Source organism: Microbacterium marmarense (assembly GCF_037204165.1).
Classification (GTDB): domain Bacteria; phylum Actinomycetota; class Actinomycetes; order Actinomycetales; family Microbacteriaceae; genus Microbacterium; species Microbacterium marmarense.
In genome coordinates, this window is the sequence record NZ_JBBDGL010000002.1 from 1 (window position 1) to 229,091 (window position 229,091).

The 229,091-nt window shown below is 62.2% G+C and carries 226 protein-coding genes, 3 tRNA genes and 2 pseudogenes (1 of these 231 running past the window's edge); 151 read left to right on the forward strand and 80 right to left on the reverse strand.

The genetic code is table 11. The annotated features are described in order from the left end of the window. A partial coding sequence (locus tag WDU96_RS06350; RefSeq protein WP_337337668.1) for a hypothetical protein occupies positions 1–375 on the forward strand: 375 nt, incomplete at its 5' end. Positions 376–479: 104 nt separating this feature from the next. On the opposite strand, the gene WDU96_RS06355 is transcribed toward WDU96_RS06350, so the two are convergent. Continuing rightward, positions 480–1,592, reverse strand: a complete 1,113-nt coding sequence (locus WDU96_RS06355; protein WP_337337669.1) for a hypothetical protein — start codon at positions 1,590–1,592, stop codon at positions 480–482. A gap of 276 nt (positions 1,593–1,868) precedes the next feature. Between WDU96_RS06355 and WDU96_RS06360 the strand changes: the two genes are divergently transcribed. The 16 genes from WDU96_RS06360 (at position 1,869) to WDU96_RS06435 (ending at position 17,371) form a co-directional block, all read left to right on the forward strand. Next, entirely contained in the window at positions 1,869–2,909 is a 1,041-nt protein-coding gene (locus WDU96_RS06360; protein WP_337337670.1) for an HAD-IIA family hydrolase, read from the forward strand. A 42-nt stretch (positions 2,910–2,951) separates the two neighbouring features. Then, the gene (locus WDU96_RS06365) at positions 2,952–3,119 is read left to right on the forward strand and encodes a hypothetical protein (RefSeq protein ID WP_337337671.1); all 168 of its coding nucleotides are present in this window, start codon (positions 2,952–2,954) and stop codon (positions 3,117–3,119) included. Next, a complete protein-coding gene (locus WDU96_RS06370; protein ID WP_337337672.1) occupies positions 3,116–3,916 on the forward strand; it encodes a TlyA family RNA methyltransferase in 801 nt (266 codons plus the stop codon). The genes WDU96_RS06365 and WDU96_RS06370 overlap by 4 nt, the downstream gene beginning before the upstream one ends. Beyond that, positions 3,913–4,857, forward strand: coding sequence for an NAD kinase (locus WDU96_RS06375; RefSeq protein WP_337337673.1), 945 nt, complete (start codon positions 3,913–3,915; stop codon positions 4,855–4,857). The genes WDU96_RS06370 and WDU96_RS06375 overlap by 4 nt, the downstream gene beginning before the upstream one ends. Further along, complete coding sequence (gene recN, locus WDU96_RS06380) at positions 4,854–6,551, forward strand: DNA repair protein RecN (protein WP_337337674.1); 1,698 nt, start codon at positions 4,854–4,856, stop codon at positions 6,549–6,551. The genes WDU96_RS06375 and recN overlap by 4 nt, the downstream gene beginning before the upstream one ends. Positions 6,552–6,590: 39 nt before the next feature. Next, a complete protein-coding gene (locus tag WDU96_RS06385) occupies positions 6,591–8,282 on the forward strand; it encodes a CTP synthase (RefSeq protein ID WP_337337675.1) in 1,692 nt (563 codons plus the stop codon). After that, positions 8,275–8,910 carry an NUDIX hydrolase gene (locus tag WDU96_RS06390; RefSeq protein ID WP_337337676.1) on the forward strand — a complete coding sequence of 212 codons (636 nt, stop codon included), beginning with the start codon at positions 8,275–8,277 and terminating at the stop codon, positions 8,908–8,910. The genes WDU96_RS06385 and WDU96_RS06390 overlap by 8 nt, the downstream gene beginning before the upstream one ends. Further along, positions 8,907–9,845 (forward strand): site-specific tyrosine recombinase XerD, encoded by a 939-nt coding sequence (gene xerD, locus WDU96_RS06395; protein ID WP_337337677.1) that lies wholly within the window; start codon positions 8,907–8,909, stop codon positions 9,843–9,845. The genes WDU96_RS06390 and xerD overlap by 4 nt, the downstream gene beginning before the upstream one ends. Before the next feature lie 123 nt (positions 9,846–9,968). Continuing rightward, the gene (locus WDU96_RS06400; protein ID WP_337337678.1) at positions 9,969–10,853 is read left to right on the forward strand and encodes a ParA family protein; all 885 of its coding nucleotides are present in this window, start codon (positions 9,969–9,971) and stop codon (positions 10,851–10,853) included. Beyond that, positions 10,837–11,673 carry a segregation and condensation protein A gene (locus tag WDU96_RS06405; protein ID WP_337337679.1) on the forward strand — a complete coding sequence of 279 codons (837 nt, stop codon included), beginning with the start codon at positions 10,837–10,839 and terminating at the stop codon, positions 11,671–11,673. Before WDU96_RS06400 ends, WDU96_RS06405 begins: the two co-directional genes overlap by 17 nt. Beyond that, positions 11,663–12,241, forward strand: a complete 579-nt coding sequence (scpB, locus tag WDU96_RS06410; RefSeq protein ID WP_337337680.1) for an SMC-Scp complex subunit ScpB — start codon at positions 11,663–11,665, stop codon at positions 12,239–12,241. Before WDU96_RS06405 ends, scpB begins: the two co-directional genes overlap by 11 nt. Further along, on the forward strand, positions 12,238–13,035 hold the full coding sequence (locus WDU96_RS06415) for a pseudouridine synthase (RefSeq protein ID WP_337337681.1): 798 nt from the start codon (positions 12,238–12,240) through the stop codon (positions 13,033–13,035). The genes scpB and WDU96_RS06415 overlap by 4 nt, the downstream gene beginning before the upstream one ends. Further along, complete coding sequence (locus WDU96_RS06420) at positions 13,036–14,163, forward strand: prephenate dehydrogenase (protein WP_337337682.1); 1,128 nt, start codon at positions 13,036–13,038, stop codon at positions 14,161–14,163. Beyond that, a complete protein-coding gene (gene cmk / locus WDU96_RS06425) occupies positions 14,156–14,857 on the forward strand; it encodes a (d)CMP kinase (RefSeq protein ID WP_337337683.1) in 702 nt (233 codons plus the stop codon). Before WDU96_RS06420 ends, cmk begins: the two co-directional genes overlap by 8 nt. Further along, positions 14,847–16,382 (forward strand): ribosome biogenesis GTPase Der, encoded by a 1,536-nt coding sequence (gene der, locus WDU96_RS06430; RefSeq protein WP_337337684.1) that lies wholly within the window; start codon positions 14,847–14,849, stop codon positions 16,380–16,382. The genes cmk and der overlap by 11 nt, the downstream gene beginning before the upstream one ends. Positions 16,383–16,465: 83 nt before the next feature. Continuing rightward, entirely contained in the window at positions 16,466–17,371 is a 906-nt protein-coding gene (locus WDU96_RS06435; protein WP_337337685.1) for an NUDIX hydrolase, read from the forward strand. Here WDU96_RS06435 and WDU96_RS06440 read toward each other — a convergent pair. Together WDU96_RS06440 and WDU96_RS06445 are read right to left on the reverse strand one after the other, a co-directional pair. Continuing rightward, on the reverse strand, positions 17,368–17,757 hold the full coding sequence (locus tag WDU96_RS06440) for an RNA-binding S4 domain-containing protein (protein WP_337337686.1): 390 nt from the start codon (positions 17,755–17,757) through the stop codon (positions 17,368–17,370). The genes WDU96_RS06435 and WDU96_RS06440 overlap by 4 nt on opposite strands. 12 nt (positions 17,758–17,769) lie before the next feature. Next, positions 17,770–18,492, reverse strand: coding sequence for a lysoplasmalogenase family protein (locus WDU96_RS06445; RefSeq protein WP_337337687.1), 723 nt, complete (start codon positions 18,490–18,492; stop codon positions 17,770–17,772). A gap of 142 nt (positions 18,493–18,634) precedes the next feature. On the opposite strand from WDU96_RS06445, the gene WDU96_RS06450 reads away from it, so the two are divergent. Continuing rightward, positions 18,635–18,708, forward strand: a tRNA-Pro gene (locus tag WDU96_RS06450). Between the two features lie 58 nt (positions 18,709–18,766). On the opposite strand, the gene WDU96_RS06455 is transcribed toward WDU96_RS06450, so the two are convergent. After that, positions 18,767–19,408: a hypothetical protein gene (locus tag WDU96_RS06455; RefSeq protein ID WP_337337688.1), complete on the reverse strand. Its 642-nt coding sequence runs from the start codon at positions 19,406–19,408 to the stop codon at positions 18,767–18,769. A gap of 227 nt (positions 19,409–19,635) precedes the next feature. Between WDU96_RS06455 and WDU96_RS06460 the strand changes: the two genes are divergently transcribed. Next, positions 19,636–20,544, forward strand: a complete 909-nt coding sequence (locus WDU96_RS06460; RefSeq protein ID WP_337337689.1) for a helix-turn-helix transcriptional regulator — start codon at positions 19,636–19,638, stop codon at positions 20,542–20,544. A gap of 15 nt (positions 20,545–20,559) precedes the next feature. Here the strand turns inward: WDU96_RS06460 and WDU96_RS06465 are convergent, their stop codons facing one another. Next, positions 20,560–21,135, reverse strand: a complete 576-nt coding sequence (locus tag WDU96_RS06465; protein WP_337337690.1) for a DUF4395 domain-containing protein — start codon at positions 21,133–21,135, stop codon at positions 20,560–20,562. 155 nt (positions 21,136–21,290) lie between these two features. Here WDU96_RS06465 and WDU96_RS13620 point away from each other — a divergent pair, with 155 nt between their 5' ends. From WDU96_RS13620 to WDU96_RS06515, 10 genes and pseudogenes are all read left to right on the forward strand, one after another. Beyond that, positions 21,291–21,476 carry a hypothetical protein gene (locus WDU96_RS13620; RefSeq protein WP_337337691.1) on the forward strand — a complete coding sequence of 62 codons (186 nt, stop codon included), beginning with the start codon at positions 21,291–21,293 and terminating at the stop codon, positions 21,474–21,476. A 22-nt stretch (positions 21,477–21,498) separates the two neighbouring features. Further along, positions 21,499–21,888 (forward strand): thioredoxin, encoded by a 390-nt coding sequence (gene trxA / locus WDU96_RS06475; RefSeq protein ID WP_337337692.1) that lies wholly within the window; start codon positions 21,499–21,501, stop codon positions 21,886–21,888. A 175-nt stretch (positions 21,889–22,063) separates the two neighbouring features. Beyond that, positions 22,064–22,216, forward strand: a pseudogene (locus tag WDU96_RS06480) (MBL fold metallo-hydrolase); the annotation flags it as partial. After that, complete coding sequence (locus WDU96_RS06485; protein WP_337338444.1) at positions 22,179–22,610, forward strand: hypothetical protein; 432 nt, start codon at positions 22,179–22,181, stop codon at positions 22,608–22,610. The pseudogene WDU96_RS06480 and the gene WDU96_RS06485, both read left to right, overlap by 38 nt. Positions 22,611–22,685: 75 nt before the next feature. Further along, positions 22,686–24,407: an AMP-binding protein gene (locus tag WDU96_RS06490; protein WP_337337693.1), complete on the forward strand. Its 1,722-nt coding sequence runs from the start codon at positions 22,686–22,688 to the stop codon at positions 24,405–24,407. Between the two features lie 121 nt (positions 24,408–24,528). After that, entirely contained in the window at positions 24,529–25,335 is an 807-nt protein-coding gene (locus WDU96_RS06495; RefSeq protein ID WP_337337694.1) for a universal stress protein, read from the forward strand. Positions 25,336–25,393: 58 nt separating this feature from the next. After that, positions 25,394–27,055, forward strand: coding sequence for a GAF domain-containing sensor histidine kinase (locus WDU96_RS06500; RefSeq protein ID WP_337337695.1), 1,662 nt, complete (start codon positions 25,394–25,396; stop codon positions 27,053–27,055). Further along, positions 27,052–27,696: a response regulator transcription factor gene (locus tag WDU96_RS06505; RefSeq protein ID WP_337337696.1), complete on the forward strand. Its 645-nt coding sequence runs from the start codon at positions 27,052–27,054 to the stop codon at positions 27,694–27,696. The genes WDU96_RS06500 and WDU96_RS06505 overlap by 4 nt, the downstream gene beginning before the upstream one ends. A 114-nt stretch (positions 27,697–27,810) precedes the next feature. Next, a complete protein-coding gene (locus tag WDU96_RS06510) occupies positions 27,811–28,251 on the forward strand; it encodes a pyridoxamine 5'-phosphate oxidase family protein (RefSeq protein WP_337337697.1) in 441 nt (146 codons plus the stop codon). Between the two features lie 86 nt (positions 28,252–28,337). Continuing rightward, positions 28,338–28,970, forward strand: a complete 633-nt coding sequence (locus WDU96_RS06515) for a pyridoxamine 5'-phosphate oxidase family protein (RefSeq protein WP_337337698.1) — start codon at positions 28,338–28,340, stop codon at positions 28,968–28,970. A gap of 62 nt (positions 28,971–29,032) precedes the next feature. Here the strand turns inward: WDU96_RS06515 and WDU96_RS06520 are convergent, their stop codons facing one another. Further along, on the reverse strand, positions 29,033–29,425 hold the full coding sequence (locus tag WDU96_RS06520) for an HsmA family protein (protein ID WP_337337699.1): 393 nt from the start codon (positions 29,423–29,425) through the stop codon (positions 29,033–29,035). A gap of 101 nt (positions 29,426–29,526) precedes the next feature. On the opposite strand from WDU96_RS06520, the gene WDU96_RS06525 reads away from it, so the two are divergent. The 8 genes from WDU96_RS06525 to WDU96_RS06560 all read left to right on the forward strand — a co-directional run bounded on the left by WDU96_RS06525 (position 29,527) and on the right by WDU96_RS06560 (position 37,626). After that, positions 29,527–29,886, forward strand: a complete 360-nt coding sequence (locus WDU96_RS06525) for a DUF2200 domain-containing protein (RefSeq protein ID WP_337337700.1) — start codon at positions 29,527–29,529, stop codon at positions 29,884–29,886. 101 nt (positions 29,887–29,987) lie between these two features. Continuing rightward, complete coding sequence (locus WDU96_RS06530) at positions 29,988–30,917, forward strand: L,D-transpeptidase (RefSeq protein WP_337337701.1); 930 nt, start codon at positions 29,988–29,990, stop codon at positions 30,915–30,917. A gap of 19 nt (positions 30,918–30,936) precedes the next feature. Further along, positions 30,937–31,929, forward strand: coding sequence for an aldo/keto reductase (locus tag WDU96_RS06535; RefSeq protein WP_337337702.1), 993 nt, complete (start codon positions 30,937–30,939; stop codon positions 31,927–31,929). 97 nt (positions 31,930–32,026) lie between these two features. Then, positions 32,027–32,326: a DUF1905 domain-containing protein gene (locus WDU96_RS06540; RefSeq protein ID WP_337337703.1), complete on the forward strand. Its 300-nt coding sequence runs from the start codon at positions 32,027–32,029 to the stop codon at positions 32,324–32,326. A gap of 60 nt (positions 32,327–32,386) precedes the next feature. Next, on the forward strand, positions 32,387–33,127 hold the full coding sequence (locus WDU96_RS06545; RefSeq protein WP_337337704.1) for a prepilin peptidase: 741 nt from the start codon (positions 32,387–32,389) through the stop codon (positions 33,125–33,127). 120 nt (positions 33,128–33,247) lie between these two features. Continuing rightward, positions 33,248–34,288 carry a YihY/virulence factor BrkB family protein gene (locus WDU96_RS06550; protein WP_337337705.1) on the forward strand — a complete coding sequence of 347 codons (1,041 nt, stop codon included), beginning with the start codon at positions 33,248–33,250 and terminating at the stop codon, positions 34,286–34,288. Next, positions 34,285–35,040: an NAD(P)H-hydrate epimerase gene (locus WDU96_RS06555; RefSeq protein ID WP_337337706.1), complete on the forward strand. Its 756-nt coding sequence runs from the start codon at positions 34,285–34,287 to the stop codon at positions 35,038–35,040. Before WDU96_RS06550 ends, WDU96_RS06555 begins: the two co-directional genes overlap by 4 nt. 99 nt (positions 35,041–35,139) lie before the next feature. Then, positions 35,140–37,626: a glycogen/starch/alpha-glucan phosphorylase gene (locus tag WDU96_RS06560; RefSeq protein WP_337337707.1), complete on the forward strand. Its 2,487-nt coding sequence runs from the start codon at positions 35,140–35,142 to the stop codon at positions 37,624–37,626. Positions 37,627–37,640: 14 nt separating this feature from the next. Here the strand turns inward: WDU96_RS06560 and WDU96_RS06565 are convergent, their stop codons facing one another. Next, positions 37,641–38,372 carry a glutamine amidotransferase gene (locus tag WDU96_RS06565; protein ID WP_337337708.1) on the reverse strand — a complete coding sequence of 244 codons (732 nt, stop codon included), beginning with the start codon at positions 38,370–38,372 and terminating at the stop codon, positions 37,641–37,643. 110 nt (positions 38,373–38,482) lie between these two features. Here WDU96_RS06565 and WDU96_RS06570 point away from each other — a divergent pair, with 110 nt between their 5' ends. Together WDU96_RS06570 and WDU96_RS06575 are read left to right on the forward strand one after the other, a co-directional pair. Next, positions 38,483–38,716 carry a response regulator gene (locus WDU96_RS06570; RefSeq protein ID WP_337337709.1) on the forward strand — a complete coding sequence of 78 codons (234 nt, stop codon included), beginning with the start codon at positions 38,483–38,485 and terminating at the stop codon, positions 38,714–38,716. Next, positions 38,694–39,347: a CYTH domain-containing protein gene (locus WDU96_RS06575; RefSeq protein WP_420063941.1), complete on the forward strand. Its 654-nt coding sequence runs from the start codon at positions 38,694–38,696 to the stop codon at positions 39,345–39,347. Before WDU96_RS06570 ends, WDU96_RS06575 begins: the two co-directional genes overlap by 23 nt. Before the next feature lie 69 nt (positions 39,348–39,416). Here the strand turns inward: WDU96_RS06575 and lpdA are convergent, their stop codons facing one another. Next, positions 39,417–40,817: a dihydrolipoyl dehydrogenase gene (lpdA, locus tag WDU96_RS06580; RefSeq protein WP_337337711.1), complete on the reverse strand. Its 1,401-nt coding sequence runs from the start codon at positions 40,815–40,817 to the stop codon at positions 39,417–39,419. Between the two features lie 10 nt (positions 40,818–40,827). Beyond that, positions 40,828–41,493 (reverse strand): copper resistance CopC family protein, encoded by a 666-nt coding sequence (locus WDU96_RS06585; protein WP_337337712.1) that lies wholly within the window; start codon positions 41,491–41,493, stop codon positions 40,828–40,830. Positions 41,494–41,665: 172 nt separating this feature from the next. Between WDU96_RS06585 and WDU96_RS06590 the strand changes: the two genes are divergently transcribed. The 3 genes from WDU96_RS06590 to WDU96_RS06600 all read left to right on the forward strand — a co-directional run bounded on the left by WDU96_RS06590 (position 41,666) and on the right by WDU96_RS06600 (position 43,460). Beyond that, entirely contained in the window at positions 41,666–42,130 is a 465-nt protein-coding gene (locus WDU96_RS06590; RefSeq protein WP_337337713.1) for an FHA domain-containing protein, read from the forward strand. Next, positions 42,130–42,819, forward strand: a complete 690-nt coding sequence (ftsR, locus tag WDU96_RS06595; RefSeq protein ID WP_337337714.1) for a transcriptional regulator FtsR — start codon at positions 42,130–42,132, stop codon at positions 42,817–42,819. The genes WDU96_RS06590 and ftsR overlap by 1 nt, the downstream gene beginning before the upstream one ends. Positions 42,820–42,914: 95 nt before the next feature. Continuing rightward, entirely contained in the window at positions 42,915–43,460 is a 546-nt protein-coding gene (locus WDU96_RS06600; protein ID WP_337337715.1) for a MerR family transcriptional regulator, read from the forward strand. 85 nt (positions 43,461–43,545) lie between these two features. On the opposite strand, the gene WDU96_RS06605 is transcribed toward WDU96_RS06600, so the two are convergent. Further along, on the reverse strand, positions 43,546–44,355 hold the full coding sequence (locus WDU96_RS06605; protein WP_337337716.1) for a ParA family protein: 810 nt from the start codon (positions 44,353–44,355) through the stop codon (positions 43,546–43,548). Positions 44,356–44,428: 73 nt separating this feature from the next. Here WDU96_RS06605 and WDU96_RS06610 point away from each other — a divergent pair, with 73 nt between their 5' ends. Genes WDU96_RS06610 through def form a run of 3 tightly spaced genes read left to right on the forward strand, consistent with a single transcriptional unit; the run spans position 44,429 to position 49,813 of the window. Next, on the forward strand, positions 44,429–47,836 hold the full coding sequence (locus WDU96_RS06610; protein ID WP_337337717.1) for a pyruvate carboxylase: 3,408 nt from the start codon (positions 44,429–44,431) through the stop codon (positions 47,834–47,836). Between the two features lie 46 nt (positions 47,837–47,882). Next, positions 47,883–49,316, forward strand: coding sequence for a MinD/ParA family ATP-binding protein (locus WDU96_RS06615; protein ID WP_337337718.1), 1,434 nt, complete (start codon positions 47,883–47,885; stop codon positions 49,314–49,316). A 5-nt stretch (positions 49,317–49,321) separates the two neighbouring features. Beyond that, entirely contained in the window at positions 49,322–49,813 is a 492-nt protein-coding gene (gene def, locus WDU96_RS06620; RefSeq protein ID WP_337337719.1) for a peptide deformylase, read from the forward strand. 105 nt (positions 49,814–49,918) lie between these two features. Here the strand turns inward: def and WDU96_RS06625 are convergent, their stop codons facing one another. Continuing rightward, positions 49,919–51,781 (reverse strand): AMP-dependent synthetase/ligase, encoded by a 1,863-nt coding sequence (locus tag WDU96_RS06625; RefSeq protein ID WP_337337720.1) that lies wholly within the window; start codon positions 51,779–51,781, stop codon positions 49,919–49,921. Positions 51,782–51,914: 133 nt separating this feature from the next. On the opposite strand from WDU96_RS06625, the gene WDU96_RS06630 reads away from it, so the two are divergent. The 3 genes from WDU96_RS06630 (at position 51,915) to WDU96_RS06640 (ending at position 54,946) form a co-directional block, all read left to right on the forward strand. Continuing rightward, positions 51,915–52,850 (forward strand): ROK family glucokinase, encoded by a 936-nt coding sequence (locus tag WDU96_RS06630; protein WP_337337721.1) that lies wholly within the window; start codon positions 51,915–51,917, stop codon positions 52,848–52,850. Between the two features lie 3 nt (positions 52,851–52,853). Next, positions 52,854–53,540 carry a lysophospholipid acyltransferase family protein gene (locus tag WDU96_RS06635; RefSeq protein ID WP_337337722.1) on the forward strand — a complete coding sequence of 229 codons (687 nt, stop codon included), beginning with the start codon at positions 52,854–52,856 and terminating at the stop codon, positions 53,538–53,540. A 68-nt stretch (positions 53,541–53,608) separates the two neighbouring features. Continuing rightward, positions 53,609–54,946, forward strand: coding sequence for a class II 3-deoxy-7-phosphoheptulonate synthase (locus WDU96_RS06640; protein WP_337337723.1), 1,338 nt, complete (start codon positions 53,609–53,611; stop codon positions 54,944–54,946). Positions 54,947–54,956: 10 nt separating this feature from the next. Here the strand turns inward: WDU96_RS06640 and pknB are convergent, their stop codons facing one another. Beyond that, positions 54,957–56,897 (reverse strand): Stk1 family PASTA domain-containing Ser/Thr kinase, encoded by a 1,941-nt coding sequence (gene pknB / locus WDU96_RS06645; RefSeq protein WP_337337724.1) that lies wholly within the window; start codon positions 56,895–56,897, stop codon positions 54,957–54,959. A gap of 82 nt (positions 56,898–56,979) precedes the next feature. Then, complete coding sequence (locus tag WDU96_RS06650) at positions 56,980–58,017, reverse strand: LysM peptidoglycan-binding domain-containing protein (RefSeq protein WP_337337725.1); 1,038 nt, start codon at positions 58,015–58,017, stop codon at positions 56,980–56,982. A 202-nt stretch (positions 58,018–58,219) separates the two neighbouring features. On the opposite strand from WDU96_RS06650, the gene WDU96_RS06655 reads away from it, so the two are divergent. Beyond that, positions 58,220–58,570 carry an Rv2175c family DNA-binding protein gene (locus WDU96_RS06655; protein WP_337337726.1) on the forward strand — a complete coding sequence of 117 codons (351 nt, stop codon included), beginning with the start codon at positions 58,220–58,222 and terminating at the stop codon, positions 58,568–58,570. Between the two features lie 33 nt (positions 58,571–58,603). On the opposite strand, the gene WDU96_RS06660 is transcribed toward WDU96_RS06655, so the two are convergent. Next, a complete protein-coding gene (locus WDU96_RS06660; protein WP_337337727.1) occupies positions 58,604–59,653 on the reverse strand; it encodes a polyprenyl synthetase family protein in 1,050 nt (349 codons plus the stop codon). Between the two features lie 120 nt (positions 59,654–59,773). Here WDU96_RS06660 and WDU96_RS06665 point away from each other — a divergent pair, with 120 nt between their 5' ends. From WDU96_RS06665 to WDU96_RS06710, 10 genes are all read left to right on the forward strand, one after another. Then, the gene (locus tag WDU96_RS06665) at positions 59,774–60,148 is read left to right on the forward strand and encodes a DUF3040 domain-containing protein (RefSeq protein ID WP_337337728.1); all 375 of its coding nucleotides are present in this window, start codon (positions 59,774–59,776) and stop codon (positions 60,146–60,148) included. 202 nt (positions 60,149–60,350) lie between these two features. Beyond that, positions 60,351–60,782: a division/cell wall cluster transcriptional repressor MraZ gene (gene mraZ, locus WDU96_RS06670; RefSeq protein WP_337337729.1), complete on the forward strand. Its 432-nt coding sequence runs from the start codon at positions 60,351–60,353 to the stop codon at positions 60,780–60,782. Positions 60,783–60,885: 103 nt separating this feature from the next. Further along, positions 60,886–61,839, forward strand: coding sequence for a 16S rRNA (cytosine(1402)-N(4))-methyltransferase RsmH (rsmH, locus tag WDU96_RS06675; protein WP_337337730.1), 954 nt, complete (start codon positions 60,886–60,888; stop codon positions 61,837–61,839). Further along, entirely contained in the window at positions 61,836–62,429 is a 594-nt protein-coding gene (ftsL, locus tag WDU96_RS06680) for a cell division protein FtsL (protein WP_337337731.1), read from the forward strand. Before rsmH ends, ftsL begins: the two co-directional genes overlap by 4 nt. Positions 62,430–62,433: 4 nt before the next feature. Further along, complete coding sequence (locus WDU96_RS06685; RefSeq protein WP_337337732.1) at positions 62,434–64,212, forward strand: peptidoglycan D,D-transpeptidase FtsI family protein; 1,779 nt, start codon at positions 62,434–62,436, stop codon at positions 64,210–64,212. A 25-nt stretch (positions 64,213–64,237) separates the two neighbouring features. After that, complete coding sequence (locus WDU96_RS06690; protein WP_337337733.1) at positions 64,238–65,650, forward strand: UDP-N-acetylmuramoyl-tripeptide--D-alanyl-D-alanine ligase; 1,413 nt, start codon at positions 64,238–64,240, stop codon at positions 65,648–65,650. Further along, entirely contained in the window at positions 65,647–66,750 is a 1,104-nt protein-coding gene (mraY, locus tag WDU96_RS06695; protein ID WP_337337734.1) for a phospho-N-acetylmuramoyl-pentapeptide-transferase, read from the forward strand. Before WDU96_RS06690 ends, mraY begins: the two co-directional genes overlap by 4 nt. Further along, a complete protein-coding gene (murD, locus tag WDU96_RS06700; protein ID WP_337337735.1) occupies positions 66,747–68,285 on the forward strand; it encodes a UDP-N-acetylmuramoyl-L-alanine--D-glutamate ligase in 1,539 nt (512 codons plus the stop codon). Before mraY ends, murD begins: the two co-directional genes overlap by 4 nt. Continuing rightward, a complete protein-coding gene (gene ftsW / locus WDU96_RS06705) occupies positions 68,251–69,501 on the forward strand; it encodes a putative lipid II flippase FtsW (protein ID WP_337337736.1) in 1,251 nt (416 codons plus the stop codon). Before murD ends, ftsW begins: the two co-directional genes overlap by 35 nt. Before the next feature lie 9 nt (positions 69,502–69,510). Further along, positions 69,511–70,596, forward strand: coding sequence for a UDP-N-acetylglucosamine--N-acetylmuramyl-(pentapeptide) pyrophosphoryl-undecaprenol N-acetylglucosamine transferase (locus tag WDU96_RS06710; protein ID WP_337337737.1), 1,086 nt, complete (start codon positions 69,511–69,513; stop codon positions 70,594–70,596). A gap of 32 nt (positions 70,597–70,628) precedes the next feature. Here WDU96_RS06710 and WDU96_RS06715 read toward each other — a convergent pair whose 3' ends face one another. Both WDU96_RS06715 and WDU96_RS06720 read right to left on the reverse strand, forming a co-directional pair. Continuing rightward, on the reverse strand, positions 70,629–71,000 hold the full coding sequence (locus tag WDU96_RS06715) for a GntR family transcriptional regulator (RefSeq protein WP_337337738.1): 372 nt from the start codon (positions 70,998–71,000) through the stop codon (positions 70,629–70,631). Continuing rightward, a complete protein-coding gene (locus WDU96_RS06720) occupies positions 70,997–71,920 on the reverse strand; it encodes a hypothetical protein (protein ID WP_337337739.1) in 924 nt (307 codons plus the stop codon). Before WDU96_RS06720 ends, WDU96_RS06715 begins: the two co-directional genes overlap by 4 nt. Before the next feature lie 128 nt (positions 71,921–72,048). On the opposite strand from WDU96_RS06720, the gene murC reads away from it, so the two are divergent. From murC to WDU96_RS06765, 9 genes are all read left to right on the forward strand, one after another. Further along, positions 72,049–73,467: a UDP-N-acetylmuramate--L-alanine ligase gene (murC, locus tag WDU96_RS06725; RefSeq protein ID WP_337337740.1), complete on the forward strand. Its 1,419-nt coding sequence runs from the start codon at positions 72,049–72,051 to the stop codon at positions 73,465–73,467. Between the two features lie 6 nt (positions 73,468–73,473). Further along, entirely contained in the window at positions 73,474–74,442 is a 969-nt protein-coding gene (locus tag WDU96_RS06730; RefSeq protein WP_337337741.1) for an FtsQ-type POTRA domain-containing protein, read from the forward strand. A 159-nt stretch (positions 74,443–74,601) separates the two neighbouring features. Then, the gene (gene ftsZ / locus WDU96_RS06735) at positions 74,602–75,750 is read left to right on the forward strand and encodes a cell division protein FtsZ (protein ID WP_337337742.1); all 1,149 of its coding nucleotides are present in this window, start codon (positions 74,602–74,604) and stop codon (positions 75,748–75,750) included. Position 75,751: 1 nt separating this feature from the next. After that, positions 75,752–76,441, forward strand: coding sequence for a YggS family pyridoxal phosphate-dependent enzyme (locus WDU96_RS06740; RefSeq protein WP_337337743.1), 690 nt, complete (start codon positions 75,752–75,754; stop codon positions 76,439–76,441). Positions 76,442–76,473: 32 nt separating this feature from the next. Next, positions 76,474–76,935 carry a cell division protein SepF gene (locus WDU96_RS06745; RefSeq protein ID WP_337338398.1) on the forward strand — a complete coding sequence of 154 codons (462 nt, stop codon included), beginning with the start codon at positions 76,474–76,476 and terminating at the stop codon, positions 76,933–76,935. Between the two features lie 3 nt (positions 76,936–76,938). Further along, a complete protein-coding gene (locus tag WDU96_RS06750) occupies positions 76,939–77,241 on the forward strand; it encodes a YggT family protein (protein WP_337337744.1) in 303 nt (100 codons plus the stop codon). Positions 77,242–77,373: 132 nt separating this feature from the next. Continuing rightward, positions 77,374–77,994 carry a DivIVA domain-containing protein gene (locus WDU96_RS06755; protein WP_337337745.1) on the forward strand — a complete coding sequence of 207 codons (621 nt, stop codon included), beginning with the start codon at positions 77,374–77,376 and terminating at the stop codon, positions 77,992–77,994. A 9-nt stretch (positions 77,995–78,003) separates the two neighbouring features. Next, a complete protein-coding gene (gene lspA / locus WDU96_RS06760) occupies positions 78,004–78,600 on the forward strand; it encodes a signal peptidase II (protein WP_337337746.1) in 597 nt (198 codons plus the stop codon). Between the two features lies 1 nt (position 78,601). Next, a complete protein-coding gene (locus tag WDU96_RS06765; protein ID WP_337338399.1) occupies positions 78,602–79,525 on the forward strand; it encodes an RluA family pseudouridine synthase in 924 nt (307 codons plus the stop codon). Between the two features lie 2 nt (positions 79,526–79,527). Here WDU96_RS06765 and WDU96_RS06770 read toward each other — a convergent pair whose 3' ends face one another. Then, on the reverse strand, positions 79,528–80,001 hold the full coding sequence (locus WDU96_RS06770; RefSeq protein WP_337337747.1) for an NUDIX hydrolase: 474 nt from the start codon (positions 79,999–80,001) through the stop codon (positions 79,528–79,530). A 110-nt stretch (positions 80,002–80,111) separates the two neighbouring features. On the opposite strand from WDU96_RS06770, the gene dnaE reads away from it, so the two are divergent. The 5 genes from dnaE to WDU96_RS06795 all read left to right on the forward strand — a co-directional run bounded on the left by dnaE (position 80,112) and on the right by WDU96_RS06795 (position 87,586). Further along, on the forward strand, positions 80,112–83,582 hold the full coding sequence (gene dnaE, locus WDU96_RS06775) for a DNA polymerase III subunit alpha (RefSeq protein WP_420063953.1): 3,471 nt from the start codon (positions 80,112–80,114) through the stop codon (positions 83,580–83,582). A gap of 88 nt (positions 83,583–83,670) precedes the next feature. Further along, positions 83,671–84,699, forward strand: a complete 1,029-nt coding sequence (locus WDU96_RS06780) for a hypothetical protein (protein ID WP_337337749.1) — start codon at positions 83,671–83,673, stop codon at positions 84,697–84,699. Further along, positions 84,699–86,000, forward strand: coding sequence for a histidinol dehydrogenase (hisD, locus tag WDU96_RS06785; RefSeq protein ID WP_337337750.1), 1,302 nt, complete (start codon positions 84,699–84,701; stop codon positions 85,998–86,000). Before WDU96_RS06780 ends, hisD begins: the two co-directional genes overlap by 1 nt. Positions 86,001–86,012: 12 nt before the next feature. Beyond that, positions 86,013–86,501, forward strand: a complete 489-nt coding sequence (nrdR, locus tag WDU96_RS06790; RefSeq protein ID WP_337337751.1) for a transcriptional regulator NrdR — start codon at positions 86,013–86,015, stop codon at positions 86,499–86,501. Positions 86,502–86,566: 65 nt separating this feature from the next. Further along, entirely contained in the window at positions 86,567–87,586 is a 1,020-nt protein-coding gene (locus WDU96_RS06795; RefSeq protein WP_337337752.1) for a quinone-dependent dihydroorotate dehydrogenase, read from the forward strand. Positions 87,587–87,633: 47 nt separating this feature from the next. Here WDU96_RS06795 and WDU96_RS06800 read toward each other — a convergent pair whose 3' ends face one another. Next, entirely contained in the window at positions 87,634–88,218 is a 585-nt protein-coding gene (locus WDU96_RS06800) for a DUF3043 domain-containing protein (protein WP_337337753.1), read from the reverse strand. Positions 88,219–88,267: 49 nt separating this feature from the next. Here WDU96_RS06800 and WDU96_RS06805 point away from each other — a divergent pair, with 49 nt between their 5' ends. The 5 genes from WDU96_RS06805 (at position 88,268) to WDU96_RS06825 (ending at position 93,387) form a co-directional block, all read left to right on the forward strand. After that, the gene (locus tag WDU96_RS06805; RefSeq protein WP_337337754.1) at positions 88,268–89,659 is read left to right on the forward strand and encodes a dipeptidase; all 1,392 of its coding nucleotides are present in this window, start codon (positions 88,268–88,270) and stop codon (positions 89,657–89,659) included. Between the two features lie 118 nt (positions 89,660–89,777). Next, the gene (locus tag WDU96_RS06810; RefSeq protein WP_337337755.1) at positions 89,778–90,143 is read left to right on the forward strand and encodes a HesB/IscA family protein; all 366 of its coding nucleotides are present in this window, start codon (positions 89,778–89,780) and stop codon (positions 90,141–90,143) included. Between the two features lie 158 nt (positions 90,144–90,301). After that, on the forward strand, positions 90,302–91,186 hold the full coding sequence (gene ctaC, locus WDU96_RS06815) for an aa3-type cytochrome oxidase subunit II (RefSeq protein ID WP_337337756.1): 885 nt from the start codon (positions 90,302–90,304) through the stop codon (positions 91,184–91,186). A 2-nt stretch (positions 91,187–91,188) separates the two neighbouring features. Then, the gene (ctaD, locus tag WDU96_RS06820) at positions 91,189–92,952 is read left to right on the forward strand and encodes an aa3-type cytochrome oxidase subunit I (RefSeq protein ID WP_337337757.1); all 1,764 of its coding nucleotides are present in this window, start codon (positions 91,189–91,191) and stop codon (positions 92,950–92,952) included. Then, the gene (locus tag WDU96_RS06825; protein ID WP_337337758.1) at positions 92,953–93,387 is read left to right on the forward strand and encodes a cytochrome c oxidase subunit 4; all 435 of its coding nucleotides are present in this window, start codon (positions 92,953–92,955) and stop codon (positions 93,385–93,387) included. Positions 93,388–93,466: 79 nt separating this feature from the next. On the opposite strand, the gene WDU96_RS06830 is transcribed toward WDU96_RS06825, so the two are convergent. From WDU96_RS06830 to ctaE, 5 genes are all read right to left on the reverse strand, one after another. Further along, on the reverse strand, positions 93,467–93,886 hold the full coding sequence (locus WDU96_RS06830) for a rhodanese-like domain-containing protein (RefSeq protein WP_337337759.1): 420 nt from the start codon (positions 93,884–93,886) through the stop codon (positions 93,467–93,469). Positions 93,887–94,031: 145 nt separating this feature from the next. After that, on the reverse strand, positions 94,032–95,858 hold the full coding sequence (gene qcrB / locus WDU96_RS06835; protein WP_337337760.1) for a cytochrome bc1 complex cytochrome b subunit: 1,827 nt from the start codon (positions 95,856–95,858) through the stop codon (positions 94,032–94,034). After that, complete coding sequence (qcrA, locus tag WDU96_RS06840) at positions 95,858–96,937, reverse strand: cytochrome bc1 complex Rieske iron-sulfur subunit (RefSeq protein ID WP_337337761.1); 1,080 nt, start codon at positions 96,935–96,937, stop codon at positions 95,858–95,860. Before qcrA ends, qcrB begins: the two co-directional genes overlap by 1 nt. Before the next feature lie 35 nt (positions 96,938–96,972). Continuing rightward, positions 96,973–97,773: a cytochrome bc1 complex diheme cytochrome c subunit gene (qcrC, locus tag WDU96_RS06845; protein ID WP_337337762.1), complete on the reverse strand. Its 801-nt coding sequence runs from the start codon at positions 97,771–97,773 to the stop codon at positions 96,973–96,975. A gap of 19 nt (positions 97,774–97,792) precedes the next feature. After that, complete coding sequence (gene ctaE, locus WDU96_RS06850) at positions 97,793–98,392, reverse strand: aa3-type cytochrome oxidase subunit III (RefSeq protein WP_337338400.1); 600 nt, start codon at positions 98,390–98,392, stop codon at positions 97,793–97,795. A 220-nt stretch (positions 98,393–98,612) separates the two neighbouring features. On the opposite strand from ctaE, the gene trpD reads away from it, so the two are divergent. The 4 genes from trpD to WDU96_RS06870 all read left to right on the forward strand — a co-directional run bounded on the left by trpD (position 98,613) and on the right by WDU96_RS06870 (position 102,686). Continuing rightward, the gene (trpD, locus tag WDU96_RS06855) at positions 98,613–99,680 is read left to right on the forward strand and encodes an anthranilate phosphoribosyltransferase (RefSeq protein WP_337337763.1); all 1,068 of its coding nucleotides are present in this window, start codon (positions 98,613–98,615) and stop codon (positions 99,678–99,680) included. A gap of 101 nt (positions 99,681–99,781) precedes the next feature. After that, complete coding sequence (locus WDU96_RS06860; protein ID WP_337337764.1) at positions 99,782–100,291, forward strand: aromatic ring-opening dioxygenase LigA; 510 nt, start codon at positions 99,782–99,784, stop codon at positions 100,289–100,291. 20 nt (positions 100,292–100,311) lie between these two features. Continuing rightward, positions 100,312–101,307: a PHP domain-containing protein gene (locus tag WDU96_RS06865; protein WP_337337765.1), complete on the forward strand. Its 996-nt coding sequence runs from the start codon at positions 100,312–100,314 to the stop codon at positions 101,305–101,307. Positions 101,308–101,348: 41 nt separating this feature from the next. Beyond that, complete coding sequence (locus WDU96_RS06870) at positions 101,349–102,686, forward strand: MFS transporter (protein ID WP_337337766.1); 1,338 nt, start codon at positions 101,349–101,351, stop codon at positions 102,684–102,686. On the opposite strand, the gene WDU96_RS06875 is transcribed toward WDU96_RS06870, so the two are convergent. The 3 genes from WDU96_RS06875 to WDU96_RS06885 all read right to left on the reverse strand — a co-directional run bounded on the left by WDU96_RS06875 (position 102,683) and on the right by WDU96_RS06885 (position 105,010). Next, positions 102,683–103,606 carry a 5'-3' exonuclease gene (locus tag WDU96_RS06875; RefSeq protein WP_337337767.1) on the reverse strand — a complete coding sequence of 308 codons (924 nt, stop codon included), beginning with the start codon at positions 103,604–103,606 and terminating at the stop codon, positions 102,683–102,685. The genes WDU96_RS06870 and WDU96_RS06875 overlap by 4 nt on opposite strands. A 61-nt stretch (positions 103,607–103,667) precedes the next feature. Further along, positions 103,668–104,453 carry a hypothetical protein gene (locus WDU96_RS06880; protein ID WP_337337768.1) on the reverse strand — a complete coding sequence of 262 codons (786 nt, stop codon included), beginning with the start codon at positions 104,451–104,453 and terminating at the stop codon, positions 103,668–103,670. A gap of 8 nt (positions 104,454–104,461) precedes the next feature. Then, positions 104,462–105,010, reverse strand: a complete 549-nt coding sequence (locus tag WDU96_RS06885; protein WP_337337769.1) for a hypothetical protein — start codon at positions 105,008–105,010, stop codon at positions 104,462–104,464. Between the two features lie 393 nt (positions 105,011–105,403). On the opposite strand from WDU96_RS06885, the gene WDU96_RS06890 reads away from it, so the two are divergent. Beyond that, a complete protein-coding gene (locus WDU96_RS06890) occupies positions 105,404–105,790 on the forward strand; it encodes a YchJ family protein (RefSeq protein WP_337338401.1) in 387 nt (128 codons plus the stop codon). Between the two features lie 34 nt (positions 105,791–105,824). Further along, positions 105,825–106,874 (forward strand): zinc-dependent alcohol dehydrogenase family protein, encoded by a 1,050-nt coding sequence (locus WDU96_RS06895; protein WP_337337770.1) that lies wholly within the window; start codon positions 105,825–105,827, stop codon positions 106,872–106,874. A 7-nt stretch (positions 106,875–106,881) separates the two neighbouring features. On the opposite strand, the gene WDU96_RS06900 is transcribed toward WDU96_RS06895, so the two are convergent. The 3 genes from WDU96_RS06900 to WDU96_RS06910 all read right to left on the reverse strand — a co-directional run bounded on the left by WDU96_RS06900 (position 106,882) and on the right by WDU96_RS06910 (position 109,495). Beyond that, the gene (locus WDU96_RS06900; protein ID WP_337337771.1) at positions 106,882–107,865 is read right to left on the reverse strand and encodes an FUSC family protein; all 984 of its coding nucleotides are present in this window, start codon (positions 107,863–107,865) and stop codon (positions 106,882–106,884) included. A 97-nt stretch (positions 107,866–107,962) separates the two neighbouring features. Continuing rightward, complete coding sequence (locus WDU96_RS06905) at positions 107,963–108,373, reverse strand: DUF3054 domain-containing protein (RefSeq protein WP_337337772.1); 411 nt, start codon at positions 108,371–108,373, stop codon at positions 107,963–107,965. A gap of 78 nt (positions 108,374–108,451) precedes the next feature. Further along, entirely contained in the window at positions 108,452–109,495 is a 1,044-nt protein-coding gene (locus WDU96_RS06910) for an aggregation-promoting factor C-terminal-like domain-containing protein (protein ID WP_337337773.1), read from the reverse strand. Between the two features lie 128 nt (positions 109,496–109,623). On the opposite strand from WDU96_RS06910, the gene WDU96_RS06915 reads away from it, so the two are divergent. Both WDU96_RS06915 and rpsA read left to right on the forward strand, forming a co-directional pair. Further along, positions 109,624–111,150 carry an MFS transporter gene (locus tag WDU96_RS06915; RefSeq protein ID WP_337337774.1) on the forward strand — a complete coding sequence of 509 codons (1,527 nt, stop codon included), beginning with the start codon at positions 109,624–109,626 and terminating at the stop codon, positions 111,148–111,150. 198 nt (positions 111,151–111,348) lie between these two features. Continuing rightward, complete coding sequence (gene rpsA / locus WDU96_RS06920; protein WP_337337775.1) at positions 111,349–112,809, forward strand: 30S ribosomal protein S1; 1,461 nt, start codon at positions 111,349–111,351, stop codon at positions 112,807–112,809. 240 nt (positions 112,810–113,049) lie between these two features. Here the strand turns inward: rpsA and WDU96_RS06925 are convergent, their stop codons facing one another. After that, positions 113,050–113,823, reverse strand: coding sequence for a response regulator transcription factor (locus WDU96_RS06925; protein WP_337337776.1), 774 nt, complete (start codon positions 113,821–113,823; stop codon positions 113,050–113,052). A gap of 403 nt (positions 113,824–114,226) precedes the next feature. On the opposite strand from WDU96_RS06925, the gene coaE reads away from it, so the two are divergent. Both coaE and uvrB read left to right on the forward strand, forming a co-directional pair. Next, entirely contained in the window at positions 114,227–114,829 is a 603-nt protein-coding gene (gene coaE, locus WDU96_RS06930) for a dephospho-CoA kinase (RefSeq protein WP_337338402.1), read from the forward strand. Positions 114,830–114,877: 48 nt separating this feature from the next. Continuing rightward, entirely contained in the window at positions 114,878–116,959 is a 2,082-nt protein-coding gene (gene uvrB, locus WDU96_RS06935) for an excinuclease ABC subunit UvrB (protein WP_337337777.1), read from the forward strand. 24 nt (positions 116,960–116,983) lie between these two features. Here the strand turns inward: uvrB and WDU96_RS06940 are convergent, their stop codons facing one another. Next, positions 116,984–117,253, reverse strand: coding sequence for a hypothetical protein (locus WDU96_RS06940; protein ID WP_337337778.1), 270 nt, complete (start codon positions 117,251–117,253; stop codon positions 116,984–116,986). A gap of 96 nt (positions 117,254–117,349) precedes the next feature. Between WDU96_RS06940 and uvrA the strand changes: the two genes are divergently transcribed. From uvrA to WDU96_RS06990, 10 genes are all read left to right on the forward strand, one after another. Continuing rightward, positions 117,350–120,247, forward strand: a complete 2,898-nt coding sequence (gene uvrA, locus WDU96_RS06945) for an excinuclease ABC subunit UvrA (RefSeq protein ID WP_337337779.1) — start codon at positions 117,350–117,352, stop codon at positions 120,245–120,247. 2 nt (positions 120,248–120,249) lie between these two features. Then, a complete protein-coding gene (gene uvrC, locus WDU96_RS06950; protein ID WP_420063942.1) occupies positions 120,250–122,166 on the forward strand; it encodes an excinuclease ABC subunit UvrC in 1,917 nt (638 codons plus the stop codon). A 21-nt stretch (positions 122,167–122,187) separates the two neighbouring features. Further along, the gene (gene rapZ, locus WDU96_RS06955; protein WP_337337780.1) at positions 122,188–123,069 is read left to right on the forward strand and encodes an RNase adapter RapZ; all 882 of its coding nucleotides are present in this window, start codon (positions 122,188–122,190) and stop codon (positions 123,067–123,069) included. A gap of 57 nt (positions 123,070–123,126) precedes the next feature. Then, on the forward strand, positions 123,127–124,104 hold the full coding sequence (whiA, locus tag WDU96_RS06960; RefSeq protein ID WP_337337781.1) for a DNA-binding protein WhiA: 978 nt from the start codon (positions 123,127–123,129) through the stop codon (positions 124,102–124,104). 120 nt (positions 124,105–124,224) lie between these two features. Next, the gene (locus tag WDU96_RS06965; protein ID WP_337337782.1) at positions 124,225–124,851 is read left to right on the forward strand and encodes a superoxide dismutase; all 627 of its coding nucleotides are present in this window, start codon (positions 124,225–124,227) and stop codon (positions 124,849–124,851) included. Between the two features lie 105 nt (positions 124,852–124,956). Then, positions 124,957–125,967, forward strand: a complete 1,011-nt coding sequence (gene gap, locus WDU96_RS06970; protein ID WP_337337783.1) for a type I glyceraldehyde-3-phosphate dehydrogenase — start codon at positions 124,957–124,959, stop codon at positions 125,965–125,967. A gap of 9 nt (positions 125,968–125,976) precedes the next feature. Continuing rightward, positions 125,977–127,191, forward strand: coding sequence for a phosphoglycerate kinase (locus tag WDU96_RS06975; protein ID WP_337337784.1), 1,215 nt, complete (start codon positions 125,977–125,979; stop codon positions 127,189–127,191). Continuing rightward, the gene (tpiA, locus tag WDU96_RS06980) at positions 127,182–127,970 is read left to right on the forward strand and encodes a triose-phosphate isomerase (RefSeq protein WP_337337785.1); all 789 of its coding nucleotides are present in this window, start codon (positions 127,182–127,184) and stop codon (positions 127,968–127,970) included. The genes WDU96_RS06975 and tpiA overlap by 10 nt, the downstream gene beginning before the upstream one ends. Before the next feature lie 105 nt (positions 127,971–128,075). Next, on the forward strand, positions 128,076–128,321 hold the full coding sequence (gene secG / locus WDU96_RS06985; protein ID WP_337337786.1) for a preprotein translocase subunit SecG: 246 nt from the start codon (positions 128,076–128,078) through the stop codon (positions 128,319–128,321). Continuing rightward, a complete protein-coding gene (locus tag WDU96_RS06990) occupies positions 128,321–128,677 on the forward strand; it encodes an RNA polymerase-binding protein RbpA (protein WP_337337787.1) in 357 nt (118 codons plus the stop codon). The genes secG and WDU96_RS06990 overlap by 1 nt, the downstream gene beginning before the upstream one ends. A 72-nt stretch (positions 128,678–128,749) precedes the next feature. On the opposite strand, the gene pgl is transcribed toward WDU96_RS06990, so the two are convergent. Genes pgl through tkt form a run of 6 tightly spaced genes read right to left on the reverse strand, consistent with a single transcriptional unit; the run spans position 128,750 to position 136,883 of the window. After that, entirely contained in the window at positions 128,750–129,529 is a 780-nt protein-coding gene (gene pgl, locus WDU96_RS06995) for a 6-phosphogluconolactonase (RefSeq protein ID WP_337337788.1), read from the reverse strand. Positions 129,530–129,535: 6 nt separating this feature from the next. Beyond that, complete coding sequence (locus WDU96_RS07000) at positions 129,536–130,501, reverse strand: glucose-6-phosphate dehydrogenase assembly protein OpcA (protein ID WP_337337789.1); 966 nt, start codon at positions 130,499–130,501, stop codon at positions 129,536–129,538. Continuing rightward, a complete protein-coding gene (gene zwf, locus WDU96_RS07005; protein ID WP_337337790.1) occupies positions 130,498–132,048 on the reverse strand; it encodes a glucose-6-phosphate dehydrogenase in 1,551 nt (516 codons plus the stop codon). Before zwf ends, WDU96_RS07000 begins: the two co-directional genes overlap by 4 nt. A 13-nt stretch (positions 132,049–132,061) precedes the next feature. Then, positions 132,062–133,678 carry a glucose-6-phosphate isomerase gene (locus WDU96_RS07010; RefSeq protein ID WP_337337791.1) on the reverse strand — a complete coding sequence of 539 codons (1,617 nt, stop codon included), beginning with the start codon at positions 133,676–133,678 and terminating at the stop codon, positions 132,062–132,064. Then, positions 133,675–134,790, reverse strand: coding sequence for a transaldolase (gene tal / locus WDU96_RS07015; protein WP_337337792.1), 1,116 nt, complete (start codon positions 134,788–134,790; stop codon positions 133,675–133,677). Before tal ends, WDU96_RS07010 begins: the two co-directional genes overlap by 4 nt. Then, complete coding sequence (tkt, locus tag WDU96_RS07020) at positions 134,787–136,883, reverse strand: transketolase (RefSeq protein ID WP_337337793.1); 2,097 nt, start codon at positions 136,881–136,883, stop codon at positions 134,787–134,789. The genes tal and tkt overlap by 4 nt, the downstream gene beginning before the upstream one ends. A gap of 297 nt (positions 136,884–137,180) precedes the next feature. On the opposite strand from tkt, the gene WDU96_RS07025 reads away from it, so the two are divergent. Continuing rightward, positions 137,181–138,119, forward strand: coding sequence for a heme o synthase (locus tag WDU96_RS07025; RefSeq protein WP_337337794.1), 939 nt, complete (start codon positions 137,181–137,183; stop codon positions 138,117–138,119). Between the two features lie 130 nt (positions 138,120–138,249). Here the strand turns inward: WDU96_RS07025 and WDU96_RS07030 are convergent, their stop codons facing one another. Together WDU96_RS07030 and WDU96_RS07035 are read right to left on the reverse strand one after the other, a co-directional pair. After that, positions 138,250–138,741 (reverse strand): dinucleotide-utilizing enzyme, encoded by a 492-nt coding sequence (locus WDU96_RS07030; protein ID WP_337337795.1) that lies wholly within the window; start codon positions 138,739–138,741, stop codon positions 138,250–138,252. 96 nt (positions 138,742–138,837) lie between these two features. Continuing rightward, on the reverse strand, positions 138,838–139,779 hold the full coding sequence (locus WDU96_RS07035; protein ID WP_337337796.1) for a COX15/CtaA family protein: 942 nt from the start codon (positions 139,777–139,779) through the stop codon (positions 138,838–138,840). 261 nt (positions 139,780–140,040) lie between these two features. Between WDU96_RS07035 and sufB the strand changes: the two genes are divergently transcribed. The 6 genes from sufB to WDU96_RS07065 are packed head-to-tail and all read left to right on the forward strand — an operon-like array spanning position 140,041 to position 145,294. Beyond that, positions 140,041–141,459 (forward strand): Fe-S cluster assembly protein SufB, encoded by a 1,419-nt coding sequence (sufB, locus tag WDU96_RS07040; protein ID WP_337337797.1) that lies wholly within the window; start codon positions 140,041–140,043, stop codon positions 141,457–141,459. After that, the gene (gene sufD, locus WDU96_RS07045; RefSeq protein ID WP_337337798.1) at positions 141,460–142,647 is read left to right on the forward strand and encodes a Fe-S cluster assembly protein SufD; all 1,188 of its coding nucleotides are present in this window, start codon (positions 141,460–141,462) and stop codon (positions 142,645–142,647) included. After that, complete coding sequence (locus tag WDU96_RS07050) at positions 142,644–142,970, forward strand: non-heme iron oxygenase ferredoxin subunit (RefSeq protein WP_337337799.1); 327 nt, start codon at positions 142,644–142,646, stop codon at positions 142,968–142,970. Before sufD ends, WDU96_RS07050 begins: the two co-directional genes overlap by 4 nt. Further along, positions 142,970–143,740 (forward strand): Fe-S cluster assembly ATPase SufC, encoded by a 771-nt coding sequence (gene sufC / locus WDU96_RS07055; RefSeq protein ID WP_337337800.1) that lies wholly within the window; start codon positions 142,970–142,972, stop codon positions 143,738–143,740. The genes WDU96_RS07050 and sufC overlap by 1 nt, the downstream gene beginning before the upstream one ends. Before the next feature lie 9 nt (positions 143,741–143,749). Further along, positions 143,750–144,079: a metal-sulfur cluster assembly factor gene (locus WDU96_RS07060; RefSeq protein WP_337337801.1), complete on the forward strand. Its 330-nt coding sequence runs from the start codon at positions 143,750–143,752 to the stop codon at positions 144,077–144,079. Positions 144,080–144,133: 54 nt separating this feature from the next. Next, complete coding sequence (locus tag WDU96_RS07065) at positions 144,134–145,294, forward strand: MalY/PatB family protein (protein WP_337337802.1); 1,161 nt, start codon at positions 144,134–144,136, stop codon at positions 145,292–145,294. A gap of 46 nt (positions 145,295–145,340) precedes the next feature. Here WDU96_RS07065 and WDU96_RS07070 read toward each other — a convergent pair whose 3' ends face one another. Genes WDU96_RS07070 through WDU96_RS07090 form a run of 5 tightly spaced genes read right to left on the reverse strand, consistent with a single transcriptional unit; the run spans position 145,341 to position 150,189 of the window. Next, entirely contained in the window at positions 145,341–146,246 is a 906-nt protein-coding gene (locus WDU96_RS07070) for a siderophore-interacting protein (RefSeq protein WP_337337803.1), read from the reverse strand. After that, positions 146,236–147,081, reverse strand: a complete 846-nt coding sequence (locus tag WDU96_RS07075) for an ABC transporter ATP-binding protein (RefSeq protein WP_337337804.1) — start codon at positions 147,079–147,081, stop codon at positions 146,236–146,238. Before WDU96_RS07075 ends, WDU96_RS07070 begins: the two co-directional genes overlap by 11 nt. Continuing rightward, positions 147,078–148,103 (reverse strand): FecCD family ABC transporter permease, encoded by a 1,026-nt coding sequence (locus WDU96_RS07080; RefSeq protein ID WP_337337805.1) that lies wholly within the window; start codon positions 148,101–148,103, stop codon positions 147,078–147,080. Before WDU96_RS07080 ends, WDU96_RS07075 begins: the two co-directional genes overlap by 4 nt. Continuing rightward, positions 148,100–149,146: a FecCD family ABC transporter permease gene (locus WDU96_RS07085; protein WP_420063943.1), complete on the reverse strand. Its 1,047-nt coding sequence runs from the start codon at positions 149,144–149,146 to the stop codon at positions 148,100–148,102. Before WDU96_RS07085 ends, WDU96_RS07080 begins: the two co-directional genes overlap by 4 nt. After that, the gene (locus WDU96_RS07090) at positions 149,143–150,189 is read right to left on the reverse strand and encodes an iron-siderophore ABC transporter substrate-binding protein (RefSeq protein WP_337337806.1); all 1,047 of its coding nucleotides are present in this window, start codon (positions 150,187–150,189) and stop codon (positions 149,143–149,145) included. The genes WDU96_RS07085 and WDU96_RS07090 overlap by 4 nt, the downstream gene beginning before the upstream one ends. 200 nt (positions 150,190–150,389) lie before the next feature. Here WDU96_RS07090 and WDU96_RS07095 point away from each other — a divergent pair, with 200 nt between their 5' ends. Then, positions 150,390–151,988: an ABC-F family ATP-binding cassette domain-containing protein gene (locus tag WDU96_RS07095; RefSeq protein WP_337337807.1), complete on the forward strand. Its 1,599-nt coding sequence runs from the start codon at positions 150,390–150,392 to the stop codon at positions 151,986–151,988. Here the strand turns inward: WDU96_RS07095 and WDU96_RS07100 are convergent, their stop codons facing one another. The 3 genes from WDU96_RS07100 to WDU96_RS07110 are packed head-to-tail and all read right to left on the reverse strand — an operon-like array spanning position 151,989 to position 153,477. Beyond that, entirely contained in the window at positions 151,989–152,861 is an 873-nt protein-coding gene (locus tag WDU96_RS07100) for an SURF1 family cytochrome oxidase biogenesis protein (protein ID WP_337338405.1), read from the reverse strand. A gap of 23 nt (positions 152,862–152,884) precedes the next feature. After that, positions 152,885–153,109, reverse strand: coding sequence for a hypothetical protein (locus WDU96_RS07105; RefSeq protein WP_420063944.1), 225 nt, complete (start codon positions 153,107–153,109; stop codon positions 152,885–152,887). A gap of 2 nt (positions 153,110–153,111) precedes the next feature. After that, entirely contained in the window at positions 153,112–153,477 is a 366-nt protein-coding gene (locus WDU96_RS07110; RefSeq protein WP_337337808.1) for a DUF3099 domain-containing protein, read from the reverse strand. A gap of 87 nt (positions 153,478–153,564) precedes the next feature. Between WDU96_RS07110 and fabG the strand changes: the two genes are divergently transcribed. Further along, entirely contained in the window at positions 153,565–154,275 is a 711-nt protein-coding gene (gene fabG, locus WDU96_RS07115; protein ID WP_337337809.1) for a 3-oxoacyl-ACP reductase FabG, read from the forward strand. On the opposite strand, the gene serB is transcribed toward fabG, so the two are convergent. Beyond that, positions 154,272–154,913: a phosphoserine phosphatase SerB gene (serB, locus tag WDU96_RS07120; protein WP_337337810.1), complete on the reverse strand. Its 642-nt coding sequence runs from the start codon at positions 154,911–154,913 to the stop codon at positions 154,272–154,274. The two genes, fabG and serB, sit on opposite strands and share 4 nt — an antisense overlap. A 40-nt stretch (positions 154,914–154,953) precedes the next feature. Then, the gene (locus WDU96_RS07125; RefSeq protein ID WP_337337811.1) at positions 154,954–156,198 is read right to left on the reverse strand and encodes a glucose-1-phosphate adenylyltransferase; all 1,245 of its coding nucleotides are present in this window, start codon (positions 156,196–156,198) and stop codon (positions 154,954–154,956) included. A gap of 47 nt (positions 156,199–156,245) precedes the next feature. On the opposite strand from WDU96_RS07125, the gene glgA reads away from it, so the two are divergent. From glgA to WDU96_RS07140, 3 genes are all read left to right on the forward strand, one after another. Beyond that, the gene (gene glgA / locus WDU96_RS07130; protein WP_337337812.1) at positions 156,246–157,460 is read left to right on the forward strand and encodes a glycogen synthase; all 1,215 of its coding nucleotides are present in this window, start codon (positions 156,246–156,248) and stop codon (positions 157,458–157,460) included. Positions 157,461–157,470: 10 nt separating this feature from the next. After that, positions 157,471–158,256 carry an ABC transporter ATP-binding protein gene (locus tag WDU96_RS07135; RefSeq protein WP_337337813.1) on the forward strand — a complete coding sequence of 262 codons (786 nt, stop codon included), beginning with the start codon at positions 157,471–157,473 and terminating at the stop codon, positions 158,254–158,256. A gap of 124 nt (positions 158,257–158,380) precedes the next feature. Beyond that, complete coding sequence (locus WDU96_RS07140) at positions 158,381–158,629, forward strand: type B 50S ribosomal protein L31 (RefSeq protein WP_337337814.1); 249 nt, start codon at positions 158,381–158,383, stop codon at positions 158,627–158,629. 74 nt (positions 158,630–158,703) lie between these two features. Here the strand turns inward: WDU96_RS07140 and WDU96_RS07145 are convergent, their stop codons facing one another. Next, on the reverse strand, positions 158,704–159,435 hold the full coding sequence (locus tag WDU96_RS07145; RefSeq protein WP_337337815.1) for a 3'-5' exonuclease: 732 nt from the start codon (positions 159,433–159,435) through the stop codon (positions 158,704–158,706). A gap of 75 nt (positions 159,436–159,510) precedes the next feature. Here WDU96_RS07145 and WDU96_RS07150 point away from each other — a divergent pair, with 75 nt between their 5' ends. After that, entirely contained in the window at positions 159,511–160,410 is a 900-nt protein-coding gene (locus WDU96_RS07150; RefSeq protein ID WP_337337816.1) for an alpha/beta fold hydrolase, read from the forward strand. Here WDU96_RS07150 and WDU96_RS07155 read toward each other — a convergent pair. Further along, the gene (locus tag WDU96_RS07155; protein ID WP_337337817.1) at positions 160,370–160,924 is read right to left on the reverse strand and encodes a CGNR zinc finger domain-containing protein; all 555 of its coding nucleotides are present in this window, start codon (positions 160,922–160,924) and stop codon (positions 160,370–160,372) included. The two genes, WDU96_RS07150 and WDU96_RS07155, sit on opposite strands and share 41 nt — an antisense overlap. 74 nt (positions 160,925–160,998) lie before the next feature. Between WDU96_RS07155 and WDU96_RS07160 the strand changes: the two genes are divergently transcribed. Continuing rightward, on the forward strand, positions 160,999–162,006 hold the full coding sequence (locus WDU96_RS07160) for an EamA family transporter (protein ID WP_337337818.1): 1,008 nt from the start codon (positions 160,999–161,001) through the stop codon (positions 162,004–162,006). Here the strand turns inward: WDU96_RS07160 and WDU96_RS07165 are convergent. Beyond that, entirely contained in the window at positions 161,978–162,451 is a 474-nt protein-coding gene (locus tag WDU96_RS07165; protein WP_337337819.1) for an Lrp/AsnC family transcriptional regulator, read from the reverse strand. The two genes, WDU96_RS07160 and WDU96_RS07165, sit on opposite strands and share 29 nt — an antisense overlap. Before the next feature lie 172 nt (positions 162,452–162,623). On the opposite strand from WDU96_RS07165, the gene pdhA reads away from it, so the two are divergent. The 3 genes from pdhA to WDU96_RS07180 are packed head-to-tail and all read left to right on the forward strand — an operon-like array spanning position 162,624 to position 166,134. Beyond that, complete coding sequence (pdhA, locus tag WDU96_RS07170) at positions 162,624–163,748, forward strand: pyruvate dehydrogenase (acetyl-transferring) E1 component subunit alpha (protein ID WP_337337820.1); 1,125 nt, start codon at positions 162,624–162,626, stop codon at positions 163,746–163,748. Then, complete coding sequence (locus WDU96_RS07175; RefSeq protein WP_337337821.1) at positions 163,745–164,755, forward strand: alpha-ketoacid dehydrogenase subunit beta; 1,011 nt, start codon at positions 163,745–163,747, stop codon at positions 164,753–164,755. The genes pdhA and WDU96_RS07175 overlap by 4 nt, the downstream gene beginning before the upstream one ends. Next, the gene (locus tag WDU96_RS07180) at positions 164,752–166,134 is read left to right on the forward strand and encodes a dihydrolipoamide acetyltransferase family protein (protein WP_420063945.1); all 1,383 of its coding nucleotides are present in this window, start codon (positions 164,752–164,754) and stop codon (positions 166,132–166,134) included. The genes WDU96_RS07175 and WDU96_RS07180 overlap by 4 nt, the downstream gene beginning before the upstream one ends. Here the strand turns inward: WDU96_RS07180 and WDU96_RS07185 are convergent, their stop codons facing one another. Further along, the gene (locus tag WDU96_RS07185) at positions 166,135–166,731 is read right to left on the reverse strand and encodes an SACE_7040 family transcriptional regulator (RefSeq protein WP_337337822.1); all 597 of its coding nucleotides are present in this window, start codon (positions 166,729–166,731) and stop codon (positions 166,135–166,137) included. A 104-nt stretch (positions 166,732–166,835) separates the two neighbouring features. Here WDU96_RS07185 and WDU96_RS07190 point away from each other — a divergent pair, with 104 nt between their 5' ends. Genes WDU96_RS07190 through WDU96_RS07210 form a run of 5 tightly spaced genes read left to right on the forward strand, consistent with a single transcriptional unit; the run spans position 166,836 to position 172,907 of the window. Next, positions 166,836–168,410 (forward strand): carboxyl transferase domain-containing protein, encoded by a 1,575-nt coding sequence (locus tag WDU96_RS07190; RefSeq protein ID WP_337337823.1) that lies wholly within the window; start codon positions 166,836–166,838, stop codon positions 168,408–168,410. Between the two features lie 2 nt (positions 168,411–168,412). After that, positions 168,413–170,407 carry an acetyl/propionyl/methylcrotonyl-CoA carboxylase subunit alpha gene (locus WDU96_RS07195; RefSeq protein WP_337337824.1) on the forward strand — a complete coding sequence of 665 codons (1,995 nt, stop codon included), beginning with the start codon at positions 168,413–168,415 and terminating at the stop codon, positions 170,405–170,407. Between the two features lie 13 nt (positions 170,408–170,420). Next, complete coding sequence (locus tag WDU96_RS07200) at positions 170,421–171,572, forward strand: acyl-CoA dehydrogenase family protein (protein ID WP_337337825.1); 1,152 nt, start codon at positions 170,421–170,423, stop codon at positions 171,570–171,572. A 4-nt stretch (positions 171,573–171,576) separates the two neighbouring features. Further along, positions 171,577–172,086, forward strand: coding sequence for a MaoC family dehydratase (locus WDU96_RS07205; RefSeq protein ID WP_337337826.1), 510 nt, complete (start codon positions 171,577–171,579; stop codon positions 172,084–172,086). After that, complete coding sequence (locus tag WDU96_RS07210) at positions 172,083–172,907, forward strand: HpcH/HpaI aldolase/citrate lyase family protein (protein ID WP_337337827.1); 825 nt, start codon at positions 172,083–172,085, stop codon at positions 172,905–172,907. The genes WDU96_RS07205 and WDU96_RS07210 overlap by 4 nt, the downstream gene beginning before the upstream one ends. Before the next feature lie 8 nt (positions 172,908–172,915). On the opposite strand, the gene WDU96_RS07215 is transcribed toward WDU96_RS07210, so the two are convergent. Both WDU96_RS07215 and WDU96_RS07220 read right to left on the reverse strand, forming a co-directional pair. Continuing rightward, the gene (locus WDU96_RS07215) at positions 172,916–173,518 is read right to left on the reverse strand and encodes a histidine phosphatase family protein (RefSeq protein WP_337337828.1); all 603 of its coding nucleotides are present in this window, start codon (positions 173,516–173,518) and stop codon (positions 172,916–172,918) included. A gap of 40 nt (positions 173,519–173,558) precedes the next feature. After that, positions 173,559–174,404 carry a Sir2 family NAD-dependent protein deacetylase gene (locus WDU96_RS07220; RefSeq protein ID WP_396668875.1) on the reverse strand — a complete coding sequence of 282 codons (846 nt, stop codon included), beginning with the start codon at positions 174,402–174,404 and terminating at the stop codon, positions 173,559–173,561. Between the two features lie 79 nt (positions 174,405–174,483). Between WDU96_RS07220 and WDU96_RS07225 the strand changes: the two genes are divergently transcribed. Continuing rightward, positions 174,484–175,290 (forward strand): TrmH family RNA methyltransferase, encoded by an 807-nt coding sequence (locus WDU96_RS07225; protein ID WP_337337830.1) that lies wholly within the window; start codon positions 174,484–174,486, stop codon positions 175,288–175,290. Here the strand turns inward: WDU96_RS07225 and WDU96_RS07230 are convergent. After that, a complete protein-coding gene (locus WDU96_RS07230) occupies positions 175,287–176,147 on the reverse strand; it encodes an SGNH/GDSL hydrolase family protein (protein ID WP_337337831.1) in 861 nt (286 codons plus the stop codon). The two genes, WDU96_RS07225 and WDU96_RS07230, sit on opposite strands and share 4 nt — an antisense overlap. A 139-nt stretch (positions 176,148–176,286) precedes the next feature. Between WDU96_RS07230 and WDU96_RS07235 the strand changes: the two genes are divergently transcribed. After that, complete coding sequence (locus WDU96_RS07235; RefSeq protein WP_337337832.1) at positions 176,287–178,131, forward strand: DEAD/DEAH box helicase; 1,845 nt, start codon at positions 176,287–176,289, stop codon at positions 178,129–178,131. A gap of 26 nt (positions 178,132–178,157) precedes the next feature. On the opposite strand, the gene WDU96_RS07240 is transcribed toward WDU96_RS07235, so the two are convergent. After that, a complete protein-coding gene (locus tag WDU96_RS07240; protein ID WP_337337833.1) occupies positions 178,158–179,474 on the reverse strand; it encodes a chloride channel protein in 1,317 nt (438 codons plus the stop codon). A 91-nt stretch (positions 179,475–179,565) separates the two neighbouring features. On the opposite strand from WDU96_RS07240, the gene WDU96_RS07245 reads away from it, so the two are divergent. The 4 genes from WDU96_RS07245 (at position 179,566) to WDU96_RS07260 (ending at position 183,568) form a co-directional block, all read left to right on the forward strand. Next, a complete protein-coding gene (locus tag WDU96_RS07245) occupies positions 179,566–180,435 on the forward strand; it encodes a formate/nitrite transporter family protein (RefSeq protein ID WP_337337834.1) in 870 nt (289 codons plus the stop codon). A gap of 113 nt (positions 180,436–180,548) precedes the next feature. Then, complete coding sequence (locus tag WDU96_RS07250; protein ID WP_337337835.1) at positions 180,549–181,697, forward strand: LolA family protein; 1,149 nt, start codon at positions 180,549–180,551, stop codon at positions 181,695–181,697. Positions 181,698–181,701: 4 nt separating this feature from the next. Next, entirely contained in the window at positions 181,702–182,703 is a 1,002-nt protein-coding gene (locus WDU96_RS07255; RefSeq protein ID WP_337337836.1) for an ABC transporter ATP-binding protein, read from the forward strand. Beyond that, complete coding sequence (locus tag WDU96_RS07260) at positions 182,690–183,568, forward strand: ABC transporter permease (RefSeq protein ID WP_337337837.1); 879 nt, start codon at positions 182,690–182,692, stop codon at positions 183,566–183,568. Before WDU96_RS07255 ends, WDU96_RS07260 begins: the two co-directional genes overlap by 14 nt. Positions 183,569–183,577: 9 nt before the next feature. Here the strand turns inward: WDU96_RS07260 and WDU96_RS07265 are convergent, their stop codons facing one another. Next, a complete protein-coding gene (locus WDU96_RS07265) occupies positions 183,578–183,805 on the reverse strand; it encodes an RNA-binding S4 domain-containing protein (protein ID WP_337337838.1) in 228 nt (75 codons plus the stop codon). 138 nt (positions 183,806–183,943) lie between these two features. On the opposite strand from WDU96_RS07265, the gene WDU96_RS07270 reads away from it, so the two are divergent. From WDU96_RS07270 to WDU96_RS07285, 4 genes are all read left to right on the forward strand, one after another. Beyond that, a complete protein-coding gene (locus tag WDU96_RS07270; protein ID WP_337337839.1) occupies positions 183,944–185,041 on the forward strand; it encodes a VIT1/CCC1 transporter family protein in 1,098 nt (365 codons plus the stop codon). Positions 185,042–185,131: 90 nt separating this feature from the next. Further along, positions 185,132–185,215, forward strand: a tRNA-Leu gene (locus WDU96_RS07275). Positions 185,216–185,310: 95 nt separating this feature from the next. Further along, the gene (locus WDU96_RS07280; RefSeq protein WP_337337840.1) at positions 185,311–186,612 is read left to right on the forward strand and encodes a M20/M25/M40 family metallo-hydrolase; all 1,302 of its coding nucleotides are present in this window, start codon (positions 185,311–185,313) and stop codon (positions 186,610–186,612) included. Positions 186,613–186,662: 50 nt separating this feature from the next. Continuing rightward, on the forward strand, positions 186,663–187,487 hold the full coding sequence (locus WDU96_RS07285; RefSeq protein WP_337337841.1) for an undecaprenyl-diphosphate phosphatase: 825 nt from the start codon (positions 186,663–186,665) through the stop codon (positions 187,485–187,487). A gap of 10 nt (positions 187,488–187,497) precedes the next feature. Here WDU96_RS07285 and WDU96_RS07290 read toward each other — a convergent pair whose 3' ends face one another. Then, positions 187,498–188,373, reverse strand: coding sequence for a PAC2 family protein (locus WDU96_RS07290; RefSeq protein WP_337337842.1), 876 nt, complete (start codon positions 188,371–188,373; stop codon positions 187,498–187,500). Positions 188,374–188,442: 69 nt separating this feature from the next. Here WDU96_RS07290 and WDU96_RS07295 point away from each other — a divergent pair, with 69 nt between their 5' ends. The 9 genes from WDU96_RS07295 (at position 188,443) to lnt (ending at position 198,311) form a co-directional block, all read left to right on the forward strand. Continuing rightward, the gene (locus WDU96_RS07295; protein ID WP_337337843.1) at positions 188,443–189,129 is read left to right on the forward strand and encodes an HAD family hydrolase; all 687 of its coding nucleotides are present in this window, start codon (positions 188,443–188,445) and stop codon (positions 189,127–189,129) included. Further along, the gene (locus tag WDU96_RS07300; RefSeq protein WP_337337844.1) at positions 189,126–190,154 is read left to right on the forward strand and encodes a tRNA (adenine-N1)-methyltransferase; all 1,029 of its coding nucleotides are present in this window, start codon (positions 189,126–189,128) and stop codon (positions 190,152–190,154) included. The genes WDU96_RS07295 and WDU96_RS07300 overlap by 4 nt, the downstream gene beginning before the upstream one ends. A 9-nt stretch (positions 190,155–190,163) precedes the next feature. Next, a complete protein-coding gene (locus WDU96_RS07305) occupies positions 190,164–191,120 on the forward strand; it encodes an FKBP-type peptidyl-prolyl cis-trans isomerase (protein ID WP_337337845.1) in 957 nt (318 codons plus the stop codon). A 110-nt stretch (positions 191,121–191,230) separates the two neighbouring features. Continuing rightward, positions 191,231–192,169, forward strand: a complete 939-nt coding sequence (locus WDU96_RS07310) for a helix-turn-helix transcriptional regulator (protein ID WP_337338408.1) — start codon at positions 191,231–191,233, stop codon at positions 192,167–192,169. Next, complete coding sequence (locus tag WDU96_RS07315; RefSeq protein ID WP_337337846.1) at positions 192,166–193,128, forward strand: helix-turn-helix transcriptional regulator; 963 nt, start codon at positions 192,166–192,168, stop codon at positions 193,126–193,128. Before WDU96_RS07310 ends, WDU96_RS07315 begins: the two co-directional genes overlap by 4 nt. Positions 193,129–193,188: 60 nt before the next feature. Beyond that, positions 193,189–193,449: a Sec-independent protein translocase subunit TatA gene (gene tatA, locus WDU96_RS07320; RefSeq protein WP_337337847.1), complete on the forward strand. Its 261-nt coding sequence runs from the start codon at positions 193,189–193,191 to the stop codon at positions 193,447–193,449. Between the two features lie 67 nt (positions 193,450–193,516). Next, on the forward strand, positions 193,517–194,278 hold the full coding sequence (gene tatC / locus WDU96_RS07325) for a twin-arginine translocase subunit TatC (RefSeq protein WP_337338409.1): 762 nt from the start codon (positions 193,517–193,519) through the stop codon (positions 194,276–194,278). Next, positions 194,275–196,773 (forward strand): DEAD/DEAH box helicase, encoded by a 2,499-nt coding sequence (locus WDU96_RS07330; protein WP_337337848.1) that lies wholly within the window; start codon positions 194,275–194,277, stop codon positions 196,771–196,773. The genes tatC and WDU96_RS07330 overlap by 4 nt, the downstream gene beginning before the upstream one ends. Continuing rightward, positions 196,773–198,311, forward strand: coding sequence for an apolipoprotein N-acyltransferase (gene lnt, locus WDU96_RS07335; protein ID WP_337337849.1), 1,539 nt, complete (start codon positions 196,773–196,775; stop codon positions 198,309–198,311). The genes WDU96_RS07330 and lnt overlap by 1 nt, the downstream gene beginning before the upstream one ends. Positions 198,312–198,342: 31 nt before the next feature. Here lnt and WDU96_RS07340 read toward each other — a convergent pair whose 3' ends face one another. The 4 genes from WDU96_RS07340 to WDU96_RS07355 all read right to left on the reverse strand — a co-directional run bounded on the left by WDU96_RS07340 (position 198,343) and on the right by WDU96_RS07355 (position 201,170). Beyond that, the gene (locus tag WDU96_RS07340) at positions 198,343–198,723 is read right to left on the reverse strand and encodes an RNA polymerase-binding protein RbpA (protein ID WP_337337850.1); all 381 of its coding nucleotides are present in this window, start codon (positions 198,721–198,723) and stop codon (positions 198,343–198,345) included. Between the two features lie 105 nt (positions 198,724–198,828). After that, entirely contained in the window at positions 198,829–199,623 is a 795-nt protein-coding gene (locus WDU96_RS07345; RefSeq protein ID WP_337337851.1) for a glycerophosphodiester phosphodiesterase family protein, read from the reverse strand. Further along, a complete protein-coding gene (locus WDU96_RS07350; RefSeq protein ID WP_337337852.1) occupies positions 199,616–200,683 on the reverse strand; it encodes an SPFH domain-containing protein in 1,068 nt (355 codons plus the stop codon). Before WDU96_RS07350 ends, WDU96_RS07345 begins: the two co-directional genes overlap by 8 nt. Next, complete coding sequence (locus WDU96_RS07355) at positions 200,676–201,170, reverse strand: NfeD family protein (RefSeq protein WP_337337853.1); 495 nt, start codon at positions 201,168–201,170, stop codon at positions 200,676–200,678. Before WDU96_RS07355 ends, WDU96_RS07350 begins: the two co-directional genes overlap by 8 nt. A gap of 122 nt (positions 201,171–201,292) precedes the next feature. Between WDU96_RS07355 and WDU96_RS07360 the strand changes: the two genes are divergently transcribed. Further along, positions 201,293–202,057: an SDR family oxidoreductase gene (locus tag WDU96_RS07360; RefSeq protein ID WP_337337854.1), complete on the forward strand. Its 765-nt coding sequence runs from the start codon at positions 201,293–201,295 to the stop codon at positions 202,055–202,057. Between the two features lie 3 nt (positions 202,058–202,060). Next, positions 202,061–204,046 (forward strand): S9 family peptidase, encoded by a 1,986-nt coding sequence (locus WDU96_RS07365; RefSeq protein ID WP_337337855.1) that lies wholly within the window; start codon positions 202,061–202,063, stop codon positions 204,044–204,046. Positions 204,047–204,105: 59 nt separating this feature from the next. Here the strand turns inward: WDU96_RS07365 and WDU96_RS07370 are convergent, their stop codons facing one another. Both WDU96_RS07370 and WDU96_RS07375 read right to left on the reverse strand, forming a co-directional pair. Beyond that, positions 204,106–204,660, reverse strand: coding sequence for an HdeD family acid-resistance protein (locus WDU96_RS07370; protein WP_337337856.1), 555 nt, complete (start codon positions 204,658–204,660; stop codon positions 204,106–204,108). Between the two features lie 115 nt (positions 204,661–204,775). Continuing rightward, positions 204,776–205,696 carry an AEC family transporter gene (locus WDU96_RS07375; RefSeq protein ID WP_337337857.1) on the reverse strand — a complete coding sequence of 307 codons (921 nt, stop codon included), beginning with the start codon at positions 205,694–205,696 and terminating at the stop codon, positions 204,776–204,778. 68 nt (positions 205,697–205,764) lie between these two features. On the opposite strand from WDU96_RS07375, the gene WDU96_RS07380 reads away from it, so the two are divergent. Together WDU96_RS07380 and WDU96_RS07385 are read left to right on the forward strand one after the other, a co-directional pair. Next, complete coding sequence (locus WDU96_RS07380; protein WP_337337858.1) at positions 205,765–206,436, forward strand: protein kinase family protein; 672 nt, start codon at positions 205,765–205,767, stop codon at positions 206,434–206,436. A gap of 78 nt (positions 206,437–206,514) precedes the next feature. After that, positions 206,515–207,042, forward strand: a complete 528-nt coding sequence (locus WDU96_RS07385) for a hypothetical protein (protein ID WP_337337859.1) — start codon at positions 206,515–206,517, stop codon at positions 207,040–207,042. Between the two features lie 232 nt (positions 207,043–207,274). On the opposite strand, the pseudogene WDU96_RS07390 reads toward WDU96_RS07385, so the two are convergent. Continuing rightward, a pseudogene (locus WDU96_RS07390) lies at positions 207,275–207,857 on the reverse strand (recombinase family protein). A 345-nt stretch (positions 207,858–208,202) separates the two neighbouring features. Between WDU96_RS07390 and WDU96_RS07395 the strand changes: the two are divergent. After that, positions 208,203–209,846 carry a DUF262 domain-containing protein gene (locus tag WDU96_RS07395; RefSeq protein ID WP_337337860.1) on the forward strand — a complete coding sequence of 548 codons (1,644 nt, stop codon included), beginning with the start codon at positions 208,203–208,205 and terminating at the stop codon, positions 209,844–209,846. 300 nt (positions 209,847–210,146) lie between these two features. Here WDU96_RS07395 and WDU96_RS07400 read toward each other — a convergent pair whose 3' ends face one another. From WDU96_RS07400 to WDU96_RS07410, 3 genes are all read right to left on the reverse strand, one after another. Continuing rightward, a complete protein-coding gene (locus WDU96_RS07400; protein WP_337337861.1) occupies positions 210,147–210,770 on the reverse strand; it encodes a hypothetical protein in 624 nt (207 codons plus the stop codon). After that, positions 210,757–211,098, reverse strand: coding sequence for a PadR family transcriptional regulator (locus WDU96_RS07405; protein ID WP_337337862.1), 342 nt, complete (start codon positions 211,096–211,098; stop codon positions 210,757–210,759). Before WDU96_RS07405 ends, WDU96_RS07400 begins: the two co-directional genes overlap by 14 nt. A gap of 272 nt (positions 211,099–211,370) precedes the next feature. Continuing rightward, entirely contained in the window at positions 211,371–211,541 is a 171-nt protein-coding gene (locus tag WDU96_RS07410) for a hypothetical protein (RefSeq protein WP_337337863.1), read from the reverse strand. Positions 211,542–212,203: 662 nt separating this feature from the next. On the opposite strand from WDU96_RS07410, the gene WDU96_RS07415 reads away from it, so the two are divergent. Together WDU96_RS07415 and WDU96_RS07420 are read left to right on the forward strand one after the other, a co-directional pair. Further along, complete coding sequence (locus tag WDU96_RS07415) at positions 212,204–212,557, forward strand: PadR family transcriptional regulator (RefSeq protein ID WP_337337864.1); 354 nt, start codon at positions 212,204–212,206, stop codon at positions 212,555–212,557. 2 nt (positions 212,558–212,559) lie between these two features. Continuing rightward, a complete protein-coding gene (locus WDU96_RS07420; RefSeq protein WP_337337865.1) occupies positions 212,560–213,963 on the forward strand; it encodes a serine/threonine-protein kinase in 1,404 nt (467 codons plus the stop codon). Positions 213,964–213,969: 6 nt separating this feature from the next. On the opposite strand, the gene WDU96_RS07425 is transcribed toward WDU96_RS07420, so the two are convergent. Continuing rightward, positions 213,970–214,308 (reverse strand): hypothetical protein, encoded by a 339-nt coding sequence (locus WDU96_RS07425; protein WP_337337866.1) that lies wholly within the window; start codon positions 214,306–214,308, stop codon positions 213,970–213,972. 112 nt (positions 214,309–214,420) lie between these two features. Between WDU96_RS07425 and WDU96_RS07430 the strand changes: the two genes are divergently transcribed. Genes WDU96_RS07430 through WDU96_RS07440 form a run of 3 tightly spaced genes read left to right on the forward strand, consistent with a single transcriptional unit; the run spans position 214,421 to position 216,060 of the window. Then, positions 214,421–214,816 (forward strand): hypothetical protein, encoded by a 396-nt coding sequence (locus WDU96_RS07430; RefSeq protein ID WP_337337867.1) that lies wholly within the window; start codon positions 214,421–214,423, stop codon positions 214,814–214,816. A 22-nt stretch (positions 214,817–214,838) separates the two neighbouring features. Next, positions 214,839–215,447, forward strand: coding sequence for a hypothetical protein (locus WDU96_RS07435; RefSeq protein ID WP_337337868.1), 609 nt, complete (start codon positions 214,839–214,841; stop codon positions 215,445–215,447). Positions 215,448–215,496: 49 nt separating this feature from the next. Then, complete coding sequence (locus WDU96_RS07440) at positions 215,497–216,060, forward strand: carboxymuconolactone decarboxylase family protein (protein WP_337337869.1); 564 nt, start codon at positions 215,497–215,499, stop codon at positions 216,058–216,060. Positions 216,061–216,073: 13 nt separating this feature from the next. Here WDU96_RS07440 and WDU96_RS07445 read toward each other — a convergent pair whose 3' ends face one another. From WDU96_RS07445 to polA, 5 genes are all read right to left on the reverse strand, one after another. After that, entirely contained in the window at positions 216,074–216,805 is a 732-nt protein-coding gene (locus tag WDU96_RS07445) for a formylglycine-generating enzyme family protein (protein WP_420063954.1), read from the reverse strand. A gap of 24 nt (positions 216,806–216,829) precedes the next feature. Continuing rightward, the gene (locus tag WDU96_RS07450) at positions 216,830–217,282 is read right to left on the reverse strand and encodes an SRPBCC family protein (protein ID WP_337337871.1); all 453 of its coding nucleotides are present in this window, start codon (positions 217,280–217,282) and stop codon (positions 216,830–216,832) included. 53 nt (positions 217,283–217,335) lie between these two features. Further along, entirely contained in the window at positions 217,336–218,106 is a 771-nt protein-coding gene (locus WDU96_RS07455) for an SGNH/GDSL hydrolase family protein (RefSeq protein ID WP_337337872.1), read from the reverse strand. 90 nt (positions 218,107–218,196) lie between these two features. Further along, positions 218,197–219,870: a DUF885 domain-containing protein gene (locus tag WDU96_RS07460; RefSeq protein ID WP_337337873.1), complete on the reverse strand. Its 1,674-nt coding sequence runs from the start codon at positions 219,868–219,870 to the stop codon at positions 218,197–218,199. 40 nt (positions 219,871–219,910) lie between these two features. Next, on the reverse strand, positions 219,911–222,550 hold the full coding sequence (polA, locus tag WDU96_RS07465; protein WP_337337874.1) for a DNA polymerase I: 2,640 nt from the start codon (positions 222,548–222,550) through the stop codon (positions 219,911–219,913). 63 nt (positions 222,551–222,613) lie between these two features. Here polA and WDU96_RS07470 point away from each other — a divergent pair, with 63 nt between their 5' ends. Then, positions 222,614–223,048 (forward strand): hotdog fold thioesterase, encoded by a 435-nt coding sequence (locus tag WDU96_RS07470; RefSeq protein WP_337337875.1) that lies wholly within the window; start codon positions 222,614–222,616, stop codon positions 223,046–223,048. A gap of 35 nt (positions 223,049–223,083) precedes the next feature. Here the strand turns inward: WDU96_RS07470 and WDU96_RS07475 are convergent, their stop codons facing one another. Continuing rightward, the gene (locus WDU96_RS07475; protein ID WP_337337876.1) at positions 223,084–223,704 is read right to left on the reverse strand and encodes an ANTAR domain-containing response regulator; all 621 of its coding nucleotides are present in this window, start codon (positions 223,702–223,704) and stop codon (positions 223,084–223,086) included. 37 nt (positions 223,705–223,741) lie between these two features. Between WDU96_RS07475 and WDU96_RS07480 the strand changes: the two genes are divergently transcribed. Further along, positions 223,742–223,824, forward strand: a tRNA-Leu gene (locus tag WDU96_RS07480). A gap of 58 nt (positions 223,825–223,882) precedes the next feature. Here the strand turns inward: WDU96_RS07480 and WDU96_RS07485 are convergent. The 4 genes from WDU96_RS07485 to gltB form a co-directional block, all read right to left on the reverse strand. Then, positions 223,883–224,266 carry an SHOCT domain-containing protein gene (locus WDU96_RS07485; RefSeq protein ID WP_337337877.1) on the reverse strand — a complete coding sequence of 128 codons (384 nt, stop codon included), beginning with the start codon at positions 224,264–224,266 and terminating at the stop codon, positions 223,883–223,885. Positions 224,267–224,404: 138 nt separating this feature from the next. Further along, positions 224,405–225,856 (reverse strand): pyruvate kinase, encoded by a 1,452-nt coding sequence (pyk, locus tag WDU96_RS07490; protein ID WP_337337878.1) that lies wholly within the window; start codon positions 225,854–225,856, stop codon positions 224,405–224,407. A gap of 47 nt (positions 225,857–225,903) precedes the next feature. Beyond that, a complete protein-coding gene (locus tag WDU96_RS07495; protein ID WP_337337879.1) occupies positions 225,904–227,370 on the reverse strand; it encodes a glutamate synthase subunit beta in 1,467 nt (488 codons plus the stop codon). Further along, positions 227,363–229,091: the 3' portion of a glutamate synthase large subunit gene (gene gltB, locus WDU96_RS07500; protein WP_420063946.1), read on the reverse strand. Its footprint extends 2,879 nt past the window's final position; only the last 1,729 of its 4,608 coding nucleotides appear in the window; its start codon lies off the right edge, out of view — the gene reads right to left on this strand; its stop codon occupies positions 227,363–227,365. Before gltB ends, WDU96_RS07495 begins: the two co-directional genes overlap by 8 nt.

Consider the following 229,091-nt stretch of genomic DNA (forward strand, 5'->3'; position numbering starts at 1 on the left):
ATCATGTCGATCGATGACGACGAAGATGAACTTGACGTCGCACCAGATCAAGCCGCGCGCACAGAACGCTCTGCACGTTCAGCCGGCTCGGATGACCTCTCGTCAAGCGAAGTCGCGGTGGACGAAGAAGTTGCAGTGGTTGCTGGTCACGCAGACCACGAGGTAGGTGAAACGGCGCACGAGTCTGCCGGCGAGGCACACGCACAAGAAGCGCAAGATGTTGAGCTGACCGGACCTCTAGCGAACGACGATTCTGCGTCTGACATCGCCCCGGTCTCCACTCCGGATGCGACGCAGGTCTCAGTGGAAGACGAAGTCGCCGAGATCCTGATCGAAGCAGGCATCGACGAAGCCCCCGAATCATCCGGCGACTAGCAGCCGCCAATTCTGCTGCGCTGTCCAAGGAATTGAAACGCCCCGAGTGACATCTGGAGATCAGATGTCACTCGGGGCTTTCTGCGAGAGCAGGTCTCGACGACCTAGTGCTCGTGCGCGCCGGCTGCTCCTGTAACAACAACACCGGTAGGTGCCTGATCGAGTGCTTGTGTCGCAAGCACACTCGAGTCGTGCGCATCGAAGATCACGAGATGTTCGCCGTGAAAGTCCGCGATGATGACGTTGTCGCCCGCCACGGCGATAGTGGGAAGCTCCATAGCGTGGCCTTCGGGCAAAGCGAACGGATCGATCACTTCGGTGCTCGAGATCACTTCTCCATCTGCGGTCAGCATGCTGAGCACGCCATCTGTGGTGAGCACTGCGACATCACTGCCGAGTCGTGCGACCGCGCCGATGTCTGCACCGACTGAAATGGTCGAGGTAGTTCCGCTCTCGAGATTCAGAGCGAGCAGCTGATCGGTACCCCAGTTGCCGATCATCGGTTCACCTGCGTAGAACGAGCCAACTCGGTTGTCTCCGGCGCCGTCTGGGTACGCGACGGTCGAGGTCGTGTGTTCGTCGGTATCGATGACTGCGACGAAGTCCGTGCAGCCGAACAGCGCGACGCCATCAGTTGTTGCCTCACCATGAAGGCCGGGGCAGACTTCGTCGTAGCGGGCGACTTCGGACCCGTCTATCGCGACCTGAACCACGGTGTCAGGCAGCCCGCCATCGGGCGTTTCGGTGATCAGCAGTTGGTCCTCGAGGGGCACAGCAACCCCGTGATGGGGAGCATTGGTTTCGAATAGATTCGTCTCGAATCCGCCTTCGGAGATCGTCGCTTCCGACAGCGTGGTGATGGAGCCTTCGCCATCGTCGAAGATTGCGACGAGACCGTCATCATTTCCGACCACGTGAACAGGGCTGGTGCCGTCGATGGTCTGTTCGACCAGTGTTGGCTCAACGGTGTAGTAGTGGTCGTGATCGCCATGAGGCTCGGCGTAGGTTCCGGTGTCGAGCAGGGTGGTTTGGCCGCCTTCATAGTCGACAAGGTAAACGTAGCGGCTGCCAGCTCCCGACTCGGCGCGCGAACCCTCAGCGACGTCGAAGGTGCTGAGCAAAGTTAGTTCATCGTCGTCGAACGCGAAGACTTCGACACCGGTGGCGGTAGTGACCGCGATGCGTGTTTGTAGCTGGTCTTGCTCAGTGACCGGCATTTCGTCGATCGGAGTTGCCGTTGCTGATGTGCTTGGGGTAGACGAGCACGCGGCAAGAAGGGGTAGAAGGGAAACGGTAGCGATAACAGGAATCATTCTCAGTTGCACACCAGGAAACGTAGGCTAACTGAGAATGATTGTCAATTAGAACAGACGGGCTCTCGTTGCATCCCGCCGACGCGGAGTGGGTTCCGGCATTGTGGAAGAGTAGAGGAGCACCTCCGTCTTGGGCGGCACAGCGTGCGGAAATACGCACCCGAAAGACAGAGAATCTCGATGGCACTTTTCACTCGACGTACTAGCCGAAACTCGACCCCGCTTGAGGGGGTCGACACCGTTCTCGCGGACCTCGATGGCGTCGTCTATGCGGGAGCGCGAGCGTTGCCGTACGCGGTAGAGAGCCTGAATCGGGCCCGCGATGGGCGCACCCTCGCCTACATCACCAACAATGCCTCGCGCACCGACATTTCGGTAGCGGCGCATCTCAGCGACCTGGGCTTGCAGACGGCCGCAGATGAAGTAGTAACAAGCCCGCAAGCGGCCATGCGCCTGCTCGCTTCGCTGGTGCCTCCGGGCTCCGTGATCCTCGTAGTTGGCGGCGAAGGCCTCGTGAATGAAGTTGAGAAGGCTGGGTTCGTCGTCACACGCAGCGCGGACGATGCGCCCGCTGCCGTCGTGCAGGGCTTTGCGCCCGAGGTTGGCTGGGCGCACCTGGCGGAGGCGGCATTCGCCCTGAAGCTGCCCGAAGCTGAGGGCGGCATTCCTTGGATCGCAACCAACACGGATTGGACGATCCCGCAGGCTCGTGGGATCGCGCCCGGAAACGGCACGCTGGTGTCAGCCGTGCACACCGTGATTGGTCGTCTGGCGACCGTCGCTGGCAAACCCGAGGTGCCGATCTTCGAAGAGGCGGTGACACGCTTCGGCGCGCAGCATCCACTGTTTCTCGGTGATCGTCTCGACACTGACATCCTCGGCGCCAATCGCGCCGGCATCGCATCAGCGTTGGTGCTGACAGGAATCGATCGGCCCAAGCACCTGCTTGCTGCGCCACAAGGTTCTCAGCCGACCTACATTCTGGGCGATCTGCGAGAGCTCCACGAGCCTTACCCGAGTGTCGACGTCTCTGACGGCGTCGCGACCGTCGGTGGTGCGCGCGTCGCGATTGATGGCGCCGACGTACGCATTCTTTCGGTGGGGGAACGACCCGTCGATCTCGTTCGTGCGGGCACCGCCGCAATCTGGTCGACTGGGCGCGCCATTTTTGGGTTCCGCGTTCCAGAAGAGCTCTATGCGGATTCATTCCACAAGCCGTGACATTGAGCGCCGCTGCGCGCACACGCACGTATTCTGGGGAGCATGGACACCTCACGCGATTCGGTCTCGAGCGATTTGCTATCTGACCTTGAGGTGATCGAGGCGCAACCCCTGCCGTCTCGTTCTGCTGCCTACGACTCACTGCACGATTCGCTCGCCCGCAAGCTCGAGTCAGCCCCCACGACATCCGCGTCCGCGGGCACACCGTGACGGTGCGCCTCGATACGGCGCTTTCGGCTAGGGGACTTGCGCGTTCGCGCACGCAGGCAGCATCCCTCATCGCTGATGGACGAGTGAGCGTGAACGGGCGAATCGCCGTCAAGGCTTCGGTCACCGTCGACGACGACGACACCATCGATGTCGCCAGCAACGACCACTACGTCAGCCGTGCCGCGCACAAGCTGCTTGCTGGCCTTGACGCCTTTCGAATTGATGCGACAGGCAGACTTGCGCTCGACATGGGTGCCTCTACTGGTGGCTTTACTCAGGTACTGCGCGAGCGTGGCGCGAGCCGGGTGATCGCGGTCGATGTCGGTCACGGGCAGTTGGCTCCCTCGATCGCCGCAGATAGTTCCGTGGTGAGCGTCGAAGGCTACAACGTGCGGTACATGACCCGCGAGAACCTGGCACAGGCAAGCGGCATCGGCGAGCAGCCGTCGCTGATAACGGGCGATCTCTCGTTCATCTCGCTCGGCCTGGTGCTGCCCGCCATCGTGGCGGTGGCAGCGCCTGCGGCTGATGTGGTTCTGCTGGTCAAACCGCAGTTTGAAGTTGGGCGAACGGCGGTCAAAGGCGGTCTCGTAACCAACCCCACGCTTCGGGCAGACGCGGTCGCACGCGTGCTGTGGTCCGCGTGGGACGCTGGTCTTGGCACGTCGGGCATTGTTGCATCGCCGATAGCGGGCACCCACGGAAACTCTGAGTACGTCGCCCACCTTGTGCCGGGAGGCGGTAGCAATCCGACAGAATGGTTGGCGACAGTGAACCAACTGACGGGGAGCGCATGAATACCGCGGGATCGCACTCGGAGCGCAACATTCTGGTTGTCGCCCACGCTCAACGAGCCGACACCGTCGATGCCGCCGAACGAGTGGTCAGTGCGCTTCGCGCGGCAGGCGCGACGCCCGTGCTCGCACCGGGCGATGCTGGTCCTCTCGCAGCCGAGCGTGCAGTCTTCGCCTCAACTGCCACGCTGGGTGACGACGTCGATGTCAGAGACCTAGAGTTGGCGATCGTGCTGGGCGGCGACGGCACGATCTTGCGGGCAGCTGAACTCGTGCGCGAGGGCACCGCTCCGGTGCTGGGGATCAACATGGGTCACGTCGGATTTCTCGCTGAGATCGAACGCGATGATATGGACGCCGCCGTGGGGCGAGTGATCGACCTCGACTATGAAGTCGAAGAGCGTCTGGCGTTGCACGTCGAGGTTCGGGATGCTGCTGACGCAGTGATCTACGAGACCTGGGCGCTCAACGAAGCAACGGTCGAAAAAGCCAGCCGCGAGCGCATGCTCGAAGTTGTGATCGGCGTCGATGGTCGCCCGCTTTCTTCTTTCGGATGCGACGGTGTTGTCGTGTCTACCCCTACAGGTTCGACGGCATACAACTTCTCGGCCGGAGGGCCGGTGATCTGGCCGAGCGTGCAGGCGATCTCGGTCGTGCCGCTGTCAGCGCATGCACTTTTCGCCAAACCGCTCGTCGTGGGACCGGATCACACCGTGTCGATAGATGTGCTCGAGCGAACGGCAGGAGTCGGAATCCTTTGGTGCGATGGTCGTCGTTCCCACGAGTTGCCTCCTGGAGCGCGCGTGGTCGTTTGTCGGTCGGAGCGGCCGGTTCGGCTTGCGCGTCTGCACCCCACGGCGTTCACAGATCGACTCGTGCGGAAATTTCAGCTTCCGGTGGCAGGTTGGCGTGGTCCCACGATCGCGAGCGGTGACGTACCGTGATCGAGGAGATGCGTCTTCGAGACCTTGGGGTGATCGCTGAAGCGACTCTGCCGATCGGGCCAGGGTTCACCGCGATCACCGGCGAAACCGGTGCCGGAAAGACGATGGTCGTCACGGGCCTCGGTCTGTTGATGGGTCAGCGGGCAGATTTCGGCGCCGTGCGTTCGGGCGCGACGCAGGCGACAGTCGACGGCGTCTGGCTGGTTCCTGGCGAAGGTGCGGTAGTCGAACGTGTGCGCGACGCGGGTGGTGATGTCGAGCCCCTGCCCGACGGCACTGCCGAACTGCTACTCGGGCGATCGATTTCGCGCGAAGGGCGCAGTCGTGCCTCGGTTGGAGGTCGTTCGGCCCCCGCGGGCGTGCTGGCGGATCTTGCGGATGAGTTGGTGGTGGTGCACGGTCAGTCCGATCAGCTTCGCCTGCGCTCTGCCGTTGCGCAGCGCGATGCCCTCGACCGCTTTGGCGCAGACCCCTTGGCGCAGGCCTTGGGCGACTACCGCGCCGAGTATGAGGGCTACCGGGCGCTGGCAGGTGAACTCGAGCGGTTAGTCACCGAGCACGACGCGCGTGCATCCGAAGCCGAAAAGCTCCGAGCCGCGATCGCTGAAATCGAGCAGATTGCTCCTGTCGCCGGTGAAGATGCCGAGCTCACTCAGCGCGCTGCGCGTCTCGCGCACGTCGAAGAGCTTCGCGGAGCGGCGATGATCGCTCATGGCGCGCTGTCGGGTGAACCTCATCTTCCCGACGTGACCTCGCTCATCGCAGATGCTCGCCGGGCCCTGGAGCGTGCCGGTGCCACCGACCCGGCGCTTGAAGAGTTTGCCGGCCTTGCCGCTGATATCGGCTACCGCGCCAGCGACCTTGCTGCGGGGCTCGCCGGGTACCTTGCCGATCTCGATGAAGCCGGCCCGCACGAGCTCGCTGCACTCGAAGACCGCCGCGCGCTGCTGGGCGGCCTGATGCGCGAGCACGGTTCGCTCGATGCTGCGATCGAACTGCTCGACTCCGGCTCAGCCCGACTTGTCGAGCTTGACGATGACGACGATCGAATTGCGCGCCTCACCTCAGAAGTAGCCGCGGCTGAGGCAACCCTTGACGCTGCGGCGACCGCGCTTACGGCAGCACGCAAGAGCGCCGCTGTCCGACTCGGTGATGCCGTGACTGAAGAGCTGCGCGCGCTCGCTATGCCCGACGCGCGAGTCGAAGTCGACGTCACGCCGGGCGCCGAGACAGCCGCCGGTCGTGACGATGTCGCGATCCTGCTCGCCCCGCATCCTGGCGCCGATCCGCGTCCGGTGTCCCGCGGCGCATCGGGGGGCGAACTGAGCCGTGTGATGCTTGCCATCGAGGTCGTTATCGCGGGCGTCGATCCGGTTCCGACTTTCGTGTTTGACGAGGTCGACGCAGGTATCGGCGGCGCCGCGGCGATTGAAGTCGGCCGACGGCTCGCGCGCCTGGCCGAAGCATCCCAAGTCATCGCGGTCACCCACCTCGCCCAGGTCGCTGCGTTCGCCGGCAACCATCTCTCGGTGGTAAAAGAAAGCGACGGCTCGGTGACGGCGTCGAGCGTGCGACGACTCGAGGGAACCGAGCGCGAGGCTGAGATGGCGCGACTGCTTTCGGGGCTTTCATCTTCGGATGCTGCTCTTGAACATGCTCGCGAATTACTCGCCCTCGCATCCGCCGGGAATTGATCAGCTAACTCTCCAAGACGTGGGATAGGATAGAAGCCCGTGACGGACTCTTCTGCAGCGGAACCAACGAACGACACCACCAAACACATCTTTGTGACCGGAGGTGTCGTTTCTTCGTTGGGTAAAGGCCTGACGGCAGCAAGCCTCGGCAACCTGCTCACAGCCCGCGGACTGCGGGTGGTGATGCAGAAGCTCGACCCATATCTCAACGTCGATCCGGGAACAATGAACCCGTTCCAGCACGGCGAGGTCTTCGTGACCGACGACGGTGCAGAAACCGATCTCGACATCGGGCACTACGAGCGATTCCTCGACATCGAGTTGAGCCAGGCCGCCAACGTCACCACCGGTCAGATCTACTCGCAGGTGATCGCTAAGGAACGTCGTGGCGAGTACCTCGGCGACACGGTGCAGGTCATTCCTCACATCTCAGATGAGATCAAGCGCCGGATGCGTCTGCAGGCCGGCGAGACGCCGAAGCCCGACGTGATCATCACCGAGATCGGCGGCACGGTCGGCGACATCGAATCGCAGCCCTTCATCGAGTCGGCGCGCCAGATTCGCCACGAACTCGGCCGCGGCAACGTCTTCTTCGTTCACGTTTCGCTCGTGCCCTACATGGGCGCATCTGGCGAACAGAAGACCAAGCCCACACAGCACTCTGTCGCCATGCTTCGCTCCATCGGCATCCAGCCAGATGCGCTGGTGCTTCGCAGTGACCGACCTGTCACCGAGTCGAACAAGCGCAAGATTGCGCTCATGTGTGACGTCGATGAAGATGCCGTGGTCAACGCCGTCGACGTGCCGAGCATCTATGACATCCCCACCATGCTCAACAACCAGGGGCTCGACGACTACATCGTTCGTTCGCTCGGGCTGGTGAAGGCTCGCGAAGTCGACTGGTCGCGCTGGCAGAAGGTTCTTCAGGCCGTGCACAACCCCAAGCACGACGTCACGATCGGCCTTGTCGGCAAGTACATCGACTTGCCAGACGCCTATCTTTCGATCACCGAAGCGTTGAAAGCCGGGGGTTTCGCGCAAGAGACGAAGGTCGCGATCACGTGGATTCCGTCTGACACGTGCGAGACGCCCGAAGGGGCGGCCAAGGCGCTAGGTGCCATCGACGGCATCATCGTTCCCGGTGGCTTCGGCATTCGAGGCATCGAAGGAAAACTCGGCGCGCTGAAGTTCGCTCGCGAGCAAGGGATCCCGACGCTCGGAATCTGCCTCGGCTTGCAGTGCATGGTCATCGAGTACGCACGAAACAAAGCCGGACTCGAGGGCGCTTCGTCAAGCGAGTTTGATCCCGACACTCAATTCCCCGTTATCGCGACGATGGCCGAGCAAGTCGACATTCTCGCTGGGGGAGACCTCGGCGGAACCATGCGCCTTGGGCTCTACGATGCGGCGCTGGCTGACGGCTCGCTTGCGGCGGAGTTGTATGGCTCGAACCGGTCACAAGAGCGTCATCGCCACCGCTACGAGGTCAACAACCGCTTCCGTGATCAGATCGCAGAAGCGGGAATGGTGTTCTCGGGCCTGAACCCTGAACTGGATCTCGTCGAGTACGTGGAACTTCCGCGCGAGGTGCACCCGTACTACATCGCCACCCAGGCACACCCCGAGCTGCGCTCGCGCCCGACCGATCCGCATCCGCTCTTTCGCGGATTGATCGGCGCTGCCCTTGAGCGTCACCGCTCGAGCGAACTGTTTGACGTTGACAATGGCTGAGCTTCGCGACGATCAGGTCGAGGTCGAAGTCACTCGATCTGAGACGGTTTTCGAAGGCCGGGTGTGGAATATTCGGCGTGACGAGTTCACGTACAACGACGACACCATCGTGCGCGAGTACATGGACCACACGGGCGCCGTCGCGATTCTCGCGCTGGATGAACACGACCGCGTGCTGTTGATCAAGCAGTACCGCCATCCGGTGCGCGCCAGAGATTGGGAGATCCCCGCGGGGTTGCTTGATATCGACGGCGAGCCGCCCCTCGAAAGCGCCAAGCGAGAGCTTGCCGAAGAAGCAGACCTCGTCGCCGAGCGTTGGGATGTGCTGTCGGAGTTCTACACCACCCCGGGCGGCAGCGATGAGTCGATTCGCATCTACCTGGCTCGTGACTTGCGACCTGCCGCCGAGACCTTTGCGCGCACCGAAGAAGAGGCAGATATCGAGGTGCGCTGGGTGTCACTCGACGACGTTGTTGCCGCAGTTCTTGCTCGTCGCGTGCAGAACCCGTCGCTCGTCGTCGGTGCAATGACCGCACACGTCTCGCGGGCAGGCGGATGGACTAGTCTCGGCGCGGCGGATTCCCCTTGGGAGCGCCGCTCGCGCCCGGTGGGAGCGACGACGGCGTGAAGCTTGATCGGGCGGTGGACGCATACCTGCGGCACATCTCGATTGAACGCGGCCTTTCCGAGAATACGGCCGCGGCATATGCCCGAGACCTCGCGGTTTACCTCAACTGGTTGGCAAGCGAAGATATCGACGACTCGGGTGCGGTCACCCCAGAAGTTGTGGCGCGCTTCGCCGCGACGCGTGCCTCGGTCGACCCCCCGATTGCAGCATCCAGTCTGGCTCGACTTCAGTCTTCGGTGCGAGGACTGCACCGCTTTCTCGCTCGCGAGGGCATCGAACCGACAGACCCCTCTGACCGGTTGAAGCCGCCGAAGCTGCCCAAGACGCTGCCGAAAGCTCTCACAATCGAGCAGGTGGAGAGTCTGTTGGATGCTGCTGGCCCGGCCCCGCTCGCCGACGAGCGGGAAGGCGGCATCGCGGTAGAACTCACGGCGATCCGAGATCGCGCGCTGCTTGAGATGCTCTACGCCACGGGCGCACGCGTGTCAGAGATCATCCAACTCGACGTTGATGATGTCTCGCACGGTGATGTTTTGCGCGTACGCGGCAAAGGCTCAAAGGAACGCATCGTTCCGATCGGCTCGTATGCGCGGGCCGCTGTCGACGCCTACCTCACGCGGGTGCGCCCCGAGCTCTCGCGGCGAGGCCGCGCCACCCCCAAACTGTTTCTCGGCGCTCGAGGTGCGCCCCTTTCTCGGCAGAGCACATGGCTGCTGATTCAGTCTGCAGCTGAGCGAGCGCAGTTGACGGCGCATGTGTCTCCGCACACGCTGCGTCACTCGTTCGCGACCCATCTGCTTCAGGGCGGCGCTGACGTGCGAGTCGTGCAAGAGCTGCTCGGTCATGCCTCGGTCGCGACGACGCAGATCTACACGCACGTGAGTGTAGACGCGCTGCGTGACGTGTACGCCACAGCGCATCCGCGCGCTCGCTGAGCGCGGTGCGCGGGGGATTCGCACCAATCTGGTGACCACTTAGTCCAACGCCGCTGAGCCGCGCTGGCCAAACCGTCTGTGGTGACTAGAATCGAGCGAACGTACGTGAAGGCAGGAGAGTCCGTGGCGGGCACCAAACAGGGCAGCAAGACAGCCCCGACCGACGACACCCCACTGGGGCCGACAGGTCGTCCCTACCGCGGATTTGCGACACCTCCGAAGCTCGATTCTCACGGTCCCGCACGCATCATCTCGTTGTGCAACCAGAAGGGCGGGGTCGGCAAGACGACCACGACCATCAACCTCGCGGCATCGTTGGCAAGCTACGGCCGCAAGGTGCTTGCGGTTGACTTCGATCCGCAGGGCGCGCTGTCGGCAGGCCTCGGCATCCAAACCCATGAGATTCCCACCATCTACGACCTGCTCGTCGATTCCAAGCGTGATCCACATGAGGTCATCGTGCCCACGCGCGTCGAGAACCTCGACATCATCCCGGCGAACATCGACCTGTCGGCGGCCGAGGTGCACCTGGTCAACGAGGTGGCCCGCGAACAGACGCTCTCGCGAGCTCTGCTCAAGATCACCGCAGACTATGACGTGATTCTCATCGACTGCCAGCCGTCGCTTGGACTGCTCACGGTCAATGCGCTCACCGCGAGCCACGGAGTGCTGATTCCGCTTGAGTGCGAGTTCTTCGCACTGCGCGGCGTCGCCATGCTCATCGAGACCATCGACAAGGTGCGCGACCGGCTCAACCCTTCCATCACGCTCGATGGGGTGCTGGCGACGATGTATGACGCTCGAACTCTCCACTCGCGCGAGGTGCTTGAGCGCGTGGTCGATGCATTCGGTGACGACGTTCTCGAAACGGTTATCGGCCGCACCGTGAAGTTCCCCGATGCGTCGGTGTCGGGAATGCCCATCACTGAATTCGCCCCCGAACACGCAGCCGCTCAGGCCTATCTGCGGTTGGCGCGGGAGCTGGTCTCGCGTGGCGCCGTCGCCTGACGGAACCGATTCGGTCGACGCTCTCGCAGCTGCCGAAGCTGCGGGCTTCCGAGTTTCGCTCGGGGTGTTCGATGGGCCGTTCGATCTGCTGTTGAGTCTCATCTCAAAGCACGAACTCGACATCACCGATGTTTCACTTTCGAAGGTCACCGACGAGTTCATCTCGTATCTCAGGCAACTCGGCCCCGACGAAGAGCTCGACGAGGCCTCCGAGTTTCTTGTGATCGCAGCGACGCTGCTCGACATGAAGGTGGTCGGCCTGTTGCCGCAGGGCGAGCTCGTTGACGCTGAATCTGTTGCGCTGCTTGAAGCACGCGATCTGCTGTTCGCGCGTCTGCTGCAGTACCGTGCGTTCAAAGAAGTGTCAGCGTGGTTCGCTCGCTGTCTTCAGCGCGAGGAGAAGCGACACACTCGCGCTGTGCGCCTCGATGAGAAGTACCGCAAGGCGGTGCCCGACCTGGTCTGGACGCTGAGCGCCGAAGACTTCGGTGCACTCGCGATGCTCGCGATGACGCCGCATGAGATTCCGCACGTCGGTCTCGACCATTTGCACGCACCGCTGGTGAGCATCCGCGAGCAGGCCGCTATCGTCGTTACGCTGCTCAAGGCGGCGGGAACATTGAACTTTCGCGAACTCGTCGTTGGCGTCACCCAGCCAGGCATCGTGGTCGCACGGTTCATCTCTGTGCTGGAGCTCTACCGCCATGCGGCATTGTCTTTCGAACAGCTTGAACCGCTCGGCGAGCTCACCTTGCGGTGGAGTGCGCAGCGCTGGTCAGACGAAAATCTTGCGACTCTAGGAGCCGACTATGACCGATGACGATGTGACGCCAGCAGCAGTCGCCCGCCGGCTTGAAGCAATTCTGCTGGTAATCGAAGAGCCACAGTCGCTCGTGAGCCTCGCCGCGGCAGTCGCTGCACCCGTGCCTACCGTTCGGCAAGCCATCGACGACCTGGTCGCGGACTATGACGGCGCTGACGGGGGTACCGTTCGTGGTTTCGAGTTGCGGGAAGTCGGTGGCGGCTGGCGACTATACGTCCGGGAAGACTACGACGACCTTGTCAGCGAGTTCGTCAATCAGCAGGCACCGTCACGCCTATCTCAGGCCGCTCTTGAGACGCTGGCCGTGATCGCCTACAAACAACCGGTGACGCGCAGCCAAGTGGCATCCATTCGCGCTGTGAACGTCGACTCGGTCGTGCGTACCCTGGTGGCACGCGGGCTGATCACCGAACTCTTTGCCGACAGCGAGACGGGCGCCATCAACTACGGCACGACCGACGCGCTGTTGGTCAACCTGGGCATCAACTCGCTCGACGAGCTGCCCCATATTTCCCCCTTGCTCGATGACGGAGCCGATGGCTTCGCAGAGGAGATCCACCGATGAGCTTTACCGACACTCCACCCGACGGCGCACCCGAGGGCGTGCGCCTGCAAAAAGTGCTCGCCAACGCGGGTGTGGCCTCACGCCGTGTCGCCGAAGAGATGATTCTCGACGGTCGCGTGCGCGTGAACGGCGAGGTCGTCACCGAGATGGGGTCACGTATCGACCCTGAATCCGATCTGGTTGACGTTGATGGCACCGCAATTCAGCTCGACCAATCCAAGCGCTACGTCGTCTTGAACAAACCCACCGGTGTCGTCAGCTCGATGAACGATGACCGTGGGCGGCCTGACCTTCGCCGCTACACCAAAGACTGGGACGAGCGGCTTTACAACGTCGGTCGATTGGATGCTGAAACCAGCGGTCTGCTCGTGCTCACAAACGACGGCGACCTCGCTCACGTGCTCGCTCACCCGTCGTTCGGCGTCACGAAGGTCTATATCGCCAAAGTCGAAGGCAAAGTCACTCCTCAGACCATCCAGACATTGACGCGAGGGATCGATCTTGACGACGGGCATATCGCCGCCGACAAGGCTCGTTTGCTTTCGAGCTCTGCCGAAGGAGGGGGCTCTCTGGTCGAGCTGACGCTGCACTCAGGGCGCAACCGCATCGTGCGTCGGATGCTTGATGCCGTCGGCCATCCGGTCGTTGATCTGGTGCGTCGTCAGTTCGGTCCGCTCCACCTGGGAACACTGCCAGCAGGACGAGCCCGCGAGTTGACTAAAGTAGAGCGGGGCGCTCTGCTTACTCTCGCGCGCCGTGCGACGGATGAACCGTCGGGGGACCAGGAGACATAAGTGACCGATTCGACGGCAACGCCCGTGCGCGCCCGTAACGCTGCGCGCGTTTCGGGCACCGTGCGTATCGTTGGTGCGGGTCTGCTGGGATCAAGTATTGGTCATGCGCTGCGAAACCTCGGCGTCGATGTCGCACTTGAAGATGCTTCACCGTCACAACTGCGTCTCGCTGTTGACTACGGAGCCGGGCGCCAAGCGACAGGCGACGATGACCCGACGCTGATTGTCGTGGCTGTGCCGCCCGACGTGACCGCCGACGTCATCGAACGCGAACTTCGGCGCTACCCGAACGCCGTGGTCACTGATGTTGCGAGCGTGAAGCTCGAGCCGCTCAACGCACTGCGCAAACGTGGCGTTGATCTGACCCACTACATCGGGTCGCACCCGCTGGCTGGCCGTGAGCGCGGCGGCGCGATATCTGCGCGCGCAGACATCTTTGTCGGCCGACCCTGGGTGGTGTGCCGTGACGAAGAGACTCCGCCCGCCGATCTCGCCATTGTTGAAGCCCTCGCCCTCGATGTGGGTGCCACCCCGATTGAGATGACACCCGCTGACCACGATCGTTCGGTCGCGCTTGTCTCGCACGTGCCTCAACTCGTTGCCAGTCTGCTCGCGGGGCAGTTCGTGAACGCCGCCGACGAGTCGTTGCGGCTTGCCGGTCAAGGAGTGCGCGACACGACGCGTATCGCAGCATCTGCCCCCGAGCTGTGGGTGCAGATTCTTGATGCGAACGCCGCGCCTGTCGTCGAAGTTCTGGATGCCCTGGCTAGCGATCTCACCACGGTCGCCGATGCGCTGCGCGCGCCTGAAACACCCGGCGCTCGACGCTCCGTTGCCGACACGATTCGCCGTGGCAACGATGGCGTCGGCCGGTTGCCAGGCAAGCACGGCCAAACCGGTCATTTCGAGCAGGTCGTCGTGATGGTCGACGACACCGCCGGACAGCTGGGCCGCCTGTTCGGCGAGCTCGGCGAACTAGATGTGAACGTAGAAGATTTGCGCCTCGAGCATTCTCCAGGCGCGCAGTTCGGCCTTGCCGAAATCAGCGTCGTGCCCTCAGCCGTGCGGCGTGCTGTAGATGGCCTCGAAGAGCGAGGCTGGAAGATTGCGAGCACCACCAATGACTGAATCGACGATTATCGTCGCCATCGATGGCCCCGCAGGTAGCGGCAAATCCAGCGTGTCAAAGCAGGTTGCCCGGCGACTGGGGTTTGGCTACCTCGACACGGGCGCCGCGTACCGAGCCCTTGCCTGGCATGCGCTCGAGCACGACGCCGACACCTCAGACTCAGCATCCGTCATCGACCTTGCGGGTTCTTTCGACTATGCGATCTCGCTCGACCCCGACGACTACTGGGTGCGAGTCGGCGAAACCGACGTCACCGAGGCCATCAGAGAGCCCCGCGTGACCGATGCCGTCAGCGGCGTCGCTCGGGTGCCTGTCGTTCGCAAGACCGTCAATAAGATGTTCCGCCGACTCGCTGAAGACTCGGGTCGTCCCGGCGTCATCGTTGAAGGGCGTGACATCACGACGGTCGTTGCCCCCGACGCGCCGGTGCGCATTTTGCTTACCGCTGCTCCAGAGGTGCGTGCCTCACGTCGTAGCGCTGAAGTGACAACCCAAGACGCTGCGGCTGTTGCCGCCGCACTGCACAAACGCGACGCCTCTGATTCAGCGGTCGTTGACTTTCTTACTGCTGCCCCCGGAGTCGACGTTGTCGACTCGACCCACCTTGACTTCGATCAGACCGTGGACGCCGTCCTCGATGTGATCCGCACGACTGTGCCTGCCGCACAGACAGGAGCGCCTCATGGCCGCTGACGACCGTTCACAAGAAGAATTCGAAGCTGGTCCTGACCGACTGCTTGAAAATCTTGCCGCCCTCGATGACGAACTCGTAGAGAAGCGCTCTGCCGCCCTGCGTGTTGGCCTCGATGACTACGACCTCGAAGAGGATGACGCCGAACTGCTCGAGGGCATTGTTCGTGGCGAAGACGGTATCGAATACCTGCCGGCGCTTCCCGTCGTCGCCATCGTGGGTCGACCCAACGTCGGCAAGTCGGCTTTGGTCAACCGAATTCTGGGGCGCCGCGAGGCTGTTGTCGAAGATACTCCGGGTGTCACCCGCGACCGTGTGACCTACAAGGCTGAGTGGATGGATCGCCGGTTCTCGATCGTCGACACGGGCGGCTGGGAGCCTGATGCGCGTGGCATCGACGCGTCGGTGGCCGCTCAGGCCGAGATCGCCATCGACCTGTGCGATGTCGTGATGTTCGTCGTCGACGCAATGGTCGGCGCCACCTCTACCGACGAGCACGTCGTGCGATTGCTTCGAAAGAGTGGCAAGCCCGTCTTCCTCGTTGCGAACAAGATCGATGACGCCCGCCACGAACCTGAAGCCGCCGCCCTGTGGGCGCTTGGGCTCGGCGAACCGCACCCGGTGTCAGCGATTCACGGTCGTGGCGTGGCGGATCTGCTCGACAAAGTCATGGAGAAGCTCCCCGAGATCTCCGCGGTCGCCCAGCACGAGATCGGTGGTCCTCGGCGGGTCGCGATTCTTGGTCGCCCGAACGTCGGCAAGTCGTCGCTGCTCAACAAGGCAGCCGGCGAGGAACGCGTTGTCGTCAACGAGCTTGCTGGCACCACTCGCGACCCGGTCGATGAGATCGTCGAAGTGGGCGGCAAACTCTGGCGGTTCGTCGATACCGCCGGTATTCGCCGCCGGGTCCACCTTTCCCAGGGCGCTGACTTCTACGCTTCGCTGCGCACGTCCGCTGCGCTTGAGAAGGCAGAAGTCGCCGTTGTCGTGCTCGATGTCAGCCAGCCGATCAGCGAGCAAGACATTCGCATTATCGACCTCGTGCTCGAATCAGGCCGCGCCTTGGTGCTCGCGTTCAACAAGTGGGACCTGCTCAACACCCCCGCGCTCGAAGACAGCGAACGTCGCCGGTACCTCGAGCGAGAGATCGAGCAAGACCTCGCCCACGTCGCATGGGCCCCGCGCGTCAACATCTCGGCACGAACGGGTCGACACCTCGAGAAGCTGGTGCCGGCTCTTGAAACGGCGCTCGAATCGTGGGATCGCCGCATTCCTACAGGCAAGTTCAACGCGTTCCTGTCGGAGCTCGTCGCCGAGCACCCGCACCCGCTTCGTGGTGGAAAGCAGCCGCGCATTCTGTTCGGCACGCAGGCGACGACCCGCCCGCCGACATTCGTGCTCTTCACCACGGGCTTCCTCGATCCCGGTTATCGCCGTTTCATCACGCGTCGCCTGCGCGAGGTCTACACGTTTGAAGGAACGCCCATCGTGATCAACATGCGCGTGCGCGAGAAGCGTCAGCGCTAGCCACGCTCTGCGTATCGGCCCGGTCACCGATCTTGCTGGCCGGGCCGAACCTTTCGCACGTCTTCGTGTGGAAAGCTGGACGGGTGAGGATCGAACCGCTTGTACCGGGGGAGCCGCGTCGCCCGCATGGGCCCCGCGATCCTGGTGACGCCTGGGTGGTGGCCCCCACGGGCGAGCGCTACTGGGGCCGTTTCGGCGCGGCAGGGTTGCTTGCCCTTGACGGGGACCGCGGTGTGCTTCTGCAACACCGGGTGTCGTGGAGTCACTTTGGCGGAACCTGGGCGCTGCCAGGCGGAGCGCGTCATCAGGGCGAATCAGCGATCCTCGGTGCTCTGCGCGAGTCTGAAGAAGAGGCTGGCGTTCCGGCTGTCGCGGTGCGACCGCGTTTTGTGAGTGTGTTCGATCTCGAATATTGGTCGTACGCGACTGTTGTGGCCGATGTCGTTGTTCCGTTCGAGCCGGTCATCAGCGATCCTGAAAGCTACGAGCTGTCGTGGGTTGCGATCGACGACGTTGCTTCATACCCGCTGCATCCCGGATTCGAACTGTCTTGGGCAAGGCTTCGCCCCTTGTTGGCGCTGCGGCCGACCGTTGTGGTCGACGTAGCCAACGTGATGGGTGCGGTGCCCGATGGCTGGTGGCGCGACCGCGCGGGTGCCGCTCAACGGCTGGTTGGGCGTATCGGCACGCGTACCCGTGGTGGTGTACCTGGCGAATCTCTCGGATTGCCTGAACGCAAGTGGTTTCCGTCGTGGGTGGCCGTCGTTGAGGGGCAAGCGCGCGGCACAGCTGGCAACGATGAGGTGGCGGTGGTTGCCGCGGCAGCCTCTGGCGACGATCAGATTGTTGCCGAGGTGGCGCGCAGGGTCGGGATGGGTGAGGTTATCACCGTGGTTACAAGCGACCGTGAGCTTGCCACACGAGTGATCGCCTTGGGCGCCTCCGTTCATGGCGCACGTTGGCTGCTAGACCAGCTTGAGATTGGCTAGACACCCTCGTAGTCGTCGTACCGGCCGCGAAGCTTCTCGATGTTTCGGCGGTCGCGCTTGGTAGGTCGGCCAGCGCCTCTGTCGCGGGTGGGAACGAACGCGGTGAGCTCCCGAGGCGGCGGTGGGGGAGTCTGATCGTCGACGGATGCTGCCACTAGCGCCGCGCCGACCCGCTTCGAAATTGTCTGGCGCACTACCAGAATCTTGTCGAATCCATTGATGCGCACGCGCACCTCATCGCCCGGCCTCACCGGCTGGGCTGCCTTCGCTTTCTCGCCACCGACGCGCACATGCCCCGCGCGGCACGCTGCGGTAGCGAGCGAGCGGGTCTTATAAATGCGCACGGCCCAAAGCCAGGCGTCGACGCGCGCGGTGGCATCTGACATGCATTCAGCCTGTCATAGCGAGCGTGGGGTGAGCGCACGGTCAGCGATGATGACGCCCGCGGCGATGAGACCTTGGCCTGTGCAGTAGGTGAGCATCACGAGGGGGTCGCTCCAGGCGGGCATGGCGTCGGGTGCGAAGAGAAGAAAAGCGAGAACGGTGTCAGAGGTCAGAAAGAAGGCCGCACCTGTCGCGATGACTGGATTGCAGCGAGACGCGGTCGCGGCTGTTGCGCCGAGCACGACGCCATAGGCTCCCAGCGCCGCGATCCATGCACCGCCGCCAGGTTGCGCGAGCAGCACGGGCGAGAGTATCGCGAGCGTGACGATCCACCAGAGCAGGTAGATCGCCGACCATCGCGGAAATCGGCGCACCGCAAGCCGCTTCGCGAAAAGCCAGATATAGCAGAGGTGCGCCAGGCCGAAGAAAAGCAGCATGAGTGGCAGGGTGGGTGCATCAGGAAAGAAGAAGCCAGCACCGTCGCCCAGCCAAGACAAGGCCAGAGCGGCGAAGAGCAGCGTGTAAGACATGCCCCAGGTCGATCCGCGCCCGCCCCACAGCACCGCGATGATGAGGGCAGGCATAAGCGCAAGCTTGGTCGGGGCGGCGATCTCGTCTGCGTTCAGGGTCAGCGCGACGATATGTACGAGTGAGATGAGCGCGAACGGCACGAACCCCCACCACCAGCGGGCAGGAAGCGTCGCGCTGGCGGAGACGTCGGGCTGAGTTGCAGACACAGCACTCCTTCGTGATGTTGTTCCTCGTCGTGAGGATGCCGCCCCATCGTACGCTGACGACGCGGACATATCGTGGAACGGTTCGCGAGCATCAATTCGAGCGGGTAGGATAGTGGAGTTGTCCGGATGCGAGTCTGGGTAACGGGATGTGGCGCAGCTTGGTAGCGCACTTGACTGGGGGTCAAGGGGTCGCAGGTTCAAATCCTGTCATCCCGACGTAATGAAAAAGGGTCAGCCGAAAGGCTGGCCCTTTTTCAATGCGCGCGGTGCGGGGCTAGAAGGTGTTCTGCAGTTCGCAGACGATGTCTGCGTCGATTGCCGTGCCGTCTTCAAAGGTTCCCGCAAAGCGCACCTCGACGATGTCGCGACTGCCGTCCGCGCTTCGCGGACCCTGTTCTGTCATCGTGGTGATCTCGCCCTCTGCGGTGTTTCCCACGCCGGCCGCACCCACAAGGTCGCGGAATCTAAAGCTCTCTTCATTGAGCGCGATGTAGTTCATCGATGTGTCTTCGTGCGCCGCGGTGTTGTCTACGGCGATGATCGCGACGATGTCGCCGTCGTTGAGGTCGCCCACGTCTTCGGTACCGTGACCTCGACTGATTTCGCAGTCGCCGGTGAAGTCCGGAAACTCGACACCGCCGATGTAGAGAGTGGCGTTTCCGACGTCGTCAGAGGTGTAACTGCCAGCCGCGGCCGCCGCTTCTTCGTCTTCGTCAGCAGCGCTCTCTTCTGATGACGTGGAGTCATCCGTCGTGGTGTCGTCTGCGACCGAGGTTGCCGTGTCAGAGCCGACGGTGTCGTCGTCAGCAGTCGTCGAGCACGCCGCGAGCGTCGCGCTCAGCGCGAGAGCAACAACCGCGACCCCGGCTGTGCGAGCCCAGGCAGGGGAAACAAAGACGAAGGACGGATGCGGCATGGTCATACGTTCAAGGTTGCCTACGGGGTGAGCGCTTCGGCAATACGCCTTTCGGCGTACACGCGCGGGTAATGTGTCACAGCATGGGCCTGAGCGATTCCGATGCGCAAGCGGTTCTGCGCGTCGCAGGGAGGCTCACGCAACACCCACCTCTAGAGTTCGCGGAGGTTCTCGAGGCTCTACGCGAGTTGATTGACTGCGACAGCGCTTCCTTCAACGACATGGTGATGGCGACACGTGACTTTCGGTACGAGATGGCACCGGAGAGCGAGGTCGCGATCGCGGTGCGCCTCAAGCCTCAGTACGACGAGTACTTTCATCAGCATCCACTCAACAAGGCCGCTCAATCCACGCCGGGGCTTGGAGCGATCCGACTCTGCGACGTCGAGGGTGGCGAGAGCTTCACAGACACTGACCTATTCCGGTATTTCTACGCTCCATTCGACGTGCGCTTTCAGCTGGTGGTCGAGCTTCCCTCGCCGCCGGATGTGGTCGTCGCGTATGCGCTCAATCGCAGTGCGAGATTGGGGGAGTTCAGTGATCGTGACGTCGCCGTCATGAACGCCATGAGTGGCCATCTCGCCATGCACCACCGGCTCGCGCTCGACGGTGAACGTGCCCGCCTCGTGGACGCCGAGATGGACCGGCATGCGTGGGCCGTAGCCTCGGTGCGCTCAGACGGCATCGTCGAAGCGTCGTCTTCAGGCGTGCTGACGGTCGGAATTCGAGTGCCTGAAAGCCTCGCTTCGATCATCGGCGAATCGGATCTGGCGTCCGGCGAAGAGTCTCGCCACGAGCTGGCTATTGGCACACAGCGCTGGCAGTGCATCGTGCATCCGGTACGACTTGGTCCGACAGTGCTGCTTCTGCGCAGGCAGCAAGATGGCGACACTGACAGCGTCACACTTATGGAAGCAGGCCTGACTCGTCGCCAAGCGGAGGTTGTGATTGCCCTCGCACGCACGGGAGGGTCGAACAACGAAATTGCCCACGAACTGGGTATGTCAGCGTCGACCGTAAAAAAGCATCTCGAAGGCATTTTTCGCACGCTTCAGGTCACCAGCCGTGCAGCCGCAGTTCTTCGGCTGCACGAGCTCACCGCGTCGGGTTCGCCCCCTTCACCCGGGGGCGGCTGAAGACCGGCCTTGCGACTACTCGCGAGGGTCCGAAAGCACTGAGTGCTGCTCGCCGCGCGCTGGAGGTGTGTAGCTGCAAGTGTCGCCGGGGCACAGTTCGGGCTTGCGGCGAGCAAAGCGCTGGGAGACGACGCAGCCGAGGCAGATGCCGAACGCCGCCTCGAGGTAGATAAGCAACAAACACATGCCGCAGATCACCTGAGCGATGATTGCTGGCATTCCGAGCCACCCGAGGCTCAGGCAACCCGCGAGCGACATGCCGAGCCCCAAGCTCCAGGCCAGCACCTTGGAATTGGCTTCAACCCACTCCGGCCGCTGCGGCCGCGTGATCAAGGCGCCGAGCACGAGTGTGGGAGTGAACGCTGTTCCGATGAACAACCGCACCATCATCTCGACGGCGAAAAAGATGCCGAACGTACGCATGGGTTGCAACTCGCCGGTGGCAACAGCCCACATCCACGCCGAGAAGCCCAGCAGAAAGAGGATTCCTGCTGATGCGCGTACCGCGCGCTCGTTGATCACTGGCATGTCGAGGCCGTCGACCCATTGGCCGATGACGGGTCGCTCGCTTCGTTCTGCTGACGTGTCCACGGTCTGACAATACCCTAGGGAGTATTATTGGGCGAGCGGGCAATATCGGCGGAGGGCGAGTTGGCGTTGACAAATTCGATACCCCTAGGGGTATAGTGGGGGATGCCCGAACAGATACCCCTAGGGGTATCGCCCCAAACATGTAAAGGAATCCCATGTGCCGAGCTGTCAAATGCCAAACCTGCGGCAAAACCACTTGGGCTGGCTGCGGTCAGCACATTTCTTCGGTCAAGTCGAGCGTGCCGGCATCGCAGTGGTGCAACGGAAAGCACACACCGGCAGAGATCGAGGCGGCGAAAGCTGAGCGCGGCGGGTTCTTCGCGCGAATGTTCGGCCGCTAAGGGCATCGAAAGGAACGATCTGATGGCAACCACGAATCTCACCCAACATTCGTTCGATGAGGTAGTGAAGAGCGATGACATCGTGTTCATCGACTTCTGGGCCGCATGGTGCGGACCGTGTCGCTCGTTCGCTCCCGTCTACGAACGAGCCTCAGAGCAAAACCCGGATCTCGTTTTCGGCAAGGTCGATACCGAAGCTGAGACGCAACTCGCTTCAGAGTTTCGCATCTCGTCCATTCCGACGCTGATGGTCTTCCGGGAGGGCGTCCTGTTGTTCTCGCAGCCGGGTGCGCTCGGTCCCGCACAGCTTGATCAGCTCATTGACGGCGCACGCGCGCTCGATATGGATGACGTGCGCAAGCAGATCGCTGAGCGCACCTCTCAATCGCCCGATTCATCAGCCACCGTCTAAACCCCCAAGGAGCATCACATGTGCGCACGAGTCACCTGCAACCAATGCGGAAAGCAAACCTGGGCCGGATGCGGCCAGCACATCGAAGAAGCGCTGCAGGGCGTGCCGCAGTCTGAGCGCTGCACCTGCTCGTAAACATCCCAAGCCGAAATCGCAAAGTACCCGGAAGGTAATCATGCTGCTCGAACGCATTTATGACGAAGACCTCGCTCAGGCGAGCTATTTCATCGGATGCCAGGTGAGGGGAGAGGCAATCGTCGTCGATCCGCGTCGCGATCTCGACGTCTACCTTGAGCTGGCTGCAAAGAACGGCATGCGAATCGCTTCTTGTATTCGCCGCAGGAATGGTGTTGCCGCTGTTCGTTCTCGCGTTGGTGTGGAGCCGATTGCCGTTCGTGCGCAACTTCATTCGCCCCCGAGAAGTCCGAATTGGCCGGTGGCGCAACACCTGGACGGGCGTCGTCAGCGGTGCTCTGATGGTGGCTGTCGGTGTGCTGTTGATCGCAACCAATGGCACCGCGTCACTGGGCTCGGCACTGGGCGCACCCGATCAGGTGCGGCTGGAGAGCTGGGTGATGACCGCCACAAGCGCGGTTCCTGACTCCCTCGTGGTAGCAGCTACGGCGCTGGTGGTGGTGGGTGTTGTCGCTATCAGGATGCTGCTCAAGAGAACATCAGCATCCACCGACCAAGAAGCGAGCGAAGTCGAAACCGACAGCTGAAACGACTTCGCGTGTTCACGCCTGCCCCCCAGCGTGACGTCATGCGATGCTGTTACGTGGCTTAGGGAGAACTAGATGACATTCGTGCCCCGTCAGGCAACAGCAGCGACAACGGCGATACTTGAGCAGCGCGAGGCGCTGTTCGCGAGCTCGCATGACTACGACACGGCGGTTTCAGGCTTCCGCTGGCCCCAGTTGACGGAGTTCAACTTCGCACTTGAGTGGTTTGATGTCGTCGCTGGCGAGCACCCTGATCGTGCGGCGGTCACGCTGGTATCGGCCGATTTGAGCACACGATCGTGGTCATATGCCGACCTTTCTTCTCGCAGCGATCAGGTGGCTAACTGGCTGACCGAGATAGGCGTGCGCCGCGGCGACCACGTGATCGTGATGCTCGGCAACACCATCGAACTATGGGAGGTGATGCTCGCCATCACAAAGATCGGCGCCGTCGCGGTTCCCACCTCGACGCTGCTATCGGCCACAGACCTTGAGTACCGTGTCGAGCACGGCGCCATTCGTGCCATCGTTACCGAGTCGAAGCTCGCACCCATTGCCGAAGCGATTGACGCGCAGGTCATTCGCGTGGGAACGGGACACAGCGCTCCCGAAGGATGGAACGCCTGGGTCGACTCCTACGACGCTCAGCCCACATTCACGCCGGATGGGCCCACACCCGCTGGAGATGCCGCGCTGCTGTATTTCACGTCAGGAACCACCTCGCAGCCCAAGCTCGTGCGCCACACCCATGTGTCCTATCCCGTGGGACATCTGTCCACTATGTGGTGGCTCGGCGTCAGACCGGGCGACATCCACCTGAACATCTCATCGCCTGGCTGGGGCAAGCACGCATGGAGCAACTTCTATGCGCCTTTTCTTGCCCAAGCCACCGTGTTTATCTTCACCTACGAGCGCTTTGACGCAGCTCAGCTGATGCACGTGATGCAAACACACGAGGTGACGACTTTCTGTGCACCCCCGACCGTCTGGCGAATGCTGATCCAAGCCGACCTCAGCCTGCTGAGCACTCCGCCTAGGGAGTTGGTGGGGGCGGGTGAACCGCTCAACCCTGAAGTAATCAGTCGTGTTCGGGCGGCGTGGGGTGCCAGCATCCGTGACGGCTACGGGCAAACCGAGATGACGTGTGCGATCGGAAATGCACCAGGCCAGCCCATTAAAGACGGGTCGATGGGCAAGCCGATGCCCGGCTATCCGATCGTGCTCGCTGATCCGGTCACTGGCGAGGTGCGCGACGACGAGGGCGAGATCTGCCTCGATCTTTCCGTGCACACCCTGGGTCTTATGGACGGGTACCACAACGACCTTGCGCGCACCGCCGAGGCTTGCCGCGAAGGCCTGTACCACACCGGCGACATCGCTTCTCGGGATGCTGATGGCTATCTCACCTATGTGGGTCGAGCCGACGATGTTTTCAAGGCCTCTGACTACAAGATCTCGCCGTTCGAAGTTGAGTCGGTGCTCATGGAACACCCGCTCGTCGTCGAAGCGGCGGTTGTGCCGAGCCCCGACGAGCTTCGTCTCGCCGTGCCGAAAGCTTACGTGCGAGTCACCGACGCTGGCCGCGACCATGAGGCGGCGGCACGGAGCATTTTCGCTCACTGCCGCGAGCGCCTATCCGCCTGGCAGCGCGTGCGCATTCTCGAGTTCACTGAAGACTTGCCCAAGACCATTTCGGGCAAGATCCGGCGCGTGGAGTTGCGTGACTGGGAGGCGCAGCGTGTTGCCCAAGGCGGCGACACTGCCGATCAGCACTTCGAGCGCGACTACCGCGACTGATCATTCTTGGCGCCGCCGGGCTTGTGCCACGGGACCTTGGGCCCTGTGGCATCGCCTCTGGCTTCTCTAGCGTCGGTACTAGCGGTAACGCCGTCGCTAGCGCCAATGAGGGGAGTCGTTCGTGGACACCGTGGTGGTTGGATTCGATGGCACTGCGCCCAGCGTGAACGCCCTCGAATGGGCGGCGCACCGCGTAGCGAAACATGTCGCACAGCTGAGAATCGTCACGGTTGGCGTCGCCGACGATGATCCACTGCTCGATGTTGGCGCCGGAGGCGTGCAGCAGGCGCACGTGATCGCACCATCAGCCGAGATCGTCGCGTCGCGTGTGATTGGCAAGATGCCGCAAGCGCTATTGGCTGCTGCAGCGGGCGCCACCCTTCTCGTAATCGGTGCTCACCGCCAACGTCCAGTACGGGCAGCCCTTGCTGGCTGGCCGCCACTGCGTCTGGCTTCGAGGTCGCAGGGCCCGGTTGTGGTGGTGCCTGAAGACTGGTCAGATTCTGCCGGCCCGGTGCTGGTGGGAATCGATGACGATGATTCTTCAGCAAGCGCCGTGCGATTCGCCGCGGCTGAGGCTGAACGGCTCGGCCTGCGGCTGTTGCTTCTGCACGCCTGGCAGATGCCGTCGCCAACGACGGATGGGGCATTCGCCTACCTGGCATCGCCGCTGGAGCAGAAGGCCGTTCATCGCCGCATCCTCGATGACCTTCGCAGCGAGGTGCGAGCGCAGCATCCAGAACTGAATGTCGAGGGAGCCCTCGTGCAAGGAGCACCCAGCAGCGCGCTGCTCAGCGAGGCCAGGCGATGCTCGCTGATGGTGATCGGCACTCATCGCCGCAGCTTGCTTGAGGGTGCGCTGTTGGGATCGGTCGCCCAAGATACGCTGATGGGGTCACGCATTCCGGTTTGCGTAGTTCCTTCGTAGCGAAGAGCAACCCGAAGTTGGCATGGCGTGACAACACTCGTCCGACGGGAGACGCGGAATGTTCGAGAGCGGCGATACGCCCCTGCCGACGCCGCGCGAGGCTGAGCCCGAGCAGCACCGCCGCCGCATGCATGACCTACTGCGAGCGAGCACTTCCGTAGTCGAACGGCTCGACCTTGATGTCGTGTTGCGGCGCATCGTCGAGGCGGGGATGAGGCTGGTTGACGCGAGGTACGGCGCGCTCGGCGTGATCGGTTCGGACGGAGCCCTTGAGCGTTTCATCCATGTCGGCATGAACGAACACGTGGTTGCGCAGCTGGGTCACCTGCCCACGGGCAAGGGGGTGCTTGGCGCTGTGATTACCGCCGGCGAGCCGATCCGCTTAGAGCATCTGTCATCGGACCCGCGCTCGGCTGGCGTGCCCGACCATCACCCTCAGATGGAGTCCTTCCTCGGTGTGCCAGTGAGAGTAGGTGATCAGGTCTACGGCAATCTGTATCTCACCGACGGAAAGAACGGCCCGTTCAGCGCAGACGACCAAGAACTGATCGTTGCCCTCGCTGCTACCGCCGGCATCGCAATCGAGAACGCTCGCCTCTACGATGCAGCGCGCACTCGCGAGGCCTGGCAGGCGGCTATTGCTGACGTGGTCACCGCCATGCTCGACGTCAGCGGCGAGAACGTGTTGGACGTCATCGCCGATCGAGTGGCTGCAGCAATCGAAGCCGACCTTGTGGCGGTTGCTACTCCTCACGGCGACGACGATCTCGAGCTGTCGGCGGTACACGGCCTCAACGCCGACGCATTGCGCGGTCGGGTGTATCCCGCCGAAGGAACGTTGACCGCTCATGCGCTGAATACTCGTCGTGCCGTGAGCACCGACGCGCAACGTGGCGGCGAGATGTTCGAGTGGCAGCCGAGCCTGGGGCCCTCTGTTGCTATCCCATTGTTCGTAGGTGATGAGCCGCTGGGTGCTCTCGTCGTGTCTCGCACATCTGGAGGGCCCGGCTTCACCGCGGCCGACCTCGAGATGGCTTTCACCTTCGCCGCGCAAGCGAGCATCGCGCTCGAGGTGGTGCGCGCGCGAGAGGAGCGCAGCCGCACCGCGACCAACCGCGACCGCGCCCGCATCGCCCGCGATCTGCATGACCATGTCGTACAGCGGCTGTTCGGTGCTGGTCTGTCGCTGCAGGCGGTTTCAGCGAGTGTGGATGCGTCAGCATCCGATGCCATCGAAACGCAGATTGACGTGCTCGATGCGACCATCAAAGACATTCGCACCATCATCTTCGCGCTGAGCAGTGGCGACCGAAAGGGTGCCAAGCAGTTGCGCGATCGCCTACTCGATGTCGTTTCGGGTGTGACGGGCACGTGGACGACGCCACCTCACCTGTCGTTTGCCGGACCGGTAGACAGCCTGACGTCGTCGGCGCTCGCCGATGATGCCGTTGCAGTGCTTCGTGAGTTGCTCACGAACGTTGGCAAGCACGCACACGCAACGGCAGTTTCGGTACGCGTCGCTCTCGTCGACGGCTGGATCGAGCTCGGAGTGCAAGACAACGGGAGAGGCATCCCCGAAGGTGAGGCTCGCAGTGGGCTCGCGAATATCGCGGACCGGGCGTTGCTGCGCGGCGGACAGTGCGAGATTGTCAGTGAGCCCGACGGTGGCACCCACGTGCGCTGGAAGGTGCCTATGGACGACCGGAGCCACGAATCATGATCCGCGTGTTTCTCGTCGATGACCATGAGATCGTGCGGCGCGGTATCGCACAGCTCGTCGACACTCAGCCTGACCTCGAAGTGGTGGGCGAGGCGGGTACAGTCGCGGAGGCGCTTCGCAGAGTCGACGCGTGCTCGCCCGATGTGGCGGTGCTCGATGTGCGGCTTCCTGACGGGAACGGGGTGGATCTGTGCCGAGAGATTCGCTCGGCACATCCCACGGTTGCATGCTTGATCCTCACCGCGTACGACGACGACGAGGCATTGCGCTCTGCCGTGCTTGCCGGTGCGAGCGGATATGTGTTGAAAGACATTCGCAGCGGCATGCTCGTCGAGGCGATTCGCCGCGCCGCTGCCGGAGGCACGATCCAGGCATCCGAGGTCATGATGCGTGCGGCCCGCACGCTGCACTCTGACCGCGAACGCCGCGATGAGAACAGCGCTCCAGCCCTGTCACTTCGGGAGAGCCAGGTGCTTTCGCTGATCGCTGAAGGGCTCACCAACCGAGAGATCGGCGCACGGTTGGGCCTTGCCGAGAAGACGGTCAAGAACTACGTCAGCGCTCTGCTCGCAAAGCTCGGCATGGAGCGGCGCACGCAAGCGGCGGTATATGGCGCGGAGCGCAAACATCAGTCGGATTGATGCTCGCACCCCGCAGGACCTTTGACCCTTTACTCTGGCGCCATCGAGGAGTTGAGTAGGGGATAGGACCGTACGCAGTACGCAGTACGCAGTACGCAGTCGAAGGGAGACGCCGTGGACTCCGCGATCGAGAATGTTGTCGAAAAGCTCAGCGCCGCAACCTGCTGGGAATTGCTCGGTCGCGCGCAGCTGGGCCGTCTTGCGCTCGCCGTTCACGGCGAGATCGACATCTTTCCGGTGAACTTCGTCGTGCACGAAGGCTCGCTTCTGTTTCGCACGGCCCCGGGGACGAAGCTGTTCGAGCTGACGGTGAATCCGCGCGTCGCTTTCGAAGTCGATGAGTTCGACGACGGCGTCGCGGCGAGCGTTGTAGTCAAGGGCGAGGCGGAACGTGTCGAGGCTCAAGACGAGGTGGATGAAGCCGACGCACTCGAACTGAAACCGTGGATTCCCACGCTCAAGTATCGGTGGGTGCGAATCACACCCACGTCGCTGAGCGGTCGTCGCTTCGTGCGCGCTCCTGAACCAGATAGATACGAAGTCATAGACGACTAAGTCGGCAACCTATCGTCCCATCGAGAAGAAAGACCAGCAACACCACGACCCACAGCAGCCACGTTCGAGGAAAGGAGCCGCACATCATGACCAGTTCCACACCCGCTCAAGGCGACGGTGCACAACAGTCGTCTGCGTCGGAAGTCCAACCACGCACTGATGCACCCAACCCCTATCTCATTGAGCCGCACCACGAACCCACTGCCGCAAGCCTCGGTGTCCAAGAGATTCCCGTTGATGAATGCTGGCGGCTGTTGGAATCGGTCGGTCTTGGCAGGCTGGCGATCGTCGCCGCTGACGGGCGCCCCGACGTGTTTCCGATGAACTTTTTGGTCTACGACGGCAGCGTTGTCATCCGCACTGCTCCCGGCGGAAAACTGCAGGCGCTGCACTCGAAGCCTGCGGTGGCGTTCGAGGTAGATGGATCGGACGTGTGGCGACACTGGAGTGTCGTCATCCGCGGAGACATTGTGCGCATGGATGCTGACGAGCTGATCGAAGCGTCTGGTGCGCTGGAGCTCTTCTCGTGGAGCCCGACCGCCAAGCACAACTTTCTGCGCCTGAAGCCAGACTCTATTTCAGGTCGTCGCTTTCGCAAGCGTGGGCCCACGGCCGCCGGAGAAGTGGAACGCGAGGCCACCGGAGCGGGGGAAGACGAGGAAGCTCGTCTGCACGACGAGAAGCCATCGCCAATCCCGCACTACGCCCCGCTCGAGTGACACGTCTCGCTCGAGTGATACGTCCTGCCTAGCGTGGCGAAAGGGCAAGCGCCATCGGCATCTCAGCCGATCATTGCGCCCGCCGCGCCCGCAACGTAGGGGATAAGCCAGATCACCCACACCACAACGCTGAACCGGTGGAACGTGTGAATCTCGTTGTCGCGACCGCGTAGCAAGACGATGACTGCCCACACCAGGTGGAACGCCATCAGAGCAATAGCGATCAGCCCGCTCCACGCCATCACGGTGTCCAGAACGCTTGCCTCGACGCCCGCTGCGCGGCGTTCGTTCGCGATGCTGCTCATCATGAGCGTGCCCGTGGTATCGGCAGCGAGGCCGAGCGCGAAGAACGCGACGTGCCACCACTTCAGCACCTTCTGGATGCGCTCAGCCCACACCCCGATGGTGTAGAAAACGAGTGCGAGCGTGATGGTGACGATGGCGGCAGGCAGCATAGGGAACCTTTCTGGACTGCTGCGAGCCTATCGGTGGGGGCATAGTGCGAGCCTCGCGATATCGTGAAGGCGGTCAGTTCGCGCGTCAACAGGAGTCAGTCATGCCAAGCAATCGCATTCTTCGAATGACTTTCGCAAGCATTTACGTGCTCTATGTGCAGAAGGTCGAACGCAAGGGCAAGTCCAAAGCAGATGTCGATACGGTTATCGAGTGGCTGACCGGTCACGATGACGAGAGTCTCGCCAAGGCCGTCGCAGATGAGGTCGACCTCGAGACGTTCTTCGCCGAGACGCCCGCTTTCAATCCCGACGCGTCGCTCATCACGGGTGTGATCTGCGGCTACCGTGTCGAAGACATCGAAGACCCGCTGATGCAGAAGATTCGCTACATGGACAAGCTCGTCGACGAGGTTGCACGTGGTAAGAAGATGACCTCGATCCTTCGAACGCCTGCGGCCTGACGGGTTCGCTATAGGGCATGCACGCCCCGCGTCACCTGCCAATGCGCTGAGCAGCGCCGGTCTGCCTTGCGGCGTGCGGCCACGCACCCGACGATGGAGGGGTGACGACCCCTGACGAGACGACTGCGCCCCCGCGCCGCTGGCCGTGGATCGTCGCAGCCAGTGCCCTCGCAGCCATCGCGGTAGTGGTCTTTTCGATGTGGATGCTGCGCCCCGCCGAAACGGCAGCATCCACTCCCATCGCTACGCCAACGGCGACTCCTACACCGACACCGACACCGACTCCTACTCCTACTCCTACTCCGACTCCCACCGGCTTTCCGGCCAACACGGCGACGTACGACGTGACGACGCTCGAGCAGGTGAGCGTGTTCTCGGTGCTTGAGAAACTTCCGGTGGATGATGAGCCAGCGGCATCCTTCGTGGGAGAAACCGCTCTTGCTCTCGGAATCGGCGCGCCCGTCTTCGCAGATCCTGAGGGGGAGCCCGTTGCGTATGTACCGCGAGAGTTCCCCTATGACGGCACCTTGCTTCCGGTGATCGAACGCCAGACCAATTGGGTGAAGGTGCTGCTCACCGGCCGGCAAGCCATTCCGTCGACGGGCGATCCTGCGCAGGTGAGCGGATGGTTGCGTGTGCAAGACGTTGAGCTCGCGCCAAACGACACCGTGGTGAAGGTCGATATCTCAGACCGCACCCTCGACATTGTGACCGACGGCGAAGCGGACCGTATCGCGAATGACTTCGCCTGGGGCACCGACGCAACGCCCACCCCACTCGGGCGCACCTTCATCATGACCACCCGTGTGGTTGAGGAGTTCTGGTACACCCGCGGGCACCCGATCGTGTATCTCGCAGTGCAATCGCCCACGCTGGATGGTTTCGGGGGAGCGGACGTTGCAATCACCGCATTCCACTACCACGACCAACGCTCGGGCGCTATTTCCAACGGGTGCATTCGGCTGGATGCAGATGCGATAGATACGCTCGCAGAGTTGCCGATCGGCACCCCGGTCGTCATTGAGCAATAACCGTCACACAAGGAACCTCATGAACCAGCGCCCCCTCGCTCGTACCGGTCGAAACGTCTCCACTATCGGCCTGGGAACTTGGCAACTAGGAGCAGACTGGGGTTCGGTGAGCGAAGAAGATGCGACCGCAGTTCTCGCAGCGTCGGCCGACGCCGGCGTGACGCTCTTCGATACCGCCGATGTCTACGGCGATGGCCGCAGCGAGTCGATCATCGGCGGGTTCCTTGCATCGCGTCCAGGGCATGGCATCACCGTCGCCACCAAGATGGGCAGGCGCATGGCGCAAGAGCCCGAGAACTACGTGCCCGAGAACTTCCGCGCGTGGACCGATCGCTCCCGCAACAACCTCGGCGTTGACACCCTCGACCTCGTGCAACTGCACTGCGCGCCCATCACGGTCATCAACAGCGACGAGACGTACGACGCGCTTGATGCACTGGTCACCGACGGTGCGATTGCTGCCTATGGCGTTTCGGTGGAGACGACTGCGCAGGCGCTCGCTGCTATTTCGCGTCCGAACGTGTCGAACGTGCAGATCATCTTCAACCCGTTCAGGTTGAAGCCGCTGGATGAGGTGCTGCCGGCGGCCGAGGCCGCAGGTGTCGCGGTTTTCGCTCGGGTTCCGCTGGCCTCGGGGCTGCTCTCAGGCAAGTACACGGCCACCACGACGTTCGCCGAGAACGACCACCGGACGTACAACCGTCACGGCGAAGCCTTCGACCGTGGCGAGACGTTCTCGGGCGTGGAATTCTCTGTGGGCCTCGAGGCAGTAGCGGAGCTGACCCGTGCTTTGCCCGACGGGGTCTCGCTTCCCGCGGCGACTCTCGCATGGATTGCCTCACGCACTGGCGTGACATCGGTCATTCCGGGTGCACGCAACGTTTCGCAAGCGCGGGCAAACGCTGACGCGGGCGCACTGGCCGAGGGCGACTTTGGCGTAGATTCGTTCGATTCTGTGATCCGAAACGTGTATGACCGGTTGTTGCGAGATGCGATTCACCCACAGTGGTGATACGCGGTCTTGTCTGAACTGTGCGTGCCGAGCTGTGCCCGCGCAGGGGTGTGGAGAAACAGCGTGCGGGTGCGCGGGGCTGTGGTGGACTACGTGCATGATCATCGAGTTCGAGGGCGAAGTCTTTTTGTGGGATGCGCGCGCCGATGTCGCCATGCACCTCACCTCGGTCCCACCTGAACTGAGCGAAGACATTCGTGAGATTCCTCGGCCGCACCGCGGTTTCGGGGCGGTACGAGTAATTGCGCGAGTCGGCGGTTCCGAGTGGAACACGTCGATCTTTCCCGACAAGAAAACTGAGACCTACGTGCTACCTCTGAAAAAGGCGGTTCGCAACGCAGAAGGTCTCGTCGAGGGCGGGCCTGTTCGGGTGCGTCTTGAGGTGCTGGATGCCTAGCCGCTCGCGGGGGCACCGGGCTGATCTTGAGCGGGTCGCCGGAACGCTGCCGAGACGGGTATGACACCCGCCACCGCGTTCCTGTTAGTTCTCCTCACGACAGCTGGACTCGCCGTTGGCTATCTGCTCAACGGCGTTGTTGCGCGCGTGCAGCCGCGGCTTGAGCCATCGCCAGAGCGCACCCGCCTTCGACCGACCGCTCATATGCACGCATGGCCGCGCCGCACCGCAGTCATGCTGATCACACCGCTCTCATTTGTGGGCGTGACATGGTTCTTTGTTTCAGATGCTGACCCGAGTCGTGCCAATGAAGTGTGGTCCCTTGCGGTCACGATTGTTGCGTTCCTCTATTTCGCCGCCGTCTCGATCGCGCTTACGTTCATCGATCTCGCAACCCATCGTTTGCCGAATGCTCTCGTCTTGCCGTGCTATCCCGTAGGCGCTGCGCTCCTGGGCTGCGCGTCCTTGCTGGTCGGTGACTGGCAGGCAGTGCTCACCGCAGTGGCGGGGATGGTGATTCTATTCAGCTTCTACTTCACGCTCCGCTCTCTGCAGCCCAGGGGCATGGGCGGCGGTGACGTCAAACTCGCCGGCGTGATCGGGATGTATCTCGGGTGGCTGGGCTGGACCGCGCTCGCCGTCGGGGCTTTCGCCGCCTTCCTGCTTGGAGGTGCGGTCGGCGTTGCGCTCATTCTGGGTGGCCGAGCGAGTCGAACGACGGCATTGCCGTTCGGCCCATGGATGTTGGCAGGGGCCTGGGTCGGCATCGCGCTGAGCAACAGCACGCTTCTTGTCTCCTGACGCTGACTTCTGCAGGGTGCGCGACCGGTGCGTAGCGAAAGATCTCGGGGTTGCATAGCGCTGAACGACGGGTCTGTCCAACCCAGTTGTCTGGAGCGTCAGGCTCGCTATCGTGGCGGTATGAAGGAGTTCATCGCGAAAGCCATTGCTTGGGTGCTGTCGCTCAAGCTCGTACGATCGGCGTTGCTCTACGTAGAGCGACGCGGTCCCATGCTGGCAGACAGCGTCACATACCGTGCGCTGTTCAGCGTGTTCGCGGGCGTGCTGCTGGGCTTTTCGATCGCGACGATCTGGCTGGCGGGAAACCCGGTCGCGTGGCAGGCGCTCATCGATGCAGTCAACAACTTCGTTCCGGGCCTCGTCGGACCCGATGGCATCATCGAGACCGACGAAATCGACGCACCCGCCGGACTGACCGTTGCGGGAACGATTTCTCTCATCGCCCTGGTCGCGGCGGCGATCGGGGCGATTGCCACGATGCGTTTGGCGATCCGGTCCATCGCTGACTTCGCCCAACAAGACGGGTTCTTTCTGTGGGTCATGTTGCGCAACCTGCTGCTGGCCATTGGAATCGGGCTTGCACTCGCGGCCTCGGCGGCCATCACCTTCATCGGAACTGCAGGGCTCGATCTGGTCGCAGGTTGGCTCGGCATCACCGAGAGCTCGGCATTGATGGAGTTCGGCTCGCGTGCGCTGACGCTCATCGTGGTATTCGCGATGGATGCTGCGATTATCGCGGTACTCTTTCTCACGCTTTCCGGTGTAAAGCCGTCAGCACGTTCGCTGTGGAGCGGTGCGTTGCTTGGCGCGGTCGGCCTGACCGTATTGCAACAACTGTCATCGTTGTTCGTGGGTGGTGCATCGTCTAACCCGTTGCTCGCTTCTTTCGCATCGCTCATCGCGTTGCTGCTGTGGTTCAACCTCTCGGCACAGGTGATTCTCATCGCTTGCGCCTACATCGTCACGGGAATCGAAGAGGAGCGCGACCGGGTTCGTGCAAAGTTCGGGGCGTCGACCTTCGCTCAGCGCAGAGTGCGGCGCGCCGAGAACGAGGTGCGTTTCGCGGCCAAAGAACTGCGAATAGCCCGAGAGGCTGAGGCAGCAGAGCGCGAAGGTGACGAGGGTAAACAAGACACCCCTGAGGCAAAGTCGGGTTCATGACGACCTGGGCGACCACCTACACTGCGGCGCAGGTGCGGGCGGCGGAGGCACCACTGCTGGCTGCGGGGGCTCCATTGATGTTGCGCGCGTCAGCCGCTCTCGCCGACGAGCTGAGAAGAGAGCTGGCTGAAGTCCGCGCCCCACGAGTGCTTGTTCTCGCGGGCAGCGGCGACAACGGTGCAGACGCCTTGTTCGCCGCCGCCGAACTGGTTTCGCAGAGTGCCGCCGCCGTCGTGGCGGATGCTGATCCCTTCTCGCCCGTGCAGACGGACGATAGAGCGATAGCCGTCGACGTGCTGCTCGTATCCGAGCGCTTCCATGTCGCGGCCCTCACCGAGGCGGTCTCGGCGGGCGCGCGGCGGATCGACCTGGCCAGGCTGCGAGACAGCGCAGCGAACTACGACCTCGTTGTAGACGGCATTCTCGGCATTGGGGCGGGTGCGAAGTCCGCGTTGCGCGGTATTGCGCGCGAGGCGGTGCAGGCGCTCTTGCACGCCGCACGAACCGGCGCTTTGCGCGTAGTGGCAGTAGATCTTCCGAGCGGACTTCACCCCGACACTGGTGAGGCAGACGAGGTGGTGTTGCCCGCTGCGGTCACCGTCACGTTCGGCGCAGTAAAGGCTGGACTGGTCACCGACCGCGGCCCCGAGCTGAGCGGCGATATCGTGTTCGTCGATCTCGGTCTTACGCCCGGCCTCAGAGCGGAAGCGCCGGCGGGCGAGGCTGAGATTGCGCGTGTTGTTCGGGCGTAGCGCCTCGCTGGGGCGAGACAGGTGACGGGCAAGTAAAAAATTGGACCTCGACGCCTAGAGAGCGCTGTTAACCGCGGGGGACTCGGTAGTTTCGTACTCATGCCTGATCACTTGCATCCCACACACCCGCTTGCGCTTGCGCCGGTCGCCGCGCCGCCGAGCACGGTCGATGGATTCGTGCGGGAATTTCTGTTGAACCTCAACTCCGGCCGCGGAGTCACGCTTTCGAATGCCAGCGCGACTGACAAGTATTTCGCGCTGGCACACACAGTGCGCGACTATCTCATGGCGCGCTGGCTCGAAGACCTCAGACGTCAGCGCGAAGTGCAAGACAAGGGAGTCGCGTACCTCTCCGCTGAGTATCTTCTTGGCCGCCAACTCGACAACAACCTGCTCGCTTCCGGCCTGAGCGAGATCGCCGAGGAGGCGCTCGCCGCCTGTGGCATCGATCTTGACGTCCTGCGTCAGCAAGAGGTCGAACCAGGACTCGGCAATGGCGGTCTCGGTCGCCTCGCAGCCTGCTTCATCGACTCACTCGCCACGATGGGGGTTCCCAACGTCGGCTACGGCATTCGATATGAGTACGGCATCTTCCGCCAGACATTCGTCGATGGGCAGCAGGCAGAACAGCCCGACGCGTGGCTGTCGCTCGGGTCACCGTGGGAGTTCGCACACCCTGAAGGAGCGCAGACGATCGCATTCGGTGGCCACACCGAGACCTACGACGACGAGGGAGTACCCCGATCTCGCTGGATTCCGGCATGGAACGTGCAGGCGGTGCCCTACAACTACATGGTTCCCGGCTACCAGAACGGACGCGTCAACACGCTTCGGCTTTGGAGCGCGGTGGCCACCAACTCGTTTGATCTTCGGGTGTTCAACTCGGGAGATTACGAAGAGGCAGTACGTGCCCAGACGTATGCCGAGAACATCTCGAAGGTGCTGTACCCCGAGGATTCGACCCCCCAGGGCAAAGAGCTTCGACTGCAGCAGCAGTATTTCTTTGTGGCGGCATCGATCAGAGACGTCTTCGATGTCATGCTCCCGGCTGACTTCGAACTGACCAACCTGCCAGAGCGGATCATCTTCCAGCTCAACGACACCCACCCGGTGATCGCGGTTCCCGAGTTCATGCGCGTGTTGGTCGATGAGAAGAAGATGGATTGGGATGCTGCGTGGGCAGTCACGCAGCAGTGTTTCGCGTACACATGCCACACTCTGTTGCCAGAGGCGCTGGAAGTCTGGCCCGTCGAACTGCTGGGCCGGCTGCTGCCGCGACACCTCGAGATCATCTACCGCATCAACGAAGATTTCCTCGTCGCCGTCCGCGAGAAGTTCGGCGATGACGAGATGCGCATTCGCGACATGTCGATTATCGGCGAGCATCCGGTGCGCTCAGTGCGCATGGCATATCTCGCGACCGTTGCTGGCGCAAAGGTGAATGGTGTCGCTGAGCTGCACTCCCAGTTGCTGCGCGACAAGGTGCTGCCCGACTTCAACGAGTTCTACCCGGGAAAGTTCATCAACGTCACCAACGGCGTGACGCCTCGACGGTTCGTGCGCCTCTCGAACCCGTCGTTGTCAGGGCTCATCACCGACGCGCTGGGAACCGGCTGGGTCACTGATCTTGAGCGGTTGCGAGAACTCGAAGCCTACGCTGAAGACCCCGAGTTTCGCACACAGTTCGCCGAGGTGAAGGCAGCCAACAAACGCCTGCTCAGCGATGTGCTGCGCGAACGCGACGGCTTCGAAGTGAGCGACGGACACATGCTCGACGTCATGGTCAAGCGGTTGCACGAGTACAAGCGTCAGATGCTGAAGGTGTTGCACATCGTCACCACGTATGAGGGGATCATCTCAGGGCGCGTGGCCGTCGGCGACGTGCAGCCGCGCACCTTCATCTTCGGTGCGAAGGCCGCGCCCGGCTATGTCATGGCGAAGCGCATCATCCATCTGATCAATGCGGTCGGCTCCGTTGTGAACAACGACCCGAGGGTTGAGGGCAAGCTCAAAGTGCTCTTCCCTCCGAACTACAACGTCACCTTGGCCGAGCGGGTAATCCCTGCCGCCGACCTGTCAGAGCAGATCTCGCTCGCGGGCAAAGAGGCATCTGGAACGGGCAACATGAAGTTTGCTCTCAATGGGGCGCTCACCATCGGCACCGATGATGGTGCCAATGTCGAGATTCGGGAGCTGGTCGGTGACGACAACTTCTTCCTGTTCGGAATGAGCGAGCCCGAGGTGGAATCGCTATGGGCGAAGGGATACAAGCCGAGTTCGTTCTACAACGCCGACAGCGGCTTGCGCCGTTCACTCGATCTGATCGCAGCCGGTGCATTTTCGGGTGGGGATCGCTCAATGTTCGAGCCCATAGTGTCGAATCTGCTGTACGACGACCGCTTCATGGTGCTGGCCGACTACTCGGCCTATATCGGGGCTCAGGCCAAGGTAGACGCGGCATACGCCGACCAGGACGCCTGGACGCGTTCGGCGATCCTCAATGTGGCGCGGTGCGGATACTTCTCGTCGGATCGCTCCATGCGCGACTACATTGAGCGCATCTGGCACACCGCGCCGTCGTTCTAGTGCGCTCTGGGCGTTCAGCGCGCGTAGCGCTGTACGAAGGCGCGCAGGATCCGGCTCGGGTGCGAGACAGATGTGGCCCGCACCGCACTGAGCGTCAGTTCAAGCTCGTCAGCCGCGAAGTAGCCGTGCTCTGCGTAGGCATGAATGCGAGTGGTGATGCCTTCGACATCGAGTTCTGGATGAAACTGCGTCGCGTACACGTTCTCGCCAACGCGGAACATCTGCACGGGGCACGTCGCCGACGAGACGAGCAGGGTTGCACTGTCGGGCAACTTCGAGATGGCCTCTTTGTGTCCCACGAACGCGCCGAAGGTAGACGGCATATCATGCAGCAATGGGTCGGCTGCTCCGGCGTCTGTCACGCTGAGTGAGACGACGCTGATGGGCTCGGAATAGGTGCGATCAATCGTGGCTCCGAGAAATGCGCCTACCGTGCCGACGCCGTAGCAGGCGCCGAGGAATGGAAAGTCCCGCGCAACAACTTCGGTGAGCACCGTGTGAAAGTCGGCTTCCACACGGTGTTGCACAGGCGACTTCTGGTCGGGGGGATCGGACGCGTTAAACGGTCCGCCACCGACGAAGATGCCCGAAAGCTCGTCGAGGTTCAGCTCGGGCATCGGCCCCGCCTCGAGTCGCACGCGGATGAGCTGTTCGGGCGCGAGTCCGGTGTAGCGAAGGAAGAGTTCGTACTCTTCGTCAGCCGGCAGATCCTCGGCGCGGGTGGCGAGCAGAACGAAAGGTTTCACACCTGCCATTATCTCGCGACCGGGCGAGCCTGCGGCGCCAGCTCACTATCGCTCCTGATGCCGAAGTCAAGTTCGAAGACAATGGTGTTGGCCGACGCTAGGCTCGGATCATGGCTATCGCACGATTGCACGGCGGCCCGCTCGACGGGCAGATTCTTCCCCTCGACGATCCCGCTATGGAACGGCTCATCGTCCCCTACAGCGAGACGCAGGTTGTTTACGCACGAAAAGGGCAACCCGAACATACCGGTCAGGGTGATGGGCCCACCGAGTCGGCGTTCTGGTTCGTCGAGTCGCAGGACGACATCGATCCAGACCCAGATGCCCCGCGTGACCGCCGCTGATTCCACAGCAGGTGCCGCTGCGCCGCGGCGGTCTGTCGAGGTAGAACTCAAATTCGACGCCGACACCGAAACGTCGTTGCCGAACTGGATCAGCGTGCCCGGCATCGCTTCCGTCGGCGCTGGTGAGGTGCGAGAGCTTGACGCCCGCTACCTCGACACCACCGAGTTTGCCCTCGCCTCCGCGGGCTTCGCGTTGCGTCGTCGCACGGGCGGAGGCGATGCCGGATGGCACATCAAGGGTCCGCGCGTCGGAAATGGCCGTGTCGAGTTGCACTGGCCGCTCGGCAGTGCCGGGGAGGTTCCGGCCCCGGCGCTCGAGGTGCTGGCCGACGTCACTCAAGATCCGCTATTGCCACTCGCCCGAATTCAGAACTCCCGCACCGCGTACGCACTACGCGATGCCGCCGGAGGCGTGCTCGCAGAGTTCGCCGACGATGTCGTCTCGACGCTCGATGAGCGCTCCGGGGTCGAGCGCTCGTGGCGCGAGTGGGAAGTGGAACTCGGTCCTGCCGCACCCGATGACGCCGAGTGGCGCGCAGCGTTCTTCGCTGCCGTCGAGACGGCGGTCATCTCCGCTGGCGGCAAGGCCGCAGCATCCGAATCAAAACTGGCTCGAGCTCTGGGCTACTGAGAATCCACCCAGGCGCACGAAGCAGCCCCGAGACTATTCAGTCCCGGGGCTGTTTCGTTGTTGTACGAATCACATATTGATCATGTGACCGGCGAGGCCGTGGAAGGCCTCTTGCACTGCTTCAGAAAGCGTCGGGTGGGTGTGCACGTTGCGTGCACCTTCGAGAGCGGTGAGGTCCCACTTCTGGGCCAGCGTCAGCTCTGGCAGAAGCTCTGATACGTCGGGGCCAATGAGGTGAGCACCAAGAAGCTCAAGGTGCTCGCCGTCGGCGATGAGCTTTACGAACCCGATCGGCTCGCCCAGGCCGTTTGCCTTGCCATTCGCCGAGAACGGAAACTTCGCTACCTTGACGTCGTAGCCCTCATCGCGGGCCTGCTGCTCGGTGAGGCCGAAAGAGGCTACCTGCGGCGAGCAGAACGTCGCACGGGGCATCATGCGGTAGTCGCCGAGCGCCATGGTCTCGGCCTTGCCGATGGTCTCAGCGGCTACAACACCCTGCGCTTCAGCGACGTGGGCGAGCTGCAGCTTCGCTGTGACATCGCCGATCGCGTAGATGTGCGGAACAGAGGTGTGCATGTAGTCATCGATTTCGATGGCGCCGCGTTCGGTCAGCTTCACACCGGTCTTTTCGAGACCGAAACCCTCGACGTTCGGTGCGAAGCCGATCGACATGAGAACCTTCGAGGCGTCGATCGACTGAGTGTCGCCGCCCGCGTTCGGTGTGTAAGTCACCGTGACATGGCTGCCGTGGTCGGTGACCGTCTCCACCTTCGTAGAGGTGAGCAGCTCAACGCCGTACTTCTTGTACTGGCGTGCGATCTCTTTCGACACGTCTGCGTCTTCGTTCGGAAGAGCGCGGTCTAGGTACTCGATGATCGTGACCTTGACGCCGTAGTTCACCAATACGAAAGCGAACTCCATGCCGATCGCGCCAGCACCGACGACGACGATCGATTCGGGCAGATCACGCGTCATGATCTGCTCTTCGTAGGTCACGACGTTGTCGCTCAGGGTGACGCCGGGGAGCAGCCGAACTGTCGAACCAGTAGAGATGATCGCGTTATCGAAGGTGAGCTCTTCGCTCGAACCATCTGCCTTTGCGACGGTCATGCCCTTGGGGCCGGTGAACGTTCCGCGTCCTTCGTACTCGGTGACCTTGTTCTTCTTCATCAAATAGTGGATGCCCTTGACGTGGGTCTCAGACACCTTGCGGCTGCGGTCCCACGCGGTGCCAAAGTCGAACGACACGTCGCCCGACATGCCGAAGAGCTCCGCTTTGTGGTTGAAGATGTGCGCGAGGTCGGCGTTGCGAAGAAGAGCCTTGGAGGGGATGCAGCCTACGTTCAGGCACACACCGCCCCAGTACTTCTCTTCGACGATCGCAACAGAAAGACCGAGCTGAGCGCTGCGGACCGCTGCGACATAGCCGCCGGGGCCCGCGCCAAGGATGACGACGTCGTAGTGAGGCATGACTAAAACCTTATCGTTTGGTAGTGGGGTCGGAATCAGCGAGAGACTTCTTCTGGCGCGAGCGTGATACGAGCAGGTAGATGACCGCACCAACAAGACCGAGAACGACGATGCCACCGACTATCCAGGGCCACACGGTCCCCGACGCGTCGTCAGCGTCCGCGGCTTCTGCAGTAGCGGTAGCAGAAGGCTCAGCGGTGGTTGCCGCGGTCGGTTCGACGATCGGCTCTTCGGTAGCAGTCGGCTCGGGCTCGGCGGTTTCGGTGGGGATGGGCGCGGTGACCGTAAAGGCATACTCGCCAGATATCGGGTGCCCATCGCTTGAGACAACCTTCCAGAGCACTGTCACTTCACCGATCGCCTCGCCTTCAATGGGCTGGATCAGCACGTTGTCGGTGACAGCAGGATCCGCAGCGACAAGCGAGATGCCCGACGCATCGGTGACCTCAATCTCAGAGGCTCCCTCTTCTTGCGAGATCGCGTCGCTGAAGGTCAGCCTCACCTCGCTTGGCAGCACATCGAGTGTCGCGTCTGCCGCGGGTTCGGAGCCGGTGAGCTCGTCGTGCGCGTGCGCTGGCGAGGCGAACATCAGCGTTGCGAATGCCAGGAGCATGGCTGCCAGAATGGCGAGCAGGCTTCGAGAGAGCACGGTCACTGATTTCGCTGAAGTACGCATCACCTCCAGGCTACGCCTGTCGACGAGGTTGCGATTGCGTGCGTCATACTTACTCGGTGCCCTGCCGCATCTCTCGTGGCTATGTGCTCGCCATGAATTCATGATCGCCAAGGATCTGGCCTCGTGTAGCGAGGGATCGATCGGCTAGGCTTGCACCTCAAAGGAGGACCCCGTGGAGGAATATCGCCGTCCTGACGATTCCAGTCGCCCGGTTGACGTCACGCAGACGTTTGGGCACGACTCGGATCTGTCATTTGTACCGTTCGGAAGTGAGCTGGGCGACGCTGAACTTGAAGCCATCGAGGCTCTTCCCTCCGGGGCGGCTCTGCTGATCGTTCGCTCCGGTCCTGCAGCCGGTGCTCGCTATCTGCTCGACACCGATGTGACCACCGTCGGACGCCATCCTGAAGCAGACATCTTTTTCGACGACGTCACCGTATCTCGGCGTCACGCGGAGATCACACGCACCAATACCGCCTTCGAGCTGGTTGACCAGCGTTCGCTGAACGGAACCTACGTCAACGGTGAGCGCGTCGATCGCGCGGCTCTCGTAAATGGCTCTGAAGTGCGAGTTGGAAAGTTCCGGCTCAACTTCTTCGGTTCGCCCGCTGACCTGCCACAGACACCCGAAGCCTGATGGCGGCTGCTTCTGCCCGCGAACGCGCTGCGTCGTCGGGCCTGCTCAGTATTGGGCAGGTGCTTGCGAGGCTGTCGCCAGAGTTCCCCTCGCTCACTTCGAGCAAGCTGCGCTTTCTCGAAGTGCAGGGAATCATCACCCCGCTTCGCACTGAATCTGGCTATCGAAAGTTCTCGCCGGATGACCTCGAGCGGCTGAGGCTTGCCCTCACCCTGCAACGGGATCACTACCTGCCGCTCTCGGTGATTCGGGAGTATCTGCAGGATGTGGATGCTGGGCGTGATCCCGTGACACCGGCATCCGTGCCGCCGCCATCTATTGTCCCCGCGCCGCGCCGTTACCGCCGGGAAGAGCTGTTGGCGGCCTCAGGGGCTGCTCCACAGTTGCTCAATGACGCGATCAGCACCGGCGTGCTGGGGGCAGACGTCTATACGGATCAGTCTGTCGCGCTCCTGCGTGCCCTCGTGGCGCTAGACCGCCATGGAATTGAGCCGCGACACATGCGCACACTGCGTCAAAGCGCGGAACGTGACGTGTCACTGATTGAATCCGCCCTCGCGCCTCTGCTGCGACGTACTGACTCGTCATCGCGCGGCCGAGCGGGGGAGTTGGCGCCTCAGCTGGCCCAGCAGCTCGAAGAGGTGCGCGCCATTTTCGTGCGCGCGGCGCTCGAACGACTTGTGGACTGAATCATCCGACACGCCGACCGCGCAGGTCGGATGTCATTGCCGCAGGCGTCTGCCTGTTCTACCGTGGGACTAACGAAGGCGGAGGGGGAACGCGCGTGAGCGATCGCGACAATGTAGACGGTGGTGCGTTCACTGCTGACCTCCTTTTCACCGACGGGCTTCCCGAGATGGACGACGAAGTCGGCTACCGCGGTGCCGTAGCAGCACGAGCAGCCGGCATAACGTACCGCCAGCTGGACTATTGGGCACGTACCGAACTCGTAGAGCCCACCGTGCGCGGCGCTAGTGGTTCTGGATCGCAGCGTCTCTACGGATTTCGAGACATTCTTGTCCTGAAACTCGTCAAGCGCCTTCTCGACACTGGAATCTCGCTTCAGCAGATTCGTACTGCAGTGGACCAGCTTCGGGCGTCAGGAATCCGCGATCTTGCCGGTACCACGCTCATGAGCGACGGCGCATCGGTCTACCTCTGCACCTCGAACGACGAGGTCATCGACCTGGTCAGTCGCGGGCAGGGCGTGTTTGGCATCGCCGTCGGCAAAGTGCTGCGCGAAGTGGAATCCACTCTTGTGGACTTCGACCCGCAACTGCCCGATGCAGCTGATGAGCTTGCCGCACGCCGCGCTGCACGCTCAGCCTGAGATACCTCTGCGATAGTGCCTGACGTACCTCTGCGGTAACAAGAGCCTCAACGCTTCATTGCCCCGACAGGTGGCGCTGAGCGAGCTACGTGGGTGTTTCGTTGGGCACCGGCACGCGCCCGGTGCGAATGATGCGGTCAAGCAGCGCATCGAAGTCAGCCGCGAGTTCCTGCGCTGAATCGCCAGGCCAGATGTGCAGCGGCTTGGCGGCGCCCTGTGCCTGTTGCAACGAGGTGCGTTCGGGCAGCTGAGGACTCAGCACCAAGGGTCCGAACATATCGCGCAGCTCTTTGATTCGGAACTGGTGTTCGATCGACTGCGGGCGAACACGGTTCACCACGATGCCCAGAGGCTGAAGGCGGGGAGAGAGGCCGCGACGGATCTCTTCGATTGCGCGAAGCGCACGGTCGGCTGCCGCAACCGAGAACAGGCCCGGTTCGGTGACGACGATCACGCGGTCGCTGGCAGCCCATGCAGTTCGGGTGAGCGCGTTGAGAGACGGGGCGCAGTCCACCAGCACCAGGTCGTAGTCGGCCTCAATGGTGGCGAGTGCTTCTTCGAGCTTCCAGACGTCTCTCACACTCGGGTGAGGGCCGTCGAAGTTGATCGCAGAAGGACTGCCGATCATCACGTCGATCGTGCCAGGGTGAACCTTCGCCCAACCACTCGACGTAATCGCTTGCCGAACGACCTTGTCTTTCGGATTCGCCAACACATCGGCGATGTTCAAGCGACCTGCCACCTGAATATCCAGCCCCGTAGAGACGTCGGACTGCGGGTCGAGGTCGACGACGAGCGTACGGACACCTCGGGCGAAAGCCGCCGATGCGAGTCCGAGAGTTACGGTCGTTTTGCCGACTCCACCCTTAAGCGAGCTGACGGAGAGGACGTGCACAAGGCTCTACGTTACAGTCCTCTAGGCTGAGAACGCACTCAGGTCCGCCAGCATTGCCGCCCTCGGAGGTCGAATGTTCCGTAAGATCCTCGTCGCTAACCGTGGAGAGATCGCTATTCGCGCTTTCCGCGCTGCCTACGAATTGGGTGCGCGCACAGTCGCCGTGTATCCACACGAAGACCGAAGCTCGCTGCATCGCCTCAAGGCAGACGAGGCATATCTGATCGGTGAGGTTGGTCATCCGGTCCGCGCGTACCTGAGCGTGGATGAGATCATTCGCGTCGCGCGCGAAGCTGGCGCCGATGCCATCTATCCGGGCTATGGGTTCCTCTCAGAGAACCCTGAGCTCGCGGAGCAGGCCGCAGCTCACGGCATCGCCTTCATCGGTCCGCCGGCATCGGTGCTTGAGATGGCCGGAAACAAGGTGACCGCCAAGCACCATGCGATCGCGGCCGGTGTGCCGGTGCTTCGCTCGACCGAGGCATCCGACGATGTCGATGCTCTGCTCGCGCAGGCCGAAGACATCGGATTTCCGCTCTTTGCGAAGGCGGTTGCCGGTGGTGGCGGCCGTGGAATGCGGCGCGTAGACACCGCTGATGAGCTGGCCCCTGCGCTGGCGGAAGCCATGCGAGAGGCGGGCAGCGCGTTCGGCGACGCCCGCATGTTCCTTGAGCAGGCAGTGCAGCGCCCGCGCCACGTGGAGGTGCAGATCCTGGCAGACACCGCTGGCAACACCGTGCATCTCTTCGAGCGCGATTGTTCTGTGCAGCGTCGTCATCAGAAAGTCATCGAGATCGCGCCCGCGCCGAACCTCGAGCCCGAGGTACGTGATGCGCTGCACTCGTATGCCATCGCGTTCGCCGAGTCGATCGGCTATCAGAACGCGGGAACCGTGGAGTTCTTGCTTGAAACTGCCGGACCTCGCACTGGCGAAGTCGTCTTCATCGAGATGAACCCTCGAATTCAGGTAGAGCACACGGTGACCGAGGAAGTCACAGACGTCGACCTTGTGCAGTCTCAGATGCGTATCGCTGCCGGTCAGACCCTGCCCGAGCTCGGACTTGAACAAGATCAGATCCAGCTGCGCGGCGCGGCGCTGCAGTGCCGTATTACGACAGAGGATCCCACCCAGGGCTTCCGTCCGGACACAGGAAAGATCACCACCTACCGTTCACCGGGCGGAGCGGGTATTCGACTCGACGGTGGCACGACAGCCGCCGGCGCCCAGATCTCGCCTCACTTCGACTCGATGCTCTCGAAGCTCACGTGCCGTGGTCGTGACTTCGGCGCCGCAGTGCTTCGCGCTCGGCGGGCGCTGGCGGAGTTCCGCATTCGTGGCGTGTCGACGAACATTCCGTTCCTGCAAGCAGTGCTCGACGACCCGGCATTCGTGTCGGGGGATATCGCCACGTCGTTCATCGACGAGCGCCCGCATCTGCTCAAGGGCCGCGAGTCGAAAGACCGCGGAACCAAGGTGCTCAGCTGGCTGGTTGACACGACAGTCAACAAGCCGAATGGCGACAACCCGCTTTCCATCGAGCCGCGGGTGAAGCTTCCTGAGCTCGATCTCACCGCTGCGGCTCCTGCCGGCTCGCGACAGCGGCTGCTCGAACTTGGCCCGGCAGGCTTCGCGAGATCGCTGCGTGAGCAGACCGCCCTGGCCGTAACGGAAACCACTTTCCGAGACGCGCACCAGTCGCTGCTCGCGACGCGCGTTCGCACGAAAGATCTCGCCACGGTTGCACCGTATGTCTCACGGCTCACTCCCGAGCTGCTGTCCGTCGAGGCGTGGGGCGGCGCTACCTACGATGTTGCGCTGCGATTCCTCGGTGAAGACCCGTGGGAGCGCCTTGATCGACTTCGCGCGGAGCTGCCGAACATTGCGATCCAGATGTTGCTTCGCGGTCGCAACACCGTCGGCTACACCCCGTACCCGACCGAGGTCACCGACGCCTTTGTGCAAGAGGCTGCGGCGAGCGGGATTGACATCTTCCGTATCTTCGACGCCCTCAATGACGTGGCGCAGATGCGTCCCGCCATCGATGCCGTGCTGGCATCGGGGACCGCTGTTGCCGAGGTCGCGCTCTGCTATACCGGCGACCTGCTCAATCCCGCCGAAGATCTCTACACGCTCGACTACTACCTCGGTCTTGCTGAGCAGATCGTCGACGCTGGCGCGCACGTTCTCGCGATCAAAGACATGGCAGGGCTGCTGCGGCCCGCTGCGGCATCCCGTCTCGTGAGCGCCCTTCGCGATCGTTTCGACGTGCCGGTGCATGTGCATACGCACGACACTGCCGGTGGCCAGTTGGCCACCCTTCTTGCCGCGAGCGCTGCCGGAGCCGATGCAGTGGATGCTGCGGCTGCGCCGATGTCAGGCACGACGAGTCAGCCGTCACTGTCGGCGCTCGTTGCTTCTCTCGCGCACACCGAGCGCGACACCGGCATCGATCTTGATGCGGTATCGAGCCTCGAACCGTACTGGGAAGCGATGCGCCACATGTACCGTCCGTTCGAGTCGGGCTTGCCTGGTCCCACCGGTCGGGTCTACCACCACGAGATTCCCGGTGGTCAGCTGTCGAACCTGCGACAGCAGGCGATCGCCCTGGGACTCGAGGAGGACTTCGAGCTGATTGAAGACATGTATGCGGCGGCCAACAACATCTTGGGTCGCGTACCGAAGGTGACGCCCTCGTCCAAGGTGGTGGGTGACCTCGCTCTGCACCTCGCCGCTGTCAAGGCCGATCCTGCTGACTTTGCCGAGAACCCGCAGAACTACGACATCCCTGACTCGGTCGTTGGCTTCATGGCTGGCGAGCTGGGAGACCTCCCGGGCGGTTGGCCTGAGCCGTTCCGCACGAAGGTCCTGGCGGGACGCGACATCTCGATCGAAGTGAAGCCAATCAGCGAAGCCGATGGCGCCGCGCTTGGCGCAGACTCGCTCTCACGTCGTGACGCGCTCAACCGTCTGCTGTTCCCTGCTCCGACACGTGAGTTCACTGCAATGCGTGAGCTGTTCGGCGACCTCAGCGTGCTCGACACCACCGACTACCTCTACGGTCTCGTTCAAGGCTCAGAGCATGTCGTCGAGATCGAACGCGGCGTGCAGCTGTTTGTCGGGCTTGAGGCCATTGGCGAGGCTGACGACAAGGGGATGCGCACGGTGATGACCACGCTCAATGGCCAACTTCGACCCGTGTTCGCGCGGGATCGCAGCATCACCGTGGAGGCGCGGCAGGCAGAGCGTGCCGATACCTCCAAGCCGGGTCAGATCGCGGCGCCGTTCTCGGGAGTGGTGACGCTCAAGCTAGAGCCGGGCGCGACTGTTGCCGCGGGCTCTCCGGTTGCCTCCATCGAGGCGATGAAGATGGAAGCTGCGATCACCTCTCCCATCGACGGCGTCATCGAGCGGCTCGCGATCGGCTCGCCTCAGCAGGTGGAAGCGGGCGACCTTTTGGTCGTAGTGCGCCCCGCCCAGTAATCTGGAGGATGGCCCCAGATCTATACCGCCGCAGGAGAAGTGACTAGTGACGCCCGAACGCACCGAACACACGCCCGATGACGCTGAGCACGGCGTGCTGTCCGACTCTGGAAGCCTCGACACCTCGGGTCTTGGCATTCTCGGTGGCGGCACCGCTCAGGTGAACGTCGCAATGCCTGCCGCAAACGACGACGACGACTTCGTCGACGACGAGGCGAGCATTGCTAACCGCCCAGAGCAGCGATCTGCAGCCTCAGCAGAAGAGGCTGCTCGGGCCAAGGCATTCGACGCCTTCTTGTCTCAGCCGGTTGAGCCCGAGATCGCCGAGCCAGCTGCCGGCGAAACGTCGGTAGCCGCCGAGGAGACCGGCGACGTCGAAAACACTGTCGCCGATAGCGATGATGACGACCCGCGCAGCCAGATCGAAGACGCGGATGTGTTCTCGACCGAGATTGAGTCAGAACGATCAGCGCTCGTTGCCCCCGCGCCGGTCACGCTCACCTCGAAGCGTCTGGGCGAGATCGAGGCCGACCGCGAGACAGCAGATCTGCTTACCGCGGATCGATTGCTAGACCCTAGCCATGTCATTCGCTCAGAGCCTGAAGGTGCGTGGCAGCACCTCGTCTATTCGCTCTCGCTTCGCCGGATCAACCTCGGTGACAGCAAGCGCGCGAAAGCTCGCAAAGAGCTGGACCGTCGCATCGCTGCGCCGCTTGCAGGCGGCGCTCGCTTTGTTCCGGTGCTGTCGCGAAAAGGTGGTGTCGGCAAGACCACAGTGACCACTCTTTTGGGAATGGCCCTGGCCGACGCTCGTGACGATCGCGTGATCGCGATCGATGCAAACCCCGACAGGGGCACGCTCTCAGATCGTATTTCTCGCCCCGGTGGCAAGACCGTGCGAGATCTCGTGCGCATGAGCGGCGAGGTTGTGGGGTTCAACGACCTTTCAGCGATGGTCGCTCGCGATGAGACCCGTCTTGACGTGGTGGCGTCCGACGCCGATCCGAGTGTTTCAGAGGCGTTCAGCGACACCGACTATCGTGACGTGGCCAGGCTCGCTGCTCACTACTACTCGCTCGTGCTGACCGACACAGGTACCGGGATCGTGCACTCCGTGATGGAAGCGACGTTGCAAGCGGCTGATCAACTCGTCGTTGTGGCAGGTTTGAGCGTTGACGAAGCACGCTTGGCGTCAGAGACCCTGACGTGGCTCGAGACCAACGGCTATTCGTCTCAGGTGCGCAACGCAGTGGTGGTCATCAACAGCGCACGCCCCGGTTCACCGGTGGTGCAGCTCGACCAGCTGGAGTCGCACTTCAAGACGCGCGTGCGCGCGGTGTTGCGAATGCCCTACGACCCACACATCGCCGCGGGCAGCGCGATCACCTTCCGTGATCTCGAGCCCGAAACTCGGCGCGCGGCACGTGAACTCGCCGCGACTGTTGTCGAGGGCTTGCGTTCGCTCGCCTCGGCAGCGTAGTCGCTATGGCTGTTCGTGCCATCCGGGTGTTCGGCGACCCCGTTCTGAAGTCCGCGTGTGCGCCGATCGAAACCATCGACGCGGGTGTGAGAGCGCTCGTTCAAGATCTGATCGACACGGTAGAGCTGCCGGGGCGAGCTGGCGTCGCTGCTCCCCAGATCGGCGTCGGTCTTCGCGCCTTCAGCTACAACATCGATGGCGACATCGGCTACGTGCTCAATCCCGTGCTCGTTGCTGTGTCGGGAGAGCTTCAGCCGATCGGGGAAGGCTGTTTGTCAGTGCCAGGTCTCTGGCACGACACACCGCGCTATCCCTGGGCGAAAGTTGTCGGCATTGACGTCGATGGCAATGAGGTGGTGCTCGAGGGCGACGGGTTGATGGCTCAGGCGCTTCAACACGAGACCGACCACCTCGATGGCACGCTGTATCTTGACAAGCTCGAGCCCGCGAATCGTCGAATCGCGATGCGCGAGGTTCGCGAATCCGACTGGTTCTGAGCCGCTCCACTCACGCTGCTGGCGCGCCGCAGCCGACGCGCAGCACGCGCGAACAAGCCCCAGACCGCGGTTGGTCTGGGGCTTGTTCTGCTTTGCAAGCGAGCGCTACGAGAGTGAGACGTTTGTCGTGTTGACAGGCACGTCGTAAATGTCTGCGATTTCATCGGCAAAGTCATCCATGATGACGTTGCGCTTGATGCTCATCTTCGGTGTGAGGTGCCCACTGCCCTCGGTCCACTCGGTAGAAAGGATCGTGAACTTGCGGATCGACTCGGCACGCGAAACTTTGGCGTTGGCGATGTCAATTGCTCGCTGCACCTCGGCACGCACCGCGGGATCCTTCGCGGCCTGCTCGAGGCTCATATCTGCGGGCTTGCCGTTGTTACCCAACCAGGTCGGCAGCATCTCGGAATCAAGGGTGATCAGAGCACCGATGAAAGGCTTCTGGTCGCCGACGACGACAACCTGGCCCACGATCGGGTTGGCACGAATCGGGTCTTCGAGAGCCGCAGGAGCGACGTTCTTGCCGCCAGCGGTGACGATGATCTCTTTCTTGCGTCCGGTGATCGTGAGGAAGCCCTCATCGTCGAATGAGCCGATGTCGCCCGTCTTGAACCACTCGCCGTCGAACGTCTCGGCGGTGGCCTCAGGGTTCTGCCAGTACTCCTTGAAGACGTTGATGCCGCGCACCTGAATCTCGTCATCTTCGCCCAACCGAACAGCGACACCGGGAAGAACGGGACCGACAGTGCCGATCTTGGACTTCGTGGCGAGGTTGACTGTCGCCGGCGCTGTCGTCTCGGTGAGGCCATAGCCTTCGAGAATCGTCACGCCCAGGCTGTGGAAGAAGTGGCCCAGACGGGGGCCCAGGGGCGCCGAACCCGATACTGCGTGCTTGATGTTGCCGCCCATGGCTTCGCGCAGCTTGCTGTAGACAAGCTTGTCGAACAGAGCGAACTTGATCTTCAGTCCGAGCGAGATCTTCTTTCCGTCCTGCAGACGGGTCGAGTGCTCGACTGCTGCGGCGGCGGCAGCGCGGAAGATCTTGCCCTTGCCGCCGGCTTCGGCCTTCTGCTCTGCAGAGTTGTAGACCTTCTCGAAAACGCGGGGTACCGCCAGCAGATAGCTGGGCTTGAACGAGCCGAGCGCCGGCAGAAGCTGCTTCGTGTCTGGCTGGTGTCCGGTTTTGACTCCGGCTTCGACGTTCAGCAATGAGATGAAGCGCGCGAAGATGTGCGCAGTCGTGATGAAGAGCAGTGTGGATGCTCCGGGTTCAGCGACAACTTCACTCAAAGCGCGGTGCGAGTTGCGCGTGAGTTCGACGAAGTTCGAGTGCGTGAGCACGCAGCCCTTCGGGCGACCGGTCGACCCTGAGGTGTAGATCAGAGTGGCGATATCGGAACCATTGGCGATCGTGCGTCGGCGCTCGATCTCGTCATCGGTGACGTCAGTGCCCGCTGCGGTGAGGGTATTGAGGTCATCGGTGTGCATGTTCCACACATTGCGTACGAGAGTGAGCTCGTCGCGAACGGACTCGACGCGCTCGGTGTGGTCGGGAAGCTCGGCAATGACGCCGACTGCACCCGAGTTGTTGAGAATCCAGCTGATCTGCGCGGGGGAGCTGGTTTCGTAGACGGGCACCATCACAGCACCTGCGAAGAAGAGCGCGAAATCGACCAGCGTCCACTCGTAGGTCGTGCGCGCGATGAAGCCGATCTTGTCGCCGGGCTCGATACCAGCGGCGGCGAACCCCTTTGCGAGAGCGACCACCTGCTTGTGGAACTCTGCGGTAGAGATATCGCGCCAGCCTTCGCCGTCAGGAACGGCGAACAACGCGAGGTTTGGAGTCTTCTTCAGGCGATCTACGAGCAGGTCTGTAACATTTGCCTGCGGATCGGCGGGGACAATTGCGGGAACTTCGAACTGAACCACGGCAGCTCCTTCGGTACCGGTATGAGTTTCGGGCATTGGTGCGGGTCCAAGTCTAATCGGACGGTGGCGCAGCGCATGACTATTCGCGTCGAAGCCCTAGTTGTGCCGTCGGGGAGCGTAGATAGACTTCAACTCGCCGTCGCGAGTGCGATGGCCGGAAGGGAATGCGGTGCTAAAGGTCGGTATCGACATTGGTGGAACGAAGATTGCTGGAGGGGTGGTCGACGAACACGGCCGCATTCTCGAGAAGCTGCGGGTAGACACACCGGCCGATACCGCCAACCTCGCTGATGCCGTGGGCGACATGGTTCGCCACTTCGCTGCCGCGCATGACATCAAGGCTGTGGGGGTCGCTGCCGCAGGCTTCATCGACCGCGACCGAGCGATTGTCATTCACGCGCCCAACATCGCCTGGCGCAATGAGCCGTTGAAAGCTTCGCTGGAATCGCGCATCGACATGCCGGTCTTCATCGAGAATGACGCCAATGCCGCAGGCTGGGCGGAGTTCCGCTTCGGGGCTGGACGCGACGTCAGCCACATGGTCATGCTGACAATGGGCACCGGGGTGGGCGGCGCAATCGTGATCGACGGCGAGCTTTTCCGTGGCGGACACGGCATCGGCGCTGAGCTTGGCCATACGCGTTTCGTTCGAGACGGTCTGTTGTGCGGTTGCGGACAGAACGGATGCCTCGAAAAGTATGCGTCCGGCCGCGCGCTGCAACGTGAAGCCAATTCCATTGCCGATCAGCACGAGATCGGCAGTGCACTCGCGGCGATCCGAGCTGAAAAGGGCACGATCTCTGGCCCAGCCATCTCTCGACTCGTTCTCGCGGGCGACGCGGGAGCCACCGAAGCACTGCGCCGTGTCGCGACAGCATTGGGCGAAGCCTGCGGCGGGTTTCAGGCGGTTCTCGATCCCGAGCTGTTCGTGATCGGCGGGGGAGTTGCCCAACTTGGCGACAATCTCTTGGCGCCCGTGAAACGTGCCTATGAGACCTCGCTGCCCGGCTATGGGGACCGTCCGGTTGCCGAATTTGCGATCGCGAAACTCGTGAACGATGCCGGGCTCATCGGCGCCGCGGATCTGGCGCTGGCCGAGGGCTGATTGATGTTCTACTGGCTCATGAAGTACGTGGTCATCGGGCCACTCGTGAAGGGGATCCTGCGCCCGTGGATTGTGGGCCGCCGCAACATTCCCGCGACCGGTGGTGCGATCTTGGCCAGCAACCACCTCTCGTTCGGAGACTCGATCATCTTGCCCTTGATGATCGATCGACCAATGGCCTTCCTTGCCAAGAGCGACTACTTCACCGGAAAGGGACTCAAGGGCTGGGCGACGCGGTTCTTCTTCAAAGCGAGCGGCCAGATTCCCATCGATCGCTCGGGAGGTAAGGCCTCAGAAGCGTCGTTGAACACAGGCCTGCAGGTGCTCGGTGGCAGCCAGCTTTTGGGCATCTACCCCGAAGGCACGCGCAGCCCCGATGGCCGGCTGTACCGGGGTCGCACTGGCATCGCACGGATGGCACTTGTCGCGCGCGTTCCTGTGGTGCCGATTGTGATGGTCGACACCGATGTGATGTGGCCGATTGGCCAGCGGCTGCCGAATATCGTGCGCGTCGGGGTCGTCGTCGGCGAGCCGCTCGACTTTTCGCGCTTCTACGGAATGGAGGGCGATCGCTACATTCTGCGATCGATCACCGACGAGATCATGATCGCTCTGCAGCGGTTGGGTGAGCAGCAATACGACGATGTCTACGCCTCCACGGTGAAAGACCGACTCACTTCCCGCAGCTAGCGCTGGCCGCAACCCGCGTGAGGTGTCACGCGTCCTCCAGGACCCGCACACGCCACTAGACTGGCCTGATGCCTCAGCACCAGGACGCACTCGACCACTGGCGGACATTGCCCATCAAGCAGCAGCCACAGTGGTATGACGCTGCGGCCGTCGCAGAGGCCTCGGCCGAGCTCGCCATCCTGCCACCTCTCGTCTTCGCAGGTGAGGTCGACAATCTGCGTGATCGCTTGGCCAGCGCAGCATCCGGCAACGCTTTTCTCCTGCAGGGGGGCGACTGCGCTGAAACCTTCGCTGGCGCCACCGCGGAACAGATTCGCAACCGCGTGAAGACCGTATTGCAGATGGCAGTCGTGCTCACGTACGGCGCGTCGATGCCGGTCGTGAAGATGGGACGCATGGCGGGACAATTCGCCAAGCCGCGTTCCAGCGACACCGAGACTCGCGGTGACGTCACGTTGCCGGCGTACCGCGGCGACATCGTCAATGGCTACGACTTCACCGCTGCGTCGCGTCTTGCCGACCCGCAGCGACTGCTGAAGGGCTACCACACCGCGGCATCAACGATTAACCTGATCCGCGCATTCACACAGGGCGGCTTTGCTGATCTGCGAGAAGTTCACTCGTGGAACCGCGGCTTTGCCCAGAACCCCGCAAACCAGCAGTACGAGCGTCTCGCGACCGATATCGACCGCGCGATCAAGTTCATGGAGGCGGCCGGAGCCGACTTCGAAGAGCTGCGCCGCGTCGAGTTCTACACGGGGCACGAAGGCCTGCTGATGGACTACGAGCGCCCGCTGACGCGAATCGACTCGCGAACGAGCACGCCATACAACACTTCGGCGCACTTCCTGTGGATCGGTGAGCGCACACGCGACCTCGACGGTGCGCACGTGGACTACTTCTCGAAGATTCGCAACCCTATTGGTGTGAAACTCGGTCCGACAACGACGCCCGAAACCGCGCTCGAACTCATCGACAAGCTTGACCCAGAGCGTGAGCCTGGCCGTTTGACGTTCATCACGCGTATGGGCGCGGGCAAGATTCGCGACTCGCTGCCACCGCTGCTCGAGGCGGTCAAGGCTTCCGGCGCGACCCCGCTTTGGGTTACTGATCCAATGCATGGCAATGGCATCACCACGCCGACTGGATACAAGACGCGTCGCTTCGATGATGTCGTAGACGAGGTTCGCGGCTTCTTTGAAGCGCACCGTGCGGTGGGTACGTTCCCCGGCGGCATCCACGTCGAGCTCACCGGCGACGATGTGACCGAGTGCCTTGGTGGATCAGAGCACATCGACGAGGCAACGCTTGCTACGCGCTACGAGTCACTGTGCGACCCGCGCTTGAATCACAAGCAGTCGCTTGAGCTGGCGTTCCTCGTGGCGGAGGAACTAGAGAAGCGCTAGCGTCTGCTGTCTAGCCCTGCGCGGTCATCTCGACTTCAACGCGGGTTCCTTTGACGCGGTACTCGCCAGCGGCCGGATTCGAATTGGTCACTGAGGTGATGGCGTCAGGAAAGGCATCCCAGTAGAACCCATAGTCAACTTGGAAGCCTTCAGCTTCTAAGGTTGCGATCGCCGAGTCGCGTGTCATTCCCACCACGTTCGGTATGGGAAACAGTGGCGGGCCAGACGACACGATCAGCGTGACAGCGTCGCCCGGGCGCCACCAGCCTCCGCCCTCTCGCTCGGTCGTGGCGATCACGATGCCGGCGTCGACCGTTTCGCTCGACTGTGAGATGACGTCAGCCGCGACTTCAAGCCCCGCGTTGTCAAGGGTGGTGCGAGCGTTCGACTCCGACATTCCTTCGACCGACGGCAATGAGCCAAGCGACACCAGAAGTCTGGCGCTGTCTCCCTGGTGAGCGCTGCATCCGTCCCCACACTCGATGTCGTCACCGCCCGCTTGCGGAGTGATGACAACCCCGACTACGGCATTGTTTGCGGCTTGCGTGTAATAGGTGGCCTCGCCGACGACCTCGATGCTCTCATTCGCGAGTTCAGCTGTTACCTCGTCCCGCGATAGACCGTTCAGCACCTCGAAGCTCACCGCGGCAGGGCCGGTCGAGACAAACACCTCGACTTCGGTGTCTTGGTCGACACGTGCACCCGGCTCGGGGTCGCTGCGGATCACCCTCCCCGCCTCGATCTCGAGGCTGCTTTCGTCGCGTTGCACCGCGACCAAGGTATGGGCGCTCAGGGCGGACTGAGCTTCGTCGAACGACATGTTCGCCACGTCGACGACCTGAACTTGAGATCCGGGCCCGGTGCCGAACCACCACCCGGCCCCAGCGGCGAGACCAGCCAGCAATAGAACGAGAAAGACGAGCCAGCCGCCCTTGGCTGCGCGTCGCTTTGAGGCCCGCTGCAGTCGGGTCGCATTGTCGGTCGTCTCGATCGTCGCGGTCGGCATAGTGGTGGCAGCAGGCAGCACCGCCGTGAGATCTCCCGATGCGATTCCTTCGTCCGGGGTATATGCGGCCGTGGTAGCCCGCGCGACGACCGGCGAAATGCCAAGGTCTTGTTCGATGTCGCGTAGGCGGTCGAGCATTTCGCGCGCATCCGACGGGCGGTCATCCGGATTGCGCTCTGTCGTCCACAGCACCAGCTCGTCGAGCTGCTCTGGAACGCCCGGGTTCTTCACGCTTGGACGAGGGACGGAGTCAGTCGCGTGCTGAAACGCGATCTGCATGGGCTGTTCGCCCTTGTACGGCTGTTCGCCGGTGAGCATTTCATACAGCATGATCCCGAGCGAGTAGATGTCGCTGCGAGCATCTGCGGTGCCACGCGTCACGAGCTCGGGCGCGAGGTAGGCGATGGTTCCAAGCAGCTGTGAGCCAGTCGCTGTGTTCGCTGTCGTCGCACGCGCGAGCCCGAAGTCGCCGATTTTGATTCGGCCGTCTTCCGCGAGCAGTACGTTCTCGGGTTTCACATCCCGATGCACGATGCCTGCACGGTGCGCGGCAGCAAGCCCCGAAAGCACGGCGTCCATGATTGAGACCGCTTGCGGCAGGGTGAGCCGTTTCTGCTCGCGAAGGAGCTCTCGCAAGGTGATGCCCGGGAGGTACTCCATCACCAGGTAGGCGATATCGCCGTCCTGGCCTTGATCAAAGACATTGACGACGTGTGGATCGGCGAGCCGCGCTGCCGACCGGGCTTCTTGAATGAAGCGACTCTGAAAAACCGTGTCGTCGCTCAGATGCGAGTGCATCACCTTCAGCGCGACCCGTCGTTCGAGTCTCAGGTCGGTAGCGACATAGACCGTCGCCATTCCGCCCCGCGCGATGCGCGCACGAACCCGGTATCGGCCGTCAACGAGACGGCCGATCAGCGGGTCCGTCTGCTGACTCGTGCTCACTCTGAGAGTCTACGGATGAGTAGTGAGTACTCCGCGGAGCGGCTCACCGAGCGCGGCCCATTGGCCGCGTTATCTTGCACGTTCAGCCAAGGGAAGCGAGCCAGGCGTAGGCCGGTGCCTCCCACTGGGCGTAGCGGTCTGGATATGCGGAGATCTGCACGGCCTGTGCGGCCTCGGCAAATGTCATGCTCTGCCAGCCAGGTATATCGAGCAGACCCCGGGTGTCGTACCCATTGGGATCGCTCGGCCCTCCGAAGAATGTCTTGATCGAGCGCACTGGATCGCGCACTTGGTCGGCAGTTCCCCAGCCGGTACTCGGGCGCTGTTGGAATAGACCGAGTGAATCTCTGTCTCCCCAATCGAGGTTGCGGATCCAAGACTCCTGCATCGCGGTGCCCAGAGCGATCGCGATACCACGATCCGATACGCCGAGCTCACGTCCTACTTGAATGATCAACTTCGCGTTGGCTGTCTGCTCGGCGTCGAGGCTTGACGCCGCAGCGCTGCTGCTCGTGCTCGTGCTCGCCGCGGGCGTAGCGGAGATAGCGGAAGCTTTTGCGGGGATCTGTATCGTTTGGCCGGGGTAGATGATCGACGACGTGCTGAGGCCGTTGGCGGTGAGTATCGCGTTGGTTGTGGAGCCGTGCCGCGAGGCGATCGCACTGATGGTGTCGCCTGCCTTGATCTCGTAGCTGGCTGAGGTGCTTGAGTTCGAAGTCGAAGTCGAAGTCGAAGTCGAAGTCGTTGGAGTGCTGGGCTGCGGAGTCGTCGTCGCGCCCGGGATCTGTATCGTTTGGCCGGGGTAGATGATCGACGACGTGCTGAGGCCGTTGGCGGTGAGTACCGCGTTCGTTGTGGAGCCGTGCCGCGAGGCGATTGCACTGATGGTGTCGCCCGGCACCACCGTGTAGGTAGTCGGTGTCGCCGCGGCAGGTTTGATGGCCGAGACCGTGACGGCAGGTATCGAGATTGCGTTCGCCGCTGGGGTGGCAGGCAACGCACGAAACGCACGCTCGTCGGCGCCTACCGCAGCCGCCGCGCGCTCATCTGCATACGCGGGCGAAGCGCTCAGCGCGAGTGCGACCGCACCGGCGATGGCCGTCGGGATGCCAACGGCCATGTTGCGTGATTTGCTCCCGTTGCGGAAGCGAGTTTCGGGTGGCAAAAGCATTCCCCTATCTGCGAACTTCCAAAAACCGTGTCACGGATGTAAATGCATGTCAACTGGTGATACGCGTGTGACCAATGTGACTGACGGGATTTCGCTGCGAACGTGACGCACTTCGTCGTCGCCATGGCGATTGAGGTGGGATAGTGGGGGAGTGACTGCTGAAGCTTCCCCGCGCATCGAGACTGAATGGCTGACTCTTCCCGACATGGTCGAGTTGACGGGCGAGTCGTTGGGGCGTGTGAAGCGCTATCTCGATGAATCCAACATCGTCGGAACGCGCCGCAATGATGTCTTCGTCGTCCCGTCGGTCTTCTTCGTCGACTCGGCACCGCTTTCTTCGCTGCGAGGAACGATCATCGTGCTCCAAGATGCGGGCTTCAGCGACGACGAGGTCATCGATTGGCTGCTCAGCACCGAAGAGTCCATGGGACGCACGCCGATAGAGGCGTTGACCGCGGGGCATAAGAGCGAAGTTCGACGCATCGCGCGCACCCTCGCCTGACGCGAGCGCGTTCAGTTCGCCCGACCCGCGCGTCTATGCGGTGCGCACCGTCGCGGCGCGCGCGAGGTCGCGCAAATCGCCCACGGCGCTGTTGCCCAGTCGTGCGCCGTTGAGCGAACGCTCCGCTTCGAGCGCATACTGCGCGATGAGCTCTTCAACGCGTTCGAGTGCGCCCGAGTCGACGATCGTTCGTTGCAGAGCCGCGATCTGTTCAAGATCGAGCGTCGGATCGCCGACCAGCTCGTTGAACAGGCGGGACATATGCGGATCCAGACCTTCTTGGGCATACGCGATCAACACGGTGCGTTTTCCCTCGCGCAGGTCATCGCCCGACGGCTTTCCCGTGCTGCGCTCATCACCGAATACGCCCAGCACATCATCACGCAGTTGAAACGCCATTCCCAGCGGGTGGCCGAACGCCGAAAGGGCGTTCATCTGTTCTGCGTCTGCGTCTGCAAGAGCGGCACCGATGCACAGCGGTTGCAAGACGCTGTATCGGGCCGACTTTAGCGACGCGACGCGAAGCGCGCGACTGGCGTGTGTGTGCGCAGGCGCCGTGCGGAATGCCGACTCCTCAGCGACGTCGAGAAACTGGCCGAGCGTGACTTCGCGCCGCATTTTCGAGTACTGGTCTCTTGTTGCCCGTGCTCGCTCGAGCGGTACTGAATGCAGCCCTTCTTCGAAAAGGTCATCGCTCCATGCGAGCAGAAGGTCTCCGAGCAGGATTGCGCCGAAACGGCCGAAGGCTTCGGCGTCGCCCGCCCAGGCTGCCGCGCGATGCTGGGCCTCCAGGGACCGGTGCGCTGCTGGCTGGCCACGTCGAGTGTCGGAATTGTCGATCACGTCGTCATGCACGAGTGCAGCGGCGTGGAAGATTTCAAGGGATGCTGCGGCAGACACAACTTCGGCGGGCGGGGTGAGGCTGCTCGTCGAAGGGACATCGTGCTCAGCCACCGCGCGCCAGCCGGCAAGCGCAAACCGGCCGCGCAGTCTCTTTCCACCGCTGACCGCGCGAGCCCCAGCCTCGACCAGGAGTTGTGCTTCGGCGCCGAATTCCTCGTTTAGGCTGAGTTGCGACGCCACGAATCTTTCTACTCGCTGGGAAATTGCTTCGATCGGTTCAGGCGAGGGCTTCACAGGCCTAGCCTAGTGATTGATTGCACGCGTAGAATCAGAGCAACGAAGTCTTTTAGAGGGGGACGCATGCCACTCTCCGAACAGGAGCAGCGCCTGCTGGATGAGATGGAACGCCATCTCATGCGAAACGACGCCGATGTCGTGACCGCGCCACAGGATGGGCGTGGCCTGAGCTACCGCAACATTGTCTACGGAACAGTGCTCGTGCTGCTCGGTCTCGGCAGCCTCATCGTCGGCGTGTCTATCCAGCTGGTTGTCGTCGGCGTCATCGGGTTCGTCATCATGCTTGCTGGCGTGATCCTGGCAGTTACGCCGTCGAAGCAGAACGGATCATCTCCCACCCCGACAGAAGCGCCGCGCAAAGCCAAAGCCCCCTCGTCGTCGGCATCCTTTATGGATCGCATGAACGATCGCTGGGACAAGCGACAGGAAGACCGCTGATCTGAGCTGATCAACACCGGCCTCGGCCACAGGTAGAAGCACCGACCCTTGGGTCGGTGCTTTTTCTTTTGCCTTCGTGCTTCGCTTTTCCGCCCGTTTGGTGGCCTAGGGGAGCATTGACTCAGAAAAGAACACCAAAGTGGAGGAAAGTGGAGTAAAGTGGCGCATATCCGGAGGCTGGCGGAAGGGGGTGGTGGGTCCGATGTTGTTGGGCACGCATACTCCCAAGCTCGACGACAAGGGTCGCGTCATCCTTCCGGCAAAGTTCCGCGACGACCTCGGCGCTGGCGTGGTCGTTACCAGAGGCCAGGATCGCTGCCTCTATGTCTTCAGCACTGAAGAGTTCGAACGCGTTCATGAGCGCATTCGCGAAGCACCACTTGCCAACAAGCAAGCGAGGGACTTTCTGCGCATGTTTCTTTCGGGCGCAAGCGCCGAAAAGCCCGACAGCCAGAACCGCATAACCCTCCCACCTTCGTTGCGCAGCTATGCAGGTCTTGACCGTGAGCTTGTCGTGACCGGTGTGGGGGCTCACGCCGAAATTTGGAACGCGGATGCGTGGAACAGCTACGCAGAAAGCAATGAAGACACGTACGCCGAGCTGGAACAGGAGGTGATTCCGGGACTGTTCTGATTCCGGTGGTTTCGACTCCCAGCCGCTCCCGCCCTGACACACTTCCCCGGTGTCAGGTCAGAGCGGATGGGGATCAAAGCCACCGGGTCGGTCCCTGAAGATCATGAGCCTCCGCGATATTCACACTCCCGTGCTTCTCGACCGCTGCGTCGAGCTGCTTGCTCCCGCTCTCACGCGTGAGGGAGCGGTCTTCGTCGACGCAACGCTCGGCATGGGCGGACACTCTGAAGCATTCCTGGAGCGCTTTGAGAACGTCCACCTGGTGGGATTGGACCGCGACCACGATGCTTTGCGAATTGCAGGGGAGCGGCTCGCTCGATTCAAAGACCGCGTCACTCTCGTGCACACCGTCTACGACGGCATCGCCGATGCGCTGAAGAAAGCGGGCGTGCCGGCAGCAGACGGCATTCTGTTCGATCTCGGCGTCTCATCACTGCAATTGGATGTCGCCGACCGCGGGTTCGCCTACTCGCAGGATGCGCCTCTCGATATGCGCATGGACCAATCGGCGGGCACCACCGCAGCAGACATCATCGCCACGTACGGCGAAGGAGACATGCGCCGCATCTTCGAGCGCTACGGCGAAGAGAAGCTGGCTGGACGCTACGCGCGCGCAATCATTGCGGCGCGGGCCGAAACACCCATTGAGCGCTCGGGGCAGCTCGTCGAAATCCTCATTGCAGCTACCCCCTACGCCGCTCAGCGAAGCGGTCACCCGGCGAAGCGGGTCTTTCAAGCACTGCGCATCGAGGTGAACCGCGAGCTCTCAGTGCTCGAACGCGCGATCCCCGCAGCGATGCAGACGTTACCGGTGGGCGGGCGCATGGTCGTGCTCGCATACCAGTCGCTCGAGGATCGACTGGTAAAGCGTGAGTTCGTCAAGGCAGCGGCCTCGACCACTCCTGCCGGATTGCCGGTTGAGCTTCCTGAGCATGCGGCAAAATTCAAGCTGCTTGTCAAAGGCGCAGAACTGGCAAGTGAAACAGAACGAGAGACCAATCCTCGGGCGACGCCGGTTCGTCTGCGCGCAGTCGAGCGGTTGCGGAGCGCGAAGTGAGCGCAGCCGACGGTTCGCTCGCATCATCATGGCCGGTCGCACCGGTACGCTCTCCCGCTGTCGAACCGAGAAGGCGCCTGCGCGCGGTCGAAACACCAGCGCCACGTCGGCGACCCAAGCTTCTGTACGGCGTGATCGCGGTGCTCGGTGCTTTTCTGATCGCAGGCTCGCAGATGGTGCTGTCGATCATGACCACGCAGACCTCATACGAACTCTCAACCCTCGAGAAAACCCAGCGGGCACTCACCTACGACAAGCAGATCCTCTACGACGAAGTCGCCGGACTGAGCTCTCCGCAGTACCTCGCCGCGAACGCCGCGGCCCTCGGGATGGTCATTGACGAATCACCGAGCTACCTGCGTCTGAGCGACGGCAAGGTGCTCGGAGCAGAAGCGACCTCAAACGGGTCGACATCCATCGATGCGATCGGGCGCGGTGTCGTGCCGAACTCGCTCGTCGAGTCGACGCCGCTCGTCACCGCACCTGACGCCACCATTGAAGGAGCACCAGTGCTAGCCGCCGATCCGTCGGCAGTCTCAGACACTCCGCTTCCGGTGACCGACGGATTGCCGACCCCGAGCACACACTGAGTTCATGACCACGCAAGCTACACGCAGTCCGCGCCGACGCACCGTCGTCGCGCTTGCGGTCGTGCTGGCTGTTCTGATCGCATTCATCGTGCGATTGGTCGACATCCAAGTCGTCAATGCTGACGATCACATTGCAGACTCGATGGACCGCGCCTTCGGCAGCAGCCAGCCGCTGTATGGCAGCCGTGGTTCGATCGTTGACTCAGAGGGCGAAACGCTCGCGGGCAGCATCCTTCTTTATGACTGCCAGCTCGACCCCTTGCTCATCACCCAGATCGACGAAGACATCGTCGCGGGCGAATCGACCGCCCGCAGTTGGGACGAAGTATCAGCCGATGCAGCTGCCATCGTCGAGCTGCCAGTGGACGACGTGCGCGCGATCGTCACCGATGCCTTGACCGAGAACGCCGAATCGCGCTTCGCTTACCTCAAACAGAGCGTCACGACAGAGCAGTTTCGAGATCTCGCCGATCTGGCTGTTCCGTACATCGCCTGTCTACAGCATCCAGCCCGCTCTTACCCCGATGGCGCTGTGGCCGGAAACCTGGTCGGCTTTATCGGCACCGACGGGCCGCTCGAAGGCCTAGAACTTTCTCAGAACGACTGCTTGACGCCCACCGACGGCACGCGCACCTTCTCGCAGGGCAAAGACGGCGTTGTCATTCCCGGAACGGAACGCGAGATCTCGGCGGTCGACGGTGGCACCCTGCAATTGACGATCGATCGAGATCTGCAGTGGTATCTGCAGCAGCTCATCGGTGAGCAGGTGATCGACATGCGCGCTCAAAGCGGCGCGATCATGGTGACAGAAGTTGCTACCGGAAAGATTCGCGCCGCAGCCGAATACCCGACAGTCGACCCCAACGACGTGACAGCGACTGATAGTGAAGACCGCGCGAGTCGAATCTTTCGCAGCTGGTTTGAGCCGGGATCCACTTTCAAGGGGCTCACGGCCGCGATTGTGATGGATGCTGGTGGGCAGACTCCTGCCTCCACGGTTACAGCCTCAGGCCAAGAGACATTCGCCAACGGTGCTTCAGTACGCGACTCGTTTCAGCACGAGACTTTCAATTACACGCTGACGGGGGCCCTGATCGACTCATCGAATGTGGGCATCTCAAAGTTCAGCGAAACGGTGTCAGCTGAAACTCGCTACGACTACTTGACGGACTTCGGCATCGGCGAGGGCAGTGCGGTTGGCTTCCCCGGTGAGCAGTCTGGCTTGGTCAGGCCCGCCGCCGATTGGGACAATCAGACGCTGTACAACACGGCGTTCGGCCAGGGGCTGACAACGACCATGCCGGAGCTTGCTGGCGCGTACGGGGCGATTGCCAACGACGGCGTTCGCATGCCACTTTCGCTCGTAGAGTCATGCACTGCCGCGGATGGCACGGTCAGCACACCGGAGCTTCCTGATCCGGTTCAGGTCGTGAGCGAAGAAACTGCCACTCAGACGCAGGCGATTCTCGAGAACGTCGCCATGCAGGCGCTTTATGCCGACGATGTCGAGGTGCCCGGCTATCGCATCGCCGTCAAGACGGGAACTGGCGAGAAGTCAGAGAACGGCGTCTACAAACTGGACGCGTACTACACGACAATGATCGGGTTCGCACCAGCTGACGACCCCGAGTACCTCGTGGTCGTCACCCTTGACGAGCCGCAAAAGGTAAAGTCGTCAGCGGCTAACGCGACGGCGTTCCAGAAGGCCATGACGCAGGTTCTCAAGACCTTCCGAGTGATGCCCTCAACGTCGACGCCCGAGGAGTTGCCCAAGTTCGGGTGACCCTGGCGATCTTGCCGGAGACCACATGATTGCTCTTTCCCTCGCTCACATCGCGCGCGCCATCGGCGGCGACCTTCAGCTCAGCTCTGATGACACTCCCGAGACCGTGGTCTCGGGCGCAGTCGACACTGATTCTCGGCTGATGATGCCCGGCGGCATTTTTGTCGCGAAGCCGGGTGAGACAACCGACGGACACGAGTTCGTCGACGCTGCAGTCAGTGCGGGCGCCGTTCTTGCGATCGTCGAACGGCCGGTGGCTGCATCGGTGACACAGATTGTGGTGACAGACGTCGTGCTGGCACTCGCAGACCTCGCCCGTGAAGTCGTCGCCCAGGCGCGGGCGCGTGGCGACCTCAGGGTTGTCGGCATCACGGGATCGAACGGAAAGACGACGACCAAGAACCTTCTCGCACGCATTCTCGAGGGCGAAGGCGAGACGGTTTCGCCGAAAGCGTCGTTCAACAACGAGGTCGGCGCACCTCTGACGATGCTGCGTGTCACCGAGCAGACACGTTTTCTCGTGAGCGAGTTCGGGGCAAGCGCTCCGGGCGAGATCGCACGACTTGCCGGGCTGGTTACTCCCGATGCCGGAGTGGTGCTCATGGTCGGCATGGCGCACGCCGGTGGTTTCGGCGGCATCGAGGCGACCTTCCACGCAAAGTCGGAACTGGTGCGCGCGCTTCGCGCCGATGGCGTCGCACTGCTGAACATCGACGACCCGCGTGTGGCTGCAATGGCCCCGATCGCGGGTGAGGTCGGCGCCTCAGTTCGTTGGTTCGGTCGTGGCGCCGACGCTGAGGTGCGCGCAGACGACGTGGCGGTGGCGGCGGACGGAACCCGGTGCACCGTCACTGTCGATGGTGTGAGCGCCCCCCTTCATCTGCAGGTGCTCGGCGAGCACCACGTGTCTAACGCCCTGGCAGCGATTGCTGCAGCCACAGCGTGGGGCGTGTCGCTCGCTGACTGCGTTGCGCGCCTTGAAACCGTAGAGATCGCGGAACGCTGGCGCATGCAGCCCATGGGATCGCAGCGCGTGCGCATCATCAATGACGCCTACAACGCCAGCCCTGACTCGATGGCGGCTGCTCTGCGCACGCTCGCGCAGATCACCAGCGCCGACGAGCGCAAAGTCGCAGTCTTGGGGGCGATGAGCGAGCTCGGTGAGTACGCCGAAGAGGAGCACGATCGGGTGGGTCTGCTCGCAGTTCGGCTCGGTATTCAGCGCATCGTCGTGGTAGGGACGCCTGCGCGCCGCATGTTTCTCGAAGCGGTTGCACAGGGATCGTGGGATGCTGAAGCGGTGTTCTTCGAAACCGCTGATGAGGCGTACGACTACCTGGTAGGCGAATTGCGCGACGGTGACAGAGTGCTCGTGAAGTCGTCGAACTCTGCTGGACTACGTCATTTGGGCGATCGTCTGGGAGAATCCTTCTCGTGAGATCACTTCTGACGGCAGCGGCGATCTCGATGGCCTTTACCCTCTTTCTCACCCCCGTCTTCTTGCGATCGTTTCGCCGGTGGGGTTGGGGACAGGTCATCCGCACGCCCGAGAGCATCAACAACCCGAGCCACCACACGAAGCGCGGCACCCCGACGATGGGGGGAACGATCTTCATCACCGGCACGATCGTGGGCTATCTGATCGGTGCGTTCACTGGGAATAATCCGCCGACGATTTCGGGCCTGCTGGTTTTGTGGATGATGGTCGGCTTTGGGATCGTGGGCTTCATCGACGACTTCCTGAAGGTTCGGCAACAGCGCAGCCTTGGTTTGTCGGGCTGGCGAAAGATCGTTGGCCAGATTCTTGTCGTGATTCCGTTCGGCATTGTCGCCCTGAACTATCCCAATGCGCTTGGCCAGACACCCGCGTCGCCCTATATCTCCGTCTTCAGAGACGTGCCAGTGCTGTCGTTCATGGTTCTCGGACCCATTATCGGCTGGATCCTGTACCTCACGTGGGTGTCGTTCATTGGCGTCGCCTGGTCGAACAGCACCAACGTGACAGACGGCCTAGATGGCCTCGCTACCGGCGTCGGGATCTTCGTTGTCGGCGCGTACAGCCTCGTGGTGTTCTGGCAGTTCAATCAGTCGTGCGCATCGGTCATCGCGGAGTTGAGCACCGGGTGCTACGCCACTCGTGACCCATTCGACTTGGCGATTGTCTCGGCCGCATTCGTGGGCGCGCTCGTCGGCTTCTTGTGGTGGAACGCTCCGAAGGCCGAGGTGTTCATGGGCGACGTCGGCTCTATGGCGATCGGTGGAGTGATCGCCGCGATGTCGATCCTCTCGCGCACCGAAGTTCTCGGCGTGATCATTGCCGGCGCATTCATCATCGGGCCCGGCTCGGTGATACTGCAGCGTCTGTACTTCAAAGCCACCCGTGGCAAGAGGCTGTTCTTGATGAGCCCGTTCCATCACCACCTCGAGATGCGCGGATGGTCTGAAATCTCCATCGTTGTGCGCATGTGGATCATCGCAGGCCTGCTCGCGGTCACCGGCATTGGGTTCTTCTACGTCGAGTGGCTCGCCAGTACATGAGTGCCCCGCGCCTCGATACGCTCACCAGTTGGCATTCTGACTGGAAAGGTCTGCGAGTAGCCGTTCTAGGGCTTTCAGTGACCGGTTTCTCGGTCGCCGACACCTTGGCCGAATTGGGCGCCACCGTGCTTGTGCTCACCGAACATGCGGCCGAGGAATACGCCACTTTGATTCCTGTCATCGGTGCCCGACTCTGGGTGGGCCCGCTTGATGCGGCGCCGCAAGAGCTGATCGACTTCGCCCCCGAAGTGGTAGTCGCTTCACCCGGGTTCTCGCCCACTCATCCGCTCATCGAATGGGCGCAGTCCTCGGATGCTGCGCTGTGGGGTGACATCGAACTGGCTTGGCGGGTGCGCGACAAGGTCGCGCGACCAGACGGCACTCCCGCGGACTGGGTTCTGATCACCGGCACCAACGGCAAGACCACCACCACGCGCCTTACGGCAAGCATGCTGGCGGCGGGCGGATTGCGCGCAGCTCCGGTGGGCAACATCGGCACTCCAGTGCTCGATGCGGTGCGTGACCCTTCGGGTTTCGACGTGCTCGTTGTAGAACTGTCGAGTCACCAGCTCTGGTACCTCGCTTTGCAGCAGGGCAGTAATCGACTGTCTCCCTATGCCGCGGCATGCCTCAACCTCGCCGATGACCACCTCGAGTGGCACGGCTCCGCTCGGGCATATCGCGATGCGAAAGCGCAAGTGTATGACCACACCCGCGTCGCCTGCGTCTACAACAAAGCCGACACCGCAACGCGCTCGATGGTAGAAGACGCGGATGTCGTCGAGGGTGCGCGCGCGATTGGATTCGATCTTGGCGTCCCGGGTCCGAGCGATCTCGGCATCGTGGACGGCATTCTGGTCGATCGCGCTTTTCACGAGGAACGCCGCACCAGTGCTTTCGAGCTGATGACGCTCGCAGACCTCGAGGTGGCAGGTCTTGCCGCTCCGCACATGGCGGCTAACATTCTTGCCGCCGCTGCGCTGGCGCGATCCCTTGACGTGCCACCGGCGGCCATTCACGACGCCGTGCAGGCATTCACGCTCGACCCTCACCGCATCCAGGTCGTCGCGCGAAGCGGTGGCGTCACATGGATCGATGACTCCAAAGCAACCAACCCGCACGCCGCGGCCTCATCGCTCGCTGCATACCCGGGCGCGGTCTGGGTAGTCGGCGGGTTGCTCAAAGGTGTCGACATCTCTGAGCTGGTGGCGACATCGGGCGCGCGCGCCAAAGCGGCAATTGTCATCGGCGTCGAGCGCGACGCTGTGGTGGCCGCGTTCGAACGACACGCCCCAACGGTGCCAGTGTTCGAGGTAGATACGACTGAGACTGAACAAGTCATGGTGCAGGTGGTTGAACTGGCAGCCGGGATTGCCCGCGACGGGGACGTTGTTCTACTTGCTCCCGCCGCAGCATCCTTCGATCAGTTCGCCTCTTACTCAGACCGAGGCCGCAGGTTTCACGCGGCTGTGACAGACAGAGTTGGAACGGGGGGCGCGGGTGACGACGACTTCGCCGCGTCCGACGGCCACTGAGAACGGTGATAGACACGGCCTTGCCGCGCGAGTTTCGCTAGGCCGCATTTTCGCGCCAGTGCCGAGCGAGTTCTTTCTGATCGCGTCGACTGCGCTGATGCTGACGATCTTCGGCCTCGTCATGATTCTGTCGGCGACGTCTGCCGTGGCGACGGCCGCAGGCGAGCCGCCGTATGACTCGGTGATGAAGCAGTTCGTCTTCGCACTGATCGGTGTGCCGCTGATGTTCGTCGCGAGCAGGCTGCCGATCAAGTTCTGGAAGCGGATCGCGTGGCCAGCCCTGATCGGTGCCACGATCTTTCAGCTGCTGGTGTTCACTCCGCTCGGTGTTTCTGCTGACGGAAACCGAAACTGGATCAACATCGGTGGGCTGCAGGCTCAGCCCTCGGAGTTTTTGAAGCTCGCACTCGCGCTGTGGATCGGCTACGTGCTGTTCCGCAAGCGCACCCTGCTGGGATCGTGGAAGCACGTGTACATCCCGCTGGTTCCCGTGACCGTGCTCGTGATCGGAACGGTGCTTGCGGGTAAAGACCTCGGCACGGCGATGATTCTCGTGCTCGTCGCTCTCGGCGCGCTGTTCTTCTCGGGCGTGCGACTGCGCGTGTTCGTGCTGCCAGCGATTGGCGCGGTTATCGCGGTCGCCATCTTGGCGGTCACGAGCCCTGACCGCATGCGCCGGTTCATGAGCTTCTTGAACCCTGACTGCCTGGCTGACTACTACAACGACTGCTATCAGCCGCTGCACGGAGTATGGGGACTCGCCGGGGGCGGAATCTTCGGCCTGGGCCTCGGCAACTCGCGCGAAAAGTACGATTGGCTGCCCGCAGCGGCCAACGACTACATCTTCGCAATCGTCGGTGAAGAGCTGGGCTTGATCGGCTGCGCTGTCGTGCTCGGATTGTTTGCGCTGTTCGCAGTCGGAGCCTTCCACATCATCCGCAAGACCGATGACCCGTTCGTGCGCATCGTCGCGGGCGGTATCACCGTCTGGATCGTCGGGCAGGCGCTCATCAACATCGGCGTCGTGTTGCGCGTGTTCCCGGTGCTCGGTGTGCCGCTGCCGTTCTTGTCGCAGGGCGGCACGTCACTGGTCTCGGTGCTCGTGGCATCGGGTGTGTTGCTCGCGTTCGCACGCACGTTGCCGCAGAAGCGAACGGTGGCGCCGACGGCGCCCGGTCGCAATGCGCGTCAAAACGCAACCGCTTCGCGCCGCTAAACTCGGCGAGTGACGACCTATCTTCTTGCTGGCGGTGGCACCGCTGGCCACGTCAACCCTCTGCTTGCTGTGGCCGATGTGCTTCGCGAACGCGACCCCGAGGCAGAGATTCTGGTGCTCGGCACCCGCGAGGGTCTCGAAGCACGGCTCGTACCCGAACGCGGCTACGAGCTGCTTTTCATCGAAAAGCTGCCGTTCCCCAGGCGGCCCGATAAGTCAGCGGCTGCTTTTCCCGGACGCTTCCGGCGTGCTCTCGCTGCCGTGCGCGAGTACATCTCCGAGCGCAACATTGACGTCGTCGTCGGCTTCGGAGGCTATGCCTCAGCGCCCGCGTACGTCGCAGCGCGAGGTGTGAAGGTTCCCGTGGTCATTCACGAAGCGAACGCCAAGCCTGGGCTTGCCAACGTGCTCGGTTCCAGATGGGCCGCAGGCGTAGGCGTCGCGTTTGAAGGCACAAGAATCAAGGGCGGTGAGTTCGTCGGGATGCCGCTTCGACGGGAGATCGTCGAGCTTGACCGAGACGCGCTGCGCGCAGAGGCTGCCGCGTATTTTGGCCTTGATGCGCAACAGCCGACCCTGCTGGTGTTCGGCGGCTCGCTCGGCGCACTGCGGCTGAACATTGCATTCGGCGAAGGTCACGACGGCGCGTGGCGCGATATCGTCGATGCCGGCTGGCAGCTGGTGCACGTCACGGGGGAGCGAAGCGAACTGCCCGATCCTGGCGCAGACGGTTATGCTCTGCGTCGCTATGTCGATCGCATGGACCTCGCGTTTGCTCTCGCTGACGTGATCGTCTCGCGCGCCGGCGCAGCGACGGTGAGCGAGATCAGTGCGCTCAGAATTCCCGCCGTCTATGTTCCCTACGCGGTGGGCAACGGCGAACAGGCACTCAACGCGGCGTCGGCAGTGCGCGCGGGAGCGGCCGTGATCATCGCTGACGGTGACTTCACCGGCGTTCGGGTGCGTAGTGAAATCCTGCCATTGTTGGCTGACGACGCACGCCAGAAGGCCATGGTGGATGCTGCGGCAACCGTCGGCACGCGCACTGGTGCCGAGAACGTCGTGGCGATGATTGACGCGGCGCTCGCGCAGTAGAACCGCTGCGATGTGTGAGGGGCGGCCAAGGGCTAGGTGAGCGCGGTGTCTCCACCGCGCAGAGCGGCTGTCACGAGGGTGAGCGCTTCGTCTGCGTCGAAACTCAGCGCGCGGATCTGTTCCGCGAACGCGGCCGCCGCGCGTTGCACCTGTTGGCGGCTAGGGTCGCCGGTGGCCGAGACGAATGTGCCGTTGCGTCCGCGCGTTTCGATGATTTCGGATGCTTCGAGCTCCCGGTATGCGCGCGCGACCGTTCCGGGCGCGATCCCGAGGTCTTCTGCGAGACGTCGAACCGTTGGCAGGCGTTGACCGGCAGCTAGTTCGTTCGACGCGACGGCAGCGAGCAAGCCGGCGCGCAATTGCTCGAACGGCGGTACGTGCGATTGCGGATCGATGACGATCACTTCGCTATCTCCTTCGTCACAGACAGATCAGCTTGCGGGGAGTTCAAGTATTCGGGAAAGAGCGCAGGTGAGAGCCGACCCGCGCCGAGCACATACACAACCTGCAAAAGCAGAATGCCCCACCATGGAAACAGCCCAGCAAACTGTTCAAGGTCGGTTTGACCGCGAAAGATCCAAGCGTTGGTGAGTGCGGTCAGCGCAATGCCAAATGGTAGCCACGCTGTCATCGCGGCGACCATTCTGAGATTGTTGAGCGAATCTGTGCGGAAGAGATCATCCCAACCGAGCTCAAGAGTGTTGGTTGCGGGCTGTGGGCAAGCGAGAATCCGCTTTTCTGTGACTCGGCAGATCCACGTCGCCACCAATGCGAGCGCGAGGCTGGTCGCGGATCCTACGATCACCGGGATGCTGATCTCTTTCCAGAAAGCGCTGAGGCACAGCACGGTGAATGCCACACCGGCGGCGATGAGTAAGACCCGTGGCGTGTATTGACGCACGGATGACAGATAGTCCGAGACATCAAGCTCGCGCGCCCGCGCAATGCGCGCGGCCTGCGGAGCGGGCGAGAAGAGGCGTTCACGCGTGCTGGCGAGGGTCGACGTCACCGCGGTTACAACGAAGATCATGAGCACCAGGATCCAGATGAAATACGGGCTCGACTTCAGCTGAGTGAATGCAAAAAGCGTGCCGACGATTGCCACCGCGATCAACAAGCCCCACATACTCGCACGAGTTTCATTACGCGAGCGGCGCCGAATGCTCCACCACATCTCATCCGACGTGATTGGTAGCCGAGCCCGCGTCGAAGCCTTGTACACGTGGGTGATGCCCCAGTTGGGCCTGCGCAGTGAGATGAGGACACCTATCGGCACAGCAGCGATAGCGACCAAGAAGATCGCGCTGAACACCTCCATCGACATGTAGAACTCCAAGGCCCGATTGTGTCTTGCAATGTATCAATGTGTCAACACATACGAGGCAGCCTCACAGCCACATGCCAGCGCGCCGGGGGTGCAGCATCCAATCGCCAACTTAGGATTGAGAGGTCATGATCAGACCCGACCTCACCCTGCCCATCCCCGAGAACATCGAGGCCGCCCACTTCATCGGAATCGGTGGTTCCGGCATGTCGGGGCTTGCGCGCATGTTCCTTGAGCGTGGCATCAAGGTGTCGGGCTCTGACCGCGCCGACAGCAAGTACCTCCAGGAGCTCGCCGCGCTCGGCGCGACTGTCTACGTGGGTCACGAAGCGTCGAACCTCGCTGACGACGTCGACACGGTCGTGCACACGGGCGCGATCTGGCCAGAGAATCCGGAATTCGTGCTGGCCAAACAGCGCGGATTGCACGTGATCCACCGTTCTCAGGCGTTGCATTGGTTCATTGGCGCTCGGCGACTTGTTTCGGTGGCGGGTGCCCACGGCAAGACCACGTCAACCGGCATGGTCGTTACCGCGCTTCAGGGGTTGGATGCTGATCCCACCTTCGTGAATGGTGGAGTGATCGCGCATCTCGGCGTTTCAAGCGGCAACGGATCAGGCGATCTTGTCGTCATCGAAGCTGACGAGTCAGACGGCACCTTCGTGCTGTACGACACCGCGGTCGCGCTCATCACCAATGTCGACCCCGATCACCTCGATCACTGGGGAACCCGTGAGAAGTTCTACACCGCGTTCGCCGAGTTCGCCAACAGCGCCAGCGAGGCCGTGGTCATCTCGTCTGATGACGCCGGCGCAGTGCGGGTAGCGCGGGAGATCTCACATCCCCACATGGTCACGTTCGGCCAAGCCAGCGATGCCACGTTCCGTGTGCATGACATCCGCACAGACGGCCCCGTCTCGTTCTCAATCACTCATGGCGACCAGACCGCGCACGCTCAGTTGGGCATTCCGGGAGTTCACAACGCTGTCAATGCGACCGGAGCGGTTGCCGTGCTCGTCACGCTGGGATACGACTTCGAAGCAGCCGTCGATGCTGTGCAGGCCTTTGGCGGCACAGCCAGACGCTTTGAGCTCCACGAGACCAGACGTGGGGTCAGCGTGTACGACGACTATGCGCATCACCCCACTGAGGTCGCGGCAGCGCTCTCTGGCGCTCGAACTGTCGTCGGCGAGGGGCGCATCATCGCGCTCCACCAGCCCCATACCTATTCGCGAACGCAGGACATGTTCCAGGAGTTCGCGGACGTACTCGAGTCGCTGGCCGACCACACGGTCGTGCTCGACGTCTACGGTGCGAGGGAAGACCCCGTGGCCGGCGTGACCGGAGCCCTCGTGAGCGAAGCGTTCTCGGACTCTAGGAAGGTCCACTTCGTCGCTGATTGGCAGGAGGCCGCTGACTACACGGCTTCCGTCGCTCGCGACGGGGACTACATCATCACCTTGGGATGTGGCAACGTCAACCTCATCATTCCGCAGGTGCTTGAAGCACTTGAAAGCTCTGACGCTGTGACGGGCCAGGGGGAGTAGCGGCGCATGCGCCGACCCCCGCCGTTGCCGCCGCCTCCGGCGAGACCCGCGCCGTCAGGCGAGGCAGAGTCGTTTGAGGGCGACGAGACAACGGCAGATCGCTACGGGAACCCCACTGCGCCGGTCATCGCGCTCGCGCCGCAGGCGGGGGCGGACGGCCGGGTTGCGCCGCTGCCCGCGGGCGACGACGGCAATGCTGCCTACGAGGGTGACGTGGGCATGCGCGACGTCTGGCGCGCCTCCCGTGCAAGGCGCAAAGCGTTGCGCTCCGAGGTGCGCCGTTTCACGGGTCGACAGCGGCGACGGCGCATGGTGTGGATCGGCTCGCTCGCTTCGCTGGCAGCGCTGGTGGTCGTGACGCTCGGTGCGGCGTACAGCCCACTTCTTGCGGTTGAAGACATCGTCGTCGTCGGCGCAGAGCGCCTCGACGCAGAGGAAGTCTCGGAGGCGCTCTCGTCTCAGCTGAACACGCCGCTGCCACTTGTTGACGAGAGCGCCGTCAAGGCCGCGCTCGTGGCGTTTCCGCTGATCGAGTCGTACACGCTCGAGGCTCGTCCTCCGCACGAACTCGTCGTGCAGCTTGTTGAACGAACCCCGGTGGGACTGATCGAGTCAGCCGCCGGGTACACGTTGGTCGACGCAGCCGGGGTTGCGCTCGCGACCACCGAGAATCGCGAGAGTGGCGAGCCGATCATCGAGGTGACAGGTGGATCTCGTTCTGACGCGTTTCACGCCGTCGGTCAGGTGATTCGATCGCTTCCCGACAGCATCCTCGAACGCGTCACCAGCGTGTCTGCGTCGTCGCCCAACGACGTTACTCTCACCTTCGGCGGCACCAATACGGATGTCGTGTGGGGGAGCGCGGAGGACTCCGCACTCAAAGCCTTCGAACTCGAAAAGATCATGCAGACGCGTCCTCCCGAAGATGTGCTCAGCTATGACGTCTCATCGCCCGCGGCAATTGTCGTGCTCTGATGTCTGATCGCTCCAATCTGGGGCGGAGATGTGACGACACGCCCACGGCCTTCCGCCGCCACGTCGACCCGCGGCATACCTTCAATTCAGGAATTGCATACCGAGCAATTCTTTAGACCTCTACTAGAGGTTGAAGGTTACCCAGGTCCGGAGGCCGGCATGAGCCAGAACCAGAACTACCTCGCCGTCATCAAGGTGGTCGGCGTTGGTGGAGGCGGCGTTAACGCCGTCAACCGAATGATCGAGCTCGGCCTGCGTGGCGTGGAGTTCATTGCGATCAACACCGATGCGCAAGCGCTGCTGATGAGCGACGCCGACGTCAAGCTCGACGTTGGTCGCGAGCTCACCCGGGGCCTCGGCGCCGGAGCCGACCCCGAGGTTGGGCGTCGTGCCGCAGAAGACCACACTGAAGAGATCGAAGAAGCGCTTCGTGGCGCTGACATGGTCTTCGTTACTGCGGGCGAGGGTGGCGGAACCGGCACCGGTGGAGCCCCCGTCGTCGCGAAGATTGCCAAGTCCATCGGCGCATTGACCATTGGTGTCGTCACCAAGCCGTTCTCGTTCGAAGGTCGTCGCCGGCAGAGCCAGGCTGAAACTGGCGTGTCGAAGCTGAAAGAAGAGGTCGACACTCTCATCGTCGTTCCGAACGACCGTCTGCTTGAGATCAGCGACCGTGGCATTTCGATGATCGAAGCTTTTGCCACTGCCGACCAGGTGCTCTTGGCCGGTGTGCAGGGCATCACCGACCTCATCACGACTCCTGGTCTGATCAACCTCGACTTCGCAGACGTGAAATCTGTGATGCAGGGCGCGGGCTCTGCCCTGATGGGCATTGGCTCGGCGCGAGGCGCGGATCGTGCAATCAAGGCAGCCGAACTGGCGGTGGAATCCCCTCTGCTCGAAGCGAGCATCGAGGGCGCGCACGGCGTGCTCCTCTCGGTGCAAGGTGGGTCGAACCTCGGCATATTCGAGATCAACGATGCGGCGCAGCTCGTCAAAGAAGCCGCGCACCCCGAGGCGAACATCATCTTCGGAACGGTGATCGACGACACCCTCGGAGATGAGGTGCGCGTCACGGTCATCGCCGCTGGCTTCGATGGCGGAGAGCCGCAGTCGCGAGTGGATCCCGTCACCACCGCTCGCGTCGCGCCAGCTCTTCCTACGGCTGCTGCTAGCGACGTTGCAGACGAGCAAGCGCCTGTCGCCGCACGCGACCCCGAGCCGGTATCGGTGAGCGCCAACGTCGAGTCGAACTATGGCTCTGCCTTCGGCGACGACGATCTCGACATTCCCGACTTTCTGAAGTGACGTGAACGCCGACTTAGGCGCTCGCCTCACCGAGATTGACGCGAGAATCGCGGATGCCGCTCGCTCGGCAGGCCGCGACCCCGCGTCAATCTCGCGCATTGTCGTGACGAAGTTCCACCCGCCCGAGCTCGTTGCAGCGCTCTACGCGCTCGGCGTTCGGGATGTGGGCGAAAATCGTCAGCAGGAGTTCTCAGAGAAATCGCTTGCGCTGGCTCACCTCTCGGATCTGCGCTGGCACTTCGTTGGCCAGGCCCAGACCAACAAGGCACGAGCAATCCGATCTACGGCCGCGATGGTGCACTCGGTTGATCGCGCCAAGTTGGCCAACGCGTTCGACAGTGCAGCGGAACCTGGTTCCTCGACTCTCGATGTGCTTTTGCAAGTGAACCTCACCTCCGACACGGGCCGCGGCGGAGTCGCGCCCGAAGACCTCCTTGCCCTGGCTGAACATGTCGCAGCGAAAGACAGTCTTCGCGTACGAGGCGTCATGGCAGTCGCCCCGCTCGAAGAGCAGCCGGCGCGAGCATTCGAACGACTGCGTGGCTGCGCCGACATCGTTCGCAGCGTCGTGCCAGACGCCGAGTGGATCTCAGCCGGCATGAGCGCAGACTTCGCCGAAGCGATCGCAATGGGCGCGACACACCTGCGCATTGGCTCGGCAATCACGGGCCCTCGGCCCCAACACGGTTAACCTCAGAACAGATGAGCACTACGGAGGATGCAATGTCGAACCCGCTCAAGAAGACCATGGTCTACCTAGGTCTCGCCGACGAAGAAGCAGAGGCGTACGAAGAGCCTCAGCCGATGAGCCGCAAAAGCAGCCCGCAGAGTGTGGAAAAGTCCGCACCTGTGACGCCGCTGCACCGTCCGACGGTTGTGCGCCAGCCCACGCCGACGGCGGTGAGCGAGATTCTCACGGTGCACCCCAAGCAGTACCGCGACGCTCAGGTGATCGCTGAGAACTTCCGCGAGGGAATTCCGGTGATCATCAACCTGTCGCAGATGAGCGACGCAGACGCGCGCCGTCTGATCGACTTCGCCAGTGGACTGTCGCTGGGACTTTACGGGCGTATCGAACGAGTGACGAGCAAGGTATTCCTGCTCTCGCCCGAGAACGTTGCAGTATCGGGCGATGGATCAGTCGTGCAGGCTGACCCTGACGCCGTGCCCTTCGCGCAGCAGTAGATCGTGGCAGTTCTCCAACTCATCGCATCAATTCTCAACACGCTGCTGCTGCTCTATGTCTTCGTGTTGATCGCACGGCTGATCCTTGAGTGGATTCCGGTCTTCAACCGCGAGTGGCGCCCTAAGGGCGCTGGTCTAGTTGCTGCTGAGATCGTGTACTCGATCACTGATCCGCCCATCAAGCTGTTTCGGCGGCTCATACCGCCGTTGCGGGTGGGAGCAGTCGCCATTGACTTCGGCTTCGCGCTCACCATGCTGCTGTGCTTCATCTTGCTGAGCGTCACGCGCGCGCTGGCAAGTGCCTGATAAGTAGTAGACCGTCGACGAACTGCTTCGACAGTCACCTGAACCCGCGGCTATGCTTGCTAGATACGGCCCCGTCAGGGAGAGTATTTCTGACATACGCCAGCGACCGGAGCGCTCGAAAGAGGAATCACCATGGCATTGACCCCCGATGACGTCGTCACCAAGCAGTTTCAGCACGTACGTTTCAAGGAAGGTTTCGACCCGGATGAGGTCGACGACTTCCTCGACGAGATCGTCGTTGAGTGGCGCAAGACTATCGCCGAGAACGAGCAGCTGAAGGCTAAGGTCGCGGAGTTCGAGTCCGGCGACGCCGCCGCAGCTCCTGCCGCAGAGTCCGCGCCTGTTGCCGTCGAGGCTGAGCCCGCCGCCGACGAGACCGAGTCAGCCCCAGCAGCCGCGCCTGCGACCGCTGCCGCAGGCGGAGGTGCCGCGGCTACCGCTGGCATCATCGAGCTCGCACAGCGCCTTCACGACGAGCACGTCGCTGAGGGTGTGGCCCAGCGCGACCAGCTGATCGCTGACGCCAAGGCTCAGGCCGCGTCGATTATCGATGACGCTGAAACGCGTGGCCGTGAGGCGCGCGAGAAGCTCGAGCGCGACCGCACGGAACTCGAAGGTCGCATCACGGAGCTTCGCAGCTTTGAGCGTGACTACCGCGCACAGCTGCGTGGCTACATCGAGGGCAAGCTGCGCGACCTGGAGACCACAGCCACTTCGTCGGGTGCGACCCCGGTCTCGGCTGTCGGCCTTTAAGCCGGACCTTTGACAGTCCGTCCTCCCCTTCGACAGGCGGCGGCCGGCTCGATCATCGCGATTCTCGCGGCGATCGTGCTGGCCGCCGACCAGTTTACGAAGTATCTCGCGCTTGAGAACCTGCCCTATCAGGAGTCGGTTCACATCATCGGCGACTTCCTGATCTTCTATCTCACCAAGAATCCTGGTGCTGCCTTCTCGCTCGGCGAAGAAGTCACCTGGGTCTTCACCATCGCACTTGCCGGCGTTGCCATCACTATCGTGTGGCTCGCCGCCACACGAGTGAAGTCGAGGCTGTGGGCGGTCGGTCTTGGCTTGCTGCTCGGCGGTGTGCTCGGCAACCTGACTGATCGACTGGTGCGTGAACCGGGCTTCGGTGTTGGGCACGTGATCGATTTCATCAACACCCCCTGGATGATGCCAGCGATCTACAACGTCGCCGACATGTTCATCGTGACGATGATGATTGGCGTCGCCATCATGGTTCTCGTGGGGTTGCGATTCGATGGAACCCGCGAAGGTGCGGTCGCCAAGAACGAGTCGGCTGATGAACGTGAAGCAGACGACAATCCGGATGCAGCAGCATCCATTTCATCGGTCGACTGACGTGGAATCACGCTCGCTTCCCGTTCCCGATGGCCTCGACGGAGTTCGTGTAGACGCAGCGCTCGCAAAGATGCTGGGCTTCTCGCGCACATTTGCCGCCGAAGTCGCCGAAGCGGGCGGGGTCACGATGGACACCCGGGTGTTGGCAAAGTCGGATCGGCTTCACGGCGGATCATGGCTCGACGTGTCGTGGACGCCGAAAGAGGAGCCGCGCGTTGTGCCGGTCAACGTGCCAGACCTTGGCATCGTCTATGACGACGACGAGTTCGTTGTCGTCGATAAGCCGACCGGCGTCGCGGCTCATCCGTCTGTCGGTTGGGAGGGTCCTACCGTGCTCGGCGCGCTTGCGGGCAGCGGGTATCGCATCGCGACGACGGGGGCGGCCGAGCGCCAAGGCATCGTTCATCGCTTGGATGTCGGCACCAGCGGCCTTATGGTGGTCGCGAAGACAGAACGCGCGTACTCCGTACTCAAACAGGCGTTCAAGGAACGCACCGTCGAGAAGATCTACCACGCGGTCGTTCAAGGGCACCCTGATCCTCTTGCCGGCACCATCGATGCTCCCATCGGGCGCCACCACTCCCACTCGTGGAAGTTTGCGGTGACGCCGACCGGCAAAGACTCGGTGACTCACTACGAGACGATGGAAGCGTTCCCCGGCGCATCTCTTCTCGAGATTCATCTCGAAACCGGTCGCACTCATCAGATTCGAGTGCACATGGCTGCGCACCGCCACCCCTGTGTGGGCGATCCGCTCTACGGCGCCGACCCCACTATCGCCGCGCGCCTCGGACTCACCCGTCAGTGGCTGCACGCGCGAGAGCTGTCGTTCTCACACCCGGCGACGGGGGAGTGGATGACGTTTCGTTCAGAGTATCCCGAGGATTTGGGCCACGCACTCGAGCTGCTGCGCGATCCCGCCTGATCTCAACGACCGCCTGAGAACGAGGCAGGATCGTCTTCGGCGAGAGCGAGCGCAATCTTGCGTACGTGTGCCTGCTCCATGTCGCCGAGCTGACCGAGCGCGAACCAGCCGACTTCGGTGAGTTCGCCGTCTGCCGGGTGTGGGTCACCCGAGACCCAGTCGCAGCGGAACACGAGATCGAGATAGTCGACCTGATCACCGTTGTCATAGGTGATTCGCGGAAGCTGCTGCACGAGAGCAAGGCGAGTCGCGCGCACCACCACGCCTGCTTCTTCGCGGCACTCTCGCACCGCAGCATCGGCGGGCTCCTCGCCCGGGTCTACGATTCCCGAGACGCACTGCCATTGACCGTTGTCTGCGCGCTTGCCAATCAGCAGCTTCTCGTCTTTGAACACGACGGCGGTTACCCCTACAAGCGGGAGTGGGGAATGACCGAGCTTCTTACGAAGCGACAGGACGAAATCTGGAGTTGCCATGAGAACGAGCCTATGGGGCGCGCAACGACGACCACGTCGTGACCCGAAGGTAGTCTCGTTGAGTGGCATCCGACTCCTTCGTACATCTGCACGTACACAGTGAATACTCGATGCTTGACGGGGCAGCGCGCATCAAGCCGATGATCGATGAAGCTGTGCGCCTTGACATGCCAGCGATCGCGGTCACCGATCACGGCAACACCTTCGCCGCGTTCGAGTTCTATCGGACCGCCAAAGACGCGGGCATCAAGCCGATCATCGGCATCGAGGCCTACGTCACGCCCGGAACCCATCGCTCAGACAAGTCACGAGTCAAATGGGGCTCGCCCGAGCAAAGCCGTGACGACGTCTCGGGTGCGGGCGCATACACCCACATGACACTGCTCTCTGAATCGACCGAAGGCATGCACAACCTGTTCCGGTTGTCGTCACTTTCGTCGCTCGAGGGCTACTACTTCAAACCCCGCATGGATCGGGAAATTCTGCAGAAGTACTCCAAGGGACTCATCGCCACCACTGGCTGTCCCTCCGGTGAGGTGCAGACCAGGCTGCGACTCGGCCAATACGATGCGGCGCGGGCCGCAGCGGCAGAGTTCCAAGACATCTTCGGCAAAGAGAACTACTTCGCCGAGATCATGGACCACGGACTCGACATCGAACGTCGAATCATGAGCGATCTGCTGAAGATCTCCAAAGACCTCGATATTCCGCTGGTCGGCACCAATGACCTGCACTACACCCATCAGCACGACGCCTCTGCCCATGCCGCGTTGCTGTGTGTGCAGTCAGGGTCGACGGTCGATGACCCCAAACGCTTCAAGTTCGACGGCGACGGCTACTACGTCAAGTCTGCGGCCGAGATGCGGCAGGTCTTCCGCGACAAGCCCGAAGCCTGCGACAACACGCTCCTTATCGCCGAACGCTGTGACGTCGAATTCAACACCAGCGCGAACTACATGCCACGATTCCCGGTGCCAGAAGGCGAAACCGAGGAGTCTTGGTTCGTTAAGGAGATCGAGGCTGGGCTGCACTACCGCTACCCGAGCGGAATCCCTGACGCGGTGCGCGCGCAAGCAGAGTATGAGACCGGCGTCATCATCCAGATGGGTTTTCCGGGCTACTTTCTGGTCGTTGCCGACTTCATCAACTGGGCCAAGGCCAACGGTATTCGTGTCGGGCCCGGACGAGGCTCGGGTGCGGGTTCCATGGTCGCCTACGCGATGAAAATCACCGACCTAGACCCGCTGCAGCACGGCTTGATCTTCGAGCGATTCCTCAACCCTGACCGCGTCTCGATGCCTGACTTCGACGTCGACTTCGACGACCGGCGCCGCGGCGAGGTCATTCAGTACGTGACAGAAAAGTACGGTGACGAGCGCGTCGCTCAGATCGTCACCTACGGAACCATCAAGGCCAAGCAAGCTCTGAAAGATGCTGGTCGAGTGCTGGGCTTTCCCTTCAGCATGGGAGACAAGCTCACCAAGGCGATGCCTCCCGCAGTGATGGGAAAGGACATGCCGCTCGAGGGGATGTTCGACAAGAGCCACGCGAGATTCAAAGAGGCGGCTGAGTTTCGAACCCTCATTGAGACCGACCCTGAGGCCAAAACGGTCTTCGACACCGCAGTAGGGCTCGAGAACCTGAAGCGGCAGTGGGGCGTGCACGCGGCGGGGGTGATCATGTCGAGCGAGCCACTCATCGACATCATTCCGATTATGCGCCGAGAGCAAGACGGGCAGATCGTCACGCAGTTCGACTATCCGTCGTGCGAGTCGCTCGGACTGATCAAGATGGACTTCTTGGGGCTTCGAAACCTCACCATCATCAACGACGCCCTCGACAACATCGAAGCCAACCGCGGCCATCCCCTCGTGCTCGAAGACCTCACTCTCGACGACAAGGGCGCCTACGAACTGCTCTCGCGTGGAGACACGCTCGGCGTCTTCCAGCTTGATGGCGGTCCGATGCGGTCGTTGCTGCGTCTGCTCAAGCCCGACAACTTCGAAGACATCTCCGCCGTGATCGCGCTCTATCGTCCCGGGCCTATGGGGGCGAACTCGCACATCAACTACGCGCTGCGAAAGAACGGCCAGCAAGAGATCACTCCGATCCACCCCGAGTTCACCGAGTCGCTCGCCGAGATTCTCGACACCAGCTATGGCCTGATCATCTATCAAGAACAGGTGATGGCGATCGCGCAGAAGGTCGCCGGCTTCAGCCTCGGACAAGCCGATATTCTGCGTCGCGCAATGGGCAAGAAAAAGAAGTCGGAGCTCGACAAGCAGTTTGAAGGCTTCGAGGCAGGCATGCACGCCAATGGCTATTCGGATGCTGCCATCAAGATGCTCTGGGACATCTTGCTGCCCTTCTCCGACTATGCGTTCAACAAAGCCCACTCGGCGGCCTACGGACTGGTCTCGTATTGGACGGCGTATCTCAAAGCCCACTACCCGGCCGAGTACATGGCAGCACTGCTGACGAGCGTCGGTGACTCTAAAGACAAGATGGCGGTATACCTCAACGAGTGCCGTCGCATGGGCATCAAAGTGCTGCCGCCAGATGTCGGCCAATCAATCCGATTCTTTGCCGCTGTCGGCGAAGACATCCGCTTCGGGCTGGGTGCGGTGCGCAACGTCGGCTCGAACGTTGTGGATGGCATCGTGTCATCGCGCGCCGACGAGAGCTTTGTGAGTTTCCACGACTTCCTCACCAAGGTTCCGATGCATGTCTCCAACAAGCGGACGATTGAATCGCTGATCAAGGCGGGGGCGTTCGACTCGCTCGGCTCCACGCGCAGAGCGCTCATGGAAATCCACGAGGATGCCACCGAAGCCGCGGTCGAGAGCAAGCGAAAAGCGGCTACGGGAGCCATCGGCTTCGATTTCGACAGCCTGTACGACGAGACCGAAGAGATTGCGCCGGCGAAGGTACCAGAGCGCCCCGAGTGGACGAAGAAAGACAAGCTCGCATTCGAGCGCGAGATGCTGGGCCTGTATGTCTCTGACCATCCGCTCGCCGGGCTCGAGGTGCCGCTCGCGAAGCATGCCTCGATCAGCATCCATGATCTTCTTGCTTCGGAAGACCTTAGCGACGGTGATCAGGTGACCGTCGCGGGACTTGTCACCAGCGTGCAGCATCGGGTTGCAAAGGCGAGTGGCAACCCGTACGGCATGATCACCATCGAGGACTTCAACGGCGAAGTGACGGTGATGTTCATGGGCAAGACGTATGCCGAGTTCTCATCGATGCTGATAGCCGACTCGATCCTCGCGGTGCGCGGGCGGGTGTCGCGACGCGACGATGGCTTGAACCTCCACGCCCAGGCGGCATTCACGCCAGATCTGGGTGCATTGGATGCTTCAGGCCCCCTCACCCTCTTGGTTCCCGAGCATCGGGCCACTCAACAGCTGGTCGAAGAGCTTGCGCAAGTGCTCAACCGCCATCAGGGCACCACCGAGGTCACGCTGCGACTGCATAAAGGCGGCGTTGCGAAGGTATTCGAAGTGCCGATGCCGGTTTCGGTGACGGCCGACCTCTTCGGCGAATTGAAGGGGTTGCTCGGGCCGCAGTGCCTCGGGTGATCTCATCAACACCTCATCTCGATCCGGCCACGCGCGGTTAGGATCGAACAAGACTTACGCTGCGCTCGCGCGGCAAGAAGGGAAGATTGTGACGGACGACAAGCTCGCAGAAAACTCCGATGTGGAGGCGCTGGTTTCCACCGACGCTGCGGCAGAAAGCACGGCCGACGGCGACGAGGATGCCACCACGCCGGAGCATGCCCCGCAGTACGGCGTAGGGCCGTTCTCCATCCGCGAGGTTGCGCTGATGGGCGTGTGGGCGGTGGCCTTCATCGTGTCGTTCTTCTCACTCAGCACCTTGCGCTTCGATTCGGTGTGGACGTCGGGTCTGCAGTGGATTCTCACTATCGGTCTTCCGACCGCTGCGGTGTTCCTGATCGTATTGCGGCGCCTGTCGCCACTCGGCATTCGCAGAGTCGGATCGCTGGGCATCGACCAGTTCGCCTCGGTCGCATTCAGCGTGTCGAGCGTGCTGTGGGCTCAGTCAATCTGGGAGACGGTCGCGTTTGCTGGCAGCACCGGACAGTGGGTGCGAAGCTGGGTGATCTGGGTGTCATTCTTCTTGATGATGGCCGGGGTCTTCCTCACGGTGTTCGCGCCGTTCATCTCGCCGATCGACGAGGACTTCGTCGGTCGCGATGAGGTTCCCGCGCACCGCAACGCGCGTCCGATCAGAGCCATTTCGCCACGCCCGGCCCCGCTGGCAGCCCCTGTCGCTGACGATTCCGGTGCTCTTGAAGACAGCGCCGACGCGCACGAGCCAGTCGATGCCGACGCCGAGATCGCGACCGACGACAGCGTCACTGGCGCGTACTCGGCCGAGCAGATTGCAGTGGTTGATGCGGGCGAGAGCGCAGAAGCTGACGGTGCCGCGGCCGAGTTGGCCGATGCCGATGCCGACGGTGCCCCCGTTGCTGAACCCGTGCGCCAACAGGCCTTCTGGGCACTCGCACCCGAAGAGCGAGATGTGGTCGATGAACTGGGCATGCCCCTCTTCCGCGTCGGTCCCACTGCGTGGGCGCTCGTGATTGAAGATCGTGGCGAGAGCTTCGTCGTACGTCACGAAGATGGGCGTACTGGCATTCTCAACGACGTATCGGGAGTGACCCGCGGCTAATGCTTCGCATCATCGATCTGCGCGGGCGCACTATGACGCCCGTCGAGCTGCTGGCCACCGTGCCCCGCGCAAGCGCGGCGCGAAACGATGCCCTCACTGTCGCCGCCGAGATCGTCGCTGACGTCGAGGCGCGCGGCGAGGTTTCGCTGCGCGAGCAAGCAGAACGGTTCGATCGAGTGTCAGGTCACGAGCTGCGCGTGCCCGCGTCTCATCTTGATGAGGCGCTGGCGGGACTCAACCACGCTGTGCGCAGCGCGCTAGAGGAAGCAATTGCGCGCGTGCGGGCAGCATCCGCCGCGCAGGTTCCCCCTCCGGTGGTGACCGAACTCGGCTCAGGTGCTCGCGTCACTCAGCGGTGGCAGCCGGTGCGCAGAGTCGGACTCTATGTGCCCGGTGGTAAAGCTGTGTACCCCTCCAGCGTGGTGATGAATGTGGTACCGGCACAGGTAGCTGGTGTCACGCAGATCGCTCTCGCTTCGCCGCCCCAATCGGAGTTTGGCGGACGGGTGCACCCGGTGATTCTCGGCGCTGCACGTTTGCTCGGTGTCGAAGAGGTTTACGCCATCGGGGGAGCGGGAGCCATCGGCGCGTTTGCGCACGGGGTGCCCGAACTCGCTCTTGAGCCGGTTGATGTGGTGACGGGCCCCGGCAACAACTTCGTGGCAGCGGCAAAGCGCGCTGTCGCAGGGCTTGTCGGCACGGATTCTGAAGCCGGGGCGACCGAGATTCTGATTGTCGCTGACGATGCCGCCGACGCGCGGCTGGTAGCCGTTGATCTGATCAGTCAGGCCGAGCACGACGAACAGGCTTCTGCGGTACTGGTTACGACCTCCGTTCGTCTCGCTGAGGCAGTGCAGGCTGAGATCACAGCGCGAACCCCGGGCACTCGACACGCCGATCGCATCACGGCCGCGTGCGAAGGAGTGCAGTCCGCGATCGTGCTGGTAGACGACATCGAAACGGCGACAGCTTTCAGCAACGCCTACGCGCCCGAGCACCTTGAGCTGCACCTTGAAGACGCTCGTGCAGAAGATTTCGTTCATGCCGGCGCAGTGTTCGTCGGTCCGAATTCACCAGTCAGCCTGGGAGATTATCTCGCCGGCAGCAACCACGTGTTGCCGACAGGTGGTCAGGCTCGCTATTCGGCAGGGCTATCTGCGTCGACTTTCTTGCGTCCTCAGCAGGTCATTGAGTATGACCGCGACGCGTTGCAGGCTGTGCGCGCCGCGATCGTGACACTGGCTGAGGCAGAAGCTCTTCCTGCGCACGGCGAAGCGGTGACGGCGCGGTTCGAGGCGTAGTCTGGCCCTCTTATGCATTGCCCGTTCTGCCGCCATTCCGATTCTCGCGTTATCGACTCGCGCACCAGCGACGACGGTCTGAGCATTCGTCGCCGCAGACAGTGTCCGCAGTGCGGGGGCCGGTTCACCACGGTTGAAACGGCGAGTCTCAACGTCATCAAGCGCTCCGGAGTCATTGAGCCTTTCAGCCGCGAGAAGGTCATGTCGGGTGTTAGAAAGGCGTGCCAAGGGCGTCCTGTCACCGAAGGCGATCTCGCGGTGTTGGCGCAGACGGTCGAAGAATCGATTCGTCAGACCGGCACGTCGCAGCTGGATGCGAACGAGATCGGTTTGGCAATTCTGCAACCGCTGCGCGAGCTCGACGAAGTTGCCTACCTTCGGTTCGCGAGCGTGTATCAGGCCTTTGATTCGCTTGAGGATTTCGAAGCGGCGATCGCTCAGCTTCGGTTGGACCACCCCCGTGCCCGCGGGGAACGTGCCGCAGCATCCATTCTCGAGTAGATTCCTCGCGCACGAACGGCTCAGCGCGTGCTGAGCTCCGCCTGCGAACGGCTAGCCTGGAGACGATGTATCCCTTCATCTTTCGCACCGTGTTCGCGCGTATGGACCCCGAAACGGCACATCACGCCGCAATGCTCGTCATTCGTGCGCTTGGTGTTGCACCGCTGTCATGGGCGGTCCGTCGTCTGACCGCACCTGCACCGGAACTTGCCACAACTGCGCTCGGCCTCACGTTCGATTCGCCATTCGGTGTCGCGGCGGGGTTCGACAAAGATGTGAAGGGAGCAGCGGGTCTCTACTCGCTCGGCTTCGGGCACGTCGAGGTGGGTACTCTTACCGCGATACCCCAAGGCGGAAACCCGCGACCACGACTGTTCCGTTTGATTCCCGATCGCGCGGTGATCAACCGCATGGGTTTCAACAACACCGGCGCTGAGCGAGCTGCCGTGCGCTTGAAGAAACTTCGCAAGCGGTCGAAGCGCGCGGTGCTCGGCGTCAACATTGGCAAGAGTCGAGTGGTCGACGTCGAGAACGCGACAGCCGACTATGTGCAGAGCGCTTTGCTGTTGGCGCCGCTGGCTGACTATCTGGTAGTCAATGTCTCGTCTCCGAACACTCCGGGCCTGCGCGGATTGCAGGCAGTTCAAACGCTGCGGCCGCTGCTGAGTGCGGTGCGTGAAGCGGCCGGTTCGGTTCCGCTCTTGGTGAAGATCGCGCCTGACCTCGAAGACGACGAGGTCACCGCCGTTGCGCAGTTGGCTGTTGACCTCGGCCTGGCCGGATTGATCGCGACAAACACGACGATCGCTCGTGACGGGCTTATCTCCGACGACGCAGTGGTGCGGGCAGCAGGTGCCGGCGGCCTGTCGGGAGCACCGCTGAAAGCACGGTCGCTTGAAGTGCTGCGCCTTGTGCGTGCCGCTGTTCCCGCGGAGTTCTGCGTGATATCGGCCGGGGGAGTTGAAACTGGCGCCGATGTCGAAGAACGTCTCGAAGCGGGCGCGAACCTGGTGCAGGGCTACACCGCATTCCTGTACCGCGGACCGCTGTGGGCGCGTCAGATCAATCAGGCGCTGGCAAAGTAAAAGGCGCGCACTGAGAAATCAGCGCGCGCCCTTTCGGAGGACCTGGTCTATGAGACCGGGCGTCCGCCGATCTTGACCTGCGGCTTGGGCAGCCGCAGGAATCGCATCTGGATGCTTCGCATTGCGGAATACCATCCCAGACCCTTTTCGACCTTGCCTTCGCCGAACTTCTCTTTTGCGGCGCGCTTGACGCGGATCGACGTGATGACCATGTCGCCGACCACGAAGAAGATGAAGATCCAGAGCGCGACGAACGAATAGAACTGCACCTCGGTGCTCGGAATGAAGGTGGCGAAGATCACCACAACCATGGCGGGCATAACGGCCTCGCCCAGGTGGAACCCGCGGTCTACGAAGTCACGAACAAACTTGCGCTGCGGGCCCTGGTCACGCGCGGGGAGGTAGCGGGGGTCGCCGGCGGCCATGCCGACTCGTGCTTTCTCACGCTGAGCGGCGAGCTCAGCCTTGGCGCGAGCTTTCGCCTCCTTGCTGTCGGGCACGAGGGGGCGCTTGCGGGCCGCCTCTTGCTCGGCACGGCTCGGGGTCGGGCGACCCTTGCCGGTCGCTGACGACTCGGCCGAAGAATCGGCCGGAACGTCGTTCGGTGCGGGGGCGGCGGGTGTCTTAGCCACGGGTGAATCCTCGATGATTGTGAACAGGTGTGGGCTTAAGATTACCCGCATGACCACTGAGCTTTCTCGAAAAGATGCTGTGCGCGCTGCCGCAGCGTCTGGAATCCCCGTCGCCCTCGCCGATCTCGGCGCTCTCGTGCGCATTCCCTCGATCGCATTTCCCGGCTTCGACCCTGGCGCTGTGGCACAGAGCGCCGAGGCAGTCGCTGAGTTGGTTCGCGGGCTCGATCTGTTCGATTCTGTGGAGATTCGCAACGCCGTCATCGCTGACACCGGCGAAGCCGGCCAGCCGGCGGTGCTGGCCACGCGTGCTGCCCGCAATGGTCGCCCGACCATCTTGCTCTATGCGCACCACGACGTTCAGCCCGTCGGTGACGAGTCGCTCTGGGAGTCGCCTCCTTTCGAGCCGACGTTGCGACAAGGACGCTTGTACGGTCGCGGCGCAGCCGATGACAAGGCCGGGATCATGGCGCACGTCGCAGCGCTACGTGCGCTGAAGCAAGCCCTGGGAAACGATTTCGATCTGGGTGTCGTGCTGTTCTTCGAGGGAGAAGAAGAGGCCGGCTCTCGTTCTTTCGCCCAGTTTCTCTCTGACAACGCTGAGGCGTTGCGTGCTGATGTCATCGTTGTTGCAGACTCTGGCAACTGGGATGCGACCACACCCGCTCTCACGGTCTCGCTGCGAGGCAACACCCGGTTCACCCTGAAGGTGCGCACGCTCGAGCACGCCTCACATTCCGGGATGTTCGGGGGCGCAGTGCCTGACGCGATGCTCGCGACAGTAAAAATGCTCTCAACGCTCTGGGACGACGACGGGGCTGTGGCCGTTCCAGGGCTTTCAGAGCGGGATGCTGAGACGCCCACCTACAGCGAAGAGACGTTGCGTGATGAGGCAGGGCTTCCCGAAGGGGTCTCGCCGATTGGACGCGGCAGCATTCTCAGCCGAATCTGGAACAAACCATCGATCACGATCACGGGGATCGATGCACCGAGCGTCGCGAACGCCTCGAACACGTTGACCCCGGAGGTGACCGTCGTGATCAGCGCGCGGGTGGCCCCCGGCCAGCCCGCACGCGAGGCGTATGCCGCCGTAGAGGCGCATCTGCGTGCCAATGCGCCTTTTGGCGCGCAGCTGGAGTTCGTCGATCAGGACTATGGCGACGCGTTCCTTGTCGACACGAGCGGCTGGGCCGTTGCGGCTGCGCGCGACGCACTTCACGAGGGCTATGGCGTTGAGCCGGTTGATATCGGCGTGGGCGGGTCGATTCCGTTCATCGCCGATCTCGTCAGGGAGTTTCCCGGCGCACAGATTCTTGTGACGGGCGTCGAAGACCCCCACGCGAAAGCGCACAGTCCCAACGAATCGTTGCATCTCGATACGTTCCGCAACGCTGTCGCGTCAGAAGCTCTCCTGCTCGAAGCGCTCGACTCTCGAGCGTGAAGAACGGACTCGTGTGGCTGCGGTTGTGATCGAATAGAGCTGTTCCAGGCTGGCTGCCAAGCAGCGGGCGTACAATCGACACATCCAGCCGCGCGAGCGGCCCGTCCGGAGGAGTGCCATGACAGACACCGCGCTGACGACCGATGCAACCACCCGCGAGCACGGCGTCTCATTGACCAACGAGGCTGCGCTGAAGGTGAAGAGCCTGCTCGGGCAGGAAGGCCGAGATGATCTGCGATTGCGAGTTGCCGTCCAGCCCGGCGGCTGCAGCGGTCTGATCTACCAGCTGTATTTCGACGAGCGCTATCTCGATGGCGATAAAACGGTTGATTTCGACGGGGTCGAAGTCATCATCGACGACATGAGCGTGCCGTATCTTGACGGTGCGACGATCGACTTCAAAGACACGATCGCGGAGCAGGGGTTCACTATCGACAACCCCAACGCCGCCGGCAGTTGCGCGTGTGGAGACAGCTTCCACTGATCGAGCAATTTTTGACAGGCCCGAAGTGCTGCGAGAGCACGTCGGGCCTGTTTTTTGTGGGGACATATCTTTGATCAAACTGGGTGGATGGCCTGAATCGCCTGGATGCTTGCCATAGACTGATCTACAGTCCTGTCCGCGAACTGGAAAGGTGCATTGTGCCCTCGAAACGCCGCCTCCGCTGGGCCGTACTCCCTGTGGGGATTGCTACGGCCGCAGTACTTGCCGGGTGCACCCCCACTGAGCTCAACGGTTACCTCCCCGGGTTCACCGAGGACGGTGTCGCCACAACGAACCGAACCGAGATGGTTTCGGGTTTGTGGGTGAACTCTTGGATCGTGCTGCTCGTTGTGGGCATCGTCACGTGGGGCCTCATGGGATGGGCGGCGATTGTATACCGCCGTCGTCGCGGGCAGTCGGGTCTTCCCGTTCAGCTTCGCTACAACATGCCGATCGAGATTTTCTACACGGTGATTCCACTGATTCTTGTGATCGGCTTCTTCGCCTTCACCGCGCGCGATCAGACGATTCTCGAGACTCAGTACGAAGATCCCGACGTCGAAATCACCGCCATTGCCAAGCAGTGGGCATGGGACTTCCAATACACCGCCGACAATGATGCCGACACGGTGTGGACCATGGGCGTGCAGGCTCAAACAGACGAGCAGGGCAATGTCCTCAATGAGCTGCCCACGCTCGTGCTTCCGGTAGACCAGGAAGTGAAGATCACTCTGCAGTCGCGCGACGTGATCCACTCCTTCTGGATCATTGACTTCTTGTACAAGAAGGACATGTACATCGGCAAGGACAACTACTGGTCCTTCACGCCGACCCGCGAAGGCGAGTACGCCGGCAAGTGTGCTGAATTGTGCGGTGAGTATCACTCGATGATGCTCTTCAACGTCAACGTCGTCAGTGAAGCCGAGTACGAGAGCTACCTGGCCTCGCTTGAAGCAGCGGGTCAAACCGGCGACATCACTGACGAATACGATCGTTTGCAGAACCTGCCGGGCACCGGCGCCAGTGAAGACGGAGAACAGTAATCATGGCGACGACACTTCCTCTTGAAGACGCCTCGGCTGGGCGCCCCACGACGCTCCCGCCCCGGCAGGCTTCGCTGATGAGTTCCTCACGCGTTGAGGAAAAAGGCAACATCATCGTCAAGTGGATCACCTCCACTGACCACAAGACCATCGGCTACATGTATCTCATCGCTTCGGTGATTTTCTTCATGCTCGGCGGTGTGATGGCGCTGCTGATTCGTGCTGAGCTGTTCGAGCCCGGGATGCAGATCATTCCGACCAAAGAGCAGTACAACCAGCTATTCACAATGCACGGCACGATCATGCTTCTCATGTTCGCCACCCCGCTGTTTGCTGGTTTCGCCAACGCGATTCTGCCGCTGCAGATCGGTGCGCCTGACGTTGCCTTCCCGCGTTTGAACGCGTTCGCATTCTGGCTGTTCCTCTTCGGCTCGACGATCGCCGTCTCTGGCTTCCTCACACCGCAGGGAGCAGCAGGCTTCGGCTGGTTTGCCTATCAGCCGTTGGCGAATGCGTCGTTCTCGCCAGGTGTCGGCGGAAACCTGTGGATGCTCGGCCTCGGTATGAGCGGTTTCGGAACGATTCTTGGTGCCGTGAACTTCATCACCACAATCGTGACGATGCGCGCGCCGGGTATGACGATGTGGCGCATGCCGATCTTCACCTGGAACACTCTCGTCACCAGCATCCTGATCCTGATGGCGTTTCCCGTGCTGGCAGCAGCGATCCTCGCCGCCGCATCCGACCGCATTTTGGGCTCTCATATCTATGACCCGGCAAACGGTGGTGTGATTCTCTGGCAACACCTGTTCTGGTTCTTCGGCCATCCCGAGGTGTACATCATCGCGCTGCCGTTCTTCGGCATCGTCTCGGAGATCTTCCCGGCCTTCAGCCGCAAGCCGATTTTCGGATACAAGACGCTCGTGTACGCGACCATTGCCATCGCTGCACTGTCCGTAGCAGTGTGGGCGCACCACATGTACGTGACCGGCGCTGTACTGCTGCCCTTCTTCGCCCTGATGACAATGCTCATCGCGGTGCCAACGGGTGTGAAGATCTTCAACTGGATCGGCACGCTGTGGCGAGGGTCGATCACGTTTGAAACGCCGATGGTTTTCGCCCTGGGCTTCTTGGTTTCGTTCGTTTTCGGTGGCCTGACCGGTGTCATCTTGGCGTCGCCGCCGCTGACGTTCCACACCTCCGACTCGTACTTCGTTGTCGCGCACTTCCACTATGTGGTGTTCGGCACCGTCGTATTCGCGATGTTCGCTGGCTTCTACTTCTGGTGGCCCAAGTGGACCGGCAAGATGCTCAACGAGCGCATCGGCATGATCCACTTCTGGATGCTGTTCATCGGTTTCCACATGACCTTCCTCATCCAGCACTGGTTGGGCGTCGATGGCATGGTTCGCCGGTACGCTGACTACTCCGCTGCGGATGGCTGGACCTGGCAGAACCAGGTGTCGACCATCGGCGCGATCCTTCTCGGCGCATCGATGATTCCATTCCTGTTCAATGTCTGGATTACCGCACGCAAGGCGCCGAAGGTCACGGTCAACGATCCGTGGGGTTACGGAGGCTCGCTTGAGTGGGCCACGTCGTGCCCGCCGCCGCGCCACAACTTCACCTCGATTCCGCGTATTCGCAGTGAGCGCCCCGCATTCGATCTGAACCACCCGGAGGCTGCTGTGCCTGTGGGAGTCGGACCGGCGAAAGATGCTCCCGATACCCCGGTTGTTGATGTCGAGACAGGAGAGGTCAAGTAGATGCGCACCAATACGGGTCTCTGGTGGCTGCTCACGGTCTTCTTCTTTCTCGTGGCAGCGATGTACACGGTCTGGAATATCGTCGCTCATGCGGATCGTCCCTGGTACAACGCCATTGAGTGGGTCGGCACGATTGCGCTGCTCTTCACCGGCCTGATGGCGGCACTCATCGCGTTTTATATCGGTCGCGTTCACGCCGCACAGGGCGGCGAGCTGCCAGAAGACAACCTGATGGCCGATATCGACGACGGTGACCCTGAGTTGGGCGAGTTCAGCCCGTGGTCCTGGTGGCCGATTGTGCTGGCTGCCTCAGCTGCCCTGGCCATGATGGGTCTCGCGGTTGGAGCCTGGATGATGCCCATCGGTATCGCTGTGTTCGTCGTGGCGATCGTCGGCTGGGTCTACGAGTACTACCGCGGGTACTTCGCGCGCTGATCAGCTTCTGAGAAAAGGTGTGCCTCCCAACCCGGGAGGCACACCTTTTTTGCTGGCTATCTGAGCTTTGGTCGCGACTTCACAACTGTTCGGAGCGAACGGCCATGACTCGCGCATCGAAGGTACGAGGCAGCGAGCCCTCGTCGTTCACCAACGGCTGACCCTCGCGACCCCAGTACTCGTAGCCACCGATCATCTCGCGCACGGAGTAGCCCAGCTCGGCGAATCCGAGAGCTCCCTTGGCGCCGGCGTTACACCCCGGGCTCCAGCAGTACACGACGACGGGAGTAGCGATGTCGATCTCGTGTGGCGCACGCTCAGCAATTTGACGGTAGGGGATGTGTACGGCCCCGGGAATCCGTCCCTGGGCCCACGCTTCGGCGCTGCGAACGTCGACGAGCACGAAGGAATTGTCACCCGACTCTTGCGCCGCATAGACGTCTGACGGGTCTGTCTCGTGGCTGAGTTTTTCGGTGAAGAAGGCCATAGCGTCTGTCATGGTTCCACGCTAGGTCGCGCAGCGGAACCGAGCCAGACTCCAAAGCGTCAGCATACGCAGGATTACTGCCGCGTTGCCAAGCCAAACGAATAGCCCCCGCCGCGCCCCGCAAAACGGGGGAGCGACAGGGGCTATTGCGTTAGTGCTACTTCTTGTCGTCCTTGTTCTTGTCCTTCGATTCCTGGCCAGGTTCAGGAATGATGACGTTTGACGGGTGCACCGAGGTCTCTGACTGGTGACCGTCGTCGATCGGAACGTGCGGAGCATCCGGAACACCGGCACGCTCATGAGCGCCCTGGATCTCGGCGTGCTCTTCTTCAGCGATGTGATCGAGAGCGTGGTGCTGGTGGGCGCGCGCAGCTTCGAGCTCTGTCTGCGTCATAGGCGTGAGGCGGTCTTCGAAGAACCACCGCGAGAGCGAAGCGCGAACATTCTCGGTCCAGGGGATGTTTCCCTTAGCGTTCGGTCGCACTACGAGAGGTTCGTACGCCTCGACATCGACGAGCTTGAAGAGCTCGTACTCATCCACGGGTTGGTGAACTTCGATGAACTCGCCGCCGGGAAGACGCACGATACGTCCGGACTCGTAGCCATGCAGGGCGATCTCACGGTCCTTCTTCTGGAGCGCGATGCAGATGCGCTTCGTGACGAAGTAGGCGATGATCGGGCCCAGAATGAGCAGAGCCTGCAAGGTGTGGATGACACCTTCCATCGTGAGCCAGAAGTGCGTCGCAATGATGTCTGATGACGCTGCAGCCCACAGGACCGCATAGAAGGTGACGCCAGCAGCACCGATCGCCGTACGCGTTGCCGCGTTGCGTGGTCGCTGAGCGATGTGGTGCTCACGTTTGTCTCCCGTGACCCACGCTTCGATGAACGGGTAGATGAGCACCAGCACGATGAACAAACCGAGCACAGCGAGGGGAGCGATGATGTTGAACGACCAAGTGCGCTCGAACAGCACGAACTCCCAGCCCGGGGGAACCAGGCGCAGCGCACCGTCTGCGAAGCCGATGTACCAGTCAGGCTGCGTACCAGCCGAGACAGGCGACGGGTCGTAGGGGCCGTAGTTCCAGATCGGGTTGATCGTAAACAGCGACGCCACCAAGACGATGACTCCGAACGTGATGAAGAAGAAGCCACCCATCTTCGACATGTACACGGGGACCATCGGGTAGCCCACGACGTTGTCGTTGGTGCGAGCGGGTCCGGCGAACTGCGTGTGCTTGTTGATGATCATCAACATGAGGTGGGCCGCGAGCAGCGCGACCAGGATCGCCGGCAAAAGCAGGATATGGAGCGAGTAAAGACGTCCAACGATCTCGGTTCCGGGGAACTCACCGCCGAACAGCAGGAATGAGATCCACGTTCCGACGATTGGGATGCCCTTGACCATGCCGTCGATGATTCGCAGTCCGTTGCCCGACAGCACGTCATCGGGAAGCGAGTAGCCGGTGAAGCCCTCTGCCATCGCAAGGATGAAGAGGATGAACCCGATCACCCAGTTGAGCTCGCGCGGCTTGCGGAACGCGCCGGTGAAGAAGACGCGAAGCATGTGCACGCCGATACCGGCGACGAATACAAGGGCGGCCCAGTGGTGAATCTGGCGAACGAGCAATCCGCCACGCAGGTCGAACGAGATCTCGAGGGTCGACGCCATAGCGGCCGACATCTCGATTCCTCGCATCGGCAGGTAGGCACCGTAGTAGTGCGTCTCAACCATCGATGCGTCGAAGAAGAACGTCAAGAACGTTCCCGACATCAACACAACGACGAACGCCCACAGTGCAATCTCGCCGAGCATGAATGACCAGTGGTCGGGGAAGATCTTGCGACCTAGCTCTTTGACGATGCCAGAAAGACTCGTGCGCTCATCGAGATAGTTCGCGGTGGCGCCGATGAACCGACCGCCGAGAGGCTTCTCTCGTGGTTCAGCTTCGGCCTGGTTCTGAGGCTCGGTGACGGTACTCATCAATGGCGCTCCCAGAAGCTCGGGCCTACAGGCTCGTTGAAGTCGCTCGTCGCAATGAGGTAGCCCTCATCGTCAACGGTGATCGGCAGCTGCGGCAATGCGCGCGCAGCGGGCCCGAAGATGACCTTTGCCTCGTCAGTCACGTCGAACTGCGACTGGTGGCATGGGCACAACAGGTGGTGAGTCTGCTGCTCGTACAGCGCAACAGGGCAGCCGACGTGCGTGCAGACTTTCGAGTACGCAACGATGCCGTTGTACGACCAGTCCTTGCGCTCTTCGGACTCGATCAGCTGGTCTGGCAGAAGACGCATCAGCAGAACGATCGCCTTCGCCTTCTCTTCGAGGTAGCCGTCGTGGTGCGAGAGCTCTGCGAGTTCCTGCGGAATCACGTGCACGGCAGAACCGAGGGTGAGGTCAGCGGCACGGATCGGCTCACCGGTGGGGTCGTGCGCGAGGCGCGATCCTTCTTTCCACATGGTGTGGCTGAGAAGGGCGACGGGGTTTCCGGCGTCGGGGTGCTCAGGAGAGTCGAAAGGTGCGAGACCGCGGAACAACACGATACCGGGTGCGATGGAGGCCACGAGAGCGGCGATCATCGAGTTGCGGATCACGGTGCGACGGCCGAAGCCCGACTCCTCGTTGGCTTCGTCAAACACCTGAATGGCGGCCGCGCGCGTGACGTCACGGCCACGAGTGGCGTGTCGGGGTTCGATGAACTCCTTGTCCGACATGATCGCCTTCGACCAGTGGATCGCTCCGATACCAATCGCCAGCAACGCTAGCGCGATGCCCAATCCGATGAAGAGATTGTTGTGACGGATGTCGATGATCCGGCCGCTCTCGATCGGGAAGAGCATGTAGGCAGCGATCGCCCAGATGCTCGCCGCGACCGAAACATAAAACAGCGTGTAGACCGTGCGTACGGCGCGTTTCATTGCCGCTGGGTCCTGGTCGGTCATCCGCGTGCGGTGCGGAGGCAAACCCGGGTTCTGCACTGGGTCGGTGACCGCGACCGCGAGCCCGGGGGACGGCTTCCATGAAGCCCTCTCGTGCTCGAGGGCGTCGTCCTCGTGTGCCATGCTGCTCCTCGTCAGTGCTTACGTGAATCGATAAATCAGTTGGATTTCGCCGTGATCCACACGGTGATGGCGATCAGCGAGCCGATGCCGAATATCCAGATGAACAGGCCCTCAGAGACAGGACCGAGTGAGCCGAGCGAGAACCCGCCGGCTGACTCATTGTCTTGCAGATAGAGGAGGTAGGTGATGACGTCACGCTTCTCTTCGGTAGTGAGAGTCATGTCGTTGAATACCGGCATGTTCTGCGGCCCAGTCACCATTGCCGCGTACATGTTCAGTTCGCTGGTGGTGTGAAGCGCGGGGGCGTACTTGCCCTCGGTGAGTGCGCCACCGGCGCCGGCCACGTTGTGGCACATTGCGCAGTTGATGCGGAAGAGCTCTCCACCATGCGATTCGTCGCCTTGACCGTCGAGAACCTCTGCGTCGGGAAAGCTGGGCCCAGGGGCGGCGTCCTGAATGTAGGCGCCGATTGCGGCGATCTGCTCATCGGTGAACTGCACGGGCTTCTGCGGAGCCTGCGGACCCTGCATCTGCAGCGGCATGCGTCCGGTGCTCATCTGGAAGTGAACGGAAAGCTCGCCGACTCCGTAAAGAGCGGGGCCTTCTTCCGAGCCTTGCAGGTCGAGACCGTGGCAAGTTGCGCAGTTCGCCTGGAACAGCTTCTGGCCGTCTTCAACGGTCAGCGTCGAGGCGACGGCGGTCGGTTCAGTCGAGGCCATTGCCGCCGATGCTCCGGCGTATACGCCGCCGGTGATCAGAAGGCCGATGCCAATGAGGGCGGCGGCAGCCCAAGGGCTGCGGCGGCCGGAGGAGCGGCGCGGGGTGTCACGTGCCATGTCGGGAATCAGCTCCGCTCTATTTCAGGAAGTAAATGACGGCGAACAGGGCAATCCACACCACGTCAACGAAGTGCCAGTAGTAAGACACGACGATTGCGGTGGTCATTTCCTTGCGGCCGAAGTTCTTGACGGCGTACGCGCGGCCGATCGTGAGGAGGAATGCGATGAGTCCGCCTGTCACGTGGATAGCGTGGAAACCGGTCGTGATGTAGAACGCCGAGGCGTATGAGTCAGCGGCGATCGGCATGCCCTCTGCGACGAGCTGTGCGTACTCCCATACCTGACCCGAGACGAAGATCGCGCCGAGGATGAAGGTGAGCCAGAACCACTCCACCATGCCCCAGCCGAGCCAGCCGCGCTTCTTCGTGCTGTAGGGCTGGAAGCGCTCTGCCGCGAACACGCCCATCTGGCAGGTCACCGACGAGAGAACCAGGATGATCGTGTTTACGAGGGCGTACGGCACATTGAGTAGCTCGGTGCGCTCCGCCCACAGCTCCGGCGATGCGTTGCGAAGCGTGAAATAAATGGCGAAGAGGCCCGCGAAGAACATAACTTCGCTGCCGAGCCACACGATGGTTCCGACAGCGACCGGATCCGGCCGCTTGACGGACCGCATGGCCTGGGAGTAGGTCGCTGTAGAGGTCGTCACAGATCCATTATGTCGGATGATGAGCGATCGTATTCCCATCCCGGCTCACTGTTTTGTCTCAATACCGTCTTAGGGCGGCCTAAGAATGCGCCGTGAGTTGTCCAGGAAGTCCCGATGCACGCAAACGAGTACTCGCTCGTGATGGCGCGGATCGTGGCGGCGCAGCATCCGGATAGGCTTTGGCGTTATGGCGGAGCTCTACAACTGGTCTGAAATTCTCACCGATCTGCTGAAGGAACGTGACCTCAGCGTGTCGCAATCGACATGGGCGATGCGCAAGATCATGTCGGGCGAGGCGACGCCTTCACAGCTGGCTGGATTTCTCATCGCGCTGCGTGCGAAGGGGGAGTCCGTTGATGAGGTCGTCGGCTTCCGTGACGCGATCCTCGAAGCGGCGTTGCCGTTGCCTGTGAACTCGGCCGTGCTCGACATCGTGGGAACTGGCGGCGACCGCTTTGGCACTGTCAATATTTCTACGATGGCCGCTCTGGTAGCTGCGGCATCTGGAATTCCGGTAGTTAAGCATGGCAACCGCGCGGCGAGCTCGGCTTCGGGATCGTCAGACGTGCTGAGTGCGCTCGGCCTCGACCTCACACTTACGCCGGAGCAGGTTGCCGAGACTCTTGATCAAGCGGGCATCACGTTCGCGTTCGCATCAGCGTTCCACCCGGGTTTTCGCCACGCGGGACCAACGCGGGCCGAGCTGGGTGTTCCCACCGTTTTCAACTTTCTCGGGCCGCTCTGCAACCCCGCGCGTGCTGAAGCCAACGCGGTCGGTGTCGCCCAGCTCGACCGTGTGCCGCTGATCACGGGGGTCTTTCAAACTCGCGGCGCCACCGCTCTCGTCTTCCGCGGTGATGACGGTCTCGACGAATTGACGACTACCGGACACAGCCGATTGTGGGAGGTCAGTCGTGGTGACGTGCACGAGCACGACCTCGATCCTCGAGATCTCGGCATTCCGCTCTCGCAGATCGACGATCTGCTCGGGGGAGACCCCTCGCACAACGCGGATGTCGTTCGGCGTGTCTTGAGTGGCGAAACGGGAGCAGTGCGCGACATCGTGCTGTTGAATGCTGCGGCGGGAATGGTGGCGTATCGGCTGTTCCTTGATTCAGCGCAAGTGCAGCGGCCCATCGTCACGCGTCTCGGCGAGGCGCTTGCCGACGCTGCTGCTGCGATTGACAGTGGTGCTGCATCCACTGTTCTTCGCGACTGGGTGAGCGCCACTCAAGCCTTCGGCGGCCACGCGTAATGTCTCATTTCGACCTCTTCCGTCGACTGTGCCCACACCGATAGCGTGGTCGGCAGGAGCGCACACCGCGCCAGCACACAGCGAAGCCACGGAGGGCGATCATGACCGAGTCAACTTCGAACTCAAATACTTCTGATTCCCAAGCCGCAGCAGTTGAGCCACCAGCCCGAAGCCTAGGCGGGGTCAAAGTCGTCGGAACCTTGGGCGTTCTCGCCGGGATCTTGCTCATCGCGGTTGGTCTTACCGCGTGGATCATGGTGTCGTCTCAGTTACGCGCTGAGAACATCATTGTTCCTGATGACGCCTCGGCCTTCGCTGGGCAGCAGGTAGCGGGGCCGCTCACGGCGTACGTGCAAGCCGAGACGATTCAGCACCATGCGCTCGAGGCTTCTGGGGGCCAGACCTATGCCGAGTTGCCGATGGATGACCCGACGCGCGCGACCGTGATGAACGCCTCGTTCCTTCGCGCGTCGCTGTTCACGTCGGTGGTGGCGTTCGGGGTGTCGGCGTTTGCGATCGGAATCGGCATTTTGTCGATCATGTTCGGGTGGTCTTTCCGCCGCATGGCGAGCGCCCCCGTGGTTGTCAAGAAGGCGACCTTCGCACCCTGACGGAAATGAGATGATCGGCGATGCACGCGCACGAAGCCCTCGCTGAGATTGCCGCGCTCCTCGAGCGGGAGCGGTCGTCGAAGTATCGGTCGAAGGCGTTTCGAGCGGCAGCAGACGCCATCGCTGGCCTGAGCGACGAAGAGCTGCGCGATACGGCGCGGGTGCGAAGACTCAAGGGCGTCGGAGATTCGTCTCTGGCTGTGATTCAAGAAGCCCTGCAAGGCGGTGTGCCCGCGTATCTGCTCGATCTGCGCGAGCGCGTGGGGGCTGAGAAGCAATCGTCTCTCAGAAGCTTGCTGCGCGGAGACCTGCATTCGCACAGCGACTGGTCAGATGGGCTCACCCCGATCGATTTGATGGTGGATGCTGCGCGCTCCCTCGGTCATGAATACCTTGCGCTCACCGATCACTCGCCCCGGTTGCGTGTCGCGAACGGGCTCAGCCCTGAACGGCTGCGCACGCAGATCGAGATGGTGCGCGGCCTGAGTGCGCCTGGCTTCACGCTGCTGACCGGCATCGAGGTCGACATTCTCGATCATGGCGACCTCGATCAAGAACCCGAACTGCTTGACGAACTCGATGTGGTCGTTGCATCTGCGCACTCGAAATTGCGAATGGAGCGTGCGCCGATGACTCGTCGGCTCATCGCTGCGGTCTCAGGACCGCACATCGATGTGCTCGGCCATGTGACGGGAAGGCTCGTGGAAGGCTCCCGTGGCACGCGACCGCCGTCTGCATTCGACGCGAAAGCCGTGTTCGACGCCTGCGCCGCACACGGCGTGGCGGTGGAAATCAATTCTCGGCCGGAACGTCAGGACCCGCCAGATGAGTTGATCGAGCTCGCGCTGCGAGCGGGGTGTCTGTTCGCGATCGACTCTGATGCGCATGCCCCGGGACAGCTGTCGCTGGTCGACCACGGAGCGGCGAGAGCCGAAGCGGCAGGCGTGCCACCAGAGCGGATCGTCACGACCTGGCCGTTGGAGCGGCTGCTGGAGTGGACGAGACGGAACAGGTGAGCGCAGCGGGGCGAGACGCGGCGGCCTCCTAGACTCGGGTGGTGAACTCCGACACTCGCTCCCGCGTCGGACGAGGGATGCCATGGCTGGTCGTGGCGGGCGTTCTGCTCGCAGCGATGAGTCTTCGCGGCCCGATCGTGGCGCCTACCGCAGTGCTGAGACTCATCGAGCAAGACTTCGGCATCGGCGCGGCCACTGCAGGATTGCTGACAACCGCGCCCGTGCTGATGTTCGCTGCCCTGACACCGCTGGCTGCGCTCGTGATTCGAAGAGCGGGTGCAGAACTCGCGCTGATGCTGTCGCTTTCGGGTGTGCTCGTGGGGACCTTCGTGCGTGCGCTGCCCGGATTCGGCTGGATGCTCGCCGGGATGTTCATCATCGGCGCGTTCATCACCGTCGGAAACGTCGTCATTCCCGTCGTGATCCGACGCGACGTGCCGCCCGACCGTGTCGCTCTGGTGACTGCGGCATACGCCGCCACTCTGAACGTGGGGTCTCTCATCACCTCGCTCGGCACCGCACCTCTGGCCGAAGTGATCGGATGGAATGCGGCGCTGCTCAGCTGGTCGGTGCTCACCGTCGCAGGCATCGCGCTCTGGGCGGTGCACATTCGCCGCTCGCGCCGTGCCTTCCGTGACGGTGACGGGCTCTCGGGCGAACCCACGCAGACGGCGGCGCTCGACACCACCCAACCTACTTCGCCCGTTCTACGAGCCAAGGTTGTGCGAGACAGCGCTGGCAACGAGCTCGACAGCGCGGCAATCACTGGTCCGTTGCCCGTCATCGGCGGAAGCCGTGATTCGCGATCACTTCTGAAGCGGCCTGTCGCCTGGTTTCTCGTCGCTTCATTCGCGTTGCAGTGCACGATCTACTACGGGCTGACGACGTGGCTGCCATCGTTCGCGGCCGACGAACTGAATCTGGATGCTACGTCGGCAGGGGCCGTAGCATCCATCTATCAAGGCGTGGGAATCGCGGGAGCGTTTGTCGTGCCGTTGCTGAGCCGCTTCGCCCCGCGCTGGGTCGCGCCCTTCGTGATCTGTGTTTCGTGGCTGACCGTGTCGATCGGCCTGCTCGCCGCGCCACAGCTCTTGTGGGCGTGGCTTGCTGTCGGCGCGGTAGGACACGCGGGTGGCTTCGTCGTGATCTTCAGTGCACTCGTCGCCGTGTCGCGAAGCGATGGTGAGGCTGCCGGGCTGTCTGCCATGGTTCAGGGCTTCGGCTATGCCATCGGCGCCCTTGGCGGGCCGGTTATCGGTTTGCTGCACGAGCGATCTGGTGGCTGGTCGGCGCCGTTGACGCTCGTGCTCGTGCTCTCTTCGCTGTATTGCGTTGCGCTGGTCAGCGCGGTCGTCTTTGCGAGGCGTGCGACTCGCTAGCGCTTGTTCAACGCTGTTGTTATGCGCGACATTGCGGTGCCCAGCGACCACTGCTCACCAAGCGCCTGAGCGGTGTCGAGTTCGGCGGATGCGAGGGGCGCGAGGCGAGAATCGACGTCAGCGAGTTCAAGGTCGCGCACGACTTCAACGACCTTAGGGGCGACGTCAAGGTAGTCCGATGCGGCGAGGATCTTGTTGCGCACGCCCGGCGTCATGCCAATGCCCTCGGCAGCGGCGGATCGAATCCCCACGAGATTGCTGTGTGCGGCCAGGAGTGTGGCGGCGGTCTTCTCGCCGATGCCAGGCACGCCGGGCAGTCCGTCGGACGAGTCGCCGCGCATCGCCGCGAAATCGGCGTACTGCTGCGGAGTCACGCCATACTTCGTCGTGATCGTGGCGTCAGTGACGACCTCGAGATTGCTCATGCCGCGCGCGGTATAGATCACTCGCACGTCGCTAGCGTCGTCGACGAGTTGAAAGAGATCACGGTCACCGGTGACGATGTCGACGGGAATTGTCGAGCGCGTGGCCAGGGTGCCGATGACGTCGTCGGCTTCGTGGTCGGCGATTCCGACGATCGGGATGCCGAGCGCGCCGAGAGCAGCGCGGATGAGGGGAATCTGCGCCTCGAGTGGATCGGGCACTTCTTCGACGTCAGCACCCGTTTCGACGACCTCAACGACGCGGTGCGTTTTGTAGGTCGGAATCAGGTCGACACGCCACTGCGGGCGCCAGTCGTCGTCCCAGCACGCGATGAGGTGGGTGGGTTCGTACAGCGTGATGAGTTTCGTGATGATGTCGAGAAAGCCCCGCGCGGCGTTCACCGGCGTGCCGTCGGGGGCGCGCACAGTATCGGGCACCCCGTAGAAAGCGCGAAAGTAGAGGGAAGCACTGTCAAGCAACATCATCCGGTCGGTCACGATCTCATCCTGTCACGCGGCATCGACATGTTGTGGGGCGCTGAGGGATGCGACAGCCTGGCTAGCAGCCAGGACCGTCAGGGTCTTGATCGCAGGTTCGATCGACGAGAGCCGTGCGAGCTTCGACGATCTGCACCGAGTACGTCGGCGCTCCGGCGGTGATCGTGCCAGGTACGCGATACCAGTTGGTGCCAGTGTCGAGGCGAACTTCGGGTGCGAACTGCACCGTGAGTGAGATGGGATAGTTGCCGGTCGTCAGGTAAGTGTGAGACGTGTCAGTGGGGCTGAACTGGGGCGCCCCGAGCGACTCCCACGAAGCGCCGCCCGTTGCTGATGTGGTGGTGGAGCCGTCGCCGTTGTCGAACACATAGGTGGCGGGCGTGAAACGCACGACGACGTCCATGTCAAGAATCGTGGCCGCGAACTCGCTCGACTGTGCTTGAGCTACACGGTTTGTCGGTGCGCCCAGAAGACCAAAACCGAGCGGCTCACCGCTTAACGATGGAGCTGGCGGTCGAAACGACGCCAGATCTTCGAGAGTGATGTCACTAAGACTCACGATCGTGAACTGGCCGTTGCAGAGGACGTACTGCGTCGAACAGCCAATGAAGATATCTTCGTCATCTCCCGGCGCAGGGCTACCGGGGGATTGGTTGTGGCCGCCGCCTCCCGACGAATCGGACCCATCGGATCCGCCGCCACCCGGAACCGTCTCGCTGGCCGAGATGTCGAGTTGGGTGTTGTCGCTTGTTAGATCGCACGTCCACATAGTTGCGTCGTCGCACGGTGAATTATTGGCGATCGCTTCAGCGAAGTCGGTAGCCAGCAGCCCTACACTCAGGGCCACCACTAGTACTACTCGCCACATTGTGGTTCTCCGTCACGGCTGGCCAGCTCTGCGACCAGGTAGTTGAACGGGGCGCCCGGGTTCCGAGTAAGGGTGACTCGCACCGACTGCACGTCCGACCTGGCGGGGTCTACCGCGGATGCTCCGTCCTGTCGGCTCACCTCGACAGCACTGACATCGACGCAGGCATCGAGTGCGACGGATTCTGACGACCGAACCGGCTGGGGCGAGCTCGCCTGCACTAGGATCAGAACCGTCGTTCCCGTGACGGTGAGATCCTCAGCGTGCATTGTCGAAAGCGACTTACGAATACCAGCATTCGCATCGCCAGTCGTCCAGGCGTAGACGTCCTCGAAGGTTTCAGGATCGCTCAGGTCCACTGCGTTGAGCGCATCGACGTAGGCACGGTACGTGGCCTCGGCGGCGGCGAATGCTTCTTCATCGCTCGAGAACACCGCTGTCGGCGTCGCGGTGGGGTCAGGCTGGGCGGTGCAGCCGACCAGCACAGCTGTCAGCACCGCGCCGACGGCGGTGATGCGAGCGAGACGGTGGATCACGCCACTACGGTAGCCGCGATTGAGCGCTACTGATCGGAGTTATCCACACCCCGTATTTCGCCTCGGGGGCAGCGAACGCCGCAGTCGCTCCGAGACACAGAGCCGGCAATCATCGGGGGAAATGATCGCCGGCTCTGAGCGGATCGAACACGCCACTCTCTGCGCCCCAGGGGGAGTGAGAGCGTCGATCGACGATCCGCGTTTCGGGTATCGCGCGTCTCCGCGGGGGTTCGGTTTCGCGAGTACGACACCTACAGTGCGCGTGTGACCTGGGAGGATGCTTTGGCTGGGCCGTACGCCAGCATAGAAGCACGCCTGTGCTTGCTATACCTGCCGCTTAGGAGGGCGACGATGTCATTCGGACCAGCAGTTTCGCCAACAGGCAAAGGGTTTATGGTCGTTGTGCCATCGGCGGCGTGCCCGTGTGCAAGTGGCAGCCGGTTCGCACAGTGCTGTCAGCCGCTGCACAACGGCGAGATCGCGCCTTCGCCTGAGCGATTGATGCGCTCACGGTATGCCGCCTTCGTTGTTGGGAACGAGCACTACCTTCGCGCGACATGGCACCCCCTCACAAGACCTGAAGATCTCGAGCTCGACCCGCAGCTGCGCTGGAACAAGCTCGAGATCATCGACGCAGGTGAATCAGGTGATGAAGGTTTCGTGGCGTTCCGTGCTGCTTGGCACATTGGCGACGAATCGGGGCAGCTCAGCGAGCACAGCAGGTTCCGACGCGCGTACGGCCGGTGGTACTACGTTGACGGCGATGTAGCACCCTCATAGCCCGTTGACCGTCGCGCGCGCCTATGCTCGACACATGCTTGCCACCGTTATTCACGCTGCCCGAGACATCCGCGTTGAACAGGTTGCTGATCCAGCGCTGTCGACCGGAGCCGATGCGATCGTTCGCGTCGTCGCTGCCTGTGTGTGTGGATCGGATCTTTGGCCGTACCGCGGCGTGACAGAAACCAACGAGCCTCATCGAATCGGTCACGAGTTCGTGGGAATCGTCGAAGAAGTCGGCCCAGATGTTGCGAAGGTCAAAGCCGGGGATTTCGTCATCGCGCCGTTCTATGTCTGCGACAGCACCTGCGTCAACTGTCGCAACGGAGTCAGCACCTCGTGCACACAGGGCGGGTGGTGGGGCAGCGACGATCGCCTCGGCGGCTTCGCCGATGGAGCGCAAGGCGAGCGCGTGCGAGTTCCCCTTGCTGATGGCACGCTCGCCGTCGTTCCTGGCCCGGTCGGTGATGACGAGATCGCAGGGCTGCTGACCCTGAGCGACGTGATGGGCACCGGCCACCACGCTGCAGTTTCGGCCGGCGTGAGCGCCGGCGATTCGGTCGCCGTGGTCGGTGACGGTGCGGTGGGTCTCTGCGCGATCATCGCGGCCAAGCGACTTGGTGCGACCACGATCATCGCGATGTCGCGGCACCCCCAGCGTCAAGCGCTCGCTCGAGAGTTCGGCGCCACCCACATCGTCGAAGAACGAGGGGATGCTGGTGTCAAAGCTGTTCGAGCACTCACCGACGAAGTCGGAGCCGATCGGGTGCTCGAATGCGTGGGAACCAAAGAGTCGATGGACCAAGCGCTTCGCTCCACGCGGCCAGGTGGAATGGTCGGCTACGTAGGCGTGCCCAACGGTGGACCAGAGTTGCCGATCGGCGCCATGTTCGGCCGCAACGTCGGGGTGAACGGGGGAGTTGCACCCGTGCGCGGCTACATCGAAGCGTTGCTGCCTGACGTGCGTTCGGGGGCGATCCAGCCGGGCAAGGTGTTCGATCTCGTACTGCCGCTGGCAGAGGCCGCCGAGGCGTATGCGGCCATGGACGAGCGTCGTGCGACCAAGGTCATGTTGCGGCCCTAGCAGACGATCAGCTGCGGCCGGCGAGTGCGTCGTGAATGCGCCGCAGATCTTCGAGGAGCGATCCGACGAGAATCCAATGCTCCGAAGGAGCGACGATCGCAAGGGGCGCGGTGAGCGCCGGAATCGGCGAGGCGAGGTCAGAGACCCCGTCGGCGTTTCGTGCCTTGGCAAGCCCAAGGCGAACGTCGTGCGCCGCGCGGTGCAACTGCTCTGAGATCGCCTTCACCGAAGCATCCTCCGCGATTGCGCGATCATAGTGGTCGTAATACGCACGAGTCATGCCGATGACCTGGGTCACGATCGGGCCGTACCGATCAAGCAGCTCTTGAACGGTCGTGAGATCAGCGCGATGCCGACCAGCCCGAGGATTGAGAGTCAGCGATTCGGCACCATCTGCGATTGCGGTCTCGGCAGCATCCCTCATCGGCTTCATCAACCTCGCAGTAAGCAAGAGCTCTTCGAGGCTGGCGTTGGTCTGTTCCTGCTGAAGCGCGTCGCCAAGTCTGTCGAGGGATGCTGCCAATTCCGCTCCGAGGTCATTCACGGCGATCGCCGCGGGCGCGACCACGACAGGCGGAACAAGCGCAAGATTCACGATGACGCCAATGACCGCGCCGATGAGTGTCTCAAGAATCCGGTCGAACGCATAGCTCGGTGACGTCGTTGCCAGGGCAAGCACGAGAATCGCGCTGATCGCGATCTGATTCGCCGTGCCGGCGGTCATCTTCAGCGCCCACGCAAGTAGCAGTGCGATCACGATGGCTGTCACGACAACCCACGTCTCGTCGCCGAAGACGATCCCAAGAGTCGAGGCGATCACCACGCCTGCGATCACACCGACACTGCGTTCAATCGCTTTGGCGAGCGACTGATTGAGGCTCGGTTGCACCACAAGCAGCGCGGCGATCGCAGCGAAGACCGGTGGCTGGCCGGGGACCAGCCACCCGGCGATGATCCATGCGGCGGCCGTTGCGATCGCGGACTTTGCCATTTGAAGAAGTGGCGCACGCCGGCTCGCCCGCAGGGCACTTGTCATGCGCATGAATCCACCGTAGAGCGCGGCCGGCTGAGGCGCGTGGTTAGCCCGGTCAGTGCTGGGCTCGCCGCACGTGCACCAACGCGGCAACTGCGCGCCACCCGACCAAGAAGACCAGCAACGTGACTGACGCGACGACCACGAAGGCCATGGCTACACCCTGATCGCTGACCGCGCGCAGCAGCATGCCACCGGACACCGTTATCGCCCAGACCGGAAGCCCGGTGCGTAGTGGCGGTGAGGGGTTCAGCCAGGCACGTGAAATGAGCCATCCGAGCGCGAGGGAGGCCAAGAACGGCCATGCCGTTTGCCACAGGCCCGACCCCCACGCGCCCAACACACCTTCGTCGTGGCTGGCGCGTCCGATAGCGGCAAAGGTGACGACCAAAGCGGCGTCGAGAGCAAACGCGCCCAGAATCGCGCGAGCGCTGATGGGCAGGCTGCCGGATTGATCGGTGCTCATGATGCAGTCGATTCTGCCCGACAGCGACCTGCCACCTTTTCAGCCGCGTGACTCAGTCCATCGCGCCTGGCGCCGAGATCAGTACCAGCCGACAGACTGCGAGTGCGACCACGCGCCACATGGCGTGCCGTAGCGACCCGAGATGTAGCCGAGTCCCCACGAGATCTGGGTGGTCGCGTTGGTCTGCCAATCGGCGCCGGCGCTGGCCATCTTGCTACCGGGCAGCGCTTGCGGAATGCCATAGGCACCGCTTGAGCCGTTGTGGGCCTGCGAGTTCCAACCTGATTCCTTGTTCCACAGCGACACGAGACACGCGAACTCTGCGTCGCTCCAGCCACGGCTCGCGACCATTCCCTTCGCAATGGCCTGAGCCTCGCCAGCGCTGGTGCTTGCGCTCGCGTACGACGGGGAAGGAACCGAGGTTGATGACGATGATGACGATGCTGACGACGATTCCTCAGCGACGGCTGCCGCGGCTTCTGCCGCCTGAGCAGCTTCGGCGGCTGCAGCTGCTTCGGCAGCGGCTTTCGCCTTGGCTTCGGCCTCTTTGCGAGCCTTCTCAGCAGCCTCTTCGGCTGCTTTCTTCGCCTTTGCCTTGTCGAATGCCTCTCGCAGCTCGCTGACCTCGGCGCTCACTTCGTCAGCCTCAGCGGCGACGTCATCGGTCAGGTCGGGAATAAGCGGAGCAGGCAGCTCGCTGGCGCCTTCGAGACGTTCAGCCGACGCTTCGAGATCCAACGTTTCGATGGATAGTTCGGTGTCGCCCAGATCGAGATCTGACTCTTCGATCTCTGCCAAGAGCTCTTCGGCTGCGACGATTGCTGCATTCGCGTCGGTCAGTGCGGCGCGGGCATCCATCGAGATGTCATCGCTTGCACCGGGACCCAGATTGACGACCGGTTCAACCGACGTGCTGAACGACGCGAGTGCGAAGCTCGGGGTTTCGCTTGACGCCTCTACCGATGCCGCGGGGGTCGATGCGAGTCCGGCGATCGCGATGATTCCAAAAGCGGTACCCGCAGCCAGAATCGCGGTGCGACGCCGAGTGGTGCGGGCAGGGGCAGTAGAGGTATTCGAGAGCATGTAACCGAGTTCCGTATAAAGGGTCGGCGCCGATGACACGGCGCTTCACATCCCGCACGAGCGGGCACAAGAAGCCGATTCTGCCCACTCCTCCTGAACACTACCCGTGTAAACGCTGGGTGTGTGTATCGGTCACCGCCCGCCTAGCGCGGTCTAGCCTGTTCCCAATGAGCGATGAGACACAGCAGCAGCCCCGAACCCGGAGCGGTGCCGGCGCGCCGGCCGAGACCCGTGAGATCCCGCTGCCGTCACATGCGCACCAGTGGCGGGCATTCTGGGTGTGCGTGTCGGTTGCGGCGCTGACCATCCTCGATCTCACCAAGGTGAACGTTGCGCTCCCCTCAATCGAAGACGCTTTCGGCTCAGGCTCGACGGCGCTCGGCTTTATCGTGTCGGGCTACGTGCTCGCCTTTGGGCTCGTGCTCGTGCCGATGGGACGTTTGGGAGACCAACGTTCGCGGCGCGCCCTTTTCATCGTCGGGCTCAGTCTGTTCACACTGATGAGCTTGGTGTGCGCGCTCGCGCCCACGATCGAGATTCTGCTGGTCGGCCGGCTGGTGCAAGGAATAGCTGCGGGCATACAGATGCCTCAGGTGCTGGGCATCATCCAGGAGCTCTTTCGTGGCGCAGATCGCGGGAGGGCCTTCGGGCGGTTCGGCGCGATCATCGGCATCTCGACTGCGCTCGGGCCGACGATTGGCGGACTCGCGATTGCCGTTGGGGGTGCGGCTGACGGGTGGCGCCTGATCTTCTGGATGAACGTTCCGCTCGGCCTCATCGCGATTGGGTTGGCCATCTTCTTGCTGCCGAAGCTTCACAAGCGCTCGCGCAAGCCGCTCTCGCTTGATCCGTTCGGCATCGTCTTGTTTGGCCTGGCGGTGTTGTCGCTCATGCTCCCGTTCCTGTTCACTACGGGCTCACCCGACGACAACCCGTTGCGCTGGTGGCTACTCGTCGTCTTCGTGCTCTTCGCCGCGTCGTTCATCACGTGGGAACGGCACTATGAGGCATCCGGTCGGGCCCCGCTTATTCCGCTCAAGCTGTTCCGCATCACCTCGTATCGCAACGGCACTCTGATCGTCGCGACGTACTTCACAGCCATGCCCTCTATGTTTCTGCTCACCACGCTCTATCTGCAGGGCGGGCTAGACCTCGAGCCCGTCTACGCCGGCATGGTGACGATCGGTTTCGCGCTCGCGAGTGCGGTGACGTCTTGGATCGGGGGGAGTCTCGTCAACAAACTCGGCAGACCGCTCGTCGTCGCGGGCATCGCCACGGTGCTCGTGTCGCTGATCGGTCTTGTGGTGATCGCCCTTGTGGCCCCTCCAGAGTGGATGCCCTGGTTGATGGCGGCCACAATGACAGTGGGTGGGTTGGGCGGCGGGTTCGTTATCTCACCGAACCAGACGCTGACTCTCGCGGAGATTCCGGTGAAACAAGGCGGCGTCGCAGGATCAGTGGGCCAACTCGGGCAGCGCATCGGAACGGCGATCGGCACCGCGGTCGCGATCTCGTTGTTCTACGCCACGATCTATCGTGAGTCGGGTTCGCGGCCAGATCTCGTGGTTTTCCACGACGCATACGCCTTCGGAATGCTGTCAGCGGCTCTTTTTCTCGCGGTCGCCTTCTTGATAGGGCTCATTGATATGTCGTCGCGGCGCCGAGGTCGCCGCCCGCGTAAGCAGGCCCGCTGAGCGCTGGGCTACGTTCGGGGCACGCGCACTGAGGTGCGACCCCAGGTCTTGCCAGGATTCTGGTAGCCTGAAGTGTCATGCGTATGAGCCTTTCGCAGTGCGCGCGACACTCGCAATCAAATCCATTCGCTTCACCTCGAGGTATTTCCATGCCCGCGGCGAAGCCTGACACCCAAACCCACAAGGACAATCCACTACATGACTACCGCAACGACCGCCCCGGCCACCAAGCAGGTCGCAATCAACGACATCGGATCTGCTGAGGACTTTCTGGCCGCGGTCGAACTGACTCTTAAGTTCTTCAACGACGGCGACCTCATCGAAGGAACCGTCGTGAAGATCGACCGCGACGAGGTTCTTCTCGACGTCGGCTACAAGACCGAGGGTGTCATCCCCTCGCGTGAACTTTCCATCAAGCACGACGTCGACCCCAACGAGGTCGTCAAGGTCGGCGACGAGGTCGAAGCCCTTGTTCTTCAGAAGGAAGACAAAGAAGGCCGCCTCATCCTCTCCAAGAAGCGCGCACAGTACGAGCGTGCCTGGGGAGACGTCGAGAAGATCAAGGAGACCGACGGTGTTGTCACCGGTTCGGTCATCGAGGTCGTCAAGGGTGGACTCATCGTCGACATCGGGCTTCGTGGGTTCCTTCCCGCGTCGCTGATCGAGCTTCGTCGCGTTCGCGACCTCACGCCGTACCTCGGTCAGGAGATCGAAGCGAAGATCCTCGAGCTCGACAAGAACCGCAACAACGTTGTGCTTTCGCGTCGTGCGCTGCTGGAGCAGACGCAGTCCGAATCGCGCACCACGTTCCTCAACAACCTCCACAAGGGCCAGGTCCGCAAGGGCACCGTCTCGTCGATCGTCAACTTCGGTGCGTTCGTCGACCTCGGTGGCGTTGACGGTCTCGTTCACGTCTCGGAGCTCTCATGGAAGCACATTGAGCACGCATCTGAGGTCGTCGAGGTTGGTCAGGAAGTCACCGTCGAGATTCTTGAGGTTGACCTTGACCGCGAGCGCGTTTCGCTCTCGCTGAAGGCAACGCAGGAAGACCCGTGGCAGGTCTTCGCCCGCACCCACGCCATCGGCCAGGTTGCACCGGGCAAGGTCACCAAGCTCGTTCCGTTCGGCGCGTTCGTTCGTGTTGCCGACGGCATCGAGGGTCTCGTGCACATCTCGGAGCTTTCGGGCAAGCACGTTGAACTCGCTGAGCAGGTCGTGTCGGTCGGCGAAGAGGTCTTCGTCAAGATCATCGACATCGACCTCGAGCGTCGCCGCATCTCACTGTCGCTCAAGCAGGCCAACGAGTCGGTTGACCCCAACGGAACCGAGTTCGACCCGGCCCTGTACGGCATGGTTACGGAATACGACGAGAACGGCGAGTACAAGTACCCCGAGGGGTTCGACGCCGAGACCAACCTGTGGAAGGACGGCTTCGACGAGCAGCGTCTCGCTTGGGAAGCAGAGTACGCCGCTGCCCAGGGTCGCTGGGAAGCTCACAAGGCTGCTGTTGCCAAGGCCATCGAGGCCGAAGCAGCTGCTCCCAAGGAGACCAGCACCAGCTCGGCTCCGGCCGGCTTCGCTACCGACAGCAGCTCGGCGGGAACGCTGGCTGATGACGAAGCACTCGCAGCACTTCGTGAGAAGCTCTCAGGTCGTTGATTCAAAACGCATGAGTTGAAGGGCCGGAACCGCAGGGTTCCGGCCCTTCTTCGTTCCCGATGGTGCCTGGGCAAGACAGATCTCGCGAACCGACCGCAATGCCGGTGATGAGATGGGTCGCTCGCGTTCTTGCGCGACGCACGCGATGATCTGCTGCGGCAGCTCGAGGCGGCAGGTGTCGACAGCGCAGGCTGAATCAGCTGACAGCGCAGGCTGAATAAGCTGACAGCGCAGGCTGAATCAGCTGGGGGACGGTTCCGGGTGGGTCAGGCGGTAGCCCACGCCCCGCACGGTCTCTATCCAGCGCGGGTCTGCCGGTGACTCGCCCAGCTTGCGACGAAGGTTGGCCACGTGCACTTCAATAGCGCGCGCGTCGCTTTCGCTGACATACTCCACTCCCGTGGAATTCTCCCCGCGAAGCATGAGCGCCAATTCGCTCTTGCTTCGCACTCTTCTTCCGGAAGCCAGAAGATCCGCAAGAATATCGAACTCGCTGCGCGTCAATTCGAGGTCGTCGCCGTCTCGCGTCACGACACGCGTGGATTCATTGAGCACCAGTCCACGATGCTCATGCACGACGCTTGAGTCGTCCGTCTTGGTCGTCGCAGCCCCAGAACTCGCAGCCGCGGTGGTACTGGCGTGCTGACGAGGTCGACGCAGCATCGCATCGATTCGGGCTCGCAGCTCGCGAGGCCGAAACGGCTTCGCGATGTAGTCGTCTGCACCGGCTTCAAGACCTTGAAGTGCATCGATTTCTTCGGTGCGAGCGCTCAACATCACGATGTACGTTGAAGACTCCGCCCGAATGCGCTTAGCTGCCTCGAAGCCGTCCATCCCGGGCATATTCACGTCGAGTGTGGTGACGAGCGGATTGTGTGCGCGCACAAGCTCTAGGCCGTGGGTCGCGTTCGCCGCACCGTGAACATCAAACCCGGCCTGCTCGAGCACAGCTGTCAGCAAGGCTCGAATATCGTCTTCGTCTTCGACGACGACAGCGATTCGCGCTTCGTCCACAGAAAAACCCTCCCGTTGCGGCAGGGAAAGAAGTCTTGCCGGAACCTCGGTCATGTTACCCCAGAACGCTGTTTCGAACATGCCGCGTGCGCCGTTCACTGCGAAGCTCGCTTCGAACGCGTGGTCGGGGCGACGGTATCCCCAAGATAGGTCGCCCCGCCACGCCCACGAACTCGCTCGGGTTGCAGTGCGGGTGTGCAACGCGATCTGTTGGTGACGAGTGACACCGGTGCTGTTCTGCCAATCTCGGTGGCCATCGTCCGCCTCCCCAGACACGCAGGTGCGGGTTCGTGTGGTTTTTCGGGTGTGTACGACGTTAGTGTGGCTTCCTCAGGTGGGCCTCAAGAACGACTTAGGAGATGCCAAGGTTCGCCCCGGTGGCATCTCGTGGCATTCTCGTTTCATGGCTATTGTGGCGCTCACCGGCGGAATCGCATCGGGAAAATCGACGATCGCACGCTTTCTCAGAGAGCGTGGCGCGATTATCGTCGACGCCGATCAGATCGTGCGAGATGTGCAACAGCCGGGGGCACCCGTGCTCACCCGAATCGCTGAAGAGTTCGGCGACGAGATGATCAACGTCGATGGGACTCTCGATCGTGCCCGTCTCGGCGCGGCCGTGTTCGGCGACCCCGACGCGGTCGCGCGGCTGAACGAGATCGTGCACCCAGCGGTACGCACCGAGGCAGCTCGCCAGTTCAAGGCAGCCTTCGCCCAGAGCCCTGATGCGATCGTGGTCTACGACGTGCCCCTGCTGGCCGAGACCAGAATCGAGGAGCCATGGGATCTCGTGATCGTCGCGCACGCTCCCGCCCCCATGCGGCGGCAACGACTGATCGTTCAACGAGGCATGAGTGAAGCCGCGGCTGATGCACGAATCAATTCGCAGGTGTCAGATGACGCTCGACTCGCAATCGCCGACGTCGTTGTAGACACCAGCGGCACGATGGAGGCAACCGCGGCGCAAGTCGCGCAGGTCTGGAACCAGTTGACCGCGTCGGCGTGATCACACCGGATCGACTCCGGTGTCGGCGACCACACGTACGCTTGAGTGATGCAACCTACTCGATCCGTCCGGCCATTCGAGGTCGTCAGCGAGTTTGAACCCTCAGGCGATCAGCCGGCAGCGATTGCCGATCTTGCTGGCCGCATCAACGCGGGCGAAACTGATGTCGTCTTGTTGGGCGCAACCGGTACCGGAAAGTCAGCGACGACCGCGTGGCTTGTCGAAGCGGTGCAGCGTCCTACGCTGGTGCTCGCTCACAACAAGACTCTCGCCGCGCAACTGGCCAATGAGTTTCGCGAGCTGATGCCGAACAACGCGGTGGAGTACTTCGTCAGCTACTACGACTACTACCAACCCGAGGCATACGTCCCGCAGACTGATACGTTCATCGAGAAAGACTCGTCGGTGAACGCTGAAGTTGAGCGGCTTCGCCACTCGACGACAAACTCGCTGTTGAGCCGTCGTGATGTGGTCGTGGTGAGCACCGTCTCCTGTATCTATGGACTCGGAGCGCCCGAAGAGTACATGCGCGCGATGGTCGCGTTGCAGACGGGCGAGCGCTACGACCGTGATGCGCTGATTCGCAAGTTCATCGCGATGCAGTACAACCGCAATGACGTTGATTTCTCGCGCGGCAACTTCCGTGTGCGTGGCGACACAATCGAGATCATTCCGGTGTACGAGGAGTACGCGATCCGCATTGAACTCTTCGGCGATGAGATCGAAGCGCTCTACATGCTGCACCCGCTCACGGGTGACGTGATTCAAAAGCCCGATGCCGTGCCGATTTTTCCCGCCTCTCACTACGTCGCGGGCAATGACACCGTGCAACGCGCTATCGGCACTATTGAAGAAGAACTGATCGAACGACTGGCGGATCTAGAGCGGCAGAACAAGCTGCTCGAAGCGCAGCGCCTGCGCATGCGAACGTCGTTCGATCTTGAGATGCTGCAACAGCTCGGTTTCTGCTCGGGAATTGAGAACTATTCGCGTCACATGGACGGTCGCGCGGCCGGTGAGCCACCCCATACCCTGCTGGACTTCTTTCCAGACGACTTCTTGATGGTGATCGACGAGTCGCACGCCACCGTTCCCCAGATCGGCGCCATGTACGAGGGAGACGCATCACGAAAGCGCACGCTGGTCGAGCATGGCTTCCGGTTGCCGAGCGCAATGGACAACCGACCACTGCGGTGGGACGAGTTCAAAGAGCGCGTGGGTCAAACGGTGTATCTGTCTGCCACGCCCGGCCGCTACGAGATGGGTATCGCTGACGGCGTCGTAGAACAGATCATCAGGCCGACCGGTCTTGTAGATCCCCGCATCATCATCAAACCCTCCAAGGGACAGATCGACGATCTGCTCGAAGAGATCAGAATGCGCGCGCAGCGCGATGAACGCGTACTCGTCACGACGCTCACCAAGAAGATGGCCGAAGAGCTCACTGACTTCTTGGGCGAGCATGGCGTACGGGTGCGCTACCTGCACTCCGACGTTGACACGTTGCGTCGCGTTGAGCTGCTCAGCGAATTGCGCGCCGGGGTCTACGACGTGCTCGTCGGTATCAACCTGCTTCGTGAAGGTCTCGATCTGCCCGAGGTCTCGTTGGTGGCGATTCTGGATGCTGACAAAGAGGGGTTCTTGCGCAGCGGAACATCGTTGATTCAAACGATAGGCCGTGCCGCGCGAAACGTTTCGGGTGAGGTGCATATGTATGCCGATCGAGTCACCGACTCGATGGCGAAGGCGATCGAAGAGACAGATCGCCGCCGCGAGAAGCAGATTGCCTACAACCTTGAGCGCGGCATTGACCCCCAGCCGCTGCGCAAGAAGATCGCTGACATCACTGAAGTGCTGGCGCGCGAAGCCTCCGATACCCAAGAATTGCTATCGCGCAAGGATTCTGCCCGCGCCAAGTCGGGCAAGGGCAAGTCGCCGACGCCGCGGTTGAAGCGCGAGGGAATCGCCGCGGAGGGTGCGCAACAGCTGGAAGCGACGATCGCCGACCTGAGCGATCAGATGTTGGCCGCTGCTAGTGAGTTGAAATTCGAACTCGCTGCTCGGCTGCGCGACGAGGTGCAAGATCTGAAGAAGGAATTGCGCGCGATGGAACGCGCGGGCCACGCCTGACGTTGTGCGTGTTCGCGGCGCACTTCAATGCGCGCTTGCCCTGGGGCACACCATGACGGGCTTGTCGCGCGATCGGTCGAAAGCATGCGCTGTGATAGGTGCTCCGCACAGCGGGCACGGGCGTTCAGCGCGCTGCGCTTCGCTCGGAGGGGGAGTCTTCTCATACGGCCCCACCGATGCCGGCCCGCCCATGCGAATCAACGAGGCGTTAACCCACGCATACCAGCCACCCGCTGCACGCACACGTTCGCGAAGCGACGTGGGGTTCTCAGCGGCAGCATCCGATTCGCTCATACTCGTCAGTCTACGAACGATTGGTGTGGTGTAGCACAGCACACCGAGAGCGGCGCCATCGACGCCAGTGTCGGAGGCCCCGCCTACACTTGACTGGTGCCTATTGTGCCTGTCGATATCCCCGGAAACACGAGCGGAAAGCTCAGCGTTCGCGGCGCCCGCGTTCATAACCTCAAAGACATCGATCTCGATATCCCGCGTGATTCGCTCGTCGTGTTCACCGGCCTTTCGGGGTCGGGAAAGTCGAGTCTCGCGTTCGACACGATCTTCGCCGAAGGACAACGGCGTTACGTCGAATCGCTCAGCGCCTATGCGCGACAGTTTCTCGGCCAGGTCGATCGACCAGACGTTGACTTCATCGAGGGATTGAGCCCGGCGGTTTCGATCGACCAGAAGTCGACCAACCGCAACCCGCGCTCCACTGTTGGAACGATCACCGAGATTCACGACTACATGCGACTGCTGTGGGCGCGCATCGGTATTCCGCACTGCCCGCAGTGCGGCGAAGTCATTCAGCGGCAGACCGTGCAGCAGATCGCAGACCAGCTCATGGAACTGCCTGAGCGCACGCGCTACCAAGTCGTCGCACCCGTTGTCACACAGAAGAAGGGCGAGTTCGTCGACCTCTTCAAAGAGCTCGCCGCCAAAGGATTCGCGCGCGCAGTGGTCGATGGCGATCTCATTCAGCTCGCAGAGCCCCCGACGCTCAAGAAGAGCTACAAGCACGACATCGCCGTCGTGGTCGACCGTTTGGTGGCAAGCGACGACATCTTGAGCAGGGTGACGGATTCCGTCGAGACTGCACTCAACCTCGCCGGTGGTGTGGTGCAAGTGAATTTCGTGGACGAAGAGGGGGATGCCGCGTGGCAGTCGTTCTCAGAGAAGCTTGCCTGCCCGAACGGGCACCCGCTGCAGCTCACTGAGATCGAGCCGCGCACGTTCTCATTCAACGCACCTTTCGGAGCCTGTCCCACGTGTTCAGGCTTGGGTACGCGCATGTCGGTGGATGTCGAACTGATGCTGGGAGACGAGTCGCTCTCCATCCGCGACGGTGTGCTGATTCCGTGGACGACCCAGGGCAAGGGACTGTTCCAGTACTACGAACGACTGCTCGAAGGCCTCGCTCGCGACCTCAACTTTTCGCTCGACACCCCCTGGCAAGATCTGCGCGTTGACGTGCAAGACGCTGTGCTGCGCGGCGAGAACTACAAAGTGACCGTGAAGTGGAAGAACCGCTACGGCCGCGAGATGCGCTACGCCTCTGGGTTTGAAGGCGTCGTGCCGTACATCGAACGCCAGTATCTGCAGGCCGAAAGCGACACGCAGCGCCAGCGCTGGGCTGCGTACCTGCGTGAGGTGCCGTGCTCGGATTGCGACGGCGACCGGCTCAAGCCTGAAGTGCTCGCCGTCAAGGTGCACGAGCACTCGATCGCTGAGGCATCACGCATGAGCCTCGCTGATGCGCAGGCCTACTTTGCTCAATTGGAACTGACACCTCGCGAGGCGAAGATCGGTGCCCAGGTGCTGCGCGAGATCCGCGCGCGCCTCGACTTCCTGCTTCAGGTTGGGTTGAGCTATCTCAGTCTGAGCCGCGCCGCCGGATCGCTTTCGGGTGGCGAGGCGCAGCGCATTCGATTGGCGACACAGATCGGATCGGGCCTCACGGGCGTGCTGTACGTGCTCGATGAGCCATCGATCGGTTTGCATCAACGCGACAACCGCCGCCTCATCGACACGCTCATCAAGTTGCGTGATCTGGGCAACACGCTCATCGTTGTAGAGCACGACGAAGAGACCATTCATGCAGCGGACTGGGTTGTTGACATCGGTCCGCGCGCGGGTGTCGATGGCGGTCACGTGGTGCATTCTGGGCCGTTGTCGGAGCTGCTCGAAGATCCAGAGTCGATCACGGGGGACTACCTCGCCGGCCGTCGCTCGATTCCCACGCCAAAGAAGCGGCGCAAGATCGACAAACAGCGTCAGATCTCGGTCGTCGGCGCGCGAGAGAACAACCTTCGCGACGTCACGGTGAACTTTCCTCTTGGTGTGCTCACGGCAGTGACCGGGGTGAGCGGCTCGGGCAAGTCATCGCTCGTCAACGGCATCCTCTACGAAGTGCTCGCGAACCGTCTCAACGGCGCCCGTCGAGTTGCGGGCAAGCACACTCGCGTCACTGGTCTCGACAACCTCGACAAGGTCGTGCACGTCGACCAGGCACCCATCGGACGCACGCCGCGATCGAACCCCGCCACCTACACGGGCGTTTTCGATCGGGTGCGCACATTGTTCAGTGAGACGCCAGAGGCGAAGGTGCGCGGCTACCAGCCAGGACGCTTCAGCTTCAATGTAAAGGGCGGGCGTTGTGACGCATGCTCTGGTGACGGCACGATCAAGATCGAGATGAACTTCTTGCCCGACGTTTACGTCGATTGCGAGGTGTGCCATGGCAAGCGATACAACCGTGACACTCTCTCTGTGCACTACAAGGGCAAGAACATTGCCGAAGTGCTCGAAATGCCGATTGCAGAAGCGGCCGAGTTCTTCGAACCTATCCAAGCGATTCACCGCTACTTGAAGACGCTTGTGGATGTCGGGTTGGGGTACGTGCGACTAGGTCAGTCGGCAACAACCCTGTCGGGTGGAGAAGCACAGCGAGTCAAGCTCGCGACCGAGCTGCAGCGCCGATCCAACGGTCGTAGCATCTATGTGCTCGACGAACCGACAACAGGGCTCCATTTCGAGGACGTCGCTCGGTTGCTTGAGGTCTTGAACAGCCTCGTAGACAAGGGCAATACGGTTATCGTCATCGAGCACAGCCTCGATGTCATCAAGTCAGCTGACTGGGTGATCGATCTCGGCCCCGAAGGCGGCTCCGGTGGAGGTCAGGTCGTAGCCACCGGTACGCCCGAGCAGGTCTCGCGTGTCGAAGCCAGCCACACTGGTTCGTTCTTGGCGGAGGTGCTCGGCACGGTGCCCGCCCGCAAGGCTGGCTAGCCGTGGCATCCACTGGCGGCATTGCTCGTCCGGAACTTGCCTACAAGCCGAAGCAGGGCGAGATTCCTACGAACCCGGGTGTCTATCGGTTTCGCGATGCCGAGGGACGAGTGCTCTACGTCGGCAAGGCTAAGAATCTTCGCTCGAGACTGTCGAACTATTTTGCGCCGCTACATACTCTGCACGAGCGCACTCGGCGCATGGTCACGACGGCAGCGTCGGTCGAGTGGACTGTCGTCGATAGTGACATTGACTCGTTGCAGCTTGAATACATGTGGATCAAAGAGTTCGATCCACCGTTCAACGTGCGCTACAAAGACGACAAGTCGTATCCCTTTATGGCGATCACGCTCGCCGATGAAGCGCCGCGCGTGATCGTCACGCGCAACCGTCGCATCGCAGGGGCTCGATATTTCGGTCCGTACCCGAAGGTGTGGGCGGTGCACGACACGATCGACCTGATGATCAAAGTCTTTCCCATTCGCACCTGCAGCGATGCGTCGTACAAGAAAGCGATGGCCACCGGCCGCCCCTGTTTTCCCGGACAGATCGGTCGATGCGGCGGCCCATGCTCGGGCAAAGTGAGTGTTGAAGAACATCGTGCGATCGTCAACGATTTCATGGCGTTCATGTCTGGAGGCGACCAGAGATTCGCCAAAGAGTTGACGACTCGAATGCGCGAGTCATCAGCGGCAATGGATTATGAAGCCGCCGCGCGCTATCGCGACCGGCTGCAGGCAATAGACGCTGTGCTCAGCAAGAGCGCGCTGGTGCTCGACGACGACATCGACGTCGACCTGTTCGGTATCGCTGAAGACGAACTTGCGGCGGCGGTGCAGCACTTCGTCATCAGAGGCGGACGGGTGCGCGCGGTGCGCGCGACGACGATCGAGAAAGAACTCGACATCAGCGGCGGTGAGCTCGTCGACCAGATTCTGCAGCGCACGTACGGCACTGCTCGCGGGTCAGAGGTGCCACGCCAAGTGCTCGTGCCGGCGCTCCCCGATGATACGGGGGATCTCGAGCAGTGGCTTCAAGAGCGTCGCGGCAAAAAAGTGACCATTCAGGTCGCGCAACGCGGGCAGAAAGCTGATTTGATGCGCACCGCGGCCCTCAACGCCCGGCAGGCGCTGATGATTCACAAGACTCGCCGTACGAGTGACTACGTGGCTCGCACCCAGGGGCTCACTGACCTGCAGAATGCTCTGGGCCTCCCAGACGCCCCGCTGCGAATTGAGTGCTACGACGTCTCACACTTGAGCGGAACGAACGTCGTCGCATCGATGGTTGTGTTCGAAGACGGGCTGCCACGCAAAGATCAGTACCGCTCGTTCTCGATCGCCGAGACAACAGACGACACCGACTCCATCGGCCAGGTGCTGACGCGTCGCCTCGCTTATCTGGATCGGCCCGAGCCCGAGACGGCCGCAGAGACCGTCAATGACGACGGCACGGTCGTGACCGAGCGTAGAAAGCCTCGCTTTGCCTACCCACCGCAGCTGCTCGTCGTCGATGGCGGTCAGCCTCAAGTTGCCGCCGCGGCGCGCGCCCTGCGAAACGCCGGGCATGAAGAGATTGCCCTGTGTGGCATCGCGAAGCGTCTGGAGGAGGTCTGGCTGCCCGGTGAAGAGTATCCGGTCATCTTGCCGCGTACCTCAGAAGCCCTCTACCTGCTGCAGCGTCTGCGCGACGAGGCGCACCGATTTGCCATCACCCATCAGCGCAAACGCCGACGCCGCGACATTCAGAGCGTGCTGGCCGAGGTGCCAGGGCTCGGCGAAGCTCGCATCAAAGCACTCTTGCGTCACTTCGGTTCGGTCGCGGCGCTCAAGCGCGCCTCTGAAGAAGAGATCGTTGCGCTACCCGGAATTGGTCCGTCGCTCGCGGCGGCGATTCGCACCCATCTGACAGATGGGTAGGGTGGTTGCCATGAGGCGCGCATGACTGAAACACAGCGACAAGACGCAGGTGAAGTGCTCATTGTCACTGGCATGTCTGGCGCGGGCCGTTCAACTGCGGCCAATGCGCTTGAGGATCTCGGTTGGTATGTGGTCGACAACCTGCCGCCTCAGATGATGCGCCCCCTCATGGACCTCACCGAGCTTGCAGGTGGAGCGCTGCCACGAGTGGCGGTGGTGGTCGATGTGCGCGGTCGCGACCTCTTCGCTGAGCTGCCGGCTGCGCTCGAAGCATTGCGCGAGCGCCGCCAGACAAGAATGATGTTCCTGGATGCTTCAGACGAGGTGCTGGTGCGTCGGTTCGAGTCGGTGCGCCGCCCGCACCCGCTGCAGGGCGACGGGACCATCGTCGATGGGATCCACCGCGAGCGCGAGGTGCTCGCACCCATGCGTGAGAGCGCAGACGTCATTATCGACACGTCGTCGCGCAACATTCATCAGCTTTCAACCGAGGTCGCCGAACTGTTCACCATGAAGGGTGCTGCGCGGCACACGGTCACCATTTTGAGCTTCGGCTTCAAATACGGCATGCCGCCCGACGCGGACATGGTCGCTGACATGCGGTTTCTGCCGAATCCGTTCTGGACCGAATCGTTGCGTTCGCTCACGGGCAAAGACGAAACGGTGCGTGAGTTCGTGATGGCGCAGACGGGTGCCGAAGAGTTCATCGATGCGTACGCGCAAGCGCTGCATCCGGTGCTTGACGGCTACCAGCGTGAGAACAAGCGTCATTCTGTGGTTGCGATTGGATGCACCGGCGGCAAACACCGCTCGGTCGTTATGGCTCGGCAGTTGGCCGCGCGGTTGGATTCGGTTCCCGAGGTCACGGTCCGGGTGAAGGATCGCGATCTGGGACGTGAATGAGCCATTGCGCGAGTAGGCTGGACGATCGTCCCTAAGACTGAACCGCAAGGAGATCCGTTGTCGTTGACCGCTGATGTAAAGGCTGAGCTGATTAGCGTGCGCGACCCGCGCCCGACAGCTCGGGTTGCGGAGCTCACCGCGTTGCTCCGTTTCTCTGGCGGACTGCACTCCATCGCGAATCGGGTAGCGGTCGAAGCAGAGCTGGACTCTGACCTGCTGGCACGCCGTACCGCTCGTGAGCTGGTCGAACTTTACGGTGTTCGCCCTGAATTGGTTCTCGTGCAGGGCTCTGGTGGTCGTGTAGGCAGTTCATACGCGGTCCGCGTCATCGAGGGTGGCGAAACCCTTGCTCGTCAAACGGGCCTTCTCGACCAGCGCCGACGGCCCGTGCGCGGGCTTCCCAACAAGCTCACCACCGGGTCGCGTGGCGACCTGACGGCGGTGTGGCGCGGCGCGTTTCTCGCGGCAGGCTCGCTGAGCGACCCTGGCCGCTCAGCGGCGCTCGAAATCACCTGCCCCTCATCGGAAGCTGCCATGGCTCTCGTGGGCGCGGGCCACCGCATCGGTGTGGCAGCAAAAGCACGAGAGGTGCGCGCGGTGCCGCGCGTTGTCGTGCGCGAAGCTGAAGCAATTCGTGCCGCCCTGTCTGCAATGGGCGCCGAGCATGCAGCGAGTCAGTGGGACCAGCTTCGCCAGCGCCGCGAGGTTCGCGCTGGCGTGAACCGCTTGGTGAACTTCGATGATGCCAATCTGCGCCGCTCCGCACAGGCCGCGGTCGCCGCGTGCGCGCGCGTGGAGCGGGCAATGGAGATCCTGGGCGACGAAATTCCCGACCACCTGCGTGAAGCTGGCGATCTGCGCCTTGCACACCGTGACGCAAGTCTCGACGAACTAGGCCACCACGCTGACCCGCCGCTCACGAAAGACGCCGTCGCGGGTCGCATCCGCCGCCTGTTGGCGATGGCCGACAAGAAGGCCGACGCTGAAGGTCTGCCTGGTACGGAATCCGCTGTTCCCGCTGGTATCGAAGACTGATCCATCACATGTGACGAAGTATCGCAACCCCTGCCAGTCAGGCCTTGTGCGTCACTAGGATGGGACCGACACCCCGCCGCGTCCGGGAGTTTCGGCGCGGCATCGATCGGAAGAGAGAACATGGCCTCCTACACGTTGCCCGAGCTCACCTATGACTACTCCGCGCTGGCGCCTCACATCAGTGCGTCGATCATGGAGTTGCATCACTCGAAGCACCACCAGGCGTACGTAACCGGCGCAAACACCGCACTTGAGCAGCTCGCTGAAGCCCGTGAAAGCGGCAACTTCGCTTACGTCAACAAACTAGAGAAGGACCTCGCCTTCAACCTGGGCGGGCACACCAACCACTCGATTTTCTGGACCAACCTCTCGCCAAACGGTGGCGACAAGCCGACCGGTGACCTGGCGTCGGCGATCGATGACCACTTTGGCTCATTCGACAAGTTCCAAGCACACTTCACCGCGGCCGCGTTGGGCGTTCAGGGTTCAGGCTGGGCGGGCCTGTTCTGGGACTCGATCGGGGAGAACCTGATCATCCAGCAGTTCTTCGACCAGCAGTCCCAGTTCGCGGCTGGCTCCGTGCCGCTGTTGCTTCTCGACGTCTGGGAGCACGCGTACTACCTCGACTACAAGAACGTGCGAGCGGACTACGTCAAGGCGTTCTGGAACATTGCCGACTGGGGCAACGTTCAGTCGCGCTTCACCACCGCCCGTGAGAAGACTGCAGGCCTGCTGGTACTGTCGTAGCAAGCGTGGGCGTCCCGGCGGGTATGCCTGCCGGGACGCCGATGTCCATAGTCTGAATCGCACTAAACCGCGCACACGCGCACGACACATCTCAGGAGAGAATCCGTGGCTGTCAAGATCGGTATCAATGGCTTCGGCCGAATCGGACGTAACTACCTCCGCGCGGCTCTCGCGCAGGGGGCAGACATAGAAATCGTGGCGGTGAACGACCTCACCGACAACAAGTCGCTTGCGCACTTGCTCAAGTACGATTCCGTCGGCGGTCCGCTGTCGGAAGACGTTTCATACGACGAGGACTCGATCACCGTCGGTGGAAAGACAATCAAGGTCTTTGAAGAGCGCGACCCGGCCAACCTTCCGTGGGGCGAGCTGGGTGTCGACATCGTCATCGAGTCGACGGGTCGCTTCACCAAGGCAGAAGACGCCAAGAAGCACATTGCGGGTGGTGCCAAGAAGGTTCTGATCTCGGCGCCGGCCACCGGCGACGACGTGACGATCGTCATGGGCGTCAATGAGGGGGACTACAACCCCGAGACCGACGTCATCATCTCGAACGCATCGTGCACCACGAACTGCCTTGCACCGCTTGCCAAGGTCTTCAACGACGCATTCGGTATCGAGCGCGGCTTCATGATGACCGCTCACGCGTACACCGCTGACCAGAACCTGCAGGATGGCCCGCACGGCGACCTCCGCCGCGCACGCGGCGCAGCGATCAACATCGTTCCCGCGTCAACTGGTGCGGCGAAGGCTATCGGTCACGTGCTGCCTGAGCTCAACGGCAAGCTGAGCGGTTCTTCGTACCGCGTGCCCGTACCCACCGGCTCGATCGTCGACCTCACGATCGTCACCCCGACCGAGGGACTGACCGCCGAGCAGATCAACGCGGTCTACAAGGATGCTGCCGCATCTGGCGCTCTCGCCGGATTCCTGCAGTACACCGAAGACCCCATCGTCTCCAGTGACATTCAGGGAAATCCGCACTCGTCGATCTTCGACTCGGAGCTCACGAACGTCAGTGGCAACCTGGTCAAGGTGTCGGCCTGGTACGACAACGAATGGGGCTACTCCAACCGTCTCGTCGACCTGACCGAGTACGTTGCCGAGACGCTCTAAGCGATAACCATGCCACTGCGCACCCAGGAATCGCTCGGGTCGCTCGCAGGCAAGCGCGTCATCGTCCGTTGTGACCTCAACGTTCCCTTGCGGGACGGGGTTATCACGGACGATGGCCGCGTGCGGGCCTCTCTTCCCACGCTGAACGCTCTGATCAACCAGGGTGCTCGTTTGGTCATCTGCTCGCATCTCGGTCGCCCAGCGGGCGCGCCTGATGAGAAGTACTCTCTCGCGCCGGTGGCGCAGCGGCTCTCGGAGCTGCTGGGCAAGCCCGTCGCCTTCGCTCGCGACACCGTCGGTGAGTCCGCTCACGACGCCGTTGCGGCGCTCGAAGACGGCGAGGTTGCAGTCATCGAGAACCTGCGCTTCAACCCGGGCGAAACAGCGAAAGATGACGCTGAGCGTCGCGCCTTCGCTGAGCAGCTCGCACAGCTCGGTGACGCACTCGTTTCCGACGGCTTCGGTGTTGTGCACCGCAAGCAGGCGTCGGTTTACGATCTCGCAGAGATTCTGCCGTCTGCGGCAGGGTTGCTGATCGCCAAAGAGCTCGATGTTCTCGACCGGCTCACTGAGAAGCCCGAGGCGCCTTACACGGTGGTGCTCGGAGGATCGAAGGTCAGCGACAAGCTCGGTGTGATCGCACACCTGTTGCCGCGTGTTCAGAAGATCTGTGTCGGTGGCGGGATGATGTTCACGTTCCTCGCTGCGCAGGGCTACAAGGTCGGCAAGAGCCTTCTCGAAGAAGACCAACTCGACACCGTTCGCGGTTACATCGAGACGGCTGAGGAACTGGGCGTCGAACTCATTCTTCCGGTGGACGCGGTCGTCGCGGCCTCGTTCGGTGCAGACGCCGCACACGAGGTCGCCGCGGCAGACGAAATTGAGAACACGCCATTCGGCGCAGACGGATTGGGGCTCGATATCGGGCCGCAGACTGCCGAGCTGTTCGCTGTCGCAATTCGTGAGTCGAACACTGTCTTTTGGAACGGACCCATGGGTGTGTTCGAGATGGCAGCTTTTGCTGCTGGAACAAAGACCGTTGCCAAAGCCCTCACCGAGGTCGGTGGCCTGTCGGTCGTCGGCGGCGGCGATTCGGCGGCGGCGGTTCGTCAACTTGGCTTCTCCGATGACCAGTTCGGTCACATCTCGACGGGCGGCGGCGCAAGCCTCGAGTTCCTCGAGGGTAAGAAGCTCCCCGGACTGGAGGTCCTCGGATGGCAGTAGCAAGAACCCCGCTCATCGCGGGTAACTGGAAGATGAATCTCGACCACTTGCAGGCGGTCGCGTTCGTGCAGAAGCTGCACTGGACGTTGAAGGACGCAGCGCACGAAGACGGCTCGGTGGAGGTAGCGGTTTTCCCGCCCTTTACCGACATCCGCACGGTGCAGACGCTCATTGACGCAGACAAGATTTCGTTTGCGCTCGGCGCGCAAGACATCTCGTCACATGATTCGGGCGCATACACCGGAGAGATCTCGGGCGCGTTCCTGTCGAAGCTTTCTTGCGGGTACGTCATCATTGGTCACTCCGAACGTCGTGAGTATCACGCCGAGTCTGACGAGGTCGTTGCCGCCAAGGTTCAGGCTGCGTTGCGCCACGGCGTCGTGCCGGTGATCTGCGTCGGTGAAACAGCCGAAGACCTCGAGAAGTTCGGAGCCAGTGCGGTTCCGGCAGGGCAGCTCGAAGTGGCACTTTCTGGAGTCGCCGCGGATGCCGAGATCGTAGTTGCATACGAACCTGTCTGGGCAATCGGCTCCGGTCAGGCGGCAACTCCGCAACAGGCTCAAGATGTGTGCGCCAAACTGCGCGAGGTCATCGCCAGCAAGATGGGTGCGGACGCTGCGGCGAAGACCCGCGTGCTGTACGGCGGTTCTGTGAAGTCCGCCAACATCGCGAGCTTCATGCGTGAGCCTGATGTTGACGGTGCCCTGGTGGGCGGGGCGAGTCTCGTTGCTGACGAGTTCGCCGCGATCATCCGGTTCCAAAAACACGTCGGCGTGTGACTTGTGACGAGGGATGCTGCGGGTCTTCCGTAGCATCCCTCGTCTCGTCGTATACTTGACCCTTGTGCGATCGGTGATTGATCGCCACGAAAGGCTTCAAAGACAGTGGATATCCTCGAGTTCGTCCTGCAGGTGCTCCTTGGCATCACGAGTCTCCTGCTGACCCTCCTCATCTTGCTCCACAAGGGGCGCGGTGGTGGCTTGTCTGACATGTTCGGTGGAGGAATGACTTCGTCGCTCGGCTCTTCCGGGCTCGCAGAGCGAAACCTCAACCGGTTCACGATCGTTCTTGCGCTCATCTGGTTCGTCGCGATCGTTGCGCTCGGCCTCATCACGAAATTTCAGGTCTAATGGCTACTGGCGGTAACGCAATCCGGGGCACTCGTGTAGGTGCCGGTCCGATGGGTGAGCAGGATCATGGCTTCCACGCCGATCGCGTGACGATCTCGTACTGGGACGCCCTTGGCAACGAGACGGTGCGCCATTTCGCCGCAGGAATTCCAGAAGAGGAGATTCCCGAGACGATCGACTCACCGCACTCGGGACTTCCCGCAGGTCGCGATAAGGCGAACCCGCCAGCGCTTGCGAAAGCTGAGCCGTACAAGACGCACCTCGCGTATGTGAAGGAGCGCCGTTCCGACGAAGAGGCTGACACGCTTCTCGATGACGCGCTCACGCAGCTGCGCGACCGACGCGGTCAGGTGTAGTCACCGAATCTGTGTAAGAAGAAAGCGGATGCCTAATGGCATCCGCTTTCTCTGTCTCTTGCGTCCGCGAGATCAGTACTCGCGGTCAATCAGCTCGTGTGGCACCTTCTCTGCAGCCATCTCGTCAACGAAGAAGACCGTGCGCTTGCGCCCTTTGGCGCCAGCGGCTGGAACGTTGGAGTAACTCGCCCCTGCGAGCGCGAGCCCTAGCGCCGATGCTTTGTCTGCGCCAGTGAGCACCATCCACACCCGCTTGGAATCGTTGATGACCGGCCGGGTCATCGAGACGCGCTCCGGTGGCGGCTTGGGAGAGTCGCGGACGACGACTGTTGCCGCATCGGTGATATGGATCTCGCCGCGGTCGGGAAAAAGTGAAGCGATATGGCCGTCGGGGCCTACGCCGAGGAAGCAGATATCGAACGACGGCCAAAGTCGTCCATCGCGACCGAATGACGCGAGCTCACGGGCATAGGCAGCCGCGGCATCGTCGAGGGTGCCGCCCTCATCGGCGGCTGCGATGGCGTGAATATTCTCGGCAGGAAGATCAAGACTGTCGAGCAGAGCTTCACGCGCCTGCTTCTCATTGCGGTCGGTGTCATCGCGGCTGACGAAACGCTCATCACTCCACCAAAAATGAACGAGAGACCAGTCGATCTTGTTCACTTCGGCGCTGCGCGACGCAGCGGAAAGCACGGCGGCACCCATTGAGCCACCGGTGAGCGATACGTGGACCGTCTTGCCTTCGCCGGCACGTTTGCCGACGCGATCAAGGAATCTATCTGCCACCGATGCGGCGAGCGACGCCGGGTCTGGGCCGATGACCACAAACTTCTCGGCCCACGCTTCGACCATATTCGCCTACTCCTGTGTCTGGCCGGACGGGCCAACCACCGTCGGCGGGCCCAGCAACTTCCAACCTTCGCTGATCACTCGACCATACAGGAGGTCTGGATCGAGACGCCGCAACTCCTCGGCAAGACACTCACGCAACGTGCGTCGGGGGAAAGAAAGATCGTGAACTGGTTGGCCAGGCTGGGTCAGGATTGCCACTCCCGCACTGGGGCGCTCCAACAGCACCTCACCGCTCTCGCGAACCAGGCTGACTGACTTGATGCCGTGCGGCCACTCGGATTCGTCGAGGTAGCCCCAGTCGACTTCCACATCGAGCGCGAGACGTAGCCATGCGGCGAGCAGAGCAGTCGAGGGAGAGTCGGCGGCGCCGCGCACCCGAACCGCTGTCACCGTCTCGTATGGCGGCTGGTCGAGAATCGCCGCCAGCTGTTCTCGCCACCTGGTGAGACGGGTCCATGCCAGATCCGTATCGCCCGGAGCGTAGCGATCACCCAGCGATGACACCCACTTGGACGGATCGGACTTGGTGGCAGCATCGGTGATGCGGCGCTGGGCGATCTTGCCGATCGAGGTTTTCGACGGAAGATCGGGCGTGCGGTTCGGCCACCATACGACGACGGGAGCGTCAGGAAGCAGCAAGCCTGTCACCAAAGACTCGAGGTTGCGGTCGCCGACCTCACCCTGAACCTTCAGAGTGACAACCTCGCTCGCACCGGCATCTCCGCCAACACGGATCTGTCCGTCGAGGCGCGATTCAGCATCGCCATCGGCGATCATCAGCACGATGACGCGCATCGGGTGCTCGCGAGACGCATCGTTCGCCGCCTCGATGACCTCTTCGAGCGCGCCGTGTCGCGTGAGGATGATGAGGGTCAGAACTCGGCCAAGGGCGACAGCGCCACCCTCTTCGCGCACATTGACGAGTGCTCGGGAGATTTTACTGACGGTGGTGTCGGGCAGATCAACGATCATGGGCGCCTCCAGACGCGTCCATCGCGGGCGAGCATTTCGTCCGCGGATGCCGGACCCCAAGACCCGGGTGAGTATTGTTCGAGTGCACCATCCTGGGCTGACCAGAATTCCTCAATCGGGTCGAGAATCTTCCACGACAGCTCGACTTCTTCGTGACGGGGGAACAGCGGCGGATCACCGAGCAGCACGTCAAGAATGAGCCGTTCATAGGCCTCTGGGCTCGCCTCGGTGAACGCATGCCCGTAGCCGAAGTCCATGGTGACATCGCGCACCAGGTTTCCCGCGCCGGGAACTTTTGAGCCGAACCGGATCGTCACGCCCTCATCGGGCTGCACGCGGATGACGAGCGCGTTCTGCCCCTGGCCGGAGGTCTGACTGCGGGAGAATAGCTGCTCAGGTGAGCTCTTGAAGACGACGGCGATCTCAGTGACGCGGCGGCCGAGTCGTTTGCCGGTGCGCAGATAGAACGGAACTCCGGCCCAACGGCGGGTGTTCACCTCAAGCGTGATCGCCGCGTAGGTCTCAGTAGCGGACTCGGGATTCATGCCGTCTTCCTCGAGAAAGCCGAGCACCTTTTCGCCGCCCTGCCAACCGCCCGCATACTGTCCGCGAGCCGTGGACAGCGTGAGATCGTCGGGCAGTGTGACTGCCGCGAGTACTTTCTCCTTCTCAGCACGCAGATTCGCGGCGTCGAATGAGATCGGCTCCTCCATCGCGGTCAACGCCATGAGTTGCAGCAGGTGGTTCTGAATGACGTCACGTGCGGCGCCGATGCCGTCGTAGTAGCCGGCGCGTCCTCCGACGCCGATATCTTCGGCCATCGTGATCTGTACGTGGTCGACGTAGTTGCGGTTCCAGATCGGTTCGTACAGTTCGTTGGCGAACCGCAACGCCAGAATGTTCTGCACGGTTTCTTTGCCGAGGTAGTGGTCGATTCGGAATATGGAGTCGGCCGGAAACGCGGAGCGCAGCGCGTCGTTGAGCGATTGTGCGGTGTCGAGGTTGTGCCCGAAAGGTTTCTCGATCACCACACGGCGCCAGCGGTCGGGTTGGTCTGCAGTGTCATCCACTAGCCCAGAAGACTTCAGTTGCTCTGCGACAAGGGGAAAGTCTTTCGGAGGAATTGACAGGTAATAGGCATGATTGCCCATCGTTCCTCGTTCGACGTCAAGTTTCTCGACCGTGGTGCGCAGGCGTGCAAACGCCTCGGGATCACCGAATTCGCCGGAGACAAACCGAATGCCCTGGAGCAGCTGCTGCCAGGTTTCGTCTCGGAACTCGGTGCGCGCATGTTGGCGCACTGCGTCGTGAACAACCTCAGCGAAGTCTTGATCCTCCCAGTCGCGCCGTGCAAAACCGACTAGCGCGAACCCGGGGGGCAACAGTCCGCGGTTCGCGAGGTCGTACACCGCGGGCATGAGCTTTTTACGCGAAAGATCACCGGTAACCCCGAAAATGACCAAGGCGCTCGGGCCAGCGATGCGGTTGAGTCGGTCATCGCCGGTGTCGCGAAGCGGGTTGTTGCCTCGCGATATGTCGATTGTCATTGAGTGAAGACTCCTATTGCGCCGCTTCGAAGAGCGACAGAATTTCGAACTGCGGGTCGGTGAGTGTGAGCGTCACGACAGGGCGGCCATGCGCGGCGAGCACGCTCGCATCTCCGGCAGCTTGTGCAGCGATGAGCTGACCGAAAGTGAATGGACGCTCGGGGATCTCGAGATCGAGATCTGTCGCTTCGAGAATCTGAAGAAAGACTCCGGTCGCGGGACCACCCTTATGGAACTGTCCGGTGGAGTGGAGGAAGCGCGGGCCCCAGCCGAATGTGGTTGGCCGGCCGGAGTCGGCGGCTACCAGCTCGCGAAGACCCTGCAACTGGTGCATGGTGAGTCGGTTGACATAGGCCTGCACCGAGACGTATCCATCTGCTGGCAGTTGAGCCCACAGCGCGTCGAGCACGCCAGCGATCGTGCCAGACGATGCCAGCGCAGGGTCTGAGACTCGCACTTCGACACCATCAGCGACGAAGGCGGGCGCGGTAGCTTCCGGGCGCGCGTCGAGCAAACCGCGCGTGGCGACCTTCGCTGACTCGACGTCGGGCTGATCGAACGGATTGATCCCGAGCACTTGACCGGCGATCGCGGTGGCGTACTCCCAGACGATGAATTGCGCGCCCAACGAGCCGCTGATGACGATTTCACCCTCGTGGTGCTCGAAGAAGTGAAACTCGTTCGCCTCATCGACAATTCGAACGATCTGAAGGTCGGCGGGGCGCGACTCGACCTCGGGAGACACCGGCAGGAGCGGCACGGGCAGAATGCCGGTGCCCTTCTTGCCGGTCGACTCAGCGACTAGCTGCTCGATCCAATCCGGCAGACCCACGATGTGGGTTCCGTCAGTGATCAGAGCCAGTTTGTCCCGTCGGGGGTTACCTCCGGCGATCGCGGCGGCGAGCACGAGTGCGGGGTTATCGGGGCTGTCGATCGCGACTTCGAGCAGAGACGCTTCCGCTTCGTCGAGTAGTTCGGTGATGTCTACGCCGGCGAGCCCCGTAGGCACCAGCCCAAATGCGGTCAGCGCCGAGTAGCGGCCCCCCACATTGGGGTCAGCGTTGAAGACGGTGTAGCCATCCGCGCGAGCGGCCTGATCCATCGGCGACCCCGGGTCGGTGACCACGATGATTCGCTCCACCGGATCGATACCGAGATCGCGGAAGGCTGACTCGAATACCCGCTTCGCGGAGTCTGTCTCGACAGTAGCGCCAGACTTCGAGGAAACGACCAGGGCGGTCTGCGAAAGATCGCCGCCGGCGCTTCCATCGATGGCGGCGAGCACCTGGCCGGGAGCAGTCGTGTCGACGATCACCAGCGGCACACCCGAGGTCTGAGCGATCACCTCCGGTGCCAGCGACGACCCTCCCATGCCCGCGAGCACGATACGATTCACGCCCTTGGCAACGAGGGTTTCACGAAGAGCGAGAATCTCGTCGACCAGGGGTCGCGAGACACTCACGGCATCCACCCACCCGAGCCGCTTCGTGGCTTCTTCCTCGGCGTCGGCACCCCAAAGGCTCGAATCGCCCGCGGTGATTCCCGAAGCGACGAGAGAGCCCACCAGGGTGGGCAATGTCTGTTCTACAACCGACTTCACGTGGCCGCTCAGGTGGATGGCGAAGGTCATCGAGCTGCCGCATCCTTCAGGGCCGCGTCAACGGTGCCTTGCAGATCGTGCCACGAAGCGATGAACTTCGACACGCCCTCATCTTCAAGCAGCTGGGTGACGTCATCGATCACGACGCCCACCGCTGCGAGCCCATCGATAACGCTGTGCGCGTCGGCATAGTTGCCCGTGATGGTGTCTCCGCTGATCACGCCGTGGTCGAACGTTGCCTGCAGGGTCTTCTCGGGCATGGTGTTGACGGTGCCAGCCGCTACCAGCTCCGTCACGTAGAGGGTATCGGGCAGCGCGGGGTCTTTGACTCCGGTCGATGCCCACAGTGGGCGCTGGACGTTGGCGCCGAATCCTACGAGGTCTTGGGCACGCTTCTCGGCGAATTTCTGCTCGAACAGTTCGTAGGCGAGACGTGCGTTGGCGATGCCAGCCTTCGAGAGCAGAGCGGTCGCTTCGTCGGTGCCGATCGACTTGAGCCGGTTGTCGACTTCGGTATCAACGCGTGAGACGAAGAACGATGCGACCGAGTGGATGCCGGTCAGGTCGATGCCAGCGCTGTGGGCACGTTCCAGGCCCTCAAGGTATGCGTCGATGACGTCGGCGTAGCGTTCGAGGCTGAAGATCAGCGTGACGTTGACGCTGATCCCAGCAGCAATCGTTTCTGCGATGGCCGGAATGCCCGCTTTGGTCGCCGGGATTTTGATCAGCACGTTGGGGCGGTCAACTGCCTCGTATAGAGCTTTGGCCTGTGCGATCGTCTCTTCGGTGTCGTGGGCGACGACAGGTGAGACCTCAATGGATACGCGGCCGTCCACGCCGTTGCTCGCATCGTAGATCGGGCGGAAGATGTCGCATGCGTCACGCACATCAGTCGTGGTGAGGGAGAAGATCGTCTCGTCGACCGTTGCGCCCTTGCTGGCCTGAGCTGCGATGGCTTCTTCGTAGCCGATGCCGGCCGAGATTGCACCCTGGAAAATCGTCGGGTTGGTCGTCACACCGACGACGTCTCGGGTCGAGATCAGTTCGCTGAGGTTGCCCGAGGCGATGCGGTCGCGCGAGAGGTCATCGAGCCAGATGCTGACGCCCGCGTGGGAAAGGTCGGCGGTGGGGGTGGTGCTCATGCGTTCTCCTTGAGGGTTTCGCGCGCCGCTTCAACAACGGCTTCGGCGGTGATGCCGAACTTCTGGAACAGGGTCTTGTAGTCAGCCGAAGCGCCGAAGTGCTCGATTGATACCGAACGGCCGGTGTCTCCGACGATGTGGCGCCAGGTGAGGCCGATGCCAGCCTCGACCGAAACGCGCGCCTTGACAGCTGCCGGAAGCACAGACTCTCGGTAGTCCGCGTCTTGCTCGTCGAACCACTCCAGCGACGGCACTGACACGACGCGCGCACCAATGCCTTCGGCCGCTAGCGTTTCGCGTGCTTGGACTGCGAGCTGCACCTCGGAGCCGCTCGCGATGAGCAGCACGTCTGGTGCGCCGTTGGCAGCATCCACCAATACATAGGCGCCCTTGGCCACGCCCGCCGTCGAAGCGAATTCGTCGCCCGAGGCGTCGCCTTCGCCCCGCGGGAACACGGGAATGTTCTGGCGGGTCAAAGCGATACCCGAGGGGCCCTCGTTGCGGCGCAAGATCTCGAGCCAGGCAGCCGCGGTTTCGTTTGCATCGGCGGGACGAACGACAGCGAAGTTGGGAATCGCGCGAAGCGTGGCGAGCTGCTCGATCGGCTGGTGCGTGGGACCGTCCTCGCCCAGCGCCACCGAGTCATGCGTCCAGACGAACACCGACGGGATGTTCATCAGCGCAGCCAGACGGACCGCGGGGCGCATGTAGTCACTGAAGATCAAGAACGTGCCCCCGAACGCACGTGTAGGACCGTGAAGGATGATTCCGTTGACGATCGCGCCCATCGCGTGCTCGCGGATGCCGAAGTGCAGCACGCGCCCGTAGGGGTCACCGGACCATTCGCTCGTCGACCACTCGGCTGGGATGAACGACTTCGCACTCTTGATGGTGGTCAGGTTCGACTCTGCCAAGTCAGCCGAGCCGCCCCAGAGCTCAGGGAGTTCGGCAGCGAGAGCATTGATGACCGTACCTGACGCGGCACGAGTCGATACCTCCTTGCCGGCTTCGAATGCGGGCAGTGCGTCGTCGATGTTCGCGGGAAGGGCCTTAGCCTCGAGCCGGTCAAGCAGCGCCTTGCGCTCGGGGTTCGACTTCGCCCACGCATCGAAAGAGCTCTGCCATTCAGCACGCGATTCAGCGGCACGGTCCTTGAGCGCGCGAGTGTGAGCAATCACGTCGTCGGCGACGACAAACGACTGCTCAGGGTCGAAGCCGAGCACCTTCTTGGTTGCAGCGAGTTCATCGGCGCCGAGCGCGGAGCCGTGAATCTTGCCGGTGTTCTGCTTTCCTGGGGCAGGCCACCCGATGATCGTCTTCAGGATGATGAGCGACGGCTTGGCCGACTCGCTCTTTGCGGCCTCGATTGCCGCGTGCAGCTCGGCGACATCTTCGACGTAGTCGCCGGTCTTCTTCCAATCAACCGTCTGCACGTGCCAGCCATAGGCTTCGTAGCGAGCAGCGACGTCTTCGGTGAACGCGACGTTGGTGTCGTCTTCGATCGAGATCTGGTTGGAATCGTAGATGGCGATCAAATTGCCCAGGGCCTGGTGCCCAGCGAGCGACGATGCTTCGCTGGTTACGCCCTCTTGCAGGTCGCCATCACCCGCGATGACATAGATGTTGTGGTCGAAGGGCGAGGTGCCCGCTGCAGCTTCGGGGTCGAACAATCCGCGCTCATAGCGCGCGGCGTAGGCAAAACCGACCGCCGACGCCAGGCCCTGACCCAGCGGGCCGGTGGTGATCTCGACACCGTCGGTGTGGCCGTACTCAGGGTGTCCGGGAGTCAGCGACCCCCACGTGCGCAGTGCCTTCAAATCTTCGAGTTCGAGACCGAACCCGCCCAAGTAGAGCTGCACGTACTGAGTAAGAGATGAATGGCCGACCGAAAGAATGAACCGGTCGCGTCCCAGCCAGCCGGTGTCGGTTGGGTCATGGCGCAGCACGTGCTGGTACAGCAGGTATGCAGCGGGAGCGAGGCTCATCGCGGTGCCAGGGTGACCGTTGCCCACCTTCTCGACGGCATCAGCCGCAAGAACGCGGGCGGTATCCACCGCACGCCGATCGATTTCATCCCAACGCAGTTCCGACACAAAAGGCCTTTCTCGAGGAGCGCCCGCTTTCCGCCAGATCCCAGCCCGCGTTCCGGGCAGCAAGAGGGGATGAGGCACGAGACGCGCGTGCAGTCTCAGCATAGCGAAGGGGCATGCCGAGGGCCTCATGTGACCGGTTGTGTGTCAAAGTCTTTCGCCAGGGTGCGATATCGCCCCTGGGCACCGGCGGCATTTTCACCAGATTCACACCGTCGCGGCAGTCTCGCTCGAGCAGAAGTGCACCTCGCCCAATGCCATAGACTTGACCCGGCTCAAAAGATTTCGATAGCGGGGGCGATGGACATTTCGACGACGGCTTCTCAGGCGTCCGTTTCTGCACCCCAGGGGGCGAGCCAGAGCTTCGGCACGACGGTTCGCGCTTACATCGCGTTGACGAAACCTCGCGTTCTCGAACTCCTGTTGGTGACAACCGTTCCGGTGATGATCCTCGCCGCTGGCGGTTTTCCCGACTTGTGGCTCGTTCTTGCCACCGTGATCGGTGGATCACTGAGCGCCGGTTCTGCCGCAGCGTTCAACATGTACCTCGACCGCGACATTGACGCGCACATGAAGCGTACGGTGAACCGACCGCTCGTGACCGGTGAGGTATCGCCGCGTGCTGCCCTGATCTTCTCGTGGGTGCTCGCGATCGGCTCGACGGCCTGGCTGTGGGTTACGACGAATTGGTTGGCAGCCACGCTGTCGGCAGTGGCAATCTTCTTCTACGTCGTCATCTACACGATGATTCTCAAGCGCCGCACCGAGCAGAACATCGTTTGGGGCGGAATCGCCGGCTGCTTCCCCGTGCTCATCGGCTGGACAGCCGTCACAGGTTCTCTCGCATGGGCGCCGTTCATTCTCTTTGTGGTGGTGTTCCTTTGGACGCCGCCGCACTATTGGCCGCTGTCGATGAAGTACAAGGATCAGTACGACGACGTGCACGTTCCGATGCTCGGAGCCACCCGCAGCAGCTCGCAGGTGGGCTTGCAGGTCATTCTCTATGCCTGGGCCACGCTGGCGTGCTCGCTGCTGTTGATCCCGGTTGCAGGTATGGGCCTGGTCTACAGCGTGTCTGCGCTGGTGTTCGGCGGCTGGTTCATCTATGAATCGCACCGTCTCTACAATCGGTCTGTTCGCGGTGAAGAGCCCAAGCCGATGAGGGTTTTCCACGCCTCGATCAGCTACTTGACGTTGCTGTTCATCGCTATCGCCGTCGACCCGTTGTTGCCCTTCTGAGCTCAGCGCCGCTGGCAAACAAGCAACGCCCTCCCGCATGGCGGAAGGGCGTTGGTTGTTTACACCGTGGTTCAGCTGCTCGAATCAGGTGTTCGAGGCCATGGTCTCGACGGAAAGGCTCTTCGAGCGTTCAGCTCTTTGAGGACTCCGCGCCATTGGCCTGCTCAGCAGCTGGCTCAGCCGGCTCTGCCACGATTACCTCATCGGCGGTCTCCGCAACGACGACAGGCTCTGCCTCAGTGACAGGCTCGACAACCTCGTCAACCGGTGCAGGCTCGTAGGCTGCGGGTGCGGGGGCGTCGACCGCAACTTCGTCCTGGTTGTCCCAGTCGATCGGCTCGACAACCTCGACGGGCGGGTGTGCGCGAAGGGTGGATGCTGCGGCGATTGCGAGCGCGATGAGCAGACCGAGTACGCCGACTCCGATGAGGATCGAACCGAGAAGCGCGATGGACTGGCCGACGTAGACCTCGACACCGGTCGCGGTTCCCTCGGTCAGCGTCACGGTCATGACGGCGATCTTGTCGGTCACGAGCGAGACGCCGTAAGCGAGTGAGGCAAGGGAGGCAACGATAAGTGCCCAGAACGGGATGCTGCGGACCAAAGCGGGGCGAGTGTTCATGGTGATGGGAGGACTCCTTCTAGATGGCGCGGTCGAAACCGCAGTACGGATAGCCTGACGTGGCTCACCGACGGGATGGTATGTGAATTCGATGAGTTAGCTATGAAGTGGAGCCCTCAATTTCATCACGACGACCGTCATCGCCGCGACCAGGGCGACAGCCAACGTCATGTGGATGTTGACGAGGATGATCGGCAAACCTGTGCGTGCCTGCCACAGGCCGATGGCAATCTGCAGCAGTTCCGTCGCGAGCAGCAACCCGGTCCATACCGGCATGCGCTGCGCAGATGGCATCTGCCACGCTGCGGCGAACAGCACGAGTGACAGGCCGAATGTGACGTACGCCGGCCATGAATGCACATGCTGCAACAGTTCGGCATCCAAGCCATTCCGCGCGGCTCCGCCATCTCCAGCGTGAGGTCCGGAGCCGGTCACAAGAATGCCGACCACAACCGTCACCGCGACGCCGACAGCAGTGAGATAGGCGACGATCGCGTACCAGAGCGGCACGACGCGTGTGCGTGCTCCGGGCTGCGCGTAGACGCGCACGAGCAGGACCGCTGCCAGCGAAACGAGCACCGCAGACGCGAAGTAGTGAAGACCAACGACGTAGGGATTCAGGTTCGTGAGAACCGTGATGCCGCCGATGATCGCTTGCAACGGCACATACAGCCCGATCACGAGCGACAGCCAAAACAGATCGCGGCGCTCTCGCCGCATGCGCACCACGAACAAGAACATCAGAATTGCCACGATCACGAGCACGAAGGTCAACATGCGGTTGCCGAACTCGATCACACCGTGAATGCCCATCGCCTCGGTGGCGACAAACGAATCCTCGGTGCATCGAGGCCAGGTGGGGCAGCCGAGCCCTGATCCGGTCAGGCGGACGAGCCCTCCGGTCGCGACAATGCCAATCTGCACAACGAGGGTCGTCCACGCCATCGCGACCACACGCCGATCGACGGTGTGGGGGAGCCGGGACCATAGCCGGCGAATGAGTCCCGGCTGAGGGGTTGTGGTCGTGTCGATCGACATCGAGGTGAGCCTCCTGGGCTGTTTCTTTGTGGGTCGCGCTTAGTTTTAAACGTCACACCGTGACCTGTTACACAGGTGAACCCTGTAGAATCGAGCAAGTCGGGCGGCCGCGTTCTGCGCGAAATCACCACCGACAGTCTAGGCGCGATGGCCAGCGCCGCTTGAGCAGGGCCCACCAGCGGCATCCCCCTTCGGTAACTCCATCGAAGGAGCAGGAGTGCCGGGGCGGATCACACCGCCGGGGCTCGGAGGAGAACGTGAATGTCTGATGTGCTGATCGATCGACCCGAACTCGATGGCCTGGGCCAGTACGAGTTCGGCTGGCACGATGCCGACGCCGCGGGAGCGAGCGCGACACGTGGAATCAACGACAAGGTCGTGCGAGACATTTCGGCGCTTAAGAGCGAGCCGGAATGGATGTTGAAGGCTCGTCTGAAGGGTCTTGACCTGTTTGGTCGCAAGCCGATGCCGACATGGGGAGCAGACCTCAGCGGGATCGACTTCGACAACATCAAATACTTCGTGCGCTCTACTGAGAAGCAGGCGCAAACTTGGGAAGATCTTCCCGAAGAGATTCGTGCCACATACGAAAAGCTGGGCATCCCCGAGGCAGAGCGCCAGCGCCTGGTCTCTGGGGTGGCAGCGCAGTACGAGTCGGAAGTCGTGTACCACCAGATCCGGGAGGACCTTGAAGAGCAGGGTGTCATCTTCATGGACACTGACACGGCGTTGCGCGAGCACCCCGAGTTCTTCACGGAGTACTTCGGAACGGTGATCCCCTCGGGCGACAACAAGTTCGCTGCGCTCAACACCGCTGTGTGGTCGGGCGGTTCGTTCGTCTACGTGCCTCCGGGTGTGCACGTCGACATTCCGCTGCAGGCCTACTTTCGCATCAACACCGAGAACATGGGCCAGTTTGAGCGCACGCTCATCATCGCCGACGAAGGCTCGTACGTTCACTACATCGAAGGCTGCACGGCCCCGATCTACAAGAGTGACTCGCTTCACTCGGCTGTGGTTGAGATCATCGTGAAGAAGAACGCCCGCGTTCGCTACACGACGATTCAGAACTGGTCGAACAACGTCTACAACCTCGTCACCAAGCGTGCGGTCGCGCACGAAGGCGCGACGATGGAATGGGTCGATGGCAACATCGGCTCGAAGGTGACTATGAAGTACCCGTCGATCTTTCTTGTCGGCGAACATGCCAAGGGTGAGACCTTGTCGGTAGCGTTCGCCGGTCCGGGCCAGCACCAAGATGCTGGCGCCAAGATGGTGCACATGGCCCCGTACACGCAGTCGTCGATCGTCTCGAAGTCGATCGCGCGCGGCGGTGGTCGTGCCGGCTATCGCGGTGAGATCAGGGTAGATGCCAACGCCCATCACTCCGCCAACACCGTGAGATGCGACGCGTTGCTGGTGGATTCGATTTCACGCTCAGACACCTACCCGGCCATCGACATCCGTGTGGACGACGTTCAGCTCGGGCACGAGGCGACGGTTTCAAAGGTCAGCGAAGAGCAGCTTTTCTACCTGCAGTCCAGAGGCATGCCAGAAGACGAAGCGATGGCGATGATCGTCCGCGGCTTCATCGAGCCGATCGCGCGAGAATTGCCGATGGAATATGCACTTGAACTCAACAAGCTCATTGAAATGGGCATGGAAGGCAGTGTCGGCTAGATGACGGCAACAACTCAGGCGCCCGCTGTGGTGCCAGGTTCTCGCGCGCACACCGACGGGGCTGGGGCAGTCGTTCCTGTTCAGACCCGTTCCGCGCGCCCCACCTCGTACTCACCCGAAGACTTCGGCGCGCCTTCGGGGCGCGAAGTCAACTGGAAGCACACGCCGGTAGACCGAATCAAGGGCGTTCTCGACTTGGCTGCTGCCTCGACCGACGCATCGGTGACGATCACAGCGCCAGACGGCGTAGAGATCACCACGAAGGCGATCGGTGAAGCCCCGCGCGGCGAGGCTTTCGTTCCCGAGGACATGTCGGGCGCGCTTGCCTGGCAGCGTTCGAGCGAGGCATCACACGTTCGCATTCCCGCTTCGCTTGAGCTTTCGGAGCCAGTGCTGATCGACGTGACCGGTGTGACGGAACTCACCCACCAGCACCTCGTCATCGAAGCTGCCGAAAACTCGCACGCGACAGTGCTTCTGCGTCACTCCGGGCCCGCTCTGTTTGCACAGAACGTTGAGATCATCGTGCGTGACGGGGCAAACCTCAAAGTCGTCTCGGTGCAGCAATGGGATGACGAGGCTGTTCACGTCGCCGCCCATCAGGCACGTGTCGACCGCGATGCCTCGTTGCGCCATGTGATTGTCAGCTTTGGCGGCGGCGTTGTGCGAGTCAACCCGAGCTTGGAGCTTTCGGGTGCGGGATCGCACGGTGAGATGTTCGGCCTCAGCTACGCCGACGCCGGGCAGCACCTCGAGAGCCAGGTGTTCTTGCACCACAAGGGTGCCGAGACATCCGGTGACGTTCTCTACAAGGGCGCGTTGCAGGGCGAAGGCGCGCGTAGCGTCTGGATCGGTGACGTGCTCATCGGACCGGATGCGACGGGCACCGACTCCTACGAAGCGAACCGCAACCTGGTGCTCACTGACGGTGCGCGCGCGGACTCGATCCCCAACCTCGAGATCCAGACCGGCGACATCCGCGGCGCAGGGCACGCGAGCGCGACTGGCCGATTCGATGACGAGCAGCTCTTCTATCTGCAGGCACGTGGAATCAGCGAAGACGAGGCCCGTCGTCTTGTCGTGCTCGGCTTCCTGACCGAGATCGTTCAGAAGATCGGCATCGACTCGCTTGAGGCGGAATTGATTGCCGCTGTAGAGGAAGAGCTCGCCCAGGAGGGAACCCGATGACCGCGCAGCGCGCCTGCGCACTCAGCGAGCTCGAACAGGATGCTGCGAAGCGCGTTGAAGTCGACGGCGTCGCCATTTCGGTGGTTCTCGATTCCAACGGCGATGTCCACGCTATTGGCGATACCTGCACCCACGGCGATGTGTCGCTGTCCGAAGGCTTTGTCGACGGCGACACGCTGGAATGCTGGGCCCACGGCTCGGCGTTCTCGCTGATCACCGGCAAGCCGCTCAATCTCCCTGCATTCGAGCCCGTACCGGTATTCGTCGTCACTATTGACGGCGACGACGTGCTCATTGACCCGAACGTGAAGAAGGAAATCTGATGTCTGTTCTTGAGATCCGCGACCTGCATGTCACGGTCGAAACGGAAGAGGGAACCACCCCCATCCTCAACGGCCTGTCGCTCACCCTGCGCAAAGGCGAAACCCACGCGATCATGGGCCCCAACGGCTCGGGCAAGTCGACACTTGCCTACACGATTGCCGGTCACCCCAAGTACACCGTCACCGGCGGTTCCATCGCGCTTGACGGCGAAGATGTACTTGAGATGACGGTTGACGAGCGCGCACGCGCAGGGCTGTTCCTCGCAATGCAGTACCCCGTGGAGATTCCGGGCGTCACTGTGACGAACTTCTTGCGCACCGCAAAGACCGCTATCGACGGCGAGGCGCCAGCTATTCGCACGTGGACCAAAGAGGTCAAGCAGTCGATGAAGGATCTGCGCATGGACCCTAAGTTCGCAGCGCGCAATGTGAACGAAGGCTTCTCGGGCGGCGAAAAGAAGCGCCACGAGATTCTCCAGCTTGAGCTGCTCAAGCCCCAGTTCGCCGTCCTCGACGAGACTGATTCGGGTCTTGACGTCGACGCGCTCAAGGTCGTGTCGGAGGGCGTTAATCGTGCGAAGGAGACCACCGGCCTCGGTGTGCTGCTCATCACGCACTACACACGCATCCTTCGTTACATCGACCCCGACTTCGTGCACGTGATGGTCGCCGGTCGAATCGTCGAGGAGGGTGGGCCCGAACTGGCTGATCGCCTCGAAGATGAAGGATATGACCGCTATCTCGAGCCCGCAGTCGACACTGAGGCGTAGAGTCAGCCTATGACAGCAACGCTCAGTCCCGAGAAGTTCGATGAAGTCACCGAGGCACTTAAAGACGTGATGGACCCCGAACTGGGGATCAACGTCGTCGACCTCGGTCTCATCTACGACCTCAGCTGGGACGACGAAAACGATGCTCTCGTCATTCACATGACTCTGACATCAGCTGGCTGCCCGTTGACAGACGTTCTTGAGGAGCAAACGGCTCAGTCGCTGGACGACGTCGTAGACCAATTTCGGATTAATTGGGTGTGGATGCCGCCGTGGGGACCGGAGCGCATCACCGACGACGGACGCGACATGATGCGGGCGCTCGGCTTCGCTATTTGACTTCGTATTTCGTCGTCGGTCCCCTTGGCGGGGGCCGGTCGGTAGGGTCGAGGGGTGAGCGCCATTCCCCTTGAAGCATTGCCGATCGATGAGTTGCGTCAGCGCTCCAGCACGAAATGGCGGCGATATCCGGCAGACGTGCTGCCTCTTTTCGTGGCCGAGACAGACTTCGCTCTGGCGCCTGCGATCTCGCGCGCACTCGTGCGTGCGGTCGAACGTGGCGACACCGGATACACACCACCTGAACCGGGCATTCGTGATGCCTTCGTCGGCTTTGCGCAGCGCAGATACGGGTGGAGCGTCGAGCCCGCGGGAGTGCGCTGGACGTGCGACGTCATCATGGGGGTGGTCGAACTGCTCCGCGTGGTCACGAAGCCCGGCGATCGCGTGATTGTCACCCCACCGGTGTATCCGCCGTTCTACGACACTGTCGTCGAGGCCGGCGCCGTGGTTGAAAAGGTGCCGCTGCTCCACGGCGATGCAGGCTGGCAGCTTGACCTTCCTGGCATCGAGGCCGCATTGGCTGCAGGTGCTCGTTGCGTGTTGCTGTGCAACCCGCACAACCCCACTGGCACGGTGCACTCCAAGGCGAGCCTCGCGGCGCTCGCTGATCTGGCTGAAGCCTTCGGGGCAGCCGTGATCAGCGACGAGATTCATGCTCCACTCGTGCAGTCCACGGTGACGTTCACTCCCTTCCTCGAGGCTTCGGCGGCAGCCGCACGGGTCGGGTACATCGTCACCAGCGCCAGCAAGGCCTTCAACACAGCCGGTCTCAAGTGCGCGCTGATGGTCGCCAGCGACCCGGCGACGATTGGTGTCGTGCAGGCGCTGCCCGCTGAAGTGGAGTGGCGCACCGGCTTGTTCGGGGCGATGGCAGCGGTCGCGTCGTTTTCACCCGAAAGCGACGAGTGGCTTGACTCGCTTCTCGCCCGGCTTGACGAGAATGCCCGCCTGCTTGCGGACCTGCTCGCCGAGCACGTGCCCGAAGCAAAGTACGAGATTCCGGATGCTGGCTTCTTGGCGTGGGTCGATCTGTCGGCGCTCGGCTGGGGGGCGAACCCCGCCGAGAGGATCTTGCACGAGGCGAGAGTGGCATTGAATGCTGGCCCGGACTTCGGTGAGCAGGGATCAGGCCACGTGCGCATCAACTTCGGCTGTTCACCCGACGTGCTTCGCGATGCAATCGAGCGAATCGGTGTGATGACCCGATCGTGAGCGGGGTCGTATCCGCTCGAAGCGATTCTGGTCGCTCAGCCGGTTGTCAGACCTCAGCCCGGCCGAGTCGCCAATACCCCATGAACGCGACCGCGCGACGGTCGACGCCGCTGTCCGACACGAGGTGGCGGCGCAAGGTCTTGATCGCACTGGCTTCACCGGCAAGCCAAGAATAGAGCGGTGCGCTCTTGAGCGCCGCGCCGCCTTTCGCTGTGCGCGGCACCTCCCACAGAATCTCGGTGTCAACGTCGATCTCTTCGACGTGGCCGCCTCGACCCTCAGGGGCGAGACGCGCGACGGCAGCCTCAACAGATTCGACGAGGTACTCGTGCCGACTGGATTCGGCTGTGCGCGCCTGCACACGAATGTCGAAGCCCGGATGCGAAGGCAGATAGGCGGTGTCGCCGAGCTCGGGAACTTCGAGCACCACCATGCCGCGTGCCTGGGTCGGGAGCTGCTCGAGAATTACAGCAATGGCGGGCGCGGCCGTCTCGTCGCCGGCAAGCAGAATGTGATCAGTCGTCGCGGGTGGCACGAAGTCGACACCGAAGCTGACATCGGCGTGCGCGGTGGTCGGGGCAAAGATCAGCACCTCATCACCCACCGAAGCTCGAGCGATCCAGGCGGATGCGGGCCCAAGAACGTCGTGCGCGACCATGTCGATGTCGACTTCGCGCTGAGGGTTGCGCACGGCACGCGTTGTGTAGGTGCGAAATGGCGGACGGTGATCTTCGGGCAGCGCGCGCCATGCGGAGTACCAATCTTCGCCCATCGGCATCGCATCGATGCTCGTGGTTGGGGTCGGGAACACAATCTTCACGCGCTGGTCGAAGCCCGGATCTCCGTATTGCTCCAGGTCGTCGCCGGTGAAGGTGAAGCGTCGAAAACTGGGTGTGAGTTGTGTGATTGCGCTCACGCGGGCGCGGAAGAAACGACTCGTCTCAGCTGACATTCGGGGTTCCTTTGCTGTCGGTCGAGTCGGGGCGAGCGAGAATATGGTGACGTCCGCGTGGGAGCACGATAGGTGTTCCTGAGACCGGGTCGGTGATGATCTCTGACTCGATGTTGAAGACGTCACGAATCAGGCCGCTGGTCATCACCTCGTTCGGCGCGCCGTGTGCGATGACGCGACCGCCGCTGAGAGCAAACACGTAGTCGGCGTAGCGCGCAGCCATGTTCATGTCGTGCAACACCATCACGATGGTTGATCCGAGGTTGCGGTTGAGATCGGTGAGCAGATCGAGCACTTCGATCTGGTGTGCCACGTCAAGGAACGTGGTCGGCTCGTCGAGCAGCAGAATGTCGGTCTCTTGCGCGAGTGCCATGGCGATCCACACGCGCTGGCGCTGCCCACCAGAGAGCTCATCGACGGGACGGTCCGCCAGGTCTTCGACCCCCGTTGCGGCCAACGACTGCGCCACGACCTCATAATCGTGTTCGCTCCACCGGGCGAGCAGTTTCTGATGTGGATGCCGACCTCGGCCGACGAGGTCGGTCACGACGATGCCTTCTGGAGCGACAGGGCTCTGGGGCAGGAGTCCTAGCGTGCGGGCCACCTCTTTGGAAGGGCGGGTGTGCAGATCCTTGCCGTCTAAGATCACGTGTCCGGTTTTGGGGGCGATCAGGCGTGCGAGCGCGCGCAGCAACGTCGACTTGCCGCATCCATTCGCGCCGATGATCGCTGTGATCGCACCGGCCGGAATCTCGAGATCGAGACCCTCGATGATAGCTCGATCGCCGTAGGCGAGCGTGATGCCGTCAGCGCGCAGTCGATGAGAATCGGTCACAGCGAGGCTCCTGAACGGTTGGTTCTGATGAGAAGGAAGATGAGATACGGCGCGCCGAGCACGCCGGTGATCACACCCACCGGGTAGCGGTTGTCGAAGGCGAACTGGCCGACGAGGTCGGACGTGCTCACGAGAAGGGCGCCGATGAGCCCTGCGGGAACCAATAGCGATGCGCCACCACCCATCACACGGGCCGCGATCGGGCCGGCCATGAATGCGACGAAGGCAATCGGCCCCGTGGCCGCTGTAGCGAAGGCGAGCAGTGCTACCGCGGTGAGGATCAGAATGATTCGCGTGCTGCTCACCCGTACGCCCAGCCCCGCGGCAGAATCATCGCCTAACCGCAGCATGCCGAGGTTTCGCGACTGCGAAAGCAACGCCGGCACGAGGACGGCACTGGCGAGAGCAAAAGGCAACACGACCTGCCAGCTTGCACCGTTGAGGCTGCCCGTAAGCCACCGCATCGCGGCCTGAAGATCCCACGCTGGTGCCTTGGACAGAATGTAGGTGATGACACTGTCGAGCATGGCTGCGACGCCGATGCCAATGAGAATCAGGCGCGTGCCTGAGAGTCCGCCCTTGTTCGAGAGCAGATAGATCGCGATTGCGGTGGCGAGTGCGCCGCCGAGAGCAAAGACCGAGACGAGCGTCTCGCTGAGCGAAAGCACCACAATCGCGAAAACGGCTGCCACGCTCGCACCCGAACTGATGCCGATGATGTCGGGCGAAGCCAGGGGATTGCGCAACATGGTTTGAAAAGTCACCCCGGCCATGCCGAAGGCAAACCCCGCGAGAACAGCAAGAACGGACCGGGGGAGTCGTAACTCGCCGACGGTGAAGGACGCTCCCGGCACGGACTCGCCGAGGACCACACGAATCACTTCACCAGGACCATAGAACGTGTTGCCGATCATCAGGGAGATCGCAAACACTGCCGACAGCGCGGCGGTCAGCGTGATGATCACGGCGATGTTGCGGCGCGCACGGGAACGCCTTCCGGCGCGTACGACAGTGGCGTTCACAGCTCGCGCACCTTTTGGCGACGAACGATCCAGATGAAGAACGGTGCGCCGATGAGTGCGGTGATGATGCCCACCTCGATCTCGTCGGGGCGCGCGATGACACGGCCGATGACGTCAGCGGCCACTAGAAGACTTGCGCCCGCGATTGCAGAGAAGGGCAGCAACCATCGGTGGTCGGTGCCAATCAGAAGCCGGCACAGGTGTGGGATGACCAGACCCACGAAAGCAATCGGGCCAGCAACCGCCGTCGCCGCACCGCACAGAATGACCGCGCCCGCCGAAGCGATGATGCGCGTTCGGGCGACGTTCTCGCCGAGGCCGCTAGCGAGGTCATCGCCGAGCGCGAGCGAGTTCATACCCCTTGCGCAGGCAAAGCAGATCAACGCGCCCGCGGCGAGCACCGGCGCTACGAGCATGATGCGATCCCAGGTTGCCCCGCCGACGCCACCGATCTGCCAGAAGCGAAATGTCTCCATGATGTCGACGCGGGGGAGGAGGATCGCGCTCGTGAGTGAGGCGAACGCAGCAGCCGTAGCAGCACCGGCAAGAGCGAGTTTGAGCGGAGTCGCACCACCGCGGCCCAGTGACCCCACCGAATAGACGAATACGGCTGCTACCGCTGAGCCGGTGATCGCGAGGGCCATCGTGGGGTAGGGGCTGCTGATGCCGAAGAAGGCCAGTCCGATCACCACTGCGAGCGCCGCACCCCCCGACACGCCAAGGATGCCGGGGTCAGCCAGCGGATTGCGGGTTACCGCCTGCATCGTTGCTCCAGACACAGCGAGGGCAGCGCCGACGAGTATCGCGAGTACAGTGCGTGGGACGCGAGCGACGACTGCGGCCTCGGGCACACCGGAGGTGTCGCCACTGAGACCACGGACTATTTCGTCGACCGTCACCCAGCGCACTCCGAAAGCCACAGAGGCCGCGCACAGCAGTGTGAGCAACGCGACGCCACCTGCAAGCCATGCCCAGCGAACCGCTGTCGAGCGCCGCGCATGGGCGGCACCCGACAGCGGTTCGGGAGCGAGCGGTGCGCTCAACCTTCCGGCGTGAGAGCCCCAGCAAGCAGAGCGAAGTAGTCGTCGATACCCCAGCTGATGGAGAGCGGGGATGGGTTGGCGGATGCAGCGAGCGGGGTTCCGTTTTCGAGCACAGCGATCTGACCGGCCGCCACCGAGGGAATCTGCGAGAGCAGCGGGTCGGCCTGAATCGCGTCGACGATCGCACCGTCCGCTTCGCCATAGGTGACGAAGACGTCGACGTCATCAAAGCGTTCGGCTTGCTCAGCACTGACCGTCATGAAGAACTGGTCCGAGAGGGCTGACTCTTGATCGACGGCTGTGGGCGAGGGCAATCCCAAGTCGGTGAGAAAGCTGGCGCGGGTGTCGTGGCTGCTGTAAAAACCAATCTCGCTGAGGTCGGCTGGATTGATGTACGAGAACATCACTGTCGACTCTGCGAGTTCGGGGTAGCCAGCGAGCGCGGTCTCCACTTCGATTTGCAACTCATCGATGAGGGCATCGCCCTGTTCAGAGAGCCCGAGCGCCGCAGAGTTCATCCTGATCATGTCTTGGTAGGTGGTGCCCCAGGCGAAGTCGGGGTAGGCAACGACGGGGGCGATCTTCGATAGCGTGTCGTACTCTTCCTGTGTCAGTCCGGAGTATGCCGCGAGGATGACGTCGGGGGCGGTGTCGGCGACGGCTTCGAAATCGATCCCGTCGGTCTCATCGAAGAGCACCGGCGTCTCTGCATCAAGGTCAGCAAGGGCATCTTCGACCCAAGGCAGGATGCCGTTGTCGTCGTCATCTCCCCATGTGACCTTCGCCATGCCCACGGGAACGACTCCGAGGGCAAGAGGCACTTCTTGGTTTGCCCACGCGACAGTGGCGACCCGCTCTGGTTGAGAGGGAATGACAGTCTCGCCATACACGTGCTCGACGGTCACCGGGAAGGTCGCGTCAGAAGAGACGCTCGCGGCGCTCGCGGAGTCAGCAGTTGTGCTGGGGCTGGCGCAGGCGGTGAGCAGAAGGGTGGCAGCGGCGGTAACAGCGATTGCGGTTACGGCTGAGCGGTTGCGGGGCACGTTTCCTCCGATTAGTTAGGCAAGCCTTACATTACTTGCTGCGGCGGTCATGCGCGAACTCGCTGTCGTCACTGCGAGGTGAGGCGGTGGGCTGCAGGCCGTCCGACAGATCCTCAGGCGGCGCACTCTATACTTGGGGGTCGGCTCGATCGCTCGATCACTCTGGCCATCACTCACCCCAAAGGAACGGACGTTTCGCTGTGCTCTCCGTGCACGACCTCGAAATCCGCGTAGGCGCGCGCATACTGATGTCGGACGTCTCGTTCCGCGTCTCGAACGGCGACAAGGTAGGGCTCGTCGGACGAAACGGTGCGGGCAAGACCACGCTGACGAAAGTGTTGGCCGGAGACCTGATTCCGGCAGATGGACGCGTCGACACCTCCGGAGAGCTCGGCTACCTGCCCCAAGACCCTCGCACCGGCGACCCTGAAATGCTGGCGCGTACGAGAATCCTCGATGCTCGCGGCCTTGGCACGCTTTCTCTGGGTATGCACGAAGCTTCGTTGGCGATGGGGGATGCTGATCCCGAGGTGGCCGCGCGCGCGATGCGCAAGTACAGCAACCTCACCGAGCGCTTCGAGGCACAGGGCGGCTACGCTGCCGAAGCCGAAGCCGCATCGATCGCGCACAACCTCTCGCTCCCCGATCGAAGTCTCGACCAACAGCTGAAAACGCTTTCGGGCGGTCAGCGTCGCCGTATCGAGCTTGCGCGAATCCTTTTCTCGGACGCGGACTCGATGATCCTGGATGAGCCCACCAACCACCTCGACGCCGACAGCGTCGTGTGGCTGCGCGAGTTCTTGAAGGGCTACAAGGGCGGACTGATCGTGATCAGCCACGATGTCGAGCTTGTCGGCGAGACAGTCAACCGTGTCTTCTACCTTGACGCCAATCGCCAGGTCATCGATGTCTACAACATGAACTGGAAGAACTATCTGCGCCAGCGTGTGGCTGACGAAGAGCGCCGCAAGAAAGAGCGAGTCAACGTAGAGAAGAAGGCCACCCAACTGCAGATGCAGGCGGCACGCTTCGGCGCAAAAGCATCTAAAGCCGCCTCCGCGCACCAGATGGTCGCGCGTGCGGAGAAGATGCTGTCGGGCCTTGACGATGTTCGCCAAGAAGAGCGCGTCGCCAAGCTCCGCTTTCCGAAGCCCGCTGCATGCGGAAAGACGCCGCTCATGGCGACGGGGCTGTCAAAATCCTACGGCTCGCTCGAAATCTTCACCGATGTCGATCTCGCGATCGACCGTGGCTCCAAAGTTGTCATTCTAGGGCTGAACGGTGCGGGAAAGACCACCCTGTTGCGAATTCTCGCTGGCGTCGATCAGCCCGATACCGGTCAGCTCGAGCCCGGTCACGGACTCAAGATCGGCTACTACGCACAGGAGCACGAGAACCTCGACGTCAATCGCTCAGTGCTTGAGAACATGATGTCTGCCGCTCCTGACATCAATGCCACCGAAGCGCGCAAGGTGCTCGGCTCATTCCTGTTCACGGGCGATGATGTGCTCAAGCCCGCGGGCGTGCTTTCTGGTGGCGAGAAGACACGACTGTCGTTGGCGACGCTGGTCGTTTCAAGCGCGAACATGCTGCTGCTTGACGAACCGACGAACAACCTCGATCCGGCGTCGCGCGAAGAGATTCTCGGAGCACTCGCGCACTACGAGGGTGCGGTGGTGCTCGTGTCGCACGATGAGGGTGCCGTTTCGGCCCTCAACCCCGAGCGGGTGCTGATCCTGCCCGACGGCGTCGAAGATCTGTGGGGTCGCGACTACATCGACCTGATCACGCTCGCGTAGTCAGGGCCGGTAGCCGATCGCATCGATCAGGGCATCTTCGTCGTCTGAGTCGCGATCGCGCCTGCGGGAAGGTCGGGGAGTGGCAGATTTCGACGTATCGCCCGAACTATCTGCTTCGTCCTCCTCATCCTCGCGCCGGTACTGACGCTCGGTGCGAATAACGTAGCCAATGAAGACGAAGCCCATGACCGCGAACAAGATCCACTGAATCGCGTACGACAGGTGCGGTCCCGGATCTTCTGAGGGTTTGTCCAGCGCTGCGGGCGTTGTTGCCATGGCCGGATCCTCAGACGACATCAGGCCGTACACGCTGCGGTCCATCATGGCTCCCGCGTCGGCCGCAATGGTGGCAGCGACCAGGGGCACGTTGATGGTGGGCACCTGCCCCTCAGGTGCGGAGCGCCCAGATGAGGGGAGCGCTTCGCTGGGGCGCAAGCGCGCAACGACAGTCACCTCGCCGGTGGGTGTAGCGGGCACGACGTCTGGATCTGGTTGGTCTTCGCCGGGCGCAACCCAGCCGCGGTCGATGAGAATCACTCTGCCATCGTTCGTTTCGAACGGAACGAGAACTTCGAAGGCTGCGGTTCCACCGTGCGGGCGATTGCGCACGAGCAGTTCGTCGTCAGAAAGATACTGCCCCACCAGCTCGACAGGCCGCCATTCGTCTTCGGCGAGCAAAACGCTGCCCGCTGGAATCAACTCGGCCAGTGCGACCGGCGCAGCATCGTAGTTCTGCTCGACGAGCGCAAGCTGTTCCGCACGACTCTCGTTTCGCGTGAACTGCCAGTACGACAAGAATCCGCACGCGATCGCGAACACGATTGCGATAGCGATGTAGATCGTCCACCGGCCCGCACGCGGCAGGTTCTGCATGCTCACCCCGTTGCGCGACCGACTCACTTGGTCGTCTCCGTGGCTGCAGCATCCAGCGGATGGACCGACACAGGAAAGTCTCGGGCTGCGAGGTAGTCGCGCAGAAAACCCCGGTGCTCATCGCAGGCGACCCAGGTCTTCACGCGATCAGCGGCGTGAATTCGAGGATTTCGCCAATCCACGCGCCACTTCGCCGCGGCGCGGCAGCCAGCCCGCGAGCACACCGCTCGCTCAGCATCCATCTCCATCACTATCCATCGCCCCCGGGCTCAGAGCGACCAGGAGACTTGTTCTCTTCAATTCGAATCACGGTCGAATCGGCTGGTGCCGGCTTCGGGGCGGTAGCAGTCGACGGAAGTGCACGCTCGGGATTCTGCGCACTGCTGCCCAGATCTTCAGAGTTGTTCGCATTGACCACTGCAATGTATGGCAGCAAAATCGCCGCTATGCCGAACAGCCAGGTCTGCCAGCCGTAGGGAGTGATGAGAACCATCAACAGGAAACACACCATGCGGATGGCCATCATGATCAGATAGCGCCGCGAACGCGCGCTTGCATCGTCGCGCGGAGCGCGCGGCAGCGAGGTCGCAGATTGTGGCTGATGTGGTCTCTTCACGGTGCCTCCAGCCTACGCCGCGAATGGGCCGACTGGCGGTCGCAGGTAGGCTGGGGCAGTTCCGTTCGCAACCCTGGGAGTGCCACCATGTCCGCTGATCGCGTCGTCGTTGTTACCGGTGGAAACCGCGGAATCGGCAGAGCCATCGCCGAGAGGTTCGTCGCAGCGGGCTACAGGGTGGCCGTCACTGCTCGATCGGGTGAGGGCCCCGAGGGAACGCTCACTGTGCGCGCGGATGTGACGGATGCTGCCGCGGTCGACGCGGCGTTCACTGAAGTGGAATCCAAGCTCGGTCCCGTCGAGATCGTCGTTGCCAACGCGGGTGTCACCAAAGACATGCTCCTTCTGCGCATGAACGAAGACGACTTCGACAGCGTCGTCGCCACGAACCTCGGTGGCACATTTCGGGTTGTGAAGCGCGCATCGAAGGGCATGCTGCGCGCCCGCTGGGGCCGAGTGATCCTCATATCGAGTGTCGTCGGTCTATACGGCTCAGCCGGTCAGATCAACTATTCCGCTTCGAAGAGTGCCCTCGTCGGCTTCGCACGCTCACTCACTCGCGAACTCGGCGGCAGGGGGATTACCGCAAACGTCATCGCCCCGGGATTCATCGAAACGGATATGACGGCCGCTCTGCCGGAAGAGACCCAAGCCCAGTACAAGAAGACGATTCCGGCGGGCCGTTTCGCGACGCCCGATGAGGTTGCTGGTGCAGTGGTGTGGATGGCCTCAGATGATGCCGCCTACATCTCAGGTGCGGTTATTCCCGTCGACGGTGGACTGGGCATGGGCCACTAGGGCAGCAGCGCGATAACCTCGCTCAAATCTACCGCCCCGACCACCAGGTCGGCTTTTGCCCGCACGGCTGGCTTGGCGTTGAACGCGATGCCCAGTGCAGCGGCCTGCATCATGACCAGGTCGTTGGCACCATCGCCGATGGCAAAGGTGAGTTGACGTGGCACCCCCGCATGCGCGGCCCATTCGATCAGGGTGTCGGCTTTCGCCTGCGCATCGACGATCGCGCCGTCGACGGCACCTGTCAACACGCCATCGCTGACAGCGAGGCGATTCGCTCGCCAGATGTCGACGCCGAGAGCCGGCGCAATGGTGTCGAGAATCTCGTGGAAACCGCCCGAAACCACGCCCACGACGCCGCCGCGTGCGTGCACGGCGCTGATGAGCTCTTCGACGCCGGGCGTCGGCTCGATGCGCGAAAGTACGCGTTCGAACGATGACACCTGAACCCCAGCCAGCGCAGCCACGCGCGATCGAAGGCTCGCGGCGAAGTCGACCTCGCCGCGCATCGCGGCCTCGGTGGCTGCTGCGACCTCTGGTCCTCGTCCTGCTTCGTCAGCGATCAGCTCGATGACTTCGTTGCGAATGAGGGTTGAATCTGCGTCGAGCACGACGAGGAAGCGTGAAGCAAGGGCGGGCATCCTTCCACGCTAGTGCGAGCCGCGCGGCTGTGTGCACACGTCAGCGTTCGACGTGGATGCCCTTGCCCACCACGGTGATCCCTGACTCGGTGATCGTAAAGCCCCGCTCAAGGTCGCGTGTGCGGTCGACGCCCACGGTAGCGCCGTCGGCGAGCACTACATTCTTGTCGAGAATGGCGCGATGTATTCGTGCGCCGGCGCCGACGCGTACCGAATCGAAGAGCACGGATTGGGTGATTGTCGACCCGCCAGCCGCGAGCGTCCAAGGACCCACGACGCTGAGTTCCAGGTGAGCACCCGAGAGCACCGACCCCAGTGACACGATCGAATCAATCGCGTTGCCAATGCGATGAACATCGTCGCGCACGAACTTCGCGGGAGGGGAGTTCACCGCTTGGGAGTGGATGGGCCACAGCATGTTGTAGAGATTGAATATCGGCAAGGTCGAGATGAGATCGCGATGTGCGTCGTAGAAAGAGTCGATCGTTCCGACGTCACGCCAGTAGTAGCGGTCGCGGTCGGTCGATCCCGGAACGTCGTTGCGCTTCATGTCATAAACGCCCGCCTCGCCGCGCTCGACGAAGTAGGGCATGATGTCACCGCCCATGTCGTGGTTAGACGTGGGAAGCTCACCATCTGCCTCAACCGCTTCGATGAGGGCGTCGGTGTCGAAGATGTAGTTGCCCATCGACGCGAGCACTTCGTGCGGCGAATCGACCAGCCCCTCAGGGTTTTCTGGCTTCTCGAGGAACTGCTTGATACGAGTGGGATCCGCCTTGTCGACGTCGATGACGCCGAACTGGTTCGCCAGTCCGATCGGTTGACGAATTCCGGCCACGGTCGCGCGCGCGCCCGACTCGATGTGCGCGGCGAGCATCTGCTGAAAGTCCATGCGGTACACGTGGTCTGCGCCGACCACGATCACGATGTCGGGCTTCTCGTCGTTGATGAGATTCAAGCTCTGCAGGATCGCATCGGCTGAGCCGGTGAACCAGCGCTTGCCGAGGCGCTGCTGCGCGGGAACAGAGGCCACGTACGAATCGAGCAAAGCCGACATTCGCCAGGTTTGAGAGATATGCCGGTCGAGACTGTGCGACTTGTACTGCGTCAAAACGACGATCTGCTGCAAGCCGGAGTTGATCAGATTCGAAATAGCGAAGTCGATCAACCGGTACTGCCCGCCAAACGGAACAGCAGGCTTTGCACGGTCTGCCGTCAGTGGCATGAGGCGCTTGCCCTCGCCGCCAGCGAGGATGATTCCGAAGACCTTCGGTGCAGGTTGCATGCCACAACCATAGAACCTGTTGGACCGGGTGTACTAGCGTTCGTCACATGCGCGTCGACATAATCACCAAGGAATACCCCCCCGAGATCTATGGAGGGGCAGGAGTGCACGTCGCAGAGCTCGTGCGTGCCCTGCGAGATGGGTCTGCGGAATCTGAGGCGAACCTCGATGTGCGGGTGCACGCGTTCGGTGCTGAACGCGACGAGAGCGGCACCAAGTCCTATTCGGTGCCTGCTGGTCTCACCGCTGCGAATGCGGCCGTTCAGACGATGGGAACCGACCTGGAGATCGTCGAACAGGTTGCTGGCGCCGATGTGGTGCACAGTCACACTTGGTACGCCAACTTCGCAGGACACCTGGCGTCAATGCTTCACGGTATTCCCCACGTGGTCAGTGCGCACTCGCTCGAGCCGCTTCGCCCGTGGAAAGCCGAGCAACTGGGCGGGGGCTACGCCGTCTCGAGCTGGATTGAGAAGACTGCCTACGAGAGCGCGTCAGCTGTCATCGCCGTGAGCGATGGAATGCGCAACGACATCTTGCGCAGCTATCCCGATCTCGACCCGGCCCGTGTGCGAGTTATCTACAACGGCATTGACGTTGAGGCGTGGCACCCCACTGAGAACGCTGCCTTCTTGGCAAGCGAGGGCATCGATCCGACCAAACCCTCTGTGGTGTTTGTGGGTCGCATCACGCGACAGAAGGGACTTCCCTACCTGCTGCGCGCGGCTGAGTTGCTCCCGCCCGAGGTGCAGTTGGTCTTGTGCGCCGGTGCTCCCGACACCCCGCAGATCATGGCCGAGGTGGAAGAACTCGTGCGCGGCTTGCAAGCCAGTCGAGACGGTGTCATATGGATCGACCGACTCTTGCCGCGCCACGAACTCAGTGCCATTCTCACCGCTGCCACAACGTTTGTATGCCCCTCGGTGTACGAACCGCTGGGAATCGTAAATCTTGAGGCTATGGCCTGCGGAGCGGCAGTCGTCGGCACCGCAACCGGCGGTATCCCCGAGGTTGTCGTCGACGGTGTGACAGGTCGCCTCGTGCCGATCGAACAAGTGCAGGACGGCACTGGGACGCCCATTGACCCCGACGGCTTCGTAGCAGACCTTGCTCGGGTGCTGACGGAGGTTGTCAGCGACGTGCACAAAGCGGCGCAATACGGCGCGGCGGGACGGGCGCGTGCCACTGAGAGTTTCAGCTGGGCAAAGATTGCCGAACAGACGTCGGCGCTTTACGCCGAGGTCCGCGCAAGCGGCCGATAGGCTGGATCACATGCCGCAGGTCCTTCAGTTTTCTGACGTTGTCGTTCGCCGAAATACCCGGGAGATCATCGACCACCTCGATTGGTCGGTCAATGACGATGAGCGCTGGGTGATTCTCGGCCCGAACGGTGCGGGAAAGACCACCGCTCTGCAGCTTGCAGACACGATGCTGCACCCGACTTCGGGAACAGTGACGATTCTCGGTGAGCAGCTCGGGCGAACCGACGTGTTCGAACTGCGGCCACGAATCGGGTTCGCGTCGAGCGCGATGGCCCGCCGAATCCCGGTCGACGAAACCGTGCTGAACGTGGTGCTCACCGCCGCGTTCTCGGTGCTCGGTCGCTGGCGCGAAGATTACGAAGACATCGATGAACGACGGGCGCTTCGTGTTCTTGCCGAGTGGAAGCTCGACCACCTCGCGGATCGTCATTTCGGAACGCTGAGTGATGGCGAGCAGAAGCGAGTGCAGATTGCACGAGCGATCATGACCGACCCTGAACTGCTGCTTCTCGATGAACCTTCGGCGAGCCTCGACCTGGGCGCACGCGAGGAACTTCTCGGATTGCTGAGCGGGTACGCGACCGCGCCGACCACGCCGGCCATGGTGATGGTCACCCACCACGTTGAAGAGATTCCGGTGGGTTTCACTCATGTTCTGCTGCTGCGTGATGGCAATTCCGTCGCGGCGGGACCGCTCAAAGAGAACCTCACGGCGGCTTCGCTGAGCGAGACTTTCGGTGTCGACATTCTGCTCACCGAATCAGACGGGCGCTACGCCGCACGAGCTGCTCTGTAGGCTTGCTGAGCCTCAGGTTCCATGACGGGCCGCAGGCCTGGTAGGATTGCTCTTTGGTGCGCCCGCACCCCAGACTTTGACCGCACTGGCAAAATCCAGGGCCCCCCTTCTCAAAGGACTTCTCATGCAGACCGACATCCACCCCGTTTACCAGGACATCGTTTTTCGCGACCTCGGTACCGGCGATACGTTCCTTACCCGCTCGACGGTGACCAGCGACAAGACCATCGACCTCGACGGCGTCGAGTACCCGGTCATCGACGTTGAAATCTCGTCGGCTTCGCACCCGTTCTACACGGGCAAGCAGCGCATCATGGACTCGGCCGGTCGCGTCGAGAAGTTCAACCAGCGCTTCAAGAACTTCGGCAAGTAATCTGCCACACGAAAAAGGCCCCGCAGTGTGCGGGGCCTTTTTCGTGCGCGTGACACGACAGTCGCAGCCGCGTGTTAGCGAATCGGCCAAGCGCCATCGACGGTGGCGTCAGGCTCGATGCGGCCGATTTTGATGAAGTACTCCGTCAAGCTCAGTGCCTGAGAACGTGCCCAGCCGACCTGCTGTGTGTGCAGTTCCGCGAGGGTGCCCGGCAGCTGCGACGCGAAACGCCCGGCAATTGCCTGAGCGACGCGTCCCGCTGCGATGGCATCTGCCGATGCGTTGTGAGCGCCATCCAGACGGACGGCGTAGTGCTGTGCGACCACCTCTAGGGTGCGCTTGCCGCGTCGGTATCGATCGAAGGCTTTGTCGACCACCAACGGATCGATCACAGGGGAGGGGTCGGTGATCGGCTCGACGCCGTGGCGCTGTGCTTCGAACTTCAACAGCGAGAAATCGTAGGGCGCGTTGTACGCGACGACGGGAATGCCGGCGTCAAGCAGGGTGCGCAGCTCCTGGACGACCTCGGCGACGACCTGGGGTGCTGGGCAACCCTCATCACGCGCGTGTTGGGTGCTGATTCCGTGGATAGCGGCTGCCCCCTCAGGAATCTCGATACCGGGATCTGCCAGCCAATCGCGGGCGCGCACGACTCTTCCGGTCGCGTCGAGCAGTCCGACGTGAGCAGTGACGATGCGATCAGTCGAAACATCGATGCCGGTTGTTTCAAGATCGAAGACACCGACGACATGTGCCCACTCCGGAACGTCGAAAAGCGCAAGCTGCTCGGGCTGACACGACTGCATGACCTTACGATATGGGCGAGCTCCGACAGTGACAGCCAGGCGCACCGCGGCGACGAGCACTCGTAGACTCAGACGGTGACCTCAGCAAATCCCTACTCGAGTCGACTAAGTGAAGTGCCGGTACGTCGACACGAGGTCTCCGTTCTCGGCGGCGACACGGCCTACTGGGTATACGGCCCCGATCAGGCCGAGACCACCATTATCGTGGTGCACGGCTTCCGGGGAGAGCATCATGGACTGGAGCCCGTGATCGCGCACCTGCCGGGAACACGCATCATCTCGCCCGACCTGCCCGGATTCGGTGAAACGGCGGCGCTGACGGGTCGCACCCACGACCTGTCGACCTATTCTGCGTGGCTCACCGAGTTCGCGGCATCGGTGGCCCCGGGCGCCGTGATCCTCGGTCACTCCTTCGGCTCGATCGTCGCTGCCGACGCAGTGGCGAAAGGGCTGGATACGCCTCGCCTCGTGCTGGTGAACCCTATCGGTGCTCCGGCGCTCGAAGGCCCGCGAGGGATCCTGACCCGAATGGCTGTCTTTTACTACTGGGCGGGTGCGAAGCTGCCGCGCCCTCTCGGCGACGCACTGCTGCGCAACGGCATCATCGTGCGGGTGATGAGCGTATCTATGGCGAAGACCAGCAACAAAGAGCTGCGACGATTCATTCACGCCCAGCACGACGCATACTTTTCGCGGTTCGGTGATCGCGATGTGCTGCACCAAGCTTTTGTCGCGTCGGTGTCAAACGATGTGCGAGCGAGCGCACCGGCGATCAAGCAGCCCACACTGCTCGTGGCAGCCGTGCGCGATGACATCACCCCAATCGAAGCAGAGCGGCATCTCGCCACGCTGTTCGCTGACAGTGAGCTCGTCGAGATCGACGATGTGGGTCACCTTATTCACTACGAGACCCCCGCAGAAGCAGCCGACGCAATCACGCGTTTTCTTGGGCCTTCCGTGCCCGGTACGCAATGACGTTCATGCGATTGCCGCAGTTGCCGGTATCGCAGTAGCGCTTCGACTGATTCTTCGAGTAGTCGATATAGACAGCATCGCAGTCGTCGGCGTCGCAGACGCGCACGCGTGAGTACTCGTCGGATCGTATGACGTCGACGAACGCCATCGCCGACTCTACGAGCATCCTCCTCGCGAGAGGGGCGTCGTCTGACGTCGCGTGGATGTGCCAGTCGTATCCCTCGTGTCTGACCAGGCGCGGCAGCGCGTTTCCATCGGCGAGCATCTGATTGATCAGCTCGACTCCGCCATCGCGGTCGGTGTTCCACAGCGCACGCAGGCGGGAGCGCACATCGCGGATGCTATCGACGGTCGTGTCTGTGTACTCAATATGCCCGGTGTAGGGGTGTTGTTCAAGGAAAGATTCGAGGTCATTCGTCGTCGTGAACATGTCGTCGCGGTCGAAGCCCGGCAGCGTGTTGACCAGGTCGACGGCCATCATCAGCGTGCGTTTCGTGTCATGAATAAATACCATCTTGACTCCTGACATTGTCGAGCAGTACTGTCACCACTGTACCTACATTTCGCTCCTGACCAACGGATGTCGCCATGACCGCTCCAACCGCGCCGATTCCCGTAATCGCATCGACCATCGCAACGGGCAATCACCGTGCGCTCGGCCTAGGAATGGCGGTGATCTCGGCCCTCGCGTTCTCAGCGAGTGGACCGGTCATGAAGCCGCTGTTCGAAGCGGGGTGGTCCCTGAGCGCCGGGCTCTCGGTGCGCATGGGGCTCGCCGGCCTGATCCTTGCGCCTGCCCTCGTCGTTGCAGTCACGCGACAGCGTCACTTTCTGCGTCGCCACGGATTCCTTATCGCCGCGTTCGGCCTCACCGCGGTGACAGGCTGCCAATTGCTGTTCTTCGCCGCGATGCAGCGGATGCCGGTCGCGGTAGCGCTGCTCATTCAATATCTCGCGCCCGTGATCTTGGTGGGCTTCGTCTGGTGGAGCACTCGTCGGGCCCCCTCAAGACTGGTGATGGTTGGATCGGGGGTGGCGCTGGTCGGCCTCGTGCTTGTCGTCAACATTGCAGGCGCGCAGTTCGATGCGCTGGGCACCCTGATGGCGCTCGGAGCCGCGGTATGCATGTGCGCGTACTTCGTGATCTCAGAGAAGGCGGGCCCCGATCTGCCGCCGCTCGCGCTGGCATCAGGCGGACTGCTCTTCGGCGCGGTGTCGATACTGTTTCTCGGCGTCAGCGGAGTGCTGCCGTTTCATGCCCCCGCCGTATCGGTCGAACTAGCGGGCGTGACGGTTGCGTGGTTTGTGCCGCTCGTGATCGTGGCGTGCATCTCGACGACTTTGGGGTATGCGCTTGGGGTCTGTGCGGTGCCGCGTATCGGATCGCGCGTTGCGTCGTTCGTGGGCCTGTCTGAGGTGCTGTTCGCGCTCGGCTTCGCGTGGTTGCTGCTGGGTGAAGCGCCCGCACCGGTGCAGTTCGTGGGTGGAGGCCTGATACTTCTGGGTGTGGTGCTGGTGAGGTTGGATGCTGACGCGACCCGGCCAACAGGCGGCGGGCCAGAGAGCCCTACGCTTCCTGCTGTGCCAGCTCCATAAGCGGAGCGACCCGATGCTGGATCACTTCGCCCATCACCAGTGAGGTTTCGGTGCGCTCAACGCCCTCGATCCCGAGGATGCGCGCGTCTGTGTCGAACAAGTGTTGCGTGTCTCTGCACGCGACCCGCGCAAGCAGGTCGACCTGACCAGACAACCCGTGCGCCTGCACAATCTCGGGAATACGCTCGAGTTCCGCGGCGATGCGGGGAAGATCGGCTTGGCGCACTGTCACGCTGATAAAGGCATCGATAGGAAATCCCAGAGCCCGCGTAGATATTGAGCGCTCGTACGAAAGCAGGGCGCCTGACTGTTCCAGACGCGCCATGCGCGCCTGGACTGTGTTGCGTGAAAGCCCTAGCCGGTCGGACAGTGCCACGACTGTCGCACGCGGATCGGCTGACAGTGCCTTCAGAAGTTCCAGGTCTACGCGATCGAGATTCCCCATAGTGCGCAAGATTAGCATGCGCATATCGGGCCTGATTGGCAACATGCTCAGTGTTGAATGAGTTGCTTGAGCGAGGTGCGTCATCCACGTAGGGTCAGGGATATCGGCAACGCCGCCGATACGCCTACGACACGGTGGCCTCACGAGGGCAACCGTAAGAGGAGGGATGACGATGACGTACACCCAAACGACAGACCCCGATACCGCAGACGACACAGAGCGCGTGCTGCGCCTGCTCGCACCCGATGGTTCACGAGTGCACGATCCCATCCTCGAGCCCTGGGCGGCGAAGCTGCCAGCCGACGTGCTGCGGGGGATGTATCGCGACATGGTGCTCACGCGTCGAATCGACACCGAGGGCGTGGCACTGCAGCGGCAGGGGCAGCTGGGGCTCTGGGCGCCGTGCCAGGGACAAGAAGCAGTCCAGATCGGCACCGCACACGCGATGAATGCCGACGACTTCGCCTTCGGCAGCTACCGCGAACTAGGGGTCATCGTTTCGCGCGGCGCACGAGCCGCTGACTTCGTGCTGTCGTGGCGCGGTGAAGAGCACTCCGCCTACAACCCCTACGACCTCAACGTCGCGACACCCCAGATCATCATCGGCGCTCAGACGCTTCATGCGGTGGGCTACGCCATGGGCATCCAGCGCGATGGCACCGATCAAGCAGCCGTGGCGTACTTCGGTGACGGCGCAACGAGCCAGGGCGACGCCAACGAGGCATTGGTGTTCGCCGCGTCGTTCGAAGCACCCGTGGTGTTCGTGTGCAGCAACAACCAGTGGGCGATCTCTGAACCCGTATCGCTCCAGTCGAAGTTCCCGCTCGCGGGCCGAGCCCCGGGGTTCGGCATTCCCAGCATGCGCGTTGATGGCAATGACGTGCTCGCATGCTTCGCGGCCATGAAGTGGGCCCTTGAGCGCGCACGTTCGGGAGCTGGTCCCTCGTACATTGAGGCCGTCACATACCGGATGGGGCCGCACACCACCTCGGATGACCCCACGCGGTATAGAACGCGCGATGAAGTCGACCTCTGGCGCAGCAGGGATCCGCTGACGCGCTTCGAGACATTTCTGCGCGCTGAAGACGTGATCGACGCTGGCTTTGTCTCTGAGGTCAAAGATCAGGCCGATGCTCTCGCCCGAGAAGTACGAGAAGCAACGCTCGGCGCGCCGCGCAGAGCCCCGATTGGCGTCTTCGATCACGTCTACGACGAGCCTCACAGCGGACTGGACGAACAACGTGCCTGGTTTGCGTCGTACCTCGACGGCTTCGACGAACAGGAGCAGCAGCGATGAGCACTCTCACCATGGCGAAGGCCATCAATGAAGGACTGCGACGCTCGTTGGCGGACGACCCGAAAGTTGTGCTGATGGGCGAAGACATCGGCAGATTGGGCGGGGTCTTCCGGGTAACAGATTCGCTTCAAACCGAATTCGGCCCCCAACGCGTTATCGACACCCCGCTCGCGGAAGCGGCAATTATGGGCACTGCGGTGGGACTCGCATTTCGCGGCTATCGCCCCGTTGTAGAGATTCAGTTCGACGGGTTCGTGTACCCCGCGTTCGACCAGATCGTCTGCCAGGTGGCCAAGCAGCACTACCGCACCCGAGGCAATGTGAAGATGCCGATCACCATTCGCATTCCCTGGGCCGGGGGCGTCGGGGCCGCGGAGTTTCACTCTGAGTCGCCCGAGGCGTACTTCGTGCACACTTCTGGCCTTCGCGTTGTTGCTGTCTCGAACCCTCAAGACGCCTATACGTGCCTGCGGCAGGCGATCGCCAGTGATGACCCGGTGGTGTTCTTCGAGCCGAAGCGTCTCTATCACTCCAAGGGAGAGGTAGACCTCGATGGCCAACTCGACGACGCGGCGCCAATGGGGCTTGCGAGGGTGGCCAGAGTGGGAAGCGACGTTACCGTCGTCACATATGGCGCTCAAGTAGAAACGGCGCTGGATGCGGCCACAGCGGCCGAAGACGATGGTGTGTCTATCGAGGTCATTGATCTTCGTTCGCTCTCGCCGGTCGACTATCGCACCGTCACCGCATCCGTGCGCAAGACCGGCCGCGTAGTGGTGACGCACGAAGCAGCCCGCGAGGCTGGCGTCGGCGCTGAGATCGTCGCGAGCATCACTGAGCGCTGCTTCAACTACCTGGAGTCGTCGCCGGTTCGAGTGACAGGTCACGACATTCCCTACCCCCCAGCCAAGCTGGAGCGACTGCACGTTCCTGACATCGATCGCATCCTTGATGGCGTCGACCGCGCGCTTGATCGTCCTAACAGCCTGACGGGGGTGGAATTGTGACCGAGGTATTCCGATTGCCTGATCTAGGCGAAGGTCTTCCCGAAGCGGAACTCGTGCAGTGGCATGTGGCTGAAGGCGACGAGATCGCCTTGAATCAGACGCTGGCCGAAGTCGAGACGGCGAAAGCGATCGTCGAGTTGCCCTCGCCCTTCGCGGGACGAGTCGGGGCGCTTCACGCGGCCGCCGGTGACGTGATCGCGGTGGGCAGTCCTGTCATCTCCATTGAGACAAACGCAGAGCCCGCCACGCAGACTGATGCCGAGACCGAGTCTGCGGCGGCAGATTCTGCCAGCCACCGTGGGGCGGTGGATGCGGCGGCTCTGCCGAATCTTGTCGGCTATGGCGCTGCGGCGAGGAGCTCAGAGCGACCCCGGCGACGCGCTCGTCGCACCGTGTCGAGTGGAGCAGCCTCTGCAGACACCGCCGTGCTCGAAGCGGCGCCACACGACGCTATTCATACTCCCGCGGTAACTGCTCCCGCTCATGAGCGGCCGCGATCAACGCCTCCGGTGCGGGCGTTGGCGCGACGCCTGGGTGTTGATCTAGCACTGGTTGATGCTGCAGGCGCATCTGAGATCATCAGTCGCGATGACGTCGAAGCCTATGCCGAACGGATGGGCTTGACTGCCGATGCCGCAGAGGACGCGGTCACTGTTCCCGAAACGTCGTCCGCGACGGAACGGGCCACGCGCTCACCTATCCGCGGGGTGCGCAAGCACACGGCGGCTGCGATGGTGGCGAGCGCATTCACCGCCCCACATGTGACGACGTTCCTTACCGTCGATGTCACCGCCACGAGCGAGATGCTCGCGTCGTTCAAGAGCGACAGATCGCTCGTGGACCACCGCATCGGAATTCTTGCGGTCGCCGCCAAGGCCGTGTGCGTCGCACTTGGGCAGCATCCGTCATTGAATTCGAGATGGGATGACTCGGCCAACGAGATCATCGAGTTTCAGTATGTGAATCTTGGCATCGCCGCTGCTACTGGACGTGGCCTGGTCGTGCCGAACATTCGTGATGCTGATCAGATGACTCTCGCGGAGCTGGCTGATGCGATTGCGGCGCTTGCCGATGTTGCACGGTCGGGAAAGACCGCTCCGGCCGACATGTCGGGTGGCACCTTCTCGATCACGAACGTCGGTGTGTTTGGCGTCGACGCCGGCACTCCGATCATCAATCCAGGAGAAGCCGCAATTCTGGCTCTCGGCGCGGTGCGGCGTCAGCCGTGGGAGCACCGCGGTGAGATTGCGTTGCGCGACGTGATGACCCTGTCGTTGAGCTTTGATCACCGACTCGTCGATGGCGAGCAGGGAGCGAAGTTTCTGCGGGACGTCGGGGGTGTGCTCGAGATGCCAGGACGCGCGATGCTGCTCCGCTGATCACACCGCGAGTGCGGCGTACGCCATTGATTCGAGTGTGCGCCGCACGTCGACGGAGTTTGGCTCAGCGCGCGCACCGCGCAGTGCGTGCGGGGTGGAGTTGATGAGGCCAAAACAGGCATGGGCGCGCACGCGCAGATCATCGCCGTCGCGTTGGGGGTGCAGCGTCGAGAGAATCTCGACCCAGACCTGCACGTACTCGCGCTGCAGTCGACGAACGGTGCGTTGGTCGCCGTCGGTGAGACTGGCAAGATCGCGGTCGTGAACGCGAATGACGTCGGCATCGTTGAGAGCGAAGTCGACGTGAAAAGCGATGAGCGAGTGAAGCTGCGTCTCGGGTGTGGTCTCGTCTTGCGATACCGCGAGGCCGCCAGCCAACAGGCGTTCGCTCACACCGATCAGGATCGCTCCTAGGAGCGCTTGCTTGTTGGCGAAGTGCCGATAAAGCGCGGGGCCGCTGATGCCGACGGCGCCGCCGAGATCTTCGAGGCTCACACCGCCGAATCCACGTTCTGCGAACAGTCGAGCGGCTTCGCGAAGGATGGCCGAATAACGATCGGCCTTTGCTCGATCGCGGTCGGTGACACCACTTGTCATCTCAGTTAATCCTCGCTAACCTGGAGTCCGGTTAATGAACACTAACCAATACCGGTGTGCGCCGACAACGGGCGTAATCGGATTGTGACGTCGATGGAGATGACATGAGCGTGTCGAGCAATGCGGCCGACAGCCAGGCGCAGCTTGCTGAACAGCTGCGCGAGCGACTCGAAGCCGCCGCGCTAGGAGGCCCGGAATCATCTCGGCAACGGCACACTGCCCGAGGCAAGCTGTTGCCCCGAGATCGAGTGAATCGCCTGCTCGATGAAGGCAGTCCGTTCATTGAGATCGCACCTCTCGCCGCCGAAGGCCTCTACGGGGGAGAAGCACCAGCAGCTGGCGTCATCGCAGGCATCGGACTGGTGCATGGCCGACACGTCATGGTGGTCTGCAACGATGCCACCGTCAAGGGTGGCACGTACTTTCCGATGACGGTGAAAAAGCACCTCCGAGCCCAAGAGATAGCGCTAGAGAATCGGCTGCCGTGCCTCTATCTGGTCGATTCCGGCGGCGCGTTCCTTCCCCTGCAAGACGAGGTGTTTCCCGACCGCGATCATTTCGGGCGCATCTTCTACAACCAAGCCCGATTGTCCGCCGCTGGCATCGCTCAGATCGCCGCTGTGATGGGCTCGTGCACAGCAGGTGGCGCGTACGTGCCGGCGATGAGCGACGAAACGGTGATCGTGCGCGATCAGGGCACGATCTTTCTCGGCGGACCTCCGCTCGTAAAGGCTGCCATCGGCGAGATCGTCACCGCAGAAGAGCTCGGCGGCGGAGCGATGCACGCAAAGCGCTCAGGAGTGGTCGATCACTTGGCTGACGACGACGAACACGCGCTCGAGATCGTGCGCGACATCGTTGCGACGTTGCCGCCACCTGCATCGCCTGCCTGGGCGGTCGCGACACCTCGTGAGCCCGCCGTCGCAACGAGCGATCTGTACGACGTCGTGCCTGTTGACGTGAACCAGCCGTATGACGTGCACGAGGTGATCAGACGACTCGTCGACGGCAGCGACTTTCACGAGTTCAAGAAGGAGTACGGTGACACACTTGTCACCGGCTTCTCGCATATTCACGGTCATCCTGTGGGCATTATCGCCAACAACGGTGTGCTCTTCAGCGAGTCCGCTCAGAAGGGTGCTCACTTCATCGAATTGTGCGATCAGCGCGGCATCGCATTGCTCTTCTTGCAGAACATCTCGGGCTTCATGGTGGGCAGCGATGCCGAAGCCGGGGGCATAGCAAAAGACGGCGCGAAGATGGTCACCGCCGTCGCGACGACCCGGGTGCCCAAGCTCACCGTGGTGATCGGGGGCTCGTTCGGCGCAGGCAACTATTCGATGTGCGGGCGCGCGTACTCGCCGAGATTCTTGTGGACGTGGCCAGGGAGTCGCATCTCGGTGATGGGCGGAAACCAAGCAGCCTCCGTGCTCTCGACGGTGAAACGAGACCAAATCGAGGCGCGGGGCGAGCACTGGTCGAGTGACGAGCAGGCAGCCTTCGAGGCACCCATTCGTGCCGGCTACGAAGAACAGGGCAGCCCCTACTATGCGACGGCGCGACTCTGGGACGACGGTGTGATCGACCCCATGCACACACGCGACATGCTCGGCCTCGCACTAGACGTTGTCGCCAGAACGCCGTTGCCCGAACCACGCTTTGGCGTCTTCCGAATGTGATCATGATGACTTCCTTTGACACTGTGCTCGTTGCCAACCGTGGCGAAATCGCGCGACGCGTGATTCGCACGCTGCGAGCGCTCGACATCCGTTCGGTCGCTGTTTACAGCGATGCCGACGCGCACGCGCCGCATGTGAGTGAAGCCGACGTCGCCGTGCGCATTGGCGCGGCTGCAGCATCCGAGTCGTATCTGAACATCGACGCGGTGCTGCAGGCGGCTCGCGCCAGCGGCGCGCAGGCCATTCATCCCGGCTACGGGTTTCTCTCCGAGAACGTTGCCTTTGCGCGCGCGTGCGCCGAGAGCAACATCGTGTTCATCGGACCGAGGGAGCACGCCCTCGAAGTCATGGGCGACAAGATTCGATCGAAAGAGCAGGTGAGCGCGCACGGAGTGCCGATCGTGCCGGGATTCAGCGCTGCTGGTCTGAGCGATGAGTCCATTGCCCGTCAGGCTGGCGAAACCGGCTATCCGCTGCTGGTCAAGCCCTCTGCGGGTGGCGGCGGCAAAGGAATGCAGGTCGTGCGTCACGCAAGCGAACTCGATGAGGCGTTGGCGGCAGCCCGACGAGTTGCCGCCGCGGCATTCGGCGACGACACACTGCTGTTTGAGCGCCTCATCGAACAACCTCGCCACATTGAAGTGCAGGTGCTGGCCGACGAGCATGGCAACGTGATTCATCTCGGCGAGCGCGAATGCACCCTGCAACGCCGGCATCAGAAGGTGATCGAGGAGTCGCCGTCGACCGCGGTGAATGCGGCGACTCGCGAACGACTGGGGGCCGCGGCCTGTGCGGCGGCGGCGAGCGTCGGCTACGTGGGCGCTGGCACGGTGGAGTTCTTGGTTGCCGCGCAGCATCCCGACGACTTCTTCTTCATCGAGATGAACACGAGGCTGCAGGTTGAGCACCCCGTGACCGAAGCAGTCACGGGCATCGACCTGGTCGAGCAGCAGATTCGCGTCGCAGAGGGGCAGGCGCTCACGATCGCACAACAGGATGTGGCTATGACCGGCCACGCAATTGAGGCGCGGGTATACGCCGAATCACCCGAGCGCGGCTTCTTGCCCGCAGTCGGGGAAGTGCTGGCGTGGCGTGCCGCCGACGGTGTGCGCACCGACTCAGCGGTTGACGCGGGCAGTGAAATCACCGCCGACTATGACCCGATGATTGCGAAAGTGATCGCATTCGCCCCTGACCGAGCGAGCGCATTGACACAGCTTGACGAGGCACTCGCTGCGACTGTATTGCTCGGCGTTGACTCGAACATTGCTTTTCTGCGAGCACTGATCGCAGAACCCGGCGTGGTATCGGGCGAGATGGATACCGGACTCATCGATCGGATGCCGCGGTTCGAGGCGAAGGCGCCTGGCGCCGCACTGGTGGCGGCGGTCGCAGCACGCGGCGCCGCGCGCCCGAGCGCTCAGGGCACTCCGAACGCCGCGAGTGAGCTGTGGCGCTCCGGTTCTGGCTGGAGGGGCAGCGCGAGCGCCGTGCCGCGCACGGTTGCAGTAGAGATGGCCGACGGCACGATCACATCGGTGCGTGTGCCCGCGCTCTCAAGCGCGACAGGCGATCACATGGCCATGGCCATTGACCGCGACGGGTGGTCATGGGTTCACGCGCACGGCGAAACGCACCGGATGCGTGCACTGACGCGTCGTGAGGCGAGCTCGCAGCAACGGAGTCGGCGGGCGCGCGCAGCCGCGGCGACCAATCCCGACCTTCGCGCGCCCATGCCTGGCAACGTCGTCGCCGTCCACGTCGCAGACGGTGATCAGATCGCGGCGGGAGAGCGGGTGCTCACGATCGAGGCGATGAAGATGGAGCACCCGGTCGTGGCTGAGCACGACGGCGTGGTGCACCTCACCACTGCGGTCGGCGACCAGGTGCGTCGCGACCAGGTTCTAGCGCGCGTTGACGAGTCATCGAACGCTGAATCTCACCGAACCAATCCAACCGAAGCGACGGCTCACGAGGCCGTCGCTGCCGAGTCCTGAACCGAGGAGAAGCATGGACAACTACACCCTTTCCGATGAAGAGCGCGAGCTCGCACAGATGGTGCGCGAATTCGCAGAAGAGGTTGTGGCACCTGTCGCGTACGAGGCGGATCGCACGCATACGCTGCCGCTCGATGTCATCGCTCAGATGGGCGAGATGGGGCTGTTCGGTCTTCCGTTTCCGGAAGAGGTCGGTGGCCAGGGTGGGGATCACTTCGCGCTCTGCCTCGCGATCGAGGCACTCGCGCGAGTTGACCAGTCGGTGGCGATCACGCTAGAAGCTTCAGTCAGTCTGGGAGCGATGCCGCTCTATCGATTCGGCACCGACGAGCAGAAGAGCACGTACCTTCCCGACCTGCTCGCTGGCCGCGCGTTGGCTGGCTTCGGATTGACCGAACCTGAAGCGGGCTCCGATGCGGGTGCAACGCGCACGACGGCTCATCTCGACGGCGGTGAGTGGGTGATCAACGGGTCAAAGCAGTTCATCACCAACTCGGGGACCGATATCACGCGATTCGTCACGGTGACTGCGGTGACGGGTGAGCACGAGGGGCGAAAAGAGATCTCGACCATCATCGTGCCCAACGACACTGCTGGATTCAACGTAGAGCCTGCGTACGACAAGCTCGGCTGGCACGCCTCGGACACGCATCCGCTCTCGTTTCAAGACGCACGTGTGCCCGAAGCCAACCTGCTCGGGGAGCGAGGCCGCGGATTCGCCAACTTTCTCTACGCGCTTGACGAAGGACGTGTTGCGATCGCGGCACTGGCTACCGGCGCTGCCGAGGGGTGCTTGGAAGCCGCGATCGACTATGCGCACAAACGTGTGGTGTTTGGCGAACCCCTCGCCACGCGCCAGAGCGTGCAGTTCATGCTCGCGCGAATGAGATTGCGCGTGCACAACGCTCGCCTGGCTTGGCACCACGCTGCGCGACTGCGTGACGCTGGCAAGGCGTTCAAGACCGAAGCGGCCATCGCGAAGTTGACCGCAAGTGACGCGGCGATGGACAACGCGCGTGATGCGACGCAGATCTTCGGTGGAAACGGGTTCATGAATGAGTATCCGGTGGCCCGCCACTTCAGAGACTCCAAGATTCTTGAGATCGGCGAAGGTACTAACGAAGTTCAACTGCTCGTGATTGCTCGCTCACTCGGGGTAGCGTGAAACCGTGACCGACATCGTGCAGCGCGGGCTGTATTTCGACGAACTCGAGGTTGGCGATCGGTTTGTGCACCGACCGGGGCGCACGGCGACAGAAGCTGACAACGTGCTGTTCTCGTCGTTGACGATGAACTCGCAGGCGCTGCATCTTGACGCAGCGTACGCGGAAACCCAGCCGTTTGGCCAGCGCCTCATGAACTCGATGTGGACGCTGTCAACGCTCGTGGGCGCCTCCGTGGCACAGATCACGCAGGGCACGCTGGTCGCGCAGTTGGGATTGAACGACATCACTTTTCCGTCGCCGCTGTTTCACGGCGATACTCTCTACGTCGACACCGAGATCGTCGGCAAACGGCTGTCGGCATCTCGGCCGGGGCAGGGGATCGTCACCATGCGCCACACCGGCCGAAACCAAGACGACACCATCGTGGCAACCGCCACCCGTGTGGCGTTGATGTGGCTGTTGGATGCCGCACCGGATGCCACCCCCGTGGGCGGGACGAAAGAAGGATCATGAGCACCGTGCGCACGCCGTTTCACCTGGGTCCAGCCCTGCTTTTCTGCCCGGCTGATCGCCCAGACCGCTTTGCCAAAGCGGCGGCTTGTGCCGACGCGGTCATTCTCGACCTCGAAGATGCGGTGTCGCCCGCTTCCAAAGCTGCCGCCCGCGGTGCGCTGATTGAAGCCGAGCTTGACCCGGAACGAGTGATCGTGCGGGTCAACTCAATCGACACCGATGCCTACGTGTCGGACATGTCAACGCTGTCGCAGACAGACTTTCGTCGCATCATGGTCGCGAAAGCGGAGGGCCCTAAGAAGATCGGCAAGATCGATTCGCGCTTCGAGGTGATCGCACTCTGCGAAACCGCCAAGGGCATTGTCAACGCAGAACGCATCGCGGCCCTCGACAACGTCTCGGCGCTCATGTGGGGAGCAGAAGACCTGGTCGCGAGCCTCGGCGGCACATCGTCACGCAAGCCGAACGGCCGATACCGCGACGTCGCACGTGTCGCACGTGCACAGGTTCTGCTCGCCGCAGGGTCACGAGGAAAAGCCGCCATCGACGCGGTGCACCTCGACATCGCTGACACGAAGGGACTCGCAATCGAAGCGGGGGATGCGGCAGCATCCGGATTCACTGCGACCGCCTGCATTCACCCGAGCCAGACCGACATCATCCGCGAAGCGTATCGACCCGACGCGCGCACGATCGGATGGGCTCGGGCCGTGCTTTCGGCTGCGAAAGACGAACGCGGCGTGTTTCGCTTCAACGGCCGCATGGTCGACGAGCCGGTGTTGAGGCACGCGCGATCGGTGCTGCGTCGCGCAGGCGAGTAGCGCTGCGACTACACCGAGGCGGCGATTTCAGTGAGCATGCTGAGTCGCTCGCGTTCGTAGAGCAACTCGTGTGCGGATCCGTTTGTGAGCCGTACGCCGATGGGCGGGTGCTGGCCCGCGCTCGCGTGATTGAGAAGTTCTCGAATGAGGGCTCCATGGGTGACCACGATGAGTGATGCATGCGACGGCGCTGTCTTCCGGCGAAGGTCGCGGACTGCCTCTCCAAGCGCGGCGATGCCACGATTGCGCAGTGCGTCGCGCGATTCGGCGCCGGGAACCTCCGCGGTGTTGCTCGCGCCCCAACGCTCTTTGAACTCTTCATCGGTGACGCCCTCGGCCTCGCCATAGGAGCGCTCACGCAAACCTGGATAGGTGCGCGGGGCCGGAAGACCAAGCTCGCGCGCAATGATCTCGGCTGTTTCTTGCGCACGCGACAGATCGCTTGAAACCACGACGAGGTGCTCACGATCACGCCGCTCGCGAAGCAGCGCGGCTGCCGCTCGCGCTTGCTCGCGCCCGGTGTCGTTGAGCGGAATATCGGTCGCGCCCTGAATGCGGCGAGCGTGATTCCAGTCTGTTTCGCCGTGGCGAATGAGAGTCAATGCGGTCACCCGGCGAGCCTACCGATCTGCCGCTGGTAGAAGCCTGGAGCTAGCTCAGCACGCTGAGCCGCTGCGCGAGCGCGGCCAGCACTTCGGTGGTGCCAGCGTTGAGCTTCACGGTGGCTCGAGCGTCGCCTCGCGTCGCCCCTCGATTGACAATGATGATGGGCAGTTTGCGACGTCTGGCTCGTTCCAGCAGCCGGATGCCGGAGTTGACCACGAGTGAAGACCCGGCAATGATCAGCGCGTCACTCGAGTGCACGAGTTGTTCAGCCTCACGGAACTTCTCGGCGGGGATGAACTCACCGAAGAACACCACATCGGGTTTCAGCATCCCTCGACAGACACTGCACTCGGGAACGACAAAACCGGCCGTCGATTCGGGAAGTACGTCGCCGTCAGGGCCGAGAGGAACGTTCTCGGGAACGGTGATCCACGGATTGTCTGCCTCGACACGTCTTGCGAGATCGCGGCGGTCAAAGACCTGGCCGCACTTCGTGCAGAACACCCGACGCATGGTGCCGTGAAGCTCGACGACCCTGCGACTGCCCGCACCGACGTGCAGACCATCGACGTTCTGAGTGACCACGCCCGTCACCAGACCTCGCGATTCGAGCTCTGACAGCGCACGGTGGCCGCCGTTGGGCGCCGCTGAGGCGAAAGCCTGCCAGCCCAGATGGCTTCCCACCCAATAGCGGCGACGAGCAGACTCGTTTGACAAGTACTGGTCAGCGGTCATCGGGGCTCGGGTCGGTGCGCCCTGGCCGCGGTAGTCAGGGATGCCGGAATCGGTGGAGATTCCTGCGCCTGTGAGCACCGCGATTCGTCGGCCCTGGAGCGCAGCTGCCGCCTGTTCCAGTCCGCGAGAAAGCTCTGCATCAACCTCGGAGACGATCGTCACGGCGTACCCCCTTCAAAAAGAGTGTAGGCCGGATGGTTTACCGGGATGTTACGGGCTCTGTCAGAGTGGGGTCATGCCCGTCCTGCCGCTGACTACCGCCGATGATCCGCGGCTTGCCGATTATCGAGACCTCACCGACGTCGCGCTGCGTCGTGTGCTTGAGCCCCGGGGAGGTCTGTACATCGCGGAATCCGCCAAGGTGATCGCCCGCGCTGTCGCCGCGGGGCACCGGCCTCGGTCGGTGCTCGTGCAAGAGAAATGGCTTGCCGATATCGAACCGGTACTGGCGGATTTTCCGGACACCCCCATCTATGTCGTCGAACCCCAGATCGCGGAGCAGCTCACCGGCTACGCCGTGCACCGCGGTGCGCTTGCCGCAATGCACCGCCCAGAGCCGCTCTCTGTCAGCGAAGTAATCGCCGACGCGCGCTTGGTCGTGATTCTCGAAGACATCGTCGATCACACCAACGTCGGGGCGATCTTTCGTGCGGCAGCGGGGCTCGGCGCCGACGCTGTGCTCATCAGTCCGCGGTGCGCGGATCCGCTGTACCGCCGATCGGTGCGCGTGAGCATGGGCACGGTTTTTCAGGTGCCGTGGGCGCGCCTGCCTGAATGGCGTGCAGCGCGTGAAGTGTTGCACGGAGCCGGAATGCACCTCACAGCGCTCGCGCTGGCCGATGGCGCAGTCGACCTGGACGCGTTCGCGGAGGTGCGACCCGAGCGCGTCGCGCTCATGCTCGGAGCCGAGGGTGACGGACTGAGTCGACGGGCGCTCGACGCGGCCGATACCGTGGTGACGATTCCTATGGCCGGGGGTGTTGACTCGCTCAACGTTGCCGCAGCGAGCGCGGTAGCAATGTGGGAACTGCGGGCCCGCTAGGCGAGTTCTCCCGGTTTCTGTTCCGGGTCTCTGCTTGGCGCGAGCGTGGTGACGGGCACAGCATCGGGTCGCTTGGCGGCGATCGCGTCGCCCGATGACTGATGACGCAGGCGGCGAAGCACCCATGGAACCAAGTGCGCGCGCGCCCAGACCAGATCGCCGGTGCGAGCTTCACGCCAGGTGCGGTTCGGCACCGGCTCGGGAACCATCGGCTGCAGGTCGTTGTCAACATTGAGAGCGCGCAGCACCATTCTGGCCACCTCATGGTGACCGAGCGGATTCATGTGCAATCGGTCATCGTCGAAGAAGCGCATATCTTGAACTTCTTTGAGTGCCCACTGGTCGGCGACGATGCAGTCGTACTTGTCGGCGATCGCGCGAATGTTCTCGTTGTAGATGGCCACCTTGCCGCGAATCCCACGAAACACCGGGGTGAAGTTCGTGTCGATTCCGGTGAATACGACCACCGTCGCGCCGTGTTCCGCGAGGGGCACCACCGCGTCTTCGAACAGTTCTGCCACACGATCGGGGTCGCCACCGGGGCGAATGACGTCGTTGCCGCCCGCAGAGAAGGTCACGAGGTCTGGCTTCAGTGCGACAGCTGCGTCGATCTGTCCGTCAACGATCTGCTGAATCAGTTTTCCGCGAATAGCGAGGTTGGCGTAGGCGAAGTCGGGAACCTGTTCTCCGAGCACTGCCGCGACGCGGTCTGCCCAGCCACGATGGCCCCCGGGAGACGACGGATCCGGGTCGCCGATGCCCTCGGTGAACGAGTCTCCGACCGCAACATAGCGTCGCCACGGATGCGGCTGTGCGTTCGGGATGTATGGGCTGCGATTCTCATCAATCTCTGGCATGGCACTCCTCGGTTTGTGACCGAGCTCAAGGCTATCGCGCCGCATTCTTTGTGCCCACCGGCATCTGCGCTCGTGCCCACGATGTCGGTCGCGTCGTTTAGTGTGGTGACTCGTTGTGTGAAGGTTCGGGGGAGGTGCTGTGCAGGAAGATTCGCTTCTTCAAGACCGCGATGCGTCAGCCCACATCGGCAGCTTCGCCGCGGAACATCTTTCGCCGTCGTTCCCGCAGCGTGCACCCTGGGGTACGGCCCAGCGTCTTCGCGCGTGGCAGGCTGAAGCGCTCGACATCTATTTCGCGATGGATGGTCCCGACGGTGAAGGCAGCGGACCACGAGATTTTCTTGCGGCCGCGACCCCGGGGGCAGGCAAGACGACTTTCGCGCTGCGGCTTGCGAGTGAGTTGCTTCGTCGCCGCATCATCGACCGCATTGTAGTAGTGGCCCCGACCGAGCATCTGAAGACACAGTGGGCAGATGCCGCAGCGAGGGTGTCGATCAGGCTCGACCCTGCCTTCAGCAACCGCCACTTCGCGCCAGCAAAGCACTATCACGGCGTGGCGGTGACCTACGCGCAGGTCGCCGTCAAGGCATCGGTGCATCAACGGCTGGTTATGGATGCACGAACGCTTGTGATTCTCGACGAGGTGCACCACGGCGGCGACGCACTTTCTTGGGGAGATGCACTCCGCGAGGCCTATGCGCGAGCGACTCGACGACTATTGCTTTCTGGCACGCCTTTCCGCAGCGACACCGCACCAATTCCGTTCGTGGAGTATCACCCCGATGCCAAGGGCAATCGCGTGTCGCGCACCGACTACGCCTATGGCTACCGCCGTGCGCTCGAAGACGGCGTCGTTCGTCCGGTGATGTTCATGGTCTATGCCGGTCATATGCGGTGGCGCACCAAGACCGGCGACGAGATGGAAGCTCATCTCGGTCAAGACAACACGAAAGACATCACCTCGCAGGCATGGCGCACTGCCCTTGATCCAGAAGGCGAGTGGATTCCTGCGGTGCTGAAGTCGGCAGATCGACGACTCACCGAGGTGCGAGAGCAGATCGCTGACGCGGGCGGTCTGGTCATCGCCACGGACCAAACGGCGGCGCGCGCGTACGCGGCAATTCTTCACGCCATCACCGGCGAGCAGCCGACCGTCGTGCTTTCAGACGAAGCCGAGGCATCGTCTCGCATCGAGACCTTTGCAAAGTCGACATCGCGGTGGATGGTGGCGGTGCGCATGGTGTCGGAGGGCGTCGATGTGCCACGGCTCGCCGTCGGTGTGTACGCAACTTCAGCATCCACTCCGTTGTTCTTCGCCCAGGCGATTGGCCGCTTCGTGCGCGCGCGCAAGCGAGGCGAAACCGCCAGCGTGTTCTTGCCCAATGTGCCGCAGTTGCTCGGTCTGGCGAATGAGCTTGAGCGCCAGCGCGACCACGCTCTCGACCGCGATAGCGACGACGACGAGTGGAACGCCGAAGAAGACCTGATGGATGCTGCCGAGCGCGAAGACAAAGCATCTGACGCGCTCACAGAAGAGTTCAGCTACCAGGCGCTGGGGTCGCTCGCTCACTTCGACCGCGTGCTGTTCGACGGCAAGGAGTTCGGTCAGCTGGCCGTGCCCGGCACTCCCGAAGAAGAAGAATTTCTAGGGCTGCCCGGACTGCTTGAACCTGAACATGTTCACGAGCTGCTGATGCAACGGCAGACCCGCCAGGGGCGGCATCGACAGACTCGTGAGGCATCGGAGCAGGCGAGTGGTGAACCGGCTGAGAGCACGATTCCGGCGCCTTTGCACCGAACCCTCAAAGAGCAACGTCAGCTGCTGAACAGCTTGGTGGGCCTGTATGCGCGCCAGGCAGGCGAGGCCCACGGTCTCGTTCACGCCGAGCTGCGTCGCATTTGCGGCGGCCCAGCCGTTTCGCACGCAACCGTCTCTCAGCTGCAGGCGCGTATTGACATTCTTCGCAGCCGCATTCGCTCCTAGCTCTTGCCGTGCCGCCCTCGCGGCGTCTAGCTGAGCTTTGCGCCGTCTGCTGTTGGCAGCGGGGCGAAGCGTGCCGAGGCAACGTGCGCGACGACTACGGCGACGATCACCAGCGGCATCAGCGTGAGTCCGTCAGCGGCGAGAATCAGCGACGTCAGCAGCACTGACGTGAGTGGCAGTTTGAGCATCACGACGCACATGGCGCCGATGCCCATTGCCATTCCGGCGATGGGCGGAAGTCCGGGCAGGTGCGCGAGCGCCGCGCCACCAACAGCGCCGATGAACAGCGCGGGAAAAGTCGGACCGCCGCGAAAGCTGCTCAGCGCCAAGCCGTAGGCAAGCGCCTTGCAGACAAGCAGGAGCAGCAGCGTGCCGACGGTGTAGTCAGAGATGTTCTCAATCAGTGGACCGAGCGCAGTCTGCCCTGAGAACAGCACGTCGGCTGAACTCATGCCGGTGATGGCAGCGTAACCGACAGCGAGCGCCGCGATCCCAACGCCGACGAGTGGCGTGATCACGAGAACTCGACGCTCTACCAGCGTGCGCAGCGTGACACCGAGCCAGCGGATTCCGGCGCCAACCGGAACAGCCAGCAGACCAATCGCAATTGCCCACAAGAACTGCACACCAGAAGGAGCATCGGCCGCGGGAAGATTCGGAATAGCAAGGGAGAAGGTGCCGAGCCCTGTCCACGCGTCAAGCCCGACGAAGATGAGCGATCCGACGCCCGCTGCCAAGAGACCGGGCACGAGTACGAGTCCCAACGCCGGTCCGCCAAGTCCCGATGCCTCCATGAGAAGGAACGCACCGGTGAGTGGCGACCCGAGCAAGGTGCTGATTGCCGCGAAGCTGCCCGCCGCCGCCATCATGGTCTGAACTCGCGGTGGGGCGCCGCGCTTGACGAGACGCACTGCCAGCGCGCCAAGACCAGCGCCGAGAGCGATCAGCGGTCCTTCGGGACCGAGCACTACTCCAAGACTCAGGGTGCCGAGGGCTGCGAAAAAGATGCCCGGCAGCTGCGCGCTGCTCGGTGCGCCTTCCATCTTGAACCCGTCGGCTGGCGAGTTTCCACCGGTTCCGGGCAGGTACTTGATTGCGAGAGAGACGAGAATGCCGGCGGCGAGCAGAGGAACGAATGGCCACCACAGCGGAGCGGTTCCGCCCCCGAAGCTCTCAGGCAGAGTCGTGAAGATCCATCCCTGCAGAAAATCCACGAGCGCGAGAAAGAAGTATGCGATCGCCGCGATTGGAGCGCCGACTGCTGCGCAGAGAATGAGCAGGGATACGTAGCTCTTCGAGCGCAGCACCGTCGCCGGGTCGGGAGCAGAGGCGGTCGTCGTCATTCGACGTCACGTCCTTTCAACGGTGCTAGGTGGCGCACTCGGTCAGCATAGTGGAGCGCATGGTTGCTCACCGCTGTGCGACCCTAGTCGCATGAGCGATCAGAGCCAGCTCTTTCCGGGCAAGCATTTCATCTCGACCGTTCTTGGAGTGCTTGGCACGAAGACCACCATGAGCGGCGGCCTTGCCCGCGTCTTTCTCATGCGTTCGGCGATGGCTGGCGCAATCATCGGTGTGATGTACCTCACCTACTTCGCGGTGCTCGCCGCCTTCGATGACATCGCGAACGGCGAACTCGATGGCGTCGGCCACATCGTGGCTGCGTTGGCATTCGGCTTCGCCCTCGTCTTCATCTATTACAGCAAGTCAGAATTGCTGACTTCCAACATGATGATCGTCACCGTCGGCGCCTATTACCGCACGACCGCGTGGTGGCGACTGTTGCGCATTCTGGTGCTCTGCTATGCGGGCAATATCGTGGGCGGACTCTTCATCGCAGTCCTCGTCATGTTCTCGACGCTTGCCGATGGCAACGTGGGTGAACAGATGAACCTGGCAGTCGATCACAAGCTCGCATACCTGACCGCCGGTGCTTCGGGTTGGTCAGACCTGTTCGTGCGAGCCATTCTCTGCAACTTCATGATCAACCTCGCAATGCTGCTCGTCTATAACGGGCTGATCAAAGACGACCTCGCCAAGATGGGTGTGATGATCGCGAGTGTGTTCGTCTTCGGCTTCGTCGGCTTTGAGCACTCCGTCGCCAATACCGTGCTGTTCTCCATCGTGGGTCTTCAGCAGGGCATCGACGTCGGACTCGCCCTCGGCAATTTGGGAATCGTGCTGCTGGGCAACTACATCGGGGGCGGTCTGCTGATTGGCCTCTACTTCGCCTACGCGAATGACAGCCGGCGCTACCTGAAGAAGCACCCCGACATGACCGACCAAGCAGTGCCCGAGCCGTAAATCGAAGGAACGCTGCGAAGTGCGCGGTGCCGTTTTCGCCGTTCAGATGGGGAGATCCTGGGCGTTTGCACTGAGCCCGCCCGGCGACTGATTCACAGACGTACGCTGAAAGCATGACCTCCCGAACCAAGAGGGTCTCCCCGCGTACCGCTCGCCGGTCGCTTCTCGCGATTCCCGCCATTGCCGTACCGACAGCGATCGTGGCTGCAGCCGTCTTGATCCCGAACGCCGCTTCAGGCGCGGTAGATCTTCCCGACTTAACGCCGCAGGAACTGCTCGAATTCGCGGCCGCCAGTGAGGTCGATCAGCTGAGTGGAACCATCGAGCAGGCCGCCGATCTGGGCCTGCCTGACCTCGGCGCCCTCACCACGAGTTTCGGTGCAGACTCGGCGACCTCAGACGACAGCGGGGCAGATATCGATGATCTGCTTTCGCTTGCCACCGGCTCGTTCACTGCCAAGGTCTATCTTGATGGCGACAGCGCGCGACTTCAGGTGCTCGATTCGCTCGCTGAACGCAATGTCTACCTTGACGGCGAAAGCGACACTGCGTGGTTCGTCGACTCCGAGTCGCAGAGCGCGACGAAGATCACTTTCAGTGCAGGGGAAGAACCTGGCGCCGATGACGCGCGTGAGCTACCCACTCCGCAAGCCACGCTCGAAGAAGCGCTCGCGAACCTTGACGAGAGCACTGTTGTGACCGTTGGATCCGATGCGAGCGTTGCCGGCCGTGATGCCTATGAGCTCATTCTCGAGCCCCGCAGCGATGACACTCTCGTCGAGAGCATCAGTTTCGCTATCGATGGTGAAACAGGAATGGCGCTGTCGGCATCGATATCCGCGGCCGATAGCTCTGACCCGGCGTTTTCGATCGCGTTCACAGACGTGTCGTTCGATGCCCCCGATGCTTCGACGCTGACCTTTGAGCCGAGTTCGAACATCACCGTCTCTGAGAAAGAGATCGCACCGCCCTCGCATACCGATCACGAAGCTGTCATCGACGATGCCACCGCACCTCAGATGAACGTTGTTGGCGAAGGGTGGTCGACGGTCGTTGAGCTCTCGGCGGCGGAGGGCAGCTCGCAGACGCTTGTCGGTCTCACTGCTGAGCAGCAAACGATGCTCGAGAGCTTCACGACCGCGGTCGACGGCGGACGACTATTCGAAACGGCGTTGCTCACAGTTCTCATGACCGACGACGGTCGAACCCTTATCGGCGCGGTTCCCGCAAATGTGCTCGTAGACGCAGCATCCGGCGACTAACCGAATGCCTTCGTTGTCTGCCGAGCAGCACACGCACACGAGTAGCGCCGACCTTGCGATACAAACCCACGGGCTGACGAAACGGTTTCACAAGCACGCCGCAGTCGCTGGAATCGATCTGGCCGTGCCGCGCGGTTCGGTTTTCGGCTTTCTCGGGCCCAATGGCGCAGGCAAGACGACAACAATCCGCATGTTGCTCGGACTCGTGCGTCCAACCAGCGGTGAGGCGTACGTGCTGGGTTCGCCGATGCCGCGAACTTTCGCGACCGTGTTGCCTCGCGTAGGCGCACTTGTCGAGGGACCAGCATTCTGGCCATACCTCAGCGGAGAGCAGAACCTGCAGAGGATGGATGCTGCCGATCCCCGTTCTGACGCCCGTTCCCGCAACAAACGGGTCGCGTCAGCGCTCGAACGCGTAGGTCTCTCTCACGCGGCGGGCAAGAAAGCTCATGCGTACTCGCTGGGAATGAAGCAACGACTCGGCTTGGCCAACGCGCTGCTCACACCGCGTGAGCTGCTGGTGCTTGATGAGCCGACCAACGGACTCGACCCGCAGGGAACTCGCGAGGTTCGCGCGCTCGTGCAATCGGTGGCCGACGAAGGAGCGACTGTGTTCGTGTCGAGTCACCTGCTGGCGGAGGTCGAGCAGGTGTGCACGCACGTGGGCATCATGAGCGCTGGCTCGCTCGTGTCGCAGGGAACTCTTGACGATTTCCGCAGCGGCGGCGGTGGTGCGCGCGCAAGAGTAGATACCCCCGACGTCGCTGTGGCGAAGCGTGTGCTCGCAGGACTTGGGCTGATTGTTGCTCCCTCGAGCGCAGGCGCGGCAGATGCGACAGCTATCGTCGCGACTCTTCCCGATGAAGCGGCCGATCCACGGCCGGATGTTATCGTCGCGGCGCTGGTGCAGGAAGGGGTGCGCGTGAACGGTTTTGCCGTCGAGCGCACCAGCCTTGAGCAGCGTTTCGTCGAGCTGACGGGGGAGGGGTTCGATGTCGTCGCCTGAGCTGCTGAAGACCGGCGCCCCTTCTGCGGATGGCGGTGGCTTGCATCTGGCAGGAACGCTGCGCCTGTTGCGGAACGAGTTGCGCACGCTGTTTCGGCGTTCACGCACCTGGGCGATGCTCGGCGCTCTCGCGCTCATTCCGATCTTGCTGGCGGTGGCGCTGCGGGTTGCAGGAGGCACCGACGCGGGCCGTGGCCCTGCGTTTCTTGACCAGATCACCAATAACGGTCTGTTTGTGGGCGTTGCGGCGATGACGCTCGCCATTCCGCTGTTTTTGCCGCTCACGATTGCGGTGACCGCTGGCGATTCCATTGCGGGCGAGGCCAGCCACGGAACGCTGCGCTATCTGTTGATCGCCCCCGTCGGCCGTATTCGCCTGCTGTGGGTGAAGTACTTGGTCGCGGCAGCGTTCGCGATCGCTGCCGCGCTGACGATTGTGGTCTTCGGCACCCTCGCCGGCTGGGCGCTCTTTCCGGTCGGACCGTTGACTCTGGTCTCGGGAACCGAGGTGTCAGTGGGCGAGGGCCTGCTGAGGCTGCTCGCAGTAGCCGCCTATGCCATGGTCTCGCTGCTTGGCTTGACCGCGATCGGTCTTTTCCTGTCGACGCTGACAACAGTGCCGGTGGGTGCGATGGCCGCCACGGCGATTCTCGCGGTTGCGGCTCAGATCGTCGGATCGATTCCGCAGCTCTCGGCGCTGCATCCGTTCCTCTTCACAGACCGATGGCTCGATTTCGCCGACCTGTTGCGTTCGCCGATCGTGTGGGATTCGTTCGTCGACAACGCGCTGATTCAAGCGGCTTACGTCGTGCTCTTCTTCGTCGCTGCGATCGTGCGCTTCACTCGGCGCGATGTGTTGTCGTAGCGGTCGACGTCAGGCGCAGACGCGCACGTGATGGCCGCTGAAGCCGACAACGTCACCGAATTGAAGCTGTCGACCGCGGCGGCGATCGACCTCACCGTTGACGGTGACGTATCCGTCGATGATGGCTTCTTTCACGTCGCCGCCCGTGTCGAGTAGCCCCGCGAATTTCAGGAACTGGCCAAGGCGAATCGACTCGCCGCCGATGGATACGTCGTCGATTCGAGCCGAGTTTGTCATGTTCAAATGCTAGCCGACCAGCGAAAGTCCCAGTCGGGCGTTCGGCATTCCGAAATGCTGTCAAACGTGATCTGGGTACGGGCTGCGAATGCTGAGCTGATTAGCGTAGAAGCATTCCGAATCGGAGCTTGGAGGCTCATGAACTCGTCTAGCGCTGTTCCCGATGTACCGCCCACCGCCGCGGAACGGCGACGTTGGGCCAGATATCTGGTGGACGAACGCGCCGAAGCAGACGTCTATCGTCGTCTCGCGGGCCGCCGCGCCGGAGAAGAACGAGCGATCCTTCTCGCGCTGGCTGATGCTGAGGGCCGCCATGAAGCCCATTGGCTTGATCTCCTAGGCGGTGAACCGTCGCGCCTGCCTCGCCCCGGCATTCGCACTCAAACTCTCGGGTGGATGGCGTCGCGGTTCGGCTCGATCTTCGTGCTCGCGCTCGCTCAGAGCGCTGAAGAGCGCTCTCCGTACGACGATGACCCTCACGCGTCGGCGGCTATGGCCGCCGACGAGAAGGTGCACTATGAAGTCGTACGAGGTCTTGCCGCACGAGGACGACGCCGACTGTCGGGAAGTTTTCGTGCTGCCGTATTCGGAGCGAACGACGGGCTGGTCAGCAACCTCGCGCTGGTGATGGGCATCGGCGCGACGGGCGTTGCACCGCAGCTCGTGCTCTTCAGCGGCGTGGCGGGACTGCTAGCTGGTGCACTGTCAATGGGTGCGGGGGAGTACGTGTCGGTGCGGTCTCAACGGGAGCTGCTGGAAGCGACAGAACCCAGCGACTATGCGAACGCGACGCTGAACGATCTCGATCTCGATGCCAATGAACTCGCGCTCGTGTATCGCACGCGCGGAATGCCAGAAGACCAGGCGCTGGTGCGCGCCCGCGAAGCAGTCGCGAGCGCGCAGCAGGGAACGGCGCACCCAGGCGAGCCTTTGGCCGCACGTGATGACGACGATGTGGTCGGCAGCGCATGGCGCGCAGCGATCTCAAGCTTCTTGTTCTTCGCGTCAGGCGCGATTATCCCCGTTCTTCCGTGGATACTCGGGCTGTCGGGGCTCGCAGCCGTCGTGCTTGCGCTCGTGCTGGTGGGAATTGCGCTCATGGCTACCGGCGCAGCTGTGGGAGTGCTCTCTGGCGCACCGCCGCTGCGGCGGGCGCTCAGACAACTGGCGATCGGCTACGGCGCAGCGGCCGTCACGTACGCGCTGGGCTTGGCATTCGGGGTCACGCTGGGCTGACACAGCGCGATCAATTCCCGCCTCGATTCGTTGTCTCTGCACCGACATGGTAATGTCGTTCCTCGGTTGCAAAACTGAAAAACACCACCTGCGCGGGTGGCGGAATAGGTAGACGCGCTAGCTTGAGGTGCTAGTGCCCGAAAGGGCGTGGGGGTTCAAGTCCCCCCTCGCGCACAGAACGAAGAAGGCCCCCGAAAGGGGGCCTTCTTCTGTTGGTGCCGCCACTTCGTGGCCGATAGGCCCCTGCTTTTGGCGGTAAGTTTGTCGGCATGCCTCCTGCCGACAGTCCGCTTTCAGAGGTCGTCACGATCGCACGTGATCTGATCCGCATCGACACCACCAACCACGGCGGTGGACATGCCAAAGGCGAGCGGGAAGCCGCAGAATATGTCGGGGCGTACCTGGAGTCGATCGGGCTGACGCCGACGTACTTCGAACCGATCCCTCGACGCACGAATGTGATGACCCGCATCCCGGGTCGCAATCCAGACAAACCCGCTCTGGTGGTGCACGGGCATTTGGATGTCGTTCCCGCCATTGCCGAAGACTGGAGCGTTGATCCGTTCGCGGGTGAGATTCGCGACGGCATGCTCTGGGGGCGTGGCGCCGTCGACATGAAGAACATGGACGCCATGATTCTGACGTCGGTGGCTGACATTCTGCGCAGCGGAGAGCAGCCCGAGCGCGACCTGATACTCACCTTCTTCGCAGACGAGGAAAACGGCGGGGTAGAGGGATCTGAACTCGTTGTCCGCGATCACCCGGAGTGGTTCGCGGGCGCCACGGAAGCGATCAGTGAAGTTGGCGGATACTCGATCGCCGTCGGCGAGCGCCGGGCTTACCTGCTGCAGGTGGGGGAGAAGGCGCTCATCTGGATTCGGCTGGTGGCCCGCGGACGCGCCGCACACGGCTCCAGCTACCACTTCGACAACGCGGTGACCGCCCTTGCGAAGGCCGTCGCAGCTCTCGGCAGCACCCAGTGGCCGGTGAGCTTGACCCCCGCGACCACCGAGATGCTCGCCCGCCTCGGCGAGCTCGCAGACATTGGTTCCACCGATCCCGACGCGATCGCAGCGACCGCTGGCACGGCCGCCGGGTTCCTGCGTTCAAGCTTTCGAACCACCACCAACCCCACGGGGCTGACCGCCGGGTACAAGCACAACGTGATCCCAGACCGCGCCGAAGCCCTCATCGACGTGCGCGTACTGCCAGGCACAGAAGAAGCCGCGCTCGAGGACATCCGACGCATTGTGGGCGAGGGTATCGATGTCGAGATCGTGCACCAAGACATCGGTCTTGAGGTTCCGTTTTCTGGCGACCTCGTCGGCGCCATGGTAGCCGCGCTTGGCCGTCACGACCCCGGAGTGCCCGTGGTTCCGTACCTGCTGGGCGGCGGCACCGACAACAAGGCACTCGCAGGATTGGGCATCGAGGGCTACGGTTTCGCGCCGCTTCGGCTACCCGCGGGCTTCGACTTCACCGGAATGTTCCACGGGGTCGACGAACGAGTGCCGCTCGATGCACTCGAGTTCGGCCAGTCCGTGCTCACCGATCTGTTGCGCAGCTACTGACGAAATAGACTCTCGGATGCTCCCCCCGGCATCCTCCGCGAAAGGCGCCCATGCAATTCCTCGAAGCGATCATTCTCGGCTTCATGCAGGGACTCACCGAGTTTCTGCCGGTTTCTTCGAGCGCGCACCTACGCATTCTCGGAGAGTTTCTGCCGACCGCCCAGGACCCGGGCGCGGCCTTCACCGCCATTACTCAGATTGGCACCGAAGCGGCCGTCGTGCTGTTCTTCTGGCGCGACATCGTGCGCATCATCGGCCAATGGTTTCGGTCGCTTGTCGGCAAGGTGCCGCGTAGCGATCCCGATGCCCGCATGGGCTGGTTTATCATCGTCGGCAGCATCCCGATCGTCGTTCTGGGACTGATCTTTCAAGACCAGATCGAGACCACCTTCCGCTCACTGTGGATCGTCGCAGCGATGCTGATCTTCTTCGGCGTGCTGCTCGGAATCGCCGACCACGTGGGAGCCAAGAAGCGAAAGCTCAACGACCTCACCCTGGGCCATGGCGTGGTCTACGGATTCGCGCAGTCACTGGCGCTCATCCCAGGAGTGTCACGCTCGGGCGGCACCATCACGGCGGGACTGTTCATGGGCTACGAGCGTGCCGCAGCCGCACGCTACGCCTTCTTGCTTGCGATTCCTGCGGTGTTCGGCAGCGGCTTTTATCAGCTGTTCAAGAGCTGGGACGAGCCGGGCGTGTTCACTCTCGCCGAGACGGCAGTGGCAACCGTTGTGGCATTCCTGGTTGCACTCGGAGTGATTGCGTTCTTCATGAAGTGGATCTCACGCCACAGCTTCTTGCCGTTTGTGATCTATCGCGTCGCGCTGGGAACCACTCTGATCGTGTTGCTCAGCCTAGGCCTGATCTCGGCCTAGTCACTCAGCGTCAGCGTCGCGGACGGGGCGGGTCGTCGCGCCCGGGCTTCGTCGGTCCGCCATCGCCGCCACGGCGCAGGTAGCGCTCGAACTCTTGCGCAATCGCGTCGCCTGATGCTTCGGGCGAATCCCAGGTGTCCCGCGTCTGCTCGAGTTGGTGGATGTACTCGGTCATCTCTTCGTCGTCTGCCGCAGCCGCATCGATGGATGCTTCCCAGGTAGCGGCGGCGGTGGGCAGATCGCCGCGCGGCAACGATGCACCCGTGAGATCTTCGAGGCGGTCAAGAAGCGCCAAGCTGGCTTTTGGAGATGGCGTGTGTCCGGCCACGTAGTGCGGAACGCTCGCCCACAGGCTCGCGGCGGGAATGCCTGCTTCGTTGGCTGCGTGTCCGAGCACGCTGAGAATGCCGACCGGTCCCTCGTAGGTGCTCTTCTCAAGATCGAGTGACGTTCTCAGCTGATCCGCGTCGCTTCCGGCGAACACTGAGATCGGCCGAGTGTGCGGAACATCCGACATCATCGAACCGAGCGAGACGAAACCGGTGATGTCTGCGGCGAGCGCAGCATCCATGAACTCACTGGCGAATGCCTTCCAAGCTCGGGCCGGCTCCACTCCGGTCAGCAGCCACAATTGCGTGCCGCGGGTAGTGCGCTTGGGCTTGAAAAGCGTAGCTTCGGGCCACACCAGCGAGCGGGTGCCATCGGCATCCATCGTCAGCTGGGGCCTGGTGTACTGGTAGTCGAAGTACAACTCCGGATCTACGCTGAAGACCGGCTCGTAGGTGCCAGCTTCGCGAAGATGGGTGATCGCCGACGACGCAGCTTCTCCGGCATCGTTCCATCCATCAAACGCAGCGACGAGTATTCGACGTCCCAATCCGTCCACGCGACCTCCTTCGACGCTCGGTAAGTTCCCTCCACAATAGGCCCGTGCACCGACGGGTAGCATTGCACGGTGAGTTCATCCCCGCTTTCTGCCGTCCTGTGGGACATGGACGGAACCCTTGTTGACACTGAGCCGTACTGGATGGCAGCCGAGACGCCGCTTATCGAGAAATTCGGCGGCACGTGGTCGCACGAACAGGCGCTCGCATGCGTGGGCCTCGGACTCGAAGATTCAGCGCGAATCTTTCAGACCGCTGGTGTGCGCATGGCAGTGCACGAGATCACCGCGCACCTCACCGATGAGGTGATGCGCCAACTCGCTACCAAGGGTGTGCCGTTTCGCCCTGGCGCGCGCGAGCTGCTCGCCAGCCTGCGCGCTGCCGGAATCAAGACCGCCCTCGTGACGATGTCGCTGCGGCGTATGGCCGATACGGTCGTCGATCTCATCGATTTCGATGCGTTCGATGTGGTCGTTGCCGGTGACGAAGTCGCTCGGCCGAAACCCTTTCCCGATCCGTACCTGCAGGCGTGCGAAGCACTCGGGGTTGATGTTCACGACACCTTGGCGATCGAAGACTCGCCCAATGGGCTGCGCAGCGCCGTTGCATCTGGCGCCACGACGATCGGCGTTCCCCTCATGGTGCCGGTCGAAGGCGTCGGCGCCGACGCCATTTGGGCAACACTTGAAGGCCGCACCGCCCAAGATCTGGCATCCTTCCATGCCGATGTCCGTGCACGAAAGGATTCCTCTCGATGAATCAGCGACCCAGCGGACCGTTCCGCGTCGGTGACCGAGTGCAGCTGACCGGACCGAAGAACCGGCTGCACACCATCACGCTTCGTGAAGACGGCGAATTGCACACGCATCACGGTGTGCTCAAGCACATCGACCTCATCGGTCTCGACGACGGCTCGGTCGTCGCCAACAGCGGCGAGCACGAATACCTCGCACTGCGGCCGCTGCTGCGCGACTTCGTGATGTCGATGCCGCGTGGCGCTGCCATCATCTATCCGAAGGATGCTGCGCAGATCCTCGCCGAAGCGGACGTCTTCTCGGGTGCTGTCGTTGTAGAAGCTGGAGTGGGCTCGGGCGCACTATCGCTGTGGCTGCTGCGTGCGATCGGCTCCGAGGGAAAGCTGCATTCCTTTGAACGCCGTGACGATTTCGCCGAGGTCGCGCAGGCCAACGTTGAGACATTTATGGGCGAAGTCCCCGACAACTGGCAGGTCACTGTTGGCGACCTGGTCGACGCGCTGCCCGAAACCGTTGAGCCAGCTTCGGTTGATCGTGTGATCCTCGACATGCTCGCGCCGTGGGAGTGCATTGACGTGGTCGCTGATGCGCTCACGCCCGGCGGGGTAGTGCTCTGCTACGTCGCAACTGCAACCCAGCTCAGTCGCGTCGCCGAGTTCATTCGCGGCACCGGCCTGTTCACCGAACCCGAAGCGAACGAGACCATGGTGCGCGGTTGGCACGTTGAAGGCCTCGCGGTTCGTCCCGACCACCGCATGATCGCGCACACCGGCTTTCTGATCTGGGCGCGCAGGCTAGCCCCTGGTGCGGTGCCACCCGAAGTCAAGCGTCGCGCCTCGAAGTCGAGCTACGGCGACGAGGACGTCGAAATGTGGACTCCCGGGGCCGTGGGTGACCGCCAGATCACCGACAAGAACCTGCGCAAACGGGTACGGGAGGCGCAGAAGGCAGCGCAAGGCGCGCGCATTGCAGCGGCATCAGCCGAGTCGCACACTCCCGCGACAGACGAGATTGATCCGTCCGCCTAGACTGTTGCGGTGCGTAAGTTCCCTGTTGCCCTCACCGTTGCCGGAGTTGCTCTCGTCTCACTGACGGGATGCACCGCATCGACGTCCGCTGATTGCGTCCCCGCGTCGGGGTCAGAAGATCTCGATCTGGTCAGCGTGAGCGGCGCAGTCGGCGCGGTTCCCGTCGTCGATGTCTATACGCCGTTCTATGTCGAGGAGACATCGTCGCGCGAAGACGTTACGGGCGAAGGCACGCCCATCACCACAACCTCGCAGCTGGTTGTCGTGGATGTGGCGCTTTTCAGTGGCCAAACGGGTGAGCCCCTGTTGGCTACTCCCTACGACGGCGACCTTTCGCGGGCATACACCGTTGACCGCTGGAGTGAGCAGTTCTCGGCGTTCGATGAAGCGCTGATGTGCGCGACCGAGGGCTCCCGCGTCACCATCGCAATGGCTCCCGGCGACTTCGATGCGGCATCGCTTGCGAGCGTGGGCGTCGAGGCAGACGACTCAGTGATCGGCGTCGTCGACGTGCGCAAGGTGTACTTGCCCGCGGCCGACGGTGACGACCAGTTCAACGCGGCCAACGGGCTGCCGACTGTCGTGCGCGCGCCCGATGGGCGCCCGGGAATCATCGTGCCCGGCAGCGCAGCCCCTGAGGAACTTGTCATCGAGACTCTCAAAGAAGGCAGCGGCGAGGTCGTCACGGGTGATCAAGCCGTTCGCGTGCACTACACCGGGGTGACCTGGGATGGCCGTGAGGTCTTCGACACCACGTGGGATACCGAACCGGCGTCGATGACTCTTGATTCGGTGGTGCCAGGGTTTGCGGCTGCGCTCGAAGGTCAGACTGTCGGCTCGCAGGTTCTCGCGGTGATTCCACCCGACCAGGGCTACGGTGATCGGGCGCAGGGCGACATTCCGGCTGGCTCGACCCTGGTGTTCGTGATTGACATCGTCGGTCTCGACGAAGCTCCACTCTCTTAGCGAGGCACCGACGGTCGACCCCACGAGCGACTTAGGATGTGGGAGTGCCTGACAACTCACCGAATGCGGGTCCGCCCGAAGAGCGACTGCTCAACCTCGTAGTCGCGCTCATGGCGACTGAGCAGGGACTGACGAAAGACACGATCCTGACTTCGGTCGCCGGCTATCGCGAACTGCGTGATGCAGGATCGTCCAAAGCGGCGTTGGAGAAGAGCTTCGAGCGCGACAAGCTGAACCTGCGCCAACTCGGTGTTCCCATAGAAACGCTGGGCGAGAGCAGCGACCCTGACGATCTGCGGTCTGCCCGCTATCGCATTGCGATTGGTGAGTACTCGCTTCCCGATGACATCGAATTCACTCCCGCAGAAGTAGCGCTGCTGAACCTTGCTGGCGGTGTGTGGGGTGAGGGGTCGATGACGGATGCTGCGCGCAGCGGGTTGCGCAAGATCCGTGCGCTCGGCATCGAGGTAGACGAGCCGATCATTGGATTCTCGCCGCGCATCAGCATCCGCGAACCATCGTTCGTGCCGCTTGAGCGGGCCATAGACCTCTGCAAGGCTGTCACTTTTGCGTACCTGAAACCGGGCGAGCGTGCCGCGCGTACGCGTCGACTGCAGCCGCTGGCGCTCGTCGAATATGAAGCCCGCTGGCACGTCTACGGAATAGACCTTGATGCGAAGGCCGAGCGCACCTTCTTGCTCTCGCGGGTGGTCGGCGATGTGGCCATCACTCGACAATCGTTTGGTCGTGAGTTACGCGACGGGGCCGGAGAACGCGCGATCGCAGGGCTCGAAGCAGTCGCGGCGCGAAACTCCGCGCTGCTCGAAGTAAACCCCGGCACCGAAGCAGCGCTCCGGCTGGCGCGACGGGCTATTCATCCCCAGCCCCTTGAGCAAGGCATTCGTGTGCCGTTCGTCGACATCCATATCTTTGCCGATGAGATCGCCTCCTACGGCCCTGAAGTGCGTGTTGTTGAACCGGCTGAACTGCGGGAACAGGTCATTCAACGCCTGGTCGCAGCGCGAGACCTGCACGGAGTTGCATCATGAGCGAACCTCGTCCGATGGTTGCCACCGACCGAGCGGCCCTGATGCTGCAACTGGTGCCCTACCTCGTCGGCAAGGGCGAGGTATCTGTCGACGATGCTGCTCGGGAATTCGATGTCGCGCCCGAGACGATGCGCGCCATGGTCGAGAAGCTCACGGTGATCGGTCGCCCCGGCGACGGCGGCTTCTGGCAGATGCCAAACGACCTGTTTGACATCGACTGGTCACTGCTCGACGAGCAAGATCGCATCGCACTGACCAACACGGTCGGTCTCGAACGCAGCCCAAAGTTGACCGCACGCGAAGCTGCGGCTCTTCTTGCGGGGCTGCAGCTTGCGCGTTCGCTTCCGGGAATCGGCGACTCTGAGGTCTTCACCGGCTTGCTCGGCAAACTCGCGCGCGGTGTATCGGGAACCCCCGTTGACGTGATCGTTGCCCCCGGGCCCGTCGACGAGGTGCGCGATGTCGTTGCGGCTGCGCTTCGCGATCGAGTCGCGGTGTCATTCACCTATAAGGCGCCGGATGCTGAAGCCACCACCCGCACCGTCGACCCGACGAAAGTCCAGATCGCGAACGGCCAGTGGTATCTGCAGGGCTGGTGTCACCTTCGTGAAGCGATGCGTACTTTCCACTTGGAGCGCGTGAGCCATCTCGAGCTCACGAACATCTCCATCACCCACACCGGCGACTCGCCGCAGGCGTGGTTTGATCCGGCAGATGAGGATCTGACAGCCACCGTCCGCTTTTCTAATGACGTTGCGCCGCTGCTGGGCGACTACCTTGAACGAGCTCGTGTCGAGTCTTCGCGCGGCGTGAGCACCGCCACGATGCGGGTCGCGGACGAATTGAGCCTTCGCCGGCTGGCAACCCGTCGCGGGGGTGCCGTGGAGGTCGTGCGGCCAGAGGGTGCCCGACGCGCCGCTGCCGAATGGGCCGAAGCCGGGCTCGATCAGTACTCCTAGCGAGTTTGCGGGGTTAGACTACCCACACCGTACTTCGCAATCCCCGGAAGGATTACACACATGGGAATCCAAGGCTGGCAGTGGCTCCTCATCCTCGCCGTGATCCTTCTGCTCTTTGGTGCAGCGAAGCTTCCCGCTCTCGCGAAGAGCATGGGGCAGTCCGCTCGAGTGTTCAAGGGCGAAATGAAGGCGATGAAGGACGAAGACAAGGCTGATGCAGAAGGCCCCGTCAACTCGGCTCCTGCCCCCTCGACTTCGAATACGGTGACTCCAAGCGAACCGTCTTCGAACACGGGCAGGACTCCCGACTCGACCCTGTAGCGCCTTCGTGGTGACCACTGAGCCGCCGCGCACGGGAGATCCAGACTCCCCGAAGCGCGACCGGCGGATGTCGCTGGGCGCTCATTTGGTGGAGCTGAAGCGACGATTGCTGATCGGCGCGATCGCGCTGGTCGTGGGAATGGTCGTCGCATTCATCGTGACGGACCCTGTGTTGCGGTTGATCACGGAGCCGATTCGAATCGTCGCAGAGAGCCGCGGCGAAGGTTCGGCTGTCGAGTTGGCGTTCAGCAGCGTGACGGCAGGATTCGATCTTCGACTGAGGATGTCGTTCGCGATCGGCCTGTTGCTTTCGGCTCCGGTGTGGATCTGGCAAGTGTGGGCGTACATCATGCCCGGTCTGACTCGCAAAGAGATTCGATACACCATCGGATTTGTGGGTGCCGCGGTTCCGCTCTTCTTCGCTGGGTGCGCCACCGGACTCTACGTGATGCCGAACATCGTGAGCCTGATGGCGACGTTTGTCCCCGAAGGTGCGGCCGCGTTCTATGACGCGATCTACTACTACGATTTTGTGTTCAAGCTGCTGTTGTTCGTCGGGGTTGCCTTCGTGCTGCCCGTGTTCCTCGTGGCGCTCAACTTGGCCGGAATCATCTCGGGACGTGCGATTCTTCAGGGCTGGCGCATCGCGATCATCATCGCGGTGGTATTCGCTTCTCTCGCCACGCCACCGGCAGACATCGCCACCACCTTGCTGCTGGCGGGCATCCTGACGATGCTCTTCTTCGCCGCGGCTGGCCTGTCGATGCTCTTTGACCGACGCAAAGCGAAACGCGATGCGGCATTTCTAGCTTCGGAGGCACCCGAGTGAGCGACCCCGGTCCTGCAGAGCAATACGCACGAGCGCGCGAGAGCGCCGAGCAGAACCGGATTCACTCGATCACGGCCGAGTTCGCTGCATCCCAAGAGTTTGAACTCGACGATTTTCAGATCGAAGGATGCCGCGCGCTTGAGGATGGCAAGAGCGTGTTGGTCGCTGCCCCCACGGGCGCGGGGAAGACGATCGTCGGAGAGTTTGCCATTCATCTGGCGATGCGTGAGCCGGGCGTGAAAGCGTTCTACACCACACCGATGAAAGCTCTTTCCAACCAGAAGTTTCGGGAGTTGCAGCAGGTTTATGGTGAGTCTGAGGTAGGCCTCCTCACCGGCGACACGAACATCAACGGCAATGCGCGGGTTGTTGTCATGACAACCGAAGTGCTGCGCAACATGCTGTACGCCGACTCACCAGCGTTGCGCGGCCTGCGCTACGTCGTCATGGACGAGGTCCACTACCTCGCCGACAGGTTCCGCGGCGCGGTATGGGAAGAAGTGATCATTCATCTTCCGCCCGCAGTGCGGATGATCTCACTTTCTGCGACGGTGTCGAACGCTGAAGAATTCGGTGACTGGCTCGACACGGTGCGTGGCGACACCGCCGTGATCGTGTCGGAGATTCGTCCGGTGCCGCTAGAACAGCACGTGCTCGTGCGAGGAGATCTGCTTCCGCTTTTCGATGACAGGGCCGGCATCGCAACCGCTCAGGTCAATCAAGAGCTCATGCGAATCCGCTCGTTCAAGGGCAACAACTACGAGAACAACCGACGCGCGCAATCGTCGAACAGTGCGCGACACGGCGGCTACCAGTCATCGCGGCGCCGAACAAAGCACGGCAACAAGCCGCCGGTGCGGTCCGCGAATGTGCCGCGCATGGAGCGTATTGACCGTCCCGAGGTGATAGCGCTCCTTGACCGCGCAAATCTTCTTCCTGCCATTTTCTTCATCTTTTCTCGTGTCGGTTGTGATGCGGCCGTTCAGCAGGTGCGCCGCTCGGGCCTGCGCCTGACGACGGCGGAGGAGCGCGCGGAGATTCGCGCGACCGTCGAGGAGCGCACTCGTGCCTTGCACGACGAAGACCTTGCTGTGCTCGGCTATTGGGATTGGCTGAGCAACCTCGAGAGGGGGGTGGCGTCACACCACGCTGGTCTGCTTCCCGCGTTCAAAGAAGTCGTTGAAGACCTGTACCGCCGCCGCCTTGTGAAGGTTGTCTTCGCAACCGAGACACTCGCGCTGGGCATCAACATGCCGGCGCGAACTGTTGTGCTCGAGAAGCTCGAGAAGTTCAACGGCGAAGCGCGCGTGGCTATCACTTCAGGGGAGTACACGCAGCTCACCGGACGTGCCGGACGGCGCGGTATCGATGTTGAAGGCCACGCGGTCATTCAGTGGGCGGAGGGGCTAGACCCGCAATCCGTCGCCGCGCTGGCTTCTCGCCGCACCTACCCGCTCAACTCGAGTTTTCGTCCCACATACAATATGGCCGTCAACCTCATCGATCAGTTCGGACGGCCCCGTGCACGCGAGATTCTCGAGTCGTCGTTCGCGCAGTTTCAAGCAGACCGTGCTGTGGTCGGCCTCGCGCGCAAGGTGCGCGAGCAAGAAGAGTCGCTTGCTGGCTACAAGAAAGCGATGAGTTGCGATCGCGGTGACTTCGCCGAGTACTCCGGCATTCGCCGTGAGCTCAGTGATCTCGAGCGAACCAACCGGAAGGATGCGAACGCATCGCGTTCCACCCGAGATGCGCGCCAGAAGCAACTGGCTACGTTGCGGCGCCGCATGCAGAGACACCCCTGCCATCAGTGCCCGGAGCGCGAAGATCACGCGCGCTGGGGTGAGCGCTACTGGCGCATGAAGCGTACTACCGACCAGCTTCGGCGCGAGATCGACAATCGCACCGGAACCGTGGCCCGAATCTTCGACCGTGTTGTCGACGTGTTGCACACCCTGCAGTATGTGAACATCGACGATGAGGGAGTCGTGAGCCTCACTGCCGCGGGTCGCACGATGCGACGCATCTATGGCGAACGTGATCTGCTCGTGGCCGAGTCGATTCGCCAGGGTCTGTGGAACAAGCTCGATGCACCGTCGCTCGCCGCACTGGCGTGCAGTCTGGTCTATGAACCGCGCCGTGATGAGTCGGGTTCGGGTGAGCGGGCACTGCCGCGCGGCGCTTTCCGCGTGGCGTTGGCAGAGACTTTGACGCTATGGCAAGAGCTCGACGACCTCGAACAAGACCACAAGCTGCCGGGGTCCGAACCGCCAGCTGCGGGCCTTGCTCAGGCAATGTACTCGTGGGCGCGCGGCGGCATGCTCGATCGGGTGCTCTCGGAAGCCGATATGGCAGCGGGTGACTTCGTGCGCTGGTCTAAGCAGACGATTGACCTGCTCGACCAGCTCTCGCTGGTGGCCGACGCTCCGCTGGCCACGACTGCGCGCAAGGCCCTTGATGCGGTCCGCCGCGGCATAGTGGCGTACGGCACGGTCTGATGCACGTTCGTCCGATCTTGCCCCTTTGGGCAGCTGTCATCGTCGCTGCTCTCGCTGGCGGCGTGCTTGATCTCGCCTACCCGTCGCTGGGCTGGTGGCCGTTCGCCTTTGTTGGCGTCGGGCTGGTGCTCGTGACGCTCATCGGTAGGTCGGCGTGGGGGTCGGTACTTGTTGGATTCGTTTTCGGCGTCTCGTTCTATCTGATTCACATTGTGTGGATCACGCGCTATCTGGGTGTGGTTCCCTGGTTCGCCCTAACCGCTGTCGAGACCGTCTTCATAGCTTTCGGGTCGATTCCAATCACCCTGGCCTATCGATGGCTGCCTCGGCTGTCATCGTCACGGTGGGTGCGCCTCATCGCGCTGCCCGCTCTCGTGGCGGGCCTGTGGACGGCACGTGAACTGTTTATGGGTGCGTGGCCTTACTCGGGCTTTCCGTGGGCACGAATTGGAATGAGCCAGTCTGAGAGCCCGCTCGCGCACATCACCTCGTGGGTGGGTGTCGCTGGGCTCACCTTCTTCATGGTTGCGTTCACCGCAGGTGTGATCGAGTGGATTCGGCTTGGGCAGTGGCGGCAGATTCGCACGGCCATACCAGCCGCGAGCCTTGGCCTGCTGATGCTCGTGCTACCGGCATATCCCACCACTCCCGCCGGCGACATGCGTGTCGGCAGCGTGCAGGGCAACGGACCATCGGGCTACTTCGATGAGCGCACCGCCAATGCGGTGCTCGGTGCGCAACTCGAAGCATCCGAGCCTCTTTTCGGCGAAGAGATGGATGTGATGCTTTGGCCGGAGGGTGGAATTGACTCCGACCCGTTGACGAACTCGTCAACGGCTTTCACGCTCGATGCGCTAGCCAGACAAGTGGATGCCCCGTTGCTCGTGAACGCGGCGACCACACGCGGCGATGACACCTTCAATACCTCGATGTTGTGGGTCGGCGGTGAAGGCGCGGTGCAACTGCATGACAAAGCGAACCCAGTGCCGATGGGGGAGTACGTGCCCGATCGTTGGTTCTTCGAGCCATTGGCACCTGATCTGGTCGGTCTGATACAACGCGAGTACACGCCGGGTACCAACCCACCGTTCTTCGACGTCAACGGCATTGGCGTTGGCTTGGCCATCTGCTTCGACGTGATCTATGACCGTGTCATCTGGGACGGCGCCCGAGACGGTGCACAGATCTACATGTTCCAGACGAACAATGCAGACTTCCGCGACACTGACGAGAACCTTCAGCAGCTTGCCTTCGCCCGCATGAGAGCGATTGAAACGGGTCGCTCTGTAGTCAACCTGTCGACCGTTGGCACCAGTCAGGTGATCGCGCCGGATGGCACCACGATCGACGGCATTGCGGCGGACGTTGCGGGCCATATGCTCACCGATGTGCCGCTGCGCACCGGCCTCACACCGGCGGTCATCATCGGTCCTGCGGTGCAGTTGGTGCTCGGATTTGGCAGCGTGCTCGTTCTTATTGTGATCGGCATACGCGTCAAGATCGCTGCGCGCGGGCGCACCAAAACGCCGACCCTCTAGGAGGGCCGGCGTTTGCAAGAGATCGCGTCAGTTAGGCGCTGATCTTGGCGCTTGCGGGCTCACTTGTGCCGCGGCGCTCACGCAACAGGGCGAGGCGCTCTTCGAGCAACTCCTCGAGCTCTGGAAGCGTGCGACGCTCTAGCAGCATGTCCCAGTGGCTACGAGGCACCTTGTCGCCGGAATGGTCGACGGTGGCCGTCGTGTCGCCAACACGCAGGAGCGCCTCGGCGCCGCAGGTGCGGCATTCCCAGGCCTCGGGAACCTCTGCGTCAGCGGCAAAGGTCAGCGTGGAATCGTTTTTGCACGTCGTGCAGTGGTAGGTGTGCTGTGCGCGTTCATGGAACACGACGCCCTCTTCGCTCTGTAAGCTCTGGGCGCCGAGTCGGATGCCGCGAAGGCTGCGGTCTGCCATTGTGTGGTCCTCTCGTCGCTACCTATTAGGTATAACGGGGTCACCTGTGCAGAAGGTTGGAACGGTGCCCGTTAACGACCATTCACAGTTGATGCACAGCCGGTGTTAGACCTTCAGCAGGGCGAGGGCATCGGCGGCGCGGTCGGTCACGATTCCGTCGACTCCGAGCGCGACCAGCCGGCGCATATCGTCGGGTTCGTTCACCGTCCACACGTGCACTTCCACCCCGTGTCGGTGCGCAGCTTCGAGCAGCCGCGGGCTCACCACCCGCAGTCCTCCCTGTCGCTCTGGCAGTTGCAGCGCATCGATGCCATCTAGTGCTGCAGCGACGCCTCGCCGCGAGCGGATGGTGAGGGCGAGAATCAGTCGTGCGACCGTGGCCGAACCGGCGGAGGTAGCTGGTCGTTGCGCGGGGTTCGCGTGGAGCGCGGATTCGAGGGCTCGGCGTCGTCGCTGGTCGGAAAAGCTTGTCAGCAGAACTCGGTCGGCAAACGGTCCGACGATGGTTCCCGCGGCTTCTGCCGCAGCATCCGCCTTCACATCGATGTTGAACCGAACATCGGGAAACGAATCGAGCGCTTGAGCCAAAGTCACCAGTCCACCGCGTTCCGCCATGAGTTGCTCTAGCTCGCGCAGATCGACCTCGTCGATGCGCCGCTTGTCGTCGGCGATCCGCAGCAGATCGTCGTCGTGAAAGAGCACCACTTCGCCATCCCGGGTGAGATGGCAATCAGACTCAAGATAGATCGCGCCTGCCGCATGCGCCGCCGCTACTGCCGCGAAGGAGTTCTCGACGATGCCGGCCGAGAGCGCGTCATCGGTCACCAGCCCACGATGGGCGAGCACGCGAGGTGTCTCGGACGCGTCAAACCAGGGGTGCGGCGCGGGCGGTTCAGACATCCGATCCGGGTGTTGGTGCAGTGCGTGCTTCAGTTGCGATGGAGTCTGCTTCAGAGGCTGCCTGTTTTGCCGCCGCCACAGCCTCTTCAGCGGTGGCGCGGCTCGTCGACTCACGTTTTGCCTTTGGCGTTGCACTCTCGTCGGTGGGAGGAGGGGTTGACCCGGTGCGTCCAGCAAACGCCGCACCGATTCCCTGCAACGCCTGCGTCATCTCGCTGGGCACGATCCACAGCTTGCTCGATGGACTGTCAGCGATCTTCGGAAGAGTCTGCAGGTACTGGTAAGCCAGCAGCTTCTCGTCGGCATCACCGACGTGAATCGCGTTGAACACCATTTCGATGGCCTCTGATTCGCCCTGCGCGCGCAGAACCGAGGCGAGCTTGTCGCCCTCGGCGCGCAAGATCTCGGCTTGTCTGCGACCTTCCGCTTCAAGAATCTGCGACTGCTTGGATCCTTCCGCGGTGAGGATCGCAGCGCGACGATCGCGTTCCGCGCGCATCTGCTTCTCCATCGAGTCTTGGATTGAGAGCGGCGGATCAATCGCCTTGAGCTCGACACGCGATACGCGAATGCCCCACTTTCCTGTCGCCTCGTCGAGCACCACGCGAAGCTTGCTGTTGATTTCGTCGCGGCTCGTAAGCGCCTCTTCGAGGTTCAAACCACCCACCACGTTTCGCAGCGTCGTGGTCGTGAGCTGCTCTACCGCGCCCAGGTAGTTCGCGATCTCATAGGTCGCCGCACGCGCGTCAGTCACTTGGAAGTACACGACGGTGTCGATGGAGACGACGAGGTTGTCTTCGGTGATCACCGGTTGCGGCGGAAAAGATACGACTTGCTCGCGCAGATCGATGAGCGGTCGAACGCGATCGATGAACGGAACGAGGATGTTCAATCCAGGCGCAAGTGTTCGCTGATATTTACCCAGTCGCTCGACGACTCCCGCATTGGCTTGGGGAATGATGCGAATTGAGCGAAAGATAACCACGACCACGAATATCGCGATGACGATCAGCAGGATCACTATGAATATCTGGCCGACAAAGGCCCCAACGTCAACCATTCTTGGTGGTCCTTTCGAGGGGAGAGGGGGGAGCGGAAACTTCGACGGTCGCGCCGAGCACCCGGGTTACTGACACTCGTGTGCCGACCGCCAGCAGCGAATCTGAGACGTCTTCTGGAAGCCGTGCAGACCATGTTTCGCCGTTATCAAGCTTCACAGTGCCGTTGCCTTCGGTAAATGCGCCGATCACGCGACCGGACATACCGAGAATCGCGTCGACGTTCATCGGCACGTCTGCGGAGCCACGGCGCAGTGCTTTGAGCAGAAGCGGGCGAATCGTGAAGAGCAGCAGAGCCGAGACAACGGCGGCGGCGGCTATCTGCAGCCACCAGGCCCCACCCAGAAGGTTCACCCCGAGGCCGCCGATGAGCGCGCCCGCCGCGAGCATAAGAAAGGTGAACTCAAGCGTGAGCAACTCGATGATGACGAAGATCAGCACGAGGGCAAGCCAGAGAATCCACATGTACTGCGTGAGATCTGGCAACATCGCCCATCCTTTCGATGACTTGTTTGAAGACTACCAACGAGGGGGTCAGCGGTGCCCGATTGGTAGGGTCGAATATGATTTCACGTTCGGTGGAATCGCTCAGAACCACCCAGGAGTGCACAATGACACAGCCTCTCGCTCAGGGAGCGCTCACCGGCCGCACGGCCCTCGTGACCGGATCTTCTCGTGGCATCGGCGCCGACACGGTGCGATACCTGGCCGAGGCTGGCGCAAACGTGGTGATCAACTTTCGCAACAAAGCTCCGCGTGCCGAGAAACTGGCGCGTGAGCTGCGCGAACTGGGAGTCGAGGTGTTGGTCGTGGGTGCCGACCTCACAGATCGGGCTTCTGTCGATGCGATGTTCGCTGAGGTGCAGTCCACTTTCGGCTCGCTCGACATCCTGGTGCTGAATGCATCTGGGGGTATGGAATCGGGTATGGCTGAGGACTACGCCCTCGCGCTCAACCGTGATGCCCAGGTGCGTGTCCTTGAGGCTGCCACCCCGCTGCTGTCGAAGCACGCACGCGTGGTCTTCGTCACCAGCCACCAGGCGCACTTCATTCGCACGACGCCCACGATGCCGGAATACGTGCCGGTCGCACTCTCTAAGCGGGCGGGTGAAGATGCCCTGCGGGAGATGATTCCTGCTCTCGACGATCGCGGCATCAGTTTCGTCGTGGTGTCGGGCGACATGATCGAGGGCACGATCACCGCCACGCTGCTCGAACGTGCTAACCCCGGGGCGATCGCCTCGCGCCGTGACTCGGCGGGCAAGCTCTACAACGTGTCGGAGTTCGCGGCCGAAGTCGCCAAGGCTGCGGTGGAAGAGGTTCCCGAGAACAATACAAAGCTGGTGGGCGACACTTCTTCGTTCGTGGGCGAATGACCGATGCGCGCGCAAGACATTGAGACGCTGGTTTCGGTCGGGCGCCCGACCCTGGCAGCAGATGCGACGTTTGCCATCTTCGCAACGTCGCGCCCTGACATTGCGGCCAATCGTGCTGTCGGGCAGTTGTGGCGAGCGGAATTGCCCGCAGGCACGCTGACTCGCATGACTCGCGGTGTGTCCGACAGCTCGCCGCAGCTTTCCCCCGATGACGCGAGCGTCGCGTTCTTACGCGCTGACACCAACGGCAAGCCGCAGATCTATATCGTCGCCGCCAATGGTGGTGAACCAGTGCAGACGAGTGATGCCCCGCTCGGCGTATCCAGCTTCCGATGGTCGCCCGCGGGAGATTCAATTGCGTTCGTTGCTCGAGTAGCGGATCCCGGTCGGTACGGTGACATTGAAGGCCTGGATGCTTCGGCGGAAGCACCGCGCCACATCACCGGCATCCGCTGGCATGCGAACGGCCTGGGCTATACCGGTGATCGCCCCGCACACGTGTTTGTCGTCGACGCGCCGAACCTAGACGCGGAGCCATTCTACGAAGCGGCACCGGCCGTTGTTGACGCGCACAGTCCGGCACCCGAGAGACGTGTATTGCAGAGCATGCCTCGGCAGCTGACCTTCGGGCCGGCCTCTCACAGCGCCGTGGTGTTCAGTGAAGATGGCAGCGAGATTCTGACCATTCCTGATGTCGCAGAGCACATTCGGCGTGATCTTCGCAGCCGTTTGATTGCGGTGGCGGTGGACGGCACCGGGGAACGCGAGATCGTGAGCGCCGAGGCGCGACTGTCCATCCAAGAGGTTGCGATCGCACACGACGGCAACATTGCGTTGCTCGCACACGAGCTCGCCAACAGCGACGTCGACTTTGTCGCACCGATGGTGGGACTCTGGGTGCTCGAGGCGGGAGCTCCACGGCGATTGACCGATAAGACGCTCGACCTCGGTGAGGTGGGCAGTCACATCACTAGCCTCGATGACGGGTTCTTGGTGCAGGATCGCACTCACGGTCGGTTGAGGCTCGTGAAGATCTCGACGACAGGTGACGCAGAAGAGGTGCTCGGCGGGAACGTCGAAGTCACCGCTCACGCGGCGGCGGCCCAGACGATGGTGGCAGCTGTGCAGGGACAGGATTCGTACGGCGAACTCATCGTGATCGATGGCGGCGGAGTCCGCACGTTGACCTCGTTTGGAGATGCCGCCGCTGCCACCGGGATTGTGACTCCTCGTGAGCTCACGGTTGAAGGTCGCGACGGCTATCCCGTGCACGGATGGGTAGCCACCCCTGCCGGCGACGGGCCGTTTCCTGTTGTACTGCAAATTCACGGCGGCCCATATGCCTCATATGGCATTCACCTTTTCGATGAGACGCAGGTGCTCGTCGATGCGGGCTACGCGGTGGTCTATTCCAATCCGCGCGGATCTGCCGGCTATGGTCGCGAGCACGGGTTGAGCATTCGCGGACAGATGGGCACCGTTGACTTTGCCGACGTGATTGATTTTCTGGATGCTGCGATTGCCGCGGATTCGCGGCTTGAGAGCGATCGAGTTGGCGTCATGGGCGGGTCCTATGGTGGCTACCTCACGGCGTGGATCATCGCTCACGATCACCGTTTCGCAGCTGCCATCGTGGAACGTGGCTTTCTCGACCCGGTGTCTTTTCAGGGAACGAGTGACATCGGTACTTTCTTCGGTGATGAGTATGTCGGTGTCGATGGTGCCGCTGTGGCGCGTCAGAGTCCGATGGCCGTGGTGGCCCAGGTCTCGACTCCTACTCTTGTCGTGCATTCGGAACTCGACTTCCGCTGCCCGCTCGAGCAAGCCACGCGCTATTTCTCGGCACTGAAGCGCAACGGTGTTGACGCTGAGATGCTGATCTTTCCTGGCGAGGACCATGAACTCACTCGTGCGGGGCAACCGCGACACCGTGTGCAGCGTTTCGACGCGGTGCTCGAGTGGTGGGCGCGCTTTCTTCCGGTTCGCTAACGCGTAAAAGAATAACGGCCTGGACGAATCCAGGCCGTTCTTCTTTTACAAGGTGTTGATCAGGCTTTCTTACCGAAGGTGAATGCGCGGACCACGTTGATGATACCGAGGACGATCAGCAGGATGCCGAGCAGCCACCAGAGCGCGAATGCGCCCCACAGCGGCGTGAAGACCAAGTAGAGACCGGCGATGATGCTGACGATCGCGAAGAAGATCGTCCATCCTTTGGAAGCAGCGTCGCCCAGTGTCGACAGCGATACGATGCCTTCGACGATCCACATGATGCCGATCAGAATGGCGAAGAATACTGCGAACCATCCGGTGGCTACCTGGAGGTTGGCGAACATGATGATGCCGGCGGCGATGAACACGAGGCCGAGCACGATGTGACCGACGCGGGCCCAACCGCCCTTCTGCTTCGAGAAGATACCGAGGCCACCGTAGATTAGGCCGGCGGCGATCGCGTACACGGCGATGATGGCAGTCACGACGGCAGCCGTTGCGCCGGGCCATGCGAGGATCAGTACACCGACGATGATTGCGAGGAGGCCGCCGACGCCGAGCGCGGTGCGGATTCCGTTTACTGCCGACTTTTCGGCGGATTCCATGGACATGCGTGGGCCTTTCTGGGAGTTAGCTGTGAGCGTGCGGGTTACAGCTTAGACGTCCTCGTCGCTGACGGCGAGTTCGGTGGGGGAGTGTTGCAATCTTGTGGCTGCGTGAGTCCGTTCAACCGAGCAACAGGGTGACGAAGATCAGTACAGGTACGCAGCCGATCGTGGTGACAAGCACGGTGTCGCGCGAGATCGTCTCGCCAATGCCGTAGCGCTGCGAGTAATTGAAGACGTTCTGTGCGGTCGGGAGAGCCGCGAGCACCGTGATGACAAGCACGTCGTGAGCGCCCAGTCCGAAGACGAACTCGGCGACGGCCCATGCGATAAACGGCATCGCGAAGAGCTTGAGCGACGACGCGAGCACGATGTCTCGGCGTCTGCCAGACGATGACAGTACGCGTTGCCCGTGAAGTGAGATGCCGTAGCTGATGAGCAAAATAGGCACGCACGCGTTGGCGATGAGGATTGCCGGCTCAATGACGATCGGGGGGAGTTCAATTCCCGATACCGAGACGAGGGTTCCTATTGTCGACCCGAGAACGATCGGGTTGGTCAGGGTGCGCCCGATTGTGCGCCACACGCTTGTTCGGCCGGAAGTGACAGCATCCATAATCGCGATTGTCACCGGAGTGAACACGAGCAGCTGCAGCAGGATCACCGGGGCAGGATACGCAGCGCTGCCGAGCAGATAGAGCGAGAGGGGAATGCCGATGTTGTTCGAATTGACCTGCCCGGCCGACAAGATTCCGATCACGGTCTCGCCCACAGAGCGCCGCCAGGCGAAGCGGGCGATGAGCGCATAGATCAGAAAGACAGCGACGGCGGCGATTGCCGACACCGGCAGAAGCGCTGAGAACAGGGTTTGCACGTCGGCTTGTGAGAGCACGACGAAAAGAAGAAACGGTGACAACACAAAGAAGGTCAGCCGCGCGAGAACCGGGCGTGCGTGCTCGCCCAGGAGGTCAATTCGCCCGATGATCCAGCCGACGACGATTGCCACGCCCACGACGGCGAACCCGGTGAGCGACTGCAGCATGAGCAAAGCCTAGAGATGGGGCCGTGAAGACAGCGAATCGACAATGTGAATCTGAAAGACTGACGGGTGTGGAGGAACACCTGTCGGGCGGCAATATGTCACCCGTCCTTCGATCGGGCGCGACGGTGCGTCGTGAGACGGGGGAGTGGACTCCTGCCGTTCACGAGCTGCTGAACACAATGACCTCAATTGACGAGGTGCCAGCGGTGATTGGTCTCGATGATGCCAACCGCGAGGTGCTCACCTTCTTACCCGGTGAAACGCTGGCCGGCGCAGATCCGGCTGTGCTGTGGTCTGAGAGCGTTCTGACTTCGGCCGCGCAACTGCTGAGAAGAATGCACGACGCGTCCGTCGAACTTGTCGATGACCGGAGCCTGGTGTGGCGATCACCGTCGCATAGGCCGACCGAAGTGATTTGTCATAACGATTTCGCGCCCTATAACTTGATCGTGCGCGGGGGTGTGCTGAGTGGGGTGAGCACCGTCCGGGGAAAGAACATGTCGGTTTCGATCACGTACATCGACGGTACGGAAAAGTGGAGAGTTAGCTTCACTCGCCAGTCGATTGTCAAGACGACCGCTCGCCGCGGCTTGACGCTGCCGACGTTTGAGGAGTTCAACGCGGGAGTAAGTCCGGTGCTGAACACGCCGAGTATGTCCGACCAATGGGACTGCCACGTCGTTGGGTCAAGCGTAGAATCAGCCTTCGGAAACGCGGGACCTGGAAACTGGGCGCGATAAAGTCTCGAACTGGTTTGGAAGTGCGCCGGCACGGATTCTGGGCGGCCCGTCAAACTGGAGATTCTCACCGTCAGCAGCATGTCAATGGTAAAGACCTCAGGTAGCGCTCAAGCCCGTATGACCGGTGTGTGGCTTGCCTTGTGTGCGGCGCTCTTGCTACATGTGTTGGCCACTTGGATTGATCTGCGGGATGAAATTCCATACATCGTAGAGAATTGGTCGGATGTGCCCGACTGGGTATCGGACACCATAGTTAGCAGTGCTGCCAGCGCAATCATTCTCTCGGCATTTGTCACTGGCTTTGTTGCGCTCTACGGAATTCGTCACCAAATCCGTCTGTCCCACTACGCGCTCGTCGTCGCCGTCGCGCTCGCTTCTACTTTGTTCTTCCAGGCTCAGATCGGCGAAATGTGGATTGCCCTATACGGTGTTCCAATCGACGCGGGGTTTGGCCTTCTCCTCGTCGGCGTTGGATGGGTTTGCCTATTAGCGTTGCTCGTAATTGCAGTCATCCGCGCAGTCGCTTTCTTGATCGGGCTGAATCGCAATCAGCAGCGCGATAGACACAACAGTCAGCCTTCGAGCACAACAGAATATCCCCGATAATGCACATTATGACAATACGCCTGTGAGGTGCTCCCTCCCTTCCGTCAAGTTCGAGCCCGTTGCCAAGCTAGATGTCATTCTTGCCAACTACTTGTCAATCTACGGAATCAGCAGAGTTTGCCAACTACTTGTCAGCGGATCGCGCCTCGCAGTGGCTTGGCTACGTACGTGAACTTTGACAGTTTCTAACGTCGATCACTTCGGGTTATTCGCTCTCTCACGCCGAACGTGATCAGGACGACAGGTTTCCGACACGGCGGTAGAAAGTGGAGCGCGACATTCCTAGGTCACGGACAACTTGTGCAGTGGTTTCGCCGTTCTGGATGAGTTGAAGTGCGCTGCGCATTTGGCAATCCGTGATTCGCCGGGGCCTTCCGCCAAGATCGAGTCCTGCAGCCCTTCGCTTGCTAATGGAGTCGATGATCCGTTCGCTTTTGATGTCGTGCTCCATCTGCGCCAGAGCGGCCATCATCGTAAACAGCATCGAACCCATCGGAGTCGCCGTATCAACATCGCCGCCCCCCGCGATTCAGGACACGACGACCGGCACCAACTCGGCGCAGCTCTTCCGCAAACGCAAGCATGTTCTGCATGGACCGTCCGAGCCTGTCGAGCGTGGTGATGACAAGCGTGTCACCTCTTTCGAGTGCTTCGACGGCGCGATCAAACTTTGGGCGTGACGCTCTGGCGCCTGAGCCACCGTTGTCGATATACAGGTCGTCACGCCGGACACCCGCCACGCGCAGATCGACCTCTTGCCTGTCAGTGGACTGCTGACGCGTCGAGACTCGCACGTACCCCATCAGCTTTCCCATGACGCTCCCCCGGTGTCCCAGAACTAATGGTGAGTACTCGACTTCAAGCATTAGCTTGTGACACATAGTTACGGGACTCACGATCATTGGGAAGGTCGCTGGAGGCGCCGCGGTTGCTCAGTCGATTCTGGAACGTGCTGAAACTCTAGGGATATGAGACGTCTGGCCATCGCGGCGTGAATTGCCAGTTCGGCGCTCCTGGGCGGTGATCTGTGATCACTCCGTGCCGCATCGCACGGGATACCAAACGGAGAGTCTCCAAGGCGAAATCGCGTTGTTTCGAGTTCCCCTTGGCTCCTGCTGCTAGATTCTGGGATAGCGCGGGACCAAAGGGGGATCTGTCAGATGGCACGTGAAACGGACTTCGATCATGACCAGGTTGGTCATCTGCTTGCGGATCATCTGATTGAAGTTCCGCGTTTCCAGCGCAGATATGCCTGGACTACAGACAACGTTGGGGAATATCTCAGCGATCTCGCGGAAGCTCGATCGAAGGACCGAGACTACTTCGTTGGCACCGTCGTCCTCACGCAGCCTGAGGAGGACAGCTACAGGCGACGGGTCGTCGACGGCCAACAACGGCTCGCGACGACGTCACTATTGCTACTGGCGATCCGCGACCGCCTCATGGAGTTGGGAAAAGATGAACAAGCTAGACGGGTCGAAGAGCGGTATCTACGAGGCTACGAGCTTCAAGCTGAGGGTGTGTTCGAAAGACTCGCGCTAGGGCCACATGACAGCGATGCCTATCTAGAACTCCTCAATGAGGAGGTGAGCGCGGGCAACGAAGGCCACCCGCTCGTAGCTTCCTATCGACTCTGCATCGAGCACGTCACAGAGCTCACGCCTGACGTCGACTCGTATACCGAGCTCATGGAAATCGTGAATCAGCTGGAGAAGCGTGTCCAGATCCTGGTGGCCGTAGCGTCAGGAATCCAAGAGGCCTATGTGATCTTTGAAACGCTCAACGATCGCGGCGCTGACCTTACAACCGCGGATTTGCTCAAAAACTACTTGTTCAGCGCGTCCGGCTCCTACCTCTCGACCGTGGAGCACAAATGGGTGCAGCTGGAGGCTGCGTTCGAGAAGCCCGAGGATCTTGTTCGACTCATTCGGTTCGAGCTGATTTCTCGCGTCGGTCCCGTCCGAACGAGCAAGCTTTATCGTGCAATCCAGGAAGACATCGGTCAAAACGGGACTACCGCAAGTGCCTACCTCAATCGCCTCGTTAGAGCAAAGGACACATACGTGGCCCTTCGTGACCCTGAGAGTGACTACTGGCACAGCGAGAAAGTGGATGTCCGTGACTCACTTCTGGCCTACCGTCGCTTCCAGTTCGAGAGCAGCATCCCGGTGGTACTCGCCGCCTTTGCTACGTGGGACTATGACGATGCTTGCAGACTGCTCAATAAAGTACTCATGTGGTCAGTTCGTGCCCTGTTCGCCGGAAATATCGGCGCGAAACTGGCTGAGGAAACTTTTGGTAGCACGGCTGCATCCGTCTCGTCCGGCGAATCCGTGAACCAGCTAGACGTGCGGAAGTCGCTGGACAAGTTGATTCCCAGCGACGACGAGTTCCGGTTGGCCTTCATCCGCTATGGCGTTATGCCCAGTTCGCGCGTCAAGTATGTTCTCGGGATGATCGAGCGTGTGGAGTCCGAGCTCGCTGGCCGTGACACGAGCGCCCTCGACTGGTCATCACGAGGAGTGACGATCGAGCATATTCACCCGAAGTCCAAACCGACGTCACTCGGCCCAGGAGCCCCAGTGACTTTGGTGGATTATGTCGGTAACCTCACTCTGCTCGAGAAGAAGCTCAATAAGAATCTAGGGTCAAAGCTCCCCGCGGAGAAGAAATTGGTCTACGCGCAGTCGGGTTTCACCATGACTCGCAACCTCACATCACTGGACGCCTGGAGCGCGGATACCGTTCATTCTCGAATGACCGTGTTGGCGGATCTGGCGTGCCGCGCGTGGACTAACAACTAGCTCAGCCGCTGCGTGGTGGTACTGGCTTGCCGCCCCGGCTTGTCCGGAGGGCGTTTTGCTGGTCGTAGCCGCGGCGAGGATGTCACATGTGCTCATGCACTTGGTGTTCTGTCTCGTAACCTCGGTGTGCCGTAACTCATGAGATGCAACACAGTCGCGTCCCAGCGGTGTGTCACCGCAGGGACTGGCAAGACGCCCCATATCCCTAGGGTTTCGATGCACCCGCCAATGGGCTGCGCTGGGGGTTTCTACTATGAAGTAATCCCGCCCGGGTAGAGGAGTGCGCGCGTCTGCCGAAGACTACGACCGTCGAAGCGCGCGGACAAGCAACCAGACTCCCACCGCCGTGCTGGCGATGGACCCTGCAACGATGGCATTGGTGGTCACCACCGGCGTGAAAAAGAGGCCAAACCACGAAATGCCGAAATCGTCCATCGAAGGCCCGTAGAAATCGGAGCCGTTCGAACTCACAACATCCGAAGAAGTGACCCTGGCGACAACAAAGTACGTGGCCGCTATAACCCCGGTCGCGAAAGGAATAGCCGTGGCTGTGATCTTCTCCCATCGTCGCCATGCAGGGGAAACCCATACCAGTACGAATCCGGGCAGCGCACCGACGAGAGGGATGGCATAGTTACCGAAAGCGACCGCGAGGCTCGCCAGCACGACGTAGAGTCGCGAAGTCATCGCCGACTTGCGGTGCGGAGCAGCCTCCGATTCTTCTCGCCTAGCTTCCGCCGCGATAAGTGCAGGATCGCCCAGTTGTGCAATGCGCTCTCGTGCAGCGGATGAATCGAGGGTGGCGAGTTCCTCCTCGACACCGGTCCGAATATCGCTAGCGATCTGCACCGGAATCTCTGCCAATGCAGCGTCTAGTTCACGCAGGTAACGTGTCACTTCGATTGGTTCGTCAGTGTTTTCCATCGCTGTTTGCTCCCACCATCTCAGTCACTGCCTCCACAAACGGACCCCACTGTTCCCTGAACGCCTTTAGCTCGTGCTCGCCGGCAGGGGTCAGCTGGTAATACTTCCGGACTGGACCTGTGCCGGATTCTTTTTCGAACGCAGTGATCAACCCTCGCTTGCGCAGACGAGACAAGATCGGGTACAGCGTGCCAATGCTCGCGATCAGACCGGGGCGCTTTAATGCGTCTGCCAGTTGCCACCCGTACATCGGCTCTCTGGAGAGCGACCCCAGGATGCAGTACTCCGCAACACCTTTGCGCAGCTGCGCGCCGACGGGAGCTATCATGCATCACACGCTAACATGCATAACACTGTAGTGCCAGGAGCTGGGCCATCGCCGTCGCCTGCAGAGTCCTATAACTTCGCTAGACCTTGCCGTCAGACGGCCTAGCGCCCTTCCCAAAGACCGTTGATATTTTGTGAGCTGTGACCTATGGGATCAGCAGCTCAAGTACCACCAGTCGTGCAAAAACACCCCACGACTACAAGGAGCTTGAATGCTGCTGTGCCGCTTCGGCGCGAAGGCCGGATAAGCAACTGACGCCTGAGGAGCCTGCCCTAGGCGCTTCCACCGATGTTGCGACCCCAAGGAATATCGAAGCGTTTTCTCGTAGTGGGATCCTTGTCGCCAGCGGCGCGTGCGGCACGAATTTCTTCATCGCTCATCGGCCGACCGGTGAGCAACCACTTCAAGCGCGTCCACAGCGAGGGCTTCTCTTGGTTATCCATAGCAGCCTCCAGATTCAGGTCTTATCCCACAGTGCCCTAGCTCCACTCACCTGTCCAGATCGACGTATCCATCCAATTCGTCGAGCGTCTCAAGCGCATCGGCTTACGGATAGGCGGGTCGTCCGATCACAGCCGGTCGCGCCAAGGACCGAATTCGCGTTGCAAGTCAGCGAACGGTTCGACCTCGTCATGTAGACGAAGGGCTAGTGACTCTCCGTCGCTCAACCACTTCTGGAGGTTTGCGTCGGTGTCCCAACCTTCAAATGGGTTGGGCGTGTTCTTCCAAGAACGCCTGTCAGGCGGCCAGATCGTCTTGCGCTGCTGACATCGAACTTGGCAACGGGCAGCTGCGTGCACATACGACCTCCTGGCGATCGGCGTCATTGTTGGAGTGCTTCGGCGATCTCGGTGAACAACACGTCGGGAGTAGGAGGAGATCTCTGCATCCGACGCATACTCCCACCTGCACGTAGGGCGACGGCCGCCAACGTTCTATCCCCAGGATGAAATGGATTCCTCGCAGGTCATGATCCTCCTTCGCGCCACAAGCGCTGAAGGCTGGGCTGCTGCTGTTGTGCGAGCCGCTGGTGTGTATTGCCGAAGCGCTCCTGGTCACAGCACTCACCCTTTCCATACTCTTTCCTATGGAGTATGGTCTGCCTATGGCCGCTCAGCTGACTCCCCCAGTGTTTTGGATTCTCACGTCGTTGGCGGAGCAGCGGCGTCATGGCTATGACATTCTGCGCGCGACTGAAGAGGCATCGGGCGGTGAGGTGACGCTGCGGGTGGCATCGCTCTATGCGGCCTTGGAACGCATGGAACGCGACGGGCTGATTGTCGTGGACGGTGAGGAGATCGTCAATGGGCGCACCCGTCGGTACTTCCAGATCTCTCCGACCGGTTCGGCGCGGCTGAGCGAAGAGGCTACCCGCATGGAGTCCGCGGCGCGCGCGGCGAGAGCAAGCATGGCCACGAGTGCGCCAGTCTTAGGAATGCCTGCGCTGGCGGTGACCTGAGCGTGTCGACGCAAGAAGGGTATCGCCGACTGCTGCGCTGGTATCCCCGATCGTGGCGCGATGCCCACGGTGAGGTCGCACTCGGAACCATGCTGGATCTGGCTGATAGCGAGAACCGCATGCGCCCCACGGCGCGAGAGCATGTTGCGGCCGCTATCTATGGGCTGGGGGCTCGTCTGACCCTCGCCGCGGCACTCGGGTCCGCTCTGATTGGGTTAGTGCTGGCAGCGGTTGCTGGACTTCTGGCGGTGTGGGGCGCTTCAGCCTTGGCCGTCCTGGATGCTTCGTGGGCACTGCCGGTGCTGACGGGCGGCGTAGTGCCACTCTTCACCGCGTTCAGCCTCATCGCGATCGCGCGCGACCGCGGCTTTATATCGTCGCCGAGTGCGCTTGCCATATTGGTGCTTGCCGCGGTCGCTCTGAGCCTCGGCGTGCTGGCCCAAACGGCCTGGAGTCTCGGCTTCGACTTCGCCGATGAAGGGGTCGCGGCGACCGGCCTTGCCACGCTCTTTCGACCGCTCTTCGTTGCCGGTTGGCTCTTTGGGGCCACTGCGATCGCCGCTCTCTTAGCGGGCATGCTGTCGCGGACGAGCATTCCCCGCGGGTTTGTGATCCTCTTATCTGCAATCTGCGGCCTTATTGCCGCTCCCTTTGCCGGTGTCTCGCTACTCTCCCCCATCGTCTCGCTGATCATCGTCGCAGCCGGCGCCATCGCCGCGCTCACGCTGCTGGCCCGGGGACAAGCGGCCGAGGACGGCACCGCGCGACCGGCGACCAACACTGCGACGCAGGTGCCTGCGCGCACGCTGCGAACGGCGAAGCTATTGATCTGGATGAGCCTGCTGACGAGCCTGTTCGGCATCATCTATGCGCTCACCGGATCGTCATGGGCGGGTGCTGCGAGTGACGGAACGCTAGCGCTCACCCAAGGGTTCACCATCTGCGCACTTGCGGGCTTGCCGTTGCTAGGTGCGATCGCAGTGAAGGCTGGTGGTGTGCGCCGCTCCCCCACTATCGCGACCTTGGTGCCGCTGGTGCTCTTGGCGCTATCGCTGTGCGCTATCGCACTTTCCTACGTGTTCGCACCGTCATGGAACGCTATGGCGCCGGCGTTGGCGATCGCGGCGGCGTTGACCGGCGCCGCGATCGCATGGTGGCTTGCGCGCCAGCTGCATGGTCCCGCCACCGCCCGACTTCTGAGCGCAACTTTTTTGGGTATCGGCTACGCCGCTTTTCTTGGAGTCATGCTCGCAGCAGTGACCGCGCCCCTCGTCCCCATGGTGGCGGCGGCATACGCGATTTGGGGCACTCGCAGCCTGCACTCGGCACAGCCGCGCGGCTACACGAATGAGCGGGCGAGAAGAGACAAGGTGGTCAACCAAGTACGCCCCATCACCGACGCATGAGCGAGCTCAGCACCGAGTCTGGGGCGGACTGCTGCTGTGCCAGTGCAAGCCGCAAGTACGGGCCAGCGACGGCGGGACACAGCAGTAGTCCTTGGCTTTCCGCCGTGCGTAGATCTGGTTGAGTGTTGCCCCATCGGCAAGCCCGATGTCGGCCACTGAGCGCTCCGCAATCGATACGACATCGCCCTCACCGACTTCATCGAATGCCGAGTCGGCCAGGAGCGTCTTTGCATGTTCGTTCAGCTGCGTGCCGCTCGCGTTGAGCCTCGCCAACAAGTCTTCACGGGAAAGATGCCCGACAGCAACCTCTATAGGTGCGGCGTTGGACAGGTCTAGCGGTCTCATGACTTGAGGCTATTCGCGGAGAGCACCATGACGGTTCGCCGACATGCGTTCATGTTGACTCCTCAAGCTCTGACATCATCGATGTGGGGCCGACGATAGGGGTGGCAGGGCAATGACGATGACCGACGACGAGCTATTAGACGAGTTCGAACGAGGAGCACTCAAGAGCTTCCCTCACCGCGAACACGTGCGCGTCGCGTATCTGCTACTACAGCGAGACGGCTTCGACGAGGGTTCACGCAACATGAGCGAGGGAATTCTCACCATGGCGATCGCGGCGGGTTTCGAAAACAAGTTCCACGTCACGCGCACGATCGCGTGGCTGCACGTCGTGCAGGCAGCGATGCTCAGCGGTGGCGATGCCGCCGATTCGCAGGACTTCGTCGATCAGCATCCTGATCTGCTCGATCGTGACCGCCTCTCACAGCATTACTCCCCCGAGGCTTTGAAGTCGCTCGCGGCCCGGCGAGCATTCGTCGAACCTGATCGTGAACCGTTCCAGCCCTGAAAAGCCGACGTAGGATCGATTGATGATCAAGCGGAGGCATGTTGTTGCACTCATAGCTATTCCGCTTGCTCTCACCTTGGCTCTCGCGGGATGCGCCACTGGTCCATCAGACGTCGACAACGTCGAAGGCTCCCCCGCGGTCGCTGAGCTGAGCGAGCGCTTGGGTGAGACGACGGTTGCGATCAGTGCTTGGCAAGACGCAGAAGATCTAGCGGAACTCAAGCAAGCGGCCGAACAGGTGCGCAACCTCGTCGCGGGCGAGGCCGGCCCATACTACGGCGATGCCGATGGTGACAATACTGTCTCTGGAGCGGCGACGGTGGGCGTACTCCCCGGACTCGACGGCGAGCCAGGACTCACGAGCGTCGTCGAAGGCGACTGTCTTGAGCGCGACGTCTTAGGCGGCGACTGGTCGGACCCTGCCGCACGATGGCAGATTCTTGACGACGCGATCGCGGCATGGGGTCCAACGAACAACACCTTTCCATCTCTGCCCAGCCACCCGCAGCGCACAATCGGCTGGGCCACACTTGCGCTGAGCGAGGACGACCTCGAAACCGCGCGCGAATTCGCTAGCCACGCTCAACTGCACATCGACGTGTCTGCTGCCGCATTGCAAAACTGCGAATGATCTTTTTCGCCCACACGTCCGACACCACCCGCACCGATAGGAGTGACACATGATCGATTTCCCCATGCACGACGAAGAATCCGCACCCGAAGCCAGCAAAGAACTTCTCGCTAAATCGAAGAAGCAGAACGGCCGCATTCCTGGCCTGCACGCCACCATGGCTGAGGCCCCCGGCCTGCTCGACGGCTACCAGCAGCTGCACCGTCTCTTTCTCGAGTCGAGCTTTGATGACGACGAGAAGACCGTCGTTTGGCAAGCGATCAACGTCGAGCACGAGTGCCATTACTGCGTGCCCGCACACACCGGCATTGCCAAGCGGATGAAGGTTGACGATGCCATCACCGATGCTCTTCGCGATGGCACTCCCCTGCCGACCGACCGTCTCGAAGCGTTGCGCACCTTCACGCTCGAGATGGTTCGTGAACGCGGCAACGTGGGTGACGCCGAGTTGCAGGTGTTTCTCGACGCTGGCTTCACGAAGCGTCAGGTGCTCGAAGTCGTGCTCGGTCTGTCACAGAAGGTGATGTCGAACTACACCAACCACCTTGCGCACACTCCCCTAGATGCGCCCAACGAGAAGTATGCGTGGGATGGCGTCATCTCGCAGCCGTAGCGGCTAGCACTGATCACGTAGAGCGCGGTGTCCATCCGAATGGATTTGGGCCACCGCGCTCTGCGCGTTCTTGGTCCGTCGCGGCTGACCAGCCCTGCGCAGCATCCACTGAATCGAATCCACCACGAGCCAGGCGAAAGCCGACATCGTCGTGGTGCATTCGAGGTGCTCCTCCGCGTCGAACTGACGCACGAACGCTCCACGCATCATCGGCGAAGCCGCCACCTCGAAAGACTCGATAGTCGTTGTATCGTGCGGGATCCAGCAGATCCCAGCACCACTCCCAGACATTGCCGAGAGTGTCGAAGAGTCCGTTGAGATTGGGATGCTTGCCGCCCACATTCTGCGGGGCACTGACGCCGTCTGCGCTTGTCCACGCGACGTCGGCGAGCGGCCCGTAGTGTGGCGTTGTAGAGCCCGCTCGGCAGGCGAACTCCCATTCTGCCTCGGTGGGCAGCCGGTAGCCATCAGAATCTAGATGCCAGGTCACGTCTTCGCCGTCGAAGCTGTAGGCACTGTCAAGCCCTTCCCACTCCGATGCGGCGTTGCAGAAATGCACGGCCCGCAGCCAGCTGACGTCGCTTGCTGGACGGCGCGGGAAAGCAGCAGACACGCCGAGGATCTCGGCGAGCTGTTCTTGGGTTACCGCGAAGACGCCGATCTCGAACGGCTCAAGGCCGACGCTCCTGCGACTCTTGGTTCGCGCATCGTGCAACGTGACGTTTCCGCCCGCCACGCGCGTCATTTCAATGTCGTCCACTCCGGAACTCTAGGCGTTCTCCTGCGCTGGCGACTGCAGGATCTCTTCGATGTCGTCGACGAATGCGTTGTAGCCGGCGATCGTCGCGGCAATCTGGTCGTCGCTGAAGTCAGAGCGATCTTGGCTGATGGTGAGCTGCGTTGCCCCGCCTACTTCTTCGATGTCGAACAGCACAGGCAAACCTGGGTCACTGCCAGGCTGGTCTGTCAAGGTCATGGAAACGTGCGAGGGACGTTCCACATCGACATAGGTGCCCGCCCAGTTGATCGCGCCCCCCTCTGGAAGTTTCATTTCGGCACGAAACTGTCCACCGGGCCAGACCTCCATGCGAAGGCTCTCGAGCGGCACTTCGACGACGGCCGTGCCGAACCACACAGCGAAGTGCTCCGGCAGGGTGATGACGTCGAAGACTTGTTCCTTCGAGGCGCCTAGTGTGCGTACCACGGTGAAGTAATCAGGCATGAGCACCATTCTGCACCCCCGGGGTGAACTCCTACGCGGTCAACGCCGCCTGATCACTCCAGCGCGGAATCGCTCGGCGTAATCGTGGTCCACTGCCCGAACTTGGGCTGGCGCCCATCACCAGAAGACGTGCCCCTCAGCCGGCGTTGCACCCAAGGGCCGACGTGCTCACGGTAGTAATCCAAGCCGCGCGGCGCCGACGCAGGCAAGGGAGGCAAAGACCACCAGCCTGTGGGTGGTTCCAGGCCGAGTGCGGTGATCACCCGCGCGGCGACGCGATGATGGCCCCGGGCGTTCATGTGCAGGCGATCCTCAGACCAGTACGGCGGCGTCGCCAACTCGCGATCAAACCAGTTGAACGCGCGAATGATGTCGCGTCGATCGTTGAAGCGAGAATCAACCGCGCGCGAGAGCAAGTCACCCCGTCGCTGGATGAGGCGGCTGAGCGGAAGCTGCCCCGACGGGTTGGCACCCGACAGCATGATTACCTTCACGCCCTCCTCATCGCATCGCTCGATCACTCGCCGAAACGAGTCCACAACGGTCGCGACGCTCGTTCTCGGGCGCAACATATCGTTGCCGCCGCCGTTGAACGACAGGTGGGTAGGACGAAGCGCCAAGGCGGGCTCAAGCTGTTCTTCGACGATTGGGCGAACGAGCTTGCCGCGGATCGCGAAGTTGGCGTATTCGACACTCTCGCCGCTCGCGTCGGCCCAGCCCTGAGCGGTCAGGTCGGCCCAACCTCGAACGTGGCCATCAGGGAGTTCGTCGCCGACTCCCTCGGTGAATGAATCGCCGATGGCGACGTAGCGAACTTTTGACACCTCTCCACCCTAGGACGGCGGGCCGACGGGCGACGACGCCAGGAATTCACACCCCAACGGAACCACCGGGCTGAATCATCGTCATATGCGCTACCGAGCCATCGCTGCGCGCAGGGTGTCGAGACCGACGCCACCGATATCGAGCGCACGCTTGTGGAACTGCTTGATCGAGAAGTCCTCGCCGTCTCGCTCAGCAACGTCGTCTCGCAACTGCTCCCAGATTCGCTGACCCACTTTGTATGAGGGCGCCTGGCCGGGCCAGCCGAGATAGCGGTTGACCTCGAACTGCACGAACTCGTCAGACATGTTGACGTTTCGCCGCATGAACTCAAGGGCGTAGTCAGCATCCCAAACGCCCTGACCATCGGGCCGAGGCTTTGCCAGATGCACGCCGATGTCGAGAACGACACGCGCAGCACGCATGCGCTGACCATCGAGCATGCCGAGACGATCGGCAGGGTCTTCGAGGTAGCCGAGCTGTTCCATGAGCCGCTCTGCGTAGAGCGCCCAGCCTTCAGCGTGGCCAGAGGTGCCGCCGAGGAGACGGCGCCATGAATTCAACTGGCCACGGTTGTAGACAGCCTGTGCGATCTGAAGGTGGTGACCCGGGATGCCCTCGTGATAAACCGTGGTGAGCTCGCGCCAGGTGTCGAACTCGGTGACTCCTTCTGGCACCGACCACCACATGCGGCCGGGGCGCGAGAAGTCGTCGGTGGGACCGGTGTAGTAGATGCCGCCCTCTTGTGTGGGCGCGATCATGCACTCCAGGTCGCGGATGGGTGGAGCAATGTCGAAGTGAGTTTTACCCAGCTCTTCAACTGCGCGGTCACTTGTCTGTTGCATCCACTTCTGCAACGCTTCTGTGCCGATCAGCTTGCGGGTGGAGTCTTTCTCAAGAAATTCGATCGCCTCTTCGACGGTGGCGCCAGGAAGAATCTCGTTGGCGATGGACTCTTGCTCGGCGACCATTCGGGCGAGCTCCTGAATCCCCCACTCATAGGTTTCGTCAAGATCAATCGTGGCGCCGAGGAAACGACGGGAGTGCAGTTCGTAGAGCTCGCGTCCGACGGCATCGGTTTCAGATGATGCTGGCTCGAGGGTAGATGTCAAGAACGACCCGAGTGAGTTGTAGGCCGAGCGTGCCGCGTCGGCACCCTCGTTCAGCTCACCGATGAGATCGGCCGGCAAATCGCCTTCGTCTATCGAAGCGCCGGCGACAAAAGAGGTGAAGAAGCCAGAGTCGTCGGTGTAGCGCGCGATCTGTGCGGCAACTTCGCGCACCTGGCGTCGGGCCGGGGTGATGTTCTGGGCGATCCCTTCGCGAAGGGTTTCAACGTATCCCTCAATGGCGGCGGGAACGGCTTTCAACCGTGTTGCGATGGTCTTCCAGTCTTCAACGGAATCTGTCGGCATGAGATCGAACGCCGAGCGAATGTCTTGAGCCGGAGAGGCGATGACGTTCAGATCGCGCAAGTGCCAGCGTGCCTCGTGCACATCGAGGAGCAGCTGCAGATCGCGTGAGAGGTCGTCTTGAGTGACGATATCGATCTCATCGACCGGTGTCGCCGCCTGCAAATCAGCCAAAACGGCGCGGGCTGCGCTGGCGATCCGCTCAGCACCTGCGGGGCTGTAATCGGCGAACCGGTCGTTGAACTCGAAACGGCCGATGTACGTTGCCAGGATCGGCTCAAGCTCAGCGAGTGTGTCTACCCAGGCCTCAGCGATTGTGTCGATGGGTGTGGGCGTGCGAGGTGTTTCTGTCATACCCCGAGCCTAAATCTTGTCGGCTCAGATCGCGTGAGCGTCAGTGTGCTGCTTCATCCCAATTCGCCCCACGGCCGATCTGAACGTCGAGCGGAACCGTCAGCGAGGCAGCATCGCCCATACGCGTGCGCACAATCTGCTCGGCGGCATCCCACTCCCCCGGAGCCACCTCGATGACGAGCTCATCGTGGATCTGCATGAGCACACGGGACGCGAGGCCCTGCGCGCGCAATTCGTCGTGAATATGGAACAGCGCGATCTTCATGATGTCGGCCGCGCTGCCCTGAATCGGAGCGTTGAGAGCGGCGCGTTCGGCGTTCTCGCGCAACACTCTGTTGGGGCTGGAAAGGTCTGGGAAGGGCCGTCTTCTGCCGAAGATCGTCTCGGTGTAGCCATCGATTTTTGCCTGCTCAACGGATGAGCGCAGATAGTCGCGCACCGCACCGAAACGAGCGAAGTACTCCAGCATGAGCTGTTTGGCCTCGGACTGCTCGATGCGCAGTTGCTTCGACAGCCCAAATGCCGACAGACCGTAAACGAGGCCGTACGACATGGCCTTGACCTTGGTGCGCATCGCGGCGGTCACTTCGCTCGGATCAACACCGAACACGCGCGCACCGACGAACCGGTGCAGGTCTTCACCCGAGTTGAACGCCTCGATCAGCCCCGGGTCTTCTGACAGGTGCGCCATGATGCGCATTTCGATCTGTGAGTAGTCCGCGGTCAGCAGTGTCTCGTAGCCATTGCCAACTTGGAAGGCAGCGCGGATGCGCCGGCTCTCTTCGTTGCGCACCGGGATGTTCTGCAGGTTCGGGTCAGTGCTCGACAGGCGACCGGTCTGGCTGCCGGTCTGCACGTAGGTGGTGTGAATGCGATTGTCGGCGCCGATAGCGGTATCGAGTGACTCGATGATCTGGCGCAACTTCGTTGCTTCGCGGTGCTGCAAGAGCAAATCGAGGAACGGGTGCGGGTTCGTCCGCTGCAGGTCGGCGAGACCCGCAGCATCCGTCGAGTACCCCGTCTTGGTCTTGCGTGTCTTCGGCAGCTGCAGATCTTCGAACAGCACCTCTTGCAACTGCTTGGGCGAGCCCAGGTTCACCTCTCGGCCGATGGTCGTGAAGGCTTGTTGAGCGATCGAATCGGCGCGAGTGCCGAGTTCCGCCGAGAACGCCGAGAGCTCGTCATGCGACACAGCGACGCCTGCGAGCTCCATATCGGCGAGGACGAGAAGAGACGGCACCTCGATGTCGGTCAATACGGTTGTCACGCTGTCGGGCATGTCAGCGCGCAATGCCTCGGCGACACGCACGGTGAACCACGAGAGCTGACCAGGAGTTGCTCCCTCGGTCTCGGGAACGAGCTGGCTCGGGTCGGCCTCGGGAAGCGTCTCATCGAGGAATCGTTCTACCAGGTGGCCCAGCGTCTTGTCGGGAAAACTCGGCCTCAGCAGCCACCCAGCGATGAGCGTGTCAAACGCTAGACCGCCCAGCACAACATCGGCGCGGCGAAGTGCCTTGACCTGCGCCTTCGCGTCATTCATGATCTTGGGCGCATCAGAAACCAGCCAAGGGATCAGCACAGCGGATGCTTCTGCATCCCATGCCGCCTCAATAGCGCTGTCACTCGTTGCCAAGCCGAGACGCTGAGGGAGCCCGCGCTCGGTGAGCACTGTGAGGCCGACTTCGGCGGTGGCAGCCTCAAGCCAGGCTTGCAGGTCTGCTCCCGTTGGCTCGGTGGTGGCTGGCATGGCAACGGCTGGCGCGCTGGCAGCATCGCTAGTCGCTTGATCAGCGCCGGTGGCTTCAAGTACCCGGGGTAGGAGCGCTCGGAACTCGAGGCGCGCGAAGATCTCACGCACCGCCTGCGCGTCGATGGGATTGACGGCGAGTTCGTCGGGGCCGAGCGCGAGCTCGACGTCGGTGAGCAGTCGGTTGAGCTTGCGGTTGCGGCGCACATCGTCGAGGTGTTCGCGCAGGTTTCCGCCGACGACGCCCGTGACTTTGTCAGCGTTGTCGATCAGTTCTTGAAGTGAGCCGTACTGCTTGAGCCACTTGACCGCAGTCTTCTCCCCCACCTTGGGCACGCCTGGCAGGTTGTCACTCGTCTCACCGACGAGGGCGGCGATGTCGGGATACTGCTCGGGTGGCACGCCATAGCGCTCGATGACCGCTTCACGGTCATAGCGCTTGAGCTGCGAGACCCCCTGCACGTTCGGATAGAGCAGCGTCACGTCGTCATTGACCAGCTGGATGGTGTCACGGTCGCCCGAGCACACCAGCACGTTGTAGCCGGCGGCCGCTCCTTGCGTCGCCAGCGTGGCCAGAATGTCGTCTGCTTCGAAGTCGGGCTTGAGCAGCACTGGAATGTTCATCGCGCCGAGACACTCTTGCAGCAACGGGATCTGGCCCTTGAACTCGGCGGGTGACTCCGAGCGGTTTGCCTTGTATTCGGTGTACTCACGGGTGCGGAAGGACTCGCGAGAGGTATCGAACGCGACGGCAAGGTGCGTCGGCTTCTCGGCTTTGACGAGATTGACGAGCATGGACAAAAAGCCATAGATGCCGTTGGTGTGCTGGCCGTCTTTTGTGGAGAAGTTATCCACCGGCAGCGCGTAGAACGCGCGGTAGGCGAGCGAATGGCCGTCGATAACGAGAAGGGTAGGCTTTGCGGAGTCCGTCACCCTGCAAGCGTAGCCGCGGGTGGCGACATGGCTCTCGCACTGTTGCTCGACCGAAGGTGAATCATGGCATCTGACCTCCCCCCTGACATCGATGGTTTGGCCTGGGCGGCTGAAAGAGGCCTGGGCGCGCTTGCCGAGAAGATGGGCATGCGATTCACCGAGTTCACGATTGAACGCTGTGTGGCCACCATGCCCGTCGAGGGCAACACGCAGCCGGTGGGGCTGCTGCACGGCGGCGCTTACGTCGTGCTGGGCGAATCGCTCGGGTCAATGGCCGCGAATCTGCACGCGGGCCCTGGGCGGCTCGCAGTGGGGGTCGACATCAACGCGACTCACACCCGCCCCGCGACTTCGGGCATCGTGACCGGAGTCTGCACGCCCGTTCATCTCGGGCGAAGCATGACGGTGCATGAGATCGCCGTGAGCGATGACCAGGGCCGGCGTTGCTCGACCATTCGCATCACGAACATGATCAAAGAAATGCCCGCCGCGAACTGATCAGTCCGTGACGGGCATCGCTGCGATGGATTTGGCTAGCTCTTGGGAGCGAGTTGTTCGATGATCGCCTTGGCGACATCCTGCATGGTGAGGCGGCGGTCCATAGACGCCTTCTGGATCCAGCGGAATGCTTCGGGCTCAGACAAGCCCATCTTCTCGTTGAGAAGGCCCTTGGCGCGATCAACCAGCTTGCGGGTCTCAAAGCGCTCGACCATGTCGGCAACCTCGGCCTCAAGCGTAATGATCTGCTCGTAGCGGGCAAGTGCAATCTCGATCGCGGGAAGAAGGTCGTTCGGTGTGAACGGCTTCACCACGTAGGCGAGTGCGCCCGCTTCGCTGGCGCGCTCGACGAGCTCTTTCTGGCTGAAAGCCGTGAGGAGCACTACGGGCGCAATATGGTTCTTGCTCAGCTTCTCGGCGGCAGAGATGCCATCAAGCTGAGGCATCTTCACATCCATGATCACAAGGTCAGGTCGCAGCTCGGTTGCCAGTGCGACAGCGGTCTCACCGTCACCCGCTTCGCCGACGACGTCGAATCCGTTGTCGCGCAGAATCTCGACGATGTCGAGTCGAATCAACGACTCGTCTTCGGCCACTACGACACGACGGGGGGTGTTTGCCGGCGTACCGGGGGTCTCTTCCTGCTCAGTCACCATTGAATCCTACGGTATCGTCGTTGTTGCACGTTTAATTGCCGGTGTGGCGGAATGGTAGACGCGACCGACTCAAAATCGGTTGCTCGAGAGGGCGTGTGGGTTCGAGTCCCACCACCGGTACAAAAAGCAGAGCGGGTCCCGTGCAGGGACCCGCTCTTTTTGTTGAGAATCCGGGGCGTCAGCCGAAGTACTTGTTTCCCAGCGCCTTGCTCTTGAGCGCATCGAACTCGCCCTGAGAAATGGCGCCCGAGTCGAGCAGAGCTTTCGCCCGTGCAATATCTTCTGACGGGCTCGCTGAAGCTTTGGGTTGATAATCGTCCTGCTCGGGCACACGGCCGCCGCCATGTGTCTGCGCACGCTTGGCCATTCCGGATCCGCGTGCGATGACGTACACCAATGCAGTGAGGAATGGAACGAAGATCAAGAAGATGATCCACAGTGCCTTCCACCAGCCGCTCAGTTCGTGATCACGGAACAGATCGACGATGATCATCGCCATCACAAAGAAGTAGGCGATGAAGTAGAACGAGACGAGGGCAAACCAGAACAGGTCGATGATCATCGAGAGTTTCTTTCGTGTGAGGACAGAACAGTTACGTCGCTCACCCTACTGCCGTCGAGCCGCGCGCGTCATAACCCCAAGTGGGTGAAACGCAAAGTGGGATGCCTCGTTTGAGGCATCCCACTTCGAATCACGTGTTTACAGCTCGCCCGACTTGTAGATCGGTGCCTTGCCGTGAACGGCGTCGCCCACCTTGTGGATCCGGATGTCGTTGGTTGATCCGATGATGCCGGGAGGGGAACCTGAGATCACCACCACCTTGTCGCCGACTGCTGCGAGGTCGTTCGCGAGCAGATGGTCATCAACCTGGATGAACATGCGATCTGTGTGCGCCACCGGCTGGACGAGCGCGGACTGCACGCCCCAGGTGACGGCCATACGGCGACGAATCGCGGGGTCGGGAGTGAACCCGATCATCGGAATCGCCGGGCGCAGGCGAGACATGCGGCGCGCTGTGTCGCCAGATTCGGTGAAGATGCAGAGGCACTTCGCGCCGACGAACTCGGCCACCTCGAGGGCCGCAAGAGTGATCGCACCACCCTGCGTGCGCGGCTTGTTGAGCAGCGGCTGGATGCGCTCCAGCCCGTGTTCTTCGGTCGAGTCAACGATGCGCGCCATCGTCTCAACGACGCCGACGGGGTACTTTCCGACACTGGTCTCGCCCGAAAGCATGACCGCGTCGGCGCCGTCGAGGATGGCGTTTGCCACATCGCTGGTCTCGGCGCGCGTGGGCACCGGGTTGTCGATCATGGATTCGAGCATCTGGGTCGCGACGATGACCGGCTTAGCCATGCGGCGGCAGAGTTCTACGGCCCGCTTCTGAACGATCGGCACCGCTTCGAGGGGAAGCTCGACTCCGAGGTCGCCACGAGCGACCATGATCCCGTCGAATGCGTCGATGATCTCTTCGAGATTCTCGACTGCCTGCGGCTTTTCGATCTTGGCGATGACGGGAACGTGGCGTCCTTCTTCAGCCATGATGACGTGCACTCGTTGGATGTCTTTTGCATCGCGGACGAACGACAGCGCGATCAGGTCGGCGCCGGCGTTGAGTCCCCAGCGCAGGTCGGCTTCGTCCTTCTCGGACAGGGCAGGAACGTTTACAGCGACGCCGGGCAGGTTGATGCCCTTGTTGTTCGAAACCGCGCCAGCGACGATCACCTTGGTGGTCACGACGGTGCCATCGGTTTCGGTCACCTCTACGCGAACTTTGCCGTCGTCAATCAGGAGAAAGTCCCCGGGATTGACGTCATTCGGAAGTCCTTTGAAGGTCGTGCTGACGATCTCTTTGGTCCCGAGGATGTCGTCGACGGTGATTTTGAAGATGTCACCGACTTCGAGCATGTGGGGACCGTTCTCGAACTTGCCGAGGCGGATCTTCGGTCCTTGCAGGTCAACGAGCGCGGCGACTGAGCGACCCGCATCGTCGGCAGCCTTGCGAACGTTCGCAAAGTTGTTTTCGTGAACTGAGTAGTCGCCGTGGCTCAAATTGAAGCGGGCGACGTCAACACCAGCATCGATGATGGCGCGAACCATCTCATATGACGATGTAGCGGGGCCTAAGGTGGCGACGATCTTGGCGCGTCTCATCCGTGGGTTCTCCGGGTTGTTTGTTGGTGGCGAATGCCGATTTCAGCCTACGCGTGTGGCAGACCGATGGCGAGGTCGGTGGGGCGAACCGGCGCGGGAAGCTCCGATGAACCCATGAGGAAGCGGTCGACGCTCGCAGCTGCCGCTCGACCTTCTGCGATCGCCCACACAATGAGCGACTGGCCACGTCCAGCGTCGCCGGCGACGAACACCCCTGGAGCGGTGCTCTGATAGTCGTCTTCGCGGTGCACATTGCCACGCTCGGTGAACTGTGTGCCGAGCTGTTCTTCGAGGAACGTGCGCTCAGGACCGGTGAACCCCATCGCGATCAGAACGAGGTCAGCGGGGATCTCGCGCTCGGTGCCGCTCTTGGGCACGCGACGCCCATCAACGAACTCAGTCTCGGCGACGCGTAGCCCGCGGACTTCCCCCGCGTCGTTGCCGACGAACTCGACGGTGGAGGCAAGGTAGGCGCGTTCGCCGCCCTCTTCGTGCGCCGACGCGACCTCGAACAACAACGGTGCCATCGGCCATGGGTGGCTCTCTGGACGCTCTGCCGGTGGCTGCTTTCCGATGGCCAGGTTCGTGACGCTCAGTGCTCCATGACGGTGAGCAGTTCCGATGCAGTCTGCACCGGTGTCACCACCGCCGATGACGACGACGTGTTTGCCTTCTGCAGTGATCTGGTGGGCAACCTTGTCGCCAGCGCCAGCCTTGTTCTGCTCGACCAGGTACTCCATGGCGAAGTGAACGCCCGCAAGGTCACGACCCGGTATTGGCAGCTCTCGAGGAATCGTCGCGCCGGTCGTGACGACGACAGCGTCATAGCGCGCGCGCAAGTCGCTCCACGAGATGTCTTTGCCGATCTCGACGCCGGCCCGAAAACGCGTGCCTTCGTCTTGCATTTGGCGAAGGCGCGATTCAAGGTGCTTCTTTTCCATCTTGAAATCGGGAATGCCATAGCGCAGCAGGCCGCCGATTCGGTCGTCTCGCTCGTACACAGCCACGGTGTGACCGGCACGAGTGAGCTGCTGTGCCGCCGCCAGCCCAGCGGGCCCAGAGCCGACAACCGCGACCGTCTTGCCTGTCAGTCGCCCGGGAGGCTCTGCTTCGACCCAGCCATTGGCAAAAGCCTCGTCGATGATCGACACTTCGATCTGCTTGATAGTCACGGCGGGCTGGTTGATACCCAACACGCACGAGCTCTCGCACGGCGCGGGACAGAGGCGCCCGGTGAACTCAGGGAAGTTGTTCGTCGCGTGCAGTCGTTCAATCGCTGAGCGGCCCTCGCCGCGCCAGGTGAGGTCATTCCACTCGGGTATCAGGTTGCCCAGCGGGCAACCTTGATGGCAGAACGGAACGCCGCAGTCCATACAGCGGCCAGCTTGTCGGCGCAGAACCGCCGAGTCTCCGGGCTCATAGACTTCTTTCCAGTCCATGATCCGCACCGGCACGGGGCGCCGAGCGGGCAGCTCTCGCTCGGTGGTCTTCAAAAATCCTTTTGGGTCAGCCACCCGTCACCTCCAAGATGCGCGACCAGACGACATCACCATCGGGGTCCAGCCCCTCGGTGACGGCCTCCTGTCGCGTTTGCAGCACCGCTGCGTAGTCACGTGGCATTACCCGCACGAAATTGTCGAGCTCGCTATCGAGATTCTCCAAAAGTGAGGCTGCCAAGGTTGAGTCGGTCTGTGAGCGATGCTGCTCAAGCAGGTCGCGGAGGATTTCAGCATCCCCCGAGCCGAGTTTGCCGAGAACGAGTTCGCCTGACGCGAGGGATTCGCGGTTGACGAGCGCGTCGTCGAGCTTGTAGATGTACGCAGTACCGCCTGACATTCCCGCGCCGAGGTTTCGACCAGTCGCGCCCAAGATGACGGCAAGTCCACCAGTCATGTACTCGAGCGCGTGATCACCGACGCCTTCAACGACAGCGGTGGCGCCCGAGTTGCGAACGAAGAATCGCTCCCCCACCACGCCGCTCAGGAACATGGTGCCCTGGGTAGCTCCGTAGCCGATGACGTTGCCCGCGATGACGTTCTGAGACGCATCGAAGGTGGCGCTGCGCGGCGGGCGCACGACAATCTGGCCACCGGAGAGACCCTTGCCGACGTAGTCGTTCGAGTCACCCTCGAGGCGAAGTGTGATGCCAGAGGGCATGAAGGCGCCGAATGACTGACCCGCAGACCCCTTCAGGTTCACGATGATGCTGTCTTGCGGCAGGCCATTCTGGCCGCGCGCGCGCGTGACATGGTGGCCCAACAGGGTGCCAACTGCGCGCGCGGTGTTGCGCACGGGAAGGTCGATAGTGACCGATCCGCCATCACTGATGACGCCAGCGGCGCGTTCGATCAGCGCGACGTCGAAGTGCGAGTCGAGGTCGTGCTCTTGCGGGCGCAGGTTGCGGCGAGGCTCGTCGTCTGCGAACTGAGGACCATGAAGCACCGGCGCCAGGTTCAGTCCGCTTGCCTTCCAGTGACCCACTGCGCCATCGGTGTCGAGCAGATCCACCCGACCGATCACCTCATCGAGGGAACGGTATCCGAGCTCGGCCAGGTACTCGCGCACTTCTTCGGCGATGAACTCCATGAAGTTCACGACGAACTCAGGCTTGCCGGTGAAACGAGACCGCAGCGTCGGGTTCTGCGTCGCGACGCCCACGGGACACGTATCGAGGTGGCAGACGCGCATCATGATGCAACCCGAGACAACGAGCGGAGCCGTGGCAAAACCAAACTCCTCGGCGCCGAGCAGGGCGCCGATGATGACGTCGCGGCCGGTCTTGAGCTGACCGTCAACCTGCACTACGACGCGGTCGCGCATGCCATTGAGCATGAGCGTCTGCTGGGTCTCTGCGAGGCCCAGCTCCCATGGCGTTCCGGCGTGCTTGAGCGAGTTGAGCGGGCTCGCACCCGTTCCGCCATCGTGGCCGGAGACCAAGATCACATCAGCGAGAGCCTTTGCTGTGCCCGCGGCGACCGCACCAATACCAGACTGACTCACGAGCTTGGCGTGCACGCGGGCGCTGGGATTGGCGCGCTTCAGATCGAAGATCAACTGCTTGAGATCTTCAATCGAATAGATGTCGTGGTGAGGGGGCGGCGAGATCAGGCCAACGCCTGCCGTCGCGTGACGCGTTCGCGCCACCCAGGGGTAGACCTTCGTCGGCGGGAGCTGTCCGCCTTCCCCAGGCTTCGCACCCTGGGCGAGCTTGATCTGGATGTCGTCCGCTTCGGTC

Bases quoted from the DNA above. Each gene is read 5' to 3' on its own strand.
- WDU96_RS07350 (WP_337337852.1), bottom strand. From the start codon at position 200,683: ATGGTTGACGTTGGGGCCTTTGTCGGCCAGATATTCATAGTGATCCTG.
- WDU96_RS06805 (WP_337337754.1), top strand. From the start codon at position 88,268: ATGACCACTGAGCTTTCTCGAAAAGATGCTGTGCGCGCTGCCGCAGCG.
- WDU96_RS06575 (WP_420063941.1), top strand. From the start codon at position 38,694: ATGCCCCGCGTGACCGCCGCTGATTCCACAGCAGGTGCCGCTGCGCCG.
- WDU96_RS06975 (WP_337337784.1), top strand. From the start codon at position 125,977: ATGCCACTGCGCACCCAGGAATCGCTCGGGTCGCTCGCAGGCAAGCGC.
- rapZ (WP_337337780.1), top strand. From the start codon at position 122,188: ATGACTGAAACACAGCGACAAGACGCAGGTGAAGTGCTCATTGTCACT.
- WDU96_RS06905 (WP_337337772.1), bottom strand. From the start codon at position 108,373: ATGAGCACCGATCAATCCGGCAGCCTGCCCATCAGCGCTCGCGCGATT.
- WDU96_RS07315 (WP_337337846.1), top strand. From the start codon at position 192,166: ATGAGCGAACCTCGTCCGATGGTTGCCACCGACCGAGCGGCCCTGATG.
- WDU96_RS07185 (WP_337337822.1), bottom strand. From the start codon at position 166,731: ATGACAAGTGGTGTCACCGACCGCGATCGAGCAAAGGCCGATCGTTAT.
- tal (WP_337337792.1), bottom strand. From the start codon at position 134,790: ATGAGCACCACCCCCACCGCCGACCTTTCCCACGCGGGCGTCAGCATC.
- tatA (WP_337337847.1), top strand. From the start codon at position 193,189: ATGGGAATCCAAGGCTGGCAGTGGCTCCTCATCCTCGCCGTGATCCTT.
- murD (WP_337337735.1), top strand. From the start codon at position 66,747: ATGAGTGCCCCGCGCCTCGATACGCTCACCAGTTGGCATTCTGACTGG.
- WDU96_RS07250 (WP_337337835.1), top strand. From the start codon at position 180,549: ATGACCTCCCGAACCAAGAGGGTCTCCCCGCGTACCGCTCGCCGGTCG.
- WDU96_RS07125 (WP_337337811.1), bottom strand. From the start codon at position 156,198: ATGCAACCTGCACCGAAGGTCTTCGGAATCATCCTCGCTGGCGGCGAG.
- rsmH (WP_337337730.1), top strand. From the start codon at position 60,886: ATGAGCCTCCGCGATATTCACACTCCCGTGCTTCTCGACCGCTGCGTC.
- WDU96_RS07230 (WP_337337831.1), bottom strand. From the start codon at position 176,147: ATGCCAGAGATTGATGAGAATCGCAGCCCATACATCCCGAACGCACAG.
- WDU96_RS06365 (WP_337337671.1), top strand. From the start codon at position 2,952: ATGGACACCTCACGCGATTCGGTCTCGAGCGATTTGCTATCTGACCTT.
- pdhA (WP_337337820.1), top strand. From the start codon at position 162,624: ATGACGTACACCCAAACGACAGACCCCGATACCGCAGACGACACAGAG.
- sufB (WP_337337797.1), top strand. From the start codon at position 140,041: ATGTCTGATGTGCTGATCGATCGACCCGAACTCGATGGCCTGGGCCAG.
- ftsZ (WP_337337742.1), top strand. From the start codon at position 74,602: ATGAGCCAGAACCAGAACTACCTCGCCGTCATCAAGGTGGTCGGCGTT.
- WDU96_RS06490 (WP_337337693.1), top strand. From the start codon at position 22,686: ATGACATTCGTGCCCCGTCAGGCAACAGCAGCGACAACGGCGATACTT.
- WDU96_RS07425 (WP_337337866.1), bottom strand. From the start codon at position 214,308: ATGAGACCGCTAGACCTGTCCAACGCCGCACCTATAGAGGTTGCTGTC.
- WDU96_RS06390 (WP_337337676.1), top strand. From the start codon at position 8,275: ATGGCTGAGCTTCGCGACGATCAGGTCGAGGTCGAAGTCACTCGATCT.
- WDU96_RS07100 (WP_337338405.1), bottom strand. From the start codon at position 152,861: ATGCAGAACCTGCCGCGTGCGGGCCGGTGGACGATCTACATCGCTATC.
- WDU96_RS06455 (WP_337337688.1), bottom strand. From the start codon at position 19,408: ATGCCGCATCCGTCCTTCGTCTTTGTTTCCCCTGCCTGGGCTCGCACA.
- WDU96_RS06625 (WP_337337720.1), bottom strand. From the start codon at position 51,781: ATGCCCGAAACTCATACCGGTACCGAAGGAGCTGCCGTGGTTCAGTTC.
- WDU96_RS07485 (WP_337337877.1), bottom strand. From the start codon at position 224,266: ATGATCATCGACCTGTTCTGGTTTGCCCTCGTCTCGTTCTACTTCATC.
- WDU96_RS07340 (WP_337337850.1), bottom strand. From the start codon at position 198,723: ATGGCAGACCGCAGCCTTCGCGGCATCCGACTCGGCGCCCAGAGCTTA.
- WDU96_RS07460 (WP_337337873.1), bottom strand. From the start codon at position 219,870: ATGACAGAAACACCTCGCACGCCCACACCCATCGACACAATCGCTGAG.
- WDU96_RS07375 (WP_337337857.1), bottom strand. From the start codon at position 205,696: ATGCTGCAGTCGCTCACCGGGTTCGCCGTCGTGGGCGTGGCAATCGTC.
- ctaE (WP_337338400.1), bottom strand. From the start codon at position 98,392: ATGCGGTCCGTCAAGCGGCCGGATCCGGTCGCTGTCGGAACCATCGTG.
- WDU96_RS06890 (WP_337338401.1), top strand. From the start codon at position 105,404: ATGGTCGTTGTGCCATCGGCGGCGTGCCCGTGTGCAAGTGGCAGCCGG.
- WDU96_RS07385 (WP_337337859.1), top strand. From the start codon at position 206,515: ATGTCAATGGTAAAGACCTCAGGTAGCGCTCAAGCCCGTATGACCGGT.
- WDU96_RS06685 (WP_337337732.1), top strand. From the start codon at position 62,434: ATGACCACGCAAGCTACACGCAGTCCGCGCCGACGCACCGTCGTCGCG.
- zwf (WP_337337790.1), bottom strand. From the start codon at position 132,048: ATGACAATCGACATATCGCGAGGCAACAACCCGCTTCGCGACACCGGC.
- WDU96_RS07280 (WP_337337840.1), top strand. From the start codon at position 185,311: ATGCCTCCTGCCGACAGTCCGCTTTCAGAGGTCGTCACGATCGCACGT.
- WDU96_RS06570 (WP_337337709.1), top strand. From the start codon at position 38,483: ATGGCTATCGCACGATTGCACGGCGGCCCGCTCGACGGGCAGATTCTT.
- WDU96_RS07025 (WP_337337794.1), top strand. From the start codon at position 137,181: ATGGACATTTCGACGACGGCTTCTCAGGCGTCCGTTTCTGCACCCCAG.
- WDU96_RS06825 (WP_337337758.1), top strand. From the start codon at position 92,953: ATGCGCACCAATACGGGTCTCTGGTGGCTGCTCACGGTCTTCTTCTTT.
- WDU96_RS07355 (WP_337337853.1), bottom strand. From the start codon at position 201,170: ATGTTGCCAGATCTCACGCAGTACATGTGGATTCTCTGGCTTGCCCTC.
- WDU96_RS06460 (WP_337337689.1), top strand. From the start codon at position 19,636: ATGGCGACACGTGACTTTCGGTACGAGATGGCACCGGAGAGCGAGGTC.
- tatC (WP_337338409.1), top strand. From the start codon at position 193,517: ATGTCGCTGGGCGCTCATTTGGTGGAGCTGAAGCGACGATTGCTGATC.
- WDU96_RS13620 (WP_337337691.1), top strand. From the start codon at position 21,291: ATGTGCCGAGCTGTCAAATGCCAAACCTGCGGCAAAACCACTTGGGCT.
- WDU96_RS06665 (WP_337337728.1), top strand. From the start codon at position 59,774: ATGCCACTCTCCGAACAGGAGCAGCGCCTGCTGGATGAGATGGAACGC.
- WDU96_RS07135 (WP_337337813.1), top strand. From the start codon at position 157,471: ATGCCGCAGGTCCTTCAGTTTTCTGACGTTGTCGTTCGCCGAAATACC.
- WDU96_RS07360 (WP_337337854.1), top strand. From the start codon at position 201,293: ATGACACAGCCTCTCGCTCAGGGAGCGCTCACCGGCCGCACGGCCCTC.
- serB (WP_337337810.1), bottom strand. From the start codon at position 154,913: ATGCCCGCCCTTGCTTCACGCTTCCTCGTCGTGCTCGACGCAGATTCA.
- WDU96_RS07260 (WP_337337837.1), top strand. From the start codon at position 182,690: ATGTCGTCGCCTGAGCTGCTGAAGACCGGCGCCCCTTCTGCGGATGGC.
- WDU96_RS06940 (WP_337337778.1), bottom strand. From the start codon at position 117,253: ATGAGCGAATCGGATGCTGCCGCTGAGAACCCCACGTCGCTTCGCGAA.
- WDU96_RS06720 (WP_337337739.1), bottom strand. From the start codon at position 71,920: ATGTCGATGGAGGTGTTCAGCGCGATCTTCTTGGTCGCTATCGCTGCT.
- glgA (WP_337337812.1), top strand. From the start codon at position 156,246: ATGCGCGTCGACATAATCACCAAGGAATACCCCCCCGAGATCTATGGA.
- WDU96_RS07255 (WP_337337836.1), top strand. From the start codon at position 181,702: ATGCCTTCGTTGTCTGCCGAGCAGCACACGCACACGAGTAGCGCCGAC.
- WDU96_RS07430 (WP_337337867.1), top strand. From the start codon at position 214,421: ATGACGATGACCGACGACGAGCTATTAGACGAGTTCGAACGAGGAGCA.
- WDU96_RS07175 (WP_337337821.1), top strand. From the start codon at position 163,745: ATGAGCACTCTCACCATGGCGAAGGCCATCAATGAAGGACTGCGACGC.
- WDU96_RS06555 (WP_337337706.1), top strand. From the start codon at position 34,285: ATGACGACCTGGGCGACCACCTACACTGCGGCGCAGGTGCGGGCGGCG.
- WDU96_RS07140 (WP_337337814.1), top strand. From the start codon at position 158,381: ATGCAGACCGACATCCACCCCGTTTACCAGGACATCGTTTTTCGCGAC.
- trxA (WP_337337692.1), top strand. From the start codon at position 21,499: ATGGCAACCACGAATCTCACCCAACATTCGTTCGATGAGGTAGTGAAG.
- WDU96_RS07035 (WP_337337796.1), bottom strand. From the start codon at position 139,779: ATGTCGATCGACACGACCACAACCCCTCAGCCGGGACTCATTCGCCGG.
- rpsA (WP_337337775.1), top strand. From the start codon at position 111,349: ATGACTACCGCAACGACCGCCCCGGCCACCAAGCAGGTCGCAATCAAC.
- WDU96_RS07210 (WP_337337827.1), top strand. From the start codon at position 172,083: ATGAGCACCGTGCGCACGCCGTTTCACCTGGGTCCAGCCCTGCTTTTC.
- WDU96_RS06500 (WP_337337695.1), top strand. From the start codon at position 25,394: ATGTTCGAGAGCGGCGATACGCCCCTGCCGACGCCGCGCGAGGCTGAG.
- WDU96_RS07345 (WP_337337851.1), bottom strand. From the start codon at position 199,623: ATGTCTGAACCGCCCGCGCCGCACCCCTGGTTTGACGCGTCCGAGACA.
- WDU96_RS07050 (WP_337337799.1), top strand. From the start codon at position 142,644: ATGACCGCGCAGCGCGCCTGCGCACTCAGCGAGCTCGAACAGGATGCT.
- WDU96_RS07010 (WP_337337791.1), bottom strand. From the start codon at position 133,678: ATGACCTTCGCCATCCACCTGAGCGGCCACGTGAAGTCGGTTGTAGAA.
- der (WP_337337684.1), top strand. From the start codon at position 14,847: ATGGCCGCTGACGACCGTTCACAAGAAGAATTCGAAGCTGGTCCTGAC.
- WDU96_RS06635 (WP_337337722.1), top strand. From the start codon at position 52,854: ATGTTCTACTGGCTCATGAAGTACGTGGTCATCGGGCCACTCGTGAAG.
- coaE (WP_337338402.1), top strand. From the start codon at position 114,227: ATGGCTATTGTGGCGCTCACCGGCGGAATCGCATCGGGAAAATCGACG.
- WDU96_RS07370 (WP_337337856.1), bottom strand. From the start codon at position 204,660: ATGTCCATGGAATCCGCCGAAAAGTCGGCAGTAAACGGAATCCGCACC.
- WDU96_RS07160 (WP_337337818.1), top strand. From the start codon at position 160,999: ATGACCGCTCCAACCGCGCCGATTCCCGTAATCGCATCGACCATCGCA.
- WDU96_RS06810 (WP_337337755.1), top strand. From the start codon at position 89,778: ATGACAGACACCGCGCTGACGACCGATGCAACCACCCGCGAGCACGGC.
- WDU96_RS06795 (WP_337337752.1), top strand. From the start codon at position 86,567: ATGTATCCCTTCATCTTTCGCACCGTGTTCGCGCGTATGGACCCCGAA.
- WDU96_RS06515 (WP_337337698.1), top strand. From the start codon at position 28,338: ATGACCAGTTCCACACCCGCTCAAGGCGACGGTGCACAACAGTCGTCT.
- def (WP_337337719.1), top strand. From the start codon at position 49,322: ATGGCTGTTCGTGCCATCCGGGTGTTCGGCGACCCCGTTCTGAAGTCC.
- WDU96_RS07415 (WP_337337864.1), top strand. From the start codon at position 212,204: ATGGCCGCTCAGCTGACTCCCCCAGTGTTTTGGATTCTCACGTCGTTG.
- WDU96_RS07365 (WP_337337855.1), top strand. From the start codon at position 202,061: ATGCGCGCGCAAGACATTGAGACGCTGGTTTCGGTCGGGCGCCCGACC.
- WDU96_RS06860 (WP_337337764.1), top strand. From the start codon at position 99,782: ATGACCGAGTCAACTTCGAACTCAAATACTTCTGATTCCCAAGCCGCA.
- WDU96_RS07435 (WP_337337868.1), top strand. From the start codon at position 214,839: ATGATCAAGCGGAGGCATGTTGTTGCACTCATAGCTATTCCGCTTGCT.
- WDU96_RS06730 (WP_337337741.1), top strand. From the start codon at position 73,474: ATGCGCCGACCCCCGCCGTTGCCGCCGCCTCCGGCGAGACCCGCGCCG.
- WDU96_RS06375 (WP_337337673.1), top strand. From the start codon at position 3,913: ATGAATACCGCGGGATCGCACTCGGAGCGCAACATTCTGGTTGTCGCC.
- dnaE (WP_420063953.1), top strand. From the start codon at position 80,112: ATGCTTGACGGGGCAGCGCGCATCAAGCCGATGATCGATGAAGCTGTG.
- WDU96_RS06440 (WP_337337686.1), bottom strand. From the start codon at position 17,757: ATGTCAGATGCCACCGCGCGCGTCGACGCCTGGCTTTGGGCCGTGCGC.
- pgl (WP_337337788.1), bottom strand. From the start codon at position 129,529: ATGGTCGAAGCGTGGGCCGAGAAGTTTGTGGTCATCGGCCCAGACCCG.
- WDU96_RS07405 (WP_337337862.1), bottom strand. From the start codon at position 211,098: ATGATAGCTCCCGTCGGCGCGCAGCTGCGCAAAGGTGTTGCGGAGTAC.
- WDU96_RS06560 (WP_337337707.1), top strand. From the start codon at position 35,140: ATGCCTGATCACTTGCATCCCACACACCCGCTTGCGCTTGCGCCGGTC.
- qcrB (WP_337337760.1), bottom strand. From the start codon at position 95,858: ATGAGTACCGTCACCGAGCCTCAGAACCAGGCCGAAGCTGAACCACGA.
- WDU96_RS06355 (WP_337337669.1), bottom strand. From the start codon at position 1,592: ATGCCGGTCACTGAGCAAGACCAGCTACAAACACGCATCGCGGTCACT.
- WDU96_RS07410 (WP_337337863.1), bottom strand. From the start codon at position 211,541: ATGGATAACCAAGAGAAGCCCTCGCTGTGGACGCGCTTGAAGTGGTTG.
- trpD (WP_337337763.1), top strand. From the start codon at position 98,613: ATGGCGGAGCTCTACAACTGGTCTGAAATTCTCACCGATCTGCTGAAG.
- WDU96_RS06770 (WP_337337747.1), bottom strand. From the start codon at position 80,001: ATGGCAACTCCAGATTTCGTCCTGTCGCTTCGTAAGAAGCTCGGTCAT.
- WDU96_RS07225 (WP_337337830.1), top strand. From the start codon at position 174,484: ATGCCCGTCCTGCCGCTGACTACCGCCGATGATCCGCGGCTTGCCGAT.
- lnt (WP_337337849.1), top strand. From the start codon at position 196,773: ATGCACGTTCGTCCGATCTTGCCCCTTTGGGCAGCTGTCATCGTCGCT.
- WDU96_RS06650 (WP_337337725.1), bottom strand. From the start codon at position 58,017: ATGGCCGTTGGCATCCCGACGGCCATCGCCGGTGCGGTCGCACTCGCG.
- cmk (WP_337337683.1), top strand. From the start codon at position 14,156: ATGACTGAATCGACGATTATCGTCGCCATCGATGGCCCCGCAGGTAGC.
- WDU96_RS06900 (WP_337337771.1), bottom strand. From the start codon at position 107,865: ATGGCAAAGTCCGCGATCGCAACGGCCGCCGCATGGATCATCGCCGGG.
- WDU96_RS06895 (WP_337337770.1), top strand. From the start codon at position 105,825: ATGCTTGCCACCGTTATTCACGCTGCCCGAGACATCCGCGTTGAACAG.
- ftsR (WP_337337714.1), top strand. From the start codon at position 42,130: ATGGCGGCTGCTTCTGCCCGCGAACGCGCTGCGTCGTCGGGCCTGCTC.
- murC (WP_337337740.1), top strand. From the start codon at position 72,049: ATGATCAGACCCGACCTCACCCTGCCCATCCCCGAGAACATCGAGGCC.
- WDU96_RS07300 (WP_337337844.1), top strand. From the start codon at position 189,126: ATGAATCAGCGACCCAGCGGACCGTTCCGCGTCGGTGACCGAGTGCAG.
- ctaD (WP_337337757.1), top strand. From the start codon at position 91,189: ATGGCGACGACACTTCCTCTTGAAGACGCCTCGGCTGGGCGCCCCACG.
- WDU96_RS06525 (WP_337337700.1), top strand. From the start codon at position 29,527: ATGCCAAGCAATCGCATTCTTCGAATGACTTTCGCAAGCATTTACGTG.
- WDU96_RS07070 (WP_337337803.1), bottom strand. From the start codon at position 146,246: ATGTCAGCTGAGACGAGTCGTTTCTTCCGCGCCCGCGTGAGCGCAATC.
- WDU96_RS06535 (WP_337337702.1), top strand. From the start codon at position 30,937: ATGAACCAGCGCCCCCTCGCTCGTACCGGTCGAAACGTCTCCACTATC.
- WDU96_RS06865 (WP_337337765.1), top strand. From the start codon at position 100,312: ATGCACGCGCACGAAGCCCTCGCTGAGATTGCCGCGCTCCTCGAGCGG.
- WDU96_RS06505 (WP_337337696.1), top strand. From the start codon at position 27,052: ATGATCCGCGTGTTTCTCGTCGATGACCATGAGATCGTGCGGCGCGGT.
- WDU96_RS07395 (WP_337337860.1), top strand. From the start codon at position 208,203: ATGGCACGTGAAACGGACTTCGATCATGACCAGGTTGGTCATCTGCTT.
- WDU96_RS07105 (WP_420063944.1), bottom strand. From the start codon at position 153,109: ATGGAGATGGATGCTGAGCGAGCGGTGTGCTCGCGGGCTGGCTGCCGC.
- WDU96_RS07475 (WP_337337876.1), bottom strand. From the start codon at position 223,704: ATGGTGACTGAGCAGGAAGAGACCCCCGGTACGCCGGCAAACACCCCC.
- WDU96_RS06640 (WP_337337723.1), top strand. From the start codon at position 53,609: ATGCCTCAGCACCAGGACGCACTCGACCACTGGCGGACATTGCCCATC.
- nrdR (WP_337337751.1), top strand. From the start codon at position 86,013: ATGCATTGCCCGTTCTGCCGCCATTCCGATTCTCGCGTTATCGACTCG.
- sufC (WP_337337800.1), top strand. From the start codon at position 142,970: ATGTCTGTTCTTGAGATCCGCGACCTGCATGTCACGGTCGAAACGGAA.
- WDU96_RS07450 (WP_337337871.1), bottom strand. From the start codon at position 217,282: ATGCCTGATTACTTCACCGTGGTACGCACACTAGGCGCCTCGAAGGAA.
- WDU96_RS07195 (WP_337337824.1), top strand. From the start codon at position 168,413: ATGATGACTTCCTTTGACACTGTGCTCGTTGCCAACCGTGGCGAAATC.
- uvrB (WP_337337777.1), top strand. From the start codon at position 114,878: ATGCAACCTACTCGATCCGTCCGGCCATTCGAGGTCGTCAGCGAGTTT.
- WDU96_RS06540 (WP_337337703.1), top strand. From the start codon at position 32,027: ATGATCATCGAGTTCGAGGGCGAAGTCTTTTTGTGGGATGCGCGCGCC.
- WDU96_RS07440 (WP_337337869.1), top strand. From the start codon at position 215,497: ATGATCGATTTCCCCATGCACGACGAAGAATCCGCACCCGAAGCCAGC.
- WDU96_RS07400 (WP_337337861.1), bottom strand. From the start codon at position 210,770: ATGGAAAACACTGACGAACCAATCGAAGTGACACGTTACCTGCGTGAA.
- qcrA (WP_337337761.1), bottom strand. From the start codon at position 96,937: ATGGCACACGAGGACGACGCCCTCGAGCACGAGAGGGCTTCATGGAAG.
- WDU96_RS07285 (WP_337337841.1), top strand. From the start codon at position 186,663: ATGCAATTCCTCGAAGCGATCATTCTCGGCTTCATGCAGGGACTCACC.
- pyk (WP_337337878.1), bottom strand. From the start codon at position 225,856: ATGAGACGCGCCAAGATCGTCGCCACCTTAGGCCCCGCTACATCGTCA.
- WDU96_RS07155 (WP_337337817.1), bottom strand. From the start codon at position 160,924: ATGGTATTTATTCATGACACGAAACGCACGCTGATGATGGCCGTCGAC.
- lpdA (WP_337337711.1), bottom strand. From the start codon at position 40,817: ATGCCTCACTACGACGTCGTCATCCTTGGCGCGGGCCCCGGCGGCTAT.
- WDU96_RS07030 (WP_337337795.1), bottom strand. From the start codon at position 138,741: ATGAACACTCGCCCCGCTTTGGTCCGCAGCATCCCGTTCTGGGCACTT.
- WDU96_RS07245 (WP_337337834.1), top strand. From the start codon at position 179,566: ATGAGCGATCAGAGCCAGCTCTTTCCGGGCAAGCATTTCATCTCGACC.
- qcrC (WP_337337762.1), bottom strand. From the start codon at position 97,773: ATGGCACGTGACACCCCGCGCCGCTCCTCCGGCCGCCGCAGCCCTTGG.
- WDU96_RS07200 (WP_337337825.1), top strand. From the start codon at position 170,421: ATGGACAACTACACCCTTTCCGATGAAGAGCGCGAGCTCGCACAGATG.
- WDU96_RS06690 (WP_337337733.1), top strand. From the start codon at position 64,238: ATGATTGCTCTTTCCCTCGCTCACATCGCGCGCGCCATCGGCGGCGAC.
- WDU96_RS06745 (WP_337338398.1), top strand. From the start codon at position 76,474: ATGTCGAACCCGCTCAAGAAGACCATGGTCTACCTAGGTCTCGCCGAC.
- sufD (WP_337337798.1), top strand. From the start codon at position 141,460: ATGACGGCAACAACTCAGGCGCCCGCTGTGGTGCCAGGTTCTCGCGCG.
- mraZ (WP_337337729.1), top strand. From the start codon at position 60,351: ATGTTGTTGGGCACGCATACTCCCAAGCTCGACGACAAGGGTCGCGTC.
- WDU96_RS06830 (WP_337337759.1), bottom strand. From the start codon at position 93,886: ATGACAGACGCTATGGCCTTCTTCACCGAAAAACTCAGCCACGAGACA.
- WDU96_RS07240 (WP_337337833.1), bottom strand. From the start codon at position 179,474: ATGACGACGACCGCCTCTGCTCCCGACCCGGCGACGGTGCTGCGCTCG.
- fabG (WP_337337809.1), top strand. From the start codon at position 153,565: ATGTCCGCTGATCGCGTCGTCGTTGTTACCGGTGGAAACCGCGGAATC.
- scpB (WP_337337680.1), top strand. From the start codon at position 11,663: ATGACCGATGACGATGTGACGCCAGCAGCAGTCGCCCGCCGGCTTGAA.
- tpiA (WP_337337785.1), top strand. From the start codon at position 127,182: ATGGCAGTAGCAAGAACCCCGCTCATCGCGGGTAACTGGAAGATGAAT.
- WDU96_RS06755 (WP_337337745.1), top strand. From the start codon at position 77,374: ATGGCATTGACCCCCGATGACGTCGTCACCAAGCAGTTTCAGCACGTA.
- WDU96_RS07165 (WP_337337819.1), bottom strand. From the start codon at position 162,451: ATGGGGAATCTCGATCGCGTAGACCTGGAACTTCTGAAGGCACTGTCA.
- WDU96_RS06915 (WP_337337774.1), top strand. From the start codon at position 109,624: ATGAGCGATGAGACACAGCAGCAGCCCCGAACCCGGAGCGGTGCCGGC.
- WDU96_RS06610 (WP_337337717.1), top strand. From the start codon at position 44,429: ATGTTCCGTAAGATCCTCGTCGCTAACCGTGGAGAGATCGCTATTCGC.
- WDU96_RS06415 (WP_337337681.1), top strand. From the start codon at position 12,238: ATGAGCTTTACCGACACTCCACCCGACGGCGCACCCGAGGGCGTGCGC.
- WDU96_RS07265 (WP_337337838.1), bottom strand. From the start codon at position 183,805: ATGACAAACTCGGCTCGAATCGACGACGTATCCATCGGCGGCGAGTCG.
- WDU96_RS06520 (WP_337337699.1), bottom strand. From the start codon at position 29,425: ATGCTGCCTGCCGCCATCGTCACCATCACGCTCGCACTCGTTTTCTAC.
- WDU96_RS07190 (WP_337337823.1), top strand. From the start codon at position 166,836: ATGAGCGTGTCGAGCAATGCGGCCGACAGCCAGGCGCAGCTTGCTGAA.
- hisD (WP_337337750.1), top strand. From the start codon at position 84,699: ATGCTTCGCATCATCGATCTGCGCGGGCGCACTATGACGCCCGTCGAG.
- WDU96_RS06545 (WP_337337704.1), top strand. From the start codon at position 32,387: ATGACACCCGCCACCGCGTTCCTGTTAGTTCTCCTCACGACAGCTGGA.
- WDU96_RS07270 (WP_337337839.1), top strand. From the start codon at position 183,944: ATGAACTCGTCTAGCGCTGTTCCCGATGTACCGCCCACCGCCGCGGAA.
- WDU96_RS07145 (WP_337337815.1), bottom strand. From the start codon at position 159,435: ATGCAGTCGTGTCAGCCCGAGCAGCTTGCGCTTTTCGACGTTCCGGAG.
- WDU96_RS06585 (WP_337337712.1), bottom strand. From the start codon at position 41,493: ATGCGTACTTCAGCGAAATCAGTGACCGTGCTCTCTCGAAGCCTGCTC.
- WDU96_RS06965 (WP_337337782.1), top strand. From the start codon at position 124,225: ATGGCCTCCTACACGTTGCCCGAGCTCACCTATGACTACTCCGCGCTG.
- WDU96_RS07445 (WP_420063954.1), bottom strand. From the start codon at position 216,805: ATGACGCGCGTGGCGGGCGGAAACGTCACGTTGCACGATGCGCGAACC.
- WDU96_RS07310 (WP_337338408.1), top strand. From the start codon at position 191,231: ATGGCGACTGAGCAGGGACTGACGAAAGACACGATCCTGACTTCGGTC.
- WDU96_RS06550 (WP_337337705.1), top strand. From the start codon at position 33,248: ATGAAGGAGTTCATCGCGAAAGCCATTGCTTGGGTGCTGTCGCTCAAG.
- WDU96_RS07470 (WP_337337875.1), top strand. From the start codon at position 222,614: ATGGCATCTGACCTCCCCCCTGACATCGATGGTTTGGCCTGGGCGGCT.
- WDU96_RS07060 (WP_337337801.1), top strand. From the start codon at position 143,750: ATGACAGCAACGCTCAGTCCCGAGAAGTTCGATGAAGTCACCGAGGCA.
- WDU96_RS07000 (WP_337337789.1), bottom strand. From the start codon at position 130,501: ATGATCGTTGATCTGCCCGACACCACCGTCAGTAAAATCTCCCGAGCA.
- WDU96_RS06360 (WP_337337670.1), top strand. From the start codon at position 1,869: ATGGCACTTTTCACTCGACGTACTAGCCGAAACTCGACCCCGCTTGAG.
- WDU96_RS06990 (WP_337337787.1), top strand. From the start codon at position 128,321: ATGGCTACTGGCGGTAACGCAATCCGGGGCACTCGTGTAGGTGCCGGT.